We start from the raw sequence: 228,713 nt of genomic DNA on the forward strand, positions 1-228,713 counted from the left end.
GCGACTTCAATACGGCGAGGCAATCCCCGTTCAGAAGGAGCGGGCGTGTAGAAGTTGACTGGCCGTACTTCAGAAGCGCAGAAGAAAAATCATTTTGGAAGATGGTCGAAGGTTCAAACGCGTCTTTCTCCTGCGCAGAAAATAGTGCGGGGTCGTTAAGTTCTGTGTAGGTCATGAGGTGTCCAAACGGGAACGGCGGTAGTGGCTACAGGATGGCCTTCGAACGCTGTCCTGATCAGACCCGGATGGTACAGAGCCAGAGGAAAGCCGGGCAAGCCAAACCGTACTGAAGGGACAGACGCTGAGCCACGGGGTGTCGACTCCCAGGGCTCGGTCAATTCGGTCGCCTTGCGATGGCGCAGAGCGACCTCATCGGATCACAAAAGCCGCACCACTCACTTTCAGCCCCACCCCAGCGTCGCCTTTAGCCCCCAACCTCTCCAGGCAGCGATGAGCCGTGATCAGTGCTGGCATACACTTATTGTTTTTATATACTATAATTTAACCAACTGAACAATTAGTGATCAAAGGTATGCTCGAATCAGATCTCCAGCGGCTTCACGCCAACGCCGATGCTGCCAGCCAATTCCTCAAGGCTCTGGCCAATCCGGATCGCTTGATCCTGCTCTGCCAGCTATCCCAAGGCGAGCGTAATGTCGGCGATCTGGAGTCGCTGCTCGGGATACAACAACCGACGCTTTCTCAGCAACTGGCGGTGCTGCGCCGCGAAGGCCTGGTGGATACGCGCCGGGAAGGAAAGCAGGTGTTCTATCGCATCTGCAGCCCGGCGGCATTGGCAGTCATTCAAACCTTGTATCAACAATTTTGCGCTGGAGAAGCCTCATGAATATCGACTGGCTCAACTTCACTCCCTGGTCATCCCTTGCAGGCGGCGCATTGATTGGCCTGGCGGCCAGCCTTTTCGTCGTCGCCAACGGACGTATCGCCGGCATCAGCGGTTTGATCGGCAGTCTTTTACAACGGGGCAGCGAAGGTGCGGGTGAGAAAGCGCTGTTTCTCCTCGGCCTGCTCGTCGCGCCGCTTCTATGGGGCTTGTTCGCCGCACTGCCGCCGATTGAATTCCAGAGCGGCGGGGTCGGGCTGATCGTCGCCGGTGTATTGGTGGGTATCGGTACACGCTACGGTTCAGGTTGCACCAGCGGCCACGGCGTGTGCGGCATATCGCGCCTTTCGCCGCGATCGATGATCGCCACTGCCTGCTTTATGTTCAGCGGTTTCCTTAGCGTATTTGTCCTGCGTCATCTGCTGGGAGCCTGGATATGAACAAACTGACCGCATTCATTGCTGGCCTGCTGTTCGGCCTGGGACTGCTGCTGGCAGGCATGGCCAACCCGAGCAAAGTATTGGCTTTCCTGGATCTGGCCGGTGCCTGGGACCCTTCCCTCGCGCTGGTCATGATCGGGGCGATTGGCGTCGCCATTGGCCCGCTGACCTGGGCGCGCCACCAATCCCGCTCGCTGCTGGGAAAGCCAATGCAACTGCCGACCAAGCGTGAGTTGGACCCGCGCCTGATCGGCGGCAGCCTGCTGTTCGGCATCGGCTGGGGAATAGCAGGCATCTGTCCAGGCCCTGCGGTGGCAATTCTGCTGACAGGACGCTGGCAAGCAATCGTGTTCATGTTGGCCATGCTGGCCGGCATGTTGTTGTTTACTGCGCTGGAGACCCGGCGCAACCACTGATCGGGAGATCGTCATGAAAGCGAACCTTGGAACCATTGACCGTAGCCTGCGCATTGTCGTCGGCCTGGTTCTCATTGGCCTCAGTCTGTCGGGCGTGATCGGCTGGTGGGGCTGGATCGGCTTAGTGCCACTGGCTACCGGTATTTTCCGTTTCTGCCCTTTGTACAGGTTGCTGGGCATCCAAACCTGTAACCGTTGCTGAGCAAAAACCCCATAGCGTTCACGTGCACGAGGGCATTGGCGCAGCCGATTTTGTGGCTATGCGCCAAGCACGGGACGCTACGCTGGGCATATGTGCGTTGATCCCAACAGCTGGATCTATCAACGGACACCTCGAGTGGTTTTGTTTAAAGCTATTCTGCGTGGCGTCGTTTCAAAAGCTGTGTGAACAAGGAAATCTTAATGTCCGACCTGAACGATCCGCGCGTGTTCTTTGCCGCCGAGCGCACGTTGCTGGCATGGAACCGAACCAGCCTTTCGCTGATGGCATTTGGCTTTGTGATTGAACGATCCGGGCTACTGCTCCAGATGCTGAAACCGGACGCTCCGGGCTCTCCCGGAAAACATTTTTCGTTCTGGATCGGGCTGGCCTTCCTGATGCTGGGCTCCTGGGTTGCCTGCTGGTCATCCTGGCAATACAAAAAGGTGGTCAAGACCCTCAAACCCGTTGAGATCCCCCTTGGCTACAGCGTCAATACCGGCCCTGGCATTAATGTCATTACTGCAATTCTTGGCGTTTTGCTCATGGCCTATTTGTTCATGATGTGAGCAAGACTGGCCTGCATGACTTCACTCGACCTCCCCGATGGGCGGTAGACGGGTGCAGTCGAGCATCTCTCGACGAGCAAACGAACGAGTGTGACCCTGGCTCACCTTTGGACCCTGATTAAGTGAGTCGCCCATTCAAAAACAAAAAAGCCCCGCCGGAGCAATACCCGGCGGGGCTTTTTGTTGGCCTTGTTGCTGTCATCCTGCTGTCACGGGGAAAAATGAGCTGGCAGTGGATCGGCGCGAGAGGCTTTATTTGTATGGTGTCCCAGGGCCGGTTCGAACGGCCAACCTTCCCCTTAGGAGGGGGATGCTCTATCCAATTGAGCTACTGGGACAAATGACAACCATCGGGCCAACAGCGCTGCGACGGACGGCGTGCATGTTAACGGCCGAGGTGGGTTTTGTCATGTCGTCCGTGGGCTTTTTGAGTGTAAGCCAATGCTTGCGCCACGGATCAGGGTTTCGCCCAGCAAACCCGGGCATCCGAAGCCATCGTGCAAAATGCACTACACCAAAATGCCAGCATTGCAAATTGCAACCCGAGCGCTGTTTAGATTAAACTCAAACCATTGATTTTATTGAAATAAAACATTGGCACGGCATCTGCAATACTTCTCCTACAAAACCATTCGGCTGGACCCGTTGCGGAGAAGATGACGATGAACAGCACCCTTCTGTTGGCTCTCAATACCGTCGCCCTCGCCGCACTGGTGATGTTTCATTTTCAGTCGAACGGTAGCGATGACACCGCGCAGATCCGCCAGCCCGTACCGCATCATCTGCAACAACGTCCGCAATTGGCGGTGATGACGGCCAACCCGCAATCGCCCGTGCGCCTGGCCCAAAGCACTCAGGCCGCGCCCGCAACTGAACACTGGGTTTTCTGAGGAAGCCTTCCATGTCCAAAGCCGCCTGGCTGTTTTTGTGCCTGACCGTCGTGACTGCCGTGCTGGGCATGTCCACCTCGTCCCAGGACGCTCGCACCACCGCCCTCATCACCAGCGTCGTGTTCGGCAGCTTCCTGCTGTTGACGCTGATCGTCGGCCGCCGAATCAGATTCGACCCCGTGCTGCGCTGATTTTCGCTCGCTGGCACACCTACCTTATGTCGCCTCGCACTAGCAAATCGGCAAATTGCCACTAGTCTTAAAAACAAGGGCAAAAGGCCATATCACGATACGATATGCGCCCCAAACCCCTTGGCAGCAACGGCTTGCGGGACGATGAATTGTGACGATCGCTCGCAAAAAAGTTTTCCAACCAGTCCGCAAAAAAGCAAATCAGTACTGGCATAAAGCCTTTAGGCAGTTCAATATTTGTCACAGAATTGACGCCAAGGAACCGGCAAAACTGAGGCATGATGCGGCCTCTTTGCAATTCAGGTTGAACTTTGGTCGTGAGCCTTGTCTTAACACTCATCTTGCGGCCAATTCCAATAACCGCTCCCCTGAACTAACCGGTTAAATATATGCGCCCATTGAAACAGGCAATTTATTCCAGCCGTACGGCTGACAAGTTCGTCGTACGTCTGCCAGACGGAATGCGGGAACGCATTGCCGAGGTGGCTCGCAATCATCACCGCAGCATGAACTCCGAAATCATCGCGCGCCTGGAGCAGAGCCTCATTCAGGAAGGTGCGTTGGGCGAAGAGCTAAGCATGCGCCTGGACAGCCCTGAGCTGTCACTGCACGAACGCGAACTGCTGCAGCGTTTTCGTCAGCTCTCCCACCGCCAGCAAAATGCCCTTGTCTCGCTTATTGCGCACGACGTTGAGGCGGCCGCAGAAGCCGAATGATCTGTTCCTGAAAGCCGAAGCCAGCCATGTGCTGGCTTTTTTTTGCGCGCAATTCGGGAAGGCAGTACTGGGCGGGGGCTGGGTTGCCCCCGCCGCGAGGAGTCAGAGCAGGAAGATCGTCGCCAGGCCAAGGAAGATGAAGAAGCCGCCGCTGTCGGTCATGGCGGTAATCATCACACTGGCGCCCATGGCTGGGTCGCGCCCAAGGCGTGCCAGGGTCATAGGGATCAGCACCCCCATCAAGGCCGCCAACAGCAGGTTAAGGGTCATGGCGGCGGTCATGACCACCCCCAGCGACCAACTGCCGTACAGCAAGTAGGCCACGATCCCGATCACCCCGCCCCACACCACGCCATTGATCAGCGCCACCGCCAACTCCTTGCGCATCAGGCGCGAGGTGTTGCCGGTATTGACCTGGTCGAGCGCCATGGCGCGCACGATCATGGTAATGGTCTGGTTGCCGGAGTTACCGCCGATCCCGGCAACGATTGGCATCAACGCCGCCAGTGCCACCAGCTTTTCGATCGAACCTTCGAACAGCCCAATCACCCGCGAAGCAATGAACGCAGTGATCAGGTTTACGGCCAGCCACGCCCAGCGGTTACGCAGGGAGCGCCAGACCGAGGCAAAAATATCTTCCTCTTCACGCAGACCCGCCATGTTGAGGACTTCGGTTTCACTTTCTTCACGGATCAGGTCGACCATTTCATCGATGGTCAGACGGCCGATCAGCTTGCCGTTCTTGTCGACCACCGGGGCCGAGATCAAGTCGTAACGTTCGAAGGCCTGGGCGGCGTCGTAGGCGTCTTCATCCGGATGGAAACCCACCGGATCGCTGGCCATCACGTCCGCAACCTTCTTCTCCGGGTCGTTGACCAGCAGGCGCTTGATCGGCAGCACGCCCTTGAGAATGCCTTCGTAGTCGACCACGAACAGCTTGTCGGTGTGCCCTGGCAGCTCTTTCAGGCGGCGCAGGTAACGCAGTACCACTTCCAGGCTGACGTCTTCGCGGATGGTGACCATCTCGAAGTCCATCAGGGCACCGACCTGATCCTCGTCATAGGACAGCGCGGAGCGCACGCGCTCACGCTGCTGGCTGTCGAGGGCTTCCATCAGCTCATGGACAACATCACGGGGCAGCTCGGGGGCCAGGTCGGCCAGTTCGTCGGCGTCCATCTCCCGGGCCGCGGCCAGAAGCTCGTGATCATCCATGTCGGCGATCAGGGTTTCACGGACGGAGTCGGATACTTCGAGCAGGATGTCGCCGTCGCGGTCGGCCTTGACCAACTGCCAAAGGGTCAGTCGATCATCCAGCGGCAAGGCTTCAAGGATATAAGCGACGTCGGCGGAGTGCAGATCATCGAGCTTGCGTTGCAACTCGACGAGGTTTTGCCGATGAACCAGGTTTTCGACGCGGTCGTGGTGCGGACCTTCCTGGCGGTGCGTGAGCTCTTCGACCACGCGCTGGCGCTGCAGCAGCTCAATGACTTGAGCCAGGCGATCCTGCAGGCTTTCTTGTGTTTTCTTTACTTCTACTTCGGTCATAGGCGAACTCCACTCCCAGCAGCGGGGCACGCCGGAAGGATCAATCAGTCAATTCATGATTGGTAAAACGGGGTACTGAGTAACTACTGGGTAAGTCCATGGAGGTGTTCCACAAGCCCCGGCGGGGCTGACGGGCGCAATGATACACCGCCCGCCGCTTTTAACGTCAAAAAACTGGTAAGAACAAGCGCTTGCGAGCCAAAGCTGAGAATTGGCCGCATCTATGAATTGCGACGCTGCCACGCGAATGGAAAACACATGGCGCGGGAAGAAAAGGTTTAATCCTACAAACCCCAGACGGCAAAAAGCCCGCACTAGGCGGGCTTTTTGTTTGTATGGTGCACTCGACAGGATTCGAACCTGTGACCGCTCGGTTCGTAGCCGAGTACTCTATCCAGCTGAGCTACGAGTGCAGATTGTGTTTTTAGACCAGATCACAACTGGTTGTAACCGAATCACCTGCATTACTGCAACTGACTCTTAAATGGTGCACTCGACAGGATTCGAACCTGTGACCGCTCGGTTCGTAGCCGAGTACTCTATCCAGCTGAGCTACGAGTGCATTTGTTGCCGCGCATTATAGGCCGTTCAATCTCTATGTAAAGCGATTTTTTCGATTAATTTCAACAACTTATCGATAAATCCAGATTGCAACGTACTAAGCAAATAATGGCGGAGAACGGGGGATTCGAACCCCCGACACCCTTTTGAGGTGTACTCCCTTAGCAGGGGAGCGCCTTCGGCCACTCGGCCAGCTCTCCGCAACACGGGGCGTATATTAACCACGTTCATCCCCGTTTGCAAACATAAAAAACGATAAAAATTAAAGGCTTGGTTCTTCGTCCTTCTCTTTCTTGATCCGCAGATAGATTTCCTCGCGGTGGACCGCTACCTCTTTCGGAGCATTTACCCCAATACGCACTTGATTGCCTTTGACGCCGAGCACGGTCACGGTGATTTCTCCATCACCAATAATCAGGCTTTCTGCGCAACGACGAGTCAGAATCAACATACCTTTCACCTCACGCACTTCAGTTCAGGAACAACAGTCTGCAAAAAAAGGCCTTCGACCTACGGCTCAGCGGCCATAGCCCTACCAGCTAAGTATTGTCGAGCCCACGCAAAACAACATGCGCCCTACAAAAAAATGAAAGGCGCGGTAAACCGCGCCTTCCTGGCCTTGCATCACTCGCCCTGTCGGGCCGGAGCGTCCAGCTCAAAAGCGGTATGCAGTGCGCGTACAGCCAGTTCCAGGTACTTCTCTTCGATCACCACCGAGACTTTGATTTCCGAGGTGGAGATCATCTGGATGTTGATGCTTTCCTTGGCCAGGGCCTCGAACATGCGGCTGGCAACGCCGGCATGGGAACGCATGCCCACACCTACGATCGATACCTTGGCGATCTTGGTATCGCCGACCACTTCACGCGCGCCAATCCCGCTCGCAGTGTTCTGCAGGATACGCTCGGCCGCTTCGTACTCGTTGCGGTGAACGGTGAAGGTGAAATCGGTGGTGTTATCGTGCGAAACGTTCTGCACGATCATGTCGACTTCAATGTTCGCGCCACTGATCGGGCCGAGGATCTTGAATGCCACGCCCGGGGTGTCTGGCACGCCACGGATCGTCAGCTTGGCTTCATCGCGGTTGAAAGCGATGCCGGAAATGATCGGCTGTTCCATGGATTCCTCTTCATCAATAGTAATGAGGGTACCCGGACCCTCTTTGAAGCTGTGCAATACGCGCAGCGGAACGTTGTACTTACCGGCGAATTCCACCGCGCGGATCTGCAACACCTTGGAACCGAGGCTGGCCATTTCCAGCATCTCTTCGAAGGTGATCTTGTCCAGGCGCTGAGCCACGGACACCACGCGCGGATCGGTGGTGTAGACGCCATCCACATCGGTGTAGATCTGGCATTCGTCAGCCTTGAGCGCGGCCGCCAGGGCCACACCGGTGGTGTCCGAACCGCCACGCCCGAGGGTGGTGATATTGCCGTGCTCGTCGACGCCCTGGAAACCGGCGACAACTACCACACGACCGGCCTTCAGATCAGCGCGAATCTTCTGATCATCGATCTGCAGGATGCGCGCCTTGGTGTGCGCGCTGTCGGTGAGGATACGCACCTGACTGCCAGTGTAGGACACGGCCGGCACACCGCGCTTGTTCAGCGCCATGGCCAGCAGGCCAATGGTCACCTGCTCGCCGGTGGACACGATCACATCCAGCTCACGCGGCAGCGGTTGTTGATCGCCGCTGATAGCCTTGGCCAGTTCGATCAGGCGATTGGTTTCGCCGCTCATGGCCGACAGCACCACGACGAGGTCGTCGCCGGCATCGCGGAATTTCTTAACCTTGTCGGCGACCTGCTCGATTCTTTCGACAGAGCCGACCGAGGTGCCTCCAAATTTCTGTACGATCAAAGCCATTTCTAAGCCGCCTCAGCCCGTAAAGGGGCGCCCAATAAACCAATCTTCCAGCAACCGAGCGAGCCCGCGACTAGACCACGGGCTCATTCACAGCGCCTTAAATGCCAGCCTCGACAAACGGCACGGTCAGGGCCAGGGCCGCGTCCAGGGCACCGGCGTCTACACCACCGCCTTGTGCCATGTCCGGACGACCACCGCCCTTCCCGCCCACTGCCGCAGCGGCTTGTTTCATCAAATCACCGGCTTTGAGTTGGCCAGTCAGGTCTTTGGTTACACCGGCAACCAGAACGACCTTATCCTCATGGACACTGCCGAGCAGGATCACTGCGCGGCCGAGCTTGTTCTTCAACTGATCGACCAAGGCCAACAACGCCTTGCCGTCCTGGCCGTCCAGGCGCGCCGCCAGGACGTTCACGCCCTTGACGTCCTGGGCGGAAGCCGACAGATCGTCGCCTGCCGCGCTGGCCGCCTTGGCCTGCAACTGTTCCAGCTGTTTCTCCAGGGCGCGGTTGCGCTCCAGCACGGCGGACAGTTTGTCGATCAGGTTGTCACGGCTGCCCTTGACCAGGCTGGCCGCTTCCTTGAGTTGTTCTTCACCCGCATTGAGGTAGGCCAGGGCCGCAGCGCCGGTCACCGCTTCAATACGACGCACACCGGACGCCACACCGCCTTCGCTGATGATTTTCAGCAGGCCGATGTCGCCGGTACGGTTGGCGTGGATCCCACCGCACAGTTCCACCGAGAAGTTGCCGCCCATGCTCAGGACGCGCACGTTGTCGCCGTATTTCTCGCCGAACAGCGCCATGGCGCCTTTGGCCTTGGCGGTCTCGATGTCGGTTTCCTCGGTTTCCACCGCGGTGTTCTTGCGCACCTGGGCGTTGACGATGTCTTCCAGGGCCTTGATCTGCGCAGGCTTGATCGCTTCGAAGTGGCTGAAGTCGAAACGCAGGCGCTGGCTGTCGACCAACGAACCCTTCTGCTGGACGTGCTCGCCCAACACCTGGCGCAGTGCCGCGTGCAGCAAGTGGGTGGCCGAGTGGTTCAGCGCAGTGGCGTGGCGCACGTCGGCGTCCACCTGGGCGTCCACCGGCGAACCGACGATCAGGCTGCCCGACGCCAATACGCCGTGGTGCAGGAATGCGCCGCCGGTCTTGGTGGTATCACGCACATCGAAACGACCGGAAGACGCCTTGAGGAAACCGCAGTCGCCGATCTGGCCACCGGATTCGGCATAGAACGGCGTCCGGTCCAGGACCACCACGCCGTCATCGCCTTCATTCAGGACGTCGACCGACTGGCCGTCTTTATACAGCGCGATCACTTTGGCCGAACCGTGGGTGGCCGTATAGCCGGTGAACTCGGTGGCCACGTCAACCTTGACCAGGCTGTTGTAGTCCATGCCGAAGGAACTGGCGGAACGGGCGCGCACGCGCTGGGCTTCCATCTCGCGTTCGAAACCTTCCTCGTCGAGGGTCAGGTTGCGCTCACGGGCGATGTCACCGGTCAGGTCCATCGGGAAACCGTAGGTGTCGTAGAGTTTGAACACCACATCGCCCGGCACCACGCTGCCCTGCAGGCCGGCGAGGTCTTGCTCGAGGATTTTCAGGCCCTGTTCCAGGGTCTTGGCGAACTGCTCTTCTTCGGCCTTGAGCACGCGCTCGATGTGCGCCTGGTTCTGGGTGAGTTCCGGGAAGGCTGCGCCCATCTCGGCGACCAGCGCCGCGACGATCTGGTAGAAGAAGCTGCCGTTGGCGCCCAGCTTGTTACCGTGGCGGCAGGCGCGACGGATGATACGGCGCAGCACGTAGCCACGGCCTTCATTGGACGGCAGCACGCCGTCGGCAATCAGGAAACCGCAGGAACGGATGTGGTCAGCCACCACTTTGAGCGATGCCTGGTCTTCATTGGCACAACCGATGGCCTTGGCCGCAGCGGCCAGCAGGCTCTGGAACAGGTCGATCTCGTAGTTGGAGTGAACGTGCTGCATCACCGCACTGATCCGCTCCAGGCCCATGCCGGTATCCACCGACGGTGCCGGCAGCGGGTGCAACACGCCATCGGCGGTGCGGTTGAACTGCATGAACACGTTGTTCCAGATCTCGATGTAACGGTCGCCATCTTCTTCCGGCGAACCCGGTGGGCCGCCCCAGATATCGGCGCCGTGATCGTAGAAAATCTCGGTGCATGGGCCGCACGGGCCGGTGTCGCCCATGGTCCAGAAGTTGTCGGAGGCGTAAGGCGCGCCCTTGTTGTCGCCGATACGCACCATGCGCTCAGGCGGCACGCCGACTTGCTGGGTCCAGATGTCGTAGGCTTCGTCATCGCTGGCGTAGACGGTGACCCAGAGCTTTTCCTTCGGCAGTTTCAGCACGCCGGTGAGGAAGGTCCAGGCGAAGTTGATCGCGTCCTTCTTGAAATAGTCGCCAAAGCTGAAGTTGCCGAGCATTTCGAAAAACGTGTGGTGACGGGCGGTGTAGCCGACGTTTTCCAGGTCGTTGTGCTTGCCACCGGCGCGCACGCATTTCTGGCTGCTGACCGCGCGGGTATAGGCGCGCTTTTCCTGGCCCAGGAAGCAGTCCTTGAACTGGTTCATCCCCGCGTTGGTGAACAGCAGGGTGGGGTCATTGCCTGGGATCAAGGAGCTGGAGGCGACACGGGTGTGGCCTTGCTCTTCGAAGAAGCGAAGGAAGGCTTCACGGATTTCTGCGCTTTTCATTAGGTTCTTCCACGGAGTCTGAGGCCAAAGGCCAGTGCGCAACATCATCAGACGGAGCGACGGCAAAGGGCCGCATTATATCGGCCCTTTGCCGGTGGTACAGCGTGTTTATGTGATAGAAACAGTCAATTAGACAGTCTGCACGGTCATTTCCGAGAAAACTCGACGAATGCCTGCACCACTTGCTCGATCTGCGCACGGCTCACGTCCAGGTGCGTGACCATGCGCAGGCGCGGTGCGGCGCTCAACTTGATGCCGCGCTCGGCGGCAAACGTCTTCAGGGCCTGCGCCCGGTCGCCGAGCTGCACGTAGACCATGTTGGTCTGCACCGGCTCCACCGCATACCCGGCCTTGCGCAGTTCATCCCCCAGCCACTGGGCGTTGGCGTGGTCGTCGGCCAGGCGCTGCACCTGATGGTCAAGGGCATACAGCCCCGCCGCCGCCAGGGAACCGGCCTGGCGCATGCCGCCGCCGACCATCTTGCGCAAACGCCGCGCCTTGGCGATCAGCGCCGTGGAGCCGCACAACACCGAGCCAATCGGCGCGCCCAGGCCCTTGGACAGGCACACCGACACCGAATCGAAATGCTGGGTGATCTCCCGCGCGTCCACCTCGAGCCTGACCGCCGCGTTGTAGAGCCGCGCGCCGTCCAGGTGCAGGGCCAGGCCATGTTCACGGGTAAACGCACGTGCCCTGGCCAGGTACTCCAGCGGGAGCACCTTGCCCTGCATGGTGTTCTCCAGCGCCAACAGGCGGGTACGGGCGAAGTGGAAATCATCGGGCTTGATCGCTTCCAGCACCTGATCCAGGTGCAGGGAACCGTCCGCCTGCACTTCCAGTGGTTGCGGCTGGATCGAACCCAGCACCGCCGCGCCGCCGCCTTCGTACTTATAGGTGTGGGCCTGCTGACCGACGATGTATTCCTCGCCGCGCTCACAGTGGGCCATCAACGCCAGCAGGTTGCTCATAGTGCCGGTGGGCACGAACAACGCCGCGGCGAACCCCAGGCGCTTGGCCAGTTCGGCCTCCAGGCGGTTGACGCTGGGGTCTTCGCCATACACGTCATCGCCGCTGACGGCGCTGGCCATCGCATCGAGCATGCCGGGGGTGGGTTGGGTCACGGTGTCGCTGCGCAGGTCTATCACGGTCATCAAACTGGCCTCTGATGGGTTGGGCGTTCTTTCGTACTGACGATTACTGCGGGTAAAGCCACGGAATATCAAGCCCTATGCTGCGTCAATCGAATATCAATCAAACAAACCGATATAGGCTATCGATACGGCAATCGTGCAGTTTCTGAAAAACCATGTTAAAAACTCTCCGCCGCCAGGGTTCTGGCGGCAACGTTCTCAGGGCGGGGTGCAATTCCCCACCGGCGGTAATTGCGCGCAATGTGCATAGCCCGCGAGCGCTTGGCGCCTCGAACTGCTCCGGCAGGACGGCGACAAGGTCAGCAGACCCGGTGTGATCCCGGGGCCGACGGTCATAGTCCGGATGAAGAGAGAACGGGATTGGCGCAAAAGGGCCGCGCGCTGAGTTCATGCCTGCATGACCCAGCTGTTCGTACCCTTAAATCCCATTCGATTCATAACGCCCTGTTTTTTTCTTAAACAGGAGTCAGAACATGCAACCCACCGCAATCGACAGCAAAAGCAAAAACCATCACGGCGAGCGCGTCGCGTTTATCCAGGCCTGCTGGCACAAGGATATTGTCGACCAATCGCGCAAAGGCTTCCTCAGCGAAATGATCGCCCTGGGTTACCAGGAATCGGACATCGATTTCTTCGAAGTCGGCGGCGCCTTTGAAATGCCCCTGCACGCCAAGCTGCTGGCCAAGACCGGCCGTTACGCCGGCATCGTCGCCGCGGCCCTGGTGGTGGACGGCGGCATCTACCGCCACGAATTCGTCGCCCAATCGGTGGTCAGCGGCCTGATGCAGGTTCAGCTGGAAACCGAAGTGCCGGTGTTCTCGGTGTCTCTGACCCCGCACCACTTCCACGCTGGCAGCGAGCACCACGCCTTCTTCCATGATCACTTCGTACACAAAGGCCAGGAAGCGGCGCGTACCTGTGCCGACACCTTGCACAAGGTGCGTGCGATCCGCCGCAGCGAGCCGCGTGCCGTAGCAGTTTAAGCAACACCGCAAAACAAAATGTGGGAGGGGGCTTGCCCCCGATAGCGGTCTGTCAGTTAAAAATTTTCTGACAGTTACACCGCAATCGGGGGCAAGCCCCCTCCCACATTTGGATCCGGTTAAGGCTGAGATCTACGCCAACCCGGCGTCCGTGGTCGGCACGATCAATATCCCTGCGCGCAAGCCATTCTTCACCTTCGGGTTCGGGAAGATGATGCGTGCGCCCTCCTCCTCGATCACCCAGCGGGTCTTGGCGACGTCTTCGGCGAGCAGATAGCCCTGGGCCAACGGCGAAAAGTTTTCCACGTCCGCCGGCAGGTGCAACAGGAATGCATCGCTGTGCTTGATGACTTCGCGGGACACGGCAAACAGCTGCAGGCCATCCAGGCTGCCGGTGTCCGGCTCGGTGCCTTCGATGATCTGCGTCAGCCGGGTTTCCAGGCGCGACACGTCCACATCCTGGTTCTGCCCGAATGGCCGCGCCTTGCCTAATTCCAGGGTAAAGGCCTCGGCGCCCAGTTGTTCATAGGTAAAGGCGGAGAAGGTGATCGAAGCTTTGTTCTGCAGCAGCACCGCCTGCATACCGGCGGCGCGCAAGCGGGCCAGTTCGTGGCGCGAATGCTGGCGCCCGTCCTTCCACGGGTAGAGGGCGAACTGCTCGACCTTCGAACCACGAATGGCGGTGTGCAGGTCGTAATGCAAGCGCGAGCGGCCAGGCAGGCTGAAGAAGCTGCGAGCCAATTGTTCCAGCTCGGCGGCGCGCATGGCTTCAGGGCCGATATTTTTTTCGTGACGGCCGTTGAACAGCCGGTTGACGTCCAGTTCGAGGTAACGCTCGCCGCGGCGCATGGCCTCGGGGTTGCCGAACAGGAACAGAATACGGGTGCGGGGTTTGATCTGCCCACGGGCGATGCCATGCAACAGGCGGTCGAGCAATTCGATCGGCGCGGTCTCGTTGCCGTGGATGCCGGACGACAGCAGCACGTCGCTGCCGTTGTCCCGCGCTTGCGGCGGGCGCACTTCGAGCGCGCCTTCGCTGAGCCAGCGCATCTGCACGCCGTCGACAGTCAGTTGAATTTTTTGCGCCGGTTCACGACCGGCGAGAGTCAGTTCAAGGAGTTTGCCGAGGGCGAGCATAAGCAGCTTCCTTAGTGGTTGCAGCCTGGGCCGTGGACGTGATCGTCGTCATCACCCTCAACGTCGGCCGGTTCCATTTCCAGTTGCAGGCTCATCAGGTTGGTGGCCAGTGGGCGCATCAGCAGGTTGGCGTACTCGGCGTCGCCTTCTTCCACGTCCACACCGATCAGCAGTTGGCCACGGCCGTCGTGCTGAATCCAGACTTCCTTGCCCTGCCAGATCACGGCAACGCGGGTGCAGGAGGTTTGCAGCTGGGTGCCGTCGGTGTCTTCAAGGATCAGTTGCAGGGTATCGGTGCTCATAAATAGCTCTCGGCCGTGTGGCGTTAATTGATCTGGAAAGGATATACCGCGCCCAGTTTAAGGATTTGCGTCAGTTCATCCAATGCCGTCCGGCATTCAAGCAGCAATTGCGGGTCAGCCAGGTCGCTTTCGCGCAGGCTGTCGCGGTAGTGCTTGTCGACCCACTGGGTCAGCGTTTCATACAGCGGCGCGGTCATGATAACCCCTGGGTTCACCGCCGCCAGCTCGGTTTCGTTCAACGCCACGCGCAAACGCAGGCACGCCGGGCCGCCGCCGTTCTGCATGCTTTGCTTGAGGTCGAAGACCTTGACCTCGCGGATCAAACCACCGGCAGCGGTCAGACCTTGCAGATACTGCCAGACACGTGCGTTGGCGCGGCACTCTTCCGGCACGATCAATAGCATCGAGCCGTCGGCGCGGGTCAGCAATTGGCTGTTGAACAGGTAGGAACGCACCGCGTCTTCGACGCTGACCTGGGCACGCGGCACGCACACCGACTGGAAGTTGCCGCCCAGCTTGCCCAACTTGGCCTGCAACTCGGCAAGCATCGTCTCGGTGTTGAGGAACGCGTCCTCGTGATAGAACAGCATTTCGCCATTGCCCACCGCGATCACGTCGTTATGGAACACGCCGGCATCGATCACCGCCGGGTTCTGCTGGGCGAAGACCACGCCAGCGTCTTTCAGGCCGTGCAGGCGGGCGACGGCCTGGGAGGCTTCGAGGGTCTGGCGCGCCGGGTACTTCTGCGGCGCCGGGTAACGGGTGTCGAACGCGCTGCGGCCGAACACGAAAAACTCCACGCCGGCCTCGCCATAGTCACGGCAGAAACGTGTGTGGTTGGCCGCGCCTTCGTCGCCGAACTGCGCCACCGCCGGCAACGCGGCGTGGTGGGCGAAGTGTTTCGCATCGGCAAACATCGCCCCCAATACGCGGCTGGTGGTCGGGTGTTCGATGCTGCGGTGGTATTTGCAGTTGAGGTTGGCGGCGGTGAAATGCACGCGGCCATCCGCCGTGTCGGCGCTCGGGCTGACGGTGGCGGCGTTGGCCACCCACATGCTCGACGCCGAGCAACTGGCGACCAGCAATGGCATGGCGTGCTTGGCCGCGTGCTGGATGACCTGGGCATCGCTGCCGCTGAAGCCGAGGTTGCGCAAGGCAGCCACGTCCGGGCGTTCCTGCGGCGCCAGCACGCCTTGCACAAAACCCATGTCCATCAGCGCTTTCATTTTCTGCAGGCCCTGCAACGCCGCTTCCTTGGGGTTGGAAGCTTGCTGGCTGTTGCTCTGGGACGCGACGTTGCCGTAGGACAAACCGCCGTAGTTATGGGTCGGCCCCACTAGACCGTCAAAATTGACTTCATAGGATTTCATCGGCGAGGCTCCACGAACATCTGTTTTTATAGGCAATCTTCAACACACCCCGGGTCAAGTGTGGGAGGGGGCTTGCCCCCGATAGCAGTCTGCCAGTTGATGAATCAGGTGACTGATCCACCGCTATCGGGGGCAAGCCCCCTCCCACCTTTAGATCAGTGTAATGCCGGGGGTGAGTGTGGCTGGCAGCACCAGGCTTGGGGTTTCCAGGGACGCCACCGGGTACGCGCAATAATCCGCTGCGTAATAGGCGCTGGCGCGATGGTTGCCCGAAGCCCCGACACCACCGAACGGCGCGGTACTGGCGGCGCCGGTCAGTTGTTTGTTCCAGTTGACGATCCCGGCGCGGCTTTCCAGCCAGAATTGCTGGTAGCGCGCTTCGGAGTCCGACAACAAACCGGCGGCCAGGCCGTATTGGGTGTTGTTGGCCTCGGCAATCGCCGCGGCGAAATCAGCGTAGCGGATCACCTGCAACAGCGGGCCGAACAACTCTTCATCGGCGCGCTCGCTCACTTCGGTCACGTCAATGATGCCCGGGGTCAGCAACGCGGCCTGAGCCTGCGGCTGGGTCATTTCCAGCAGCGCCACGGCGCCGTTGGCCAACAGCAGTTCCTGGGCGTCCATCAAGGCTTTCGCCGCCGCCAGGGAAATCACCGAGCCCATGAACGGCGCCGGTTGCTGGTCGAATGCACCGACCGTAATCGTCGCGCTGACCGCCACCAGCCGCGCCAGCAGCGCATCGCCCCAGGCGCCTTCGGGCACCAGCAAGCGACGGGCACAGGTGCAACGCTGGCCGGCCGAGATAAACGCCGATTGGATGATGGTGTAGACCGCCGCATCCACGTCGGCCACTTGATCCACCACCAGCGGGTTGTTACCGCCCATTTCCAGGGCCAGGATCTTGTCCGGGCGCCCGGAGAACTGCTGGTGCAGGTGGTTGCCGGTGCGGCTGGAGCCGGTGAAGAACAACCCGTCGATACCCGGGTTGGCCGCCAGGGCGATCCCGGTTTCCCGCGCACCTTGCAGCAGGTTCAACACGCCCGCCGGCAGGCCGGCTTCGATCCAGCATTGCACGGTCAACTCGGCGACTTTCGGGGTCAACTCGCTGGGTTTGAACAACACGGTATTGCCCGCCAGCAACGCCGGGACGATATGCCCATTGGGCAGGTGGCCGGGGAAGTTGTAAGGACCAAACACCGCCACCACGCCGTGAGGCTTGTGGCGCAGCACGGCGGTGGCGTCGCCCAGCGGGCCGCTCTTCTCGCCGGTACGCTCGCGGTAGCTTTGCACCGAGATTGCGATCTTGTTGGCCATGCTGGTGACTTCGGTGGCCGATTCCCACAGGGGCTTGCCGGTTTCTTCACCGATGCAGCGGGCGATTTCATCTGCGCGGCTTTTCAAGGCATTGGCGAAGGCTTCGAGCACGCCGATGCGCTCTTCCAACGAGCGCCGGGCCCATGCCGGAAACGCCTGGCGCGCCGCCTGCACGGCGGATTCGACCTGTTCGGCGCTGGCGCCATTGCCGGCCCACAGCACGTGCTGGGTCACCGGGTTGCGCGATTCGAACAGCTCACCCTGGCCAGCCAGCCAGCTACCTGCGATATACAGCGAATTCATTATTTCGACTCCCGAGCAGCAGACAACGGTACGGCACGCACTTGATCGCCCACCACCAGTTGCAGGCGCTTGGCGGTCAACGGATCAACCACCAGCGTGCCTGCCGCCAGGCGGGCCGGTGCGGCGGTGATGCGGCACTCTTCGCGCTTGCGGTTATGGATCAGGAACGGCGTGGCGTCGTCGCCTGGCGTGCCGATGGCCAACACCAGCGACTGGCTGTCGCGCACCGCACGGATCTTGCTGGTCTCACATTCCACCGCTGGGCCGGCGTCGAAAATGTCGACATAGCCCTGGTAGCTGAACCCTTCGCTCTTGAGCATGCTCAGCGCCGGCTCGGTATCCGGGTGGACCTTGCCGATCACGTTGCGCGCATCCTCGGACAGGAAGCAGCTGTACAGCGGAAATTTCGGCATCAACTCGGCGATAAAGGCTTTGTTGCCCACGCCGGTGAGGTAATCGGCCTGGCTGAATTCCATCTTGAAGAAGTGTCGGCCCAGGCTTTCCCAGAACGGCGAACGCCCGGCTTCATTGGACACGCCGCGCATCTCGGCGATGATCTTGTTGCCGAACAACTGCGGGAACTCCGCGATAAACAGCAGGCGCGCCTTGGCCAGCATGCGGCCGTTGAGGCCGTTGCGGTAATCGGCGTGCAGGAACAACGAACACAGTTCGGAGTTGCCGGTGAGGTCGTTGGCCAGGAACAGCGTCGGGATCTCACGGTAGATATTCAGCTCCTGGGAGGCGCTGACGGTCAGGCCGACCCGGAAGTTGTACCAGGGCTCGCGCAGGCCGACGGCGCCGGCGATGGCGGAAATCCCCACCACGCGGCCTTCGTCGTTTTCCAGCACGAACAGGTAGTCGGCATCCCCGCGCCCGGCTTCGCCGCGGAAGGTTTTTTCGGCCCAGCCGACCCGGTGGGTCAGGCGCTCTTCGTTGGCCGGCAAGGTGGTCAGGCCGGTGCCGGTGCTGCGCGCCAGATCAATCAGGGCCGGTAAATCGCTGCTGCGTACGGGACGAACGATCATGCTATCTCCTCAGGCGGGCCGCCCGTTCAGGCCACCCGCAAAACTCTGCGTTAAACCGCAACCAAACGCACGCTGGCGCCTTCGCCGACGCCCAGGGCTTCGGCTGCTTCCAGGTCCAGGGTCACCGGTTTGCCGGGCGCGTAGTCCAGCTCCAGCAGCACCGCGCGGTAATCCTGCAACTGCGCGTTGCTCACCAGGTACTGGCGGCCGACACCCTTGACCCTCTCGCCGATCTTCACCGGCACCACGCGGCTCTGGGCGATCGAGCGAATGCCCGAGACCCGTGCGTGCAGCGTCGGGCCGCCGTCGAAGATGTCGATGTAGTGATCGGTCTCGAAGCCTTCGCGCATGAGGATGTCGAAGGTGATCTGCGCACGCGGATGCACCTGGCCCATGGCTTCCTGAGCTTCGTCCGGCAGCAGCGGCACGTAGATCGGGTAGTGCGGCATCAGCTCGGCGAGGAACGTGCGGCTTTTCAGCCCGCACAGGCGCTCGGCGGCGGCGTAGTTGAGGTCGAAGAAGTTGCGCCCGATGGCGTCCCAGAACGGCGAATCACCGTTCTCGTCGCTGTAGCCGACAATCTCGGTCACCACCGAGTCGGCGAAGCGCTCGGGATGGCTGGCGACGAACAACAGGCGGCCGCGGGAATTGAGTTCCGACCACGGCGAACCGACCAGCTCCGGCACCACGTAGAAGCTGGTGAGCAGGCTGTTGCCGGTGAGGTCGTGGCACTGGGAAAGCACGTGGATCTTGTTGTGGATCTTCAGCTCGCGGGAGGCGTGGACGAAGGTCTCGTTACGGAAGCTGTAGAACGGTTCCGAGTAGCCGGCCGAGGCGACGATGGCCGAGCAGCCGACGAGCTTGCCGGTCTCGGTGTCTTCGAGCACGAAGAAATAGCTTTCTTCACCGTTGAAACTGACCTCGGCAGCGAAGGACGCTTCGCTGGCGGCGATCTTGTCGCTCAGGCGCTCCACATCGTCCGGCAAGGAGGTGACACCAATCGGGCTGTCCGCAGCCAGACGCTGCACCTCGCCCAGATCAGCCATTTGCGCGGGGCGCATCACCAGCATGGTGTCACTCCTTAACTCGAAAAACTCATAGGAAAAAGTACCGGACAGGTCAGGAACAACACATATCCAATGTGGGAGGGGCGGTGCGACGATTCGACTTGCCCCCGATAGCGGTGTATCAGTCACCAGATGTATCAACTGACAGACTGCTATCGGGGGCAAGCCCCCTCCCACATTCGACCCAGTCCGACAGATAAATGTGTATCAGGCTTGGGTCAGTGTTTTAACGGCACGTTCGAAGCGATCCAGACCTTCATTGATGTCCGCATCCTCCACCACCAGGCTCGGCGCGAAACGCACCACGTCGGGGCCGGCTTGCAGGATCATCAGGTTTTCTTTCTCGGCCGCGTTGAACACGTCCTTGGCCTTGCCTTTCCAGGCGTCGCTCAACACGCAACCGAGCAGCAGGCCGAGGCCGCGCACTTCGCTGAAGATCCCGTATTGTTTGCCGATCTGTTCCAGGCGGGCCTTGAACAGGTCGTGCTTGGCGTTGACGCCGGCCAGCACTTCAGGCGTGTTGATCACATCGATCACCGCCCCCGCCACCGCACACGCCAGCGGGTTGCCGCCGTAGGTGGTGCCGTGGGTGCCGACCACCAAGTGCTTGGCCAAGGCTTCCGTGGTGAGCATCGCGGCAATCGGGAAACCGCCGCCCAGGCTCTTGGCGCTGGTGAGAATGTCCGGCACCACACCGTAGTGCTGGTAGGCGAACAGATGGCCGCTGCGGCCCATGCCGGTCTGCACTTCGTCGAACACCAGCAGCGCGTCGTGGGCGTCGCACAGTTCGCGGGCGCCTTGCAGGTAGGCCAGCTCGGCCGGCAGTACGCCGCCCTCGCCTTGCACCGGTTCCAGCACCACGGCGCAGGTCTTGTCCGACACGGCAGCTTTCAGCGCGGCCAGGTCATTGAACGGCACATGGGTGATGCCAGTGATCTTCGGCCCGAAGCCGTCGGAGTACTTCGACTGGCCACCGACGTTGACGGTGAACAGGGTGCGGCCGTGGAAGCTGTTGAGGGCGGCGATGATCTCGTATTTCTCGCTGCCGAAGCGGTCGAACGCCACGCGACGGGCCAGCTTGAACGCAGCCTCGTTGGCTTCGGCGCCGGAGTTGCAGAAGAACACACGCTCGGCAAAAGTGGCGTCGATCAACTTGTGGGCCAGGCGCAGGGCCGGCTCATTGGTGAAGACGTTGGAGACGTGCCACAGCTTGTGGGCCTGTTCGGTCAACGCACCGACCAGCGCCGGGTGGGCATGGCCCAAAACATTGACCGCGATGCCGCCGGCAAAGTCGATCAGCTCGCGACCCGCCTGGTCCCACACGCGCGAACCTGCGCCGCGCACGGGGATGAATGCGGCAGGTGCGTAATTGGGCACCATGACCTGGTCGAAATCGGCACGTTGCACCGGGGCTTGCTCAACGGACATCGGAGTCTCCTGAAGAGGAACGCCTGCCTGGAACTGGCGGGCGATGCAGGGATTGTAAGGACAGTTTTCAGCGCGGCCTTGCCGCCAAGCGACAACTTCTTATAGCGCCAACCCGCGATTTTGGCGGGTTTACGCCAATGCGACAAATAGCATCGCAATGGCGCAGTTTAAACGCTACCGGGGCACAGCGGCAGGTGGTCGAGCAGGATAGGCGTAACTTGGCCGGCGGCCGGCTATCTATCTACCGCAGGGATCGCGCGGGTGAGATCAACCGCGTTCGGACGGCACCGACGACAACTCGAACGGGCTGCTGCTGCGTCGCTGGTTGCGGTCTTCGCGGGGGGTGGCGCCGAAGAAATTGCGGTAGGCGCTGGAGAAGTGCGGCCCCGAGGAGAAGCCGCAGGACAGGCCGATCTGGATGATCGACTTGCTGGTTTGCATCAGCATCTGGCGGGCCTTGTTCAGGCGCAGTTCCAGGTAATACTGGCTGGGGACGCGATTGAGGTATTGCTTGAAGATGCGTTCCAGTTGTCGTCGCGACACGCAGACATGCTGGGCGATTTCGTCGGTGGTCAGCGGTTCTTCGATGTTGGCCTCCATCAACAGCACCGCCTGGGTCAGCTTCGGATGGCTCGAGCCCAGGCGGTTTTGCAGAGGGATGCGCTGGCGCTCGCCGCCTTCGCGGATGCGCTCCACCACCAGTTCCTCGGACACCGCACCGGCCAGCTCGGCGCCGTGATCACGGGCCAGCACCGCCAGCAACAGGTCGAGTACCGACATGCCGCCACAGGCGGTCAGGCGATCGCGGTCCCAGTCGAACAGATGGCTGGTGGCGATGACCTTGGGGAAGCGCTCGGCGAAATCGTCCTGCCAGCGCCAATGCACGGCGGCGCGGTAGCCGTCGAGCAGACCGAGATGAGCCAGCGGGTAGACACCGGCCGACAAGCCGCCGATCACACACCCGGCGCGCACCAGTTGCTTGAGCGCGGTGCTGAGCTGCGAAGCGATCGCGGTGGGCGGTTCGTCGGCCAGCAGAAACAGTTTCTGGAAGCCTTCGAGCTTGCCGGCCCACGGCCCGCCGGGCAGTTGCCAGGCGCCATCGGTCTGCGGTTCGGCCTGCAGAAACGACAGTTCATAGACCACCTCCGGATGCACCCGCTGAGCAACGCGCAAGGCCTCCTCAGCCAGCGCAAGCGTCAGTGCTTTTGTGCTGGGCCAAATCAGGAAACCAATTCGATGGGCAGTCATGGAGGGCTATCCGAAGCAAAAACAGTGAAAGAAGCCGTGGGCCAATGCTAGCCCGTAAACGAACACAAATCTCAAAAACGATGAACATCCAATGTGGGAGGGGCGGTGCGACGATTCGACTTGCCCCCGATAGCGGTGTATCAGTCACCAGATGTATCAACTGACAGACTGCTATCGGGGGCAAGCCCCCTCCCACATAAAAGGAGTGGCTACTTCAAGCTGCCGGAGAGGAACTGCTGAAGCCGCTCAGACTGGGGATTGACCAGCACTTCGCGCGGGTTGCCGCGTTCTTCGACGATGCCTTTGTGCAGGAATACCAGCTGGTTGGACACTTCACGGGCAAAGCCCATTTCGTGGGTCACCACCACCATGGTGCGGCCCTCCTGGGCCAGGTCCTGCATGACTTTCAACACTTCGCCGACCAACTCCGGGTCCAGCGCCGAGGTGGGTTCGTCGAACAGCATCACCTCCGGCTCCATCGCCAGCGCACGGGCAATCGCCACGCGCTGTTGCTCGCCACCGGACATATGGCCGGGGAACGCATCCTTACGATGGCCCACGCCGACTTTGGCCAGGTAGTGCTCGGCCTTTTCCCGCGCGTCCTTTTTCGACATGCCCAGCACATGCACCGGGGCTTCCATCACGTTTTCCAGCGCGGTCATGTGCGACCACAGGTTGAAATGCTGGAACACCATGGACAGGCGCGAACGCATGCGTTGCAGCTGTTTCGGGTCGGCGGCCCGCAGGGCGCCGTCTTTGCCGGCCACCAGTTTCAGCTCTTCGTTATTGAGCAGGATCTTGCCGGCGTGGGGCTGCTCCAGCAGGTTGACGCAGCGCAAAAAGGTACTTTTGCCCGAACCGCTGGAACCGATGATGCTGATCACATCACCGGCCGCGGCGGCCAGGGACACGCCTTTGAGCACTTCATGACTGCCATAGCGTTTATGCAGGTCTTGGACTTCAAGCTTGTACATGCGGTCGGTTCTCACAAAAACAGGTGGTCAGTCGTTGAGCAAGCGCCCGTGACGCAGCGCTTCGCGCCCCGCCACCTTGGCCAGCCAGAAACCCGCTTGGGCATAACGTAGCCGTTCAACGGCAAACAGCACCCCCGAAGTGCCGGCGCAGATGATGCTCACGCGGTCTTCCAGAGGGTCGATCACTTCAAAAACCGGCTCGCCGGCGTCCACCCAGTCACCGGCTTTACGCAGGTAACTGATCACGCCAGCGTGGGGTGCAAACAGCAATTCGGTGCCTTCGAAGGGCACGCCTTCGCAGGGTTCGTGACGTGGCGCCGGCCACTCACCTTTAATCAGGCCCTGCTCGGCGAGGAACGCGAGGATGCCTTCGGCGTGGAAGATCGCTTCGTCGCGGCCGGTATCGGCCTGGCCGCCCAGTTCCAGGGTGGTCGCCAGGCACGCCAGCGGAATCTGCGCCTCGGGGAACGCCCGCGACACACGCAGCCAGGGCAGCGAGCAGGCTTCATCGAACGAACTGCCGCCGGAGTCTTCCGCCAGCAGCCCGACTTTCACATTCAAATGCGCCGACAGCGACCGCCACTGCGGCCAATGCTGGGGCAGCGCGTACATGTGCAGCGCGGCTTCGGCGTCGCAATGCAGGTCGAGGACGATGTCCGCGGTGCAGGCGTGGCTCAGCAGCACCCGCTGCATGCCTTGCAACTGGCTGGCCGGCGCGGGCAGCGCGTCGAGCGTATCGCGCATCGCCTGGCGGATCACGCGCACGTTGGCATGGGGATCATCGCCGAGCTTGCCGTGCAGTTGTGCGATCAGCGGTTCGCTCAACTCGACGAAATCGCGGTTGAAATTCTTGCCGCTGCCAATCTCGAAACGCCCTTGATGGCTGCCTTGCAACAGCTGGCCCAGGCCCATCGGGTTGGCCACCGGCACCAACTCGATCACGCCGTTGAGCGCGCCTTGCTGTTCCAGTTCGGTCAGGCGCTTTTTCAGCTCCCACGCGGCACGCATCCCCGGCAGTTCATCGGCGTGCAGGCTGGCCTGGATGTAGGCCTTGCGCTCGCCGCTGCCGAAACGGAACACGCTCAGTTGGCGCTCGCAACCCAGGTGGCCCCAGGGCAACAGGTGATCGATACGTTCCATATCAGTGCTTCCGTGGAGCCAGGTAGCTCAGCCAGCGGCGCTCGGCCAACTTGAACAGGCGCACCAGGATGAAGGTCAGGCACAGGTAGAACGCGCCGGCGGTGATATAGGCTTCGAACGGCAGGTAGAACTGTGCGTTCACCGTGCGCGCGGCACCGGTGATGTCGATCAGGGTGACGATGGATGCCAGGCTGGTGGTCTGCAGCATCATGATCACTTCGTTGCTGTACTGCGGCAGCGCCCGGCGCAGGGCCGATGGCAGCAGGATGCGGCGGTACAGTTTGTAGCGCGACATGCCCATGGCCTTGGCCGCTTCGATCTCGCCGTTGGGGGTGGCCTTGAGGCTCCCGGCGATGATTTCGGCGGTGTAGGCGCTGGTGTTGATCGCAAAGGCCAGGCACGCGCAGAACGTGGCGCTGGACAACAGCGGCCACAGGAAGCTCTCGCGCACCGCCTGGAACTGGGCCAGGCCGTAGTAGATCAAGAACAGCTGCACCAGCATCGGTGTGCCGCGGATCACATAGGTGTAGAGCCAGGCCGCGCCGTTGACGATCGGCTGCTTGGACACCCGCATCAAGCCCAGGGGCAAGGCGGCGAGCAGGCCGAAGAACAGCGAGATGGCGAGCAGTTTCAGGGTGGTCAGCAAGCCGCCGAGGTACAGCGGCATGGCGTCCCAGATGACGTTGTAGTCGAAGATCATAGATCAGCCGCCCTTACGCCTACCGAGTAGCGCTTCTCAAGATGACGCAAGGCCAGCAACGATACGCTGGTGATAACCAGGTACATCGCCGCCACTGCGAGGAAGAAGGTAAAAGGCTCGCGGGTGGCATCCGCCGCCTGCTTGGCCTTGAACATCATGTCTTGCAGGCCCACCACCGAAATCAGTGCGGTGGCCTTGGTCAGGACCAGCCAGTTGTTGGTAAACCCGGGGATCGCCAGCCGGATCATCTGCGGCACCATCACCCGGAAAAACACCTGGAAAGGGCTCATGCCATACGCCAGGCCGGCTTCGGCCTGGCCCTTGGGGATGGCCATGAAGGCGCCGCGGAAGGTTTCCGACAGGTAGGCGCCAAAGATGAAACCCAGGGTGCCGATACCGGCGGCCAAGGGGTTCAAGTCGATATAGTCGTCATAGCCGAGCATCGGCGCGACGCGGTTGAGCAGGTCCTGACCGCCGTAGAAAATCAGCAGGATCAGCACCAGGTCGGGAATCCCACGGATCACCGTGGAGTACAAGTCACCCAGCCAGGCCAACCAGCGCACCGGCGACAGGCGTAACGCGACCCCGATCAGACCCAGAACGATGGCCAAGGCCATGGACGACAAGGCGAGCTGAAGCGTCAACCATGCGCCATCGAGGATGACAGCCCCGTAGCCTTTCAACATGATTCAGGTCCTCGAAAAGGGGGATGAAAAAATGGCGCAAACCTCAGGAATTCTGTTGCTTGCGCCATTCTGGACAGACCGCTGCGACGATTTACTTGGCGTCTGGGCCGTAAATATCGAAGTTGAAGTACTTGTCCTGGATAGCCTTGTACTTGCCGTTGGCACGAATCGCAGTGATCGCAGCGTTGATGCGGTCCAGGTTTTCCTTGTCGCCTTTACGTACCGCGATACCGATGCCATCGCCGAAGTATTTGCTATCGGTAAAGGCTGGGCCGGTGAACGCGTAGCCTTTACCCGCAGCCGTATCGAGGAAACCTTCCTGCAACAGGGTGGCGTCAGCCACGGTGCCGTCGAGGCGACCGGCTTCCACGTCCAGGTAGATTTCGTTCTGCGAGCTGTAAGGAACAACCGTGGCACCTTTAGGTGCCAGTACTTCCTTGGCGAAACGGTCGTGGATCGAACCGCGCTGCACGCCGATCTTCTTGCCTTTCAACTCATCCAGGCTGTCGCTGACGGTCGTGCCTTCCTTCAACACCAGGCGCGCCGGGGTCAGGTAGTAGCGGTTGGTGAAGTCCACGGACTTCTTGCGGTCGTCGGTGATGGACATGGACGACAGGATCGCGTCGATCTTGCGCACTTTCAGCGCGGGGATCAGGCCGTCGAACTCTTGCTCGACCCAAGTACACTTGACCTTCATCTCTTCGCACAGAGCGTTGCCGATGTCGTAGTCAAAACCGACGATGTTGCCATCCGGCGCCTTCGAGGCAAACGGAGGGTACGCCGCTTCGATACCAATTTTCAGAGGCTTGCCTTCAGCGAAAGCCTGCATGGACAGCACGGACAGCGCCAGGGCGCCCAACAGCACGAGTTTCTTCATCTTGGGACTCCATCGGTATAGGGCAAAACAGCAGTATGAGCCATGGCCCACGATGCGACTGAGTGAAACCGAATAGCGGTGCTGCGTCCTACGCCGATTCAACAGCGGCGACGACGAGCGAGTGATCGGCATTCTAACGACAGGCCGGAAGCCGATATTTCCTCAATGCGACAACAATTTACAGAAGCACCGAGAAAGCGGTTCCAGCACATTGACAGTCCCTGTTTTTTATGCAGAGACAAAAGATATTAAACCTGTTGATACTGCAAATAGCGGGCCTATTATTCGCAAACCCTTCTAGCACGGCAAGTCTGGCGTTTAATCTAATACTGGGAGCTGTCTAAAACGCGGCTTTTCGGTGCAAACCCGTAGCACTTTGCCTCATGTTCGGGCGAAGGGTTACACATTTGCGCCGCTCGGTAACATTCAGAAACGTCCTGACGAAGAAGTCGATATTTATTGGCCTGGGGTTATGCAGGTCCATGTGGGAGGGGCGGTGCGACGATTCGACTTGCCCCCGATAGCGGTCTTCAGCCAACTGATCAGTGACTGATCCACCGCCATCGGGGGCAAGCCCCCTCCCACATGGGATCTTCAGTGGCTTCGAGAGACCACAAACATGGGATCTTCAGTGGTTTTGAGAGACCACAAAAAAGCCCCACCCGGCTCACGCCGAATGGGGCTCTGTCCCACCTACCCGTCTTACGCGACGTTCATGGTCTTGTGGGTCTCAATCAAATGCGCCACCACACTTGGGTCGGCCAGGGTGGAGATATCGCCCAAGCCATCGTACTCAGCCGTGGCAATCTTGCGCAGAATACGTCGCATGATTTTGCCCGACCGCGTCTTCGGCAAGCCCGGTGCCCACTGGATCACGTCCGGCGAAGCGATCGGCCCGATTTCCTTGCGCACCCAGTTCTTCAGTTCCAGGCGCAGCGCTTCGGTCGGCTCTTCACCATTTTTCAGGGTGACATACACATAGATGCCTTGGCCCTTGATGTCGTGCGGCACACCCACCACCGCCGCTTCGGCGACTTTCGGGTGGGCGACCATGGCGCTTTCGATCTCGGCGGTCCCCATACGGTGGCCGGACACGTTCAACACGTCATCCACACGGCCGGTGATCCACCAGTAGCCATCTTCATCGCGACGGGCGCCGTCACCGGTGAAGTACATGCCCCGGAAGGTCTTGAAGTAGGTATCGACGAAACGGTCATGGTCGCCGTACAGGGTACGGGCCTGGCCTGGCCACGAATCGAGGATCACCAGGTTGCCTTCGGCAGGGCCTTCGATGATGTTGCCCAGGTTATCCACCAAGGCCGGCACCACGCCGAAGAACGGCCGTGCCGCCGAACCTGGCTTGAGCGCATGGGCACCCGGCAGCGGGCTCATCAGGGTGGCGCCGGTCTCGGTCTGCCACCAGGTATCGACGATCGGGCAACGGGATTGGCCGACGTTCTTGTAGTACCAGTCCCACGCTTCAGGGTTGATCGGCTCACCCACCGAACCCAGTAGGCGCAAGCTGCTGCCATCAACGCCTTCGCAGGCGGCGGTGCCGGAAGCCATCATCGCGCGGATCGCCGTCGGCGCGGTGTAGAGAACATTGACCTTGTGCTTGTCGACGATCTTGCCCACCCGAGTGATGTCCGGGTAGTTAGGCACGCCTTCGAACATCAGCGTGGTCGCGCCATTGGCCAGTGGCCCGTAGACGATATAGGTGTGGCCGGTGATCCAGCCGACGTCGGCGGTGCACCAGAAGATTTCGCCCGGGCGGTAGTCGAATACGCGCTCATGGGTCAGGGCCGCATACAACAAGTAGCCGCCAGTGGTGTGCTGCACGCCTTTAGGCTTGCCGGTGGAGCCGGAGGTATAAAGGATGAACAGCGCTTCTTCGGCGCCCATCTCTTTCGGCGCGCACACGGTGCCCGCCACTTTCATCAGGTCTTCGTACCAGATGTCGCGATGCTGGTTCCACTTGATGCTGCCACTGGTGCGCTTGCACACGATGACTTTCTGGACGCTGTTGGTTTCCGGGTTGGTCAGAGCGTCGTCGACGTTGGCCTTCAACGGAATCTTCTTACCGGCGCGCACACCTTCGTCGGCGGTGATCACCACTTTCGACTTACAGTCGATGATGCGACCGGCCAAGGCCTCCGGCGAGAAACCGCCAAACACCACCGAGTGGATCGCACCGATGCGGGCACAGGCCAGCATGGCGACCGCAGCTTCGGGGATCATCGGCATATAAATAGTCACCACGTCGCCGCGGTGTATGTCCTGGCCACGCAGGGCGTTGGCAAACTTGCAGACTTGTTCGTGCAACTCGCGGTAGGTGATGGTGCGGCTGTCGGCAGGGTCATCGCCCTCCCAGATGATCGCCGCCTGGTCGCCGCGCTCGGCGAGGTGACGGTCCAGGCAGTTGTAGGAAACGTTCAAGGTGCCATCGGCAAACCACTTGATGTCGACATGGTGATCGTCGAATGAGGTCTGCTTCACCGTGGTGAAAGGCTTGATCCAGTCAAGACGCTTGGCTTGCTCACGCCAGAAACCATCGGGGTTGACCACCGACTGCTGGTACATGGCCTTGTAGGTCGCCTCGTCAGTCAGCGTGTTGGCTACTGTTTCGGGGCGAACGGGGTACAGGGAAGCCGCACTCATCTTTCTTACCTCGGTGAAATAGTTGTTTTTGTATGACCCCAGTTGTAGCCGGGGTCAGCCTATAGAACCATTCGACGATGGTAGTAACAAGACCCTACAAATTGCCCTGCTATCTCCTTCCCCCCTCTGGCCCGTAGCCTGCGGCGCTTGGCGGACACGTAAAAAAACCTGCGACGGGGGATTGTTACAAAAACCACCAATAGTGTTTATCAAAAGCACGGGTATATGAATATAACCCGCAGGCCTAAAATCGACTTCGCCAACAAGGCAACCAGATTAACAACGTAACAGCCCCCACGAAGGCACGTTAATCGGAAGTAAACACCCCTAAGTTACACACGAGGCCTCCAAAGGGCCCCGTGCCCCCTTTCGCACTGAAGAAGGTAAAAAGAGAAATGAAAGCTTTATTAGTTATGGCCCTCAGCAGCTTGTGCGCCACCGCCGCCCTGGCCGAGGAAGCCCCGACTGACGTAGCCGGCCAGAACGCCCCGATTGTTGAAGACTACACCTACAGCACTCACCTGGACGTCGCCAAAGTAGTCTCCATGAGCACCATTCCAGATGTATGCGAAGTCGTACCGGTAAAAATGGAATATGAAGACTCCAAAGGTCAGCGCCACATTCTTAACTACCATGTGATGGGTAACGGTTGCTCTAACGGATAACAACTTCGTTAGTTCACATTGACCGTGATCTTATTCGCCGCAAGAAATTGTTCTTGCGGCCAAAAACCCGCCTCCCGCTCCCCCGCTCAAAAAACCTCGCCAGCCCCCGCAATAAATAGCCCACCGTCCGTCAAAAAAATCCTCCGGCACCAACCCCCTGTAAACCCTCGCTCTGGCTCGAATACCAGGCGTTTTGTCAGCAATCCGAGCGCATCTGCCGCAACACAAAGCCGTTTTTTTCCCTATAATGCGCGGGTAAATCGGGCCTGCAATATCCCTTTACACTGGGATGAAGAGCCGACCTGAGGCCTCCGCAGGAGCATGCATCTATCGCTCCGCCCCTCAAGCCTCACGCAGAGCACCCGTTCACCCCATTGCGTTTAATGCCTGCGCTAGCTGTTGCAACAAACGATTCCTTAAGATCCACCGCGGCCCGAGGGCCGTGTGAACCCCCAACCATTCGGTTTCACACGGGCACCTTCGAGCCCTCACGCAGGAGACGACACGTCATGCTGAGCTGGGACGAATTCGACAAAGAAGAAGACGGCGAAGTCGCTGTCAAAGGCGCCAACGCCGGCCACGCCACCGAAGCCAACATGGACCGCCTCGACGGTGCCGGCGCCGCTGCCGCCATCGAAGCCCGCGCCGTCACCGCCAACGACTCCGCCGCGATCATCCGCGCCAAGGCTGCCCTCGACAAACTCGACATCGCCGAAGGCCTCGCCGAGCTCGAAGGCGCCTCCGCCCGCGTCGCTGTCGACGAAAAGCGCATGATCAACTGCCGCGCCGACCTCAACCAGCTCGTGCCCTTCAAGTACGACTGGGCCTGGCAGAAATACCTCGACGGCTGCGCCAACCACTGGATGCCGCAAGAGGTCAACATGACCGCCGACATCGCGCTGTGGAAAAACCCCGAAGGCCTGACCGACGACGAGCGCCGCATCGTCATGCGCAACCTCGGCTTCTTCTCCACCGCCGACTCGCTGGTCGCCAACAACCTGGTCCTGGCCGTGTACCGCCTGATCACCAACCCGGAGTGCCGCCAGTACATCCTGCGCCAGGCCTTCGAAGAGGCGATCCACACCCACGCCTACCAGTACTGCATCGAATCGCTGGCCATGGATGAAGGCGAGATCTTCAACATGTACCACGAGATCCCATCGGTCGCGAAAAAAGCCGCCTGGGGCCTGAAATACACGCGCTCCATCTCCGACCCGAAATTCGAAACCGGCACCGTCGACACCGACAAAGAACTGCTGCGCAACCTGGTGGCCTACTACTGCGTACTGGAAGGCATCTTCTTCTATTGCGGCTTCACCCAGATCCTCTCCATGGGCCGCCGCAACAAAATGACCGGCGTGGCCGAGCAGTTCCAGTACATCCTGCGCGACGAGTCGATGCACCTGAACTTCGGCATCGACGTGATCAACCAGATCAAAATCGAAAACCCACACCTGTGGGACGCCGAGATGAAGGAAGAAGCGACCCAGATGATCCTGCAAGGGACCCAACTGGAGATCGAATACGCGCGCGACACCATGCCACGCGGTGTACTCGGCATGAACGCGGCGATGATGGAGGACTACCTCAAGTTCATCGCTAACCGTCGTCTGTCGCAGATCGGTTTGAAGGAAGAGTATCCAGGGACGACTAACCCGTTCCCATGGATGAGCGAGATCATGGACTTGAAGAAAGAGAAGAATTTCTTTGAGACCCGTGTGATCGAGTACCAGACTGGCGGTGCGTTGAGCTGGGATTGATTTTAACGGACGGTACAAAGGAGCTGCCCATTGGCAGCTCTTTTTTTGTAAAAAACTCAGTGATTTGGAACAGCAGATGGATTACCTGTAATCCGGCCAAATCCCCATCAGAACGCCAGCATCAAGGGTGACGGTGCCCGCGTATTTGTGCCAACGAAGCCTCTATGCCACCCCCTTTGGCCCTCGCACTTAAACCAAGTCCGCAGGCTGCATCGTCAGGATGATTTTTCCAACGTTTTCAGACGACTCCATTCGGCGATGGGCATCGGCCGCGTGTGACAGCGGGAAAGTACTGTCGACGACCGGCTCCAAACTTCCAGCGCCATCGAAGCCCTCGGGAATAGCCGCGGCATGCATGATCAGTTTTTCTCCGGTTCGGTAAACGTGGCATTAGCGATAGCAGAGGCGGTAATGGCGCCTGGAAAGCCTACGTAGAACGCCAGGTGAGTGATCGCGGCGGCGATTTCGTCATGGGTCACCCCGTTGCTCAGCGCCCGTCGCAGATGCGCGGGCAACTCTTCAGAGTGACCACCGGCAATCAATGCGGCCACTGTGATCAGGCTGCGGTCGCGTGGGGACAATGCCGGATCGCTCCAGATCTGCGGATACAGCGTCGAATCAACGAATTGCGACAGCTTTGGGGTAAACGCCCGGGCCGCTTCACGAGGACTGCTGAAATTGAGATTGGACATGATGCTGTCTCCTTAAACCTGGCTGATGAATTTGTGGGTGAGGTAGTGCTCGATGCCTTCAATGCCACCTTCCGAACCGTGGCCGCTTTCTTTCATGCCGCCGAAGGGAAGTTCTGTGGCGACGATGCGGTATTGGTTGATCCCGATCATCCCGGCCTCTAACCCGTCAGCGACGTCAATGGCCGTTCGAGCACTCGACGTGAACGCGTAGGCTGAAAGCCCGTAAGGCAGACGATTGGCCTCTTTCAAACCATCAGCCAAGTGATCGAATGGCATCAGCACGGCGATAGGCCCGAAGGGTTCTTCATGCATGACTCGGGCATGCATAGGCACGTCCGCCAACACGGTGGGCTCAAAAAAGTAGCCGCTGCATTCCAGACGTTTACCACCGGCCAACACGCGTGCGCCTTTGGCAACCGCATCTGCCACCAGCTCTTCCATCTTGGCCAACTGCCGTGGATTGGCGAGCGGCCCAACCTGGGTGCCGGGCGTCAGGCCATCGCCAATGTTCAACGCGAGGGTGGCCGTCACAAAGTGCTCAACAAACGTTTCATAGACGCCACGCTGAATCAGAAAGCGCGTTGACGAGATGCAGACTTGGCCAGTCCCGCGGAACCGATTGGCAACGCCTTCGACGGCTGCTTTTTCGATTTCTGCGTCATCGAATACCAGCACCGGCCCGTGTCCTCCCAGTTCAAGGGTGATGGGCTTGACGCCCTCGGCAGCACGAGCGGATAGCAGCCGACCGATGGGGACCGAACCGGTAAAGGTCACCTTGCGAATGATGGGAGAAGCGATCAGGTGGCTGGAAACTTGGTCCGGCACACCAAAGACCACTTGCAACACGCCTTTAGGCAATCCTGCATCGTCGAGAGCACGCGCCAGGGCCAGCGCGGTGGAGGGGCTTTCTTCCCCTGGCTTGAGGATGACACTGCAACCTGCGGCCAAGGCTGCCGAGAGCTTACGGGCGGGTGTAATGGCCGGAAAATTCCAGGGCGTGAACGCAGCGACAGGGCCGATGGCTTGGCGTTTTACCATTTGCAGCACACCGGGACGATTGGCCGGAACTACACGCCCATCGATACGGCGCGCGCTTTCGGCAAACCACTCGAAGTACTCAGCCGCACGCGTGACCTCATCCAGGCTTTCCGCAAGCGGTTTGCCTTCTTCCAGCGTCATTTGCTCGGCGATGTGTGGGGCCCGTTCCAGGATGAGATCGGCAGCGCGTTTGAGAATTTTTGCGCGTTTGTCGGGTACGGTCTGGCGCCATTGTTCAAAGCTCTGTTGAGTCACTTCGAGCGCGTGATCGAGGTCGCCTGCGGTGGCGAGTGGAACACGCCCGATCTCACGTGCGGTTGCGGGGTTGACGACAGCGGCGGTCGCGCGGCCTTCGGCACTGATCCATTCACCACCGATAAAGAGATAAAGCGGGTCGTAAGACGTGTTCATGAGGTTGCCCTTCGGTTGGTTTATCAACAAGTTCGTACAAGACTCAGCGCCTGGGTTGCCGTGTTCAGGCGCCCTGTGCAACCAAGTCTATGGAGTACGAACCGTTTGATTTAGCCGACCAGAAGGGAATCATTGTTGTGCCTGGAGGTAATATCGAGCACCGCCAGGAGTGTGTAGCATCTGCAAATACCGCCCACGTCATGCGGCAATGACAACCTGGCTCGTCGCTCCAGGCTTGATTGTTTTTTGGGGTGGGGACTTCTGCAGTGAAGAACGTTTGCAATCAGATCGACAGGTAGAGTTGGATGGATAAGCTTACGAACATGTCCGTGTACGTCAAAGTTGTTGAGATGGGCAGTTTTACTGCGGTGGCTAACCATCTGGACTCTACGGTCGGCAATGTCTCGCGTGCGGTTTCCGCGCTTGAAAACGTGCTCGACGCCCGCCTGTTACAGCGCTCGACCCGCCGCCTTTCGGTGACAGACGCTGGCCGGCGCTTTTATGAGCGCTGTACCAAAATTCTGGCAGACCTTGAAAATGCAGAAGCCGAAGCAAGCAACGCCGCGCTGAAACCCAGGGGGACGTTGCGTGTGCATTGTGTGCCGGGGCTAGCACGGCAGTTGGTTACTTCAGCCGTGCTGGATTACCGCCGGGAATTCCCCGATGTCACCGTGGACTTAATGCTTTCTCAGCGAATGCCTAACCTCCTGGAAGACCAGCTGGACGTCTCGATTCTGATTGCCCGAACGCTGCCAGATTCAGCGTATGTCAGCCAAAAGATCGGCATCAGCCATTGTGTGCTGGTGGCGTCTCCAGCATATCTGGAGCAACACGCTGCCCCTGTAACGCCAGAAGATCTCAGCGATCATCAGTGTTTGCTGTTGGGCACCGTCGATTATGTGCGTGATGAATGGCAATTAAAGAGCAAGACCGGGGATGCGCTATTTACCCCCAAGGGCCCGAGTTTCAGCGTCAATGATATGGACGCAATGGCAGTCGCCATTCGAGAAGGAGCAGGCATAGGTTTGCTGGCCGGTTTTTCAGCCATTGAGGACTTGCGTTCAGGCAGGCTCGTGCGTGTTTTGCCCGAGTACCATACCTACGAGCGTAATGTTTACGCCGTCTACACATCACGTCAGTTCATCGATGCAAAAGTTACTCGATTCATCGACACGTTAAAAAATCGGGTCGGTACTGAGCTGATGATGACCGCTCAGGAGCTCATCGCTTGAAGGACGCCAACCAAGGCCCGACGGGGAGGCTGTATCAGGATGGGTGTCTTCCTCATTTCGAGGCATTTCGAAACAGAAGACGCTAAAGACCATCAGGCGGGCTAAGGTTCGGTCATACCACTTGAAGTGTTTGTTTTGCCATTTTTTGCAGTCCATCACGAAGGGTTCGGATCGCATCACCAATGCTGTAGCCTTGTCCGCCAATTGCTATCAGCGCTGTCACCGCTCGAACGACCGGGATGAATTCACCGCCGGGCTCTACTCGACAATCGGCCGATTGATACAGGAGTAAACTCTTGCGGTCACAGCTGATGCATTCTCAATCAATACTAGCCAGGACCGAGGCCACCCCGTGAACCCAGATATGCTCGAAGCCGGCCCCGTGGATGCCAAAGTACTTTCCGTCTTTGACTTCGACGGCACCCTGACCCATCACGACAGTTTCGTGCCCTTCCTCAAGTTTGCCTTTGGCGCCGGCGAGTTCTATGGCCGGATGGTCAAGCTGGCGGTGCCTGGGCTGCGGTTTCTGGTGCGGCAGATCAGCCGGGACGAGTTGAAGGCGCAGTTGATCCGCACCTTTATGACCGGGGTGGAGAAGGCGTGGGTGCAGCAGAAGGCCGAGGAGTACTGCCAGCGCAGTTGGGCGCGGTTGATGCGGCCGGCGGGGGTGTTGTCGGTGGAGCAGGAGCTGGGCTCGGGGGCGGTGGTGACGTTGTGTTCGGCGTCGCCGGCGTTGGTGTTGCAGCCGTTTGCCGATCGGCTTGGGATCAAGTTGATCGGGACCGAACTTGAGGTCGTCGACGGCGTGTTGACCGGCAAGCTCACCGGGAACAACTGCCGGTGCGAGAACAAGGTGCTGCGGCTTGAAGCGGTGTATGGCGACCTGGGGGAGTATCGGCTCAGGGCCTGGGGCGATACGCGTGGGGACCGGGAGTTGTTGGCGGCGGCGCAGGACGCGCATTTTCGGCATTTTCATGGGAAGAAGCAGCAGGCCAGGTTGCAGCGCTGATAGGGGCGGTGGGGGATGCCATCGCAGCCTCGCTGGGATACGCGAGGTTGCGGTTTCCTAGCGACATCTGCGTAATATCCGGCTATCAATAGCCAAACCTCTCACGGACCCGAGCCCATGAAATTCGACACGGCCTACAGCCTGAGTCTCGACGACAAGCTGTCGATCTACGACGTGCGAGAGTTGAATTTCGACGAAACCGACGCCTACGACTCCGACACGGACCGTTTCCTCTGCCCCAACGACACATGCCGCGCGGCCTTTGACGCAGGCAATGTGTTGAGCACGTTCAACGCAAAAAACGTCAACTACCGACGCACCCCGCATTTCAAGAACACCCCAGGCACCCGGCACATCGAGGGTTGCCGTTACGCCAGCAGCCACAAGCCTGCCACGGGCGAAAGTGAGGACGAGCGCGAGGAACACTTCCCATCGGAATTCGTCCTGACCCGGCGCACCTACCCGCGTAAAACCCCGCAGGCCGGCACTGACGGGCAAGTCCCACAAGCCCCGGCGAAGCCCCCTTCAACCCGCACCAGCGCGTCTGTCGGCGCCAACGACACCACCCCGGATAAAACCAGCGTGTTCGCACACCCGGTGGAATGTTATGTGTCGAACCTCGACGACAAGGACAAGCTCAAGGCGATGCCCTTGAAGATCGGCGACCATACCGCGACGTACTGGACGTTTTTCAAGAAGATCGAGTACCTGCAGGACAATCAGGGCCTGATCTACTGGGGCCGGATCAAAGCGATCAAGGACTACACCAGCAGCTTTCGCATCGACTTCGAAAAGAAGGTATGGCTCGACAAGAAGCCCTATTCGGTCAACGTCTACCTGAGCAAGAAACTCATCGAGAATTACCGCAAGCGCACAGCGTTCCTCGAGCAGATCAAGGCCGCGGCCAGCAGCGCACGGCCGTTATATTGCTTCTTTTACGGGGTGACGCCGGCACTTAGACAGGTGCCCAGCAAGAAAAACCCCGAGCAGACGTTTGGGGTGTTCAGCGCCGACATCGAGAATCTGGATCATTTGATTATTCGCGAAGTGCCGGCGGCTGAGGCGGGTTAGCCGAGACCGTGCCCGACCTCGCACACGAATACCCTCGTGCAAGCCTCAAAATAGAACGGTGTCGGCGCCGGAGAACATTCCAGTTGATGAGCGGTCAAAACAACTGTACAAAAACACAGTATAGTTTGTCCTCCCCGTCGAACCCTGGAGACACCCCATGTCCTCTCTGGCAATGAGCTCTTTCGTAGAACAGCAGATCGTCCTGCATCAATTCACCGCCAAGCACAGCGTGCAGGCCCGCGTCATGCTCGGCTGGAGCCGCGAAGAGCTGTCGCGCCAGGCCGGTGTGACGGTGGATGCGATTCAACGGTTTGAAACCCAGGGCACCGTGGAGGACGACGTGCGCCTGACCCTGGCGTTTCGCCTGGAAGCCGAGGGGTTGGCGTTTTTCCCGGGGTTTGCGCCTGGCTGGGGGATGCGTGCGCGCAAGTTGGGAGCCGCCGCAACGGAACCCGCTGCACAAAACATCCTGTCTCGATTGATGGGTTCAACAGCGACGTCAATTGATTCACCAACCCCGCAGGCGCAGTAAGGCGCTGAGTGCGAACCCCAACGTTGGCCACGCCAGGGTGTGAACATTGCCTGACGGCTTAGAGGCTGGGCTTGGCGACCTTCTGTGCCGCCTGCTCATAGCCATGGCCCACAGCAAGCAGTGTGGGTTCAGACCCACGGGCACCAAAGAAGTACGCACTGGTCGGCACGCCGTCCTCATTCTTCCCGGATGGCACGCTGATCCCTGGGTAGCCGGCCACCGCAACCGCGAAGTAGCTGTTCGTATCAAAGTCCGACACCATGACGTCGAGGTTTTCCTGCGTGATCAGTTCATCCACCGTGCCACGAAAATCCTCGATCATTGCGTCCCATAACGGCTGGCGCTCATCGGCTGTGAGGGTGGACGCGTTGATCTCCTTGAGTGTCGGTTGGTGATCGGTGTCGGTGCCATCGCGCTTTTCATTGAATGCGATCAACTCGGACACCGACTTGACCGGCAACCCCTCGCGCTTGGCCAGGTAGTCGTTCAATTCATCCTTCACATCGGCGTACAAGAGTTCGCCATAGCGTGATGCGTCGGCCAAGCGCATATCGACCGGCACCAGAACCGCGCCTTGCGCGCGAAGCACTTCAAGCGTCTTGCGAAATTGCGGACTGTTGTCCACCGGTAAGCTTTCGCCATTCGCGGAAAAGGTCACGGGATAGCCGATACGTTTGTCCTGCAACGCACCGGGCTTGAGCAACGCGGTGTAATCAATCCCTTGGGGCGCATCCACACTGGCGGCATCATGAGGGTCCCTGCCCGACATCGCGTTAAGCATCAACGCAGCATCAAACACCGAACGCGTCATCGGGCCCGGCGTGTCCTGCCGATGGCTGGCTGGAATGATGCCGCTACGGCTCAACAAACCCACGCCGGGCTTGAAACCGACCACCCCGTTGAACGCCGCCGGCACGATGATCGAACCATTGGTCTCGGTGCCCACCGCCAAGGGGGCGAAGCCTGCGGCGACCGCGGCGGCCGACCCCGAACTCGAACCACCCACCTCTGCGCCCGCTTGATGCGGGTTACGCGTCTGCCCGCCCCGCCCACTCGAACCATCGGGGCCACCGCGAAAGCCCGCCAGTTCAGTCAAGTTGGTTTTACCCAGGATCACGGCCCCCTGCTCGCGCAAGCGCTCGACGATGAAGGCATCCTTGGGCGCCGCACTGCCCACCAAGCCAAAGGCGCCAGCGCTGGTTTGCTGGGTATCTCCCGTCTCGATAGTGTCCTTGAGCAACACGGGAATGCCATGCAGCGGGCCACGCACCTTGCCATTGGCGCGCTCCAGATCGAGCTCGCGGGCGATCTGCAAGGCCTCGGGGTTCAGTTCAATGATCGAACTCAATTTGGGGTCCAGCTTATGAATGCGCTCCTGCAGGTAACTGACCAGATTCGCCGAAGTGAGCCCACCCGGTCGGGCCATTTGCTCGCCGAGCTCACGCACACTGGCGTATTCCGTTCCCGGGGGAACCGGCGCTGAAGCCCCCGATGAAGACTGCGCAGGCAGCACTCGCTGCACCTGGTGAACAAACACACCCATGCCATAACCAATACCCAACATGAAGCACCTCCCGGAAGGCGTAAGAAGTGATGAAGGACCCACATTGATCCGTACACCAGTCTAAAAACCCCCCTCCTTCCAGGCTGCGCGACGCAGGTTGTTCAAACCGTGGGATTGTTCAGCGCAGTTGGTAGCTTTGCCTACCCATTAGTCAGGCCACGGGCGTTGCGATAGCCCTGCACCAGCACCTTCAGCGAGTCTTTCGACCACTGTGCGCCATAGAACCACAGCGTCACCCCGTCCCCCAGCGGCTCACCAAGGCTCGGGTAGCCACTCCAGCACGCGGCATGGAATGCAGCGCTATGGCTCTCGGACACCAGCGCATCCAGCCGATACTCACTCACACGCTCATCGATTTCATTGCGCGAATGCAGGGTGAAGCGCAGGCCGTCATCAGCCCGCTCTGCCGGCACCGCCACCAGTTGGGCACCGGCCTGACGCAGGAAGCCCAACGCTTCCAGGAAGGATGCGCTGTGTTCAATCGGCTCCTGATCATTGCCACGCACAAGGCGGTCGGCGAACCCCACGCGAGTGCCCGCCAACGTGTAGGGGACGGCGCAATTGCTGGAGTGTTGCACCAAGGCAGCTTCCACCTTGCCCGATTCAGTGGGCTCGACACCACTCAAGGCGATCAATGACAGCGCGGGGTCGCGCACAGGTTTCAGAGGCAGGGCCGGCACGTTATAGCCAGGGATTACAACGCCGGCACCAAGATGTGCATCGGGGACGTAGCCGATACCCAGTGCCGTCGTGGTCCCCGTTTCGATGTGAGCGTTGGAGGGCGCCTGCGCCAAACAAACCGGTTCCGCAGAGGGGGGTAAAAACGCTTCCCGCCGACAAGACATAGGCGATAGCAAAGACTTCCCACATTTATTGTCCATCAGAGCCGACTCCCGGAAATTGACCTTCCCGAGATCATCGCACTCTCATCTGGCGTTTGTCGTAGGCCTGCAACACCTTGAAAATTCCTTTTTTTCCGTTTTTCCCAACCGTCAGTTCACAAGCGCTTCCTTACCGCTCTGAACCTCCACCTCCAACCACCACGCGACACCTCGCGCGGGCTGGCTCAAACTGAACGCCTGCCCCATGGCCGGTGTGGTAATCGACACGTTACGCTCCCACGCCAACGCCATGATACGGTCGAAAGGCTCGTGCCAGGCATGGAAGGCCAGATCGAAGGTGCCATTGTGAATCGGCAGCAGCCAGCGGCCTTTGAGGTCGATGTGCGCCTGCAGGGTTTGCTCCGGTTGCATGTGTACATGGGGCCAGTCGACGTTGTAAGCACCGGTTTCCATCAGCGTCAGATCAAACGGCCCGTACTGTTCGCCGATGCGTTTGAAGCCGTCGAAATAACCGGTGTCGCCGCTGAAAAACACGCGACGCGCGCCATCGATCATCACCCAGGAACACCACAGCGTCTGGTTGCTATCAAACAAACCACGCCCGGAAAAATGCTGCGCGGGAGTGGCGACAAAATGAATGCCATCGACTTCGCTGCCCTGCCACCAATCCAACTGCCGCACTTGGCCGGCGTCCACACCCCACTTCACCAGGATGTCGCCGACGCCCAGCGGCGCAAGGAAGTAGCGGGTCTTGTCGGCCAGTTGGATGACGGCCTTGCGGTCGAGATGGTCGTAATGGTTGTGGGAAAGAATCACCGCTTCCAACGGCGGCAGGTCTTCGAGACTGATCGGCGGGGCATGGAATCGCTTGGGGCCGGCCCAACTGAACGGCGAAGCGCGCTCGGCGAATACCGGGTCGGTCAGCCAGAATTTGCCGCGCATTTTCAGCAGCACGGTGGAATGCCCCAGGCGGAACACACTGTGGTCGGGGGCGGCCGACAGCTGTTCGCGGGTCAGCGAATGTACCGGAATCTCCCCCACCGGCCGCGTACTGCGCGGCTTGTGAAACAGCATCTTCCAGAAAATGCGCAAGGTTCTGCCGAAGCCGGCGCGCTGTACGGGAGCATGGTTACTGAAGGTGCCTTGCTCCTGTTCGGCAGCTTTGCGTACCACAGGCGAGGGATCGAGACGGGTTGAAATCGTGGCCATTACAAGGTGACTCCTACGGACCGCTCATGGAATTACACTGCACAGTGTAGTTTCAAGATTGCAACAAAACCCGGAGCAAGTAAACTACCGAGTGTAATTTTCCTTTTAGAGTCGATCACTGTTCATGACTGCGCCTCAACGCCTCACCCAACGCAAACGCGAAGCCATCCTGGCCGCCGCCATCGCAGAGTTTCGGGTCAATGGGTTCGAGGTCACCAGCATGGACAGGATCGCCGCCACCGCCGGCGTTTCCAAGCGCACGGTGTACAACCACTTCCCCAGCAAAGAAGAGTTGTTCGCCGAAATTCTCAACCAACTCTGGGCCAGCAGCGTCGCGCAACTCGACGTGAGCTACGCCGGCGACCGCCCGTTGCGTGAACAACTGCGCGGGTTGCTGGAAGCGAAGATGAAGATGATGTCGGACGTTAACTTCCTCGACCTGGCCCGGGTCGCCATCGCCGCCACCATTCACTCGCCGGAACGCGCCCAGGACATGGTCAACCGCTTGAGCATGCGCGAAGAAGGTTTCACTCAATGGGTGCGCGCCGCCCAGGAAGACGGCCGGCTCACGTGTGCCGACCCGGCCTTCGCCGCGCACCAGATTCAAAGCCTGCTCAAGGCATTCGCCTTCTGGCCGCAGATCACCCTCGGCCAACCCACCCTCGACGCCGCCGACCAAGCCCGCGTGATCGAGTCGGCAATCGATATGTTTCTGTCCTGCTACGACGCCGATACTCGCCGCCCGCAGTAAACGACCGTTGCAGACGCGACATACCTGGTCGTTTTTGGCCTATTTGCCCTCTGTTTTGCGCGAATGGCCTGGAAGGACACTGATTATTCCTACATGAATAATCGACAATATTCACACACATTATCCGATCAACGGTTATCCCTGCACACGCGCGCGGCTGAATCTGTGAAAAAGAGCTGACCTGGGAATCTATGGAAAACAGACGAGGCAAAGGGCTTTCATTTGCCAGGCGTATTTACAAGCCAAGGATCATCGGCCTGGGTATCGGCTGCATCAGTGTCATCGGCGGCTTGTACCCGCTCGCGATGCCGGGCTGGGTGTGGGCGTTCCTGCTGTTCAATGGGTTGGCGTGGGCACATGTGGCGTACCAACTGTCAATCCGCTCACCCTTCCCCTACCACGCCGAACAGCGCAACATTTTGTATGACTCGTTGTGCGGTGGTTTCTGGGCCGCCGCTGCCCAGTTCACGCCGCTGACGGCCGTGACCATCCTCTCGATGATGACCATGAACAACTTCGCCGCCGGCGGCAAGCGCCTGTTCCTGCGCGGTTTGCTCGCGCAAGGGGTGGGGATCGGGGTGGCATGGGCGCTGTTCGGCGTGCGGTTCAACCCCGACGTCAGCCTGCTGCAGGTCTACACCTGCCTGCCGATGTTGACGTTGTACCCCATGGCCATCGGCATGGTCTGCTACGAGTTGGCGATCAAACTGTCGGAACACAAACGCGCCCTCAGCGCCCTGAGCCGCACCGACAGCCTCACCGGCCTGCTCAACCACGGTTCCTGGAAAGATCTGCTGCACCTCAAGTTCCACAAGTGCCGGCAACAGCAAAGCCACGCCACCATCGCGCTGATCGATATCGATCACTTCAAACAAATCAATGACACTCACGGCCATATCGTCGGCGATGCCGTACTGCGCCAACTGAGCCTGGAGATACGGCGCAACCTGCGCGAAAACGATCTGGCTGGACGCTACGGGGGCGATGAGTTCTGTGTGATTCTTCCGCAAATGCCCTTGGAAGAAGCCGCACGGGTGATGGAGCGTATCCGCGAAAACTTCAGTAATTATCGCAACCCGCAGATCCCCGAGTTGCGCGTGAGCCTGAGCATCGGCCTCGCCGATTTCCAACGGATCTTCACCGATGCCGCCACCTGGCTGAACGCGGCGGATCGCGCGCTGTACGCCGCCAAGGACACCGGGCGCAACCGGGTCAATGCGAGTAACTACGCGGTCGCCCATTCCGCCTGAGGCGGTCATACGGCATCTCGTAGGCACCCCAGGTCGTCCTCGGGTTATTCATGCGTAAGACAGGTCGCCAAGGCTATAGTGGCCGCCTGTCTTAAACATTGATGACCCGAGTTTGCCATGAGCCCAACCCCCGACAACCCCAAAGCCGTCCCCGTCGATCATCTGCGTTTCCATCGACGCCACGCGCACCTGGCGCCGACCTTTGGCAACGACACCTTCGCCCTCAAGGCCGAGGCTTTCGCACGCTTCTTCGGCACGCCGATGTTCCTCGGTGCGCAAACCTTGATCGTGGCCGTGTGGATTGCGCTCAACGTCAGCGGCATCACGCACTTCGACGTCTACCCGTTCATCCTGCTCAACCTGGCCTTCAGCCTGCAAGCGGCCTACGCGGCGCCGCTGATTCTGCTGGCCCAGACACGCCAGGCCGCGCGCGACAAAGCCCAGTCCGACGCCGACGCGCAGCACCGTGAAGCGCTGGCCGTCGCCAATGCCGAGCGCCAGGCCGAGGCGCAGAACACCAGCAAACAGCTGCTGGAACTGCTGGAGCAGAACACTCGGCTGACGGAAATGACCAAGCAACTGACCGAGCGCATCGAGACCCTGACGTGTGAAATGCACGCGCAGTTTGTGCGAAAACCTTAAGCACCCCATGCCCGCCGGTCTCAGGGGCTCAGTCGGACATGCCGCCCCAGTTGATCAAACAGCGTCACCACCGAGCGCAATGCCCGGCAATCGGGGCGCGTCAGCAGCCATAGCGCCGTGTCATGCCCCGCCAACGCGGGGCCCAGCGGTTGCAGGTGTTCATCCAACAGGAAATCCGGCAGCGCCGCCACGCCCAGCCCTGCCCGCACCAGTTCGGTGACCGACAACATGCTGTTGCAGCGATAGCCGGGACGCACACCCGGCAGCTGCGCGCGGCGCCAGACGACGGTGGGATGATCGGGCAGGAAATCATCCGGTGCGATCCAGGCCAGCTCCGCCAGCTCGCGTCCTGCGTGCTGCCGCGCAAAATCTGTGCTCGCGCACACCTGATACCTCACGGTGCCGAGGCAACGTCCGACCAGATGCTGCGGCGGTGTCCGGGTCAGGCGCAAGGCGATGTCGGCATCGCGGCGGCTGAGGTTGGCGAAGTCATTGGAGGTGCTCAGCTCCAGGGTCAGCGCCGGGTAATCCGGCATGAACTGCGCCAGCGCCGGCAACAATAAGCCTTGCAGTACCGAGTCGGTGCAGGTCAGGCGCACGGTGCCGCTGATCACTTCACCGCCTTGCTCGACGCCGACCCGCGCCGCTTCCAGGGCTTGTTCGGCGCGTTCGGCCTGTTGCGCCAGATGACTGGCCAGGCCGGTGGGCAGGTAACCGGAGCGGCTTTTTTCAAACAACGTCTGGCCCAGCGCGGCCTCCAGGCGCCGCACGGCGCGGAACACCGTCGACACATCCACCCGCAACAACGCGGCGGCCCGCGCCAGGGTGCCACCGCGCACCAGGGCGAGGATCAGCGACAGGTCGGGGTAATCGATTCGATAGTGCGTGAGTGCATTGAACATGTGGGAAAACGCCAATATTGATTGCGTGAACGCCAATCTATAGTGCGCGCCAGGACACAACAAGCCAGGGGATGCCTAAGATGAACGCCAGCACGCTGCACCTCGCCCTGATCGGCGATTACAACCCCGATGTCATTGCACACCAGGCCATTCCCGTGGCGCTGCAACAGGCCGCCGACGCCTTGGGCCTGACGGTTCGCACGCAATGGCTGGAGACCGACACCCTCAACACCACCTCCGCGCTGCAGGGTTTCGATGGCTTTTGGTGCGTGCCCGCCAGCCCGTACCGCGACATCGACGGCGCACTGCGTGCGATCCGTTTTGCCCGCGAGCAGCGGCGCCCTTTCCTCGGCACCTGCGGCGGTTTTCAACACGCGGTGTTGGAATATGCCCGCAATGTGTTGGGCTGGGCCGATGCCGAACATGGCGAACTGGCCCCCAACGCCCCACGTGCGGTGATCGCGCCACTGAGCTGTTCTCTGGTGGAAGCCACCGACACCGTGCGCCTGGCCGCCTACACGCGCATCGCCGACGCCTACGGCACACGCGATATCCACGAAGGTTATCGCTGCCGCTACGGCATCAACCCCGACTTCGCCAGCGCGCTGCTGGACGGTGCTCTGATCCCCTGCGGCCACGACTCGGCCGGCGACCTGCGCGCGGTGGAGTTGCTGGACCATCCGTTCTTTGTCGCCACGCTGTTCCAACCCGAACGCGCCGCCCTCAGGGGCGTCACGCCGCCGCTGGTGATCGCTCTGCTCAAAGCCTGCCAGGAGACCTCGGTATGATTGCCCACACCCCCGCTCCGCCTTACTACGCAGTGATCTTCAGCTCACTGCGCACCGCCGGTGACCACGGTTACGCTGAGGCTGCCACGCGCATGCTGGAACTGGCGCGCGAGCAGCCGGGCTTTCTCGGGGTTGAGTCGGCGCGGGAGGATGGCCTGGGGATCACCGTATCGTACTGGCGCAGCGAAGCCGACATCCTCGCCTGGAAACAACAGGCCGAGCATCGGGCGGTGCGCGAGCAGGGGCGTTCCACTTGGTACTCGGCGTTTCACACCCGCGTATGCAAGGTGGAGCGGGCCTACACATTCCAGAACTGAACGGCAGCCAGAAGCCCTCCCGCCGTTGATCTTCATCGATGCCAAAACGCCGCTCAGGCTAGCTGACGAGACTGCGCAACGCACTGATCTGCGGGATCTCCACACGCCGCATGTACACGCGCAGCGGCTCGGTGATGTTGATGCGGTCGTCGATGTTCTGATCGAGCAGCAGCTGCAGACGCTCACGGGACAACGTCATGACGTGCTCGGGGGCCGGCAGCCAGACAAATTCGGCAGTGGGGATGATGCCGTCATCGGCGACATCCATACCGAAGGAGTCCTCGCTGAAACGCACGATGTACTGGCCGGTCTTGCGGTTGAGGCCGACAAAACCGTGAAGCTGGTCGGCGGCCTGGCAGATAAGCTCGGAGGTGATTCGCATGGTAAACCTCACTGAAAAGTCCCACAGGGACTGGAAAGATGGTTTACACGCGTGGCGGAAAGTACTGCCCTCTTACGGGGCGGTTCGCGGCAAGAGTACTGCAAAGCCACGCAAAAAAAACCCAGAAAATTGGCGCGCACACACGTTAATGTCGGTTTGGTGATAGCGCCTTTCGTTATCAATTGTTAAAAAGGAAGCCTTCTCAAAGCTCCCTCCACGAAAGGACTCCACATATGCCTGTCACGTTCACCAAGAGTGCCTTGCTGCTCGCCCTGATGCTTGGCCTTGGCCAGGCGCAGGCTGCCGACCCGATCAGCCCGGCTGAATTGGCAACTAACGAAGGCATTCCCTACCCTGCGGTGATCGCCCACCGCGGTGCGTCCTACGACGCCCCCGAGTCCACTGCCGCAGCCTACAAGGTCGCGCGCGACCTGGGCGCCGACTACCTGGAGTTGGACCTGCAGCGCAGCAAGGACGGCGTGCTGTTCGCCCTGCACGACAACAACCTGCAACGCACCACCGACGTGGCCACCAAGTTCCCCGAGCGCAAAGACGCCCCGGCCAACGAGTTCACCTGGAAAGAACTGCAAACCCTCGACGCCGGCAGTTGGTTCAACGCCGCCTACCCGGACCGCGCCCGCCCGGGCTTCGTCGGCCTGAAAATCCTCAGCCTGGACGACATCATCAAGATCGCCGAAGGCAACCCGCAGCACAAACCGGGCCTGTACATCGAAACCAAAGAACCCAAGCAATTCCCGGGCATCGAAGCCGACCTGAAAAACAAGCTGCTGGACAAAGGCTGGTTGAGCTCCGCCGGCTCCAAGCTGGGCAAGAGCAACACCGGGGTCGGCCAGGGCAAAGGGCGCGTGGTGCTGCAGACCTTCGAGACGGCCAGCCTGAAAGAGCTGCAGAAAGAAATGCCCAACACCCCGAAAATCCTGCTGCTGTGGGTGGGTGAAGGCAGCATCGAGCCGAAATCCAAGCAAACCTTCGCCGAATCCGGCGAAGCGACCAAGGCCGCTTACTACGCCAAGCAAGAGCCCAAGGACGCCGCCGAGTTCGAAAAGTGGGTCGACGAAGCCAAGAGCCTCGGCGCCATCGGCACGGGCCCGTCGGCGGAGCTGACCGCCCTTGGCGACCAGAGCTACACCGACCTGGTGAAGCCTGGAATGAACAAGCTGACCCACGACAAGGGCCTGCTGGTACACGTCTACACCGTGGATGAACCTGTGGACTTCGAGAAAGTGATGAACGCCGGCGTCGACGGTATCTTCACCAACCGCGCCGCCGAACTGCTGAAGTTCTACAAGCGCTGGCCGTCGTCCAGCGTGCAGGACCTGCTGAACGACCACAAATACTGAGCGAGTCAGTGTGCCATTAAGGATGAATTAAGTTGCGCCGGTTAATCTGGCGCCACTTAAACAGCTCACCGAAAAAGGATACACACCATGAAAACCTTGACTGCTCTGTTTGCCGCGACCGCCCTGACCCTGGCCGCCGGCCTGGCCCAGGCCGATGTCCGCCCGGATCATATCGAAGGTCTGCTCAAATCCGGTGCCGTGATGCCTTTCGACAAGCTCAACGCCGCCGCCGTGGCCAAACACGCCGGCGCCCAGATTACCGACACCGAGCTGGACCACAACAACAGCGGCGTCCTGGTCTACGAAGTTGAACTGACCGACACCGCCGGCAAGCGCTTTGAAGTGAAACTCGACGCCAAGACCGGCACCGTGCTCGAAGACAAGCAAGACACCTGAGTCAAACCCTGAAAAAACCGCGCCACCTTCGGGTGGCGCGGTTTTTTATGGGCGCTTGATCAAGCGCTCAGTCGCGCCGTCACCTCGTTCAATTCGCCGGACAAACCACGCAGATTCTGGCTCGCCGCTTCGGTGCGCTTCACGTTGTCGAGGTTGGCGGTGGCCACGGTGGTGATCTGGGTGATATTGCGCGAAATATCCTCGGCCACCGACGTCTGCTCCTCGGCCGCCGTGGCGATCTGGCGGTTCATGTCGCGAATCGCTTCGACGGCCTGGGTGATGTGAGCCAGCATCGCGCCGGCCTGAGTGACTTTTTCCACGCTGTCATCGCTGCACGACTGGCCAGTGACAATCGCCTCGGCCGCGTCGACCGCGCCGGTTTGCACCGCCTGGATAATCTGATTGATCTCGATGATCGACGCCGCCGTGCGTTGCGCCAGGCTGCGCACTTCATCGGCCACCACCGCAAACCCGCGCCCCGCCTCGCCCGCCCGTGCCGCCTCGATCGCGGCGTTGAGCGCCAGCAGGTTGGTCTGCTCGGCGATCCCGCGAATCACTTCGAGCACCTTGCCGATCCGCACGCTGTCGGTTTCCAGGCGGCGGATGATGGTGCCGGTGTTGAGGATTTCAGTACGCATCTGGCCGATGGTGGCAATGGTGACTTTCATCACTTCGCCGCCCTCGCGGGCCGATTGGTCTGCGTCATCGGCCGCGCGGGACGCACTGGCGGCGTGGTGCGCCACTTCCTGGGCGGTGGCCGACATTTCGGTCATGGCCGTGGCCACCTGGTCGGTACGGTTGAATTGTTCGTGGGTACCAGTCGCCATTTGCCCGGCGATCGAATTCAACTCACCGCTGGCGTGGACCAGATCGGTGGCACTGCGCTGCAGGCGGCTGAAGGTTTCGGCCAAGAAGTCGCGCAAGGTGTTCGCGGCCTCCGCCAGATGCCCCAGTTCGTCCTGGCGACGACTGGCGACACGCTCGGCAAAACGGCCGTGACTCAGCTGGCTCACATAGTCGATCAAGCCACGGATCGGCAGGATCAGGTTGCGGTTGATCAACCACAGGCTGAACAGGCCGATCAATACGCCGGACAGCAACATGATCGCCAGCCCCACCATCACCGTGCGCTCGGCATGGGCGCTGATGACCTGGGATTGCTGGGTGCTTTGGGCACGCAGGTCGCTGACCAGCGCGCTCATCTGTTCACTGGCGGCGCGGTCCACGCCCTTGACCGCGGTGTCTCCGGCGCTCGGGTCGGCGCCGGCGGCCAAGTAGGCATCGCGGCCCTTCTGGTAGGCAACGCCGAGCTGCTGGTGTTCCTGACGCAGGTTCTGGATACGCTGGCTCAGCGCCGGGTCACTGGCGGTCTGGGTGACCAGCCGCGAGAGAATGCCTTGTACATCGCGCTGCCGATCCTGGAACTGGCCCCAATATTTCTCCAGGTCCTGCGGCTGCTTGCCGCGCAACAACACGTTTTTCCATTCTTGCACCTGCACCTTGAATTGCAGGTTGGCCTCATCGATCAACTGTGAAGTGAGCAACGGCCCGTCGAGCAAACTGCGGTAACTCTGCACCCCGTTGGAAAGGAAGTTGAAACAGGCCAGGGCTATCAACAGCATCGCCAGCAGGCTGCCGCCGAGCAGCGACAAAATCTGTGCCCGCAGGGATGTTCGCAAAAAAGTCATCGGGAAAAGCCTCGAAACAAGGAAAAGGTGCAAATACGTCATGACATCCCTGTCGTCGAAGGCGCCGTCATCCGCAGCGGTTCTTGCGCCCTGAATCGGCCGATCTAGACACTTCTTGAGCTCATTTCGATAGCCGGTCAATAAAATGTCATCAAGGCGAAATAAGTCGAAAACTGTCACAAAACTGTCAAGCATCCTTGCAATGATTCGCTCACGCGAACCTGTGAAACGTCCTACAGGTCCTTTCTCTGCGAGACTCCATGAACCACAGCATCGACCACAGCCACCAGGACTCCGATCTGTTTGGCTTGCTTTACGGTTTCCGTTTCCGCCCAGGCGAAAAGGGTGAGCAGATTGATTCAGCCACCGCTCTCCAGGCCTTGCAGCAACCGCAAGACCCGCAGGAGTTTCTATGGCTGCACCTGAACCTGGCGCATGCCGGATGCGAGCGCTGGATGCTGGCGCATCTGCAATTGCCGGAAGAATTCTTCGAAGCCTTGCACGAAGGCTCGCGCTCCACCCGTATCGAACACGTCGACTCTGCCTTGCTCGCGGTGGTCAACGACGTGGTGTTCAACTTCAGCAGCATGGTCTCGTCGGATATTTCCACATTGTGGGTCTGCGCCCGCAGTCACTTGCTGATCAGCGCGCGCCTGCAACCGCTGCACTCGGTGGACAAGTTGCGTTCGTCGGTCAAGGCCGGTGAGCACTTCCGCTCGCCGCTGGAGCTACTGGTCCACTTGCTGCGCGACCAGGGCGAGGTGCTGACGCAGATCGTGCGCAAGACCAGCATCAGCGTCGACCACATCGAAGACCAATTGCTCTCCTCGCACCTGTCCACCAACCGCGCCGAGCTGGGCGCCATGCGCCGGGTGCTGGTGCGCCTGCAACGCCTGCTGGCGCTGGAGCCCGGCTCGTTGCTGCGGCTGCTCAACCGCCCGCCGCAGTGGCTGCAAAAGGAAGACGTCAAGGAGCTGCGCAAATCCACCGAGGAGTTTGCGCTGATCATCAACGACCTGACGGCCCTGGGCGAACGCATCAAATTGTTGCAGGAAGAAATCGCCGCCAACCTCAACGAACAAAGCAACCGCACGCTGTTTACGCTGACGGTGGTCACGGTGCTGGCGTTGCCGATCAATATCATTGCCGGCTTTTTCGGCATGAACGTAGGCGGCGTGCCGCTTTCCCAAGACCCGGAAGGCTTCTGGATTCTGGTGGCGTTGGTCGCGACCTTTACCTTGATTGCCGGGCGCTGGGCCTTCAGGAAACGCAACGACTACTGACCCTCACATGCGCTCAAAAAATCTGTGCGTTTGTAGACCAACGGCCGATCCAATCCGCTAAACACTGATCTATCGCAGCATCTCTGTAATATTCTGCAATGATCATGGGCGACATCCTTTCCGACACTGGATGTTACTGCATGGCCACCCCTTCCCTGACAGCTTCAACGCATACGTCATCCGTTGATACCCGACCCAGGCTGGACAAAAAACCCGGCCTGCTGACGGTGATCATGTTCTTTGCCGTGCTCGCGATGGGCCTGTTGTTCACTGCCTACAGCCTGATGCGCGACATGCACGAACTGGGCACGCTGGTCACCACCTGGACGCCGTTCCTGCTGCTGGGCGTGGCACTGCTGATCGCCCTGGGTTTCGAATTCGTCAACGGTTTCCACGACACCGCCAACGCCGTGGCGACGGTGATCTACACCAACTCGCTGCCGCCGCAGTTCGCGGTGGTGTGGTCGGGCTTTTTCAACTTCCTCGGGGTGCTGCTCTCCAGCGGCGCAGTGGCGTTCGGCATCATTGCCCTGCTGCCGGTCGAGCTGATTTTGCAGGTGGGTTCCTCGGCCGGTTTCGCGATGATCTTCGCCCTGCTGATCGCGGCGATCCTATGGAACCTCGGCACCTGGTGGTTGGGCCTGCCGGCCTCGTCCTCCCATACTCTGATCGGTTCGATCATCGGCGTCGGCGTGGCCAATGCCTTGATGCACGGGCGTGATGGCACCAGCGGCGTGGACTGGAGCCAGGCGATCAAGATCGGTTACGCCCTGCTGCTCTCGCCGCTGATCGGTTTCGCTTTCGCCGCCCTGCTGTTGCTGGCCCTGCGCGCCTTCGTGAAAAACCGCGCGCTGTACAAGGCGCCCAAAGGCGACACCCCACCGCCATGGTGGATTCGCGGCATGCTGATCCTCACCTGCACCGGTGTATCGTTCGCCCACGGCTCCAACGACGGGCAAAAAGGCATGGGCCTGATCATGCTGATCCTGGTCGGCACCCTGCCGATGGCGTATGCGCTGAACCGCGCCATGCCCGCCGAACAATCGTTGCAGTTTGCCGCGGTGGCCGAAGTGACCCAGGTCGCGCTGATGAAAAGCGCGCCGCAAGCGCTGCCGGGCGACCCGCGCCCCATCCTCTCGACCTACGTGCGGACCAAGGACGCCACACCCGAACTGATCCCGGCCCTCGCCGCCCTCGCCGGCCAGATCGGCGATGAAGTCAAAGGCTACGGCTCTTTGGCTAAAGTCCCCGCCGAAGCCGTAGGCAACGTGCGTAACGACATGTACCTGACCAGCGAAACCATTCGGTTGATGGACAAGGCCAAGATCGGCAACTTCGACGCCGACACCCAAGGCAAGCTGCAACTGTTCAAGCAACAGATCGACAACTCCACGCGCTTCATTCCGCTGTGGGTGAAGATCGCCGTGGCCATCGCCCTGGGGCTCGGGACCATGGTCGGCTGGAAGCGCATCGTGGTGACCGTGGGCGAGAAAATCGGCAAGACGCACATGACTTACGCCCAAGGCGCCTCGGCCGAGACCGTGGCGATGCTGACCATCGGCGCTGCGGATATGTTCGGCTTGCCGGTGTCGACCACCCATGTGTTGTCGTCCGGCGTGGCGGGGACCATGGTGGCGAACGGCGGCGGCTTGCAGATGAAGACCATCCGCAATTTGCTGATGGCCTGGGTGCTGACCTTGCCGGCAGCGATTCTACTGTCGGGTAGCCTGTACTGGTTATTCACCAAACTCTTCTGACCCAGCGCCGGTCAACAATGTGGGAGGGGGCTTGCTCGCTCCCACATTGTTGGTCGGTGTGGCAGTGACCAGGGTGGCGATGCTGCTCTACTGGCTGTTCACCAAACTCTGCTGGCCCACTACATTTTGCTGGGTGGTGTTTCAGGTATTGAAGAGCCCGGTCATTGCCTTCAGGCGCTTCTTGTACACCCGCCGCGCCTCCAACGCCTGCTCCAGGCTGACCGCCACAAACCCCGCCCGCTGGTTCGGCTGCATCTGCCCGATCAAGTCCAGGTCGGCACTGATCACCGTGCCGATCATCGCGTAGCCGCCGCCCGACACCGCGTCCCGATGCAGCACGATCGGCTCCAGCCCGGCCGGCACCTGGATCGAGCCGATCGGGTAGCAACTGTCGACGATGTTCGACGGATCGGACCCCGCGCCAAACGGCTGCTCCCGTGGCTGAAAGCTCAACGCACTGCCGCCCTTGAAGCGATAGCCGATACGATCCGCCTCGGACCCCACCGTCCACGGCTCGGCAAAAAAGCTGCTTTTCGCCGCCGCCGTCAGGCGTTCGTAATACAGGCCGGGCACCACGCGCAAGGTCACATCGCCACCGACTGCCCGGCGCAAGGCCATCGGCAAGCTGTTGCCCGCCCGCCCCTGCCCACTGGGCTCGCCGATGGGCAACTCATCCCCCGCCTGCAATCGCCGCCCGTGAAAGCCACCGAGTGCGCCGAGGGTGTAGGTCGAGCGACTGCCGAGCACCAACGGCACGTCGATGCCGCCGGCGACCGCCAGATAGGTACGCGCACCGGCCAGGGGAAATTCGAAGCGCAACACCTGCCCGGCGCGGACCTGGAACGCGGTGTCCTGGTGGACCACTTCACCGTCCAGGCGCGGCGCCATCAAGGCGCCGCTGAGGGCGACCAAGGCGTCCCGGCGAAACTCCAGCTCGGGACCGATCAGCGTGCATTCCAGGCCGGCCGCGCCCGGCGGGTTGCCCACCAAATGGTTGGCCGCGCTCAGCGCGTACTGGTCCAGCGCGCCCGACGGCGGAATACCCAGGTGGTAATAACCTTCGCGGCCCAGGTCCTGTACCGAGGTCGCCAGGCCGGGTTTGAGCACCTTGATCATGCCAGCGCCTCCTGCAGGGTTTTCGGATAACCGATGGGGTCGGCGAGAAACGCATCCAAGGAAAATTCCAGGGGGCGGATGCGCAGGTCGAAACGTCCTGCGTCCACCTCGGCGACGGCCAGGTCGTAGGCCTCGCGGTCGATCGGTTTGAACTGCACGATGTCGCCCGGCCGGAAGAACACCATGTGGTCCTTGAGGTAGGCCAACTGCTGCGCCGGGTCGTAGATCGGTGCCGGAGTGACGCCGAACATCTGGTAGCCGCCGGCTCCGCGCACCGAGTAGATGCAGCCAAAGCAGCCGCCATGGCCGAGGGTCAGTTTCGGCGTGTCGGTGCGCGGGCGCAGGTACTTGGGCACCTGCAACTGCCGCTCGCGCTCGACCATCTGGAACATGAACGGCAAGCCCGCGACAAAGCCGACCATCGACACAAACCACGGCGCGCCACTGTGGGCCGCGATGAAAGCGTCGACATCGGCCAGGCCGTTGATCCGCGCCGCATATTCCAGGTCGGTGCCGCTGGGGTCTTGATGGCGATCGCGAAAGCGCATCAGGGTTTCGTGGGTCCAGGGGTCGTTGTAGAGCACCGGGATTTCGATGATGCGCGTGTGCAAGGTGCGTTCGGCCACGGCCTGGGCTTCGGCGCTTTGCACCGCGTCGAGCAGCACATGGGGCGCAATGCGGTCCGGGTCGAAGCGGATCTGGAAGGAGGCGTTGGCCAGGCACACATCCAGCACACCGTCCAACGCCAGGCGTTCCACGGCGCGGGTCACGGCCATGCCTTTGAAGAAAGCCTCCAGGGACATGCTGTCGCTGACCTCGGCGAACAGGTGTTCGTCGGCGCCGAAGCTGTAGCGGATGGGGGACGTTTCAGCCATGTCTGTTCCTCTTGGAATCGTTATAGAAAGGCAGGCAAAAAAGTATGGGGTCGATCTTATTCGGGTGTTCTGACCGCAATGCCTGCTTGGTCCAGGGCTTCACGGGTGGCTTCGACCAATTCCAGGGCGCCGGGGGTGTCGCTGTGCAGGCAGATGGAATCGAATTCGATAAACAGGTCTTCGCCTTCTACGGTGCGTACAAGACCCGTCTGACAAGCCCGTAGGACCCGCGCCGCGACGGTGGCAGGGTCGAGGGCGCGCACCGTGCGGGTGAACACGATGGAGCCGCTCAGGTCGTACTCGCGGTCGGCGTAGAACTCACGCACCACCGGCTGCCCCAGTTCCTTGGCAATGCGCCAGATCACCGAATTCGGCATGCAGTACAGCAACAGTGTCGGCTCAATCAGTTGCAGGTTTTGCACCAACAACCGCGCGGCGTCTTCATCGCGGGCCAGGTGCATGTAGAGCGCGCCGTGGGGCTTGATGTGTTGCAGGGGCACACCCTGGGCGCGGGCGATTTCACGCAGGGCGCCGAGCTGGTAGAGCATGTCGTCCACCAACTCCTGGGCCGGCGCGTTGATATGGCGGCGACCGAAGCCCACCAGGTCGCGAAAGCCCGGATGGGCACCGATGGCGACCCCCAGTTGCTTGGCGCGTGCGACGGTGCGGCGCATGGTGCCGGGGTCGCCGGCGTGGAAGCCGGTGGCGATATTGGCCGAGCTGATGTAGGCCATCAGTTCGGCATCGACGCCATCGCCGATCGTCCAGGGGCCGAAGCCTTCGCCCATGTCTGAATTGAAATCCACTGCCTGCATGAAAAGTCGCTCCGCCAAAGGTGATGCTGAAAAGTAGGCTGCGGCTTGACCCCTTGGGAAGATCTATTATCAGATGGCCTATCTTCTGAAAAACAGATATCGCCATGTCGCTGACCTTGCGCCAAATCCGCTACTTCGTCGCCACCGCCGAGATCGGCCAGATTTCCCAGGCGGCGATTCACCTGAACATCTCCCAATCGGCCGTGACCACGGCGATCAAGGAACTGGAGACGATGCTCGGCGTGCAATTGTTCGTGCGTTCGGCCCAGGGCATGAACCTGACCGACGCCGGGCGGCACTTTCTCAACCGCGCCTATGTGATCGTGCGCAGTGTCGACGACGCGCTGAACAGCCCATTGCCCGACTACCGCGCCAGCGGCGTGCTAAGGGTCGCCGCCAGTTACACGGTGCTCGGTTACTTCCTGCCGCACCATCTGCAGCGCATGGAACACTGGCACCCGGACGTGACCATCGAGGTGTTCGAGCAGGAGCGCCAGGCCATCGAACACGGCCTGCTCGACGGCCAGTTCGACATGGCCGTGGTGCTCACCGCCAACCTCACCCACGCGGATATCGTGTCGGAAATCCTCTTCAACTCCGAACGCCGCCTGTGGCTGCCCAGCCATCACCCGTTGTGCGAACGCGGCGCCGTCAGCTTGGCGGACGTGGCCCGCGAGCCCTACATCCTGCTGACCGTCGACGAAGCCGAACACAGCGCCATGCGCTACTGGGAACAGGCCGGGCAAACGCCCAAGGTGCGGCTGCGCACCAGTTCGGTGGAAGCAGTGCGCAGCATGGTCGCCAATGGCAGCGGCGTGGCGATCCTGTCGGACCTGGTGCATCGGCCCTGGTCCCTGGAAGGCAAGCGCATCGAAACCCTGACCGTGACCGACCCGGTGACGCCCATGAGCGTCGGCCTGGCCTGGCACCGCGAGCGCGCATTTACCCCGGCGATGCAGGCGTTCCGGGACTACTTCCACGACGCCTTCCTGGCCCCGCAGCAGTTGTCGGCGCGGCGTTAGAGTTGGGCTTGCAGCGTCGCCGCCAACCAGTCCATGAACACCCGCACCCGCAGCGGTAAATGCCGCTGCCCGGCATAGAGCAGGGACACGTCCAACGGCGGCGCCGGGTATTCCGGCAAAACCGCCACCAGTTCGCCACTGGCCAACTGATCGCCAATGCCCAGGGCCGGCACTTGGATAATCCCGAAACCGCCCAGGCAGGCGGATTTGTAGGCATCGGTGCTGTTGACCGTGACCCGCCCGGCCATGGGCAAGCGCTGTACCTTGTTGCCCTGCAGGTATTCGAACCCCGCCGAGCGCGAACCCAGCGGGCGCACGTAATGCACCAAGTGGTGGTCGGCCAGGTCGGCCAGCGTCCGCGGCACGCCATAGCGTTGCAGGTAGCCTGCGCTCACGCAGTTGATCATCGGCATGCTGCACAACAACCGGGCGACCACCGACTGGTCCGGCTGCACACCGACGCGCAGCACGCAATCGAACCCCTCGGCCAGCAGGTCGACCTGACGGTCGGTGGCGCTGATTTCCAGCTCGATCAACGGGTGCGCGTCCATGAAATGCGGCAGGCGCGGCAGGATCAAATCCCGCGCCATCATGGTCGGCAGGTCCACCCGAATGCGTCCGGTCAGTTGTGTTTCGTCCTGGCGAAACAAGCCCTCCAGTTCCTCCATGTGCGCAAGCAAGTCCTTGCTGCGTTCATACAGCACGCGGCCGTCCTGGGTCGCCTGCACCTTGCGCGTGGTGCGCTGCAGCAGGCGCGCGCCGAGCAGTTCTTCCAGTGCCTGCACATGCTCGGACACCGTGGAGCGCGGCAGGCCCAGGCTCTCGCCGGCGCCGGTGAAACTCGACAGTTCGGTGACGCGCACGAAGGTGCGCAGCAACTCCAGTTTGTTCATGGGATTGTTCGCCTTTTCCGGCCAGTGATTTCGCTTTACCGCTGTTTATCACGTTACAGGCGGACAAATACACTCATTCCCACGATCACCTCAGAGGACTGCACCATGACCCGCAAAATCGCACTGATCACCGGCGCCAGCCGCGGCTTGGGTAGAAGCGCCGCGTTGCGCCTGGCCGCACAAGGCGTGGATATCATCGGCACTTACCACAGCCAGGCGGATGAAGCCCAGGCAGTGGTCGAGCAGATCGAACAATGGGGTGGCCGCGCCGCCATGCTGAAACTGGATGTGAGCCAGAGCGCCACCTTCGACGCGTTCGTCGAAGCCGTCGGCGGCGTGCTCAAGCGTGTTTTCGCACGGGATGATTTCGACTTTCTGATCAACAACGCCGGTATCGGCATCCACGCCAGCTTTGCCGAGACCAGCGAAGCGCAGTTCGACCAACTGGTCGCGATTCAATTCAAAGGCCCGTTTTTTCTGACCCAGAAACTGCTGCCGCTGATCCGTGACGGTGGCCGCATCCTCAATATCTCCAGCGGCCTCGCCCGTTTCAGCCTGCCCGGCTATGCCGCGTATGCGGCGATGAAAGGCGCCATGGAAGTGCTGACCCGCTACCAGGCCAAAGAACTCGGCGCGCGCGGTATCAGCGTCAACATCCTCGCGCCTGGCGCCATCGAAACCGACTTCGGCGGCGGTGCCGTGCGCGACAACGCCAACCTCAACGCGATGGTCGCCAATAACACCGCCCTGGGCCGCGCCGGGTTACCGGATGATATCGGCGGGGCCATTGCCAGCCTGCTGGCGGACGGTAGCCACTGGATCACCGGCCAGCGGATCGAGGCTTCGGGCGGCATGTTTCTGTAAGAGCTTTTCGCGCATCACGTCGTAGCCCCAGTGGTACACGTAGGTGTACGGCAGGAAAAACAGCAACACGCCGATATCGAGAATAAACGCCTGCAGCAGGCTGATGTTCAGCCACGCGGCAATCAACGGCACGCACATCAGGACCAGCCCGCCTTCAAACAGCAAGGCGTGCAGCACCCGGGTCCAGCCGTTGTTGGCCAGTTGCAGGCGTGCCTTGAGGCGGTCGAACAGGCCGTTGAAAATCACGTTCCAGGTCAGCGCCATCAGGCTGATTGCCAGGGTGACCATGCCCATTTCCACCGCGGGCTTGTCCATGATCCACGCCAGCAACGGCGTGCAGATCAACAACGCCAGGGCCTCGAAACCGATGGCCTGGCACACACGTTCAGTAATCGACTTGGTAGGGTTCATGCCCCGGCTCCGTGAGTGACTGTGTTGCCATCATTGCGTTTTGTATCGATACTTCATAACCAATAACCATCGATAAAGGCGATAGTCATGGCCTCCCATGAAGTGCTCCAGGCCTTTGTTCAGGCCGCGACCCAAGGCTCGTTTTCTGCGGCGGCACGCAAGCTGGGCAAGAGCCAGTCCACCGTCAGCGCGGCGGTGGCGAGCCTGGAGATTGACCTCGATGTGCTGCTGTTCGACCGCAGCAGCCGCAAGCCGACGCTGACCGCCGCTGGCCACGTGCTGCTGCAACGCGCCGAGCAGGTGCTGGAGGCGAGCAGTCGGCTGGCGTTGGCGGCAAGTCAGCTATCCCAAGGGTTGGAGGCGAAAGTGACGATTGCGATGTCCGACACCTACCAGTCGGAGCGCTTCGAACTTGCGCTCAAGGCCTTTGAGCAACGCTACCCCGACCTGGAACTGGAATGGCTGATCGCCGAGTGCGAAGACCTGATAGCCCTGGTGCAAAGTGGCCGGGCCCAGATTGCCCTGGTGGAGGCCCAGGAGGTTTACCCACCCGACCTGAGCCGTTCGCCGGTGGAGGAGCGCACGGAAATTGCCCTGTTCGTCGCGCCCACGCACCCCTTGGCCAGCCTGGAAAGCGTCAACCAACAGGTGTTGCAGCAACACCGTGAGCTGCGCCTGGCGAGCATCATCAACCCGAATGAAACCCGCCCCATGGGCCGCGTCTGGTCGGCGCCGAGTTTTCTGATGCTGATGGAAATGGCCCAGCTCGGTTTTGGCTGGGCCGCACTGCCGCGCTGGTTGGTGGAACGCTTTGGCAATGCCGGGCTGATTGAACTGAGCGTGCGCAGTTGGCCGCGCTCGGTGGCGGTGGATGCGCTGTGGTCGCGGCAATATCCGCCGGGGCCTGCGGGGAGTTGGTTGTTGGGGCAGATGCTCGATTGAGTTCGTCCAGAGCAGGCAGCGCTTGGTGGTCCCACAGTGGAAATGCGTTGGACGCTAGATCGGGGTCAGGCTGGCCAGGCGGCGTGCGAGGAAGTGCTTTTCCGGGGTTTGCCGGGTCAGAGACAGGGCTTTTTCATACGCCAGCCGCGCCTCGTCCAGCCGCCCCAATTGTCGGCAGAATTCGCCACGCGCCGAATGCGCCAGGTGATAGTCCAGCAATTCGCCCCGCGCCAGAATCGCCTCCACCTGTTGCAACCCGGCCAACGGCCCATCGCGCATGGCCAGCGCCACTGCGCGGTTCAGTTCGATCACGGGCGACGGCACGGTGCGGAGCAACACATCGTATAGCCCGACAATCTGCGGCCAGTCGGTGTGCTCGGCACTCGGCGCTTCGGCATGTACCGCCGCAATCGCCGCCTGTAAGCCATAGGGCCCAAAGCGCCGGGTCGTCAGCGCTTGCTCCACCAGCGCACAGCCTTCGGCAATCAGGGACGCATCCCACAATGCTCGGTCCTGTTCGTCCAAGAGCACCAATTCGCCGCCGGCCGAGGTCCGCGCCGGGCGGCGCGACTCGTGCAGCAGCATCAATGCCAGCAAGCCCATGACTTCCGGCTCCGGCAGCAACTCCAGCAACAAACGGCCGAGGCGGATGGCTTCACGGGTCAGGTCGTCGCGCGTGAGATCCGCGCCCATCGACGCCGAGTAGCCTTCGTTGAACACCAGGTAAATCACACGCAGCACGCTGTCGAGGCGCTCGGGCAATTCGGCCAGCGACGGCACCTGATAGGGAATCTTCGCCTCGCGGATCTTGCCCTTGGCCCGCACGATCCGCTGGGCGATGGTGGCCGGCGGAACCAAAAAGGCGCGGGCGATTTCTTCGGTGGTCAGGTCGCAGATTTCACGCAAGGTCAACGGCACTTGGGCGTCAGCCGCCAGCGCCGGGTGGCAGCAGGTGAAGATCAGGCGCAGGCGGTCGTCTTCCACGTCTTCGTCGTCCCAATCGGCCGCTGCCAGCGCATCGGCCTGCGCCTGCAATAACGGGGTGAAACGGGCCTGGCGGCGCAGGCGATCGATGGCCTTGAAGCGCCCGGTCGAGACCAGCCATGCCCGCGGATTGCTCGGCACGCCGTCGTGCTCCCAGCGCTGCATGGCGACCAGGAACGCCTCGTGCAGCGCTTCCTCGGCCAGGTCGAAATCGCCGAGCAAGCGAATCAGCGTCGCCAGCACGCGCCGTGATTCGCGGCGGTAAATCGTCTCGATCGGAGGGGTCAATCGGGCAGATCCTGGGTCACCGGGCGATTGGGCGCGTCGCCCCCAGGTTTGATGGACCTTTCACATTCGGCAGGTTGAGTGTTCATGGGTAAACCTCCTGTTTATGGGTGTTTTGTGTTCAGAGATTCAATTGGCGCACGGGGCGTACTTCCACACTACCGACCCGGGCCGCCGGAATGCCGCTGGCGACCTGGAGCGCTTCGTTCAAGTCCCGGGCTTCGATCAGGTAAAACCCGGCCAGCTGCTCCTTGGTTTCGGCAAACGGCCCGTCGGTGATCGACAGCTTGCCATTGCGCATACGCACAGTGGTGGCGGTGCTCACCGACTCCAGCGGCTCGGCGGCGAGCATGCGCCCGCTCTTTTGGACGGACTGCGCGTAGGCGAAACACTCCGGGTCGGCCGGACTGTCCGGCGCGGTGTGCAGCACCTGTTCGTTGCTGTAGATCAGGCACAGGTATTTCATGGCGTTCTCCGTTTTCGGACTACTGACTATAGTTCGCGGGGCTCAAGGTTTCAGGTCGAACAGCGCGACGCCGGTGGCCATGTCGAAGGGGGCCGACCAATGCTCATGCACCACCTTCCATTGGCCGTCGACACGCTGGTAACCGACGGTGACGCGCATCCAGCAGGTCTTGAGCACGCCGTCCGGGCCGGTGCCACCGCAGTGAGCCAGCCAATGGGCAAAGGCGCTGTTGTCGGCGGCGACGATATGCAACTCATGGAAGTCGAACACACCGGGGCCGGGGCAGACTTCCATGCACGCCTGCCAGTGCGCGCGGTAGGCCGCCTTGCCCTTGAACTGCAGGGCGCTAACCGCGTCGAACGCGATGATATCGTCGGCGTAAAAGCTGACAATCTTATCGATGTCCTTGGCGACGACGGCTTGTTTCCATTGTTTGATCAGGGTGTGGATTGCAGTGTTCATGGCGATACTCCTGGGGGGTGAAAATCTTCAGAGACACCCTTAGTCGAATGGCCCGCCGCCCGATCGACAGCGCGCTGAAAAAAATCTCGCAGCGTGCAAACCCGATAGACTGCGCCCTTCTTTGCAGCCGTTCGGACGCCCCGATGCAAACCCGCCTTGTCGCCTACGAGGCGCTGAACGCTGTGCAAACACAGCAAGTCGGCGCGATCGAAGTTCACCCTGAGCAGTTGCCGTTTTGCGGCGACATGTATTGCGCACTCAACACCCTGCTGGTCAACCCCAGCCCCGGCATCAAAGGCTTTGCGCTGCTGGCCGACGATGTGCCCGTGGCCTTCCTCCTGCTCAAATGCCCGCCATGCCTGCCCCATTGGGCCGATGCCCACAGCGCCACGCTGCACGCGTTACAGGTGGATCGCAGCCAACAGGGCCGGGGATTTGGCAAAGCCTGCCTGCAGGCGCTACCCGCGGCGGCGCTTCAGGCCTGGCCGCAGATCAAGGCGCTGGAGTTGTCGGTGGACACGCACAATGTCGCGGCGATGGGCTTGTACCTGGGGCTGGGCTGGGTGGATCGCGGGGAGGCGTACAAAGGGCGGGTCGGGTATGAGCGCCGTTTGAGTCGGGGCTTGGAGCCGCAGTAGATGTCACGTAGAGATGACAGCGACCAACGCTTGGGGGCACGCTGGATCATGAGCATACCCGCGCAGGAAAAACGGCCGAAGAGTCGCCATCATCTTCGGCCGGCGTTTCAGGCCTTTGCTTCCACAGGCAGCCAGACCTCCACGGTGCCGAGGCCCTTTCTCACATCAAAATCCGCGCTGTACCGCTCGAAATCCACGCCGGCAACCTTGTACCCGGAATGCGGCAACCATTCGAACATGATCCGCTCGTAGGTCTGCGGCAACGCGTGTACCTCGCCGTAGTGCGCGAACACGGCATAGTGATGCGGCGGGATTTCGATGAACTCGAAATTGCTCGGCACATCGCCCTTGGCGGGGACTTCAACCCCTGCGATGTAGTCGAACTCATCGTGTCTGGGGTTATGACAAACCCCGTAGGTAAAGCCGCCCAAACGCTTTTTGATGTACTTGACGCTCTCGTCAAACACGCCCCACAACTTGGGAATATCCCCGGTGGTGGCCTTCGAATAATGCCCTTGCACCCCGGCGATCACCAGGGCCTTGCCCTCTTCCATGCGCGGCTCTAACGGTTGTTGCGTCTGCTGATCCATCTGAACAGTCTCCTTCTTATGAGAGAACAAACCCGTATTGAGTATAGGGGTATATCCGGATTGCACTGCATGTAGAAATTTTTCCTACGCATCTGGACAACTGGCCATCATCAACCGTATTGTCTGCCCCGCAGGCCACCGCAGTGGCCGACGTCGCTCGGACGGTTCCGGGCGCTTACGTACTTTCGAGGCAACAATGGCCGACCAAGGTTTGCCGCGCCGCTTTGCGCGCATAGATCGACTCCCCCCCTACGTTTTCAATATCACTGCCGAGCTGAAGATGGCTGCGCGTCGGCGCGGCGAAGACATCATCGACTTGAGCATGGGCAACCCTGACGGCCCGACCCCACCACATATCGTGGAAAAAATGGTCACCGTCGCCCAGCGTGAAGACACCCACGGCTACTCCACCTCCAAAGGCATTCCGCGCCTGCGCCGGGCGATTTCGCGCTGGTACAAGGACCGTTATGAAGTGGATATCGACCCCGAGTCGGAAGCCATCGTCACCATCGGTTCCAAGGAAGGCCTGGCGCACTTGATGCTGGCCACCCTGGACCAGGGCGACACCGTACTGGTGCCCAACCCGAGCTACCCGATTCATATCTACGGTGCCGTGATTGCCGGCGCCCAGGTGCGTTCGGTGCCGTTGATTCCGGGCGTGGACTTTTTCGCCGAGCTGGAACGGGCGATTCGCGGTTCGATTCCCAAGCCGAAGATGATGATCCTGGGGTTCCCGTCCAACCCGACCGCGCAGTGCGTGGAGCTGGATTTCTTCGAGCGGGTGATCGCCCTGGCCAAGCAGTACGACGTGCTGGTGGTGCATGACCTGGCCTACGCCGACATCGTCTACGACGGCTGGAAAGCCCCGTCGATCATGCAGGTGCCGGGCGCCAAGGACATTGCGGTGGAGTTTTTCACCCTGTCCAAGAGCTACAACATGGCCGGCTGGCGCATTGGTTTCATGGTGGGCAACGCAGAACTGGTCAACGCCCTGGCGCGGATCAAGAGCTACCACGACTACGGCACCTTCACCCCGCTGCAAGTGGCGGCGATTGCCGCGCTGGAAGGCGACCAACAGTGCGTGAAAGACATCGCCGAGCAGTACCGCCAGCGCCGCAATGTACTGGTCAAAGGCCTGCATGAGTTGGGCTGGATGGTGGAGAATCCCAAGGCGTCGATGTACGTCTGGGCCAAGATCCCCGAAGCGTATGCCGCCATGGGCTCGCTGGAATTTGCCAAGAAGCTGCTGCTGGAAGCCAAGGTGTGCGTGTCGCCGGGGATTGGCTTTGGTGAATATGGCGACGACCATGTGCGCTTTGCGCTGATCGAGAACCAGGACCGGATTCGCCAGGCGGTACGCGGGATTCGCGGGATGTTCAGGGCGGATGGCTTGGTGCCCAGGACTGGAGTCTGACTGCGAACTGTAATGGGGCATTCATGCCCCATTATCTTGAAAGACTACTTCACGACAAATTTTCGCTCGGTACTACCTGAAACCACCGGAAAAGAAACATAAGCCGAGATGTGGTGGGCGCCCGGAGTCATAACGACGGTGAGCGACCAATTATGTCCGATAGCAACGGCAACTCCCAACTTACCAGTCGAGTCCTCCACTGTTACCGTGGCACCTTCCAGGGGTACTAACCCGGAGATGGTGACAGGGCTAGGGACAGTCGTATTGGCTGCCGGCGCCTGGATTTGAGGCGGCAGTGCCTGCGTGGGTTCATTTTCCTTGGTCATGGCCATTTCCTTTTCTGAATTACATTTGGGGTTTCATTCCCTCATATTCAGAAAAAACCCGGACCTGTGAAAAGTACCAGTTACGACAAGCGGTATTCGCGGTCGCTGTCACACCACCAACGACAGCAACATGATGAAAATCAGTGCCACCACCGACAAGATGGTCTCCATCGCCGTCCAGGTCTTGAACGTCTCGGCCACGGTCATGTTGAAGTACTGCTTCACCAGCCAGAACCCCGCATCGTTGACGTGAGACAGGATCAACGAACCCGCCCCCGTCGCCAACACCAGTAGCTCGCGGTTAACCCCCGGAATCATGCCGACCACCGGCACCACGATGCCTGCGCCAGTGATGGTCGCGACTGTCGCCGAACCGGTCGCCACCCGAATCACCGCCGCCACCAGCCACGCCAGCAGGATCGGGTTGATCTGCGCGTTCACCGCCATATGGCCGATCACGTCGCCCACGCCGCTGGTCACCAGCATCTGTTTGAAACCACCACCGGCACCGATGATCAGGATGATCGCGGCGGTCGGCGCCAGGCTGGCGTCGAGCAACTTGAGGATCTGCTTGGAGTGGATGCCCTGGCGATGACCGAAGGTGTACAGCGACAGCAGCAACGCCAGCAGCAAGGCACTGATCGGGTGACCGATCATGTCCATCCAGTTGCGCACCACATGACCGTCGGCCAAGGCGATGTCGGCGAAGGTTTTCAGCAGCATCAGGAACACCGGCAGCAACACGGTGATCAGGGTGATGCTGAAGCTCGGCAGCGTCTTGTGCTCCGACTCGCGGGCCAGTTGGTCGATCAGTTCCTGGGACGGGTTGCCCGGGATGTACTTGGCGATAAACGTACCGAAGATCGGGCCGGCGATGATGGCAGTCGGCAGTGCGACGATCAGGCCGTACAGAATGGTCTTGCCGATGTCCGCGCCAAACACGCCGATGGCCAGCAGCGGGCCCGGGTGCGGTGGCACCAGGCCATGGACCGCCGACAGGCCGGCGAGCAGTGGGATGCCGATCTTGATCAGCGACACGCCAGTACGGCGCGCGACGATAAACACCAGCGGGATCAGCAACACAAAACCGATCTCGAAGAACAGCGGGATACCCACCAGGAACGCGGCGAACATCATCGCCCACTGGACCTTTTCCTTGCCGAAGGCGCGGATCAGGGTCTGGGCGATCTGATCGGCACCGCCGGATTCGGCCATCATCTTGCCGAGCATCGTACCCAGCGCGAGGATAATGCCGACAAAGCCGAGCACCCCGCCGAAGCCGTCCTGGAAGGCCTTGATGATCTTGTCCACGGGCATGCCCGAGGTCAGGCCAAGGAAGCCGGCGGCGATGATCAACGCGATAAACGGGTGAACCTTGAACTTGGTGATCAAGAAGATCAGACCAATGATAGTGACCACTGCATCAAGCAGCAGGTAGGACTCGTGGGACATGCCAAACATGGGGGTCTCTCCTGTTTGTTGTTGTTATTAAAGCGGGTGTTGAATTTGTTGTCGGAGATAGCGCTATCTTTTCCGACACAAAAATTAATGAGCGGGTTCAAAACCGTGTTTGCACCACCACGCATGGGTTTGCTCGGCCAACGCCTCGACGCTGTCTTCGCTGGCGTTGAGGGCCAGGGTCAGCGGCTCGCCGATGGGCGACTCAAGGGTGGCGAACTGGCTGTCGATCAGGCTTGCCGGCATGAAATGCCCGGGCCGATGGGACACGCGGTCGGCGGCGACTTCGCGGTTCAGTTCCAGAAACACAAAGCCCAGGCCCGGCGCGGCTTCGCGCAGGTGGTCGCGGTATTTCTTTTTCAGTGCGGAACAGGTGAGGACCGGGTGTTCGCCGGCCTTGAGCGAACGGCGTAACTCATCGCACAGGATGTCGAGCCAGCCGGCGCGGTCGTTGTCGTCGAGGGGGTGGCCGGCGCTCATTTTTTCGATGTTCGCGGCGGGGTGAAAGCTGTCGCCTTCAATGGCGGTGGCACCGTTCAGGCGGCACACGGCCTCGCTGACGCTGGTCTTGCCGCAGCCGGCGACACCCATGATGACCAGGGCGGTAACAGGTTGACTCATGAAACACCTCAGGACGCAGATAGCGCTACCTTTGCACGCTGTAAGGCTAGTGCAAAAACAGGCTTTTCCCGCGCCGTCTTGTCTTTTTTTATGGAGTGACGCGTGCATCCGCTCCAAGCATTTGAACTGGATCAGGCAACCCAGCATTCAAGCATTTGCAGCCGTTTGGAGACAGCGCTACCTTAGTGCCTCGATTTTTGTTTGGCAAGCCGCCTGATGACCTCCAAGAACGATAAAAATACGCGCACCACGGGTCGCCCGACCCTCAATGAAGTCGCCCGCCTGGCCGGCGTCAGCCCGATTACCGCTTCCCGCGCCTTGCGTGGCATCAGCACCGTGGCCACCGAACTGGTGGAAAAAGTGCAACGGGCCGCCGCCGAGTTGAACTACGTGGTCAACCCCGCCGCCCGCGCCCTGGCCTCGGCCCAGAGCCATTCGGTGGTGGTGCTGGTGCCCTCGCTGTCCAACCTGCTGTTTATCGAAACCCTCGAAGCGATCCACCAGGTGCTGCGGCCCAAGGGCTTTGAAGTGCTGATCGGCAACTCCCACTATTCCCGCGACGAAGAAGAGACTTTGCTGCGCAACTACATGGCCTACCAGCCGCGGGGTTTGCTGCTGACCGGGTTCGATCGGACCGAAAGCGCGCGACGGATGGTCGAGGCCAGCAATGTGCCGTGCGTGTACATGATGGATCTGGACCCCAACGCTGGCGTGAACTGCGTGGGCTTTTCGCAGTTGGCGGCGGGTGAGACGGCGGCGGCGCATTTGCTGTCCCGTGGGCGCAAGCGCCTGGCGTATATCGGCGCGCAACTGGACCAACGCACCTTGCTGCGCGGCGAAGGCTTCCGCCGTGCGTTGCAACAGGCCGGGCTGTACGACCCGGCGCTGGAACTGTTGACGCCACGCCCCTCCTCCGTGGGCCTGGGCGGCGAGTTGTTCTTGCAGTTGCTGGCGGCCCATCCGGATGTGGATGCGATCTTCTTCGGCAACGACGACCTGGCCCAGGGCGCGCTGCTCGAAGCCCTGCGTCACGGCATCAACGTCCCGGGGCGCGTGGCCGTGCTGGGTTTCAACGACCTGCCCGCCTCCTCCTTCATGGTGCCGCGCCTGAGCAGCATCAGCACGCCGCGCGAGGCCATCGGTCGGCGCGCGGCGGAGCATCTGCTGACGGTCATGGCGGGGAACAAGATCGCCAAGCCGGTGGTGGACATGGGGTTTGAGTTGCAGGTGCGGGAGAGCACGTAGGACGCGGCTGACATTGCGATGTGGCCTTGGCAATTCGTCAGTTGAGGGAGCTGAGCGTATTGCCAGTGGGCAAAGCCATGGCCCCACACACATTTTTAACCGTGCCCGCTTGAAGGCATCGCCGTAATGTCCGCCCCCTGCTAGATTGAGCGTTCTCCACTGTCAGGGAAGCACCATGGGACACTCACTGAAAATCTTGGGTCGCGCTTCATCCATCAACGTGCGCAAAGTGCTCTGGACCTGCCAGGAACTGGGCATCGACTATGTGCGCGAAGACTGGGGCATCGGCTTCAAGCCGACCCAATCCGCCGAATTCCTTGCCCTGAACCCCAACGCCCAAGTGCCGGTGCTGATCGACGACCACGGTGTGCTGTGGGAGTCCAACACCATCTGTCGCTACCTGGTGAACCTCTACCAACGCCACGACCTGCTGCCTCTCGAGCCCGCCCCCCGCGCCCGGGTCGAGCAGTGGATGGACTGGCAAGCCACCGAACTCAACCCGTCCTGGGGTTATGCCTTCCAGGCCCTGGTGCGCAACAGCCCCGACCATCAGGACCCGCAGCGCATCAAGGCGGGCGTGCAAGCCTGGCACGACAAGATGGGCCTGCTGGAACAACAATTGGCAAAGACCGGTGCCTACGTGGCTGGCGACGAATTCACCCTGGCTGACATCCTCATCGGCCTCTCGGTTCACCGCTGGCAGATGACGCCGATGGAGCGCCCGTCCTACCCGGCAGTTGCCGCGTATTACCAGCGCCTTGGCCAGCATGCCGGCTTTAAGACCTTCGCCCTCGACGGCCATGACTAAGCCCAAGGACAACAACGTAAAAGAACTCAACGTACTGCGCCGCACCGGGGCCTGCGACAGCAAAACGCTCGCTTCGTACCACCCATCGGATACTGCGGCCTACCTGTCAACATTGACAGTAGACGCTACCCGTTACCGACGTTTGACTGACAGCGAAGTGATTGGGCGCTCCCAATTCCTATAACCTCTCGGAGGCATCCGCTCATGGATAACGATCGGTCACGGGCCCTGAAATCGCAGCCTGCAGATGGCTTGGTAACAGCGAACATCAACGATCCCATTGGAAACTTCACATCCGAAGACATCCAATTTCACGAGTTTCCTGAAGCTAATTTTATAGACGCCAAGAGCAATCAAGGCCAGCGGCTGATGAGCTTTCAATTAGCTAAAGATATCCAGCCTGGCTCATATGATGTTGCCCAAGAAAAAGGCAAGGTTCAGGTCTATTACTACCATGCGCTTGGACCGAACCCATGGACTTACCAGCCCAGCAGCGGGAAATTCCACCTCACGAAGATCGATCTGGAACTTCGGCACCTCGCTGCGACATTCTCTTTCACCTCTCATAAGGTGCCCAAGGGCGAAGAACCACTGAAGGTCACCCAGGGTGAGTTGAATCTTACGGGCGCTTAACCCCATCATCGACTGAGCCCTTGTGCGATTAATCAGCGAATGTCCAGGGGTGCCATATGCCACCAGGCGTTGGAAAACATCGCCCATTGACGGCAACGCTTGGCCGTCGACGGGACAATGTTTGCCGCGATGGCCGCGCCAGCGCCCATAAAACCTTGGGATTAGCACCCGGCACGCTATTTGCTCCAGCTGACGCATCGAACATTTGCATAGGTGACCGATCATGCTGATTAACAACAACACTCAAGCCTTGTCGACCGTCGAAAAGCTCAAGCGCCCCGACATGGACCCCGCCAACGCGGCCGCCAGCACGCTGTACAGCGGTGCCCTGCAAACGGCGCAGCAAAGTGTGAGCGTACCCGCCGCGCAGACCCAACTGGACAAGGCCGCCGACCGCATCGACGAAGCCTTCGCCAAGACCCGCGTGCAGTTGCAGGCCTCAACGGCCGCCACCCCGGCGACCACGGATGTGCCCGCAGCCGGTTCTACCACGAGTGCGGCGCGCGCAGACTTCACCGATTACATGAGCAAAACCCCGGCCGAACGCATTCGCGAACAGTTGCTCAAGGAGCAGGGGTTGACCGAGGCGGAGGTGCAGACAATGCCGCAGGAAAAACAGGATGCAATCGCCAAGCAAGTGGCTGATCGTCTGAAGCAACAGCAAGAGCAGCAGGTAGCCGTGAAAACGGCAGAGCCACAAGCGCAATCGGTGAAAGAGACCTTGGCCGCGATCTAAGCGACCCGGCCAATGGGGCCATTCGGTCGCGCAGTAACGCCGTGTGCCAGGACGTTGATTTCCCGGCACTGGGTGCCATCACGCTAGTTGGGCATCGACAGCTCAGAGCAGGTGTGTCCTGCTCTGTGCGGTAAGGCGGGAACATCTTGCAGATCGTAGGCTTCTACACGTTCAACTCAGTGACCGAACAGCCCTGTCTCGGATTTCTTGGCTTTCTTGTCAGCGCGTTTTTCATCGGCGGTCTTTGCCGGTTTCTTCTTCGCGGCTTTCTTTGAATCCATACCTTTGGCCATGATGCATGCTCCACTTACAGGGGATGTAACAATGGGTATACCACCTATTGCCGCACATTAGGCGCTTATAATCCCCGGCCCTGGATAACGCCTGCCTGAACACCATGCCCGAATTGCACATCGAACCGCTGGCAGAGCCCCTGTGGCCGCTGCTGAACAAGTTTTATCGTCACCACGATTCGCCGATGAAGGCACTCAAGGGCGGACGTCTATGGGTGGCGCGGGACCGCGAGATCGTCGCCGGCTTATGCCTGACGCCAGTGGTGGGCGGGCAATGGCTGACCGGGGTGTTTGTCGACCCGGCCTATCGCGGTCAGGGGCTGGCGGCGCGCTTGATTCGTCAAGCGGTGGCCGATGGGGAGGGTACGGTCTGGCTGATGTGTCATCCGGACCTGGAAGGCTGGTATCAACGCATGGGTTTCACCCAGGATACCGTGCTGCCGCAGTCCCTCAGCGAACGGTTGGTGCGCTACAAGCGCAACAAGCCGATGATCGCGATGGGCTTGGAACGCGCCTTGTAACCTCCCGCGGGAGCTGAGGTTGGCGTTGCGTTGTGTCAGGAGGCTACTCGTCGGCCGTCGGGTCCATGTCGGGGAACATCACCTCGATGAACCCGAACTTGCTGAAATCGGTAATCCGCGACGGGTACAAGCGGCCGATCAGGTGATCGCACTCGTGCTGCACCACCCGCGCATGGAAGCCATCGGCAATGCGGATGATCGGTTCGCCCTTGGGGTCGAAACCTTCGTAGCGGATCTGCTGGTAACGGTCCACCGCGCCGCGCAGGCCGGGCACGGACAGGCAGCCTTCGAAGCCCTCTTCCATGATCGGACTGAGCGGCGTGATCAGTGGATTGATCAAAATCGTCTGCGGTACGGCCGGCGCCTCCGGGTAGCGTTCGCTGCTCTCGAAACCAAAGATCACCAATTGCAGGTCAACACCGATCTGCGGCGCGGCCAGGCCGACACCGCCGACGTGCTCCATGGTCTGGAACATGTCATCGATCAGTTGCCACAGTTCGGGGCTGTCGAACATTTCCGGCGGAACCGGCGGGGCGATACGCAGCAGGCGCTCATCGCCCATTTTCAGGATTTCACGGATCATCAATCAGACTTCATCGGGAGTGGGCTTGGAATGGTCTCGGCCAAGACCGGAGACGTGCTTTTTTTTCACCGGCATGGGTGTTTTCATCGAATGTCTTTTCTCCCGGGTCTTTGCCTTCGGCCGACATGTGCTCGATCACGGCATTCATCTCCGCCCCCAGCAACAACACGGCGGCGGAAATATAGAAGTACAGGAGCAGAACAATGATCGCGCCGATGCTGCCATACATGGCGTTGTAGTCGGCGAAGGTTTTGACGTAGTAGCCAAAGCCCAGGGACGCGACGATCCACACCACCACCGCCAGCACCGAGCCAGGGGTGATGAAGCGGAATTTCTGCTGCACGTCAGGCATCACGTAATACATGAGGGCCACGGCGAACATCAGCAGGATCACAATCAGCGGCCAGCGCAAGATGGTCCACAGCGTGACCACGAATTCCTGCATGCCGATCTGCCCTGCCAGCCATTCCATGACCTGCGGGCCGAGCACCATCAGCGCGGCGGCGGCGAGCAACATGCCAGCGATGCCGACGGTGTAGAAAACCGACAGCGGGAAACGCTTCCAGATCGGCCGGCCTTCGATCACGTCGTAGGCGGCGTTCATCGCGCTCATCATCAGGCGCACGCCGGCCGACGCGGTCCACAGGGCAATCACGATACCCACCGAAAGCAGGCCGCCCTTGGACTGCTGCAACTGGTCGATCACCGGGTTGACCTGCTCGAGGGCCTGGGGCGGCAACACCAGTTCCGACTGCAGGCGCAGCCAGGTGAAGAAGTCCGGCAAATGCAGGAAACCGATCAATGCAATGAGAAACAGCAGGAACGGAAACAACGAGAACAGCATCTGGTAGGCCAGTGCCGAGGCGTAGGTGGACATCTCGTCGTTGACGAATTCCTTGACCGTGCGTACCAGCACTTGGTGCAGCTTGAGACCATCGAGTACCGGGAAAATCATAGCGTCTCCTTTCGCCGCAAAAAGTCAGGTTCGTGGGCGACTCAGGGGCCGTTTTCTACATCAAGGTAGCCTATTTGGCGACCTTGAAACAATTTCGAAAGATTAACCACTTCAGGTGACACAAAAACGGCCATCCGTGGATGGCCGTCGGGCTGGGTAATACAAGCGGCGAATCAGGGTCACTTGATCGCTTTCTTCACCGCATCCTTGATATCACCCACGGCTTTCTGCACTTCGCCTTTCTTTTCCTGGACCACCCCTTCAGCGCGCAGCTTGTCGTTGCCGGTCACTTTGCCGACACCTTGCTTGATGTTGCCGACTGCTTCGTTGGCGACGCCTTTTACCTTATCCGATGTGCTGCTCATGGTATTTCTCCTGGAACAATCGAGGGGTTTTGGTCATTACCTAGAGATTGACCCAGGGCCGTTCGGCAGAGTTTCAATTATTTTTACGCGGGCATTTCATCGCCGGCAGCAGGTTTGGCTTTATGTTTTGCGGCCAACCCACGAGAATGCCCGGCACATTCAGGCTACAACGCTGAATAACAGATCCCGTAGGAAGGTTATGAAACTCAATAAAGCACAGGCCATCGCCCGCAGAAACCAGGAACTGGGCGGTGCCGTACTCGGCGTCAACAACTGCCACTTCACCGACCTGGACCGCAAACGCAACATCTGGTGGTTCGACCTGCCGGTGGCGCGGATCGCGGTGGGCCAGTACGAGTGGATTCACTTGTTGCTGCACAACGCCGAGACTGACCAGTTGCTGCACCTGAAGGTGCCGACGGTGTTCCTGCGTGAAAAGCTCGAAGGCTTGGTGGTGCGCAATGCGGGCAAGCGCAAGCCAGAGATTACCCTGGAGCTGAGCGCGGACAAGGACTCGTTCCTCAAGGATGTACGCCCAGCCGGTGCTGGCGTCAGCTTCGCGCCATTCACCCTGTAGGAATGCGGTCAGAATGTGAGAGGGGGCTTGCTCCCGATAGCAGAGTGTCAGCCACCGCATTAGGTGACTGAACCACCGCTATCGGGAGCAAGCCCCCTCCCACATTTAGGCCTGGTTTACTTTTTCAGGCCCAGTTTCTTCAGTTCTTCATCACGCAATTCGCGACGCAGGATCTTGCCCACGTTGGTGGTCGGCAAGGCATCGCGGAATTCCACGGCCTTGGGCACCTTGTAGCCGGTGACGTTGGCACGCATATGCTCCATCACCTGGTCCTTGGTCAGGGTGGCGCCCGGCTTGACCACGATGAAGATCTTGATGTGCTCCCCGGACTTCTCGTCCGGCACACCAATGGCCGCGCACTGCAGCACGCCCGGCAGGGTCGCCAGCACGTCTTCGAGTTCATTGGGGTAGACGTTGAAACCGGAGACCAGAATCATGTCTTTTTTACGGTCGACAATCCGCATGTAGCCGTCCGGCTGGATGATCGCGATGTCACCGGTCTTCAACCAACCTTCGCTGTCGAGGATCTCGGCGGTGGCGTCTTCGCGCTGCCAGTAGCCCTTCATGACTTGCGGGCCTTTGACGCACAACTCGCCGACCTCGCCCAGGCCCAGCTCGACGCCGTCATCGGTGATGACTTTGCACAAGGTCGACGGCACCGGAATGCCGATGGTGCCGATCTGGATCTTCTGGATCGGGTTGACCGTCGCCACCGGGCTCGTCTCGGTCATGCCGTAGCCTTCGCAGATGTCGCAGCCGGTCACGGCCTTCCAGCGCTCAGCTGCGGCCAGTTGCAGGGCCATGCCGCCAGACAGGGTGACTTTCAGCGCAGAGAAGTCCAGCTTGCGGAAACCTTCGTTGTTGCACAGCGCCACGAACAGCGTGTTCAGGCCGACAAAGCCGCTGAACTTCCACTTCGACAGCTCCTTGACCATCGCCGGCAGATCGCGCGGGTTGCTGATCAGGATGTTGTGGTTGCCGATCAACATCATCGCCATGCAATGAAAGGTGAACGCATAAATGTGGTACAGCGGCAGCGGAGTGATCAGGATCTCGCAGCCTTCATTGAGGTTGGAGCCCATCAGCGCCTTGCACTGCAGCATGTTCGCCACCAGGTTGCGGTGGGTCAGCATCGCGCCCTTGGCCACGCCGGTGGTGCCGCCGGTGTATTGCAGCACCGCCACGTCGCTGCTGGCCGGGCTGACATCGTTGACCGGTTGGCCGTGCCCCTTGGCCAGCACGTCGTTGAACTTGATCGCCTTGGGCAAGTGATAGGCCGGGACCATTTTCTTCACGTACTTGATGACGCTGTTGATCAGCAGGCGCTTGAGCGGCGGCAGCAGGTCGGCGACTTCGGTGACGATCACGTGTTTGACGGCAGTCTTGGGCACGACTTTTTCAGCCAGGTGCGCCATGTTGGCCAGACAGACCAGGGCCTTGGCCCCGGAGTCGTTGAATTGGTGTTCCATTTCCCGCGCGGTGTACAGCGGGTTGGTGTTGACCACGATCAGGCCGGCACGGATGGCACCGAACACGGCGACCGGGTATTGCAGGACGTTGGGCAGTTGCACGGCGATTCGATCGCCAGGCTTCAAATCGGTATGCTGTTGCAGGTACGCGGCGAAAGCGCCGGACAATTCGTACAACTCACCATAGGTGATTGTCTTGCCCAGGTTGCTGAAAGCCGGTTTGTTGGCGAAGCGCTGGCAGGACTGTTTCAGTACCGCCTGAATATTTGGATACTCGTCTGGATTGATGTCTGCAGCAATCCCGGCGGGGTACTTATCCTTCCAAAAGTCTACGTTCATGGAAGCCCACTCCTCAGCGACGCGAATTCATCATCGCATTTGATGCGATTATTATTGGTGTATGTTTTTTAGGTGAGTCTGGCGCGTTTAAGCAGGCCGAGAGGTCACAAAGCGCGCCGAGAGTAGCAGCTTTGCCAAGGGCCGACTAGAGCCAAAAGAGGGCCCTACAGTCATAAACATGACTCATGAATAACTAATAGTCATTTTTAGAGCAAAAATTCTATACGCTTGAAAATGGCTCTAGAACAGGGCTTAACGGGATAAACACAGACAAATGTGGGAGGGGGCTTGCCCCGATAGCAGTGGATCAGCCAACACATCTGGTGACTGATTCACTGCCATCGGGGCAAGCCCCCTCCCCCATTGTCGACTGCATTTCACATCAGGCGATGTCGCGCAACTCACGCCGCAGGATCTTGCCCACCGGCGTCATCGGCAACGACTCACGCAACACGATGTGCTTGGGCACCTTGTACCCCGTGAAGTTGGTCTTGCAGTAGTTCTTCAACTCCTCAAGGCTCACGCCTTCGGCACGCGCCACCACAAACAGCTTCACCGCCTCCCCCGTGCGCTCGTCCGGTACGCCGATCACCGCGCAGTTGGCCACCGCCGGGTGAGCCATCACTACGTCTTCGATCTCGTTGGGGTAAACGTTGAAACCCGAGACGATGATCAAATCCTTCTTGCGATCCACGATGCGTACAAATCCATCTTCGTCGATCACGGCAATATCGCCGGTCTTGAGCCACCCCTCGGCGTCCAGCGCCTCGGCGGTGGCGGCCGGCTGCTGCCAGTAGCCCTTCATCACCTGCGGGCCCTTGATGCACAGCTCGCCGCGTTCGCCCAGGGGCTGCTCGGCGCCTTCATCATCGATCACCTTCATCGCCGTCCCCGGCACCGGGATGCCTACGGTACCCAGCCGTGACTGATTGCCATACGGGTTGGTGCTGGCCACCGGCGACGTTTCCGTCAGGCCATACCCTTCGCCGATCGCACAACCGGTGAGTTGCTCCCAACGTTCGGCGGTGGCCTTGATCAGCGCCGTGCCACCGGAGTTGGTGAGTTTAAGGCTGGAGAAGTCCAGGCTCTTGAAGCCGGGATGGTCCATCAACGCCACAAACAACGTGTTGAGCCCGAGCAAGCCGGTGAAGCGCCAGTTTTTCAGCTCCTTGATAAAGCCCGCGATGTCACGCGGGTTGGTGATCAACACGTTGTGGTTGCCGGAAACCATCATGCACATGCAGTTCGCGGTGAACGCATAGATGTGGTACAGCGGCAGCGGCGCGATCATCACCTCCTGGCCTTCCTTGATCAGCGGGTGGCCATCCTCGCCGGTCTGCGACATGCAGGCGCGTACCTGCTGCATGTTCGCCACCAGGTTGCCATGGGTGAGCATTGCGCCCTTGGCCAGGCCGGTGGTGCCGCCGGTGTATTGCAGCACCGCGACGTCATCGAGGCTCACCGGGTGGCGCGTCACGCCCTGCCCTGCGCCCATGCGCAAGGCGCGCTTGAACGACACCGCGCGCGGCAAGTGATAGGCCGGGACCATTTTCTTCACTTTGTCGACGAGGGTGTTGACCAGCCAGCCCTTGGCCGCTGGCATGAAGTCACCCATCCTGGCTTCGATCAGGTAGTCGATCTCGGTGTCGGTGCAGACGTCCTGCACCCGCGAACCAAACAGGTTGAGGTAGATCAGGCCGCGCACGCCGGCGTCCTTGAACTGATGACGCATCTCGCGCGGGGTGTACAGCGGGTTGGTGTTGACCACGATCAGCCCGGCGCGCAGCGCACCGAACACCGCCACCGGGTAATGCAGCACGTTGGGCATCTGCACCGCGATGCGATCGCCCGGCTTGAGGTCGGTGTGCTGCTGCAGGTAGCCGGCGAACGCCGCACTCTGGCGCTCAAGCTCGGCGTAGGTCAGGGTGACGCCCATGTTGCTGAACGCCGGGCGGTCGGCAAAGGCCTTGCAGGAACGCTCGAAGACTTCAATCACCGACTTGTAGGCGGTCAGATCGATCTCGTTGGGAACGCCCGCCGCGCGTTTGTCATTCCAGAAATCAGGTTGCATTATTCTTGTCCTCTTACCTGAATGTGCCTGGCCGCTTTTCTGCTGCTATAAAAAGCGGAGCTTCGGGGACGTTAGCAGCTATGGCCAAACAGGCAAATACGGGCAATAGCGTCATTGATAGCGTGAATCTTCCTACAAGGGTCTGTACTGATCAGCCGCTTGGCCGAGGATGGGCTATACACTGCAATGACCCCGAGCAAAGGAAGCGCCATGAACCACACCACCTTCTGGCTGACCGCGAATGACCACAGCCGCCTGTACGTCAATCAATGGCTGCCGGACACGCCGCCGAAGGCGTTGATCATGGTGTCCCACGGCATGGCCGAGCATGGCGGTCGCTATGCGCGCCTGGCCCAAGCGTTATGTGGGGCGGGCTACGGGGTGGTTGCCCTGGACCAGCGCGGCCATGGTCGCACCGCCGACGAGGGCACGCTGGGCCTGTTCGCCGAGCGGGACGGCTGGAACAAGGTGGTGGGCGACCTGGCCAGCCTCAACCAGCACATCGGCCAGCAGTTGCCGGGAGTGCCGATCATTTTGCTGGGCCACAGCATGGGCAGCTATATCGCCCAGGCTTACCTGCTGCACCACAGCGCCAGCCTGCATGGGGCGATTCTCAGCGGTTCGAATTTCCAGCCGGTGGCGCTGTACCGCGCCGCGCGGCTGATCGCCCGTGCCGAACGCCTGCGCCAGGGCTTGCGCGGCCGCAGTGCGCTGATCGAGTTCCTGTCGTTCGGCTCGTTCAACAAAGCGTTCAAGCCCAACCGCACGGCTTTCGACTGGCTCAGCCGTGACCCGGACGAAGTCGACCGCTACCGCCACGACCCGCTTTGCGGGTTCCGCTGCACCAACCAACTGTGGATCGACCTGCTGGGCGGCTTGCAGCAAATCAGCAAAGCGTCCAATCTCGCGCAGATCGATCCGGGCTTGCCGATCCTGGTGATCGGCGGCGAATGTGATCCGGTGAGTGAAGGCAAGCGTCTGAAAAGACTGGCCCATGCCCTGCGTGAGGCCGGCTGCCAGAACCTGCAACTGAATATCTACCCGCAGGCGCGTCACGAACTGTTCAACGAAACCAACCGCGACGAAGTCACCGCGGATGTGCTGACGTGGCTCGACCAGGCCCTGACCTCGCGCAGGCCGACTCGCTGCGAATAATTTTTCGTTTAAAATCAGCCAATTAAATTATCGATTAGCCACAGGATGCACCTTTAGATGACCCAGGTAACCAACACCCCATACGAAGCCCTCGAAGTCGGCCAGACCGCCAGCTACAGCAAGACCGTCGAAGAGCGTGACATCCAACTGTTCGCCGCGATGTCCGGCGACCACAACCCGGTACACCTGGATGCGGAATTTGCCAAGGCGACCATGTTCAAGGAGCGAATCGCCCACGGCATGTTCAGCGGCGCCCTGATCAGCGCGGCGGTTGCCTGTCAGCTGCCTGGGCCGGGCACGATCTATATCGGCCAACAGATGAGCTTCCAGAAACCGGTGAAAATCGGCGATACCCTGACCGTGCGTCTGGAAATCCTCGAAAAGCTGCCAAAGTTCCGCGTGCGTATTGCCACCCGCGTGTTCAATCAGCGCGATGAGCTGGTGGTGGATGGCGAAGCGGAAATCCTCGCGCCACGCAAGCAACAGGTCGTGACATTGACCGAACTGCCAGCCATCACCATCGGCTGATCAATTCCCATAAAAAATCCCCGCATCGGCGGGGATTTTTTATTCAGCGGCGACTCACGACTGAGCGCGAGCCTGGTTACGCAAGGCTTTCACCTGATCGTGGTTGCGTTGTACGCCGTGGTACTGGCGCTCAACCAAGTCACGAATGCCCACCAGGTTGTGCTGGGTGATCTTCTCGATCGCTGCTTTGTAAGCCTTGAGGGCGTGGTCTTCACCGCGCTCGGCTTCGTTCAACACAGCCTCTTCGTCTTTGCCGGTGACCATCGACTTCACATCGACCCAGCCACGGTGCAGGGCGCCGGCCACGCTGCCGGATTGTTCCGGGTCGCCACCCAGGGCACGCACGGCGGTTTTCAGCTCGGCGGCGGCAGTGGCGCAGTCTGCGGAGCGCTTGGCAAACAGCGCTTTGAGTTCGGGATGCTTGATGTCGTCAGCGCACTCTTTAAAACCTTTTTGACCGTCGATACTGGTTTCGATCAGGTCGTTCAATACGGAGATGGACTCTTTATTGATATCAGTCATTTTTCAATTCCTTATGTGGGTTGAGAAAGGTTGCATTAATGATTGCAGCGCCCGTGCCAGGTTTTAAAAAACAACTTTTTCTTTATATTTCAATAAGTTAAAAATAATTGAACGATCTGTACATGCGTTATTTGCATGATCTGTCATTTGGCCTTCATGCAGAATGCCTGTATTTTCCAAGACCTCGATGCAAACGCCTGAGCCGTCATGAACCCCGAAAAACTCGAACTGCTGATCACCCGCGAAATGCCCTTCGGCAAGTACAAGGGACGGATCATCGCCGACCTGCCCGGCCCCTACCTGAACTGGTTCGCCCGCGAAGGTTTCCCCCACGGCGAGCTGGGCGGGTTGCTGGCCTTGATGCAGGAAATCGACCACAACGGCCTGTCCGAACTGCTGGAGCCACTGCGCGCCAAACACGGCAAACCCGCGCCTCGTCACTAGGAACCCGCACCATGCCATGCAATGCAGCCAACGAAGCGCACTGGCAGGCCATCGCCGACCGCTATGCACTGGAGCCAGGCCCGATCAACCTGGAAAACGGCTACTTCGGGCGCATGAGCCGCGCGGTGCAAGCGCAGTACCTCGAGCACGTCGCGTTTATCAACCGCAGTAACGCGGTGCATGTGCGCCAGCGTTTCGAGCAGGGCGAAAACGTCGAGATCCGCCGCCAACTGGCCGAACTGATCGACGCCGACCCCGAATCGGTCGCCTTCACCCGCAACGCCACCGAAGCCTTGCAGTCGCTGATCCGCAACTACAACCTGTTTACCACTACCCGCAGTGGAGCGGCGTTCGGCACCTGTATCCGGGTGACACCGGGGTTGGCGACATCAACCGCAGACATCCATGCACTGATCAACGCCATCACCGCACTCAGCGCGGACTGAAAAATGTGGGAGGGGGCTTGCTCCCTTCCACATTTGAAGATGTGTGGGTCTCAAGGTTTTGCGCAGGCAAAAAAAAGCGGTCCGCCGACCAAGCGCACCGCAAAAATGCCGTTAAGCACAGCAACAACGATTCGATGAATCAGCTCAGTCCAGCAGCGCCAGTGCCTCGGCGGTGACTTCCTGGATACGCGCCCAGTCGCCGTTCTTGACCCATTCCGGGTCGAGCATCCAGCTACCGCCCACGCACATCACGTTTTTCAACGCCATGTAGCTCTTGATATTGGCCGGGCCGACGCCGCCGGTCGGGCAGAATTTCACTTCGCCAAACGGGCCGCCCAGGGCTTTGATGGCTGCGACGCCGCCGCTGACTTCGGCCGGGAACAGTTTGAAGCGGCGATAACCCAGGCTATAGCCTTCCATGATTCCGGAGGCATTGCTGATGCCCGGCAGCAATGGGATCGGGCTGTGGACCGAAGCTTCAAGCAGGTCGCGGGTAATGCCGGGGGTGACGATAAATTGCGAGCCGGCAACCTCCGCGGCTTCGAGCATATGCCGATCGAGCACGGTACCGGCGCCGGTACACAACTCCGGGCGTTGCTCGCGCAGGACCTGAATGGCCTTGAGGCCGAACTCGGAACGCAGGGTCACTTCCAATGCGGTCAAACCACCGGCTGCCAGGGCGTCGGCCAGTGGCAGGATGTCTTGTTCACGGGCGATGGTGATCACCGGCAGGATCCGCGCCTTGGCGCAGAGGCTGTCGATCAGGGCAACTTTATCCGCCATGGACACGGTCGATTGAGGGCTTTTCATAGCGGCTGATCCTTGGCTCATGGGCACCAGTAAATCTCTAATGTAGGTTGCAAAAATGCGCGAATCGGCATGGCAGCAACGTCGTTGCTGGCCAGCGCGGCGCTCAACGTGGTCAATTTCGAACTGCCGGAAATCGACAGTACGGTGTAGTTCGCCGTAGCCAGAAGCGCGCGACTCATGGTCAGGCGCTGGCGTGGTACGGTCGGCGCGAGCATCGGCCAGCAACGGCGGGTACCGTCGGCCTGCAGGGCTTCGCTCAGGTTCGGACTGTTGGGGAACAACGACGCGGTGTGGCCGTCGTCGCCCATGCCCAGTACCAGCACATCAATGGCTGGCAGTTCGGCCAGCAGGCGATCGGCCTGCTCGGCGGCGTCTTCAAGATTGGCGGCGGCGCTGTACAGGCTGAGGAACTTGGCCTTGGCTGCCGGGCCTTGCAACAGGTACTTCTTCAACAGGCCGGCATTGCTGTCGACGTGCTCCACCGGCACCCAGCGCTCATCGGCCAGGCTGACGGTGACCTTGGACCAGTCCAGACCCTGCTTGGCCAGGTTCTGGAAAAACGCCACGGGGCTGCGGCCGCCGGACACCACCAGGGTCGCTTCGCCACGGGCACTGATGGCGGCGCGCAGTTGTTCGGCCACGTCGTTGGCCAGGCCATCGGCCAGCAACGCCGGCGAACGGTACTCATGGGCAGTGACGCCCTGAGGCAGTTTCAATTCAGATATCGCCATACCACGACCTCCCATCCCGCGTGATCAGTGCAATCGAGCTCATCGGCCCCCAGGAACCCGCCGCATACGGCTTGGGCGCATCACCGGATTTTTTCCACCCGGCGATCAACTGGTCACACCACTTCCACGCGGCTTCGATTTCATCTTTGCGAACAAACAGATTCTGATTGCCGCGCATTACTTCCAGCAACAACCGCTCGTAGGCATCGGGAATCCGCGCGCTGCGATAGGTGTCGGAAAAATTCAGTTGCAGCGGACCGCTGCGCAGTTGCATGCCCTTGTCCAGGCCCTGCTCCTTGGTCATCACGCGCAAGGAAATACCTTCGTCCGGTTGCAGGCGGATGATCAGTTTGTTGCTGATCTGCAAGCGCTGCTCGGGGGCGAAGATGTAGTGGGACGGTTCCTTGAAGTGGATGACGATCTGCGACAGCTTTTGTGGCATGCGCTTGCCGGTGCGCAGGTAGAACGGCACCCCGGCCCAGCGCCAGTTGCGGATATCGGCGCGCAGGGCGACGAAGGTTTCGGTATCGCTCTGGGTGTTGGAATTCTCTTCTTCCAGGTAACCCGGCACCGGCTTGCCGGCGCTGTAGCCGGCGATGTACTGGCCGCGTACCACCTGGGTGGTCAGGCCGTCCGGGCTGATCGGCGCCAGAGCCTTGAGCACCTTGACCTTCTCGTCACGGATGCTGTCGGCGGACAGGTCGGCCGGCGGGTCCATGGCGATCAGGCACAGCAGCTGCAGCAGGTGATTCTGGATCATGTCCCGCAGCTGCCCGGCCTTGTCGAAGTAACCCCAGCGGCCTTCGATGCCAACCTGCTCGGCCACGGTGATTTCCACGTGGGAAATGTAGTTCTGGTTCCACTGGGTCTCGAACAGGCTGTTGGCGAAACGCAGGGCGATCAGGTTCTGAACGGTTTCTTTGCCCAGGTAATGGTCGATGCGGTACGTGCGGTTTTCCGGGAAAAACTGTGCGACAGCGTCGTTGACCTTGCGCGAAGATTCCAGGTCCGAGCCGATGGGTTTTTCCAGCACCACGCGGGTATTGTCCGCCAGGCCGACCTTGGACAGGTTTTCGCAGATCGCCCCGTACACCGCCGCAGGCGTGGCGAAGTAGGCGATCAGGCGCTGCCCGGTGCCGGCTTTTTCAGCCAGGACCACGTAGTCGTCGGCGTTCATGAAATCGACGTGAACATACGTCAGGCGCGCCAGGAAACGCTGGGCGATGGCTTCGTCCAGTTCCTTGCCGACGTATTTGCGCAGTTCTGTTTCAATATGCGCCAGGTGCTGTTGCTCGGAACCGGCTTCGCGGGCCAGGGCCAGGATGCGCGTGTCGTCGTGCAAGAGCCCGGCACCATCGAGTTGATAGAGGGCAGGAAATAACTTGCGCAGCGCCAGATCACCCAACGCGCCAAACAGGGCAAAGGTGCAGGGTTCTACCGTTATCGAAGGCATGATGTTTGTTCTTTTATCAAGTTAAGCTACAAATACCTTTTTTCAAGGCATCACTCAAGGAAAAATGTAGTAATAACCACAACATTTTCCCGAAATACGCATTCCGAGTGGTGGTGTTCAGCTACCCTAAGTAGGATAGGCCACCGCAAAGGGCCACTCGTCGATTGGTGACCACCCTTTATTTGCATCGTCGCCCCAAGGAAACACTGTATGGACCGCGTGCGAAATCTTCTGGAACAGATCCGGAACCGCCTCGAAGAATTGAACAAGGCCGAGAAAAAAGTCGCCGAGGTCATCCTGCTCAACCCACAGCAGGCGACCCGCTTCTCGATCGCAGCCCTCGCCCAAGCCGCCTCGGTCAGTGAACCGACGGTCAACCGTTTCTGCCGTTCGTTCGGCGTCAGCGGTTACCCTGAACTCAAATTGCAACTGGCGCAAAGCCTGGCCAGCGGCGCGGCGTATGTCAGCCGTGCGGTGGAGGCCGATGATGACCCCGAGGCCTACACCCAAAAGATCTTCGGCAGCGCCATTGCCTCTCTGGACAGCGCCTGCCAGGCCCTCGACCCGAACCTGATCAGCAAGGCCGTGGACCTGTTGATCCAGGCGCGCCAGATCCACTTCTTCGGCCTCGGCGCGTCGGCCCCAGTGGCCATGGATGCGTTGCACAAGTTTTTCCGCTTCAACCTGTCGGTGACCGCCCATGCCGACGTGCTGATGCAACGCATGATTGCTTCGGTGGCGCACACCGGCGAGCTGTTCGTGATCATCTCCTACACCGGGCGTACCCGCGAGCTGGTGGAAGTGGCGCGTATTGCCCGGGAAAACGGCGCATCGGTGCTGGGTGTGACCGCCGAGAACTCGCCGCTGGCCAAGGTCAGCACCGTGAGCCTGAACATTCCGCTGCCGGAAGACACCGACATCTATATGCCGATGACCTCGCGGATCATCCAACTGACGGTGCTGGATGTACTGGCAACCGGCATGACCTTGCGCCGTGGCGTGGACTTCCAGCCGCACCTGCGCAAGATCAAAGAGAGCTTGAATGACAGCCGGTATCCGGTTGGCGATGAGTTCAACTGAAGCAGACAATGCCTCCAGCAGTCCCGACCTCTTCGCGAGCCAGCCCGCTCCCACATTTTGACGAGTCCTACTTTGGAATACGCTTCAAATGTGGGAACGGGCTTGCTCGCGAAGACGGTATCAGCAACAGCGCTAAACCCCAGCCCTGGCCTGCAAACTCAGATGCGCCCGCTCCCCCGGCGCCAGGCTGGCCCCGGCCATCGCCGACTCGACGCATACAAACCCCGACGCCTCGTTGAAGCTCACCCCCAGCAACGGCCGGCTGCCTGGGTGCCACACCACGGTGTCGGCGCTGTCGCCGGTGTCGATGCACAATTCGCGCTGCCAGGCGTGGTCCTTGAGGTGTAGCTCGCCCTCATGCTGGAACACGCGCTGACACCCGCCTTCCACGCGCAACTCGCCTTCCTGCTGGCAAGCCTGGCGATTGAGCTGGTCATAACCTAGCGCCCCGTCGAGCCCAGACAGCGCTATCTCACCGACATTGCCAATCCGCCAGTAAGCGTGCAACGCATGGCTCAGTTGGCACGGCAGCTCATCCTGATGCTCGGTACACAAGCGCAACTCCAGGGTTTCGCCCAGGTGCGCGTGCAAGTCCACCTGCCAGTCGCACAACTGCAACTGCCAGTGCAGGCGCACGCCGTCGTCGTCGGTGTTGCTGTCGAGCAGTTTCCAATCGATCAGCCGCGCCCAGCCATGGGACGGCCACGCATTTTCGCTAGGATGCCGGCCATACCACGGCCAGCACACCGGTACGCCGCCGCGAATGGCACCGACTTGTGGCCACTTGGCTGCACACCACAACCAGGGTTTCTGCCCACGGGGCTGAAAATGCAGCAATTGCGCGCCCTGGCGGCTGAATACCGCCTGGCACAACGGATGGTCGATCACCAACACATCGCGCGTCTGGAAGCGCTCCCAGGCGAACACCGGACGCTCGCGCAGGGATTTGAAAAAGCGTTGCAGCGGATGCTCATGCATGTGCCACGGTCCTGAATATCTTCACAGTGCAATCCAAAAAAAAGCGGATAGCCATGGCTACCCGCAAATGCGCACAGAGAGAAGGAGCTTATCGCAACAGCGTTAGAACACCGACTGAATTTTCAGACCGGCCACCAGCGCGTTGTCGACTTTATCCACGCCGCCCGGGTGGACGACGTATTGCAGGTTGGGACGCACGGTCAGCCAGTTGGTGACGTGGAAACCGTAGTTGATTTCGTAGTTGTACTCGGTGCTGCGCAGCGGCGCGTACAGTGGGTTGTCGTAGTCGCTCACGCCATTGGCGACGTTGAGCAGTTCGGCGTTTTTCTTCACGTCGTCGTTAACGTGCAGACGAGCAGCGCCAATCCCCACGTCGTCTTTTGGACGCGCGTCGAAAGGCCCTTTGTACACCAACATGATCGACTGGTAGTTATCGACGGTGTTGGTGTCCTTGTCGTGGAACGTGGCGTTGGCCGCGATGTTCAGACCACGGGACGCGTCGCCGTTATGGGTAGTGAGTTGCTGTTGCGCAACGAACCAATAGCCTTTTTTGCTGCTGTGGGTACGGTAGGCCGCGCCGGTGGTGGCAGCATCGTTGCCGTTGACGTCTTCACGGACGTCGCTGGCATCGGCGGCGCTCTTGTAGTAACCCACACGGTATTCGCCCGGCAGGTTATTGACCTTCGGCGACCAGACCAATTCCACCGGGATCACGGTGCCCTTGGTGCCACTGCCGCTGAGTTTGAAGCCGTTGCCGTGCTCCAACTGCGACGGGTTCTGGTTGTACGCACCGATCTGCGCATACAGCTCAGGCGTGATGTGGTACTTCACGCGGATCGCGGCCTGGGCGACCGGCCAGTTGTACCAGGTGCTGACGTAGTTACCGACCTGAGAGCCGCAGAACGACAGGTTCTGGAAGTCGCACGGGAAGGTGTTGAAGTCTTCGCCTTCACCGAAGTAACCGAGCTTCACGTCCAGCTTGTTGTCGAACATCTGGTGCTGAATCCAGAACTGGGTCAGACGCACCATGTGGCCACGGCCGTACACTTCTTGAGACGAGCTCAAGGTGCCGGCACGCGGATCACCGATACGGTCGTTGGAGATGTTCTGGCCGTTACGGTTGGTCAGCTGGATCTTGGCCTGGGTGTTATCCCAGCCCCACAACTTTTGCAGATCCAGTGCCACGCCCAGACCGAACTGGTCAGCGTAACGCGCCGTTTTGTCGTTGTTGTAGCCACCGCTCAGGTTGCCACCGACTTCGCCGACGTAGTCAGCCTTGATATCGATACCTTGCTCGATCAGCTTGGTCCGCTCGCCGCCCCAATCGCCGGTCATCCATTTGGAATCGGCGCTGAACGCGTCGTCCGCCATCGCATTGGCGGACAGGACCAGGGCTGCCACTGCTGACAATTGGCAGATCAGCCGGGTGTTGTTGTGTTGCTTTTTCATCCCTACATCCTCGTCTTTATTGTTATTAAACTGTTTTTATCTAACGCGGGTTACATTTTTTTAATAAAAACAACAACTTACCTAATTCAGCGACCCTTGAACTGGGCCACGTTGTCGGCACGATCCTGTGCCGGCAGCGACGCAGCGGTGCCCAGGCGCTCGCCGGTCTTGGCGTCGAACAGCAACACTTTGGCCGGATCGAATTGCAGGGTCAGGGTCTCGCCCACCTGCGGCGCCACATCGGGTGCCAGGCGGCAGCAGACCTTGGTGTCATTGAGCTGCACGAACACCAGGGTGTCCGGGCCGGTCGGCTCGGTGACCTGGACTTCGGCACGAATACTCGACGCACCGTTGCCCTCCCCCGTCGCCAGCACGATTTGCTCCGGGCGCAGGCCGAGGATCACGTCACGGTCTTCCAGGCCGGCGTTGCTCATGCTCAGCGGCAGCTCGCAACGCGCCTGGCCGCTGTCGAGCAGCGCTACCAGGCCGCCGTCCTTGCGCTGCAGGCGCAGGGGAATGAAGTTCATCGGTGGCGAACCGATAAAGCTCGCCACGAACAGGTTGGCCGGATCGTTGTAGATCTCTTTCGGCGTGCCGAACTGCTGGATGATGCCGTCCTTCATCACCGCCACTTTGTCGCCCAGGGTCATCGCTTCGATCTGGTCGTGGGTGACGTAGACGGTGGTGGTTTTCAGACGCTGGTGCATCAGCTTCATTTCGGTACGCATCTCGACGCGCAGCTTGGCGTCGAGGTTGGACAGCGGTTCGTCGAACAGGTAGATCTTCGGCCGACGCGCCAGGGCCCGGCCCATGGCCACGCGCTGTTGCTGGCCGCCGGAGAGTTGGCCCGGCTTGCGGTTGAGCAGGTGTTCGATCTGCAGCAGCTTAGCCACCCGCGCCACTTCGGCGTCGATATCGGCCTGGGGCATCTTGCGAATCTTCAGGCCGAACTCGATGTTTTCACGCACGCTCATGGTCGGGTACAGCGCGTAGGACTGGAACACCATGGCGATGTCGCGATCCTTGGGGCTCATGCCGCTGACGTCCTGGTCGCCGATCATGATCGCGCCGCCGGTGATGGTCTCAAGGCCCGCGATGCAGTTCATCAGCGTGGACTTGCCGCACCCCGACGGGCCGACCAGGATCAGGAACTCGCCTTCCTTGATCGACAGTTCGATGTTCTTCAAGGTGTCGGGCAGGCCGGCGCCATAGGTCTTGTTTACATTGCGAAGTTCAAGCGTAGCCATGATTACCCCTTGACCGCGCCGGCCGTGAGGCCGCGCACGAAATACTTGCCTGCGATCACATAGACCAGCAGGGTCGGCAGCCCGGCGATCATCGCCGCCGCCATATCCACGTTATATTCCTTGGCCCCGGTGCTGGTGTTGACCAGGTTGTTCAGCGCCACCGTGATGGGCTGCGAGTCGCCGCTGGAGAACACCACGCCGAACAGGAAGTCGTTCCAGATCTGAGTGAACTGCCAGATCAGGCAGACCATGATGATCGGGGTCGACATCGGCAGGATGATCAGACGGAAGATGGTGAAGAAACCTGCACCGTCCAGGCGCGCCGCCTTGATCAACGCATCCGGAATGCTTACGTAGTAGTTACGGAAAAACAGCGTAGTGAACGCCAGGCCGTAGACCACATGGATAAACACCAGGCCGGTGGTGGTGCTGGCCAGGCCCATCTTGCCGAGAGTGAACGACGCGGGCAGCAGCACGGTCTGGAACGGCAGGAAGCAGCCGAACAGCAACAGGCCGAAGAACAACTGCGAACCACGGAAGCGCCAGAACGACAGCACATAGCCGTTCAACGCACCGATGGCGGTGGAAATCAGCACGGCCGGCACAGTGATCTTGATCGAGTTCCAGAAGTAGCCATCCACCGTGGCCCAGGCCTTGACCCAGCCGATGCCGGTGACCACGGTCGGCCAGCTCAACAGGTTGCCGGTGCTGATGTCTTCCGGGGTCTTGAAGCTGGTGAGCAACATCACCACCAGCGGCACCAGGTACAGCAGCACCGCTAAGATCAGCACCGCATAGATCGCGATGCGGCTCAGGCTGATGGCAGGTTTTGCGGCAAGACTAGTCATTACGCTTGGTCCTCAGCTCGGAGTACAGGTACGGCACGATGATCGCGAGGATCGCACCGAGCATCAGGATTGCACTGGCCGAACCCATGCCCATCTGGCCGCGACTGAAGGTGAACGAGTACATGAACATCGCCGGCAGGTCGGACGAGTAGCCCGGTCCGCCTGCGGTCATCGCCGCCACCAGGTCGAAACTCTTGATCGCGATGTGCGCCAGGATCATCACCGCACTGAAGAACACCGGACGCAGGCTCGGCAGCACCACGCTCCAGTAGATGCGCGGCAGGCTTGCACCGTCGATCTGCGCGGCACGGATGATCGATTGATCGACGCCACGCAGGCCGGCCAGGAACATCGCCATGATGAAACCGGAGGCTTGCCACACGGCAGCGATCACCAGGCAGTAGACCACGCGGTCCGGGTCGATCAGCCAGTCGAGACGGAAGCCTTCCCAGCCCCAGTCCCGCAGAAGTTTGTCCAGGCCCATGCCCGGGTTGAGCAGCCATTTCCAGGCCGTACCGGTGACGATCATCGAGAGCGCCATCGGGTACAGGTAAATGGTGCGGATAAAGCCTTCACGACGGATTTTCTGGTCGAGGAAAATCGCCAGCGTCACACCGATCACCAAGGTGATGCCGATGAACATCCCGCCGAACAGCGCCAGGTTCTTGCTCGCGACCCACCAGCGATCGTTGTCGAACAACCGCTCGTACTGCGCAAGGCCCGCCCATTTGTAGCTCGGCAGGAACGTCGACGTGGTGAACGACAGCACAAACGTCCACAGGATGTAACCGTAGAAGCCCACCAACACGATGAACATGCTTGGCGCCAGCACCAGTTTGGGTAGCCAGCGCTGCAGGGCATCGAACGGCGAGGCTTTGCTGAACACAGCAACAGAACTCATGGGAAAATCCAATACAGAGGAAAAGGACTACAGGAACGTACCGGATGGGGGCCAGGGCTCCCCCATCCGGTCAACCGTTACTTGGCCGACTTGATCGCAGCGCCGAGTTTCTTGGCGGTGTCGGCCGGATCGGCTTTCGGGTCGTTGATGTAGTTGGTCACGACGTCAAAGAACGCACCTTGCACGGCCAGCGTGGTGGCCATGTTGTGCGCCATGCTTGGCTGCAGGCCGCCGCTCTTGGCGTCAGCCAGGAAGTCTTTGGCTGCGGTCTGGGCGCAGGAGTCGAAACCGTAGGATTCCATTTTGTTCAGCATGTCGTTGCGCACAGGGATCGAACCCTTGTTGATGCTGAACACTTTCTGGAAGTTTTCACCCAGCACGACTCTGGCGATGTCCTGCTGACCGGCTGCAGTGCCTTTGTCTTTCTGCTTGAACACCGCCAGGGAGTCGATGTTGTAGGTAAAGGCTTTGTCGGTGCCCGGGAAGGCTACGCACTCGTAGTCTTTGCCGGCGACTTTCTTCGCGGCAGTCCACTCGGACTTGGCCCAGTCACCCATGATCTGCATGCCGGCCTTGCCGTTGATGACTTTGCCGGCTTCGAGGTTCCAGTCCTGGCCTTTGCCGTCGACGTCCATGTAGGTCGCGACTTTCTTCAGCTCGGTCAGCGCCTTGACCATTTGCGGGCCAGTCAGCGCGCCGTTGTCCAGGTCAACCAGGGCTTTCTTGTAGCCATCGGCGCCCATCACCGACAGAACGACCGCTTCGAACACGGTGCTGTCCTGCCAAGGCTGGCCACCATGGGCGAGCGCGATGAAGCCAGCGGCCTTGAGCTTGTCGCCGGCGGCGTAGAATTCTTCGAGGGTGGTCGGGTTCTTGGTGATACCGGCTTTCTTGAAGACTTCCGGGTTGATCCACAGCCAGTTCACGCGGTGGATATTCACCGGAACGGCAACGTAGTCACCGTCGTACTTCACGGTATCGGAGACTTTCTTGTCGAGCAGGGAGTCCCATTTTTCTTCTTTGGCCACGTCTTTGAGGACGTCGGTGTCGAGCAGACCGGTAGATGCCCATTCCTGGATGTCCGGGCCTTTGATCTGGGCTACGCCGGGTGGGTTGCCGGCGACCGCGCGGCTTTTCAGCACGGTCATGGCCGTGGCGCCACCGCCACCTGCGACAGCACCGTCTTTCCAGGTGAAGCCGTCTTTTTCAACTTGGGCCTTCAGGACATCTACTGCCGCTTTTTCACCGCCCGAGGTCCACCAATGCACAACTTCAACCGTCCCTTTCGAGTCGGCGGCAAATGCACTGAGGGGAAACAACGAGGCAATGGAAATAGCGACGGCGAGGCGATTAATCGCGTTCATCTGAGTACCTTTTCTTGTTGTTATGCATGCAAGTCTGGAGCTTGCGCTGCACGGAGTTTAAACAGGGAATTTTTAAGCGCAGGTAACAAAGGGATGCACAAATGTCACCACTTGGTGACATAGCACCCAGAACCCAACGCACTGGCCATGCTCGGCGCCAACGGCAGCGCCGGCAGCAGGACCGCTTGCCAGGCATGGTACAGGTCCGGTTTGCCGCCCCAGATCTTGCTGCTGGGCTGGTTGTGCGGGCTGAGTTCGTGGTGCCAGCTGCCGTGGGTACGGTCGATGAAATGGCTGTCGCAAAACTCCCAGAAGCGCCGGTACCAGGTTTCGTAATGCGGCTCGAAGGTGCGTTTGAGCAAGGCCTGCGCGGCGGCGCTGGCTTCGGCGTGGGTCCAGTGCAGGCGTTCGCGCACTACCGGGCGCTGGTTCCAGTCCAGGGTGTAGACGATGCCGGGGGCGCCATCCACGGCCCAGGCGCAGTCGCAGGCGCTGGCGAACAGGCCTTTGGCGTCGGTCACCAGCCAGTCCGGCGTGGCCAGCCCGGCCCGCAGGCGCGCAGCCTCCAGGTGCAATAGCAACCGCGCCCACTCGAAGCCGTGGCCGGGGGTCACGCCATAGGGGCGGAAGCCGTCGGCGGGGTTGTCTTCGTTGTAACCGCGCAAGGGTGTCCACTGGGCGTCGAAGTGCTCGATCACCATGAACTGGTTGCCGGCGGCGTGGGTGTGGATCACGCGCTCGACGATGCGCAGCGCGCGGTCCAGCCAGCGTGTGTCGGCGGTGACGTCGGCCAGGGCGAGGAACGCTTCCGTCGCGTGCATGTTGCTGTTGGCGCCGCGATAGGCCTCGACGCCGCTCCAGTCCTGGGCAAAGGATTCGAGCATGACGCCCTCCTCCTCGCTCCAGAAAAACTGCTCGATGATCTGGATCGCGTCGTTCAACAGGGCTTGTGCGCCGGGTGCGCCCGCGACCAGCGCAGAACTGGCGGCCAGGGCGACAAAAGCGTGCAGGTAGGCAGCCTTGCCGGTATTGCCATCCACAGCGTGGGGCGCGGCGAACCAGCCACCGTGCGCGTTATCGCGCAGCGCGCCGCTGAGGGCGGCTACCCCATGCTCGACCAGCCCGGCATAACCGGGCAACCCCATCGCGTGAGCCATGGCGAAGCTATGGGTCATGCGCGCGGTGTTCATGGTCTCGGCAACGGCATCGGCCGGCAACTGGCCTTTATCGTCCAGGTTGCCGAACCCGTCGGGCAGGCGCGAAGCCTTGGCGAATGACAGCAGGCGCTGGCCTTCGCTGGCGAGCCAGGCGTGGTGGGCAGGTGCGTTCAGCCAACTGCTGGCAGGCAGTGGTTGGGTGGTCATGGGGAGCCCTTATTATTGTTTGTGGGATGACCGGAGTCTAAACAAGGGCGAGGTGAGCACATGTAACGAAGGACCAGGGAAATGTCACCAGATGGTGACATTTCCCCCAAGCCCTTTACTGACCGATCGGCGTGACCGCGGCCGGCGCATTGATGCGCTGATTCAGGTTCTGCACCTGGCTCTGCAAGGTGGTGATATTGCGGGTGGTCTGGATGCGGAACACATCGAACTCTTTATTGGTCGGCGCGTCGCTATTGCCCGGCTGGTTGTCCTGCGCGCTCTTTAGCACCACCAGGTCTTGTTCAAGACGGGCGATGGCTGCACTGGGGTTGCCCTGTTTCTTCAGGGCCGCCACGTCGGCGACCAGTTCCCTGATCTCGGCATCGCGCTTGGCGGCCTCACCTTGTGCCGCCTTGAGGCTGGCCACGGCGTCGGTCAACGCCTGCACCTGGCCTTGCAGCTTGGCGTTGGCGTTCGACAGGTCGGTGGTGCTGGCGGTCATCTGGGCCAGGCGCTTATCCAGTTCGGTGGCCTGGCCGGCCACGCCGACTTGCTGCTTGCCCTGCTCCAGCAACTGGGTTTCCAGCTGCTTGATCTGCAGTTTCAGCGCTTCGCTGCCGTTGTTCACGCTGGCCTCATTGGCCACGAACTTGCCGGAAATATCCTGCAGGCGCCCCGCCGCTTCTTCGCTGATGCGTGCAAAACTTTCCTGGGTGGCAACCAGTTGCTGGCCCATCAGGGAGATCTGCTGGAAGCTCCACCAGGCCAGGCCGGCAAAGGCGATCAGCAGCGCGCCGACCAAGGCCCACAGCGGCCCGGTACTGACACTCTTGACCTTGACCACAGGGGTATTGCGCGAACGCACGGAGGTGGCGGCGGTCGGCACGAAATCATCATCGTCCAAGGAGTCGGCCCGCAGGCTGGGAACATTGTCGAAATCGTCGTTGGCATCGTTACGCATGAATCAACCCTGAATCGGTGAGATAGCTATCTGAAAAGCCGAGCGGCGGCAGTATAAACCGCTGTCCTACCGCACTGATCGACCTGGAACCCTGAATTCGGTTCCCGATGTGTTGCTGCTTGTGAGCTTACTTCAGCCCCGGTTCCTGGGCCTTCCACCAGCTGCAGAACTCGTCGAGCGCGGTCCACAGGCTGACCTTGGGGTCATAGTCGAGATAATGCCTTGCGCGGCTGATGTCGAGGGTGAAATCTTTGTTCATCACCTGCATGCCCAGGCGCGACAACGCTGGCTCCGGGCGCCCGGGCCACAGCGCGCAGAATGCCTCGTTCAACGCGGCGATACTGTAGGACAAACCGTAGGACCGATACCGCGTCACCTGGGGCAAGTCCATCTGGCGCATCACGTAGTTCACCACATCCCACACCGGCACCGGGGTGCCGTTGCTGATGTTGTAGGCTTTGCCCAGCGCCGAGCCGGTGGCGAGCAGACTGCTGAGCAGCGCTTCGTTGAGGTTGTGGACGCTGGTGAAGTCGACCTTGTTCAGGCCGTCGCCGACGATGGCCAGGCGGTTCTTGCGCTGCATTTTCAACAGACGCGGGAAGATGCTCATGTCGCCGGCGCCGGTGACAAAACGCGGGCGCAGGGCCAGGACTTCGAGGCCGAATTCCTGGGCACCGAACACCTTTTGCTCGGCCAGGTACTTGGTGGCGGCATAGGGATGCTTGAAGCGCTTGGGCACTTGGTCTTCGGTCAGCCCCAGGTGGTCGCGGCCGTCGAAATAGATCGATGGCGACGACAAGTGAACCAGGCGCCCGACCCGTTGCTTGAGGCAGGCTTCGACAACGTTCTCGGTCACCAGCACATTGCCCTGATGGAAATCCTGATAGCGCCCCCACAGCCCGACAGCGCCGGCGCAATGCACCACGGCTTCGACATCGCGGCACAGTTCGCGCACCAGGTCGGCATCATTCAAATCACCCTGGATAAACTCGGCACCGCGCCGTACCAGGTGTTCCACACCTTCGGCGCGCCGCCCGTTGACCCGCACGTCCAGGCCCTGCTCCAGGGCGAAACGCGCAAAGCGCCCGCCGATGAAGCCGCTTGCGCCGGTGACCAGAATCTTCATGTATTACTCCGTGTTCTTTCGTTTTTCATCGCTGTTGCCTTGACGCCCGCCATCAGTCCAACGGCACCAACCATTGACCACAGGCCTGGGCCAGATGGTCGGTCAACAAACCCAGCAGTTGCCCGCCACTGCGCCAATGATGCCAGTACAGCGGCACATCGATGGGCTTATCTGGCAATAACTCGACCAATACGCCCCTTTGCAGCTGGTCGCCGACCTGCAGTTCAGGCACCAGGCCCCAACCGAGCCCGGCTTCCGCCAAGCGGATAAACCCTTCGGACGACGGGCACAAATGGTGCTCGAAACCGCCGTCCACCCCGAGCGCGGCCAGGTAGCGGTGTTGCAGGAAATCGTCCGGGCCGAATACCAAGGCCGGCGTGCGCGCCAGTTGATCGGCGCGCACACCGTTGGGGAAGTGCCGTGCGATAAACGCCGGACTCGCCAGCGCCCGATAGCGCATGGCGCCCAGCAACAGGCTGCGCGCCCCGGCCACCGGGCGTTCACTGGCGCAGATACAGGCCGCCACTTCACCGGCGCGCATGCGCTTGAGGCCGACGGTCTGGTCTTCCACCACCAGGTCCAGCAGCAAATGCTGCTCGGCGCAAAAGTCGCTGACGGCCTCGGCCCACCAGGTGGCGAGGCTGTCGGCATTCAACGCGATGCGCAGGCGTTCGGGCATGCCTTCTTCATCCAGCGCCGGCACCTGGCTTTGCAAGTCGCGCTCCAGCAGCCGTACCTGTTGCACATGGTTGAGCAGGCGCCGGCCGATATCGGTCGGCGTCGGCGGCGTGGCCCGCACCAGCACCGGCTGGCCGATCCGTGCCTCCAGCAGCTTGATACGCTGGGAGATCGCCGATTGCGACAACCCCAGCACCTGGGCACCGCGCTCGAAGCCGGCTTGTTCCACCACCGCCGCCAGGGCGGAGAGCAATTTATAGTCGAACATCAGTTTCTCTAATGAGCGATCAGCAATATTGGTTTTTCTTATACAGCTATGCCAGGGAAGATAGCCAGCATCGTTTCGGCTTGAGCAAGGATCTTCAACTATGTGGCAAAGCTATATGAACGGCCTGCTGGTCGCGTTGGGGCTGATCATGGCCATCGGCAGCCAGAACGCCTTTGTGCTCGCGCAAAGCCTGCGTCGTGAACACCACCTGCCGGTGGCGGCCCTGTGCGTGGTCTGCGATGCGCTGCTGGTGGCCGCCGGGGTATTCGGCCTGGCAACGATACTGGCGCAAAGCCCGATCCTGCTGGGGATTGCCCGCTGGGGCGGTGCCGCGTTCCTGCTGTGGTACGGCGCCTGCGCGCTGCGGCGGGCCTGTTCGAAACAGAGCCTCGACCAAGGCGACGCCCTCAAGGTGCGCTCATTGCGCGCCGTGTTGCTCAGCGCGTTGGCGGTGACGTTGCTCAACCCCCACGTTTACTTGGACACCGTGCTGCTGATTGGCTCGCTGGGCGCCCAACAGACCGAACCCGGCGCCTACGTGGCCGGCGCGGCCAGCGCTTCGTTCCTGTGGTTCGCCACGCTGGCGCTCGGCGCCGCCTGGTTGGCGCCGTGGCTGGCACGTCCGACGACGTGGCGCCTGCTCGACCTTCTGGTGGCGGGGATGATGTTCAGCGTGGCCTATCAATTGATCAGCGCATGATGAATATTCCAAAACGCTCTGGAACCTCTATCCCACACAGTTGTTGCGTGGTTTTGCCACACCCCGGGTGCTATGATCCGGACCCTGCGCCGCAAAGAGTACAAACTCCCCGGCGCTTGTTTGGCCGCCCGTGATCGGCCTTGCGCTCACCGCAACTGACCTGATTAGGAGAATCATCATGGCTTTCGAATTGCCGCCGCTGCCCTACGCACACGATGCCCTGCAGCCGCACATTTCCAAGGAAACCTTGGAATACCACCACGACAAGCACCACAACACCTATGTCGTGAACCTGAACAACCTGGTGCCTGGCACCGAGTTCGAAGGCAAGACCCTGGAAGAAATCGTCAAGTCTTCTTCGGGCGGCATCTTCAACAACGCCGCTCAGGTCTGGAACCACACCTTCTACTGGAACTGCCTGGCGCCAAACGCCGGCGGTCAACCGACCGGCGCACTGGCTGAGGCCATCAACGCTGCGTTCGGTTCGTTCGACAAGTTCAAAGAAGAATTCACCAAGACGTCCGTCGGCACCTTCGGTTCCGGTTGGGGCTGGCTGGTGAAAAAGGCTGACGGTTCCCTGGCCCTGGCCAGCACCATCGGCGCCGGCAACCCGCTGACCAGCGGCGACACCCCGCTGCTGACCTGCGACGTCTGGGAACACGCTTACTACATCGACTACCGCAACGCCCGTCCAAAGTATGTGGAAGCGTTCTGGAACCTGGTCAACTGGAAGTTCGTGGCTGAGCAGTTCGAAGGCAAGGCCTTCACTGCCTAAGCACCCCTTGCAGTAAAAAGAGCCCGGCGATTGCCGGGCTTTTTTTTGTGCGTTCGACGGCGGCGCCAGCCGGGCATGACGGAACCAACTGCGCGGAAATTGCCACCCAGGCAGTGAGAGGAATGTCCCTTTCATTCAACGTCGGAGAATTAACTTATGATCGCAGGCGCAGCAGGATTAGGAGCAGCAGCCTCCGCAGCCGCAGCACTCGCCCCCGTGCTAATGCCGTTGGCTGAACAAGCCGCCGGTATGGCCATGAATGTCGCAAAAGACCTTCTGAAAAACGCAACGAGTGCTGCCGGCAGCGCAACGAATCAACAGCAGCAAATCAAATTCTGATTGGGAAAGCGTGAACGGTGGCGGAGCAAAATCAGTCCGCCATCACTTGAATTCCCCCCTCGCCTGACGACCCCGCCTGCAACAGACCGGCCCACCATGGCGTCATGGAGCATCGCGCCGCAATGTTCCTTTGACTGCCATCACCAGATTGCCAATACTCATGGCATATTGAAGGCCACCCGCATGAGACAAGGAATGCCCCTTTGAAGCTGGAACTCAAAAACAGCTTGTCGGTGAAGTTGCTACGGGTTGTGCTGCTGTCGGCATTGATCGTGGGCGTGGCGCTGAGCGTGGCGCAGATCGTTTTCGATGCCTACAAGACGCGCCAGGCCGTGGCCGATGATGCCCAGCGCATCCTCGACATGTTTCGCGACCCCTCGACCCAGGCCGTCTACAGCCTGGACCGCGAGATGGGCATGCAGGTGATCGAAGGTCTGTTTCAGGACGACGCGGTCCGCATGGCCTCCATCGGCCATCCCAACGAAACCATGCTCGCGGAAAAAAACCGCGCCTTGCAGCAATCCTCCAGCCGCTGGTTGACCGACCTGATTCTCGGCCAGGAGCGCACGTTCACCACCGCCCTGGTCGGCAAAGGCCCCTATAGCGAGTATTACGGCGACCTGAGCATCACACTCGACACGGCCACCTACGGCAAGGGTTTCATTGTCAGCTCGGTGATCATTTTTATTTCCGGGGTGCTGCGCGCACTGGCCATGGGCCTGGTGCTGTACCTGGTGTATCACTGGCTGCTGACCAAGCCGCTGTCGCGGATTATCGAGCACCTGACCTCGATCAACCCCGACCGCCCCAGCGAACACAAGATCCCCCAGCTCAAGGGCCACGAACGCAATGAACTGGGGCTGTGGATCAATACGGCCAACCAGTTGCTCGAATCCATCGAACGCAACACCCACCTGCGCCATGAAGCGGAATCCAGCCTGCTGCGCATGGCCCAGTACGACTTTCTCACCGGCCTGCCGAACCGCCAGAAACTGCAGGAGCAACTGGACAAGATCCTGATTGACGCCGGCCGTCGGCAGCGCCGCGTCGCCGTGTTGTGCGTGGGCCTGGATGACTTCAAAAGCGTCAACGAGCAGTTCACCTACCAGGCCGGCGACAAACTGCTGCTGGCCCTGGCCGATCGCCTGCGCGCCCACAGCGGCCGCCTCGGCGCCCTCGCCCGCCTCGGCGGCGACCAGTTCGCCCTGGTGCAGGCCGATATCGATCAGCCCTACGAAGCCGCCGAACTGGCGCAAAGCATCCTCGATGACCTGGAAGCGGAGTTTGCCCTCGACAGCGAGCAGATTCGTCTGCGCGCCACCATCGGCATCACCTTGTTCCCGGAAGACGGCGACAGCACCGAGAAACTGCTGCAAAAAGCCGAACAGACCATGACCCTGGCCAAGAGCCGCTCGCGCAACCGCTATCAGTTCTATATCGCCAGTGTCGACAGTGAAATGCGCCGACGCCGCGAACTGGAGAAAGACCTGCGCGACGCCTTGAGCCGCAATCAGTTTTACCTGGTGTACCAACCGCAGATCAGCTACCGCGACCACCGCGTGGTCGGCGTCGAAGCGTTGATCCGTTGGCAGCACCCGGAACACGGCCTGGTGCCGCCAGACTTGTTCATCCCCCTGGCGGAACAGAACGGCACGATTATCGCGATCGGTGAATGGGTGCTCGACCAGGCCTGTCGACAATTGCGCGAATGGCACGACCAGGGCTTCACCGAGCTGCGCATGGCGGTCAACCTGTCCACCGTGCAACTGCACCACACCGAATTGCCACGGGTGGTGAATAACCTGATGCAGATCTATCGCTTGCCACCGCGCAGCCTGGAACTGGAAGTGACCGAGACCGGCCTGATGGAAGACATCAGCACCGCCGCCCAGCACCTGCTGAGCCTGCGCCGCTCCGGCGCGCTGATCGCCATCGATGACTTCGGCACCGGCTATTCATCCTTGAGCTATCTGAAAAGCCTGCCGCTGGACAAGATCAAGATCGACAAGAGCTTCGTGCAGGACCTGCTCGACGATGACGACGACGCCACCATCGTGCGCGCGATTATCCAATTGGGTAAAAGCCTGGGCATGCAGGTGATCGCCGAAGGCGTGGAAACCGCGGAACAGGAGGCTTACATCATCTCCGAGGGCTGCCATGAAGGTCAGGGCTACCACTACAGCAAACCGTTGCCGGCACGGGAGTTGGCGGCGTATTTGAAGCAGGCCGAGCGCAATAACGCAGCCATTCTCTGACACGACCAAACGATAGTTGAGATTTCCCTCGTATAACCCTTTACAGAAAATGCAAATCTTTCGCATTATGTTGCAGTTTTGCGCGGCCCCCGCGCGCCCTATCAACGACCGATGCAGGATGTTCGCCATGATTCGTATGCCCCTGGCCACCGCCAGTCTGTTGGCCATTGCCATTTCGCTCGCCGGTTGCGGCGAAGGTAAAGACAAGGCCGCCGCGCCCCAGGCGCCGACCCCGGCCGCCAGCACTGCCGCTCCGGCGGCTGCCACCTCTGCCGGCCAGGTCGACGAAACCGCCGCCAAGGCCGTGGTCGCGCATTACGCTGACATGGTGTTCGCGGTGTACAGCGATGCCGAATCCACCGCGAAAACCCTGCAAACCGCGATCGACACCTTCCTCGCCAACCCGAACGACGAGACCCTCAAAGCCGCCCGTACCGCCTGGGTCGCCGCGCGCGTGCCGTACCTGCAGAGCGAAGTGTTCCGCTTCGGCAACACCATCATCGACGACTGGGAAGGCCAAGTGAACGCCTGGCCCCTGGACGAAGGCCTGATCGACTACACCGACAAATCCTACGAGCACGCGCTGGGCAACCCTGGCGCCACGGCCAACATCATCGCCAACACCGAGATCCAGGTCGGCGAAGACAAGGTCGACGTCAAGGACATCACCCCGGAAAAACTCGCCAGCCTCAATGAGCTGGGCGGTTCCGAAGCCAACGTCGCCACCGGCTACCACGCCATCGAATTCCTGCTGTGGGGCCAGGACCTGAACGGCACCGGCCCGGGCGCCGGCAACCGGCCTGCGTCGGACTATATGACCGGCGACGGTGCAACCGGTGGCCACAACGAGCGCCGCCGCACGTACCTGCGCGCCGTGACGCAGTTGCTGGTCAGCGACCTGGAAGAAATGGTCGGCAACTGGAAACCCAACGTCGAAGACAACTACCGCGCCACGCTGGAGGCCGAACCGGCCACCGACGGCCTGCGCAAAATGCTGTTCGGCATGGGCAGCCTGTCGCTCGGCGAACTGGCCGGTGAGCGCATGAAGGTGTCCCTGGAAGCCAACTCGCCGGAAGACGAGCAGGACTGTTTCAGCGACAACACCCACAACTCGCACTTCTACGACGCCAAGGGCATCCGCAACGTCTACCTGGGCGAGTACACCCGCACTGACGGCAGCAAAATGACCGGCGCCAGCCTGTCATCCCTGGTGGCCAAGGCCGACCCGGCCGCCGACGCCGCGTTGAAAGCGGACATGGCGGCGACCGAAGCGAAGATCCAGGTCATGGTTGACCACGCCAACAAGGGTGAGCACTACGACCAGTTGATCGCTGCGGGTAACGACGCGGGCAACCAGATCGTGCGGGACGCCATCGCCGCACTGGTCAAGCAGACCGGCTCGATCGAAGCGGCTGCCGGCAAGCTGGGGATCAGCGACCTGAACCCGGATAGCGCTGATCACGAGTTCTGATCACTGCCGACGCCTAAGTGCCATAAAGAATGCCCCGACTCGCTCGGGGCATTTTTTTTACGCCCGCAGTCGAAGGCATTACACCCGAATGATAAAAATCTGCGGCGACGCGATGGGCGTCGTCAGTTGGATGCCGCCGATCAGCGGTACCAGGTTATGACTGGCCTCAGCCTGGGCGACCAGGGTTCGCGTCGGCTCATCCATCAAGCTGCGGTAGGGCGCAACCTGCGCGTCGGCGGCAATCCGCTCACCGACCACACGCCGCGTTCTCAACCAATACAGCCTGACATCCCCCGCACGCCGGAACAGCAGCTCGCCGGCAACGTCATAGCCGCCAAGCACGCCGTAGCGACAGCCGCTCACCACCTCGCTCATCAAGCTCCGCAACCAGCCGGCCGAGCCGGGCGGGAGCGCGTTGAACAGCGGCACCGCGACGGGCTCCGGACGAAAGTCCAGGCGGCGGTAATGCCCGGGCGCGGTCGGTAACAGCCAACTGCCGTCGCTGAGCGTGTGGGTAGGCGGCAGCAACGAAAACGGATCGGCCAACCGCCCCTGCGCCGTGGGCAGCCAGAACTGCCAGTCCCGCAGGGTGCGTATCAGCGAGCGCAGGCCCAGTTGGGTCAAGCCCCCCGGGTTGGCCCGATTGAACAGGATCTGGGCGAGTTCGACTTGGCTGCGGGTGGTCAACAGCGCAAACGCCTCGCGCACATAGGCGGTGACCAGTTTTTTCAAGGCCACGCCACTGGCGACGACCCACAGCCCGTCACCGGTGGCAAACTTCACCTGTCGGGGCTGATTGTAAATGCCGGAGAGCAGCAGGTTTTCCAGATCCAGGAAATGCATGGCCGGCCGCCTCGGGTCACGAATCAATACGTCGTTGGGCGCGCTGGGGTCGCGGGGCAAAATCGCGAAATAGCGCTGGTCCATCTTGATGTATTCCTGCCCCAGCCACTGCGGATCACCGGCAACCCGCCGATAGATGCCCCGCGTCGCATCCACCACCTCGAGTTCGGCCACATCGAGGGTTCTGCCCCACTCGATGAATTGTTCGTTTGCAGGACGCACCACCGTGGCCTCGGGCGCCGCGACACGGGTACTGGCGCGTGGTGGCGTCGGTAGGCTCGGTGGCAGCTCGGCGGGCGGCGGATGGCGGGTCGCCACCACCGGCAGGTCTGGCAGATCAATCCCGTCCAGACGCCACTGAAACCGCAGAAGCGGTACGTTCAGATAGGTCTCGAAGGCCGCCGTGGAGAGCCTCAGCCGCAGGTTTTCGACCAGGGCCAGCCGATATTCGATTTCGCGCCCCGCCGGGAAGTTGAACGACTCAAACACGCGTCTGGCCTGCACCTCATCCAGCCGAGGGTAAAGGTCCCTGAGGGCACGCTCCGGCGCGTTGCCGCCCTTGAGTCCGGCTAGCGGATGGGAACCTATTTCCCACTGCCCCGACGCATTCCGCCGAATCGGCGCGTAGTGATATTGCGTCAGCTTGCGTGCGTCCCTGAGCCGCCAGGCGGCTTTGTCGCCGTCATCGAGGATCGAGTACCAACGCCCACCGTCATTGAGGAAGTAGTGCTGGGCACCCGCGGCGTTCGAGGGCGCGTGATACACGCCCTGGCCTTCCCATCCGGCCAACGGCGCCACGCCGTCGGGCTTTTTCCCCAGCGCCATCTCCGCCGGCAACGCCCTTGGCCGGGAGCCCGCCACCGGTGCGCGGGCGCCGACCGCGCCGTCCACCAGCGCACCGACCAGCTCGCCCAGCGAGCGCACGAAAGACTGTGCGGCACCGGCGCGGTCGCCCAGGTCCAGCGCCTCGACGGCGTTGAACACCGAGAACAGGCTGCGTGCCAAACCGATCGGCAACATGATCCTGACCGGCAGCACCACGGACAGCACGTCGAAGGCCACGGTTGCGACGTTCAGGCCGGTTTCAATGTCGACTTGCCGGGTGCTCTTCGCTTGCGCGGCGGCGTCGTTGATCACGCAGTTCGCTTCAGCCTCATAAGCCTCCTCGAAGAAGTCGTCGGCAATCCGGCTCAGGCTCACCATCGACACGTCGCCGCGGCCCCTGAGCACGGCGCGGACGTGAGGCTCGAAGGCCCGCTCCACGCGCCCCAGCAGGTAGGCGCGCCAACTGCTGTTGATGATGAAGTCGCTCATCAGGCGGTCTTTGGCGTACTCGTGGAACACGCGACCGTCGGGCGCCTGCGGGGTGTACACAACGATCGAGCCGACCCCGGCGGCGGCCGTGCCGAACAGCAGTACCCCGCGCACGCGCTGACCGCGCAGTTTCAAGTGCTGCACGAGAATCCGATGCCCGTCGATGCGCTCGCGCCGATCACTGTCGACGGGGGCATCGAGCACCGCCCGCACCCAATTGAAGCCACGGGCCAGGCGGTCCGGGAGGAAGTCGCCGTGGATCTTGGCCTCGATGGCGTCGAGACGCAGTTGCCGCCGCATGACTTGGCCATAGGTGTGTTTTTGCGCGAGCGCAGCCGGTGAGGTGATAAGGCGGTCCTTCAGAAAGGTGTCGTAGCCTTGTCCGACATTGACCGCGCGCACCAGATCCTTGACCTGTTGCAGGGTCAGCCCGTCATAGGCCGGGGCCGCCTCCAGATCTTCGGGGAGCAGTGCTTCATCAGGCTTTTTGCGCGTGTTTTCACTGAGCCTGGAAAAGTGCGTGAAGTTGAAATCCAGCCCGCCGAGATTCTCCAGGGCCAGTTCGGTCAGCGTGCGGCTTCGCTGCCGGAACAACGCTGTACCGGGCTCGCGCGGCGCCGGAGCAGGCGCGCCCGGAACCACGACAGTCGCCGGCACGAACGGTTCTTTGGTGTGCACGCGGACAGTGTCGGGGTCGATGTCCAGTGCATAGTCAGCCTTGAGGCGAATGCGCAGCTGTTGGTTGGCGTATGCCAGCAGCGTCGGTTTATCACTGAATTGCGCCAGCGACGGCAAGCCCTCGGCGTCCGGCAGGCGCGACAGCAGCTCGTAATAATCGGCCATCGCGGCGCGCCACGCCTGTTTATCGGCGGGGGATGCGTCGTGCAGAAAGGTTCGGAGCTGCGCCTGCCCGCGCTTGATTTCGCGGCCCCACAACACCCCGCCAGCACTGAAAAGGCGAGCGGGGTCCGTGACCCGGTCCAGCACCTGCGGCAGCTCGGCCACTTCGATGGGGTCGACCGGTGACGGGTAGCGCGACAGGGTTGAGGTGAAGTTGTCGAGCATCAACCGGCATTGCGCCTCGACACTCTCAACGAACGGCGACTCGAGCTGTTCATGGTAGACCACCTGCCCCGTGGCCTTGAGCTGACGATGCAGGGCCAAGCCTTGCGCCTGATCCGCCACCGCCAGGCCAGCGAGCACAGCGGCGAATTCGACGGGGTGGTTCAAACGCCGATGCAACTCCCGATCCAGGCTGGCCAGGGAGTCAAACGCTTCAAGCCCGGAGTCCGGCAGAAACAGCAGCAGCGTGCCGACGTTCATGCTTGGGTCCACGGGGCGCACCCGGGCCGGCTCGACCGCCTCCTGCGCCCTCACCACGGCTTGTTCCGGGTCTCTGGAGGTCAGCACAAAGGCGCCGCGCAAGGTCAGGTCCGCAGCGCCGGGAGCTCCCTTGAGGGCAACCGCGTAGACACACGGCCGGTCAGCGCGCAGCGCCTGTCGTGCCTGGGCGTGCGGGTGACGCAGTACCAGGGCGAACAGGTCCTGGTCGGCGGGGCTGAGCAGGCGGTCGGCAGCCAGTAGCGCCACTTCGGTTTTCAGCAGTTCGATACGGGTTTGCACCAACCATTGTTTCTGCGTGCGCGCATCGGTCAGGCTGCGCGCGCGCGTCCAGAAGGCTTGCACGAAAGCGCTGTAAGAAGCGGTCAGCTCGGCGACCAGGCGGTCGAGGAATTTATCCAGCCCGGCCGGGGTGATACCGCTCAAGGGCAGCAGCGCTTCGCCCGTCGCCGGCAGTCGATGCAGGGTCGCCATGCGCCCCGCATAACTCGCTGGCTGGTCAGCGGTGATACGTTGCACCACCGCATCGAACAGCGTGGGCAGCAACTCGGCCTCGGTGGGCGGTTGCGCCTCTGACGTCGCTGGCGGGATGGACGTCTCCGGCAGTCGGATGAAGGCGTGGCGCACATCGAGGCTGGGCGTCAAGGTCGGGAATGCTTGCTCGAACGCATGCTGCACAAATGAATGGAACGTCGGTGGCGACTGAAACTGCTCGGCAATCTGGCGGTCGAGCGCCATTAACTGTTCGCGCAACGCAACCTGTTGCGGTGCGTCCTTGACAGTTGGCGGTGCAGATAACAATAAATCAGACGGCATGGTGGCCTCTCGAATAGGAAACATACCGGCCCATCGTGCCTAAGCGCCCCCTGAACCATGCGCTACATAGCTACGCGCCGCCGATCGGCGGCCAAGGTTTACATGCCCTGCACCCCAGGTAGAATGGCGCCCTTCCCCTGTCACCCGAGCAGACTTCATGGCGTTGCCGACCCTTCGCATCATTGGCTTCATCATCGGCATCTTCCTGATCACCCTCGCGATCGCCATGGTCGTTCCGATGGCCATCCTGGTGATCTTCGAACGCACCAGCGACCTGCCGTCGTTCCTGTGGGCCAGCCTGATTACCTTTATCGCCGGCCTGGCCCTGGTGATTCCCGGTCGCCCGGAACATATCCACCTGCGTCCCCGGGACATGTACCTGCTGACGGTGAGCAGTTGGGTGGTGGTGTGCATCTTCGCCGCGCTGCCGTTTTTCCTGACGCAGAACATCAGCTACACCGACTCGTTTTTTGAAAGCATGTCCGGCATCACCGCCACCGGTTCCACGGTGTTGAGCGGGCTGGACACCATGTCGCCCGGCATTTTGATGTGGCGTTCGCTGCTGCACTGGCTCGGCGGGATCGGCTTTATCGGCATGGCGGTGGCGATCCTGCCGCTGCTGCGCATTGGTGGCATGCGCCTGTTCCAGACCGAGTCCTCGGACCGCTCGGAAAAGGTCATGCCGCGTTCGCACATGGTGGCGCGGCTGATCGTGGCGGCGTATGTGGGCATCACCATCCTCGGCAGCCTGGCGTTCTGGTGGGCCGGGATGGGCTTGTTCGATGCGATCAACCATGCGATGTCGGCGATTTCCACCGGCGGGTTTTCCACCTCCGATGAGTCCCTGGCGCACTGGAAACAACCGGCGGTGCATTGGGTGGCGGTGGTGGTGATGATCCTCGGCAGCCTGCCGTTCACCCTGTACGTCGCCACGTTGCGCGGCAACCGTCGGGCGTTGATCAAGGATCAGCAGGTGCAGGGTTTGCTCGCCTTGCTGTTGGTGACCTGGCTGGTGCTCGGCACCTGGTACTGGTGGACCACCAACCTGCACTGGCTGGATGCGCTGCGCCATGTGGCCCTGAACGTGACGTCGGTGGTGACGACGACCGGTTTTGCACTGGGGGACTACAGCCTGTGGGGCAATTTCTCACTGATGCTGTTTTTCTACCTGGGTTTTATCGGCGGTTGCTCGGGGTCAACGGCGGGCGGGATCAAGATCTTCCGCTTCCAGGTCGCCTATATCCTGCTCAAGGCCAACTTGAACCAGTTGATTCACCCGCGCGCGGTGATCAAGCAGAAGTACAACGGCCACCGCCTCGACGAAGAGATCGTGCGTTCGATCCTGACCTTCTCGTTTTTCTTCGCCATCACCATTTGCATGATCGCCCTGGCCTTGTCGCTGCTCGGCCTGGACTGGATGACCGCGCTGACCGGCGCCGCCAGCACGGTATCCGGGGTCGGCCCGGGCCTGGGCGAAACCATCGGCCCGGCCGGCAACTTCGCCAGCCTGCCGGACGCGGCCAAGTGGATCCTGGCGCTGGGCATGCTGCTCGGCCGGCTGGAAATCATTACAGTCTTTGTTCTGTGCATCCCGGCGTTCTGGCGTCACTGACCGTCGACGCATCCAGCAAGCGCGCGCGGTACTCGCCGGGCGTGGCGTCGAACCAGCGGCGGAAGGCGCGGAAGAAGTTGCTCGGGTCGGCAAAGCCCAGCAGATAGGCGATCTCCAGCAGGGTCATGCTCGGCTGCGCCAGGTATTGCTCGGCGAGTTCGCGGCGGGTGTCGTCCAGCAGGGTCTGGAAACTGGTGCCCTCTTCCTGCAGACGTCGCTGCAACGTGCGTTGGGACAGGTGCAGGGTCTGGGCCACCACTTCGCGCTTGGGTTCGCCCTGGGGCAACAGGCGGCACAGCACCTGCCGCGCCTTGTGGGTCACACGGCTTTCGGAGAAGCGCGCCAGGTATTCACCGGCAAACCGGTCGTGCAGCAGCGCCATTGCCTCATTGGCGGTGGGCAGCGGCGCTTCCATGTCGGCGCGCTCGAAAATCAGCGCGTCATAGGCTGCGTTGAATTCCAGGGGCGCATGGAACGCCTGTTTGTAGGGCGCGAGGTCGGCGGGTTGTTCACCTTGCAGCAGCACCTTGCGCGGTTGCAGGGTACGCCCGGTCAACCAACCGCACAGCGCCAGCGCACAGGCCAGCGAGGCTTCGGCGCTTTGCCGGGTGGGCGGCAGGTGATCGCCATGTACTGTCAGAATCAGCGCATAGCCTTCGGGTAATAATCGGAAACTCAGGTCAGCGCTTTCGGCGATGATCCGCTGGTAGCGCACCAGGCGCATAAAGCCTTCCGCCAATGTGTTGCTGGACATCAGCGCGTAACCGGTCACGTGAAACGACGCCGGGCGCACCACTTTGCCCATGTTCAGGCCAATCGCGGGGTTGCCCGACAATTCCACGGCACGCTGCCACAGCCGCGTCATGGAGTCTTGCGGAAAGCGCGCATCGGGGTCGTTGAGGGCGGCATAGTCCAGGCCCAATTGTTTGAACAACACCTGGCAATCCAGGCCGTCCATTTCCAGTGCCTTGACTATCCCCATCGCCCAGCTTGCAGAAGTTGTTCGTTCGCTCATGGCGTCTTCTTAATAAAGCAGGCTGAAACCGCAGCCAGGAAGGCAAGGATACTAAAGTGGCATCTAATGTCACTGGCTGTTACCACTGATCACTCTAGACTCAAATAAGCTCCCCGCCGAACAACTGTTCGACGGCATAACAATCAGAGGGCCGACCACCGTGGGAAATACCAAGCAATTCAATAGCTTCGCCGAGTTTTACCCGTATTACCTGAAAGAACACGGCAACAGCACCTGCCGGCGCCTGCACTTTATCGGCACCACGCTGGTGATTGGGCTTCTGGCGTATGTGCTGGGCAAAGGCGCCCTCGGCCTGCTGATTGCGGTGCCCATCGCCGGCTACGGCTTCGCCTGGGTGGGCCACTTCTTCTTCGAAAAGAACCGCCCGGCGACCTTCCAGCATCCGTTCTACAGCCTGCTCGGGGATTTCGTGATGTACCGCGACATGATCCTGGGCAAAGTGCCGTTCTAGTGGTGCGACGTCTGGTCACTTGTGCTTTAACGATGACGCTTTGTCCATCCGTCGATATAAAAGTCTTTTTGTCATTTACAGTGCTGTATCCTGCCAAGGCTTTTTGAGAGCGCGGAATCACCTGCGATTGAAAAAACAGACTTTGCGAGGAGCGACGACGATGCACGAGATACCTAATCTCCCCTTCCCAAGCCTGCACCCAACAGAGCAGCCAACACCGCAGCAGGCCGGCGACAAGCAGCCTGAGGCCAAAGAAGCAAAACCAGTCGACCGCGAAAGCCAGGACTGACGCCGTACCAGACCGTGTGGAAAGCGCACCTTTGAGCGCTTTCCACACTGCCTGAAATTCCCGAGATACCCGCCATGACCGACAACCACTCCGATAGCCCCAACGCCGCCATACTCGACACTGCCCTGCAGATGGTCGACGTATGGAACCGCCTCAACGCGGACAAACAGGCCCTGCTGCTCAAGCGCTTCGGCACCCAGGAAAACGCCTTGGCCGCCCTGGTCACCACGCAATTGCTCGCTCCTGCCCGGTCCTGACACGGTTTAGACCGACGTATTGGCTTTTTACTGCCCTGCGCGGGCCAAAGCATCGGTATCATTAGCAGCCTATCTTTACCTGCTGCGACAGTGGACCCTTCCCATGCCAGATACCCAGCGCCCCATGGCGGTCACGCTGCAAGTTGTTTCCATCGTGTTGTTCACCTTTATCGGCTACCTGAATATCGGCATTCCCCTGGCCGTGTTGCCGGGCTATGTCCACAGTGAGCTGGGCTTTGGCGCGGTGATCGCCGGGCTGGTGATCAGTGTGCAATACCTCGCCACCCTGCTGAGCCGGCCGTATGCCGGGCGCATCATCGATAACCTGGGCAGCAAGCGCGCCGTGCTGATCGGCCTGGCGGGCTGCGGCCTGAGCGGCGTGTTCATGTTGCTCGCGGCGTGGTTTTCCAGCCTGCCGGCGCTGAGCCTGGGCAGCCTGCTCATCGGCCGCCTGGTGCTGGGCAGTGCCGAAAGCCTGGTAGGTTCGGGCGCCATCGGCTGGGGCATTGGCCGGGTGGGGGCGGCGAACACGGCGAAGGTCATCTCGTGGAACGGCATCGCCAGCTATGGCGCCCTGGCGGTCGGCGCGCCGTTGGGGGTGCTGCTGGTGCGTCACCTCGGCTTGTGGAGCATGGGCGTGAGTATCCTGCTGCTGGCGGCGCTGGGTCTGCTGCTGGCGTGGCGCAAAGAGCCGGCACCGATTGTCGCCGGGGTGCGCCTGCCTTTCATGAATGTGCTGGGCCGGGTATTGCCTCACGGTTGCGCACTGGCGCTGGGCTCCATCGGCTTTGGCACCATCGCCACCTTCATCACCTTGTATTACACCACCCAGCATTGGGATAACGCGGTGTGGGCACTGAGCCTGTTCGGCGCCAGTTTTATCGGCGCGCGCCTGTTGTTCGGCAATTTGATCAACCGCATCGGCGGCTTTCGCGTGGCGATCGCCTGCCTGTCGGTGGAGGTGCTGGGCTTGCTGCTGCTGTGGCTGGCGCCGGATGCGCCGTGGGCACTGGCGGGCGCGGCGTTGAGCGGCTTCGGTTTTTCTTTGGTGTTTCCGGCGCTGGGAGTGGAGGCGGTCAATCTGGTGCCTGCGTCCAGCCGGGGTTCGGCGGTGGGCGCGTACTCGCTGTTCATCGACCTGTCGCTGGGGATCACCGGCCCGCTGGCCGGGGCCGTGGCGGCCGGCTTTGGCTTTGCGTCGATCTTCCTGTTCGCCGCCCTCGCCGCCCTGGTCGGGTTGCTGCTGAGTGTCTACCTGTACCGGCAAGCACCCAAGGCCCGCGAGGCGCGCGACGCCTAGAAGTCGACCTTGCCGCGCCCGGCCTTGATGCTGCCGCGCTTGGTCTTGGATTCGAGGCGGCGTTTCTTCGAGCCCAGGGTCGGTTTGGTCGGGCGGCGTTTCTTCTCCACCTTGGTGGCGCTGAGGATCAACTCCACCAGGCGCTCCAGCGCATCGGCGCGGTTCTGTTCCTGGGTGCGGTATTGCTGGGCCTTGAGCACCAGCACGCCGTCGCTGGTAATCCGACTGTCGCGCAGTGCCAGCAAGCGCTCCTTATAGAATTCCGGCAACGACGAGGCCGGAATATCAAAGCGCAGATGCACCGCGCTCGACACCTTGTTGACGTTCTGCCCGCCGGCGCCCTGGGCGCGAATGGCGGTCAGCTCGATCTCGGCGTCGGGCAAGTGGACGTTGTTGGAAATCACCAGCATGAGCAACGGGTTCCTCTAAGGGGAGCCCAAGGATACGCGAATGCGCCCCGCCCATCCCTTCAAACGACAAACCCGGCACGCGGCCGGGTTTGCTCAACAGCATCGAAGGGTTACTCCAGCGCGGCCGTCGCCAGACGCTGATCCGCGCGGCGCTTGTTCTTGATCCAGTAACACAGCCCCATGAACGCCACCCACACCGGGATCGCATACACCGAGACCTGAATCCCCGGACTCATCAACATGATCACCAGGATAAACACCACGAACGCCAGGCACAGGTAATTGCCATACGGATACCACAGCGCCTTGAACAACGGCACCTGGCCGGTGCGGTTCATGTACTGGCGGAACTTGAAGTGGGAGAAGCTGATCATCGCCCAGTTGATCACCAGCGTGGCCACCACCAGCGACATCAGCAGTTCCAGCGCGTGTTGCGGGACCAGGTAATTCATCAGCACCGCCACCAGGGTGATCGCCGCCGAGGCGAGGATCGAGCGCACCGGCACGCCGCGCTTGTCGATCTTCGCCAACACCCGCGGCGCGTCGCCCTGCTCGGCCATGCCCAGCAGCATGCGGCTGTTGCAGTAGGTGCCGCTGTTGTACACCGACAGCGCGGCGGTCAGCACCACAAAGTTGAGGATATGCGCGGCAGTGTTGCTGCCGAGCATCGAGAACACCTGCACGAACGGGCTGCCGCTATAAGCATCGCCGGACGCATTGAGGGTCGCCAGCAGGCTGTCCCACGGCGTCAGCGACAACAGCACCACCAGGGCGCCGATGTAGAAGATCAGGATGCGGTAGATCACCTGATTGATCGCCTTGGGAATCACAGTGCGTGGCTGGTCGGCTTCGGCCGCGGTAAAGCCGAGCATTTCCAGGCCACCGAAGGAGAACATGATGAGCGCCATGGCCATCACCAACCCACCGACACCGTGGGGGAAGAAGCCGCCGTGTTCCCACAGGTTACTCACCGAGGCTTGCGGGCCGCCGCTGCCGCTGACCAGCAGGTAGCTGCCCAGGGCGATCATGCCGACGATGGCCACCACCTTGATGATGGCGAACCAGAACTCGGCCTCGCCGAAGACTTTGACGTTGGCCAGGTTGATCAGGTTGATCAACACGAAAAACGCCGCCGCCGACACCCAGGTCGGAATCTCCGGCCACCAGTAATGCACGTATTTGCCGACAGCCGTCAGCTCCGACATGCCCACCAAGATGTACAGAATCCAGCAGTTCCAGCCCGACAGGAAGCCGGCGAAACCGCCCCAGTATTTGTGGGCAAAGTGGCTGAAAGAACCGGCTACCGGCTCTTCGACGATCATTTCGCCGAGTTGGCGCATGATCATGAAGGCAATGAAGCCGCAGATGGCATAGCCCAGGATCATCGACGGGCCGGCGGATTTGAGCACCCCGGCCGAGCCCAGGAACAGGCCGGTGCCGATGGCGCCACCGAGGGCGATCAACTGGATATGACGGTTTTTCAGGCCACGTTTCAGTTCGCCTGAAGAGGAATCGGGTCCACTCATGAAAAGGCTCTCACGCAAGGTTTGATGATGTTGAATGCAGGTTGCTGCCTTGATGTGCGACTCAAGCAGCGCCGCTCAAACCCCAGCGCAGGCACCAGGAATACAGCGTCGTTCTATCGGTCATGCGTCACCTGTTTGTTTTTATCTGTGACGAAATCGAACCCGTCTGGCTCGTGGCCAGGCGGAGTGATCAGGGTGGATTAACCCTGAGGTCTTGGCCTTTTGCGCGGTTACGCAAGGGGGTCACAGTAAAACGCGGCGCATTGTACACCGCTCGACCGCTTGCGGACGGCCCTGGCGAGCATCCGCGACAATCTGTCAGGTATTCCTTACAGCGCGGTGCCGGCCCGGTACCGCAGGCCTTTTGCGTAAATCAATCGTTACAACGCGGAAAATCGGCGTTACACCCAGCCAGTATCTGTCAGTTCACAAAAAATTGGCGGTAGGACATATCCGAACACTCGCCTGCCCCAGTGCGCTGTTTTGCATGGGGAAAAAATGGCGCGCCAAAAACAGAACAAAAAATCCAAATGAGACCGTGTCAATAAAATTTTTGCATTCCGAAACACTCTCACCTAGGTTCTTTCACTTGCCCTGCGAAGCCCGCGGGTAAGCCGTTCTCAAACAACGTCCTCTAGGAGATACACCATGCAAGCACTGGAAAACGACCTGGAAACCGAACTGCAACTCGACGATTGGTTTGAAGCGCCGACCCATGAGGCCGCCGTTGAAATGATGCAAGCCGATGCCGTGGTGCCTTTTGGCACCGCGATGTGGCCGTTCTAACCCCCGGCAGGCATCCGGCAGGCGCAGTGCGCTGCGCCTGCCCCCTTACCCAAGGCACACAAGGACACCCGTCATGGACAAGGCCCGCGCCGTCGAACACTTTCTCTACTACCTGGCCCACCATCCGGCCCTCAGCGGCTTGAGCCGGCCGACTGTGCTGCTGGGCCATACCGAACGCTACGAGGCGATTGCCCAGGCGATCAGCCTCGGCAGCGCCGCCCGCTTCAACTTCCAGGTGCAGCGCCTGGACCTGGCCGCCAGCGACACCCTGGCCGAAGCCATCGAAACCTGCGACCTGTACCTGTTTTTCTACGACGCCTCGACCCTGCCCAACCCCCGCGCCGAAGGCCCGGACTTTATCCGCGCGTTGCATGGCGTAATGGCCGAGCACTGGAAAAAATCCCTGCTGTTCAAGGACTACGGCGACTACTTCTACGACACCTTCAGCGTCGAGCCGCAACGCATCGCCGACCTCAACGCCACGCTGATCCGGCGCATGTCCCAGGCCTCGGTGCTGAGCTTCAGCGATCGACACGGCTCACGCCTGCGAGCACCGCTGAGCAGCATCAAAAAGTGGACCAATATCAACGGCATCGGCAACCACGACCTGGCCCCCGGCGAGATCGCCACCCACAGCGAAGCCATCAACGGCCAGGTGCGGTTTGTCGGCACCTTCCTCAGCACCATCCCCTTCGCACGCAAATATGGCGTGCTGCAATCACCGCTGGAGCTGTGGATCGAAAACTCGACCATCTGCAGTGTGGCCAGCGACGTCCCGGGGCTGGCGGACGATTTCAACAAGTACCTGAACGCCAACCCATCGAACCGCCGCGTGGAGGAACTGGGGATCGGTACCAATGAAGGGGTCAAGGATCTGTATGCGCGCAACGCCGGGTTCGAAGAGCGTCACTGCGGCCTGCACCTTGGGTTGGGTGGCGGGCAGAAAGGCAGTCATCACCTGGATTTGATCTTCGCCAGCGGGGTGTTGGCGCTGGATGACAAGCCGGTGTTCGATGGCACCTTTGCGTTCTGATCAGATCCAACTGTGGGAGGGGCTTGCTCCCTCCCACAGTTGATGGCATTGCAAATGCAGATCCAAAAAAAACGCCAACCCGAGGGTTGGCGTTTTTATGCAGCGCTTACATCACTGCGGTTTCTTGCGACCAAAACCCGGGCGCTGACCGGAACCGGCCGGCGCGCCACGGCGCTTGCCCGACGGCTCGTCCGCCACCAGTTTCAGGCTTGGGCGCTTGTTCGGCGCGGGCTTGGCTGGGCGCTTGGTGCTGGCGTTGTCGGCCGGGCGACCTGCGGGCGCACCGCGACCGGCTTCACCGCGATTACCGCGACCACCGCTTGGCGCTTCGCCACGGCCGGCAGGACGCGGCGTGCGTGGCGCACGTTCGCCTTCCTGACGCGATGGCGCGGTTGGACGACGCTCGCCTTCAATGTGCGGCTCACGGGAAATCCGCCCGCCGGTAGCCGGTGCATCCAGCGCCGGGCGCAGGGTGCGGGCAACGCGTTCGGTGCGAGCCACCGGGCGCGACGATTTACGCTGCATGCGTTCGAGCTTGTCTTTGCTCTTGGCGTTCATCTGCGGCATCGCGACCGGCGTCAGGCCGACTTCGGCGCTGAGGATGTCGACTTCGTACTGGCTCATTTCGCGCCAGCGGCCCATCGGCAGGTCGGAGTTGAGAAACACCGGACCGAAGCGCACGCGCTTCAGGCGGCTGACCACCAGGCCCTGGGATTCCCACAGGCGACGCACTTCACGGTTGCGACCTTCCATCACCACGCAGTGGTACCAGTGGTTGAAACCTTCGCCGCCGGGTGCTTGCTTGATGTCGGTGAACTTGGCCGGGCCGTCTTCGAGGACGACGCCCGCTTTCAAGCGTTCGATCATCTCGTCATCGACTTCACCACGCACACGCACGGCGTATTCGCGGTCCATCTCGTAGGACGGGTGCATCAAGCGGTTGGCCAGCTCACCGTCGGTGGTGAACATCAGCAAGCCGGTGGTGTTGATGTCGAGACGGCCGATGTTGATCCAACGGCCTTCTTTGGGCTTTGGCATCTTGTCGAACACGGTCGGACGGCCTTCCGGGTCGTCACGGGTGCAGATCTCGCCATCGGGCTTGTTGTACATGATCACGCGGCGCACCGATTCGGCGGCCTCTTCACGCTTGATGACCTTGCCATCAATGGTGATTGCATCGTGCAGGTCGACGCGCTGGCCAAGGGTGGCCTCGACGCCGTTGACCTTGATGCGCTTCTGGGTGATCCAGGCTTCGACGTCGCGGCGCGAGCCCACGCCGATACGCGCCAGCACCTTTTGCAGTTTTTCGCCTGCTGGGCCGATTTCCTGGCTGTCGTTCTGGTCTTTATCGTTCATCTTAAGCACCTCCCGGTGGGTCGATTCAGGCGTGGCCTGAAGAGTGTTGAAAGCGGGGCTTTGGCCGAATACATCGGCAAAGGGTCGCGAATCATACGCGCATGGCGCGCGTTGCGCATCAGAGGCTAGTCGATAAGTGCCGAGTCGGTGGTTTTTCCGCCGACCGGTGGTGCCCACCGGCTGTAGGAGCGAGCTTGCTCGCGAAAATCGTCAACGATAACGCGGGGAATCTGGTTGTCTGCGGTGTTCTTGGGTTTTTCGCGAGCAAGCTCGCTCCTACAAGGTGGGCGTCAGTCGTCGAGCTGGCGGCGCTCGGCCTCGATCGCTTCGGCCAGGGCACGGGCTTCGTCCTCTTCGTCGCTCAGCGGCGGCTGTTCGAGGGCGGCGACGGCGGCCAGAAGTTTTTCGCGGGCTTGGGCGACGCCGAGAATGTCTTCCTCAGGTTCCGCTTCGGGCTCTGGCTCGACTTCAACATTCACCTGGCTTTCGGGCTCGGCCGCGCCATCACGCAGCAAGTCATCGAAGTCGGTCTTGATCCCCTGCTCCATGTCGTCCAGTTCCAGCAACAAGGTATGGAAACTGGTTTCGTCCTTCGGTTCTTCCGGCTCGGCCGTGGCATCGGCCAGTTCCTGCAGGCTCGCCGGGACCGGGGCGTCGTCGAAGTCGAGTTCCGGCTCGGTTTCCATCTCGCGCAATTCGGCCAAGGGCGGCAGGTCGTCGAGGTTTTTCAGGTTGAAGTGGTCGAGGAACACCTTGGTGGTGGCGAACATCGCCGGTTTGCCGGGCACGTCGCGGTAACCGACGATGCGAATCCACTCGCGCTCCAGCAACGTCTTGACGATATGGCTGTTGACCGCCACGCCGCGCACGTCCTCGATTTCACCGCGAGTGATCGGCTGGCGATAGGCGATCAGCGCCATGGTTTCCAGCATCGCCCGGGAATAACGTTGCGGGCGTTCTTCCCACAAGCGGCCGACCCATGGGGAAAACTTCTCACGTATCTGCAGGCGATAACCCGACGCCACTTCGCGCAGTTCAAAGGCGCGGCCGTCGCAGGACTTGCGCAGGATCTCCAGGGCTTTCTTGAAGACCGGCGGTTCAGGACGTTCGGCCTCTTCAAAGAGTTCGAACAGGCGCTCCAGGGATTGCGGCTTACCCGAGGCCAGAAGAAAGGCCTCCAGCAGCGGGGCCAGTTCGCGGGGTTCAGTCAGATTCATCGATTCAGCTCGTTATTCGGCTCGCGCCCGCACGTGGATAGCCGCAAAAGGCTCATTCTGGACCAGCTCGACCAAGGATTCCTTGACCAGCTCAAGGATCGCCATAAAGGTCACCACCACCCCCAGGCGCCCCTCTTCGGCGGTGAACAGCTCGACAAACGGCACAAAACCGCCGCCCTTGAGGCGTTCGAGCACATCGCTCATGCGCTCGCGGGTCGACAATGCCTCGCGGCTGACCTGGTGGTGTTCAAACATGTCGCCACGGCGCAGTACCTCGGCCATCGACATCAGCAACTCTTCCAGGCTCACGTCCGGCAACAGCTTGCGCGCCCGGGCTTCCGGCGCATCGAGCTTGGGCACCACCACATCGCGGCCCACGCGGCTGAGGCCGTCGATGCCTTCGGCGGCGGCCTTGAAGCGTTCGTACTCCTGCAGGCGTCGGATCAGTTCGGCGCGCGGGTCGTCCTCTTCGGCCTCGATCGTCTCCGAGCGCGGCAACAGCATGCGCGACTTGATCTCGGCGAGCATCGCGGCCATCACCAGGTACTCGGCGGCCAGTTCCAGGCGCACCGACTGCATCAGCTCGACATAGCCCATGTACTGGCGGGTGATTTCCGCCACCGGGATGTCGAGGATGTTGATGTTCTGCTTGCGAATCAGGTACAGCAGCAAGTCCAGCGGGCCTTCGAAGGCCTCGAGGAACACTTCCAGGGCATCCGGCGGGATGTACAGGTCCAGCGGCATTTCCATGACCGCCTGGCCATACACCATGGCAAACGGCAGTTCCTGCTGGGCGCCGGCCTGGCTGTCGACGGTTTCCACGGCCGACATTCAGGCCTCGGCCATAAACGGCGCGGGGTCGCCGCAGCCGACGCGGATCACTTCGGGGTCGCCGTCGGCCAGGTTGATCACGGTGGATGCCTTGCCACCGCCGAAACCACCGTCGATGATCAGGTCGACGTGTTTTTCCAGCAGTTGGCGCATTTCGTAGGGGTCTTCCAGCGGTTCGGTGGCGCCGGGCATGATCAGCGACACGCTCATCAGCGGCTCGCCCAACTCGGCCAGCAGCGCCAGGGCGATCGGGTGTTCCGGCACGCGCAGGCCGATGGTGCGCTTCTTCGGATGCAGCAGCAGGCGCGGCACTTCGCGGGTGGCGTTGAGAATAAAGGTGTACGGCCCCGGCGTGTGGGCCTTGAGCAGGCGGAAGGTGCCGGTGTCGACCTTGGCGAACAGGCCCAGTTGGGACAGGTCGCTGCAGATCAGCGCGAAGTTGTGCTTGTCGTCCAACTGACGCAGGCGTCTGACACGCTCGACCGCGTTTTTGTCGCCGATCTGACAACCGATGGCGTAGGACGAATCCGTTGGATAGATCACCACGCCACCGGCGCGAATGATCTCCACAGCCTGCTTGATCAGGCGTGGCTGAGGGTTTTCCGGATGAATCTGGAAGAATTGACTCACGTGCTCTACCTGTTCAGACGGTGGCAATAATGGGGTCATGCTTGAATCGCCCCCACAAGAGCGGCAAGTCTTCCGGGACCGGGCGATATTCGCCGATCTCGGACCAGCCGCCTGGGCCATGAAAGTCACTGCCGGCGCTGACCAGCAGACCAAATTCGCGGGCAAGAATCGCCAGGCTGCCAACCTGTTCGGCGGGTTGATGCCCGTTGACCACTTCAATTGCGTGGCCGCCCGCACCAATATAGTCGCCAATCAGCTTGCGACGCTTGCTGCGGGTGAAATCGTAATGCCAGGGATGTGCCAGGCTGACCCAGGCCCCGGAGGCCCGCAGGGTCTCGACGGTGTCGTCCAAGGTCGGCCAGTGCTGCTTGACGTCGCCCAGCTTGCCGGCGCCCAGCCATTTGCGAAAGGCTTCGGCGCGGTCCCTGACAAACCCTTCGCGCACCATCCAATCGGCGAAATGCGGCCGGGCCGGTGCGTTGCCGCTGTCACCCAGTTCCTGCTGGATGGCCCGGGCGCCGTCGAGGGCGTTGGACATGCCTTTGAGGCCGAGCTTGCGGCTTATTTCTTCGGAGCGCAGCCAGCGGCCATCGCGCAATTGGGCGATGGCCTCCACCAGCGGCGGGGCTTTCTGGTCGAAACCGTAGCCAAGCACATGAATGGTGGCGCCACCCCAGGTGCAGGACAATTCCACGCCGTTGACCAGTTGCATACCCAGGGCCTGGGCGGCTTCGCGGGCTTCGTCGAGGCCTTCGAGGGTATCGTGGTCGGTCAACGACAGGACTCGCACGCCTTTTTCAAACGCACGCGCAACCAGCACCGCGGGCGCCAGGGCGCCATCGGAGGCCGTGCTGTGGCAGTGCAAATCAACATTCACGGAAGTGTGTAACCTCAAGTCAGGTGGCGCTTTCGCTACCAAGGATGTTTGTTATTATGCCGCCACATCCAGCTTCTGGCTCTTACTGTGAAACAATTCATCGACTTCATCCCGCTGTTGCTGTTTTTCATCGTTTACAAACTCGACCCCAAGGTCATCGATCTCGCCGGCCATGAACTGACCTTCGGAGGCATCTACAGCGCCACCGCCGTGCTGATCATCAGCTCCATCGTGGTCTACGGCGCCATCTTCATCTCCCAGCGCAAACTCGAAAAAAGCCAATGGCTGACCCTCGTCGCCTGCCTGGTCTTCGGCAGCCTGACCCTGGCCTTCCATAGCGAAACCTTCCTTAAATGGAAAGCCCCGGTGGTGAACTGGCTGTTCGCCCTGGCGTTTATCGGCAGCCACTTCGTTGGCGACCGCCTGTTGATCAAGCGGATCATGGGCCACGCCCTGACCCTGCCGGAGCCGGTATGGACGCGCCTGAACATGGCCTGGATCGTATTTTTCCTGTTCTGCGGCGCCGCCAACCTGTTCGTGGCCTTCACCTTCCAGGACTACTGGGTCGACTTCAAGGTGTTCGGAAGCCTGGGCATGACCGTATTGTTCCTGGTCGGCCAAGGCATCTACCTGTCGCGCCACCTGCATGACACCGACCCCACTTCGCCGAAAACCGAGGACTGACATGCTCTACGCCATCATTGCCACCGACGTTGCCAACTCGCTGGAAAAACGCCTCTCCGCGCGCCCGGCCCACGTCGAGCGCCTGAAAGTACTGCAGGCCGAAGGCCGCATCGTGTTGGCCGGCCCGCTCCCGGCGATCGACAGCAACGACCCGGGCGACGCCGGTTTCACCGGTAGCCTGATCGTTGCCGAGTTCGCGTCCCTGGCCGATGCCCAGGCCTGGGCCAAGGCCGATCCGTATGTAGCGGCCGGCGTCTACGCGGACGTGGTGATCAAACCGTTCAAGCAAGTCCTGCCTTGACCTCGGTCGCGCCGAACCAATTCGGTTCGGCGCACTCCTAATTGCTCATTATTCTGGGTAACCTGCCGACAACGTTCTGAATATTCGTGTGGAATCAGGAGTTCCGATGCGCTTACGTCAGTTGTGTCTGTTGGCAGTGTTAATGATCGGGGCTACGGCCCACGCTGAAGAAACCTCAAGCACCGGCAGTTCTACGCCCCTGTCCTTGAGCGCCGGCAGCCAGATCACCGAATTGCAGCAACGCTTGAAAGAAAGCGAACGGCTGCGTGAAGAACTGAGCAAGCAACTGCAAACCACGGATGCTGCGCGTGAAAGTGCCCAATTGAGTCGCTTGCGCCAAGAGAACCAACGCCTGGCCCAGCAACTCAAAGAGGCACAGGGCGGCGGCTTGACCCGATGGCTGACCGAACAGCAGCAGTGGTTTGTCACCGGCGCGGCCGTCGCGCTGATCGCCTTGCTGTGCGGGATCTTCGCCAGCGGTGGGCACCGTCGCCGTCGACAATGGCTAAATTGAGTGAGTCATGAGCGAGCTGTTACTGATAGATGATGACCAGGAGCTCTGTGAGCTGCTGACCAGTTGGTTGGGCCAGGAAGGCTTCCAGGTGCGCGCCTGCCACGACGGCTTGAGCGCCCGCAAAGCCTTGGCCGACAGCGCCCCGGCGGCCGTGGTGCTCGACGTGATGTTGCCCGACGGCAGCGGCCTGGAGTTGCTCAAGCAATTGCGCAACGACCATCCGGAGTTGCCGGTGCTGATGCTGTCGGCCCGGGGCGAGCCGCTGGACCGCATCCTCGGCCTGGAACTGGGCGCCGACGATTACCTGGCCAAGCCCTGCGACCCGCGGGAACTGACTGCCCGCCTGCGCGCGGTGCTGCGCCGCAGCCACCCGGCTGCCGTGTCGACCCAGCTGGAACTGGGCGACCTGTGCTTCAGCCCGGTGCGCGGCGTGGTCAGCATCGACAATCAGGAATTCACCCTCACCGTCTCCGAAAGCCGCCTGCTCGAAGCCTTGCTGCGCCAGCCCGGCGAACCGCTGGATAAACAGGAACTGGCGCAGATCGCCCTCGGCCGCAAGCTGACCCTCTACGATCGCAGCCTCGACATGCACGTCAGCAATCTGCGCAAGAAGATCGGCCCGCACCCGGATGGCCGGCCACGGATCGTGGCGCTGCGCAGCCGCGGCTACTACTACAGCCTCTGAACCCCGCGCCACACTGATCCCACCGTTGATCTGCTCGTTCCCAAGGGTTTTGTCAGGCGCCGCCAAAACCCTCTTTACCCAAGCTTTACCCACACCTGACCGCCGCTGACCTTGATCTCCGTAATCTACTCACATCCGGACTCACCGGAATAGAGACAGGAGAATCACCATGCGCAAGACCCTAATCGCTCTGATGTTCGCCGCTGCCCTGCCCACCGTTGCCATGGCGGCAATGCCCGAAGGCCCAGGCCCGATGGGCGGCCCAGAAGGCCACATGATGATGGGTGGCCCAGGCCACGGCGGTGAACACGGTCCGCGTGGCAAAGGTGGCCCGCTCAGCCAGCTGGACTTGAGCAAGGAACAGCGCGAGCAAATTGGCAAGCTGATGGGTGACCAATGGCAGGCTCGCAAAGACCTGGTCAAAAAGTACCTGGACAAACTCCCGGCTGCTGAGCAGAAAGCCATGCAAGATGAAATCGCCGCCGGCAAGCAGAAAACCCAGGCCGATATCCGTGCCGTACTCAAGCCTGACCAGCAGAAGAAATTCGACGAGATCGTCAAGAAACAGGAACAACGCCGCGCCGAATGGAAGGAATTCCAGGCCTGGAAAGCGCAGCAGCCGCAAAAAGCGCAATAATGCGTTAGCTTCACTGCCCCAGCCCAGCGGTTCGCGCCGCTGGGCTTTTCCTGTTTGAGGGTTTCCTGTGCGTTCATTGTTCTGGCGCATCCTGGCCAGTTTCTGGCTGGCTATCGCCTTGGTTGCCGGGCTGTCGATCCTGCTTGGGCATATGCTCAACCAGGACGCCTGGATTCTCAGCCGCCACCCCGGCCTCAATAACCTGGCCGAAGAGTGGACCCAACTCTACGAAGCCCAGGGCGAGGACGCCGCCCAAGACTTGCTGCAACAGCGCAAGCGTCAGTATCACATTGACGTGCAAGTACTCAACGAAAGCGGCGAGCCCGTGGTCCGCGGCACCTTTCCGCGCCGCGCCGCCGCCTTCGAAGCCCGGCAGAACGACAGCAAGGACGGCCACCTGCCCTGGCGGCGCCTGACCGCCGAGTACACCAGCGAAAAGACCGGCGACACCTACCTGCTGATCTATCGCATCCCCCACCCGGAGCTGGACGCCTGGCACCGCAGCAGCCTGATGTGGCCGTTGAGCGCATTGGCGATTGCCCTGGTGGTGCTGACCCTGTTCAGCCTGCTGGTGACGCTGTCCATCACCCGCCCCTTAAGCCGCCTGCGTGGCGCGGTACACGACCTCGGCCAGGCCACCTACCAGCAGAACAGCCTGGCGCAACTGGCCAACCGCCGCGATGAGTTCGGCGTACTCGCCACCGACTTCAACCGCATGGGCGCACGCTTGCAGAGCCTGATCGGCAGCCAGCGCCAGCTGCTGCGAGACGTGTCCCACGAACTGCGCTCGCCCCTGGCCCGCCTGCGTATCGCCCTGGCCCTGGCCGAGCGGGCCGGCCCCGAGGAACGGGAAAGACTCTGGCCGCGCCTGACCCGCGAGTGCGACCGCCTGGAAGCGCTGATCAGCGAAATCCTGGTGCTGGCCCGGGTCGATGCCGACAACGCCAGTGCCGAAGACGTCGACCTCATCCCGCTGCTCAAGACCCTGCAAAAGGACGCCCAACTCAGCGCGCCGGACCAAGTGGTGCAACTGAGCGCCGATCCCGACCTGCGCCTCAAAGGCTGGCCGACCATGATCGAACGCGCCGTGGATAACCTGTTGCGCAATGCCCAGCGCTTCAACCCGCCCGGCCAACCGATCGAGTTGCAGGCGCGCCGCCTGGGCGAACGCATTCTGATCAGCGTGCGCGACCACGGCCCCGGCGTCGAAGCCGAGCACCTGAGCCAACTGGGCGAGCCGTTCTACCGCGCCCCCGGCCAAACGGCGCAGGGCCACGGCCTGGGCCTGGCGATTGCACGGCGCGCAGCGGAACGGCATGGCGGCAACCTGATCCTGGTCAATCATCCCGACGGCGGTTTCAGCGCCAGCATCGACCTGCCATTGACGCCGGGGGTTGTCACACCGGTGTGATGATCTTCTATAGTGGCCCTTCTCTTATGGAGGGCCTTCGATGACTGACCTGCTGACTCCCATCCAAGCCGCACTCGATCTACCGCGCACCCCGCTGACCTCGACCGGGGCCGGCGCCCTGCCGTCGATCTTCGCCGTCAGCGACCTGGCCTGCGCCAGCATCGGCGCCGCCGGCCAGGCGGTTGCCCAACTCATCCTGCAACAGACCGGGCGCTTGCCCAGCGTGAGCGTGGACCGACGCCTCGCGTCTTTCTGGTTCTCTTCTTCGATCCGCCCCACAGGCTGGCAAGTACCGCCACTGTGGGACCCGGTGGCCGGTGACTATGCCAGCGCCGACGGCTGGATTCGCTTGCACACCAACGCGCCGCATCACCGTGCGGCTGCCGAGCGGGTGCTGGGCCACGTCGCTGACCGTGCCGAGATGGCGAGCAAGGTCGCCGCGTGGAACGCTGCCGAGCTGGAGCAGGCGATTGTCGATGCCGGCGGTTGTGCCGCGCAGATGCGGTCGTGGCAGGCCTGGCAGCAACATCCCCAAGGCTTGGCGGTGAATGCCGAGCACCTGGTTCAGCGCCAAACTTTTGAACCCGCCGCCAACAGGCCCTGGCGCGGCTTGGCGGCCCGCCCGCTGGCCGGCCTCAAAGTGCTGGACCTGACCCGCGTGCTGGCCGGCCCCGTGGCCAGTCGTTTTCTCGCCGGGCTGGGCGCGGACGTGCTGCGCATCGACTCGCCGACCTGGAACGAGCCGGGCGTAGTGCCGGAAATGACCCTGGGCAAACGCTGTGCGCGCCTGGACCTGAAAACCGCCGCAGACCGCCAGGTTTTCGAAGGGTTGCTCAAAGACACCGACATCCTGTTCCACGGTTACCGCGCCGATGCCCTCGAGCAATTGGGCTACACCGCCCACGCATTGCAACAGCTCGCCCCCGGCCTGATCGACGTGAGCCTCAACGCCTATGGCTGGAGCGGCCCGTGGCGCAATCGCCGGGGCTTCGACAGCCTGGTGCAGATGAGCTGCGGCATCGCCGACGCGGGCATGGTCTGGAAACACACGGATGAACCTGTGCCGCTGCCGTTGCAGGCGCTGGATCACGCCACCGGCTACTTGATGGCGGCCAGCGCGATCCAGGCCCTGCGCGAGCGCTTGGCGTCCGGCCGTGGCGGCTCGGCGCAATTATCGTTGGCGCGCACGGCAAAATGCTTGATGGAAGCCGGGCCGGTTCTGGAGCAACCGCCATTGCGGGCCGAAGCCCTCGAAGACCAGGGGCTGGTGGTGGAGCAAACCGCCTGGGGACCGGCGCACCGATTGCTCGCGCCGCTGACCATCAGCGGCACACCGTTGCAGTGGGATTTGCCGGCAGGGGAATTGGGGTCGCACCGGCCTCGCTGGTGACCTGAGACCGCCATCGCGGGCGTGCCCGCGATGAGGCCCACACGATCAAGCCACCCAGCTCATAACGACAACACCCCGCTATACAGCCCATACGCCGCCAACCCCGCGCCCGCAATCACACAGGCGAAAATGCCTTTTTCCACATGGGTAAACAACGGCAGGCCCTGCTCGCGCTTGGCCAGGGCAAACAGCACCACGCCCGGCGCATACAGCAACGCCGACAGCAGCAAGTACTTCAGGCCCCCGGCGTACAGCAGCCACACCGCGTAGCCCAATGCAATCAGGCCCACCAGCAGATCTTTCAGACGCTGGCGCTGGGCGCCTTCGTAGGTTTCCCCGCGCCCGCTCAACAACACCGCGTAGGCCGCCGACCACAGGTAAGGCACCAGGATCATGGATGAAGCCAGGTAAATCAGGGTGGTGTAGGTGCTTTCGGAAAACAGCGTGATCACCAGGAATATCTGGATCATCACATTGGTCAGCCACAGCGCATTGACCGGCACCTGATTGGCGTTTTCCTTTTTCAGGAAGGCCGGCATGGTCTTGTCATGGGCCGTGGCGTAGAGGATTTCCGCGCAGAGCAGCGCCCATGACAACAACGCGCCCAGCAGCGATACCGCCAAACCGATGCTGATCAGCAGCGCGCCCCAGGGACCGACGATGTGCTCCAGCACGCCGGCCAGGGACGGGTTCTGCAATTGCGCCAGTTCCGCCTGGCTCATGATCCCCAGGGACAGCAGATTCACCAGCACCAGCAACGCCAGCACACCGAGAAACCCGATCACCGTGGCCCGGCCCACGTCCGAGCGTTTCTGCGCCCGCGCCGAGTACACGCTGGCGCCCTCAATGCCGATGAACACGAACACCGTGACCAGCATCATGTTGCGCACCTGATTCATCACACTGCCGAAATGCGGCTTGCCCAGGCCCCAGATGTCGGCGGTGAAGACATCGGCCTTGAACGCCACGCCGGCGATGACCACGAACATCAGCAGCGGCACGAGCTTGGCCACGGTGGTGATCTGGTTGATGAACGCCGCCTCCTTGATCCCGCGCATCACCAGAAAATGCACGGCCCACAGCAACACCGAGGCGCAGCCGATGGCCACTGGCGTATTGCCCTCACCGAATACCGGAAAAAAATAGCCAAGGGTGCTGAACAGCAACACGAAGTAGCCGACGTTGCCCATCCACGCACTGATCCAGTAACCCCAGGCGGACGAGAAGCCCATGTAGTCGCCAAAGCCGGCCTTGGCGTAGGCATACACCCCGGAATCCAGCTCGGGTTTGCGGTTAGCCAGGGTCTGGAACACAAATGCCAGGGTCAGCATGCCCACGGCGGTGATCGCCCAGCCGATCAATACCGCGCCGACTTCCGCGCGCGCGGCCATGTTTTGTGGCAGGGAAAAAATCCCGCCGCCGATCATGGAGCCCACCACCAGGGCGATCAAGGCGCTGAGTCGAAGCTTTTCAGACGATTGCGACATGAATTCTCCAGAATTAAAAGAACCACCGTGTACTCAACTAATTTACGCAGGCGCGTTAGCGTTTATCAGATATCGCGAATAAAACGCAGGCTCTAATAACCCAAAGGCATGTCAAAAAATAGAGTTTAGTCAAATTTATAAATTAAATAAGTATTGAACTTTAAGGTTTTGAGCGTCTTGCCAAGCCGGCCCGGAAAAAGTTTGCACATTCACCAAAAGGGACTAGCTTGAAACGTCCCGGCAATCAGGAAACCTTAACAATAAAAAAGCGCATAGAGGCTCTATGACGAGCGTCTTGGCGGCACTATCGCGCGCACGGCATTTTCACTCTAAGTCATTAATTCACAATGGAATGTGCCAATGATGTGATCTAAGTCAGCTGTTTGATTAGCGCACGGAATTATTCTGTGGTCTCTCTTCTCCTGCATTGGAGTCATACAATGTCTGAATCTGCCGGAAAACTTCGACTTGGCGCACTGGTTGCACTTGTCGTGGGTTCAATGATTGGCGGCGGGATCTTCTCTCTGCCGCAAAACATGGCGGCCAGCGCCGATGTCGGCGCCGTCCTGATTGGCTGGGTGATTACGGCTGTAGGCATGTTGACCCTGGCGTTTGTGTTCCAGACCCTGGCTAACCGCAAACCCGATCTCGACGGCGGCGTATATGCCTACGCCAAGGCCGGCTTCGGCGACTACATGGGCTTCTCGTCCGCCTGGGGTTACTGGATCAGCGCCTGGCTGGGCAACGTCGGCTACTTCGTGCTCTTGTTCAGCACCCTCGGCTACTTCTTCCCGATCTTTGGCGAGGGCAACACCCCGGCCGCGGTGATTGGCGCTTCGGTGCTGCTATGGGCCGTGCATTTCCTGGTATTGCGCGGGATCAAGGAAGCGGCGTTCATCAACCTGGTGACCACCGTCGCCAAGGTCGTGCCGCTGGTGCTGTTCGTGCTGATCGCCGTATTCGCGTTCAAGCTGGACATCTTCACCGCTGACATCTGGGGCCTGAAAAACCCGGACCTGGGCAGCGTGATGAACCAAGTGCGCAACATGATGCTGGTCACCGTGTGGGTGTTCATCGGCATCGAAGGCGCAAGCATCTTCTCGGCGCGGGCCGAAAAACGCAGCGACGTGGGCAAGGCCACCGTGATCGGCTTTATCACCGTGCTGCTGTTCCTGATGCTGGTCAACGTGCTGTCCCTGGGCATCATGACCCAACCGGAACTGGCCAAGCTGCAGAACCCGTCGATGGCGGCCGTGCTGGAGCACGTCGTGGGCCACTGGGGCGCCGTGTTGATCAGCGTCGGCCTGGTCATCTCGCTGCTCGGCGCGCTGCTGTCGTGGGTGCTGCTGTGTGCGGAGATCATGTTCGCCGCCGCCAAGGACCACACCATGCCGGAGTTCCTGCGCCGCGAGAACGCCAACCACGTGCCGGCCAATGCCCTGTGGCTGACCAACGCACTGGTCCAGGTGTTCCTGGTGATTACCCTGTTTTCCGCCAGCACGTACCTGTCGCTGATCTACCTCGCCACCTCGATGATCCTGGTGCCTTACCTGTGGTCGGCAGCTTATGCGCTGCTGCTGGCGGTACGTGGCGAGACCTACGAAAACGCCCCGGCCGAGCGCAGAAAGGACCTGATCATCGGCGCGATCGCGCTGATCTATGCGGTCTGGCTGCTCTATGCCGGCGGTACCAAATACCTGCTGCTCTCCGCCCTGCTCTATGCCCCTGGCGCGATCCTGTTCGCCAAGGCCAAGCATGAACTGGGCAAACCGATTTTCACCAACGTCGAGAAGCTGATTTTCGCTGCGGTGGTCGTTGGCGCCCTGGTGGCTGCCTATGGCCTCTACGCCGGCTTCCTGACTATGTAATTGTTGCTCACTGGAGGATCTGTAATGACCACGGAAAAAGTGAAGTACGGCGTACATTCCGAAGCCGGCAAACTGCGTAAAGTCATGGTGTGCTCCCCAGGTTTGGCCCACCAGCGGCTGACCCCCAACAACTGCGATGAACTGCTGTTCGATGATGTGCTGTGGGTGGCCCAGGCCAAGCGCGACCATTTCGACTTTGTCACCAAGATGCGCGAACGGGACATCGATGTGCTGGAAATGCACAACCTGTTGACCGATATCGTCGCCATCCCCGAAGCCCTGGACTGGATTCTGGAACGCAAGATCACCGCCAACCAGGTCGGCCTCGGCCTGATCAACGAAGTCGGCTCGTGGCTGCGCAGCCTGGAGCCGCGCAAAATCGCCGAGTTCCTGATCGGTGGCGTGTCGGCCGATGACCTGCCGGACAGCTTCGGTGGCAAGACCATCGAGATGTTCCGCGATTTCCTCGGCCACTCCAGCTTCATCCTGCCGCCGCTGCCGAACACCCAGTTCACCCGCGACACCACCTGCTGGATCTTTGGCGGCGTGACGCTGAACCCGATGTACTGGCCGGCGCGACGCCAGGAAACCCTGCTGGCCAGCGCCATCTACAAATTCCACCCCGAGTTCACCAACGCCGACTTCCAGATCTGGTACGGCGACCCGGACCAGGACCATGGCAACGCCACCCTCGAAGGCGGTGACGTCATGCCGCTCGGCAACGGCGTGGTGTTGATCGGCATGGGCGAGCGTTCGTCGCGCCAGGCCATCGGCCAACTGGCGCTGAACCTGTTCAAGCACAAAGCCGTCGAGCGCGTCATCGTCGCCGGCCTGCCGAAATCCCGCGCCGCGATGCACTTGGATACCGTGTTCAGCTTCTGCGACCGCGACCTGGTCACCATCTTCCCCGAAGTGGTCAGCCAGATCGTCGCCTTCAGCCTGCGCCCGGACGACAGCAAGCCCGGTGGCATCGATGTGCGCCGTGAAGACGCAAGCTTCCTCGACGTGGTCGCCACCGCCCTCAAGCTCAAAACCCTGCGCGTGGTCGAAACCGGCGGCAACAGCTTCGCCGCCGAGCGCGAGCAGTGGGACGACGGCAACAACGTCGTGGCCCTGGAGCCTGGCGTGGTGATCGGCTACGACCGCAACACCTACACCAACACCCTGCTGCGCAAGTCCGGCGTGGAAGTCATCACCATCAGTGCCGGTGAACTCGGTCGTGGCCGTGGCGGCGGCCACTGCATGACCTGTCCGATCATCCGCGACCCTATCGACTATTAATTTCCAGGCCTTGGCCGCCGCCCACAAGGCGTCGGCCAAGGGGATAACCTGAACACAAGGAGATCCACCATGGCTTTCAACATGCGCAACCGCAGCCTGCTGTCGCTGATGCACCACACCAACCGCGAGCTGCACTACCTGCTGGACCTGTCCCGCGACCTCAAACGCGCCAAATACACCGGCACCGAGCGCGCGCACCTCAAGGGCAAGAACATCGCGCTGATCTTCGAAAAAACCTCGACCCGCACCCGCTGCGCCTTCGAAGTCGCGGCCCACGACCAGGGTGCCCACGTCACCTACATCGACCCGGTGTCGTCGCAGATCGGCCATAAAGAAAGCATGAAAGACACCGCCCGCGTCCTCGGTCGGATGTTCGATGCCATTGAATACCGTGGCTTCGAGCAGGAAATCGTCGAAGAACTGGCCAAGTTCGCCGGTGTGCCGGTGTTCAACGGCCTGACCGCCGAATTCCACCCGACCCAAATGATCGCCGACACCCTGACCATGCGCGAACACAGCGACAAGCCGCTGCATGACATCAGCTACGCCTACCTGGGCGACGCACGCTACAACATGGGCAACTCGCTGCTGATGATCGGCGCCAAGCTGGGCATGGACGTGCGTATCGGCGCGCCGAAAGCCCTGTGGCCCCACGAAGACTTCATCAAACAGTGCCAGGCCTTTGCCGAAGAAAGCGGCGCGCGCATCACCATCACCGAAGACCCTCTTGAAGCGGTGAAGGGCGTGGACTTCATCCACACCGATATCTGGGTGTCCATGGGTGAGCCAGTGGAAGCGTGGGACGAGCGTATCGAGCAACTGCTGCCGTACCAGGTCAACGCCAAGATGATGAAAGCCTCGGGCAACCCCCGGGTGAAGTTCATGCACTGTCTGCCGGCGTTCCATAACAGCGAAACCAAGGTCGGCAAGGACATCGCCACGCGTTATCCGAACCTGGCCAATGGCGTGGAAGTGACCGAAGAGGTGTTTGAATCCCCGGCCAACATTGCCTTTGAACAGGCGGAAAACCGCATGCATACCATAAAGGCGATCCTGGTGTCGGCGTTGGCGGATATCTGATTTCGACACAACGTCTACTGTAGGAACACGGTCAAAATGTGGGAGGGGCGGTGCGACGATTCGACTTGCCCCCGATAGCGGTGTATCAGTCGACACAAGTATTGAATGTTAGCCCGCCATCGGGAGCAAGCTCCCTCCCACACTTAGTCCTGTGTTCACACGCTGAACTCTAGAAGGATTGCATTATGCGTATCGTCGTTGCACTGGGCGGTAACGCCCTGCTCCGCCGTGGTGAACCCATGACAGCGGACAACCAACGCGCCAATATCCGAATCGCCACCGAACAGATTGCCAAGATCCATTCCGGCAACGAGCTGGTGATCGCCCATGGTAACGGCCCGCAAGTCGGCCTGCTGTCGTTGCAGGCAGCGGCCTACACCAGCGTCTCGCCGTACCCGCTGGACGTGCTCGGTGCCGAAACCGAAGGCATGATCGGTTACATCATCGAACAGGAACTGGGCAACCTGCTGGACTTCGAAGTCCCGTTTGCCACCCTGCTCACCCAGGTTGAAGTGGACGCCAACGACCCGGCCTTCAAAAAACCCAGCAAACCGATCGGCCCGGTGTACTCCCAGGCCGAAGCCGAGAAACTCGCCGCTGAGAAAGGCTGGACCATTGCCCCGGATGGCGATAAATACCGTCGCGTGGTGGCCAGCCCGCGGCCGAAACGCATCTTTGAAATTCGCCCGATCCAATGGCTGCTGGAGAAAGGCAGCATCGTGATCTGCGCCGGCGGTGGCGGTATCCCGACGATGTATGGCGAAGACGGCAAACTGCGCGGCATTGAAGCGGTCATCGACAAAGACCTGTGCTCATCGCTGCTGGCTTCGCAACTGGAAGCCGATTTGCTGGTGATCGCCACCGACGTCAACGCGGCGTTTATCGACTACGGCAAACCCACCCAGAAGGCTATCAGCCAGGCCCACCCGGACGACATGGAAAAACTCGGTTTCGCCGCCGGTTCCATGGGGCCCAAGGTCCAAGCGGCCTGCGAGTTCGCCCGCCAGACTGGCAAAACCGCGGTGATCGGTTCACTCTCGGACATCGAAGCCATCGTCCAGGGCACCGCCGGCACCCGTGTCAGCACAGCGACCCCTGGCATCCGTTATCTGTGAAGTTGAGGAGAAATGCCTATGGCTACCTTTGCACCCGGGCACTTGCATATCGAACGTCACGCGCTGAACAAAGACGACTACAGCTACAACCTGTGCATCGACTATGAAATCAGCCAGCATCCCAAGGAAGGCCAGGGGATGCTGTTCACGCTGCATGGGTCGGTGCAGGGCAAGGACCTCAAGGAAGAATTCTTCCTGCCCAAGGACCAGGCCTTCGACTTTGCCCGGCACGCGATGAATATCGCGCAGAAGTACGGGATGCCGAAGATCGCGACACTCAATGGCGAGATGCACAAGCAGTACGACTCGATGTTCGAAGATGTGCGGCATCAGTTGAATGTGAAGCCCGGCGACCCCGTCAAACCCGAACACCTCGCATAACTCGGTCCAAATGTGGGAGGGGCAAGTCGAATCGTCGCACCGCCCCTCCCCCATTTTTGATCTCCCCCCCTGTCTGGCATACTTGCCGCCTCTCGTTCCCCAGAATTGTCAGCCGCCCCATGCGTATCCACGTCAGCTTCATCGACCGCGTCGGCATTACCCAGGAAGTCCTGGCCTTGCTCGGTGGGCGCAATCTCAACCTGGACGCGGTCGAGATGGTGCCGCCCAACGTCTACATCGACGCGCCGACCCTGAGCGCCGAAGTCCTCGAAGAGCTGCGGGACGCGCTGTTCAGCGTCAACGGCGTGCAGGCAGTGACCGTGGTGGACATCCTCCCCGGCCAACGCCGCCACCTGCAACTCGACGCCCTGCTGGCGGCCATGACCGACCCGGTGCTGGCCCTGGACAGCGCGGGCAAGATCCTGCTGGCCAACCCGGCGTTGATCGCCTTGTACGGTCGCGAACCGGCCGGCGAAAGCATCAGCGAACTGTTCAACGATCCGGCCTTGCTCGACACCTTGCTGGAGCAAGGCTTTCGCTTGCCTCTGCGCGAGATCAGCGTCAACGGCCAGACCCTGCTGCTGGAGGCGACGCCGATCACCGATGCCGGTGCCCTGCTCAGCCTCTACCAGCCCAACCGCATCGGCGAACAATTGTCGGCGCTGCACCACGACCATGCCGAAGGTTTCGATGCGCTGCTCGGCGAGTCGCCGGCGATCCGCACCCTCAAGGCGCGCGCGCAGCGTGTCGCGGTACTCGATGCGCCGCTGTTGATCCAGGGCGAGACAGGCACCGGCAAAGAGCTGGTGGCGCGGGCTTGCCACGCCATCAGCGCACGCTGCAGTGCGCCGTTCCTGGCGCTGAACTGCGCGGCGCTGCCGGAAAACCTCGCCGAAAGCGAACTGTTCGGCTACGCCCCCGGCGCCTTTACCGGGGCCCAGCGCGGCGGTAAGCCGGGGCTGATGGAACTGGCCAACCAGGGCACGGTGTTCCTCGATGAGATCGGCGAAATGTCGCCGTACCTGCAGGCCAAGCTGCTGCGCTTTCTCAACGACGGCAGCTTTCGCCGGGTAGGCGGCGACCGCGAAGTGAAGGTGAACGTGCGTATCCTCAGCGCCACCCACCGCGACCTGGAGAAGATGGTCGCCGAGGGCACCTTTCGCGAAGACCTGTTCTACCGCCTCAACGTCCTCAATGTCGAAGTGCCGCCCCTGCGCGAGCGCGGCCAGGACATCCTGCTGCTGGCGCGCTACTTCATGCAGCAGGCCTGCGCGCAGATCCAGCGCCCGGTCTGCCGCCTGGCCCCAGGCACTTACCCGGCCTTGCTCGGCAACCGCTGGCCGGGCAACGTGCGGCAGTTGCAGAACGTGATCTTCCGCGCCGCCGCCATCTGTGAAAGCAGCCTGGTGGACATCGGCGACCTGGACATCGCCGGCACCTCGGTCGCACGTCAGAGCGACAGCGAAATCACCAGCCTGGAACAGGCCGTGGAAGACTTCGAACGCAGCCTGCTGGAGAAGCTCTACGCCAGCTACCCCTCGACCCGCCAGTTGGCGAGCCGCCTGCAAACCTCCCACACCGCTATCGCCCATCGCCTGCGCAAATACGGCATCCCCAACAAACCCTGATCTGGGCGCTGTCCACTGTAGGAGCGAGCTTGCTCGCGAAAAACCCAAGGGCGCCGCGTTCATCCAGGCTTCCCACATCATCGTTGACGATCTTCGCGAGCAAGCTCGCGCCTACAGGGCTCGCATTCCCAATTGGGTCTAAGAACGACATCAACTGTACTGAAAGCGCTACAGCGTAACGATATCGCTACAACCCTGCTTTTTGCGCGCCATGCAAGGCTTTGATCCACATAGGCTTTTTTTCCAGCGCCGAACTGTAGCGAAATCGCTACAACCTCAGCCGGCAACGCATTCGTCATTTTTATCAAGTCATTGATTTATAAACACTTAATGACATTGGCCGCGATATTGCTAAGCAACTCCCCATTATTCCAATCCCGTCCACCAGACGAATCTGGCCCCGAGGAGTTTCCATGAGCGAGTTGCGTTTCACTGAAGATCACGAATGGCTGCGCGCCGAAGCTGACGGCAGCGTCACCGTGGGTATCACCGCATTCGCGCAAAATGCGCTGGGTGATGTGGTTTTCGTGCAACTGCCAGAGTTGCAGGCTTACGAAAAAGGCGCCGAGGCGTCCACCGTCGAGTCAGTCAAAGCCGCCAGCGGCGTGTACATGCCCCTGGACGGTGAAGTGCTCGAAGTGAACGCCGAGCTGGAGGGCCGCCCGGAACTGGTCAACGAAGACCCGATGGGCGAAGGCTGGTTCTTCCGCTTTAAACCCGCCGATGCCGACGCAGTGACTACGCTGTTGGATCAGGATGCGTATGACCGCCTGATCAAAGCCACCGCCGAAGCCTGAGGAGCGCGCCATGACGATCAACTTGAGCACCGCCAACGAATTCATCGCCCGCCACATCGGCCCGCGCCAGGAAGATGAGCAGCAGATGCTCGCCAGCCTGGGCTTCGACTCCCTGGAAGCCCTGAGCGCCAGTGTGATCCCGGAAAGCATCAAGGGCACCAGCGTGCTCGGCCTGGAAGATGGCTTGAGCGAAGCCGAGGCCCTGGCCAGGATCAAAGCCATCGCCAGCCAGAACCAACTGTTCAAGACCTACATCGGCCAGGGCTACTACAACTGCCACACGCCGTCGCCGATCCTGCGCAACCTCCTCGAAAACCCGGCCTGGTACACCGCCTACACCCCGTACCAACCGGAAATTTCCCAGGGCCGCCTGGAAGCGCTGCTGAATTTCCAGACCCTGATCAGCGACCTCACCGGCCTGCCGATCGCCAACGCCTCGCTGCTCGACGAAGCCACCGCTGCCGCCGAAGCCATGACCTTCTGCAAGCGCCTGAGCAAGAACAAGGCCAGTAATGCCTTCTTCGCCTCGATCCACAGCCACCCGCAGACCCTCGACGTGCTGCGCACCCGTGCCGAGCCGCTGGGCATCGACGTGGTGGTGGGCGATGAACGCGAACTGAGCGATGTCAGCCCGTTCTTCGGCGCCCTGCTGCAATACCCGGCCAGCAACGGCGACGTGTTCGACTATCGCGAGCTGACCGAACGCTTCCACGCCGCCAACGCCCTGGTGGCCGTGGCCGCCGACCTGCTGGCCCTGACCGTGCTGACCCCGCCGGGTGAGTTCGGCGCCGACGTGGCCATCGGCAGCGCGCAACGCTTCGGCGTCCCGCTGGGCTTCGGCGGCCCGCACGCGGCGTACTTCTCCACCAGGGATGCGTTCAAGCGCGACATGCCGGGCCGCCTGGTCGGTGTTTCGGTCGACCGCTTCGGCAAGCCGGCCTTGCGCCTGGCCATGCAGACCCGCGAGCAACATATCCGCCGCGAGAAAGCCACCAGCAACATCTGCACCGCCCAGGTCCTGCTCGCCAACATCGCCAGCATGTACGCCGTGTACCACGGCCCCAAAGGCCTGACCCAGATCGCCCAGCGCATTCACCAGTTGACCGCGATCCTGGCCAACGGCCTGCGCGCCCTGGGCCTGAAAGTCGAGCAAGAACACTTCTTCGACACGCTGACCCTCAACACCGGCACCCGCACCGCCGCCCTGCACGACCAGGCCCGCGCCCAGCGCATCAACCTGCGTGTGGTCGACGCCGAACGTCTGGGCCTGTCGGTCGACGAAACCACCACCCAGGCCGATATCGAAACCTTGTGGGCACTGTTTGCCGACGGTAAAGCTCTGCCGGACTTCGCCGCCAAGGTCGAAGGCAGCCTGCCGGCCGCGCTGCTGCGTCAGTCGCCGATCCTGACCCACCCGGTGTTCAACCGTTATCACTCGGAAACCGAGCTGATGCGCTACCTGCGCAAGCTGGCCGACAAGGACCTGGCGCTGGACCGCACCATGATCCCGCTGGGCTCCTGCACCATGAAGCTCAACGCCGCCAGCGAAATGATCCCGGTGACCTGGGCCGAATTCGGTGCCCTGCACCCGTTCGCCCCGGCCGAACAAAGCGCCGGCTACCTGCAATTGACCTCCGACCTGGAAGCCATGCTCTGCGCGGCCACCGGCTACGACGCCATCTCGCTGCAACCGAACGCCGGTTCCCAGGGCGAATACGCGGGCTTGTTGGCGATTCGCGCCTATCACCAGAGCCGTGGCGATCAGCACCGCGATATCTGCCTGATCCCGTCGTCGGCCCACGGCACCAACCCCGCCACCGCCCACATGGCCGGCATGCGCGTGGTGGTGACCGCTTGCGACGCGCGCGGCAACGTCGACATCGAAGACCTGCGCGCCAAAGCCATCGAGCACCGCGACCACCTCGCCGCGCTGATGATCACCTACCCGTCGACCCACGGCGTGTTCGAAGAAGGTATCCGCGAAATCTGCGGGATCATTCACGACAACGGCGGCCAGGTGTACATCGACGGCGCCAACATGAACGCCATGGTCGGCCTGTGCGCGCCGGGCAAGTTCGGCGGCGACGTCTCGCACCTGAACCTGCACAAGACCTTCTGCATCCCCCACGGCGGCGGCGGCCCGGGCGTTGGCCCGATCGGCGTCAAATCCCACCTGGCCCCATTCCTGCCCGGCCACGCGGCCATGGCACGCAAGGAAGGCGCGGTGTGCGCGGCGCCGTTCGGCAGCGCGAGCATCCTGCCGATCACCTGGATGTACATCAGCATGATGGGCGGCGCGGGCCTCAAGCGCGCTTCGCAGCTGGCGATCCTGAATGCCAACTACATTTCCCGCCGCCTGGAAGAGCACTACCCAGTGCTCTACACCGGCAGCAACGGCCTGGTGGCGCATGAATGCATCCTGGACTTGCGCCCGTTGAAAGACAGCAGCGGCATCAGCGTGGATGACGTGGCCAAGCGCCTGATCGACTTCGGCTTCCACGCACCGACCATGTCGTTCCCGGTGGCCGGCACCTTGATGATCGAGCCGACCGAAAGCGAATCCAGGGAAGAACTGGACCGCTTCTGCGACGCGATGATCGCCATCCGCGAAGAAATCCGCGCGGTGGAAAACGGCACCTTGGACAAGGACGACAACCCGCTGAAAAACGCCCCGCACACCGCGGCGGAACTGGTGGGCGAATGGAGCCACCCTTACAGCCGTGAACAAGCGGTGTACCCGCTGGCGTCGTTGATCGACGGCAAGTACTGGCCGCCGGTCGGCCGGGTCGACAACGTGTTCGGCGATCGCAACCTCGTGTGCGCCTGCCCTTCGATCGAGAGCTACGCATAACCTGGTCAAGAATGTGGGAGGGGGCTTGCTCCCGATGGCAGAGTGTCAGTTGATAGATCTGGTGACTGACACCCCCTCATCGGGGGCAAGTCGAATCGTCGCACCGCCCCTCCCACACTTGACCGCGTATGACCTCAAGAATAATAAGAACCTGGAGAACAACTCATGTCGTTAAGCGTGTTCGACCTGTTCAAGATTGGCATCGGCCCCTCCAGCTCCCACACCGTCGGCCCGATGCGCGCCGCCGCGCGCTTTGTCGAGGGCTTGCGCCGTGACGACCTGCTGAGCGCCACCACCTGCGTCAAGGTGGAACTCTACGGCTCACTCGGCGCCACCGGCAAAGGCCACGGCAGCGACAAGGCCGTGTTGCTCGGCCTGGAAGGCGAACACCCGGACACCGTGAACACAGAAACCGTCGCCACGCGCCTGGCACAGATGCGCAGCGCCGGCCGTTTGAACCTGCTCGGCGAACACAGCATTGTGTTCAACGAGAAAGAACACCTGGCGATGATTCGCAAACCCCTCGCCTATCACCCCAACGGCATGATCTTCCGTGCCTTCGACGCCGCCGGCATCCAGATCCGCAGCCGCGAGTACTACTCGGTGGGCGGTGGCTTTGTGGTAGATGAAGACGCTGCCGGCGCCGACCGGATCGTCGAAGACGCCACGCCGCTGACCTTCCCGTTCAAGAGCGCCAAGGACTTGCTCGGTCATTGCGCCACCTACGGGCTGTCCATCAGCCAGGTGATGCTGACCAATGAAAGTGCCTGGCGCCCCGAAGCCGAAACCCGCAACGGCCTGCTGAAGATCTGGCAGGTGATGCAGGACTGTGTGGACGCTGGCTGTCGCAATGAAGGGATCTTGCCGGGAGGCTTGAAGGTCAAGCGTCGTGCCGCCGCCCTGCATCGCCAGCTGTGCAAGAACCCGGAGTCGGCCCTGCGCGACCCGTTGTCGGTACTCGATTGGGTCAACCTGTACGCGTTGGCGGTCAACGAAGAAAACGCCAACGGTGGGCGCGTGGTCACCGCGCCCACCAACGGTGCGGCCGGGATTGTGCCGGCGGTGCTGCATTACTACATGCGCTTTATCCCCGGCGCGAGTGAAGACGGCGTAGTGCGCTTTCTGCTCACCGCCGCCGCGATCGGGATTCTGTACAAGGAAAACGCGTCGATCTCCGGTGCCGAGGTTGGCTGCCAGGGTGAAGTCGGCGTGGCCTGCTCGATGGCCGCCGGAGCGCTGTGCGAAGTGTTGGGCGGCAGCGTGTCCCAGGTCGAAAACGCCGCCGAGATCGGCATGGAACACAACCTCGGGCTGACGTGCGACCCGATCGGCGGCCTGGTGCAAGTGCCCTGCATCGAGCGCAATGCCATGGGCTCGGTCAAAGCCATCAACGCAGTGCGTATGGCCTTGCGCGGCGATGGGCAGCATTTTGTGTCCCTCGACAAGGTCATCCGCACCATGCGCCAGACCGGCGCCGACATGAAAAGCAAATACAAGGAAACCGCCCGTGGCGGTTTGGCGGTCAACATTATCGAGTGCTGACGCTTAGAAGCGCGTCCGCACGTTTTTCAGGAGCTGAATATGTCCACCGAAACCCTGTTGAAAACCCCGTTGCACGCGCTGCACATCGAACTCGGCGCGCGCATGGTGCCCTTCGCCGGCTACGACATGCCGGTGCAATACCCATTGGGCGTGATGAAAGAACACCTGCACACCCGTGATCAGGCCGGGCTGTTCGACGTGTCTCACATGGGCCAGATCCGCCTGACCGGCGCCAATGCCGCCAAGGCCCTGGAAACCCTGGTGCCGGTGGATATCATCGACCTGCCCGTAGGCATGCAGCGCTATGCCATGTTCACCAACGAGCAGGGCGGTATTCTCGACGACCTGATGGTGGCCAACCTGGGGAACGACGAGCTGTTCCTGGTGGTCAACGCGGCCTGCAAGGACCAGGACCTGGCGCACCTGCGTGCCAGGATTGGCGACCAGTGCAGCATCGAGCCGCTGTTCGAAGAACGCGCCCTGCTCGCCCTGCAAGGCCCGGCAGCGGTAAAAGTGCTGGCACGCCTGGCCCCTGAAGTGACCAAGATGACCTTCATGCAATTCACATCCCTGCGCCTGCTGGGCGTGGACTGCTACGTCAGCCGCTCCGGCTACACCGGTGAAGACGGCTTCGAGATCTCGGTGCCCGCCGCCCACGCCGAAAGCCTGGCCCGCAGCCTGCTGGCCGAGACCGAAGTCCAGGCCATCGGCCTGGGCGCCCGCGACTCGCTGCGCCTGGAAGCCGGCCTGTGCCTGTATGGCCACGACATGAACACCGACACCACCCCGATCGAAGCCAGCCTGCTCTGGGCGATCTCCAAGGCCCGTCGCGCCGACGGCGCTCGTGCCGGTGGCTTTCCCGGCGCCGACCGGATCTTTACCCAGCAGCAAGCCGGTGTGAGCCGCAAACGTGTCGGCCTGCTGACTCAGGAGCGTACACCCGTGCGTGAAGGTGCGGAAATCGTCGACGAACACGGCACCGTGGTCGGCAGCGTCTGCAGCGGCGGCTTTGGCCCGAGCCTCGGCGGCCCGTTGGCGATGGCCTACCTGGACAGCGCGTTCACTGCGTTGGATACCGAAGTTTCTGCACTGGTGCGTGGGAAAAAGGTGCCACTTCGTGTAAGTAAAATGCCATTTGTGCCGCAACGGTACTACCGTGGCTGATTGATTGTTTCTATAAGTAACGCGGTTGCGTTAACGCGCACTAATCTGTAACGCAACCGCCATAAAACAGTGCATTGACGATAGTCATTGTTATAGGGGTCAACCTATAACAAGTGACCATTTCTATCGAATAAGTCGTCCGCCCATTGTTCCCCCAAGTGCCACAAAGCCGAGCAAAACCTGGGCTTTGCGCAGGGCTTGTTTTTTCTCCATTAGTTGACGTAGAGTTTGCTCACTGTGTTTGCATGGGTCGCTTGGAACCTGGACCTGGGCAGTAGCCAAAGTTTGCTACAACCCGTTCGACGTCTCTTACTTTCCTGCAACCCAGCCCAGTACTCTTTCATGCGAAAGGGGCTGTCATTCATTTTTAGCGTCAAGGAAATAAGAAAATGTCGGATAAACGTCAGAGCGGTACCGTCAAGTGGTTTAACGACGAGAAAGGGTTTGGTTTTATCACTCCAGAAAGCGGTCCGGATCTGTTCGTGCATTTCCGCGCTATTCAGGGCAACGGCTTCAAGAGCCTGAAAGAAGGCCAGAAAGTGTCTTTCGTCGCCGTGCAAGGCCAGAAAGGCATGCAGGCTGACGAAGTGATCGCCGAAGGCTGATCCCTCCTGCGACAAAAAGCCCCTGATGGTGACATCAGGGGCTTTTTTATGGGCGCGGTAAGGGCATTGCGCCGTAAAATGCTTTTTTTCTTCAGAGAGCCGGCCATGTCCAAACCCCTGCTGAGCCCCCAAGGCGAATTCCCCGCCGTTGGCCTGGGCCGTCGTCTGGCAGCGATGTTCTATGACTTCCTCCTCTGCACGGCGCTACTGATTGTCACGGCCTTTCTCTACAAGCTGGTGTGGATCGCGTTCGTGGGCGAAGCCAAAATGCGTACCCTCACCGAATCCGGCGCGCTGGACGGCGACCCGCTGCTGTCGACGATTCTGTTCTTCGTGCTGTTTGGCTTCTTCGCCAAGTTCTGGACCCATTCCGGGCAGACCCTGGGCATGCAGGTGTGGGGCGTGCGCGTACAGAACGCCGACGGCTCGCGGATCAGCCTGTGGCAGGCGCTGTTGCGCTTTGTGGTGTCGATTGCATCGTGGTTGTGCGTGGGGCTGGGGTTTATCTGGTCACTGTTCGACAAGCAGAAACGCAGTTGGCACGACATCTACTCCGACACGCAGTTGGTGCAGGTTCCGAAGCGGAAAAAATAACGCCCTGCTGGTGCGGATCAAAATGTGGGAGGGGGCTTGCTCCCGATAGCGTAGTGTCAGTCTCCAGATACATCGACTGATTTACCGCTATCGGGGGCAAGCCCCCTCCCACATGTTCGACCGGGTCAGGCGTTGCCGGCCAGCTTCAGGCGCGCAGCCTGGGTGAAGTCCAACATGCGCTTGAGCGGGCGCACCGCCTGCGGGATCACCGAAGGCTCGACGAAGATCTCGTTGCTGCCCTCACGCAGGCACTGCAGCGTGCGCTCCAGCGTATTCATCGCCATCCACGGGCAGTGCGCGCAACTGCGGCACGCCGCGCCGTTGCCGGCGGTAGGCGCTTCGACGAAGACCTTGTCCGGGCACAGCTGCTGCATCTTGTAGAAAATGCCGCGGTCGGTGGCGACAATGAACGTTTTGTTCGGTAAACGCTGAGCGGCGGCAATCAGTTGGCTGGTGGAACCCACTGCATCCGCCAGTTCGATCACCGAGGTCGGGGATTCCGGGTGGACCAGGATCGCCGCGTCCGGGTACAGCGCCTTCATGTCTTCCAGCTGCTTGGACTTGAACTCTTCGTGGACGATGCACGCACCGTCCCACAGCAGCATGTCGGCACCGGTCTGGCGCTGAATGTAAGTACCCAGGTGCTTGTCCGGCCCCCAGATAATGGTCTCGCCGTTGTCCATCAGGCTTTCGACGATTTCCAGCGCGCAACTGGAAGTCACCACCCAGTCCGCCCGCGCCTTGACCGCCGCCGAGGTGTTGGCATACACCACCACCGTGCGTTCGGGGTGTTGATCGCAGAACGCGGAAAACTCCTCCACCGGACAGCCCAGGTCGAGGGAGCACGTGGCTTCCAGGGTCGGCATCAGGATGCGTTTTTCGGGGGTAAGGATTTTGGCCGTCTCGCCCATGAAACGCACACCGGCGACCAGTACGGTCTTGGCCGGGTGAGCAGCGCCGAAGCGTGCCATTTCAAGGGAGTCGGAGACACAGCCGCCGGTTTCTTCGGCCAGGGCCTGAATCACCGGGTCGCAATAGAAGTGGGCGACCAGCACCGCGTCCTGAGCTTTGAGCTCGGCGGCGATGGCGGTACGCAGGCTAGCCTCTTCCTCGGCACTGAGGGCCTTGGGCTGCTTGGCGTCGAGGTGGGCTTGAACCAGAAGGCGTTCGGAAATTTGCGTCATGTTCGCAAGACCTGCAGGCGCCGTTGCGCGAAAGTCGAGTGTACCACCGGCTCTGGAGCCCTTCAGGCGCCGCCGGACGAAGTGATGATGTCATCAAGCACGGGTTAAGGTGAAGCTGCGCAAGGCTACAGAATATCGAATGGATTCAAAAGCCTAATCTGGCACGGCGCGACGCATCTGTCGGGCAAAAAAAAACGCGAAGGCGCATCACTGGGGCTTCGCGCGTTGACCACGATGAACCTCAGCGCATCAGCACATCCGGATCATCCTGCAACAGGACTGAGTCATGCATCTTCGCCAATGCATCCTTCAACGTCGACTGCTCCAGCGCATCCTTGGATTTTTTGCTTTCCCTGCCCGCGTGTTCGAGCAGCGCCAAGTAGTCACGCTTGGATGAGCCTTCCTTCGGCACCACGGTGTCTTCTACCAGGTTGGCCATCACATACTTCTGCGTGTGGGTATTCTGGGAAGCCGACTGTGTGACGGAAGCACGGGTCAATTGGCTGTCTGTATAGGCAAAGCTCGCGGTGCTGCTGACCCTGTCCTGTACGTGCACATACAGGTAATTCTGCGATTCGCGACTGCCATCAAACACCGGCGGTTTCCCACCATCAAGGCCTTTGTGGAAGCTCGCCGAAAGCACCGATTGCTGGTTCTGGGTGACACTGCGATCCGCGCTGCTGCGGCCATTAACCTGGTTTTTTTGCGACACATTGTAAGAAAAGCTGTCGACCTCTGAAGGGCGCATCGGGTTGGAGCTGTCTACGGCCTGCTTGAGGGAAGCCTTGAAGTCCGCCAGACCGGTCAGCAAGCCTTTATCGCTCCCGGCCCGGTCGGCCGTGGTGTTGAGCACCGACTGTGAAATGTCCGCGCCGCCGCCTTTGGCGAACTGCGCCACCAATGCTGCCCCCAAGCCGCTGTAGCGACTGGCCGTGGAGGTCGAGTTAAAGCGGGTGTTGATGATCTTGCTGACTGCGTCCTGGCTGCTATTTTCCCAGGCCCGCACACTTTCCCGACCCGGCATCTGCCCGTCTCGGGAGTAGATATCAACGACATCGGCAGCCGGATTACCGAGGCTGACCACCGACGCAGGTCGCACCGGCAAGACATCGACAGTGTTCGCCGAAATGGCGAGCGGTGTGGCTACAGCGCGAACAATGAGGGGATTGCTAGCGATGATCGGAGTTAGCGTAGTCATGACAGTCCATGTCTTGAAAGCTTAGCCTCCAATCTAGCCAAGATACGCCGCGTATTGACAGCATTAAAGCCGAAATAAGTGGCAAAGAGCCACATCAAAAAAACCGCCTCTTTGCCGCATCGCGCAGACTCAGGAGCTGTAAGTCAACGCCACACATACCGCGCGATCGCTCGTAGGAATATGTACAAAACGTGCCGGCATTATCCAATGCCTTCCCACAGCAAAAGCAGTGCAGTGCGCAAGGAAGTCGCTGGTGGGGGGAGGTATCTTAATGACATGATGAAGGCCATTTAACCCGCTCGGCCAAACTCAAATGAATAGCACCGTCGGGATGGGCTCTGAGGTCAGCGAACTGGCCACCTCCGGCCTGAGCCAAAACGAAGCGTTCACCGAGCGCGTACTGGCCAGCATCAACGATTGCATCCAAGTACTCGATCTCGATGCCCGCCTCACGTTCATGAGCGAAGGCGGCCAAAACATCATGGAGGTCAGTGACTTCAACACCATCCGTGGCTGCTCCTGGCCCGATTTCTGGCAGGATCAAGGCAACCTAGACGCCAAGGCCGCCGTACAGGCCGCCAGAAACGGCGAAAGCGCCAGCTTTATCGGCCCGGCCCAGACCCTGGCCGGTAACCTGAAGTGGTGGCATGTACAGGTGAGCCCGATCCTGGGCAGTAACGGCCGGCCGGAACAGATCCTCTGCGTATCCCGCGACATCACGGCCCTGCGTGAAGCCGAAGAAGCACTGCGCAAGCTCAACGAGTCCCTGGAACAACGGGTGGTGGAACGCACCCGCGACCGCGACCGCATCTGGCGCCTGTCCCCGGACCTGATGCTGGTGGCCCAACTCGACGGCGTGATCTCCGCCGTCAACCCAGCCTGGACTCGCATGCTCGGCCACGCCGAACACGACTTGGTGGGCAGCCAGTTGCTGGCCCTGGTTCACCCGGACGACTTGGCCGACTCCGCATCGGCAGTCAGCCGCCTGGGAGACGGCAAGAACTTCCCCAACTTCAAGAACCGTTACCGCCACCAGGATGGCAGCTATCGCATGATCGCCTGGACCGCCGTACCCGACAGCGATTACATCCATGCGGTGGGCCGGGATATCCAGGCCGAAGAAGAAGCCAAGGACGCCCTGCGCCTGTCGGAAGATGCCTTGCGCCAATCCCAGAAACTGGAAACCATTGGCCAACTCACCGGCGGCGTCGCACACGACTTCAATAACCTGCTGACGGTAATCAAATCCTGCGCCGACCTGCTCAAGACCCCATCCCTGAGTGAAGTGCGGCGCATCAAATACATCGATGCCATCGCCAGCACCGTCGACCGCGCCGCCCGCCTGACCGCGCAACTGCTGACCTTCGCCCGCCGCCAGGCCCTGCGCCCGGAAGTATTCAATGTCGGCGACAGCGTGTTGCGGGTGGGCGAGATGATGGACAGCCTGACTGGCTCGCGGATCAAGGTCACCATCGAAGTGCCGGATGAGCCCTGCTTTATAAACGCCGATGAAAGCCAGTTCGATACCGCGCTGGTGAACATGGTGGTCAATGCGCGGGATGCCATGGCCGGCAATGGCCACTTGACCATCCAGGTCGCGACAGCCGCCTGGCTGCCGTCGGTGCGCGCCCACCCGGGGCGGGTCGCCGACTACGTGACCATCGCATTGAGCGACACCGGATCAGGCATTGCGCCAGAAAAACTCGACGCCATCTTCGAACCCTTCTACACCACCAAAGGCATCGGCCAAGGCACCGGGCTGGGCTTGTCGCAAGTGTTCGGCTTTGCCAAACAGTCGGGCGGGGAGATTCTGGTGCAGAGCGAACGCGGCAAAGGCAGCCAGTTTACGTTGTACCTGCCCAAGGTCGAGGCCAGCACGATCCCGACCGCCCAGGACAACCATCGCGTACCGATCATCTCGAACTTGTGCGTGCTGATGGTCGAGGACAATGCTGACGTTGGCCTCTACACCTCGCAGACCCTGGAACAGATGGGCTTTCACGTGTTGTGGGTGCCGGACGCCAAGAGCGCACTGGAAGCCCTGGCCCCCAACCCGGAAAGTTTCCAGGTGGTGTTCTCCGACATCTCCATGCCCGGCATGAGCGGCCTGGAACTGCTCGACGCGATCGAAACGCTCTATCCATGGCTGCCGGTGGTGCTCACCACCGGCTACAACGACGAATACGCGCGCATTGCCCAAGAAGAAGCCAAGCGTTTTGTACTGCTGCAGAAACCCTATGCCACCGAGACGCTGGCCTTGCTCCTGCAAAAGGTCGTCAAGGGCCGTCTGGGCGGCTTGATGGGGGTGGAGTAGGTCGACGCGACTTTAGGATCAGCACGCTGTCGCCTTTCAGCATCGGAAGGCGGGTTGCATGTGGTGGGACTTGGCAGCTTGCACGGGCTTTTCACAAGGCAAAAAAAAACCCGGAAATCCTCACTTGCGTGGGCCTTCCGGATTTTCTAAACCGCCAAAAATGGTGGGTCGTGTGGGATTCGAACCTACGACCAATTGGTTAAAAGCCAACTGCTCTACCAACTGAGCTAACGACCCGCTGTGTTGTGGCGCGTATAATACTGATTTCTAAGGATTATTCAACACCTTATTTTAAATAAATCAAAAATAACGCGTTGGGTCCGTAATTCCGGCCATTTTGAAGCCTTCTGCACGCAGTCGGCAGCTGTCGCATTTCCCACAAGCACGGCCGTCATCGTCTGCCTGATAGCAGGAAACAGTCAGCGAATAATCGACGCCAAGCCCTACGCCAGCCTTCACGATATCGGCCTTGCTGAGGTTTTGCAGCGGCGCCAGGATACGGAAGCCCTGCCCCTCTACCCCAGCCTTGGTCGCCAGGTTGGCCATGCGTTCGAACGACTCGATGAACTCTGGGCGGCAGTCCGGGTAGCCGGAATAATCCACTGCGTTGACGCCGATGAAGATATCGCGCGCATTCAGCACTTCCGCCCAGCCAAGGGCCAGGGACAGGAACACGGTGTTGCGCGCCGGGACGTAGGTGATCGGGATGCCTTCGCTGGGGGCTTCCGGCACGTCGATGCTGCTGTCGGTGAGCGCCGAGCCGCCGATGCCGTTGAGATTCAGGCCAATGACCTTGTGCTCGGCCACACCCATGTCGCGAGCGACGCGGGCAGCGGCGTTCAGCTCGGCGCGATGGCGCTGGCCGTAGTCGAAGCTCATGGTGTAGCAGGTGTAGCCTTCAGCCTGCGCCATGGCCACCACCGTGGCGGAGTCGAGGCCGCCGGACAGCAGGATTACCGCACGTTTTTGATCAATCGGTTGTTCAGTCATTTCAGCGTCCTGGCTCGTCGTTCCAAAGGTATTTATGCAGTTGCAGTTGCAGACGGACCGGTAGGTTATCAGCCACCACCCAGTCGGCCAGGTCGCGTGCGTTCAGGTCGTGATGGCTTGGAGAGAACAGCACCTCGCCCGCGCGGCGATCCAGGCCGTACTGGATCAGCTTGGAGCTCGCCCAGTCGTAATCGTCGCGGGAACAGATCACGAACTTGACCTGGTCGTTGGCCGTCAGCAGGTCCAGGTTCTCGTAGAGGTTGCGATGTGCCTCTTTGGAGCCAGGGGTCTTGAGATCGACCACTCGGCTTACACGCGGGTCCACCGCGGAAATATCCAGGGCGCCGCTGGTTTCCAGGGACACCTCGTAACCGGCGTCACACAGCTGCTTGAGCAAAGGGATGGCGTTGGGTTGCGCCAACGGCTCACCGCCGGTCACGCAGACGTAGCGCGGCCGGTAACCGGCAACCTGTTCAAGGATGTCTTCAAGGGTTCGCACGGTGCCGCCACTGAAGGCGTAGGCGCTGTCACAGTACTGGCAACGCAGGGGGCAACCGGTCAGGCGCACAAATACTGTGGGCAGGCCGGCCGTTCGCGTTTCACCCTGTAACGAGTAAAAAACTTCGGTGATGCGTAATGTGTCTTGCATAGTCGCCACGGGCGTAACAGCTAAACAGGCTGTCCGCCTCCGTCAGGCACTTCAAGGAATTCCGCCAACGCGTAAACCCCAGGAAGCGTGTTTCATAAAAGGGCGTGGATTCTAACGAAAAAACCCGCGCCAGGCGCGGGTTTCTTCTAAACGGACAGCATCGCTTACAAGCGCTGCAGGTCGCGTTGAGCCAACTGGGCAGCGGAAGTCCCCGGATACTGGGCAACGACCTGCTGCAGAATGCCTTTGACCTTGTCGGTGTGACCCAGGCGGCGTTCTACGTCAGCGAGTTTGTACAGCGAATCCGGCACCTTGGCGTGCTTGGGGTACAGCTGGCTGACCTTGGCAAATGCCTGGCCCGCCCCCTGCAGATCACCCTTTGCCAGGTTTACCTCACCCAGCCAGTACTGGGCGTTGCCCGCGTACTGACTGTTTGGGTAACGACCGAGGAATGCGGTGAAGGCCTTGCTGGCCTTGTCGAAATCCTTGGCCTTGATCAGGTCGAAGGCTGCATCGTAATACAGTTTTTCCTTCGCCGGATCACCCGGTTCGCTGCTGGCGGCAGGGGCTGCGGCGGCGGCCCCTGCTGCAGCACCACCGGCGGCGGCACTTGGCGCGCCACCGGCAGAAGAATTATCAGGAGTAGCGGCAGGTGTAACGCCGGCTCCTATGCGTCGATCAAGATCCTGGTATCGCTCCAGGCCTTCTTGCTTCAGCTGGTTCACTTGATTCTGCAGAACTTCAATGGCGCCTTGTTGCTGCGACAATTGATCCTGCATGCGTTGCAACTGGTTGAACAGTTCGCCCTGTGCCGAGGGAGCGGACGTAGCCGCCCCCCCAGCATAGGCGCCGTTCGTGCCATAACCTGCTGGCGGATAACTGCTCCCGCTATTGTTATAGCCTGAGTTGCTATCTTCCACAGGAACCGCAGCCCACACCGCAAGCGGCGCGAGGCTGAGAGCCAATACAGTTAGAGCACGACGGCACGTTCGCATGACGAATTACTTACGCAGTTCGACGCGACGGTTTTGAGCCCAGGACTGCTCGTCGTGGCCAGTAGCAACTGGACGCTCTTTACCGTAGGAAACCAGTTCCAGTTGGCCTGGAGCAACACCTTGCAGTACCAGATAGCGCTGAACGGCTTTCGCACGACGCTCGCCCAGTGCCATGTTGTACTCGCGAGTACCACGTTCGTCGGTGTTACCTTCCAGAACAACGCGAGCGCCGTTAGCTTTCAGGTCCTTCGCGTGAACGTCCAGAGCGCGCATGGCTTCTGGTTTCAGGTCCGAACTGTCGTATTCGAAGTAGAAAGTGGTGATTGCGCGCAGAGCAGCTTCTTCGCTCAGGGAGCCGTCAACTGCACCAGTGTTGGCGCCATAACCAGCGTTTGGATCAACAGCTGCGCCTTCACCGGCATTGTCGCCGCCTTTAGACGAGCAACCAACGGCTACGGACAGAGCCAGAGCCAGAGCAGCAAACTTACCAAACTTCAGCATTTCCATCGTGAAACTCCTAATGAACCCCAGTGTGTTAAGCAAATCATGTAGCGCCGCGTCAGTTCAGGTAAGGGGACCAGGATGGTTCTCTGACTTCGCCTTGTGCGGTAGGAAGCGGGAGCCTTACGCGTCCATTAATGGACACGAGCATCAAGACTCCCCGGCCCTGCTGGCGGGTGGCGTAGATTACCATGGTGCCGTTGGGCGCAACAGTGGCTGACTCATCTAGGTTGGTATCTGTAAGGATTTTTACGGTTCCGCGCTGCAAATCCTGGGCCGCAACCCGGAAATTAGTGAAACCATCCTGACGGTGAATCATCACCAACGTCTTTTCATCAGCCGAAAGCTTAGGGTTGGCGTTGTAGTTACCAATAAAGGTCACGCGTTCCGCGCCACCGCCACCCACGCTCGTTTTATAAATTTGAGGCTTGCCGCCACGGTCGGAGGTGAAATAGATGGTCGAACCATCTTTACCCCAGAACGGTTCGGTGTTGATACCAGGACCGCTGGTCACGCGGCTGATCTGGCGCGAAGCCATGTTCATCACGTAGATATCCGGGTTGCCGTCCTTGGACAGCACGAAAGCCAGGCGCGAACCATCCGGCGACCAGGCTGGCGCACCGTTGAGGCCTTCGAAGTTGGTGATCTGCTCACGACGGCCAGTATCGATGTGCTGGACGAAGATGCGCGGACGCTTCTGCTCGAAGGACACGTAGGCAATGCGCTTGCCGTCCGGCGCGAAGCGCGGCGACAGGATTGGTTCACGCGATTGCAGCAAGGTCACAGCGCGCGCGCCGTCATAGTCGGAACGCTGCAGCGTGTAGCGCGTGTTGTCTACGGAGAAACGCTCGGCCGTTACATACAGCAGACGTGTCGAGAAAGCCCCTTTGATACCGGTGAGCTTTTCAAACGACTGGTCCGAGATGTAGTGGGCCATGTCGCGCAGTTGTTCGGCGGTGCCCGATACGCTGCCGGTCAAGACCTGCTGCTCGGTCGCCACGTTGAACAAGGCGTACTGGATCTGCAGGCGACCGCCGGCCGGCACGATGCTGCCGACCATCAGGTACTGGGCGCCCACGGCTTTCCAGTCGCGGAAGATGACTTCGCTGGCCTGGGTCGGCTGGCTGATCATGTTGCCTTTGGGAATCGGCGCGTAGTAACCGGAGTTGCGCAGGTCGTCGCTGACGATCTGGGCCATGTCGTCCGGCAACACGCTGCCGCCCTGCCAGCCGAACGGTACAACGGCGATCGGGGTGGCCCGATCGCTACCGCTGGTGACCAGGATGTTCTTTTCATCCGCCGCCGCTATCCCTGCCATACAGCAAATAACGACAAGCATTCCTCGAAGAAGGTTTCTCACAAGGCTAAATCCTCAGGTGTGAATGTCATCTTGAATGAACGATAGGGAGCGAAGTCGCTTGGTTTCATTCCCTGCATCTCGGTCAACCGGCCAATATTCTTGACCGCCGCGACCGCCGAACTGTCGAACGAACCGTCACCACTGGACTTGGCCACGCTGACCGAAGTCACCGTACCGTCCGGCAACATGCCGATCTGCAGCACTACTGTCATGCCTTTGCGTGCCGAAGGCGGACGTGTCCAGCCTTCTGCTGCCCGCGCCCGAATCAGGTCGTCGAAACTGCCCGCGACTTCATCGCCACGTTCATCGGCCAAGGCTTGCTGACGCTGCGGCGTGTCGGAGAGCAAATCTGCCAAGGCCTGGGCCTTTTTCTCTTCGGCGGATTTACGCGCTGCTTCCTGGGCCTTTTTCTTGGTGGCATCGGCGGCAGCTTTCTTCTTCGCGTCGTCGGCGATTTTCTTCTTCGCCTCGTCTGCTTCAGCTTTTTTCTTGGCGTCTTCGGCGGCTTTCTTCTTCGCGTCTTCGACTATCTTTTTCTTGGCGTCTTCAGCGGCCTTTTTCTTGGCCTCTTCTTCGGCAGCTTTTTTGGCTTCTTCTTCAGATTTCTTCTTGGCTATATCAGCCAATTGTTTCTCTTCGGCTTTTTTAGCTTCGGCAGCTTTCTCGGCTTTCTTGGCTTCATCAGCCTTTTTCGCCTCGTCAGCCTTCTTCGCTTCGTCAGCCTTTTTCGATTCCTCGGCCTTTTGAGCCGCCTCTTCTTTCTTTTGTTCCGCAGCAGCCTTCACTGCTTCCTGCTCGACCTTCTTCTGTTCCATCTGCTCGACTTCAGTCTGGCGCGCAGCCGACTTCTGGGCCTCACCCGCAATCTTCTGATTGGTCTGGGTAGTGGCCTGACTTTTCGATTTCAGCTGATACAGGGTCGCCTGCACGATCGGCTTGGCTGGCGGCAGGTCCGGGGTCATGGCAAAGCTGACGAACAGCATGCCAAACACCAGGACGTGCAGGGCAATTGCCCAGACGCTAGGCCAGAAGTAGCTTTCCGAGGCGGACGGCTCTCGCTGTTGGTGCATCAGGGCGCCTCGGTAATCAAGCCAACGTTACCGACGCCGGCCTTCTGCAGCCCGCCCATGGCGCCCATGACGGAACCGTAGTCGACCGACTTGTCGCCGCGGATGAACACCTGGGTGTGCTTGCCGCCTTCGTTGCCGGAGCGAATGATCTTGGTCACCGCATCGGTCATCGCCGGCAAGGTCAGGGCCTTGTCCTGTTGTTTCTGCGTATCGACTTCACTGCCAAGGTTCCAGTAGTAGGTCTTGTCAGCCTTGATCGAAATCGTCAGCACCTGGGTGTTGTTGTCCTGGGGCAAGGCTTCGCTGGAAACCTTGGGCAGATCAACCTTCACACCCTGGTTGAGCATCGGCGCGGTCACCATGAAGATCACCAGCAGCACCAGCATCACGTCGATGTAAGGCACTACGTTCATCTCGGCGACCGGCTTGCGCTTGGTTCGTGCTCGAGTGATTAAAGCCATCGGGGAGTACCTGCTTATTCTTCGCTGGTGTGCACTTTACGGTGCAGGATCGCCTGGAATTCGTCGGCGAAGGTGTAGTAACGGCTGATCAGGGTCTCACCGCGCGCGGCAAAGCGGTTGTAGGCGATAACCGCCGGGATCGCAGCGAACAGGCCGATCGCGGTGGCAACCAGGGCTTCGGCGATACCCGGGGCCACGGTGGCCAGGGTCGCTTGCTGGGCCTGGGCCAGGCCGCGGAAGGAGTTCATGATCCCCCACACGGTACCGAACAGGCCGATGTACGGGCTGACGGAACCCACGGTGGCGAGGAACGGCAGGCTCTGCTCCAGCTTCTCTTCTTCGCGGGAGATGGCCACGCGCATGGCACGGGCCACGCCTTCCATGACCGCTTCCGGATCGACGCCCGGCTGCTGGCGCAGGCGCGAGAACTCCTTGAAGCCGGCACGGAAGATCTGCTCGACGCCCGAATCCGGGTCAGGGTTGCTACCGGCCTGGCGATACAGTTTGGACAGGTCGATACCCGACCAGAAGCGCTCTTCGAAGCTCTCCAGGGCACGTCGACCGGCACGCAGCAGGTTGCTGCGCTGAAAAATCATGACCCAGGATGTAACCGATGCGGCTAACAGGATCAGCATCACCAGTTGAACCACAACACTGGCATTACTGACCAGGCTCCACATGGAGGAATGGTCGACGACGGTAGGTTCCACGCTAAATCTCCTGCTTTGATTGTTTACCCGCGCCGCTCACGGCGGCAAAGGCCGCACGTAGAGTTTCGGGAATGGCCCGAGGTTTCAAACTATTGGGGCGCACACACGCCACCAGGAACTGCCCCTCACAGAGCAGCGTTGCATCCGCAGCCCGCCTGACCTGCTGTTTAAAGCGCAGGCTGACACGGTTCAATTCGATTACTTCAGCGCTGACCAGCAGCTCATCGTCCAATCGCGCCGGCGCGTAATAACGCGCCTCGCTGGAATGCACGACAAACAACAGGTCCTCCCCTGCCAGCTGGGATTGGGCAAAGCCCAGCTCCCGTAGCCGCTCGGTTCGAGCCCGCTCCATGAACTTGAGGTAATTGACGTAATACACGATGCCGCCAGCATCGGTGTCCTCGTAATAAACGCGACAGCGATGTGCGAACGACTGATCCCCGTTTTGCGCGCGCATACTCTAGTGCTTACTCCTCAGGTTGCCAATCCGGCTGGGCAACTGTTTTTTCATTCTATGAAACATTTCTAACGACTGAATGACGACGCCAGCCACTAGGACAGCACAAACCTTGAATAAATCGACCCGAGTGACCTTTTTAATCGTCCACTGCATCGAGGAATTCGTCTAGCACGGGCATCTCGCCCAATCGTGACGGAATGTTTAGCCCAAAGTGCAAATAGGCATGGCGGGTAACCACCCGGCCCCTTGGTGTACGCATGATGTAGCCCTGCTGGATCAGGTACGGCTCCAGCACGTCCTCAATGGTATGGCGCTCTTCACTGATGGCCGCTGCCAGGCTGTCCACGCCCACCGGGCCACCGTCGAATTTCTCGATCATGGTCAACAGTAGCCGCCGGTCCTGGTGATCGAAGCCGTGTTCATCCACGTCCAGCAGGTTCAACGCCAGGTCGGCCACGGCCTTGGTGATATGGCCCTTGGCTCGCACTTCGGCAAAATCGCGCACGCGTCGCAGCAAGCGGTTGGCGATCCGTGGCGTACCCCGCGCCCGCCGGGCGATTTCAAACGCGCCTTCGGGGTCCAGGGGCAAGCCGAGAATGCCGGCCGAACGGCTGACGATGGTCGCCAGGTCTGCGGTGCTATAGAACTCTAGACGTTGGACGATGCCGAAACGGTCTCGCAACGGGTTGGTCAGCATGCCCGCGCGCGTGGTCGCGCCCACCAGGGTGAACGGCGGCAGGTCGAGCTTGATCGAGCGGGCCGCGGGGCCTTCACCGATCATGATGTCGAGCTGGAAGTCTTCCATCGCCGGGTACAGCACTTCCTCGACGATGGGCGACAGGCGGTGGATTTCGTCGATGAACAGCACGTCGTGCGGTTCGAGGTTGGTCAGCAGCGCCGCGAGGTCGCCCGGACGCTCCAGCACCGGGCCGGAGGTGGACTTGATCGACACCCCCATTTCCTGGGCGATGATGTTGGCCAGGGTGGTTTTACCCAACCCCGGCGGGCCGAAGATCAAGGTGTGGTCCAGGGATTCACTGCGCCCACGCGCAGCCTGGATGAACAACTCCATCTGCTCGCGCACGGTGGGCTGGCCGATGTAGTCGGCCAGGCTCAGGGGGCGGATGGCGCGGTCCTGGACTTCTTCACGGTCACGGGGGCCGGTGGCCGCGATCAGACGATCAGCTTCAATCACTTAAATCATTCCCTTCAGGGCTCGGCGGATCATGTCTTCGCTGCTCAGGTTCTTGTCCTTGATGGCCGACACCGCTTTGCTGGCTTCCTGCGGCTTGTAGCCCAGGGAAATCAGCGCGCTGACCGCATCGCTTTCGGCACTGGCCACCTGGGCCGCCGGCTGGTTCGGCTGGTTCGGCACCAGGGCGAACATGCTCGGCACGACTTCCCAGGCTTTGAAACGGTCCTTGAGCTCCACCAGCAGGCGTTCGGCGGTTTTCTTGCCGACCCCCGGCACCTTGGTCAGCGCCGAGGTGTCCTGGGCCGACACCGCGCGTACCAGTTCATCCACTTCCAGGCTCGACATCAGCGCCAGGGCCAGTTTCGGCCCTACGCCATTGAGGCGAATCAATTCGCGGAAGAAGTCGCGGTCACGCTTGCCAATGAAGCCATAGAGCAGTTGCGCATCTTCGCGCACCACAAGGTGAGTATGCAGGGTCAATGGCTCGCCAACCGACGGAAGGCGATACAGGGTGGTCATGGGCACTTCCAGCTCATACCCCAGCCCGTTGACATCCAGAATCAGGTGCGGCGGCTGTTTCTCAGCCAGGGTGCCGCGCAAGCGTCCAATCACGGTTCAGATCCTTAAAGCTTGGGGGTCAGATCGAGGCCTGACCGCAAATAACGATTGCGCCGATGCTATCAGAGACGCAGCCGCCCGCCACGACTACGTGCCGCCCCCAGGCCGTGAGGCAGCAGGCTGGAACGGGTATGCGCGTGGCAAATGGCGATGGCCAGGGCGTCGGAGGCGTCGATCTGCGGCTTGGAGGTGAGTTTGAGCATGTGCATGACCATCATCTGCACCTGCTCTTTATTGGCCGCGCCGGTGCCGACCACGGCCTGCTTGACCTGGGTGGCGGTGTACTCGGCGATTTCCATGGCCTCCTCGGCACCGGCGACGATGGCGGCGCCACGGGCCTGGCCGAGCTTGAGAGCCGAGTCGGCGTTTTTGGCCATGAACACCTTTTCGATCCCCATGGTCACCGGCTTGTAGGTCTGGATCACTTCACGCACGCCGCGATAGACGATCTGCAGGCGCTCGGCCAACTCGCCCGCACCGGTGCGGATGCAGCCCGAGGCGACATACACGCAGCCGCGCGGGGTGTGTTGCACCACACCAAAACCGGTGATGCGCGAACCGGGGTCGATACCTAGAATTAAAGTCATAACGCCTGCAGGTCGGGTAAACACAATTTTTGATACAGGTAAAATCCAATGTGGGAGGGGGCTTGCTCCCGATTACGGTGGTTCAGTCGATTCATAAATGACTGACACACCGTAATCGGGAGCAAGCCCCCTCTCACATTTAGATCCACATCGTCCGTCAGCCTAGCTGCTCGGCGACCGACTCTGGAATGTCAGCATTCGAGTAGACGTTCTGCACGTCATCCAGGTCCTCGAGCATATCCAGCATCTTCAGCACTTTCTGCGCGCCGTCCAGGTCCAGTTCGGCGCTGGTGGTCGGCAGCATCACGATTTCTGCGTCGGTGCCTTTGAAACCAGCGGTTTCCAGCGCGTTACGCACCGCATAGAACCCGGCGAACGAGGTGAACACATCGATCGAGCCGTCTTCATTGGTCACCACGTCATCGGCATCCGCTTCCATCGCGGCTTCCATCAACGCGTCTTCATCCACGCCCGGCGCGAAGGAAATCTGGCCCTTGCGCTCGAACAGGTAGGCCACCGAGCCGTCCGTGCCGAGGTTGCCACCGCACTTGCTGAACGCATGACGCACCGCCGCGGCAGTACGGTTGCGGTTATCGGTCATGCACTCGACCATCACCGCCACGCCGCCCGGGCCGTAGCCTTCGTAGGTCAGCTCGACCATGTCGTCGGTATCGGCCGCACCGGCGCCACGGGCCACGGCGCGGTCGATGATGTCGCGACTCATGTTGGCGCCGAGGGCCTTGTCCAGCGCCAGGCGCAGACGCGGGTTGGAGCCTGGGTCACCGCCGCCTTGGCGGGCGGCGACGGTCAGTTCGCGAATCCACTTGGTGAAGATCTTGCCTTTCTTGGCATCCTGACGCTCTTTGCGGTGCTTGATGTTCGCCCACTTGGAATGGCCAGCCATAACACAACTCCGAAATTCTCTAGAAACCTTATCAACCCCGCCCCAGGCGGGATACAACCCTTGTAACGCAAAGGCGCATCCGAAGATGCGCCTTTTTGACTGCGTAAAACCTTATCGCGCTTTCACGCAGCGGCCTTACTCAGCCTTTGGCGCCTCGCGCAGGCGGATATGCAGCTCGCGCAGTGCCTTGGCATCCACGACACCTGGCGCCTGGGTCATGACGTCCGCAGCGCTCTGGGTTTTCGGGAAGGCGATCACTTCACGGATCGACTGGGCGCCGGTCATCAGCATCACCAGACGGTCCAGGCCAAAGGCCAGGCCGCCGTGGGGCGGTGCGCCGTACTTCAGGGCGTCGAGCAGGAAGCCGAATTTCTCTTCCTGTTCGGCTTCGTTGATGCCCAGCAGACGGAATACCGCTTGCTGCATTTCCTTGCGGTGGATACGGATCGAACCGCCACCCAGCTCAGTGCCGTTCAAGACCATGTCGTAGGCCCGGGACAGAGCGCCCGCCGGGTTGGCTTCGAGCTCTTCCGGCGAGCACTTCGGCGCGGTGAACGGGTGGTGCAAGGCGCTGAAGCTGCCGTCGTCGTTCTCTTCGAACATCGGGAAGTCGACGACCCACATCGGTGCCCACTTGCAGGTCAGCAGGTTCAGGTCGTGGCCCAGCTTGATCCGCAGCGCGCCCAGGGCTTCGCTGACGATCTTGGCCTTGTCGGCGCCGAAGAACACGATGTCACCGTCGACTGCGCCCACGCGATCGAGGATCACATTGAGGTTGGCTTCCGGGATGTTTTTCACGATCGGCGACTGCAGGCCATCAACGCCCTTGGCACGCTCGTTGACTTTGATGTACGCCAGGCCCTTGGCACCGTAGATGCCGACGAACTTGGTGTAGTCGTCGATCTGCTTGCGCGGCATGCTCGCACCGCCAGGCACGCGCAGGGCGGCGATGCGGCATTTCGGGTCGTTGGCAGGGCCGCTGAACACCTTGAAGTCGACGTCCTTGAGTTGGTCGGCCACGTCCACCAGTTCCAGCGGGATACGCAGGTCAGGCTTGTCGGAACCGTAGCGGCGCATGGCTTCTTCGAAGGTCATGTGCGGGAATTCGCCGAATTCCAGGTCCAGCACTTCCTTGAACAGGTTGCGGATCATTTGTTCGGTGATGCCCATGATCTCTTTTTCATCGAGGAAGCTGGTCTCGATGTCGATCTGGGTGAATTCAGGCTGGCGATCGGCGCGCAGGTCTTCGTCACGGAAGCACTTGGCGATCTGGTAGTAACGGTCGAAGCCGGCCACCATCAGCAGTTGCTTGAACAGCTGCGGCGATTGCGGCAGGGCGAAGAAACTGCCGGCGTGGGTACGGCTCGGCACCAGATAGTCACGCGCGCCTTCCGGGGTGGCACGGGTGAGGATCGGCGTTTCAACGTCGAGGAAGCCGTTTTCATCGAGGAAGCGACGGATGCTGGTGGTCATGCGCGAGCGCAGACGCAGCTTCTCGGCCATTTCCGGGCGACGCAGGTCCAGGAAGCGATAACGCAGGCGGGTTTCTTCGCCAACATCGGAATATTCGTTCAGTGGGAACGGCGGGGTTTCCGACTCGTTCAGCACTTCCAGCTCGTAGCCCAGCACTTCGATCGCGCCGGACGCCATGTTCGGGTTCACCGCACCGGCCGGACGCAGGCGCACCTTGCCGGTGATCTTCACTACGTATTCGCTGCGCACGCGGTCGGCGGCGGCGAAGCTCTCGGCGCGGTCCGGGTCGAACACCACCTGGGCCAGACCATCACGATCACGGATATCGAGGAAGATCACCCCGCCGTGGTCGCGGCGACGGTGAACCCATCCGCAAAGGGTGATTTCCTGACCTTCCAGGGTCTCGTTCAGTTGGCCGCAATAATGGCTGCGCATCATGGTAGTGGTTTCACTTCTCGTAATTCGAAATTCGGTGGCAGGCTTGGCCTCAGTCACCGTACATAAGTCAGGGGACGGATAATGCAGGAGCCTGCGCGTAGAGTTCAACTCAGTCTGCTTTGTCGCCGCCCGCCAGATTCTTCTTCGAGCCGGTCTTGAAGTCGGTCTCGTACCAGCCGCTGCCGCTCAGGCGGAAGCCCGGCATGGACAACATCTTTTTAAGCTCAGGCGCCTTGCAAGCTGGGCAATCGACCAGCGGCGCGTCGCTGATCTTCTGGATGGCTTCCAACTGATGACCACAGGAAGCGCATTGATAGTCGTACATGGGCATGGAGATGTCTCGGCGATCAGATCGTTACTGTGCCGCGCCGGCCTCCGGATAGAGGCCACTGCGCAGAAAGCGCCTGCAGCGGCAAAGCGCGGGATTATATCTGGTAAATCGAGGCAGCGCAGCCGGCTTTCTGCCCGAGGCCCGGCCCGCCTGAACGCCGGGCCAGCCCCGGAACCCCCGGATTACTCGGGATTGGACAGGCAAGCGCGGCCTTTCAATACGTGAACCACGCAGACCACCCTGACCAGCCCGCTGAAGTTCTTCACGCCGCCATAGCGCAAATGCACTTCCCGATCGACATAAGACAACAGCGCACTGACTGAACAGGCATTGAGCCTGGCTATTTCCGTGAGGATATTCCAGTAGATCTGTTCCAGCCGCAGGCAAGTGGAAAACCCATTGAGCCTTACCGATCGGGACAACGGTCGCGCCAGCCCCATATCGAACCCTTTGACAAAGGGGTCGACGTTTATCTTATGAAAACCACAGGTCTCCATCACTCTACTACCCACTCCACGCGACATACACCTGACACTCCATTGCCAAACAGCAGTCCATGGGCTTCTCCCATTGGACGGTGGGCCTATCAAACAGCAGGACGACGGGGGGCAGCCAGAAGACGGGGAGTTGATAGTCGTAGGACAACGCCAGGAAGCACGGAGAAACAAGCGAGCGGCGCCAGGGCGGCGCCGCCCGAGGTCGGTGTTTACTTGTTTTCGAGTAGGGAACGCAGCATCCACGCAGTTTTTTCGTGAACTTGCATACGCTGGGTCAACAGGTCGGCCGTCGGTTCGTCGCTGACTTTATCGAGCAGCGGAAAAATACCGCGCGCGGTACGCGTAACCGCCTCCTGGCCCGCCACCAGTTGCTTGATCATCTCTTCAGCGCTGGGCACGCCCTCTTCTTCCTTGATCGAAGAAAGACGCGCATAGATCGAATAGGCACCCGGCGCCGGGAAGCCCAGGGCACGAATGCGCTCGGCAATCAGGTCCACCGCCAGCGCCAGCTCGTTGTACTGCTCTTCGAACATCAAGTGCAGCGTGCGGAACATGGGGCCCGTGACGTTCCAGTGGAAATTGTGGGTCTTCAGGTACAGTACATAGGTATCGGAAAGCAGGCGCGAAAGCCCGTCGACGATGGATTTGCGATCTTCTTCACTGATACCGATATCGATTGCCATGTTTATCCCCTTCAATTGAACAGCATTCATTGATCAGGTGCCGGATCACTCTAGCAAGAGTACCCACTGTGTGCAGCCCGACGCACCGAGGCGACGTGCGGCAAATCGCCCTGCGCGGCCTCGCTGGCCCGCGACGGTGAAGGCTTTAGGCGCGACAGAAAATTTCCCCGACAGCAGGCAAAACGCCTGCAACTGTCTAGGACAAGCGTTTGACGCAGAAATGCCCCGCCCCTTGCAACGCCCGGAAATGCTTGATTTGAGTAGGCACAGCCTTTGCTGTTAAATAGGCAGCGTGTCGCTGCCGTTATTTTCTTCGGCCAGCGCATAGGCTGATACCCGCGCACGTGCCCAACGCCTCCCATTGTTCAGAAGCGAACCGTGCCAGTCAGCTCTTCCTTGTGATCCGTCTTAACGTGAGTTAATCAAAATGTTGAAAATCGTCCACCTGCTAACGGGCGTTGCAGCTTTGCTGCTGTCCTTTATCCCGAGCCTGCAGCCTGAAAGCCTGCCCTACCTGCAACAACATGACGCTCTGTACCTGGCCTTGTTCGGCCTTCTTAACCTGACGCTGGCGCCAGTGATCCCTTACTGGAACAAAGGCACGCGTCATCAACTGCAAAACCTGGTCAGCGCGCTGCTGGTGCTGACTGTTGTCGTACAAACCCTCACCCTCCTGGCACCCATGCCTGAAGTCGGCGGCCACCCGGCCATCCTGCTCAGCCTGGTGATTGCGCTGGTCGCCATCGTTCTTCACCTGGCCATCAGCTTCTACCGTTCGTCCCCTGCGGCCGCGTCGCAAAACTACGACATGACCAATCGGGATACCGGGACCGTCAAGTGGTTCAACACGTCCAAGGGCTTCGGCTTTATTTCCCGCGATTCGGGCGACGATATCTTCGTCCACTTCCGGGCCATCCGTGGCGAAGGCCATCGCGTCCTGGTCGAAGGCCAGCGTGTGGAATTCTCCGTCATGAACCGCGACAAAGGCCTGCAAGCAGAAGATGTGATCGCCGCGTTGCCGCGTCGCTGATTCCAAGCCAGGCAAAAAAAACCGCGATCCGGCACAAGCTGGATCGCGGTTTTTTATTGCGCGGCTATTAATAGTGAGGCGGCGGAGCTTCTTCTTCGGACGACTCGAACTGGCCGCCCATTTCTTCCTGGCGCTTGAGCAGCGCGGTCATCTGCAGTTGCAGGCGTTCGACCGCCCGCTGCTGGGTGACCAGGATGTCGTTGAGGGTTTCGATGGTGTCGTCCTGAAAGGCCAGGCGGCTTTCCAGGTCGGTCACGCGGTCTTGCAGATCCATGGTTCAGTCCTGGCTAAAGATGAAGTCGGCAGGTGACAGCTCGCGCAACCGCGCACGGATCGCTGCCACCTGTTCTTCAGTATACGGCCGGGCCGGATGCTTGCCCCAGACCGGCGCAGGCCAGGCCATGTCATCGCGCTTGCGCACGATCACATGCACATGCAACTGGCTGACAACGTTCCCCAGCGCGCCGATATTCATCTTGTCGGCGCCGAAACCTTCACTCAGCAATTGCGCAAGGGTTGTCGTTTCATTCCACAGTTTTTGTTGATCTATGACAGACAATTGAAAAACTTCGCTGATACCGTTTATGCGCGGTACCAGAATAAACCAAGGGTAATTCGAGTCATTGGACAGCAGCAGGCGGCACAACGGGAAGTCCCCGATGGTCAGTGTGTCTTGTTGCAGGCGTTGATCTAAGGCGAACACCGCGGGCACTCCGTTCGGCAGGTCAGATTCTGGCGCCCAGCATACCTTCGAACGCCGACGGCTTCACTTCGAATACAGACGCCAACGCGCATCCCGATAAAAAACCTGCCCCTTTTCGAGGCAGGCGAATAATTGAGCTACGCTGAATCGGGACTCATCGGAGTGCACCAAAATGACCCACTTGTGCTTCAAAGAGATCCGCCAAGTACCCACCCATGAGGGTGAACCGGTAACGTTTCGCGCAGGTACAGGATTCATGCACCACCGAATCAATGGAATGCATGGCCGTCAAGGACAAACTGAACGGCTTGAGAGGCCCGTGTTTATGCGGTTTTTACAGTGCAGTGAGGCTTTTCACGAAAAAATGACATTCAGTTACCGGTTTGGGCGCGCTTGTTGCATTCACACCCACATCGTCGGCAACGGCACCCTTCGGGAAGCGGGTGTTTCGCGATAAGAACACTAGCGAGTCAATGCGTATCAAGGATGCATTCAAACTTAGAAAAGGGTTTGAAAACAGCATTGAAGTTGTCAGTTCGGTAACATTCGGACTGTGAATTTGCGACATGGACCTAGCAATTCACGACAGCCTCGTAAAGAAGCTGAAAGGAAAGATGGGTAAGTATCGTCATTAGAGTCAGCGTGATATAACTTTACGCGGACACAAAAAAAGAAAGAGCCGCCCAGATAAAAATACAGGTGGGACGGCAGTACTCTTCCTAAAACCAAAGGAGCAAATCACGATGCGCGTGATGAAGTGGAGCATGATCGCCCTGGCTGTTTCAGCAGGCACCTCGCAGTTCGCAATGGCGTCTGCCCAAGACGATGCCAAGGGCTTCGTTGAAGACAGCACTTTCAGTATCAATACCCGTGCGCTGTATTTCAGCCGCGACAAACGCAACAATGACTCCGGCCAAAGCCGCAGCGAAGAAACCGGTCTTGGTTTCAACGGTCTGTACCAATCGGGCTTCACCCAAGGCACCATCGGTGTCGGCGTCGACGCCATCGGCCTGCTGGGCCTCAAGCTCGATAGCGGCAAGGGCCGTGCTGGCACTGGTCTGTTCCCAACAGGTTCGGATGGTCGTTCGCAAGACGACTACTCCAAAGGCGGCGCCGCAGTTAAATTCCGCGTCTCCAATACCGTGCTGAAAGCCGGCGATCAATACACCACAGCGCCTGTATTCGCCTCTGATGACAGCCGCTTGCTGCCTGAGTTGCCGCAAGGTATCTCGATCACCAGCAACGAGATCAAAGACCTGAAGCTTGAAGCCGGTCACTTCACCTCGATCGTCGCCCAAGACCATACCTACAAGGACAGTATCTCCAGCTCCGAGCCGATTACCGGCCGTGGCCTGCGTGATGCCAACTTCCTGGGCGGTGTTTACGCCTGGACCCCAGAGTTCACTACCAGCCTCTACTACTCGAAAGTAGAAGACTACTGGAAGAAACTTTACGCCAACGTGAACTGGACCCACGCGCTGAGCGCCGATCAGTCCCTGGCCGTAGACTTCAACATCTACAGCACCAAAAGCGACGGCGCCGGTCTGCAACGCGCAGAAAAAGACAACACCACCAAGCTGGATAACCGTGCCTACAGCCTGCAAGGCGCTTACACCTACCAGGCTCACACCTTTACCCTCGCTTACCAGAAAGTTAGCGGTGACGGTGACTACGGTTACGGCGTAGACGGCGGCGGCACGGTTTTCCTGGCCAACTCCATCGCCCGTTCCGACTTCAACGCTGAAGACGAGAAATCCTGGCAAGCTCGCTACGACCTGAACATGGCCACCTTCGGCGTGCCAGGCCTGAGCTTCATGACTCGTTACGTCAACGGTAGCGGCGCCAACACTGGCACCACGTCGAACGGCAAAGAGTGGGAACGCGACATCGAAGCCAAATACGTGATCCAGAGCGGCCCAGCGAAAGACCTGAGCCTGCGTATACGCCAAGCGACTTATCGCTCGTCTGACGGCGTGTACTACGGTTCGGCGTCGCTCGACGAACTGCGTCTGATCGCGCAATACCCGCTGAACATCTTGTAATTGCCCGTTCGATTACAACGATGACTTAAGGCTTCGGCCTTAAATTAAAAGCCGCTCCCCTGCATGCAAGGGAGCGGCTTTTTTATTGCAATATTATTTCAGCAGTAAAATAACTAGCAAGCTAACTAACGACAGTATCGTTCCCGCACTTAACGTGACCTATCAGCCAAGTTAAGTGCAAATGCCTTTCATTACTTCGCCGCTGTTTCCTGCATCACCCGAATAACCCGCTGCGGAAATGGAATATCGATCCCCGCCGCTTTCAAGCGATCACGTGCCAGTTCATTGAACATGAACATCACGTCCCAATAATCCGCCGTCTTGGTCCAGCACCGCAAAGACACCGTGATCGAACTGTCGCCCAAGGTCGAAACCACAGCCACTGCCGCCGGATCAGCCAATACACGCGGGTCTTTTGCCAGCTCCAGCAACACTTCGCGGGCTTTCTGCAGGTCGGCCTCGTAGTCCACCCCCACATCAAACACCACCTTGCGGGTAGGCTGACGGTTGGTGTTGGTGATGATGCCGTTGGAGAGGATGCCGTTCGGCACGATCACGGTCTTGTTGTCGCCGGTGCGCAGCACGGTGTGGAAGATCTGGATGCTGTCGACGGTACCGGACGTACCTTGGGCTTCGATCCAGTCACCGATACGGAACGGGCGGAACAACAGAATCAGCACGCCACCAGCAAAGTTAGCCAGGCTGCCCTGCAAGGCCAGGCCGATGGCCAGGGTCGCGGCACCGATGGCGGCGACGAACGAGGTGGTTTCCACGCCGATCATCGAGGCCACGCTGACGATCAGCATGACCTTCAGCACGATGTTCGCCAGGCTGGTGATGAAGTGCTGCAGCGCCAGGTCCGCGTTACGGATGGCCAGCAAACGCCCCACTCTGTGGGTCAGGCGGTTGATCAGCCACCAGCCGATGGCCAGGGTAATCACGGCCAGCAATACCCGGCTGCCGTATTCCATGATCATCGGGATCCACGACTGGGAGGTCTTGATCAGGTGATCCACTTCAGCGTTCAAATCCATCTACATTCTCCTGTTTGCCGGATGTACGGCGTTTTTTTGTGCCCACTAACGCAATTGAGCCCCGAAGGGCTCAATGGCAGGCGCAGGTTCTGGGGCGTGGGACGTCAAAAACGGCCGCAGGTTCCCCAAAGTGCCATCAGTCGCGGAAGTTATTGAACTGCAGCGGCATCTCGAAGGTCTTGGCGCGCAGGGCAGCGATGGCCTCTTGCAGGTCGTCACGTTTCTTGCCGGTGACGCGCACCTGCTCACCCTGGATGGCGGCCTGGACTTTCAGCTTGGCGTCCTTGATATGCGCCACGATCTTCTTCGCCAGTTCCTTGTCGATGCCTTCCTTGAGGACGGCTTCCTGCTTCATCAGCTTGCCGGACGCGTAGGCGTCCTTGACTTCAAGGCACTGCACGTCGATCTTGCGCTTGACCAGGGCGAGCTTGAGGATCTCGATCATCGCTTCCAGCTGGAAATCGGCTTCAGCGGTCAGGTTGACGGTCAGTTCCTTTTCCTTGAATTCGAAACTGCCCTTGCCTTTCAAGTCATAGCGACGGTCCAGTTCCTTGACGGCGTTCTCGACGGCGTTGGTGACTTCGTGTTTGTCCAGTTCGGATACCACGTCGAACGAAGGCATGTCATTTCTCCAATATAAGGGGCGGGCTCAGTAGAGATGGAGCGCGCCCAAGCTAAAATGCCGGGGCATTATAGCGGTTCTTTCGCCCCATTCGCTGTGAGCGACCCTACGGAGCACAAACTGATGTCGACCACCTGGCATATTCTCGGCGCCGGCAGCCTCGGCACGCTGTGGGCCACCCGCCTGGCCCGCGCCGGCCTGCCGGTGAAGCTGATCCTGCGCGATGCGGCACGCCTGGCCAGCTATCAGGCGGCCGACGGGCTGACCCTGGTGGAGCACGGCGTAGCGCACACTTACCCGGTACTCGGCGAAACGCCTGACAGCCCCGAGCCGATCCATCGCCTGCTGGTGGCGTGCAAAGCCTACGATGCCCAAAGCGCCGTCGCACACCTGCAATCGCGCCTCGCGCCCGGCGTCGAATTGATCCTGCTGCAAAACGGCCTGGGCAGCCAGGACGCCGTCGCCGCGCAGTATCCCCAGGCCCGCTGCATTTTTGCCTCCAGCACCGAAGGCGCGTTTCGCGACGGCGATTGGCGCGTGGTGTTTGCCGGCCACGGCTACACCTGGCTGGGGGACGCCAGTCACCCCACGGCCCCGGTGTGGCTGGACGACTTGCGCGCCGCCGGCATCCCTCACGAATGGAGCAGCGACATTCTTACGCGCCTGTGGCGCAAGCTCGCACTCAATTGCGCCATCAACCCGCTGACCGTGCTGTACCAATGCCGCAATGGCGGCCTGCAAGCCCATCAGTGCGAAGTCGCAACCTTGTGCGCCGAACTCACCGAGCTGCTGCAATGCTGCGGCCAACCGGCAGCGGCGCAGGACCTGCAGACGGAAGTGGAACGGGTGATCCAGGCCACGGCGGCCAATTACTCTTCGATGTACCAGGACGTGGCCAGCGCGCGGCGCACCGAAATCAGCTACCTGCTGGGCTACGCCTGCCAGGCCGCCGCTCGGCATCGGCTGACGCTGCCGCATCTGCAACAGGTGTACACGCGCCTCGTCGACCAGCTGGTTGCACGCGGATTGCCCCGCGACTGAGGCACGCGCTACCCTGCCCACTCGTCTATTACCTGTGAAACCCCTGATGCCACTGCGCCAGCGTCTTGAAAACCTACCGGTAGGGCAGAAACTGCTGGCCGCCCTGCTGGTGTTGCTGACCACTGTGTTACTGGTGGCCAACCTGACTTTTATCAGCGCCGCTTACTGGATCTCCCAGGAGAGCATGGCGCCCCAGGCGCTGCAGGCGATTGGCCGGCTGGTGTCCAACCCGGCGCTTGCCGCCGAAGCCCTTGAGTCTCCGGCCAAGGCCGACGCCCTGCTCAATGAGCTGACCAGCTATTCGCCGCTGCGCGCAGCCGCGTTGTACGACGCCGAGGGCAACCGCCTGGCACAGATGCAACACGGCGACCGCCTGCACCTGCCGGGCAACTACCGGGATATCGAAGCCTGGCGCCTCACCGAGTTTCGCAGTAACCAAGTCATCACCCTGCCCCGCCCCGGCCAGCCTTCCGGGCATTTGTTGCTGGTGGCCAGCAGTGAGCTACCGGTGGCGTTCTATACCGGCACGCTGACGGCGAGCCTGGGCATCCTGATTTTCAGCGTGCTGCTGTGGCTGGTCATCGCCCGGCAGATCAAACGCCTGATCACCCGGCCGATCCATGAGCTGGAAGAGCTGTCGCGCCAGGTCACCCGCGAAGAGAACTACGCCCTGCGCGCCGGCCGTGGCAACCATGACGAAATCGGCAGCCTGGCCGAAGCCTTCAACACCATGCTGTCGCGCATCGAGGCCCGCGAGCAGCAGCTCAAGCGCGCGCGCGATGAGTCCCAGGCGGCCTACGACCAGGCACAGGGCCTGGCCGAAGAAACCCGCCACACCAACCGCAAACTGGAGCTGGAAGTCCAGGTGCGCAGCAAGATCGAGAAAAAACTCACCGGTTTCCAGAACTATCTCAACAGCATCATCGACTCGATGCCCTCGGCGCTGATCGCCCTGGATGAACAGCTCTATGTCACCCAGTGGAACCAGGAAGCCACCGCACTTTCCGGCACACGCCTGGATGAAGCGCTGAACCAGCCGATCTACCTCGCTTTCCAGCCGCTCAAACCCTACCTGCCGCAGATCAAGGCCACGGTCGAGCAACACACGGTGGAGCGCATCGAGCGTGTCACCTGGGTCAAGGACGATGAATCCAAGCATTACGCCCTGACGTTCTATCCGCTGATGGGCGGCGCCGGGCGCGGTGTGGTGATCCGGATCGATGACATCACCCAGCGCCTGTCCCTGGAAGAAATGATGGTGCAGTCGGAAAAGATGCTCTCCGTCGGCGGCCTTGCTGCGGGTATGGCGCATGAAATCAACAACCCGCTGGGGGCGATCCTGCATAACGTGCAGAACATCCGCCGCCGGCTGTCCCCCGACCTGCCCAAGAACCTGGAACACGCCGAACAAGTGGGCATCGAACTGCAGACGGTCAACCGTTACCTGCAAAGCCGCGAAGTCCCACAATTGCTCGACGGTATCCAGCAGGCCGGCGCGCGGGCGGCGAAAATCGTCACCCACATGCTCAGTTTCAGCCGGCGCAGCAATCGGCAGATGGCGCCGTGTGATTTGCCGGCGCTAATCGACCAGGCGGTGGAAATCGCCGGCAACGACTTTGACCTGGCGATCGGCTTCGACTTCAAGGGCCAGGCGATCATCCGCCAGTTCGACCCGCAGCTCGGCCCGGTGCCCGGCACCGCCAACGAGTTGGAACAGGTGCTGCTCAACCTGCTGAAAAACGCGGCGCAGGCCATTCACCAACGCGAAGACGACCGCGAGCCGGGGCGCATCATCCTGCGCACCCGCCTCAACCCGCCCTGGGCGGAGATCCAGGTCGAAGACAACGGCATCGGCATGAGCGAAAACGTGCGCAAACGCACCTTCGAGCCATTCTTCACCACCAAGGAAATCGGCCAGGGCACCGGGCTGGGGTTGTCGGTGTCGTACTTCATCATCACCAATAACCACAAAGGGCAGATGGAAGTGCATTCCACCCTGGGCCAAGGCACCTGTTTCACGTTGCGCCTGCCCCTGGCCGGCAGCCAATTGTCCCCCGCTGAACTTACCCAACTGGAGCACTGATCATGGGCTTTCGCCTGTCGAAGATTTACACCCGTACCGGCGACCAGGGTGAAACCGGGCTCGGCGACGGTCGCCGCGTGCCCAAGGACCACCCGCGGGTGGAAGCCATCGGCGAAGTCGACACGTTGAACAGTCAGCTGGGCTTGCTGCTGGCCGGCCTTGAAGAGCAAAGCGGCAAGCATCCGCACCTGAAGGACGTGATCGAAGTGCTGACGCCTTGCCAGCATCGTCTGTTCGACCTCGGCGGCGAGCTGGCGATGCCGGTGTACAAAGCGCTGAACGCGGCAGAGGTGAATCGGCTGGAGGCAGCGATTGATCGCTGGAACGAAGAGGTTGGGGCGCTGGAGAACTTCATCTTGCCCGGTGGCTCAGCGCTGATCGCCCAGGCCCACGTGTGCCGCAGCGCAGCACGCAGTGCCGAGCGCCGCTGTCAGCACCTGAATGCGGTTGAACCGTTGGAGGGGGTGGCTTTGGCGTATATCAACCGGCTGTCGGATTTGCTGTTTGTGGCGGCGCGGGTAATTGCCAAGCGCCAGGGTGTGGCGGAGATTTTGTGGCAGGCGGCGGCCAAACCCCACTGATTATCAGGTGTCTGGTCTGGCGCCATCGCGGGCAAGCCCACTCCCACATTTGGATTTGTGAACACCTTCCAATGTGGGAGTGGGCTTGCCCGCGATGAGGCCAGCAAACGCTAGATCAATCTTGCGGCCAGAACGCCCGAATCCCTGCCACACCTTGAGCGCCGGCATCCCATGCCTGCTCGCGCTCAGCAGGCCCAACGCCACCCAACAGATACACCGGCTTGCTGAACCCGCGGATCAGCTCTGCCGCCTGTTCCCAACCCAACGGTCGGGCATCGGGATGGGTCTGGGTCGGCTGCACCGGCGACAGCGTGACAAAATCCACGTCCATCAATTCCGCCAGCGCCAGTTCCTCGGCGTTATGGCAAGACGCCGCCAACCAGCGATCCTTCGGCAGCGGGCGGCCCTTGCTTGCGTATTTGCGCAGTTGCGCCGAGGTCATGTGCCAACCGGCCGCGGGAAAATCCCCCAGCCATTCGAACGGGCCCTTGAGCATCAGTTGCGCCTTGCCGGCACACAGGCCCACGGCGTCTACCGCCAGGTCACGGTACTTGGGGTCGTAACCGTTAGGGGCGCGCAGTTGCACCAGCTTGATGCCGCCCGCGATGGCTTTCTGGATACCGCGCAACAGCGGCGCGGTTTCCAGCTCGCCCGGTGTGATCAGGTAGTCGCCGGGCAACCGTGCGGCGGCAACGATCGGCGCATTGGCCGCTGGGAACTCATAGTTGAGCAGGTCACGCGCCGCGACCCATTCCAGGGGTTGACCTTCGGCGCCGTGTGGCTCGCCGGTAAAGGCCGAGACTTCCCAGACATCCAGCAACACCTGCTTATCCGGGTAATCATGCTGCACCTTGATCAACGGTCGCGCCGTGGTGACCTGGATGCCCAGCTCTTCCTGCAACTCGCGGGACAGCGCCGTGGCGACCGACTCGTCGGCCTCCACCTTGCCGCCGGGAAACTCCCAGAGGCCGCCCTGATGCTGGGTATCGGCACGGCGCGCCAGCAGGATTCTGCCGTCGACGCCGCGGATCACCGCTGCTGCTACATGCACTCGTTTCACCGCGTTTATCCTCCGGGCTTCAGGTACGGTATTCCGCGTTGATCTTCACGTACTCGTGGGACAGGTCCGTGGTCCAGATGGTTTCGCTGCACTCGCCGCGACCCAGCTCGATGCGGATGGTGATTTCTTCCTGCTGCATCACCGCCGAACCCTGGGCTTCGGTGTAGCTCTCGGCGCGGGCGCCACGGCTGGCGATGCACACGTCACCGAGGAACACGTCGATCTTGCTCACGTCCAGGTCCGGCACGCCGGCACGGCCGACGGCGGCGAGGATACGGCCCCAGTTCGGGTCGGAGGCGAACAACGCGGTCTTGATCAGCGGCGAGTGCGCCACGGTGTAACCGACATCCAGGCATTCCTGGTGGTTGCCGCCGCCGTTGACTTCAACCGTGACGAACTTGGTGGCGCCCTCGCCGTCACGCACGATGGCCTGGGCCACATCCATGCACACTTCGAACACCGCTTGCTTCAACGCGGCGAACAGCGGGCCGCTGGTGGAGGTGATTTCGGGCAGGTTGGCCTGGCCGGTAGCGATCAGCATGCAGCAATCGTTGGTGGAGGTGTCGCCGTCGATGGTGATGCGGTTGAACGACTTGTTGGCGCCGTCCAGCATCAAGCGCTGCAGCACGTCGCGGGAGACTTTGGCGTCGGTGGCGATGTAGCCAAGCATGGTGGCCATGTTCGGGCGGATCATGCCCGCGCCCTTGCTGATGCCAGTGACGGTGATGGTCACGCCGTCATGCACAAACTGACGGCTCGCGCCCTTGGGCAAGGTGTCGGTGGTCATGATGCCAGTGGCGGCGGCCGCCCAGTTATCCACAGACAGGTCATCCAGCGCGGCTTGCAGGGCGCCTTCGATTTTTTCCACCGGCAGCGGCTCACCGATCACTCCAGTGGAGTACGGCAGCACCTGGCTGGCGTCGACGCCGGCCAGTTGTGCCAGTTTGGCGCAGGTCCGCGCGGCGGCGACCAGGCCAGGCTCGCCGGTGCCGGCGTTGGCATTGCCGGTGTTGGTCAGCAGGTAACGAATCGGACCGGCCACGCGCTGCTTGGCCAGGATAACCGGCGCGGCGCAGAAGGCGTTGAGGGTGAACACACCGGCGACGGTCGAGCCTTCAGCACAGCGCATCACCACGACATCCTTGCGCCCCGGGCGTTTGATGCCGGCCGAAGCGATACCGAGTTCAAAACCGGCAACCGGGTGCAATGTGGGCAAAGGACCAAGACCAACAGCCATGAATGCGCTCCTTAAAAATAGATGATGTCTGTGCCGTCGCGTTCGACGGTGGGAATTAATGGCAAAACGCCGCGACGGCTGATGCCGGTCGCGGCGCGGGGTGTTGCAGCGTCAGGCGAAAATCTTAGTTGATTTCGCCGTGGCAGTGTTTGAACTTCTTGCCCGAACCGCACCAGCACAACTCGTTACGGCCCAGCTTCTGCTCGTTGCGCACCGGCGTCTGAGCCAGGGCCACATCGACCTCTTCGCCCAAGACCTCAGGCGCTTCAAGACCTGGCGCTTCCTCATGCTGGAACTGCATGCGCGCCGCCAGTGCCTCGGCTTCCTCACGCAGGCGCGCTTCTTCCTCGACCGGGTCTTCGCGACGCACCTGAACGTGGGACAGCACGCGAATCGAATCGCGCTTGATCGAATCCAGCAGTTCGGAGAACAGCGTGAACGACTCGCGCTTGTACTCCTGCTTCGGGTTCTTCTGGGCGTAGCCACGCAAGTGGATACCGTGACGCAGGTGATCCATGGTCGACAGGTGGTCTTTCCACAGGTCGTCCAGCACGCGCAGTACGATTTGTTTCTCGAAAGTGCGCAGCGCTTCGGCACTCGCCTGCTCTTCTTTCTCGTTGTACGCGGCCAGCAGCTCGGTCATCAGCTTCTCGCGCAGGGTTTCTTCGTACAGGTGATCGTCTTCGTCCAGCCACTGCTGAACCGGCAAGTCGACACCGAAGTCGCTCTTCAACGCGGCTTCCAGGCCGGCAACATCCCATTGTTCTGGCAGGGACTGTGGCGGAATGTGTGCGCTGACGGTGGCGTTGAGCACGTCCTGACGGAAATCGGCGATGGTCTCGCCAATGTTGTCGGCGGCCAGCAACGTGTTACGCATGTGATAGATCACTTTACGCTGTTCGTTGTTGACGTCATCGAACTCGAGCAGTTGCTTACGAATGTCGAAGTTGCGGCCTTCGACCTTGCGCTGGGCCTTCTCGATGGCGTTGGTCACCATGCGGTGCTCGATCGCTTCACCGGACTGCATGCCCAGGGCTTTCATGAAGTTCTTCACCCGATCCGAGGCGAAGATACGCATCAGGCTGTCTTCCAGGGACAGGTAGAAACGGCTGGAACCGGCGTCACCCTGACGACCGGCACGACCACGCAGCTGGTTGTCGATACGGCGCGATTCGTGACGCTCGGACGCGATCACCTGCAGGCCGCCGGACTCCAGCACCGCCTGGTGGCGTTTCTGCCAGTCGGCTTTGATCTGGGCGATCTGCTCGGGAGTCGGGTTGTCCAGGGAAGCCACTTCCACTTCCCAGTTGCCGCCCAACAGGATGTCGGTACCACGACCGGCCATGTTGGTGGCGATGGTCAGTGCGCCGGGGCGACCGGCCTGGGCGATGATCTCGGCTTCTTTTTCGTGGAACTTGGCGTTGAGGACCTTGTGCTCGATGCCTTCCTTGTTGAGCAGGTTGGACACGTGCTCAGACGTTTCGATCGTCGCGGTACCCACCAGGATCGGACGCCCCTGGGCCATGCCGTCCTTGATGTCGTTGATGATCGCCGCGTATTTCTCTTCGGCGGTCAGGAACACCAGGTCGTTGAAGTCTTTACGCGCCAGCGGTTTGTTCGGCGGGATGACCACAACCGACAGACCGTAGATCTGGTGGAATTCGAACGCTTCGGTGTCGGCCGTACCGGTCATGCCGGACAGTTTGTTGTACAGACGGAAGTAGTTCTGGAAGGTGGTGGAAGCCAACGTCTGGCTTTCGGCCTGGATGTTGAGCACTTCCTTGGCCTCGATGGCCTGGTGCAGGCCCTCGGACAGACGACGACCCGGCATGGTACGCCCGGTGTGTTCGTCAACCAGGACGACCTGGCCGTCCTGGACGATGTATTCGACGTTGCGATGGAACAGCTTGTGCGCGCGCAGGCCGGCATACACGTGGGTCAGCAGGCCCAGGTTATGGGCCGAGTACAGGCTTTCGCCCTCGGCCAGCAGGCCGATCTGGGTCAGCATGTCTTCGACGAACTGGTGACCGGCTTCGTTGAGTTCGACCTGACGGGTCTTCTCGTCGATGGTGAAGTGACCTTCTTTGGTCACCACGCCTTCCACTTCCTCGATGTGCTGCTCCAGGCGCGGGATCAACTTGTTGATCTCGGTGTACAGGCGCGAGCTGTCTTCGGCCTGGCCGGAGATGATCAGCGGGGTACGGGCTTCGTCGATGAGGATGGAGTCGACTTCGTCGATCACGGCAAAGTTGAGTTCGCGCTGGAATTTTTCTTCCATGCTGAACGCCATGTTGTCGCGCAGGTAGTCGAAACCGAATTCGTTGTTGGTGCCGTAGGTGATGTCGGCAGCATAGGCCGCACGCTTCTCTTCCGGCGGCTGGAACGGCGTCACGACGCCGACGGTCAGGCCGAGGAATTCATACAGCGGGCGCATCCAGTTGGCGTCACGGCGGGCCAGGTAGTCGTTCACCGTCACAACGTGCACGCCCTTGCCGGACAGCGCGTTGAGGTAAACCCCCAGGGTCGCCACCAGGGTCTTGCCTTCACCGGTACGCATTTCGGCAATCATGCCTTCATGCAAGGTCATGCCGCCGATCAGCTGGACGTCGAAGTGGCGCATGCCCATGACACGCTTACCGGCTTCACGGGCGACCGCGAAGGCTTCGGGAAGCAACTTGTCGAGGGTTTCACCTTTGGCTATGCGGGCCTTGAACTCTTCGGTCTTGGCGCGCAATTGCTCGTCCGAAAGGGCAACCATCTGCTCTTCGAAGGCATTGACCAGCTGCACCGTCTTGAGCATGCGTTTGACTTCGCGCTCATTCTTGCTTCCAAAAAGTTTCTTTAACAAAGGCGCAAACATATCGGCAGGTTCTTCCACACATAGGGATGGAGGGCGCACCGTGAGTGGCCCGAGCGGCCCTCACGGGCGCATGCGAACGCGCATTCTACCCGGAATCGTGGGTGAGGAAAGTGGCGTTGTTCCCCAATGCAGGCATGAGCCCGTGAGAGGGCTCATTTAAAATAAGGGCTTTTACCGGAACTTCAACCCATGGAGTGCATTGATTTCGCAGATAAAGCCCCGCCAATGCATTGCCTGGGGGTCCACAGGCGCTTTCTGCTAAGATGGCGGCTCTGTTACTTAAGGTGTCTGATCATGGCGTTTCGCCCTCTTACAGCCCGCGCGCCCAGCGTGTTGCTTCGCGAAGCCAAGCCGTTGAAAGCCATCTTCAGCCATGCGCAACGCCTGGGCCACCTGCAACGCCTGGTTGAAAGCCAATTGCAACCGGCAGCGCGGGAACATTGCCATGTCGCCTCGTGGCGCGAGGGCAACCTGCTGCTTATTGTCACAGACGGCCATTGGGCGACACGCTTGCGCTATCAGCAAAAACGCTTGCAGCGACAATTGATGGCGTTTGATGAGTTTGCCAGCCTGACGCGTATCCAATTCAAGGTGCAACCGCCGACCGTTCCGCAAGGCGCGGCGGGGCACACCATGGATTTATCGGCGAATGCGGCCGAAACCATTCAGGCAACGGCCGACGGCATCAGCGATCCGGGTTTACGCGCGGCGCTGGAACGCCTCGCCGCGCACGCCAAGCCCAAAGCCTGATCGGCTATCTACGCTTGCTGCCGCCCAGCAACGACCCCAGCAAGCCCCGCACCAATTGGCGCCCCACCTGATTGGCGGCCTGTTGCATGGCTGACTTGAGCGCCTTGCCGGCCGCAGTCCCGAGGAATGCGCCGGCTCTGTCGGTAAAGCTCGGCTCTTCGCTCACCGGCTTGGCTTCTTCGGCTTCGGCCGGGCCCAACGCCTTGCGCGCCATCAGCACTTCATAGGCCGATTCGCGGTCAATCGGCTTGTCATAGCGGCCCTGCAACGGCGAACTGGCAATCAGGGCGGCGCGTTCGGCGTCGCTGAGCGGGCCGATCCGCGATTGCGGTGGCGCGACCAACACGCGCTGGACGACTTCCGGCGTACCCTTTTCCTGCAAAGTGCCCACCAGTGCTTCACCGGTGCCCAGCTCTGTCAGGACCGACAACGCATCAAATGTCGGATTGGGCCGAAAACCGTCCGCCACCGCGCGCAGTGATTTCTGCTCTTTGGTGGTGAATGCGCGCAGGCCATGCTGGATACGCAAGCCAAGTTGCGCCAACACGCTGTCAGGCAAGTCCCCGGGCGATTGCGTGACGAAATACACACCCACGCCTTTCGAGCGAATCAACCGCACCACCTGTTCGAGGCGGTCCTGCAAGGCCTTGGGCGTATCGGCAAACAATAAGTGCGCTTCGTCGAAAAACAGCGCCAGCAGCGGCTTATCGGCATCGCCGCGTTCAGGCAACTGCTCGAACAGTTCAGCCAGCAGCCATAAAAGGAAGGTTGCGTACACCTTGGGGGCTTCGTGGACCAGGCGGCTGGCGTCGAGCAGGTGGATACGCCCGCGACCATCGCTGGCGGGTTGCAAAATATCCTCGAGCTGCAGCGCCGGCTCGCCGAACAACGCTTCCGCGCCCTGCTGCTCCAGCACCGCCAGGCGCCGCAACAGCGCCTGGCTGGAGCCGGTGGTCATCAGCGCCGCATCTTCACCCAGCAGTTCCGGGTGGTAGCGCAAGTGATTGAGCAGCGCCTTGAGGTCCTTCAAATCCAGCAGTAACAGGCCTTCGCGGTCCGCCACCTTGAAGGCGGCATATAACGCTGACTGCTGGCTGTCGGTGAGCTCCAGCAGGCTGCCGAGCAGCAACGGCCCCATTTCACTGATGGTGGTACGCAATGGATGACCGGACTCACCGTGAATATCCCACAGCGTGACCGGATACGCCTTGGCCGTGTAATTCAGGAAAGGCATGCCGGCGATGCGCTCGGCCACCTTGCCCTGGGGGTTGGCCGCAGCGCCGAGACCACAAAGGTCGCCCTTGATATCCGCGGCGAATACCGCCACGCCCGCATCGCTGAACGCTTCTGTCAGGCGTTGCAGGGTGACGGTCTTGCCAGTGCCCGTGGCACCGGCAACCAACCCGTGACGATTGGCCAGGCGCATGGCCTGGGCGATGGGCTGGCCATCAAGGCCGGCGCCGATAAGGAGTTGCGTGGAGTCAGGCATTTCGTCACCTATGGTTAATCTTTCGTGCCGCAAGGTCGATACACATCAATGTAAGACCCACAAAGTCTAAAAACAGGTCAGACAGCTCCTACAGGGACCTCACAGGGCTATCGCCAGAAATATCACACCTTTTTTGACGCTACCATTCTGCGCATCCCATAAGGACGCGTTTTGGATATTAAGACCTTAGCGGACCCTTCAGGCCATGAATAAAAACCTGCGCTTCAGCCACAAAATCCTGCTTGCTGCCTCCCTTATCGTCATCGCCGCCTTCGCGCTGTTTACGCTTTATAACGACTACCTGCAACGCAACGCAATTCGCGAAGATCTCAACAATTACCTGCATGAAATGGGTGATGTCACTGCCAGCAACATTCAAACCTGGCTCACCGGGCGCATTGTCCTAGTGGAAAACGCGGCACAAAATATTGCGATCAATCCCGACCCCAAGGTGGTCGCCAGCCTGCTGGAACAGAAAGCCCTGACCTCCTCGTTCATGGCAACCTACGTGGGCGACAGCCAGGGCGCGTTCACTATCCGCCCCGACACCAAGATGCCGGACGGTTTCGACCCACGCGTTCGTCCTTGGTACAAAGGCGCCCAGAGCAGCAATGGTTCGACCCTGACCGAACCCTATATCGATGCCGCGACGGGGCAATTGATCATTTCCATCGCGACCCCCAGCGCCCAGGGCAGCCAGAGCATCGGCGTGGTCGGCGGCGACCTGAGCCTGCAAACCCTGGTGGACAACATCGGCGCGCTGAACTTCGGCGGCATGGGCTACGCGTTCCTGGTCAGCGCCGACGGCAAGGTGCTGGTCCACCCGGACAAAAACCTGGTGATGAAAACCCTGGCCGACGTCTACCCGAAACACACGCCGAAGATCAGCAGCGACTTCAGTGAAGTCGAGGCCAACGGCAAGGACAACATCGTGACCTTTACGCCGATCAAGGGCCTGCCGTCGGTGAACTGGTACCTTGGTATTTCCGTGGATAAAGCCACCTCCTTCGCCATGCTCAGCGAATTCCGCACCTCGGCGATCATCGCCACGATCATTGCCGTGGTAATCATCATCGCCTTGCTCGGCATGCTGATCCGAGTGCTGATGCAACCGCTGCACGTGATGACTCGCGCCATGCAGGACATCGCCGATGGCGAGGGCGACCTGACCCGTCGCCTGAGCATCCAGAATCACGACGAATTCGGCATCCTGGGTAATGCGTTCAACCGCTTCGTGGAGCGGATTCATACGTCGATCCGCGAAGTGTCCTCGGCCACCGGGCAGGTCAATGAAGTCGCCCTGCGGGTGGTCAGCGCGTCCAACTCGTCGATGATCAACTCCGACGAGCAGGCCAACCGCACCAACAGCGTCGCCGCGGCCATCAACCAATTGGGGGCCGCCGCCCAGGAAATCGCGCGTAACGCCGCACAAGCCTCGAACCAGGCCAGCGATGCGCGGCACTTGGCCGAAGACGGTCAGCAGGTGGTTGAACGCAATATCAAGGCAATGACTCAGTTGTCCGCGATGATCAGCGCTTCCAGCAGCAACATCGAAGCACTTAACAGCAAAACGGTGAATATCGGGCAAATCCTCGAAGTGATCACCAGCATCTCTCAGCAAACCAACCTGCTGGCGCTCAACGCCGCCATCGAGGCGGCGCGCGCCGGGGAAGCCGGACGTGGGTTTGCGGTGGTGGCCGACGAAGTGCGTAACCTGGCGCACCGCACCCAGGAATCGGCACAACAGGTGCAAACGATGATCGAGGAGCTGCAAGTCGGCGCCCGGGATTCGGTCAGTACCATGAGCGAAAGCCAGCGCCACAGCCTCGACAGCGTGGAAATCGCCAACCTGGCCGGCGAACGCTTGAACAGCGTGACCCAGCGCATCGGCGAGATCGATGGGATGAACCAGTCGGTCGCCACCGCCACCGAGGAGCAGACCTCGGTGGTCGAGTCGATCAACATGGACATCACCGAGATCAACACACTCAATCAAGAAGGCGTGGAAAACCTGCAATCGACCCTGCGCGCCTGCGCCGACCTGGAACAGCAGGCGGCACGGCTGAAGCATCTGGTGGGCAGTTTCCGTATCTGACCGACACCACAGAACCTTGTGGGAGCACAGGTCCGCCTTGCGCCCACATTGACCTTTATCAACTTGAGCGCGCGCGCCCCCAATTCCGATCGAACATCTATCATTACCTCAGGTCCACGTAAGGAGAGCTACGGATCGGAGGAATGTTCATCGTGCATATCGCGGACATCACCATGTTCTACGCCCCCGCCAGCGGTGGCGTACGCACTTATCTCGACGCCAAGCACCGGCGTCTGACGCTCAAGCCCGGCATTCGCCACAGCCTGTTGGTCCCCGGCGCGCACTTGAGCGAACGGGATGGGATATTCAAGGTGCCGGCCCCCGCCCTCCCCTTCGGCAAAGGCTACCGCTTCCCCCTTCGGCTCGCGCCTTGGCGAAATGTCCTGCACGATTTACAGCCCGATCTGATCGAAGTCGGCGACCCGTACCTGACCGCCTGGGCGGCGCTGGATGCACGACGCCAACTGGATGTGCCCGTCATTGGTTTTTATCACTCGGATCTGCCGCTGCTGGTGAGTAACCGCATGGGGTCGTGGTTTACCCCGAACGCTGAAGCCTACGTCAGCAAACTCTATGGGAATTTCGACCGGGTACTGGCGCCCAGCCAAGTGATGGCTGACAAGCTCATCGGGCTTGGGGTGAATAATGTCTTCGTGCAGCCGCTGGGGGTCGACCTGCAGACGTTCTGTCCGGACGTCCGCGACCCGGGCTTGCGCGCCGAACTGGGGATCGCCGCGGATACCCGGCTGCTGATCTTCGCCGGGCGCGGTTCCAAGGAAAAAAACCTGCCGCTGCTGCTCAACTGCATGAAACGCCTGGGGGACAACTACCACTTGCTGTTGGTGGGCTCCGGCATGCCGGCCAGTGTGCCGGACAACGTCACCGTGATCGATGGGTTCCGCCCCGCCCAGCATGTCGCCCGGCTGATGGCCAGCGCCGACGCGCTGCTGCATGGCGGCGATCAGGAAACCTTCGGCCTGGTAATACTGGAGGCCATGGCCTGCGGCATACCGGTGGTCGCCGTGGCGGCCGGCGCATTTACCGAGATCATTGACGAGCGCTGCGGCCTACTGTGTACGCCCAATAATCCACGGGCCATGGCCGATGCGGTGCGCGAGCTGTTCGGTGCCGACAGCCGTCGCCTGGGCGCGCAGGCTCGGCGTCATGTCGAACAGCATTACGCCTGGGAGACGGTCGTCGACAGCCTGTTGACGCACTATTATGCGGTGCTGGGCAGCCACAAGCCGATGCTTGCCCATGGATGAGCGTTCGGTGCTGCTGGTGCTGCACGATGTAGCGCCGCAGACCTGGGCCGACTACCGCCCATTCGTCGCAGCCGTCGACGCGTTGGGCGGCGTGCCCATCACCTGGCTGGTGGTGCCGGAGTTTCATCATCATGACGCCCTGACCGCCCATGACGACTTTCGCCGCCTGCTGGACAGCCGCGTGGCCAAGGGCGATGAGCTGACCTTGCACGGCTACTACCATTGCGACGATCAACCGGCTCCGCGCACCCCCAAAGCCTGGTTCATGCGGCGCCTGTATACCCATGAGGGTGAGTTCTACCAACTGCGCCAGGATCAGGCGCTGCAGCGTATCAGCGATGGCATCGCGGTATTCCGTCGCTACGACTGGCCGCTGCAAGGCTTTGTCGCTCCCGCCTGGCTGATGAGCCGCGGCACCCGCGAGGCACTGCGCCAATTGCCGCTGACCTACACCAGCGACCCGCAGCATCTGTACCGGCTACCCGACTTCACGCCGGTCAACGCCCCGGGGCTGGTGTGGAGTGCGCGCAGTGCCTGGCGCCGAGGTCTGTCCAAGTGTCTCAGCGACCGACGGGAACAGCGCTGGCAGGCGGCCCCGGTGATTCGCCTGGGACTGCACCCGGTGGACATGCGCCACGAATTTTCCCGCCGCTACTGGCTTGAAACCCTACAACGCCTGCTCAACGCCGGACGCACACCACTGACCAAGGCCGCTTGGCTGGCCACCCAGCCATGAGCCGGGTGATCTGGCTGCTGCTGGGCCTGCTGCTGGCGCTGGCGATTCCCGTGTGGCTGGGAGGTGGCGAAACCGTTACGCGCCTGAAGCAATTCCCGCTGCCCCAACTGTCGCTGATGTTCGGCATGATTATCCTGTGCTGGCTGATCAACAGCGTGCGTATCCGCTTATTACTGGGCGAGCAACGCGGCCAACTGGGGCGACTCAACAGCCTGGGCGTGGTGATATCGACCGAATTCGCCATGTGCGCCACGCCCGGAGGTAGCGGCGGGCCACTGACACTGATGGTCCTGCTGGCGCGCAACGGCATACGTCCGGCCCATGGCAGCGCGGTGTTCGCCATGGATCAGTTGAGCGACTTGCTGTTTTTTTTCTGCGCACTGGTGGGGATCGCGTTGTACGCAGTGTTCCACAGCCTCAGCCCACGCCTGGAGTGGCTGTTGGGGCTCAGTGCGGCATCGATGGTGGGCGCAGTGTTCAGCGCTGTGCTGCTGGTGCGCTTTCATCGCCGCCTGATACGCCTGAGCGGCACCTTGCTCCAGCGATGCAAGGTAAGCACCGCGACTCGCCGGCGCTGGGCGCGCAAAGTATTGCGCTTCCTGGCGGCATTTACCCAAACGCTGAAATTGCCGTGGCGCACCCTGTCCGCCGTGTTTGCCTTGACCAGCCTGCATTGGATACTGCGCTACAGCGTGCTTTACCTTGCGGTGCAAGGGTTGGGAGGCGATGTGCAGTGGGCCTGGAGTTTCCTGATCCAGATGCTGTCGCTGACGGCGGGCCAGTTCAGCCTTATGCCCGGCGGGGCCGGTGCGGCGGAGTTGACGTCAGCGGCCTTGCTGGCGCCCTGGCTGGGCAAATCCAGCGCAGCGGCGGCGATTCTGATCTGGCGGGCGGTGACCTACTATTTCTATCTGCTGGCCGGTGGGCCGGTGTTTCTGCTGATGCTCGGCAGGCCGCTGCTCAAGCGTCTGTTTCAGGGGACGCCGGCCGTTTCTGCAACTCGTCCCACAATTGGGCTGCCCCAGGAAAGTCAGTACCATCCTCGGCCTCCAGCTCATCCGGGTCATAGCGACTCAGACACCCCTCGCCCAACGTAGCGGGCGCCCTGGACGTAGCTTTATCGAGTGGATCGGTCATGGGCTTGTCCTGCTGGGCAGATCAATGAAAAAAGGCCTGGGACGATTTAACGCCCAGGCCCTTCATTCTTCAATCAAAACGCGTTGATCAGAACACGACTGTTTTGTTGCCGTGTACCAGCACGCGGTCTTCCAAGTGATAGCGCAGACCACGGGCCAGGACCATTTTCTCGACGTCACGGCCGAAGCGCACCATGTCGTCAATGCTGTCGCTGTGGCTGACACGCACCACGTCCTGCTCGATGATCGGGCCGGCGTCCAGTTCTTCGGTGACGTAATGGCACGTTGCGCCAATCAACTTCACGCCACGCAGGGAAGCCTGGTGGTACGGTTTGGCACCGACAAACGACGGCAGGAAGCTGTGGTGAATGTTGATCACCTTGCCGGCGTATTCGCGGCACAGTTCCGGCGGCAGGATCTGCATGTAGCGCGCCAGCACCACGACGTCGGTTTCATGCTGCTTGACCAGACGGGACACCTCGGCGAACGCCGGTTCCTTGTCCTGCGGGTTGACCGGCACATGGTAGTACGGGATGCCATGCCACTCGACCATGCTACGCAGGTCGTCGTGGTTGGAGATCACGCAGGCGATCTCACAGTCCAGCTCGTCGCTGTGCCAGCGGTGCAGCAAGTCCGCCAGGCAGTGCGATTCACGGCTGGCCATCAACACCACACGTTTTTTCTGCTCGGTATCGCTGATGTGCCAGATCATCGAAAACTCTTCGGCGATCGGCGCAAACGCCTCGCGAAACGCCTCAAGGCCAAAGGGCAGCGTATCGGCACGGATTTCGTGGCGCATGAAGAACCAACCGCTGAGATTGTCCGAGTGATGGCTCGCCTCGGTGATCCAGCCGTTGTGGGAGGCCAGAAAGTTACTGACTTTGGCAACGATGCCAACCCGGTCCGGGCAAGCGATCACCAGCCGAAAAGTGTGCATTAGGGGGGAACTCCAGAACTTCGCAAAGGCGGTCATTCTAGCGATTACGCAGAAAAACTGCAGTATCCGTTGACGCTTATTCTGCCCTCACCTTGACCACACCCCTTAATAACGTAGGGTTTTACCACCGCTATATGCATGTGCATCGGCACGCTCAGGCAGTTAGCGGAAATTAAGCAGGTAGTCTTTGCCCATACCCGCTACTAATTAACTCGTTTGCATAGATTTGCCACAAACATTCAAAGTAATTCACATAAATGTTCCCTTAAATGTTTACTTGGGGAAATAGCCTGACTATTATTGGGCCACTATCCCTGTCAATCAGCGCTCTACATAAGGTAGTCCACATGTCCCTGATCAACGAATACCGTGCCACCGAAGAAGCTATCAAAGAGCTGCAAGCCCGTTTGAAGAATCTGTCCCAAGACGACAAACTGCAAACCGAGCTGGAATTCGAAGGCAAACTGCGTACCCTGATGGGTGAATACTCCAAATCCCTGCGTGACATCATCGCGCTGCTGGACCCAGAGTCTAAAGTTAAAGCACCGCGCGGCGCAGTGAAAACTACCGGCACCAAGCGTGCCCGCAAGGTCAAGCAATACAAAAACCCGCACAACGGCGAAGTGATTGAAACCAAAGGTGGCAACCACAAGACGCTGAAAGAGTGGAAAGCCAAGTGGGGCGGTGATGTGGTTGAAGGCTGGGCTACCCTGCTGGGCTAAGCCTCGCCAGGCTCTTGCCTGATACGCGACAGACGAAAAACGCCAGCTTGCTGGCGTTTTTTTATTGTCTGAATAATCTGCAATTGCCTGATTACAGATTGAACCGAACGGCTAAAGAGTCAGCATACTCCTGCCATTGATCCAGCACCTGACGCTGAAACGGCGTGGCACTAACAGCCAATTCAATACGAGCACGTTTAAATGCCTCCAAGGTATTGGGTGCACCCCATTCGCCATCTGACAAGCGTTGCTGACAGAAAAGTTTCCAGCGTTGTTGCTCCTCGCTGTTCAAGGTTGCAGGAAAGTTGCGCGCACGGTAGCGAAATAATAATTCCGGCAAACGCTGATCATCAAAGGGCCACTGCTGCCGCGCCAATTGCGCCGGCTCTGCCGCGCGGACTTGTTCGCACAAACGACGATCGCGGTCGCCGATAAAACCATCATAGAGCTGCTGCTCCGGGTCCGAACTCGGTGCAAAATCTTCCTCGGCATAAATCTCCGCCAACTTGTCGCGCCAAACTTCCTGTGCGTCAGTTAGCCGCAGCGCCCGCGCCTGATAAGCGTCCATATCCAATTGCAGTCGTTCACGGTCTTGCGCCCGCAGCACATTCAATGGCGCCACCACCGGGCAGCGGTTGATATGCAACAACTTGAGCGGTACCGGTAACTCGCCTGCGGCCAGATCATCACGACGGGTGTAGAGGCGCTGACGCAAGGTATTGGCGTCGAGGTCCAGCAGCCCTTGCGGATCAAGGCCCAGGTCACAGACGATCAACGCGTTGCGATTGCGCGGGTGCCAGGCCAGGGGCAGTACAACGCCGAGGAAATGGCGCTCGGCCGAAAAACGCCCGGAGATATGCACCATCGGTTGCAGCAGCCGCACCTGGTCCATCACTCGTTGCTTGCTGCGCAATTGGAATAGCCAGTCGTACAACCTGGGCTGTTTTTCACGGACCAATCGGGCCAGGGCAATGGTCGCGCGCACGTCGGACAACGCATCGTGAGCCTGGCCATGGGCGATCCCGTTGGCCTCGGTCAAACGCTCCAGCTTGAGGGTGACACGCCCATCCTGCTCGGGCCAGACGATTCCCTCCGGGCGCAGCGCGTAGGCGGTACGCATCACATCGATCAAGTCCCAGCGGCTGTTACCGCCCTGCCATTCACGCGCGTAAGGGTCGAAGAAATTGCGATAGAGGCTGTAACGGGTCATTTCATCGTCAAACCGCAGGGTGTTGTAACCCACCCCACAGGTACCGGGGACCGCCAGTTCGGCATGCACCCGCGTCATGAAATCGGCTTCGGCCAAGCCCTTTTCCGCCAGCATGCGCGGGGTGATGCCGGTGATCGCACAGGCCGCCGGATGGGGCAGGATATCGTCGCTGGGTTGGCAATACAGGTTGACCGGCGGGCCAACCTCGTTGAGGTCGACATCGGTGCGAATACCGGCGACCTGGAGGGGGCGATCGCTGCGCGGGTTGATGCCGGTGGTTTCATAGTCGTACCAGAAAAGAGTGGTCACGGGCTATTCCTGTGCTGAAGATCGACGAAGTCTAGGCGCTGGAAGGTGCCTGAGGCCAGCGCCAGATCAACTGTATAAACATCCAGCAAAACCTTGAATGGTTGCTTCCATCGCCGACACTGCTAGCATCCGTGTCTTCCAACCGCTCTGCGCTGCCAAGGATCGCGATGCCATCAGCTCCATTGGATACCCGTTACCAGATCGAGACCCCGGAGGGCATCGACCTGCCCTTGCGCCCGGCTGGCCTGCTGCCACGTGCACTGGCCTTCGCCTTCGACCTGGGCGTGCGCGGGTTGCTCATGGGCATCCTGCTGGTTCCGTTGGCCCTGCTCGGCAACATCGGCATAGGGCTGGGCTCATTGCTGCTGTTCCTGGTCAGTTGGTGGTACATGGTGCTGTTTGAAGTACTCAACCAGGGCTGCTCGCCGGGCAAGCAGGTCATGGGGATGCGCGTGGTACAGGATGACGGCACGCCCATCGGCTGGTCGGCCTCACTCATCCGCAACCTGCTGCGCTTTGTCGATATGCTGCCGTTCGGCTACTTTCTCGGCGCCATCAGTTGCCTGCAGCACCCTAACTTCAAACGGCTCGGTGATCTGGCGGCCGGCACGCTGGTGGTCTACCGCGAACTGCCATTGGCACGCCCCAAGGTGCCGCAGGCCCCTGCCCTGCGCCTGCCATTTGCCCTGGACCTGAGCGAACAGCGCGCCATCCTCAATTTCGCCGAGCGCCAGGGCGAACTGTCCGCCGAGCGAGTACAGGAACTGGCCTCGATCCTCGCCACGCCCCTGCAGGTGTCCCCGGCTCGCGCTGTCGAGCAGCTCAACGGCGTGGCCCGTGGCTTGCTGGGGCCGACATGAAACAGAGCCTGTTCGAAAGCCGTCATCAGCCCCAATGGCAAGCGTTCGCCGAACAACTGACGCAGATGGAACAAGGCAAGGCCAAGGCCGCTGAGCTGGCTGATTTCCCTCATCAGTATCGACGCCTGTGCCAGCACCTGGCCATGGCCCAGGAGCGCGGCTACAGCAGTTACCTGGTGGACCCGCTGCAACAACTGGCCCTGCGCGGCCACCAACAGCTGTATCGCCACCGCAGCCAATTGGGTGCGAACGTATTGGCTTTCCTGCTGGCCGGTTTCCCCCGGCTGGTGCGTGAACAGTGGCGCTTCGTGTTGATCGCCAGCCTGCTGTTCTTCGGCAGCCTGGTGGGTATTGCGCTGCTGGTGTATCTGTTTCCCGAACTGATCTACAGCGTCGTCAGCCCCCAGCAGGTGGCCGAGATGCATAGCATGTACGACCCGGACGCCAGTCGCCTGGGCCGCGTCGCCGAACGTGCATCCAGTGAAGACTGGATGATGTTCGGCTACTACGTGATGCACAACATCGGCATCGCCTTCCAGACCTTTGCCGCGGGCTTGCTGTTCGGCCTGGGCAGCGTGTTCTTTCTGATATTCAACGGCCTGATCATCGGTGCGATCTCCGGGCACCTCACTGAAATCGGCTACGGCCAGACCTTCTGGTCGTTTGTCATCGGCCACGGTGCCTTCGAACTCAGCGCAATTGCCCTGGCTGGCGCGGCAGGCTTGCAGTTGGGCTGGGCGTTGATCGCTCCGGGGCACCTGACACGCGGTGAATCCCTGCGGCTGGCGGCACGTAAAAGCGTGCAGATGCTCTGCGGCGTCATGCTGTTCCTGCTGATCGCAGCATTTATCGAAGCCTACTGGTCTTCCACCACCGCGATCGCGCCTTGGGTCAAATACCTGGTGGGCGCGGGGCTCTGGCTACTGGTGGCCGCCTACCTGACCCTTGCCGGACGGACTCGCCATGCGCCTGAGTGATGCCAGCGTAGTGATTCGCCCGCGAACATCATGGGAAGCCATAGACCTGGGCGTGTTAATGGCCCAGGAACACCGACTGCTGCTGATGGCCAGTTGGGCGCTGGTGAGCCTGCCGATATTCATCGCGCTTAGCGTTCTGTTGTGGCAATACCCGTCCACGGCCTTGTTTGTGTTCTGGTGGTTGAAGCCGGCCTTCGACCGGCTGCCCCTGTATATCCTGTCCAAGGCCCTGTTTGGCGAGACGCCCAGCCTGAAACAGGCCGTGCGTCACTGGCCGCGCCTGCTCAAGGGCCAACTCCTGGCCAGCCTGACCTGGCGGCGACTGAGCCTGAGCCGCAGCTTTTTGATGCCGGTCAGCCAACTCGAAGGCCTGGATGGCCAGGCACGCCAAAAACGCCTGGGCGTGCTGCAACAACACAACGCCGGCGCGGCCCGCTGGTTGACCACGCTCGGTGTACACTTGGAAATAGGCCTGTGGTTCGGCTGCATGGCGCTGTTCTATCTGTTCATCCCCCAGCAGGTTGAGCTGGATTGGGACTGGCAACGGCTGGCCCTGGCAACCGGCCCGGAGGGGTTGTGGCTGGAACACCTGAGCAACGCCTTCTACGCGCTGGTCCTGGTGTTCTGGGAACCGATCTACGTCGCCTGTGGCTTCAGCCTCTACCTCAACCGTCGCACCGTGCTGGAAGCGTGGGACCTTGAGCTGGTTTTTCGCCGCCTGCGCCAGCGCCTGAGCAGCGCGGCCCCGTTGCTACTGCTGGTGATCGGGCTGATGCTGCTGCCGCTGGGCCGACCCGCGATGGCCGATGACTCGCCCCCCACCCGGCAAGTCACCCCCCAATCCGCCAGCCAATCGATCAAGGCGCTGCTGGACAAGCCTCCGTTCAAAAATCCGGAAACCGTCACGCGCTATCGCTTTGCTGACGAAAAACCCAACACCAAGCCCCAGGCACGCGGTGAGGGCAAACTACCGGCCTGGCTGCAAGCACTGCTGGACAACTTCAACAGCGACGCCTTCAAGCACCTCGCCCAAGGCCTGGAGGTGCTGCTGTGGAGTCTGTTGGCGGGCGGCGTGGCGTTGCTCGCCTGGCGTTATCGCGAGTGGCTGCGCACCTTTGTCAGCCGGCGCGGGCCACGCCAACCCAAGCTCGCCAAACCGACACCCACCCAACTGTTCGGCCTGGAGCTGGGCGCCGAAACCCTGCCCGATGACATTGCCAGCGCCGCCGAGCGACTATGGTCCAACCACCCCAGGGAAGCCCTGGGCCTGTTGTATCGCGGGCTGCTCAGCCGGTTGCTGCACGACTTCAACCTGCCACTGAAAACCGCCGACACCGAAGGCCAGGTCCTGGAACGCGTTCAACGCTTGCAACAACCACAATTGCTGGCATTCAGCGACGAATTGACCCGGCACTGGCAAAACCTCGCCTACGGGCACCGCCTTCCGCCCACGGTGGTACAGCAGCAGTTGTGCAACGATTGGCGCGCCCTGTTCAGCTCGGGAGTCGCCCGATGAAGCGGCCATTGCTGTGGGTGGGGTTGCTGCTTGCTTGCCTGCTGGGGGCGGGCGGTCTGTATGTGTGGCACAAGGCAATGCCTTATGACGAAGTGGTGGATCGCGGCCCTTCACCCGAAGCATTGGGCAATCCCTACCTGGCGGCCGAACACTTTCTGCGCCAGCAAGGCCTGGCGGTGGAACATGCCAGCGGCCTTGAACGGCTCTCCGATCTGCCCCCCAGAGGCCGCAGCCTGTTGCTGCTGGGCGAACGCGACAACATGACCCCGCGCCAGGTGGATCAACTGCTGGACTGGGCAAAGTCCGGTGGCCACCTGCTGGTGGTGGCCGAAGCGCTGTGGGATGAAGAAACCGCTAAAAGCGGCGACCTGCTGCTCGACCGCCTGCATATCCAGCAGACCTTGAGCGACGAATCCGAGCAACCCGCTCCGGCACGCAAACAGAAAAAACCGGACCTGACCAAGCTCTATGTCGACAATGAAACCGCCCCGGCGTATTTCAGCTTCGATACCGACTTCAATCTCACCGACCCCAAGCACCTGGCCCAGTTTTCCGCCAACAGCGCCAGGTCCAGCCACCTGATGCAACTCAATCTCGGGCAAGGCCGTGTGACAGTCGTCACCGACAGCGACTTATGGAAAACCCCGGGAATCGGCCAACACGATAACGCCTGGCTGCTGTGGTACCTCAACCAGGGCACCGACGTGACCCTGCTGTTCAACAGCGACGTGGACGACCTGTTCACCTTGTTGATGCGCTATTTCCCCCAGGCGCTGGTGGCGCTCGCCGCGCTGATCGCTCTGGCGCTCTGGCAGGCCGGCATGCGCCAAGGCCCGATCCACGCGCCAGCGCCCAGAGCTCGCCGACAACTGCAGGAACACTTGCAGGCCAGCGCCGACTTCCTGCTGCGCCGCAGCGGCCAGGGCGCCCTGTTGCACGCCTTGCAGCGCGATATCCTGCGCGCCGCAAGGCGGCGCCACCCTGGCTTTGAACACCTAAACACCGCAGACCAGTGGCAGGTGCTTGAACACCTGACGCGCCAACCCTCTCACGTGATCAGCCAGGCCCTTGGCCCACTTGCGGCAAAACGGCTTTCCAGCGCCGATTTCAGCCGCCAGGTGGCGTGCCTGCAAACTCTCAGGAATGCACTATGAGCGAATTTCCAACGGCCACTGCCCTGACCACCGAAACCCTGCAACACGCCAGCCGCCAAGCCCAGGCGTTGCGCGTTGAGCTGCGCAAGGCGGTGATTGGCCAGGACCAGGTGATCGACGACGTCCTCACCGCCTTGATCGCCGGCGGCCACGTGCTGCTTGAAGGCGTACCCGGCCTGGGCAAGACCTTGTTGGTTCGGGCCCTGGCCCGTTGCTTCGGCGGCGACTTCGCGCGCATCCAGTTCACGCCGGACCTGATGCCCAGCGATGTCACCGGGCACGCCGTGTACGACCTGCACACCGAGCAGTTCAAGCTGCGCAAGGGGCCGTTGTTTACCCACCTGTTGCTGGCCGACGAGATCAACCGCGCGCCAGCCAAGACCCAGGCCGCCTTGCTCGAGGCCATGCAGGAGCGCCAAGTGACCCTTGAGGGCGAAGCGCTGCCCATCGGCCAACCGTTCATGGTGCTGGCCACCCAGAACCCCATCGAGCAGGAAGGCACCTACCCGCTGCCCGAGGCCGAACTGGACCGTTTCATGCTCAAGGTGCGGATGGACTACCCCGACTCCCAACAAGAGCTGGAGATGGTTCGCGAAGTCACGCGCTCATCCCGGGCCGACATGCTCGACGTACAACCCCTGCGCACCGTGCTGCAAGCCGAGGACGTGTTGCAACTGCAACAGATCGCCAGCGAACTGGCGCTGGATGAGCAAGTGCTCGACTACGCCGTGCGCCTGGCACGGGCCACCCGCAGTTGGCCGGGGCTGACCATCGGTGCCGGCCCACGCGCATCCATTGCCCTGGTGCGCGGCGCCCGTGCCCGCGCCTTGCTGCGCGGGGGCGAGTTCGTCACCCCGGACGACATCAAGGGCTGCGCCCTGGCGGTGCTGCGTCATCGCGTTCGCATCGCCCCCGAGCTGGATATCGACGGACTGGAAGTGGACCAGGTCCTCCAGCAACTGCTGGACCAGATTTCGGCACCTCGGCAATGACCCATCCATGAAGCCGACCCGTCTGCTGTTGATCTGGCTCGGCGTGCTGCTGGGCCTGAATATATTGCTGGGCGCCGCACAGGCGTTGCAGCTCCCGGTGCCCGACAGCCTGCATTCGGTGGCCTGGGGTCTGCTGCTGGCGCTGTTGTTGCTGGCGCTATTGGACGCGATGCGCCTGCGCCGTCGTCCGTCCGCGCGAGTACAACGGCAGATGCCCGGCAGCCTGGCATTGGGGCGCTGGGGCGAAGTTCGCCTGACGCTTGAACACGATTACCCACAACCGCTGACGGTGCAGGTGTTCGATCACGTCCCCGACGGCCTGAGCCTGGAACACATGCCGCAGTCGATCGAACTGCGCCCCGGCGAACGCAGCGAACTGGGCTATCGGCTGCGCCCCCTGCGGCGTGGGCACTTCAGTTTCAGTCGCTGCGAGCTGCACCTGCCCAGCCCCTTGGGGTTGTGGTCCGCGCGGCGCTTTATTGAGGTCAGCGATGCCACCCGGGTCTATCCGGATTTCGCCCGTCTGTATGGCGCGCAGCTCTTGGGTGTGGATAACTGGCTGAGCCAGTTGGGCGTGCGTCAACGCCAGCGCCGGGGGTTGGGGCTGGAGTTTCATCAACTGCGCGAGTTTCGCGAGGGCGACAGCCTGCGGCAGATCGACTGGAAAGCCACCGCACGCCAACGCACGCCGATCGCCCGGGAATACCAGGACGAACGCGACCAGCAGATCGTGTTCATGCTCGATTGTGGTCGACGCATGCGCAGCCAGGACGCAGAGCTGTCCCACTTCGATCACGCGCTCAATGCCTGCCTGCTGCTCAGTTATGTCGCCTTGCGCCAGGGCGATGCAGTCGGCCTATGCACCTTTGCCTGCGACCAGCCGCGCTACCTGGCGCCCGTCAAGGGCACCGGGCAGTTGAATCTGTTGCTCAACACCGTCTACGACCTCGACACCACGCGACGCGCGGCCGACTACGAAGCCGCGGCCAACCAGTTGCTGGCTCGGCAGAAACGCCGGGCGCTGGTGATCGTGGTGAGTAACCTGCGAGATGAGGACGATGAGGCACTGCTGACCGCGGTCAAACGCATCAGCCGGCAACACCGGGTACTGGTCGCCAGCCTGCGCGAAGAAGTACTCGACCAACTGCGCCTTTCGCCGGTGCAAACCCTGCCCGAAGCGCTGGCCTACAGCGGCACCGTCGACTACCTCAATCAACGCGACGAACTGCATGACCGCCTGAACGCCCATGGGTTGTCGGTACTGGATACGCGCCCCTCGGAGTTGGGCGCCGCCCTGGTGACACGTTACCTGGGCTGGAAAAAAGCCGGCGTTCTGTGAAAACAGCGCACCCCCCGGCTTGGGTCGCCACACCCAAGCCGGGGCGACTGCGCGCTATGTCTAAGCGGACGCCTGTAAGGGGTCAAAGCTGAAATACTGCAGCAAGGCATTGATCAGTTGGCCGTATTCGGCAGGCGCCTCAGCCACGCTGAAACCCGAGTCGTAATGCTGGGGATTGATGTCCTCGTGACTCCATAAACAGGTCGCCGTGAAATCAACTGCCTGGAAATCACCGTCGACCGTGGGAATCTTCAAGCGCAGCTCGAACGCCACGTCGACCATCATCGGCAATTGACTGATCAACATCAGTCCTTCTGCGGATACGTTACCCAAGTAACCAATGGGCTTATCCGTAAGCCGGTTGAACACTTGCAGGAAACAAGACAATTGATGCCGCTCAATTCGTCGGTCGGTAAACATGATGATATCGCCATCCATTGGCCATAACTCTGGCCACGCCAGTGATTCGGAACGGGCTAAACACCCCGCTCTCCCTGGAGATCGGTGCGACAACAGCTAGCGCTTTGCCACTCTACAGCCTGCCAATCCCAAGTGTTCCATCCGTTTGGACACAAACTTGTACAAACGGACATTCAAAGAATAGCCTAAGACTGGCAACGGGCCAGCGACGCAACGACAAATACCATCACAACGACGCCGGACGTGGCTGCGCAACGCTCGCGCCGGAGTAGTGCCCCAGTTGTTGCAGGGTGTCGAGACGCGCACGGGCCCGGTAGGCGTACTCGCTGGACGGGTACTGGTTGATGATGAACTGATAGGTTTGCACCGCGTCGACGAACAACTTCTGTCGCTCCAGGCACTGCCCGCGCAACATCGAGACCTCCGGCTGCACATAGCGCCGGGTGCGACTTTCCCGGTCGACCTGGGACAATTCCAGGGTCACGCGCTCGCAGTCACCAACCCCATACGCACGGTAGGCGTTGTTCAAATGGTGGTCCATCGACCAGCGGGTACAGCCGACAACACTGACGGCCAGGGCAGCAATGAGCAAAATTCGCATGAGGGTTCTCCTGTCTTGTGCAGTGTATCGACCCCTCGTCAAAAATCTTCAAGGTTGTTCAGCTATTCAACCGGAGCGAAAAGCGAATCGCCGATAAGTAGTGCAAACGAACAATGACTACAACCAAAGAGCATAGTAGCCTTCCTCAGCGCTTGAACTCAGGAGTCTGTGCATGTCCGTCCGTCGTACCAAAATCGTCGCCACCCTTGGCCCGGCCAGTAACTCGCCGGAAGTCCTCGAACAGCTGATTCTGGCTGGTTTGGACGTTGCCCGTCTGAACTTCTCCCACGGCACCCCGGACGAGCACAAGGCTCGCGCCAAGCTGGTGCGTGACCTGGCCGCCAAACACGGTCGCTTCGTCGCATTGCTGGGTGACCTGCAAGGCCCGAAAATCCGCATCGCCAGATTCACCGACAAACGGATCGAGCTGAAGATCGGTGACACGTTCACCTTCTCCACCAGCCACCCGCTGACCGACGGCAACCAGCACGTCGTGGGTATCGACTACCCGGACCTGGTCAAGGATTGCGGCGTCGGCGACGAACTGCTGCTGGACGACGGTCGCGTGGTCATGCGAGTCGACACCGCCAGCGTCACTGAGCTGAACTGCACCGTGATCATCGGCGGCCCGCTGTCGGATCACAAAGGTATCAACCGTCGCGGTGGTGGCCTGACGGCGCCGGCCCTGACTGAAAAAGACAAGGCCGACATCAAGCTCGCCGCCGAAATGGAAGTGGACTACCTCGCGGTGTCCTTCCCACGCGACGCTGCCGACATGGAATACGCGCGCAAACTGCGCGACGAAGCCGGTGGTACTGCCTGGCTGGTGGCGAAGATCGAACGCGCCGAAGCCGTGGCCGATGACGAAACCCTCGACGGCCTGATCAAGGCGTCCGACGCGGTGATGGTTGCCCGTGGCGACCTGGGCGTGGAAATCGGTGATGCCGAGCTGATCGGTATCCAGAAAAAAATCATCCTGCACGCACGCCGCCACAATAAAGCGGTGATCGTGGCGACCCAGATGATGGAGTCGATGATCCAGAACCCGATGCCGACCCGCGCCGAAGTGTCCGACGTGGCCAACGCCGTGCTCGACTACACCGACGCCGTGATGCTCTCGGCTGAAAGTGCCGCTGGCCCGTACCCGCTGGAAGCCGTCCAGGCCATGGCGCGTATCTGCATCGGTGCCGAAAAGCACCCGACCAGCAAGACCTCCAGCCACCGCATCGGCAAAGTGTTCGAAAGCTGCGACCAGAGCATCGCCCTGGCCGCCATGTACACCGCCAACCACTTCCCTGGCGTCAAAGCGATCATCGCCCTGACCGAAAGTGGCTACACGCCGTTGATCATGTCGCGTATCCGTTCCTCGGTACCGATCTACGCGTTCTCCCCGCACCGCGAAACCCAGGCCCGCGCGGCGTTGTTCCGTGGTGTCTACACCGTACCGTTCGACCCGGCATCGTTGCCGCCTGAGCAAGTCAGCCAGGCGGCCATCGACGAACTGCTCAAGCGTGGCGTGGTGGAGAAAGGCGACTGGGTCATCCTGACCAAGGGCGACAGCTACCACACCATCGGCGGCACCAACGGCATGAAGATCCTGCACGTTGGCGACCCAATGGTCTGAGTGATCTGCTGAAAAAACAAAGCCCCGCCCTGTGAATGGCGGGGCTTTTTGCTTTGCGGCTCACAGTGATGGGCTTGCCTGTGGAAACGTCATCAGCACCCGCTGATCGACCTGGACAGGAACACATCAGCCAACAGTTGATTGCGCGGCAGCCCTGCCAGGAACAGGCGCTTGGAGAACGCCTCGACGCTGGCCGGATGCCCGCAGAGCAAGGCCAGTGTTTGCCGGGAAACCAGCCGCAGTTGCGCCAAGGCCGGGGTCAACTGCGCCGCCGTCCACAGCTCCACCGTCAGGTTCGGATGGCGCTCGGCCAGCGCTGCCAGGGGCTCGGCCAAGTAGTGACCGCTGGCATCGTGGGCCAGGTGAATCACGCGGATCGCGCCTTGGTGGTCCTGGCGCAACGCCTCACGCAACACGCCCCACAACGGGCCCAGGCCGGTGCCGGACGCCAACAGCCACAGTGGCCGGGTTTGCCAGTCGGGGTCGTACTGCAAAGCGCCGCCGCGCAGTTCGCCCAGGCGCAGACGGTCACCGACGCGCAACTGTCGAGCGGCATCGCTGAACGCGCCGGGCTGACGGCAGTCGAGATGAAACTCCAGGAACGGATCTTCCTCGGGCAGGCTGGCCAGGGAATACGGGCGCGCCACCGGCCCCGCCCACAACACCAGATGCTGCCCGGCCCGGTAACGCAGGCCGCGCTCCGGTTGCAGGCGCAGGCGCAGCACATGCGTGCTCAACCACTCCACGCCGACCACCGCGGCCGGCACGCCGTCACGGCTCGGGTCAAACGCTTCGACGTGCAGGTCCGCCGTCACCCGGCACTGGCAGGCCAGGCGCCAGCCGTTCTCGCGTTGCGCCGGGCTGAGGGCGTCGGGCTGCTGATCCTCGACCTCGCCCCGGCAACGCACCAGGCACGCATGGCAACTGCCGGCGCGGCAACTGTAGGGCACGGCAACGCCGGCCTGGTTCAGGGCATCCAACAGGTTGCTGCCGGTGGAGACCGACCAGTGGCGTTCGCCGACGTACAGTTCAGGCATACAAGGTCTCGGATCAAAAAAGCCTACACAGGGAATCACGCCCGGCAGAGTTTGACCATAGTCGGGTGTATCGGCCACCGTGCCGGGTTATACTGCCGCGCCTTTTTAGCGTCGCGCCAGCATCACTCGGCGTGCCTTGGAAAGGTGGTTTCAGCCGACCGATACACCCCACTGAAGCCACCTTTATTGAATGTTCCCTTATAGAGGAGCGCGACTCATGACCGTGATCAAGCAAGACGACCTGATTCAGAGCGTTGCCGACGCCCTGCAATTCATTTCCTACTACCACCCCGTTGACTTCATCCAGGCAATGCACGAAGCCTACCTGCGCGAAGAATCGCCGGCAGCCCGTGACTCCATCGCCCAGATCCTGATCAACTCGCGCATGTGTGCCACCGGCCACCGCCCGATCTGCCAGGACACCGGTATCGTCACCGTGTTCGTGCGCGTAGGCATGGACGTGCGCTGGGACGGCGCCACCATGGGCCTGGACGACATGATCAACGAAGGCGTGCGTCGCGCCTACAACCTGCCGGAAAACGTCCTGCGTGCTTCGATCCTCGCCGACCCGGCGGGCGCGCGTAAAAACACCAAGGACAACACCCCGGCGGTGATCCACTACTCCATCGTCCCGGGTAACACCGTGGAAGTGGACGTGGCCGCCAAGGGCGGTGGTTCCGAGAACAAGTCGAAAATGGCCATGCTCAACCCGTCCGACTCGATCGTCGACTGGGTGCTCAAGACCGTTCCGACCATGGGCGCCGGCTGGTGCCCACCGGGCATGCTCGGCATCGGCATCGGCGGCACCGCCGAGAAAGCCGCCGTGATGGCCAAGGAAGTGTTGATGGAATCCATCGACATCCACGAGCTGAAAAAGCGTGGCCCTTCCAACCGTATCGAAGAGATGCGCCTGGAGCTGTTCGAGAAGGTCAACCAACTGGGCATCGGCGCCCAGGGCCTGGGTGGCCTGACCACCGTGCTCGACGTGAAGATCATGGATTACCCGACCCACGCCGCCTCCCTGCCGGTGTGCATGATCCCCAACTGCGCCGCCACCCGTCACGCGCACTTCGTGCTCGACGGTTCGGGCCCGGCATCGCTGGAAGCGCCACCGCTGGACGCCTACCCGGAAATCGTCTGGGAAGCCGGCCCGTCGGCCCGTCGCGTCAACCTCGACACCCTGACCCCGGAAGACGTGCAGAGCTGGAAGCCGGGCGAAACCGTGTTGCTCAACGGCAAGATGCTGACTGGTCGCGACGCGGCGCACAAGCGCATGGTCGAGATGCTGAACAGGGGCGAAACCCTGCCAGTGGACCTCAAGGGTCGCTTCATCTACTACGTCGGCCCGGTTGATCCGGTGCGCGACGAAGTGGTTGGCCCTGCCGGCCCGACCACCGCGACGCGGATGGACAAGTTCACCCGTCAGATCCTCGAACAAACCGGCCTGCTGGGCATGATCGGCAAATCCGAGCGCGGCCCGACCGCCATCGAAGCGATCAAGGACTACAAGGCCGTGTACCTGATGGCCGTAGGCGGTGCTGCTTACCTGGTGGCGCAAGCCATCAAGAAGTCGCGCGTGGTGGCTTTCGCCGAACTGGGCATGGAAGCGATCTACGAGTTCGAAGTGAAAGACATGCCGGTCACCGTTGCGGTGGACAGCAAAGGCGAATCCGTCCACATCACCGGTCCTGCCATCTGGCAGAAAAAGATCAGTGAAAGCCTGGCGGTAGAAGTGCAGTAAGCGCTTCTTCGCACCGATAAAGGCGACTGCGGCTACACAGCCCAGTCGCCTTTTTTATCGCGCATGCTATGGTGCTCCCCCCTAATTGCAGCTGTTCATCTCCGTATGATCGCGATCCCTCGCCCCCTGCGCCTGACCTTCTACTCCCTGTTGATCATCGCCGGTGCGGTGCTGGCCGCTGCCTTGGCCACCCGCCACGCTGAACGCCAGGCCCTGGTGGACGATGCCGCCCGTGCCAATCAGCAATTAGCGCTGTACGCCAACTCGCTGCACACCCTGATCGAACGCTACCGCGCCCTGCCCGCCGTGCTGGCACTGGATTCGGAAATGATCAGCGCGTTGAAAAGCCCGCTGGATGCCGCGACCCAGGACCTGCTCAACCGTAAACTGGAACGTATCAACAACGCCGCGCAGTCCTCCACATTGGAACTGATGGACCGCACCGGCCTGGCCGTGGCCGCGAGCAACTGGAAGCTGCCGAGCAGTTACGTCGGGCACAATTATGCGTTCCGGCCATATTTCAGGCAGACCCTGAGCCAGGGCACCGGGCGCTTTTATGCGGTTGGGGTGACCACCGGCGTGCCGGGGTATTTCCTATCCAGCGCGGTGCTCGATGAACACGAGCAGTTCCTCGGCGCGATGGTGGTCAAACTGGAGTTCCCCGAACTCGAGCGCGAATGGGCACAGGGCAACGACCTGCTGCTGGTCAGCGATGCGCGCGGCATTGTGTTTATTGCCAACCAGCCGGGCTGGCGTTATCGCAACCTGCGCCCGCTGTCGGCCAGCGACCTCGCCGAACTCACGGCCACCCGCCAGTACGACAAGAAACAGCTGCAATCGCTGGAGACCCAGACCCTGCAGCGTTTCGACGAAAACAGCCACCTGATGCGCGTCAACGGCCCCGACGGCAACGCCCGGTACATCTGGGAATCCCTGCCGCTGAAGGGCGAAGGCTGGACCTTGCACCTGCTGCGCAAACCCCAGTTCGCCTTCGAAGACCAACGCAACGCCGGCCTCGCCGCCGCCGGTTCATGGCTGGCGCTGGTGTTCCTGGTGCTGTTCCTGACCCAGCGCTGGCGCCTGGCCCGCATGCGCCAGCGCAGCCGCGAAGAGCTCGAACAGCTTGTCGAGGAGCGCACCCAGGCCCTGCGCACGGCCCAGGATGGTTTGGTGCAATCGGCCAAGCTGGCGGCGCTGGGGCAGATGTCTGCCGCACTCGCCCATGAAATCAACCAGCCGCTGACCGCACAGCGCATGCAATTGGCGACCCTGCGCCTGCTGCTCGACCATGGCCGCGTGGAAGATGCCTACAAGGCGCTCACACCACTGGACGACATGCTCACCCGCATGGCCGCGCTGACCGGCCACCTCAAGACCTTCGCCCGCAAAAGCCCCAGCGGCCTGCGCGAGCGCCTGGACCTTGCCAGTGTGGTCGACCAGGCCCTGCAACTGCTCGACGCGCGCCTGCGCGATGAAGGCATCGGCACCGTGCTGGACCTGACCCGCCCCGCCTGGGTCCGTGGCGACGCGATCCGCCTGGAACAGGTACTGATCAACCTGTTGCGCAATGCCCTCGACGCCATGGCCAACAAGCCGCGCAAACGCCTGGAAATCCGCCTGCACGCCGATGAGCAACTGTGGCAACTGACCGTCAGCGACAGCGGCGGCGGCATCGCCGAAGAACACCTGAACAGCGTGTTCGACCCGTTCTTCACCACCAAGCCCGTGGGTGATGGACTCGGCTTGGGGCTGGCGGTGTCCTACGCTATCGTGCATGAACTGGGTGGACGCCTGTGCGTCGCTAACCGTGGCGACGGCGCGGTGTTTACCCTGACCCTGCCTATCGCGCTGGAGACGCCGGAGCTATGTTGAATGCGGTGATTGTGGTCGATGACGAAGCCAGCATTCGCACAGCCGTTGAGCAATGGTTGAGCCTGTCGGGATTTGACGTGCAATTGTTCAGTCGCGCCGAGGCCTGCCTGGCGCAACTGCCCAAGGACTTTCCCGGGGTGGTGTTGAGCGACGTGCGTATGCCCGGCCTCAGCGGCCTGGAACTGCTGGCCGAAGTGCGGCGGCGCGACGCCGACTTACCGGTGATCCTGCTGACCGGCCATGGCGATGTGCCGATGGCCGTCGAGGCCATGCGCGACGGGGCCTACGACTTCCTGGAAAAACCCTTCAGCCCCGAAGCCCTGCTCAACAGCCTGCGTCGCGCCCTCGATAAACGTAGGCTGATCCTGGAAAACCGCCGCCTGCATCAACAGGCCGATTATCGGACACAACTGGAAAACAGCCTGCTGGGCGTGTCCCGCAGCATGCAGAACCTGCGCCGCCAGGTGCTCGACCTGGCGACGTTGCCGGTCAATGTGCTGATCCGCGGCGAGACCGGCAGCGGCAAGGAACTGGTCGCCCGCTGCCTGCACGACTTCGGCCCGCGGGCGAAGAAAGCCTTTGTCGCGCTCAATTGCGCGGCAATCCCCGAGCAGCTGTTTGAAGCCGAGCTGTTCGGCCACGAGAGCGGCGCGTTTACCGGCGCTCAGGGCAAGCGTATCGGCAAGCTGGAATACGCCCACGGCGGCACGCTGTTTCTGGATGAAATCGAAAGCATGCCCCTGGCCCAGCAAGTCAAATTGCTGCGGGTGTTGCAGGAGCAGAAGTTAGAGCGCCTGGGCTCCAATCAGAGCATCCACGTCGATCTGCGCATCATCGCTGCGACCAAACCGGACCTGTTGGAAGAAGCCCGCGCCGGACGTTTTCGCGAAGACCTGGCCTATCGGCTGAACGTCGCACAACTGCGCCTGCCGCCCCTGCGCGAGCGCCGTGAAGATATACCGCTGCTGTTCGATCACTTTGCGCAAAGCGCCGCCGAACGCCTGGGCCGCAGCGTTGAACCGCTGAGTGGCGCGCAACTGGGGCGCCTGCTCAGCCATGACTGGCCGGGCAACGTGCGCGAACTGGCCAACGTCGCCGAACGCCAGGTGCTGGGGCTGGGCGAACCGGAGCCCGAAGGCATCGAGGCCGGGCAATCATTGGCGGCGCAACAGGAAGCCTTCGAGGCCCACTGCCTGAAAGCCGCACTGACCCGACACAAAGGCGATATCAAGGCGGTACTGGCCGAGCTGCAACTGCCCCGGCGCACCTTCAACGAGAAAATGCAGCGGCATGGGTTGGTGCGCGAGATGTTTCTCTAGGGCGTTCTTTGTGGTGTTTTCAAAGACGCCATCGCAGGCACGTCATAAGCGGATTTCCGCTCATCCACCCCAGAACCATCGGCGGCTTTCCGCTCAAAAAAAGCTGCAAACCCTTCTAGATCGGGCCTTCCCCCACCTGGCACAGTTCCTGCTATAGCCCCAGTCAGGCTGTGCTCAGGCACGCTCCATAAAAACAACTATCTGAAGGTTCCTTCAATGGATAACTCCAATACTTTGCCTCTGGGGTCGGCGGCTGCGCCGGCGAAAGAACGCACCACCACCAGCCGCATCAAATCGATCTTCAGCGGATCGGTCGGCAACATGGTCGAGTGGTACGACTGGTACGTCTACGCGGCGTTCTCGCTGTACTTCGCCAAAGCCTTCTTCCCGAAAGGCGACACCACCGCCCAACTGCTCAACACCGCTGCGATCTTCGCCGTGGGCTTCCTGATGCGCCCGATCGGCGGCTGGCTGATGGGCCTGTATGCCGACCGCGCCGGTCGCAAGGCCGCGTTGATGGCCTCGGTGCTGCTGATGTGCTTCGGCTCGCTGATCATCGCCCTGAGCCCGGGTTATGAAACCATCGGCGTCGGCGCACCGATCCTGCTGGTGTTCGCCCGTCTGCTGCAAGGCTTGTCGGTGGGTGGCGAATATGGCACCTCGGCCACTTACCTGAGTGAAATGGCGACCAAGGAGCGTCGCGGTTTCTTCTCCAGCTTCCAGTACGTGACCCTGATCTCCGGCCAGCTCATAGCCCTGGCGGTGCTGATCGTGCTGCAACAAGTGCTCACCACCGAGCAACTGTACGATTGGGGCTGGCGTATCCCGTTCGCCATCGGCGCCCTGTGTGCAGTGGTCGCGCTGTACCTGCGTCGCGGCATGGAAGAAACCGAGTCGTTCACCAAGAAGGAAAAAGCCAAGGAAAGCGCAATGCGTACCTTGATGCGCCACCCCAAGGAACTGATGACCGTGGTCGGCCTGACCATGGGCGGCACCTTGGCCTTCTACACCTACACCACCTACATGCAGAAGTACCTGGTGAACACCGTCGGCATGAGCATTTCCGACTCCACCACCATCTCGGCGGCGACGCTGTTTCTGTTCATGTGCCTGCAACCCCTGGTCGGCGCGCTGTCGGACAAAGTCGGCCGCCGTCCGATCCTGATCGCCTTCGGCATCCTCGGCACGCTGTTCACCGTGCCGATCCTGACCACCTTGCACACCATCCAGACCTGGTGGGGCGCGTTCTTCCTGATCATGGCGGCGCTGATCATCGTCAGCGGCTACACCTCGATCAACGCGGTGGTGAAGGCTGAGCTGTTCCCCACCGAAATCCGCGCGCTGGGCGTGGGCCTGCCGTATGCGCTGACCGTATCGATCTTCGGCGGCACCGCTGAATACATCGCGCTGTGGTTCAAGAGCATCGGCATGGAAACCGGCTACTACTGGTACGTGACCGCATGTATCGCGGTGTCGTTGGTGGTCTACGTGACCATGAAAGACACCCGCAAGCACTCGCGGATCACCACGAACTAACCGCCGAACGCAGTCACGAATGTGGGAGGGGGCTTGCTCCCGATCGCGGTGTATCAGTCAACTTGTCTCAAGCTGACCCACCGCCATCGGGAGCAAGCCCCCTCTCACATGTGGAATCAGGACAACTCTGCCACTTCGCGCCGCACATAGCGCCGCTGCGCATACGACGCCCCGATAATCATCACCACCAGCACCGCCGCCAACACCGCCGACGAACCGATGGTGCCGAAGTCCAGCCCGCCCTTGGCATGGGGCTTGGTCAGGAAGTCGCCCAGGGTCGCACCAAACGGCCGGGTCAACACGAACGCCACCCAGAACAGCAACACCGACGAGATCCGTGTGAAGTACTTGAGCGCCACCACCACTGCGATGGTCGAGCCGATCAACAACGCGCCACCAGCGAAGCCGAGCCCGGAATCGTCGGCAAGGAAGTCGCCGAGGGCGGTGCCCAAGGTGTTGGAGAACAGGATCGCCATCCAGTAGAACAACTCGCCGCGAAAGGTCTGCACCTTGTTCACGTTCAGCGAATCACCGCTGAGGTGCCACAACGCGAAGATGATCATCAGGATCACGATCAGGATCATCGACCCCGTGGCGTAGCCCAGGCCGAGGCTGCGGTCCATGAAGTCGGACATGGTGGTGCCGGCGGTGCTGGTGGACAGGATCACGATCCAGTACAGCACCGGGTTGTAGGCTTTCGACCAGAGTTGCGTCACCAGGGTGACCAGGAACACGCTGATCAGGATCATCGAGCTGATGGCGTAACCGACGTTAAGGGTCATCGACAGCAAATCCCCGGCGGTTTCGCCCAGGGTGGTTGCGCAGATTTTCATGACCCAGAACGCCAGGGTGATCTGAGGAAGTTTGTTCATGCAGTGGAAGGCTCCGAAGCTCAATCTATCAATGGGCCGACTTATAGGGGGTGTCGACCGCGCGCGCAGACTGAACGGGACGCTGTGAAAAATAGGTGGGCGCTGAATGAAAATTCCATAGGGTCGATGGAAATTCGCCGCCATGGCTTGCACTATGACGGCCTCCCAGAGAAGCGCAGCAGGAACCCCAGCCATGTCTGACGACAGCTACTACTACGAACCCGCCAAGGGCCACGGCCTGCCCCATGACCCGTTCAACGCCATCGTCGGCCCGCGACCGATCGGTTGGATTTCGTCCCACGACAGTGAGGGCCACCTGAACCTGGCGCCCTACAGTTTCTTCAATGCGTTCAACTACATTCCGCCGATCATCGGGTTTTCCAGTGTCGGGCGCAAAGACAGCCTGAACAACATCGAACAGACCGGCGAGTTTGTGTGGAACCTGGCCACCCGTCCGTTGGCCGAGCAGATGAACCAGAGCTGTGCCGCCGTGCCGCCGCAGGTGAATGAGTTCGAGTTGTCCGGCCTGACGCCGGTGGCCTCGAAGATCGTCGGCGTGCCACGGGTGGGCGAGAGCCCGGTGGCGTTCGAGTGCAAGGTCACGCAGATCATTCAGTTGCAGCGTGCCGACCATGTGCTGGTACCCAGCTGGCTGGTGCTGGGCGAGGTGGTCGCGGTGCATATTGCCAAGTGGCTGCTCAAGGATGGGATCTACGACACCGCCGCCGCCGAGCCGATCCTGCGTGGCGGCGGCCCGGCGGATTACTTCCAACTGGGCCCCGAGGCGCTGTTCAAAATGTATCGCCCAGGCGTCACCCAAGCCTGACTGCAATGCAATAAAAAATGTGGGAGGGGGGCTTGCCCCCGATAGCAGTGTTTCAGCTACAGATAGGCTGACTGACACACCTCCATCGGGGGCAAGCCCCCTCCCACATTAGATCAGCGGCGTGCGTTAGTTTGTGGCAGTCGCCCAGGTCAACTGACCTTCTGCGTCGACGTCGGTCAACAACTCAAGGTGCAGCGTCGCCGCATCATCGGCATCGGATGCCGTCTTGAACTTCTGTCCATCCAGGATCTTGTGAAACTGCGGTGCGCCCATGCCATCGAGTGCCTTGACGGCGACGGCGGCGCTGTAGCCCCCTTCGCCCGGTACTACGGCGGAAACGGCTTCGTGGTGGGCAAATTGTTTACGTGCCATGTTGCAGGTCCTGGCCAATGGAAAGTCGGCCATTCTAAACCCTAACCGGCGAGTTGCAGGTACTCGCCGTAAGCACTGGCGGCGGATGCATCGGTGAAGGTCTGGAAATCCATGCTGCGAACGACTGCGTCGTTCAACAGCTCGGTGAAGATCATCAGGGCTGGCGAGTTGAAGTAGGCACTCATCGCCTGCTCGCTGCTCCAGAGGCCCGAGACCAGCCAGACATCGGGGTCGACCTGGGAATGCTGCAACGAAAATTGCAGGCAACCCTGAGCCTGACGGCCCGGTTCGATCAAACTGCTCAAACGAGCACCGAGTTCGGTGCTGCAGCCGCTACGGGCGCGGATAAAGGCCATATGGCTCGCGGGAATGGGGGTGGACATGTTCGACTCTCCCGTTGAGAAGTGATGCTCGGCAAACACTGTGAGGGTGTGTTGCCACAGGATCAAAGATAACGGCGCGGGTCGAGGCGCGGTTAGTCGATTCCTGCCGGCTTATTGCACAATCCTGCGAAAAGCGTAGACAGGACGATTGCCCGCCGGTTTTATTCCACCGGCAAACGCCTTGTTTCAGGGACGTGACAACCGCCGCGCTTGCCTGATTCACGCAGCTTCGCAGGATCAGGCAAGGATCGAGCAGAATCGACATAACACGGTTTGCACCGCCACCGCTAAGCTGAGCCCATCAAAGAAGCCTGCAGAGGACGCCCTATGTCGTCGCCCGAACCTAAGCCCGTGCCCCTCGATGCCGAGATGGAAAAACAGCGCGCCGAACTGGCCAGCATCGTGCGTCGGCATACCTGGGAAGACGGCTCCTACGGTACGGCGATCACGTCACTGTTCCTGAACCGCCACAACACCCCGCGCGACTTCAGCCCGGTGCTGGTGGAGCCCGCCTTGTGCATCCTGGCCAATGGCCGCAAGGAAGTGCGCCTGGCCGATGAAATCTTCGCCTATGACCCGCTCAATTACCTGGTGTTTTCGGTGTCGATGCCCGTGGCCGGGCGGATCATCGATGCCACCGCGCAAGACCCGAACCTGTCGATCCGCATCAACATCGACCCGGCGCAGCTCACCGCCCTGATCGCAGAAGCCGGACCGATGGGCGTGCCATCGCGCCCGACTGCGCGTGGGATGTACGTCGACCGCCTCGACAACCAACTGCTCGACGCCGTACTGCGCTTGACGCGCTTGCTCGATTCGCCCAAAGACATCGCCATGCTGGCGCCGTTGATCAACCGTGAAATTCTCTACCGCTTGTTACGTGGGCCGCAGGGCTATCGGCTGTATGAAATTGCCGTAGCCAACAGTCAGAGTCATCGGGTCAGCCAGGCGATCAAATGGCTCAATGGCAACTACGAACAACCGCTGCGCATCGATGACCTGGCCAGGGAAGTGAACCTGAGCGTCTCGACCTTGCACCACCGCTTCAAGGCCATCACCGCGATGAGCCCGCTGCAATACCAGAAGCAGTTGCGCTTGCAGGAGGCGCGGCGGCTGATGCTTGCCGAAGGGCTGGAAGCCTCCGCGGCGGGGTATCGGGTGGGGTATGAAAGCCCGTCGCAGTTCAGCCGCGAATACAGCCGGCTGTTTGGTGCGCCGCCGCTGCGGGATTTGGCCAGGTTGCGTCAGAGCGTGTGATTCACTGCCGATCAGATGTGGGAGGGGTGGTTCGACTTGCTCCCGATGGCAGTGAGTCAGCTAAAGATAAGCTGACTGTTGCACCGCTATCGGGAGCAAGCTCCCTCCCACATTTGATCGGCGGCGCTGCTTAGTCGAGGGTGCGGGGCAGTTGCAAGGTGACCCGCAAGCCACCCTCGCGCAAATTCTGCAAACTCACTTCGCCGCCATGGCTGTGCGCTATGTTGCGCGCGATGCCCAGGCCCAGGCCGTAGCCCTGCTGCTGGCCGGCGAGGCGGAAGTGCGGTTCGAAGACTTGCTCCAGGCGCTGTTCCGGCACGCCGGGGCCTTCGTCGTCGACGTGCAGGATGAACTCCGCGCCATCGTCCTCGATATGCAAATGGGCGTTCTGCCCGTATTTCAATGCGTTGTCGATCAGGTTGCCGATGCAGCGCTTGAGCGCCAGCGGCTTGCCCGGGTACGGCGCCAACGCGCGCCCATGCTGGGTCACGCGGCCGTTGCCGTTGGGCGCCAGGTACGGTTCCACCAGACAGTCGAGCACATGGTTGAGGTCCACCGGCTCGATGTTTTCGTGGATGTCGGTGTCTTTCACGCATTGCAGCGCACCTTTGACCAGCAACTCCAACTCGTCCAGGTCGCGGCCGAATTTGGTTTGCAGGTTTTCATCTTCAAGCAATTCAACCCGCAGGCGCAGGCGTGTGATCGGTGTGCGCAAGTCGTGGGAAATTGCACTGAACAACTGGCTGCGCTCGGTGAGGTAACGGCTGATGCGCTCGCGCATGGCATTGAAGGCGCGCCCCACTTCGACCACTTCACTGCCGCCGCCTTCGGCCACCGGCTCCACGTCGGCGCCCAGCGACATGTCCCGCGCCGCCCGCGCCAGGCGCTTGAGCGGCCGGCTCTGCCAGTGGACCAACAGGCCGATGAACAGCAGCAAAAAGCCGCTGGTCAGCACGATAAACCACACTTGCTGCGACGGCAGACCTTGTTCTTCGAGGCTGGTGTACGGCTCGGGCAACAGCGAGGCGATGTACAGCCATTCGCCGGGGGCGAGTTGGATCTGGGTGACCAGCACGGGCGGGTTCACCGGTTCCAGGGTCAGCGCGTAATGCGCCCAGGAGCGTGGCAGCTCATCGAGTTTCAACCCGGCATTGAAGATGCGCAGGTCTTCGGCGCTGACGAATTCCACCGAGATATGCACATCGGCGCCCAAGGTCTGGCGCAACACTTCATCGACCGCCTTGAGCACCGCTTGCTTGCGCGGGGTCTGCGGCAAGATCGCCATGTCCAGCGGGCGGTCGTTGAGCGTCACCACAAACCGAGTGCCGCCCATGCTGCGCAATTGGTCGAGGACCAACGGGCGATAAGCCACCGGCAACGAACGGAAATAGCTCACGCTGGCCGTCATCGAATGCGCCAGGCTGCGGGCGCTGGTGACCAGGCCTTCGAGCTGGGTGGCGCGCAATTGCGAGACCCAGATCACGCTGGACAGCGCCTGGGCGAACAGCACCGCGAGCAGCGTCAGCAGGAGCATGCGCCCGAGCAGCGAGCGCGGCACCGGGAAGCGGCGGCGACGTTCGCTCAGGTGTTCAGTGGACACTGCCGGCAACCACGCTGGCTGCCAGTTGATAACCGCTGCCGCGCACGGTGCGGATCAGCCTCGGCGGTTTTTCCGTATCGCGCAGACGTTGGCGCAGGCGGCTGACGGCCATGTCGACGATCCGGTCGAGCGGCATCAGGTCGCGGCCACGGGTGGCGTTGCCGATGGTGTCGCGGTCGAGGATCTGTTGCGGGTGGTCGAGAAACAGCTTGAGCAGGGCAAAGTCGGCCCCGGAGAGGATCACCTCTTCACCGTCGACGTGAAACAGTCGGTGGCTGATCGTGTCCAGGCGCCATTCATCGAACGCCAACACGTCGCCATTGCCGCCGCGCTCCTGGCCGAACTGGCAGCGGCGCAACAGTGCCTTGATCCGCGCCTGCAACTCGCGGGGGCTGAAAGGCTTGCCGATGTAGTCGTCGGCGCCCAGCTCCAGGCCGATCACACGGTCGGCTTCGTCGGAACTGGCGGTGAGCATGATGATCGGCACCTGCGCCTGGCGCGGGTGCTGGCGAATCCAGCGACACAGGCTGAAGCCGTCTTCGTCCGGCAACATCACATCGAGGATGACCAGGTCGCACGGCGCCTCGTCCATCGCCTGACGGAACCCCGCACCGTCCGGCACGCCACGCACCTGGAAACCGGCGCGACTGAGGTAGGTTTGCAGCAATTCGCGGATTTCCTGGTCGTCGTCGACGAGGAGAATCGATTTACTGATTACGCTCACGGGGTCCTCCTTGTTGTTATGGCCATGCTGTAGGAGCGAGCTTGCTCGCGAAAATCCTGAGGCTGCCGCGTATCACCTGATGCGCTTCGTTATCGTCAACGTTCTTCGCGAGCAAGCTCGCTCCTACATGGCGAATGCCTGTTCAAGCGCCACACCCGCCCCGGTCAACCCGGAATACGGCGCCGTCACCAGCCATACCGGAATGCCCTTGAAATAGTCGCTCATGCAGCCTTTGTCACTGAAGCTCTTGGCAAAATCGCTGTGGATAAAGAAGTCGGCAAACCGCGGGATCACCCCGCCGACGATATACACACCGCCCCGTGCGCCGGTGGTCAGGACGTTGTTACCGGCTACGCGGCCCAGCCAGATACTGAACTGGTTCAACACTTCCATCGCCACCGGGTCGCCGGCCAGGCCTGCCGCCGTGATCGCTTCCGGCGTATCCAGCACCGGCGAGTGACCATCCACCGCACAGATCGCCCGATACACCCGTGGCAAACCTGCACCACTCAAGGCGCTTTCGGCGCTGACATGGCCGATCTCATTGTAAATGTGCTGCCACAGCTGGGCTTCCCGCGGGCTGCTCAGGGGCAGGTCGACATGGCCGCCCTCCCCCGGCAACGCGGCCCAACGGCCGCCGCCCAGGTCGAGCAAGGTGCCGACGCCCAGGCCGGTGCCCGGACCGATCACCACCGCCGGGCGCAACGGTTCCGGCGTGCCAGGGCAGACCACGCAGAATTCGTCGGGCTTCAAGCGGGTCATGCCCAGGGCCATGGCCGAGAAGTCATTGACCAGCAGCAGTTCATCCACCTGCAAGGTGTTGCAAAACGCAGTCTTACTCAGGCGCCAGTGGTTGTTGGTGAATTTAAATTCATCACCGCTCACCGGCCCGGCCACCGACAGGCACACCGCGCCGACGTCGCCGATCGCCAGGCCTTCTTCCTTGAGGTAGACCTTGATCGCGTCCTCAGGGCTTTTATGATCCGCGGTGGCCTGCACCCGGATCGAATGCAGTGCCTGATCCCGCCACAACGCAAACCGGGCGTTGGTACCGCCAATATCACCGACCAGCGCAAGCTTCACTTAAGCGTCTCCAAGGCACAGGTAAAGGCGCTGGCGCCTTGCTCTGCGGAGCTTGCGGCCAAGCGCATAAATGCAAACAGCTCGCGACCGGCCCCCACGTTATTGCCCAACAGGCCCGTGGCAGGTGTGCGCGCTGCAAATTCTTCGGCGTCCACCTTAAGCTCCAAGGTGCCTTTGACGCCATCCACACGAATGATATCGCCATCGCGCACCCGTGCCAGCGGCCCGCCGCTCTGGGCTTCGGGGTTGACATGGATCGCGGCGGGGATCTTACCCGACGCGCCGGACATGCGCCCGTCCGTTACCAGCGCCACTTTGAAGCCACGGTCCTGCAACACGCCGAGGAACGGCGTCATCTTGTGCAATTCGGGCATGCCGTTGGAGCGCGGCCCCTGGAAGCGCATCACCGCGACAAAGTCTTTTTCCAACTGACCGGCCTTGAACGCATCGGCCAGATCTTGCTGGTCCTGGAACACCACCGCTGGGGCTTCGACAACCTGGTGCTCGGGGGCCACGGCGGAGACTTTCATCACGCCACGGCCGAGGTTGCCTTGCATCACGCGCAAGCCACCTTCGGGCGAGAACGCGCGGGCCACCGGGCGCAGGATGGCTTCGTCGAGGCTTTCGATCGGGCCGTCGCGCCAGATCAGTTCGCCGTCGACCAGGAACGGTTCCTGGATGTAGCGGCTCAGGCCTTTGCCGGCCACGGTGTTGACGTCTTCGTGAAGCAGGCCGGCTTCGAGCAGTTCGCGGATCAGGAACGACATGCCGCCCGCCGCCTGGAAGTGGTTGATGTCGGCTTTGCCGTTTGGATAGACGTGGGACAGGGTCGGCACCACCTCGGAGAGGTCGGCCATGTCCTGCCAGGTCAGGATGATCCCCGCCGACATGGCGATGGCCGGCATGTGCAGGGTGTGGTTGGTGGAACCACCGGTAGCGTTGAGCGCAACGATGGCATTGACGATGGATTTTTCGTCGACGATCTCGCCGATCGGCGTGAAGTTGCCGTTGGCCTTGGTCAGGCGCGTGACCTGATGCGCGGCTTCGCGGGTCAGCGCGTCACGCAGCGGCGTGTACGGGTTGACGAACGAGGCGCCGGGCAAATGCAGGCCCATCACTTCCATCAGCAACTGGTTGGTATTGGCGGTGCCATAGAAGGTGCAGGTGCCGGGGCTGTGGTAGGACTTCATCTCCGACTCCAGCAGCTCTTCGCGGCTGGCCTTGCCTTCGGCGTAGCGCTGGCGCACGTCGGCCTTCTGCTTGTTGGAGATGCCCGACGGCATTGGCCCGCCAGGAACGAAGATCATCGGCAGATGGCCGTAGCGCAGGGCGCCCATCATCAGGCCGGGGACGATCTTGTCGCAGATGCCCAACATCAGCGCAGCGTCGAACATGTTGTGGGACAGCGCTACCGCCGTGGACATGGCGATGACTTCACGGCTGAGCAGGCTCAGCTCCATGCCCGGCTCGCCTTGGGTCACGCCGTCGCACATGGCGGGCGTGCCGCCGGCGAACTGGCCGACCGAGCCGACTTCGCGCAGGGCTTTTTTGATCTGGTCCGGGAAATGTTCATACGGCTGGTGCGCCGAGAGCATGTCGTTATATGACGAAACAATTGCCACGTTGGCGGCATTCATCATACGCAGACTATTTTTATCTTCGGTGCCGCAACCGGCCACGCCGTGGGCAAAGTTGGCGCATTGCAGCTTGCCGCGCATCGGGCCGTCGCTGGCGGCGCCGCGAATGAGCGCAAGGTAAGCCTCACGGGTTGCACGACTGCGGGCGATAAGCCGATCGGTGACCTCAAGAACGCGGGGATGCATGTGTAGAACTCCAGGCTAACGGATGTGGCGACCTGAGTGTCTATGCTGATCAAACGCCCGCGGCACATGGGATGGCAGAGAGTCGTTTGGATCATCGGACCAGTTGATTCAGGTCACTCGTTGTAGATTGAACAAAATATTGCCACTAAAAAGGCTTGTTTTCTATTTTTATGCGAATAATCTTGTAATTCTTACAACAAATCGACGACAGGCACTCTTCAATGACTCTTCGAATCGCAATCAATGGTTTTGGCCGTATCGGCCGCAATGTCCTGCGCGCACTGTATACCCAAGGCTATCGCCAGGATTTGCAGATCGTCGCGATCAATGACTTGGGCGACAGCTCGATCAATGCCCACCTGCTCAAGTACGACACCGTCCACGGTACTTTCGATGCAGAGGTCGCGCACGATCAGGAAAGCCTGACCGTCAATGGTGACCGGATCGCCGTCAGTGCCATTCGCAACCCGGCCGAGCTGCCCTGGGCTGCGCACAATATCGACGTGGTGTTCGAATGCACCGGCCTGTTCACCGACCGGGCCAAGGCTGCTGCCCATATTAGCGCCGGCGCGCGCAAGGTGATCATCTCTGCCCCGGCCAAAGGCGCGGATGCCACCGTGGTCTACGGGGTAAATCATGACATTTTGCGTCAATCCCACCAGATCATCTCCAACGCTTCCTGCACCACCAACTGCCTGGCACCCGTGGCCCAGGTGCTGCACCGCGAGCTGGGCATCGAAAGCGGCCTGATGACCACCATCCATGCCTACACCAACGACCAGAACCTGACCGACGTCTACCACACCGACCCCTACCGCGCGCGCTCGGCCACCCAGAACATGATCCCGAGCAAGACCGGCGCCGCCGAAGCGGTCGGCCTGGTGCTGCCGGAACTGGCGGGCAAGCTGACCGGCATGGCCGTGCGGGTGCCGGTGATCAACGTATCGCTGGTGGACCTGACCGTGCAGTTGAAGAAAGACGCTACCGCCGAGGAAGTCAACGCGCTGCTCAAGGAAGCCAGCCAGCACTCGAAGATCCTCGGCTACAACACCCTGCCGCTGGTTTCCAGTGACTTCAACCACAACCCGCTGTCGTCGATCTTCGACGCCAACCACACCAAGTCCAGCGGCAAACTGCTGAAAGTGCTGGCCTGGTACGACAACGAGTGGGGCTTCTCCAACCGCATGCTGGACAACTGCCTGGCGCTCTGCAACGCCGAATAATCTTTTGTGGGAGGGGCGGCTCGACGGTTCGACTTGCTCCCGATGGCGGTGTATCAGTCATGCATGTGTTGACTGACATTCCGTAATCGGGAGCAAGCCGCTCCCACATTTGATCGGTAGAGGCCCAGAGAAACAGCCACTTGCCATTTGTGCTGATGATACGCATTATCATTAACTACAAATCGGTCCGGTATCGCTGTGAGCCAATCTCGCTTCAACCAAGTCTTTCTCACCCAACGGGTGATTCTGCTACGCACCTTGCAGCGGATGGTGAACAACCACAGCACCGCCGAGGACCTGTTGCAGGAAACCTACCTGCGCGTGACCCGGGCCCTGGGCGAGCGGCCGATCGATCACCTCGAACCCTTCGTCTACCAGACCGCGCGCAACCTCGCGCTGGATCACTTGCGTTCCCGCAGGATACAGGCGCGCACACTGCAGGAAGATGTCCCGCTGGACGTCCTGCAAAGCGTCGCCGCCCCCATCAGCACGCCCGAAGACGCGACCCAGGCCGAGCAACTGCTTGAGCACCTGAGCATCAGCCTCGGCCAATTGAGTGCCCGCCAGCAACGGATTTTCATCCTCAGCCGCCTGCACGGTTGCAGTTACCAGGAGATTGCCGATCAATTGGAAGTGTCCTTGAGCACGGTGCAAAAGGAACTGAAATTGATCATGGCCATCTGTGTAGGTGTGGCCGAACGGCTGGATCAGCCTTAAGCTTCACCCGACAGAAATGTCGACCCAGGCTGTAGGAAAGATAAATAGAACGTGGCGAAGACCCGAGGCACACCGTGACCGACCCGAATAAACTGCGCCCCCACGCGCTGGCTCATGAGGTGTTGCAAGACCCGGCGATGGACCAGGCCCTCGACTGGCTGATCGCCTTGCAGTGCCCGCAACCCGGGCAGCAGGCCGCGTTCGAAGCCTGGCTGGCCGGCGATCCGGCACGCGTCCGTGCCTTCGGCAAAGCCCAGGCCGCCTGGGGCGGGGCGCCCGTCCACAGCGCCGCCGTCGCGCTGGCCGCACCGCGCAAACCCGGGGCCTGGCGCCGTATCAAACCGCATTGGAAACCACTGGCCACCGCCGCCGTGTTGATGCTCGGGCTGTTCAGCTTCAGCAACCTGCCGGTACGTCTGCAAGCCGACCACCTCACCGTGGTGGGTGAGCGCCAGCGCCTGCAATTGGATGAGGGCTCGAACGTCCTGTTGAACACCGATTCGGCATTCTCCAGCACCACCCGGGATCACCAGCGCATCGCCCGCCTCTACCAAGGCGAAGCGTTTTTCGAGGTAACGCCCAACCGCGGCCTGCCCCTGGAAGTCGACGCCGGCCCGGTGCGCGCCAGCGTGCGCGACACCGCATTCGCCGTGCGCTACCTCAACGGCGAAGCGCAGGTGCAGGTGCAGCGCGGCGACGTCGACCTGAGCAACACCTTCGACGATGCCCGCGTGCGCCTGAGCGCTGGGCAAAGCATCCGCATCGGTCCCAAGGGCTTCGGTCAACCCGCCAGGCTCGACGCCAACAAGGACCTGGCCTGGGTCCAGGGCCGGCTGATCTTCGAAAACCGCCCGATGAGCGAAGTGCTCGCCGAATTGCGCCGCTACTACCCCGGCTGGATCGTCAACACCAACGACCAACTCGCCAGCGTCGCCGTCACCGGCAACTACCGTCTCGACCAACCGTTGGACGTAGTGCGTTCCCTGGCCCACATCACCTCGGCCAAGCTCTCTGAATACCCGGCCTTGGTGATCCTGAACTAAATGAGAATTATTTTTACTCGATAGACCTCGGCTGTACGTCTCGTCTTAGCCAATGCAACTGATTCCTATTTGAACCAGTGCGCAACTATAAGACTCGTACTTCCGGAGCGCTCTCGATGTCCTCTCGTTTCAATCGCCGGTCTTCTTCACCCGTGCTGTCCTTGCTGACCGCCGCCCTCCTGCTGGCCGGTACCCCGCTGACGGTCGCCGCCGCCGAACCGACCGCCCGCAGCCACGGCAACTACAGCTTCAGCATCGAACAGCAGCCACTGGTTTCGGCACTCAATGCCTTCACCGCCGTGACCGGCTGGCAAGTCGGCCTGCCGGCGGAGCTGGGCCAGGGCGTGTCGTCCCCTGGCGTGCGCGGTGCGCTGTCGCCGGAAAAAGCCCTGGAGCGCTTGTTGGTGGGGACCAACCTGGGCTACCGCAAACTCGGCAACAGCAACATCGTCCTGGAAAAGCGCGCTGCCGGCGGTGTCCTCAACCTGCAACAGGTGACCATCAGCGCCACCCGTAACGAGCAGGACGTCAACAGCGTACCGAACACCGTCAGCGTGCATGATCGCCAAACGCTGGACCGCCAGAACGTCAACACGATCCGCGAGCTGGTGCGTTACGAGCCCGGCGTCTCGGTCGGTGGCGCCGGCACCCGTGCCGGCAATGCGGGCTACAACATTCGCGGTATCGACGGCGACCGCATCCTCACCCAGGTCGATGGCGTGGAAGTGCCGGACAACTTCTTCAACGGCCCCTACGCCAAGACCCGTCGCAACTACGTCGACCCGGAAATCGTCAAGCGCGTGGAAATCCTGCGCGGCCCGGCGTCGGCCCTGTACGGCAGCAGCGCCATCGGCGGCGCGGTGAGCTATTTCACCCTCGACCCGGACGACATCATCAAGCCCGGCCAGGACGTCGGCGCCCGCCTCAAGACCGGCTACAGCTCCGCCGACGAGAGCTGGCTGACCTCCGCCACCGTCGCCGGTCGCGTACAGGACGTCGACGGTTTGCTGCACCTGAGCCAGCGCAACGGCCATGAAACCGAAGCCTACGACGGCAACAACGCCACCGGCCTGGCCCGCACCGGCGCCAACCCCGAGGAGGCGCGCACCACCAACGTGTTGGCCAAACTGGGCTGGAACTATGGCGATGACAACCGTCTGGGCCTGACTTACGAGAAGTACAAGGACGATCGCGACGTCAACCTGAAGAATGCCGTGGGTGGCCCGTTCGTCGGTGGTCAAGGTTTCAATCTCTACCGTGATCGCCGAGGCAACGACACCATCACCCGCGAACGTTTCGGCCTGGAAAACACCTTCGCCCTCGACTCGCCCGTGACCGATCGCATCAAGACCAGCCTCAATTACCAGATCGCCAAGACCGACCAGAGCACCGCAGAAATCTACCAGGCCGGCCGTCGGGTATTGCGCACCCGCGACACGCTTTATGAAGAAAAACAGTGGGTATTCGATGCCCAGCTGGACAAGGCATTCAGCGTCGGCGAAACCGATCACCAAGTGACCTACGGCACCACGCTCAAGCAGCAGAAAGTCACCGGCTCCCGCGAGGGCGCGGCCACTTGCCTTGCCGTCGGCGCCGGTTGCACAGCCATTGGCGCGCCCAGCCCAACGGCCAGCGACAGCGTGAAGAAGGCCAGCGACTTCCCCGACCCGACCATCAACACCTATTCGTTGTTTGCCCAGGACCAGATTGCCTGGGACAAATGGACCTTCCTGCCCAGCCTGCGTTATGACTACACCCAGCTCAAACCCAAGCTGACTCAAGCGTTCCTCAGTACCGTCAACCCGACCGGCCAATACCCGGTGAGCGACAAGGAAAAAACCTGGCACCGTGTCACCCCCAAGTTTGGCCTGACGTATGCCCTGACCGATCACTACACCCTGTTTGGCCAATACGCCGAAGGCTTCCGCACCCCCTCGGCCAAGGCGCTGTACGGACGCTTTGAAAACCTGAACCTGGGCTACACCGTCGAGCCCAACCCCGACCTCAAGCCGGAAACCAGCAAAGGCATCGAAACCGGGATTCGCGGCAAGTTCGCCGCAGGCTCCTTCGACATCGCGGTGTTTTACAACAAGTACCGCGACTTTATCGACGAAGACAACGCGGTCGTCGGCGGCACCGTCGAACAGTTCCAGGCCGTCAATATCAAGCGCGCAACCATCAAGGGCGCGGAAGCCAAGGGCCGCTTGAACCTCGACGCCTTCGGGGCGCCTCAGGGCCTGTATACCCAGGGGTCGATTGCCTACGCCTACGGGCGCAACGACGACAGCGGCGAGCCACTGAACAGCGTCAACCCACTCAAAGGCGTATTCGGCCTGGGTTACGAACAGGACAACTACGGTGGCCTGCTGAGCTGGACCCTGGTGAAGAAACAAGACCGTGTCGACAGCAAGACCTTCTTCGCGCCCGACGGCGACAGCGCCAACGGCCCGTTCAAGACCCCAGGCTTCGGCATCCTCGACCTGACCGGCTTCTATAAAGTCACCCACGACGTGACCCTCAACGCCGGCCTCTACAACCTGACCGACAAGAAGTACTGGAACTGGGATGACGTGCGCAGCTACGACAGCGTCGGCGAAGCCGGTGTCACCGGCCCGGCCAACCTCGACCGCCTGACCCAGCCCGGTCGCAACTTTGCGATCAATGTGATCTGGGACATCTGATCAATCCGCCTCGCCTCGCCGGAATCAATCACCGGCGAGGTGAGGATTTTTTACTGTGCCGCGTCTTCTTGTTCGTCTAGTTACTAACCGCCCAGCCATGCCTCAGGGCAACACGGCGCTCCCTTCACAAGGACTTTGTCATGACCGCTTCGCCTTCCGCAGAACGCCCAAGCCTGCGCTCCCAGCGCCTGAACCAGATCACCAGCGAGCCGCACACCCGGCTCGATGCGCTGGTCAAGGCGCACGCGCCGTTTGAAACCCAGCCCAACTTCGCGCGCTTCGTGGTGGCGCAGTACCTGTTCCAATCGGAACTGGTGGCGCTGTACAACGATGCCGCGCTGATCAAGATCGTCCCCGACCTGGCCGAGCGCTGCCGCGCCGACGCCGCCAGACTGGACCTGGCCGACCTGGACACTGACGTGCCGGCCGCCGTCCCCGGCGCCGTGCAGAACCCGAGCCAAGCCGAAGCCCTGGGGTGGTTGTTCGTCTCCGAAGGCTCCAAGCTGGGCGCGGCGTTCCTGATCAAGCGCGCCGTGGCCCTGGGCCTGAGCGAAACCTTCGGCGCCCGCCACCTCGGCGAGCCGGCCGGCGGCCGCGCCGACGGCTGGAAGCGCTTCACCCGCACCCTCGACGGCCTGGAATTCAGCGCCGAAGAAGAAGCCGATGTGGAAAAAGGTGCGCTCAATGCGTTTATGCGCTTCACGGTGTTGCTCGAACAGGCATACGCTTCCGCCCCTGAGCTGGCCTGATATTCGATTGAAATGCGTATTCGGTGGGAGGGGCGGTGCGACGTTTCGACTTGCTCCCGATAGGGATGGGTCAGCCATGAAAGTGGTGGCTGACACGCCCCCCCCACACTTGGATCTCACGCCAAGCTGAATAATTGTTTTCCCCGACTTGCACACACCCATGACCGGCAAATCCCCATCCACCTCGAGAATCGCCCGGCTCCTCTTCGGCCTGCTGGCCTACGTCAGCCTGGGTATCGGGTTGGTGGCGATTGTCGTGCCGGGTTTGCCCACCACCGAATTCATCCTGCTGGCTGCCTGGGCCGCCACCAAAAGCTCGCCGCGCCTCAGCGCCTGGCTGGAAAACCACCGCCTGTTCGGGCCGATCCTGTTCAACTGGCGCAACGGCAAGATCATTGCGCGCCGCGCCAAAATCAGCGCCACCGTCAGCATGCTGCTCTGTGCCCTACTGATGCTGCTGACGCTCGATCACGGCTGGCCGATCTACCTGACCATCGCCGGAATGAGCCTGGGCAACCTGTGGATATGGTCCCGCCCGGAACGGCTTGCACGCCCCGTATAACGCGGGATGTAGGCGTTTTCCTACCGTTCATCGCCTCCCTCTCATGAAACCCCTGGCTACGCCGATGCTCCGGATAAGGCGCCGAATGGACTTGGCCCGGCTCGCATACCAACAAGCCCATCCGTGAGTGAACCTATGTTCGATACCCTCTCCATCCGCTTGAAAATCGTGCTGCTGTCCGGCCTCTGCCTGCTGGGAGTGATTGCGCTGGTGGTCGGCATGAATATTTACAATACCGCGCAGAACAATGCGCTGGTCAGCGACTCAAGCTCACGGATGCTCACCGCCAGTGTGCAACAACTGCTGCAAGCCAAGGCTGCCGAACAGGCGGTACAACTGCAGCGAACCTTCGGCGACAGCCTGGTGGCGCTGACCGCCCTCGCCGACCAGGTCAAAGACCTGCGCACCCTGGCCGCCAAGCGCTCCCTCGAACCCGGCGCGCTGCGTGAAGAACTCAACCAGAGCCTGAAAACCGCGTTTGAACGCAACAGCAAGGTGCTGGGGATATGGATGTCGTTCGAGCCCAATGCGCTGGATGGCAAGGACAGTGAGTTTGTCGACGACAAGGCGCGTGTCTCCAACGATAAAGGCCGTTTCTCCAGCTACTGGAGCCGCGCCGGCGGCGAAGGCTTGAACACCATCATGGTCGAAGAGGACCTGAACAAAACCACCCTCAACCTCAACGGCACCCCCTACAACATCTGGTACACCTGCCCACGGGACACCCGTCGCGCTTGCCTGCTGGACCCGTATGAAGACACGGTGGGCGGCAAGCTTGTACTGATGACCACCATCGCCCTGCCGTTGCTGGTGGACGGCAAACTCATCGGCGTCCTGGGCGTCGACATTGCCCTCAATGCCTTGCAAGCCAGCACCGATGCCGCGCAGAAAGACCTGTTCAACGGTATGGCGCAGTTGGAGATTCTCTCCAGCACCGGTTTGATCGCCGCCTACAGTGGCGAACCGGCCAAGGTCGGCAAGAACCTGATCGACACCCTGGGCGCCGAAGGCAAAGAGATCGTGCAACTGCTGGGCAGCGACAACCGCACGATTCTCGAACAGGACAACACCATCCGCGCGGTGTACCCGGTCAAACCGCTTGCCGACGCCAAGTCCTGGGGCATAGTGATCAAGCTGCCCAAGGCGGTACTGCTGGCCGACAACGTCAAGCTGCAAGCCGTACTCGACAAGGCCCAGGCCAGCGGCACGCTCAAGGCCTTGCTGGTCGCGGCCGTCGCCGCATTGCTCGGCCTGCTGCTGGTCTGGCTGACCGCCACCGGCGTGACCCGGCCGATCAACAGCGTGGCCGCCATGCTCAAGGACATCGCCAGCGGCGACGGCGACCTCACCCAGCGCCTGGCCTACTCCAAGAAAGACGAGCTGGGCGAACTGGTGACCTGGTTCAACCGTTTCCTCGACAAGCTGCAACCGACCATCGCGCAGATCAAGCAAAGCATCAGCGAAGCCCGTGGCACGGCGGACCAGTCTTCGGCCATTGCACGCCAGACCAGCGAAGGCATGCAGGTGCAGTTCCGCGAGATCGACCAGGTGGCCACGGCGTCCAATGAAATGAGCGCCACCGCCCATGACGTCGCCAACAGCGCCTCCAACGCCGCCAGCGCGGCGCGCGGGGCCGATCAGTCGGCACGCGAAGGCATGTCGATCATCGAGCAGAGCACCCGCGATATCACCACCCTCGCCGACGAAGTCAGCAAGGCCGTAAGCGAAGTCGAAGCACTGGCCGTCAACAGCGAGCAGATCGGTTCAGTGCTGGAAGTGATTCGCAGCATTGCCGAGCAGACCAACCTGCTGGCGCTCAACGCTGCCATCGAAGCGGCACGCGCCGGGGAAAGCGGGCGCGGGTTTGCGGTAGTGGCCGACGAAGTACGCAACCTGGCCAAGCGCACCCAGGATTCGGTGGAGGAAATCCGCCAGGTGATCGAACGCATCCAGAGCGGCACCCGTGGAGTGGTGGCGACCATGCATTCGAGCCAACAGCAGGCCCAGAGCAATGCCGGACAGATCCATCAGGCCGTGCAGGCGTTGGGCAAGATCAGCGACGCGGTGACGGTGATCAGCGACATGAACCTGCAGATCGCCAGCGCCGCCGAACAACAGAGCGCAGTGGCCGAAGAGGTCAACCGCAATGTGTCGGCGATCCGCACCGTGACCGAAACCCTCACCGGCCAGGCCACCGAGTCGGCGGCAATCAGCAGCCAACTCAATGCACTGGCGACTCAACAGATGAAGTTGATGGACCAGTTCAGGGTGTAAACAACACTGTAGGAGCGAGCTTGCTCGCGAAGAACATCAACGATCACGCGTGCATCCTGGATGAACGCGGTGTCCTTGAGTTTTTCGCGAGCAAGCTCGCTCCTACAGGCCGGTCCAGGCCGTGACAAACGCCGCTACATCCTCGATCACGCGTGCATCCCGAATGAACGCGGTGTCCTTGAGTTTTTCGCTGTAGGAGCGAGCTTGCTCGCGAAGAACGTCAACGATCATGCGTGAATCCTGGATGAACGCGGTGTCCTTGAGTTTTTCGCGAGCAAGCTCGCTCCTACAGGCCGGTCCAGGCCGTGACAAACGCCGCTACATCCTCGATCATGCGTGCATCCTGGATGAACGCGGTGTCCTTGAGTTTTTCGCGAGCAAGCTCGCTCCTACAGGCCGGTCCAGGCCGTGACAAACGCCGCTACATCCTCTTTCGGCGCGGTACGCGGCGGGTTCTGCGGGGTGCCCAGGTAGAGGAAGCCAATGACTTCCTCGCCCTCTTTCAGTCCCAGCCCCTTGGCCACATGGGCCGAGTAGGACAAGTCCCCGGTGCGCCACACCGCGCCAATCCCCTGGGCGTAGGCCGCCAGCAGGATGCCATGGGCGGCACAAGCCGCCGCCAGCAATTGCTCGGATTTCGGCACCTTGAAGTGTTCCTGCAGGCGGGCAATCACCACTACGACCAGCGGCGCGCGCAACGGGCCGTTCTGGGCCTTGTCGAGGACGGCCTGCGGCGCGTCGGGGTCTTGCAGGCGGGCGGCTTCGACCAGCAACGTGCCCATCTGCTCACGGGCCGCGCCTTCCACGGTGAGGAACCGCCAAGGACGCAACTGGCCGTGGTCGGGCGCACGCATGGCCGCGGCGAACAGCACATCACGCTGCTCCTGGGTCGGTGCCGGTTCCAGCAGGCGCGGCACGGAAACACGGTTGAGCAAAGCGTCGAGAGCCTGCATTGGCCACCTCCAGAAAAAAATGTGCGGTCATTCTAGCGGGAATGGACCGGGATGCCATCAAACGATAATTGCTCTTATTCAAACCGCCCCGCCCTGTTAGACTTTGCGACCTTATTTTCCGCCTTTGCTCAGGAAACTCGATGCTCCGTTCGCTTCTTCGCCTGTCTGCAGGACTGATGGCCATGAGCCTGGTTGCCTGCGACGACGCCCCCCGGTTTACCCAGGCTGAGCCGGGGGAAGCGCGGGCCGGCGGGGCAACGACGGTGAACAAACACGGCCAGAACGCCTTTTCCCTGCCCTCGGCCAACCTGTCGCCAACCCGTCGCCTGGATTTCAGCGTCGGCAACAGTTTCTTTCGCAGCCCCTGGGTGATCGCGCCTTCCACCACCACCGCGCGCGACGGCCTGGGGCCGCTGTTCAACACCAATGCCTGCCAGAACTGCCATATCAAGGACGGCCGTGGCCACCCGCCGCTGGCCGACGCGCAGAACGCCGTGTCGATGCTGGTGCGCCTGTCGATCCCGGATGCGCCGCCGTATGCCAAGCTCATCGAGCAACTCGGCGTGGTGCCCGAGCCGGTCTACGGTGGGCAGTTGCAGGACATGGCCGTACCCGGCGTGACGCCGGAGGGCAAGGTGCGGGTCGACTACACACCGGTCAACGTCACGTTCACGGACGGCAGCGTCGTCGAACTGCGCAAGCCCAACCTGCAGATCACCCAACTCGGTTACGGCCCGATGCACCCGGACACACGCTTCTCCGCACGCATCGCCCCGCCGATGATCGGCCTGGGCCTGCTCGAAGCGATTGCCGACGCGGATATCTTGCGCAACACCGACCCGAAGACCGCCGACAAAGACGCCATCGTCGGCCGCGCGAACTGGGTCTGGGATGACGCCCGGCAAAAAACCGTGCTCGGACGTTTCGGCTGGAAAGCCGGGCAACCCAACCTCAATCAACAGAACGTTCACGCGTTTTCGGGGGATATGGGCCTCACCACGTCGCTGAGACCCGTCGATGACTGCACCGACGCCCAGGTCGCCTGCAAACAGGCGCCCAACGGCAATGGCCCCGATGGCGAGCCGGAAGTCAGCGATAACATCCTGCGCCTGGTGCTGTTCTATACCCGCAACCTGGCGGTGCCCGTGCGCCGCAACGTCGACGCACCACAGGTGCTGGCCGGGAAGAACCTGTTCTACCAGGCCGGTTGCCAGGGGTGTCACACGCCGTCGTTCACCACGGCGACCAATGCTGCCGAACCTGAACTGGCCAACCAGGTGATTCGCCCCTTCAGCGACCTGCTGTTGCATGACATGGGCGACGGCCTGGCCGACCACCGCACCGAATTCAAGGCCAGTGGCCGCGACTGGCGCACGCCGCCGTTGTGGGGCATCGGCCTGACGCAAACCGTCAGTGGCCACACCCAGTTCTTGCATGACGGCCGCGCCCGCAACCTGCTGGAAGCCGTGCTCTGGCACGGCGGTGAAGCACAAGCGGCGCAGCAGCATGTGTTGTCCTTCAATGCCGAGCAGCGCGCTGCACTGCTGGCGTTCCTGAACTCTTTATAAGCTTCGCCCCACTTACAGAAGGGAGCTCGACATGTTCCGTCCCAAGTTGTTGTTCACCAGCCTGGCCGCCCTCGCGCTCGGTGCCTGCTCGCCGCAAGACCCGCAAGCGGTGACCTCGGCCGCCATCGCCAAGCAAGTGATCTTGCCGACCTACAGCCGCTGGGTGGAAGCCGACCGTCAACTGGCCGTCAGCGCCCTGGCGTACTGCCAGGGCAAGGAAAGCCTGGACACCGCTCGCGCCGACTTCCTTCACGCCCAAAAAGCCTGGGCCGAACTGCAACCGCTGCTGATCGGCCCGCTGGCCGAGGGTAACCGTTCGTGGCAGGTGCAGTTCTGGCCGGACAAGAAAAACCTGGTGGGTCGTCAGGTCGAGCAACTGGTCGCCGCCCAGCCGCAGATCGATGCGGCCGCCCTGGCCAAATCCAGCGTGGTGGTGCAGGGCCTGTCGGCCTATGAATACATCCTCTACGACGCCAAGACCGATATCGCCGACGCCGCGCAGAAAGCCCGCTACTGCCCGCTGCTGACGGCCATCGGCGAGCGCCAGAAAGCCCTGGCCGAAGAGATCCTGGCCAGTTGGAACAGCACCGACGGCATGCTCGCGCAGATGAGCAAGTTTCCCAACCAGCGCTACGCTGATTCCCACGAGGCCATTGCCGACCTGCTGCGCGTACAAGTGACCGCACTGGACACCCTGAAGAAAAAACTCGGCACGCCGATGGGCCGCCAGACCAAGGGCATCCCGCAGCCGTTCCAGGCCGACGCGTGGCGCAGCCAGTCGTCCCTGCGAAGCCTGGAAGCCAGCCTTGCCGCGGCCCAGACCGTGTGGGTCGGCGTCGACAACAAAGGCCTGCGTGGCTTGTTGCCGGCCGATCAAAAGGCCCTGGCCGAGAAGATCGATGCCGCCTATGCCGCATCCCTGAAACTGTTCGCCAGCAACCAGCGCACCCTCAACGAATTGCTCGCCGATGACGCCGGACGCCAGCAGCTCAACGATCTCTACGACAGCCTCAACGTCGTCCACCGCCTGCACGAAGGCGAGCTGGCCAAGGCGCTGGGCATCCAACTGGGCTTCAACGCCAACGACGGTGACTGATGATGCTCAGGCGACAGGCTTTGGCCATTGGCAGCGCGTTGCTCGGCGCACTCACGCTGGGCGGCTGGACGTTGTTCAAGCAGAAAGACAAGGGCCCGCTGCTGCTCTCGGCGCGGGATGATGCAGACGGCAAACACTATGCTGTCGGTTATCGCCTGGACGGCCAGCGGGTGTTCGCCACCCAGGTCGGCCAACGCTGCCACGACATCATCAACCACCCGACGCTGCCGATCGCGCTGTTTGTCGCCCGTCGCCCGGGCACCGAGAGTTACCTGATCGACCTGCGTGATGGCGCGCTGCTGCAAACCATCACCGCGAATGCAAACCGCCACTTCTATGGCCACGCGGTAATCCATAAAAGTGGCGACTGGCTGTACGCCACCGAAAACGACACCTCCGATCCGGGCCGTGGCCTGCTCGGGGTGTACCGGTTCGAAGGCGAACGGCTGGTGCACAGCGGCGAGATTTCCACCCATGGCATCGGCCCGCACCAGGTGGCGTGGATGCCCGACGGCGAAACCCTGGTGGTGGCCAACGGCGGCATCCGCACCGAAGCCGAAAGCCGCGTGGAAATGAACCTCAACGCCATGGAACCGAGCCTGGTGCTGATGCAACGCGACGGCAGCCTGATCAGCAAGGAAACCCTCGGCCAGCAGATGAACAGCGTGCGCCATATGGGCATCGCCAGCGATGGCACCATCCTTACCGGGCAGCAGTTCATGGGGCCGTCCCAGGAGCGCTCCGAGTTGCTCGCGATCAAGCGGCCGGGGCAGCCATTCATGGCGTTTGCGGTGGCCGACGAGCAGTTACAGGCGATGGCGCACTACACCGCCAGCGTCGCGGTACACAGCGAATTGCGCCTGGTCGCGTTGACCGCACCGCGCGGCAACCGCTTGTTTATCTGGCACATGGACAGTGGCGAGCTGCGCCTGGATGGGCCGTTGCCGGACTGTGCGGGCGTGGGTGCGGTGGCGGATGGGTTTGTCGTGACCTCCGGCCAGGGGCGCTGCCGGTTCTATGACTGCCGCCAGGCACAGCTGAGCGCAACACCGTTGGAATTGCCGGCCGGGCTTTGGGATAACCATCTGCATCTGGTCTGACGGTCAGGCTCGGCCAACGCTGCGCCCGACGGCCAAATCGCCGACGAAAAAAAAGGGCCTCGTTTCACAAGGCCCTTTTTGGGTGGTTTCGATCGTTTCAACTTTGTGGCCCCATCCCTCGAGACATCCCGAACATGAACAGCAGCAGGTCATGATCGGGCTTGACCGTCGCACTCGCCTTGGCGATGCGCGGCAGCAGGCATTGCCCGCTGCCTTGCACCGCACTGAGGACCTGTGTCCGAGGCTGTTCCCATGCAGCCAGGGCCAGGGCAGCAATGCCCAACGCCCCGACCAGAAACAGACCTCGAGCTATTTCTAGCTTCATTTGGTTAAACCCTTGATAGCGCTGCCAAACGCCGTCTCGTAAAAGTAGCTGAGTTTTGCCCAGTCGCCATCGCTCCACGACGAATGGCGGCGCAGTTGCAGCATGTCATGGGAGGCGGCTCGATAAGCGGTCAGGCGCTGGCGGCATTTCTCGAAGTCCAGCAGCGCGACTTCCACGTTGGCCGAGTCGGGCTCACCCGTGACGCGCACAAAGATATGCTTGATGTACAAGCAACCGTGTTGCCAGCGACCTTTGTGCATGCGCGCCAATGTCGCCGCCACCTCTTTGAGTACACGCTCGTGTACCGCTTCGCCGTACTGTTCACGGCCACCGGCGGCGTACCATTTTTCGATTTCGTCGAAACCGTCCAGCGAAGCCGTCACCAACAATGCTTTCCATTGGTGTTGCGGATCACGACGCGCCTCGCAGAACACCATCTCCGGTACCCGTACATTCAGCGCGCGCAGGCCTTTGAGAGCATCCCGTTCGCGCAACACCGTCGGGCGCCCAAACGGATGCAGCAAACTGCGGTAGATATGCCCGGTCTGACGTTTGCTGTAGAGCAAACGCCCGGTGGGGCCCATCACACGCTGCACGCCACTTTCACCGCCACGCCGACGATTAGGCTCTTCGACCCACTCGCCCTGCTGGCGCCAGAAATACTCAAATCGCTCTTCGGGAGCTACATGACTGCCTGCTACGCACTCAACTGCCATCCTGTTACCTCTTGCGCAATACGTATACCCGCCACATGGCGTAGAACGGAATAAAGTCCAGGGACTCCTGAACTCGGAAACCGGCCTGCTCAAACTCTGCCTCGACAGTAGCAGCCGGTAACACGAACCGGTTTTGGTAACCTTCCTGCTCACCTTTCCTACGACGTTTTACTTCAGCACGCTTGCGTTTCCAGGCCTTGAAGTTGCCATCCACCCACAGCGAGATGATCACGCTGTCGCGGGTAACACGATGAAACTCCTGCAATATCGCCAAGCGGTGCTCAGGCTCACCAATGTGGTGCATCAGGCGCATGCAGAAGATGCTGTCGACCGCGTTATCAGGCAAATCGATATCAAAGGCGGATGTCTGCAAAGGGCGTACCCGTTTGACCACATCCGCTGGCTGGGCGACCATCGCGACCTTCAACATCGACTCCGAATTATCGGCGCCGATGATCACCCGGTTGGGTTTTTCCGCCAGCAACGGCCAGAAACGCCCCGCCCCGCAAGGCAAGTCCAAGACCAGGCCAGGTTCACCGGCCATGGCCAGCGCACCGCGCGCCAACTGCTCGTCACGTTTGTGGGACAGCCGGCGAGCTAAATTATCCTGATGTTTGAGCAAATAATTCTGTGCATGCTCTTCGTCGTACTTATCGGAAAATTCGAGCTTGATCGGGGTAGGCATCTTACGTCTCCGTTTACTGATGCCTACGACCTTAGGTTGCAAACTGTGATCAATAGGTCAACTCGTTGTGAAAAACTTGTCCTGTCCAGACTCATACATTTCAAGACTTTACCGACACGATTGATGGCACAGGGCCATCTTCGACGAATTACACTGATCGTTGCCAGCATAGCGGTAGCACGGCAAGTCAGGGTTTGACTTGGCTCAACTGGACATGAAAGCGGCAACCATTGGGCTCCATGGTGCTCAGGCTGACGCTCCAGCCTTGGTTTTCGCAGATCCGCTGCACCAGCGACAGCCCCAGGCCAAGGCCCTCACCGCGTTTTTCGCTGCCGCGCACGAAGGGCTCGAACATGGCTTCGCGCTTGTCTTCAGGAATGCCGACGCCGGAGTCTTCCACCACAAAACCACTCGGTTCCAGGGTGAGCCGGATAAAGCCCTGCTCGGTGTAATGCAGTGCATTACGCAGCAGATTGCCCATCACCGCATGCAGGAAGGTGGTGTTATAGCGCGTATCCAGGGGGTTGCCCGGCTGGTAGATCAGTTGCAGGCCTTTTTGCTCGATCGGCTCACGCCAGAGGCCGAGCAAATCATCCGCCACCTGGGTGAGGGTTACCCGGGGGGACATGGTGGCGTCGTTGTGTTGGGCGCGTGCCAGCATCAGGAAGGTCTGCACCAGTTCACGCATTTCTTCGCAGGCCCTGGCGATGCGCAGCACCTGGTTGCGCCCACGCTCGTCGATGGCCGGGTTTTCCAGCAGCAGCTCGCAGGAACTGGCCAATACCATCAACGGCGTGCGCAATTCGTGGCTCACATCACTGGTAAACAACTGCTCGCGGGACAGCGCCTGGCGCAGACGGCCCAATGTGGCGTCGAAGGCCACAGCCAGCTCGCCCACTTCATCGGCGGCGTAATCCGGTGCCAGGGGCGGCGCCAGGCCGAGCAACTGGTCACGATGACGCACCTGGCGCGCCAGGCGCACCACCGGTGCCATCACCTTGCGGGCCAGCACCCAGCCGAGGAAGACCGCCAGCGCCAGGCTGAGCACGAAGCCCACCAGCACCACCGCGAACAGCACGCGCTCACGCTCTTCGAAATCGCTCTGATCTTGCAGCAGCACGTAACGCCGACCATCGACCACTTCGACCATGGCGTGGTACGACAACGCCTCGCGGAACACTTCATGAAAACCCGGTTCCAGGTGCCGCAGGTCCTTGGGCAGCTCGAAATCCCCGCGCCCGCCGCTGAAATAGAACAGCTGGTCCGGCTCGGGTCGGTGGCTCCAGTCCTCGACGCTGTCCATCAGCAGCAGGCGCTGCAAGTCGCCGCCCAACCCTGCCGAAATCAGCTTCTCTTCCACCAGATGCACCGTCGCGATGATCCCCATCGCGAAGGCGCCCGCCACCAATGCGCTCATCAAGGCAAAGGCGATGATGATCCGCTGGGCAAGGCTTTGCTTAAACTCCATCACGACCCTCGGCCAGGCGGTAACCCACACCGTGTACCGTTTGCAGCAATGGCTTGGCGAAAGGTTTATCGATCACTTGGCGCAACTGGTGGACGTGACTGCGCAGGCTGTCACTGTCGGGGCAATCATCCCCCCATAGGGCTTCTTCGAGAATTTCCCGACGCAGGACATGGGGACTTTTCTGCATCAACACCGCCAGCAGCTTCAGGCCCACCGGGTTGAGCTTGAGCAGGCGCCCTTCGCGGGTGACTTCCAGGGTATCGAGGTCGTAATGCAGGTCGGCCACCTGCAGGGCACGGCGCCCGCCGCCGTGGGCGCGGCGCAGCACGGCTTCGATGCGCGCGGCCAGTTCCGACAGGGCGAACGGTTTGAGCAAGTAGTCATCCGCTCCGGACTTGAAGCCCTGCAGGCGGTCATCCAACTGATCGCGGGCGGTGAGCATGATCACCGGCGTATCGCGGCGCGCATCTTCGCGCAGGCGCTTGCACAAGGTGTAGCCATCGATGCCAGGCAGCATGATGTCGAGCACGATCAGGTCGTAGTGCTCGGTGGCAGCCAGGTGCAGGCCCGACAAGCCGTCCTGCGCGCAGTCCACGG

The 228,713-nt window shown here is 61.1% G+C and carries 220 protein-coding genes, 5 tRNA genes, 5 pseudogenes and 1 riboswitch (2 of these 231 only partly in view); of the genes and pseudogenes, 107 read left to right on the forward strand and 123 right to left on the reverse strand.

Translation table 11 applies throughout. The features are described from left to right. A protein-coding gene (locus JN756_RS24900) for a DNA-methyltransferase (protein ID WP_128192565.1) crosses the window boundary here: on the reverse strand, positions 1–175 show its beginning. Its footprint begins 956 nt before the window's first position; 175 of the gene's 1,131 nt are visible here — the first part of the coding sequence; its start codon is at positions 173–175; the stop codon falls past the left edge of the window. 357 nt (positions 176–532) lie between these two features. Here JN756_RS24900 and JN756_RS24905 point away from each other — a divergent pair, with 357 nt between their 5' ends. From JN756_RS24905 to JN756_RS24930, 5 genes are all read left to right on the forward strand, one after another. Beyond that, complete coding sequence (locus JN756_RS24905; protein WP_046385196.1) at positions 533–847, forward strand: ArsR/SmtB family transcription factor; 315 nt, start codon at positions 533–535, stop codon at positions 845–847. Beyond that, positions 844–1,284, forward strand: coding sequence for a YeeE/YedE family protein (locus JN756_RS24910; RefSeq protein ID WP_201021460.1), 441 nt, complete (start codon positions 844–846; stop codon positions 1,282–1,284). Before JN756_RS24905 ends, JN756_RS24910 begins: the two co-directional genes overlap by 4 nt. Next, the gene (locus JN756_RS24915) at positions 1,281–1,700 is read left to right on the forward strand and encodes a DUF6691 family protein (protein WP_017849186.1); all 420 of its coding nucleotides are present in this window, start codon (positions 1,281–1,283) and stop codon (positions 1,698–1,700) included. The genes JN756_RS24910 and JN756_RS24915 overlap by 4 nt, the downstream gene beginning before the upstream one ends. Positions 1,701–1,713: 13 nt before the next feature. Then, complete coding sequence (locus tag JN756_RS24920; protein WP_017849187.1) at positions 1,714–1,902, forward strand: YgaP family membrane protein; 189 nt, start codon at positions 1,714–1,716, stop codon at positions 1,900–1,902. 200 nt (positions 1,903–2,102) lie between these two features. Next, complete coding sequence (locus tag JN756_RS24930) at positions 2,103–2,468, forward strand: YidH family protein (RefSeq protein WP_046382334.1); 366 nt, start codon at positions 2,103–2,105, stop codon at positions 2,466–2,468. A 261-nt stretch (positions 2,469–2,729) separates the two neighbouring features. Here the strand turns inward: JN756_RS24930 and JN756_RS24935 are convergent. Next, positions 2,730–2,806, reverse strand: a tRNA-Arg gene (locus JN756_RS24935). 324 nt (positions 2,807–3,130) lie between these two features. Between JN756_RS24935 and JN756_RS24940 the strand changes: the two genes are divergently transcribed. The 3 genes from JN756_RS24940 to JN756_RS24950 all read left to right on the forward strand — a co-directional run bounded on the left by JN756_RS24940 (position 3,131) and on the right by JN756_RS24950 (position 4,265). Then, positions 3,131–3,358: a hypothetical protein gene (locus tag JN756_RS24940; protein ID WP_017849198.1), complete on the forward strand. Its 228-nt coding sequence runs from the start codon at positions 3,131–3,133 to the stop codon at positions 3,356–3,358. Between the two features lie 11 nt (positions 3,359–3,369). After that, entirely contained in the window at positions 3,370–3,549 is a 180-nt protein-coding gene (locus JN756_RS24945; protein ID WP_017849199.1) for a PA3371 family protein, read from the forward strand. A 389-nt stretch (positions 3,550–3,938) separates the two neighbouring features. Next, positions 3,939–4,265 carry an Arc family DNA-binding protein gene (locus JN756_RS24950; protein ID WP_017849200.1) on the forward strand — a complete coding sequence of 109 codons (327 nt, stop codon included), beginning with the start codon at positions 3,939–3,941 and terminating at the stop codon, positions 4,263–4,265. Positions 4,266–4,367: 102 nt separating this feature from the next. On the opposite strand, the gene mgtE is transcribed toward JN756_RS24950, so the two are convergent. The 8 genes from mgtE to ltaE all read right to left on the reverse strand — a co-directional run bounded on the left by mgtE (position 4,368) and on the right by ltaE (position 12,104). Continuing rightward, positions 4,368–5,810 (reverse strand): magnesium transporter, encoded by a 1,443-nt coding sequence (gene mgtE, locus JN756_RS24955; protein WP_046382330.1) that lies wholly within the window; start codon positions 5,808–5,810, stop codon positions 4,368–4,370. A 336-nt stretch (positions 5,811–6,146) separates the two neighbouring features. After that, a tRNA-Arg gene (locus JN756_RS24960) sits at positions 6,147–6,223 on the reverse strand. A 72-nt stretch (positions 6,224–6,295) separates the two neighbouring features. Beyond that, positions 6,296–6,372, reverse strand: a tRNA-Arg gene (locus tag JN756_RS24965). A gap of 108 nt (positions 6,373–6,480) precedes the next feature. Beyond that, positions 6,481–6,571 (reverse strand) — tRNA-Ser (locus tag JN756_RS24970). Positions 6,572–6,633: 62 nt separating this feature from the next. Continuing rightward, positions 6,634–6,822 carry a carbon storage regulator CsrA gene (csrA, locus tag JN756_RS24975; RefSeq protein ID WP_003175645.1) on the reverse strand — a complete coding sequence of 63 codons (189 nt, stop codon included), beginning with the start codon at positions 6,820–6,822 and terminating at the stop codon, positions 6,634–6,636. Between the two features lie 173 nt (positions 6,823–6,995). Beyond that, the gene (locus JN756_RS24980; protein WP_017849202.1) at positions 6,996–8,237 is read right to left on the reverse strand and encodes an aspartate kinase; all 1,242 of its coding nucleotides are present in this window, start codon (positions 8,235–8,237) and stop codon (positions 6,996–6,998) included. A 97-nt stretch (positions 8,238–8,334) separates the two neighbouring features. Further along, the gene (gene alaS, locus JN756_RS24985; protein ID WP_046382329.1) at positions 8,335–10,953 is read right to left on the reverse strand and encodes an alanine--tRNA ligase; all 2,619 of its coding nucleotides are present in this window, start codon (positions 10,951–10,953) and stop codon (positions 8,335–8,337) included. A 146-nt stretch (positions 10,954–11,099) separates the two neighbouring features. Continuing rightward, positions 11,100–12,104, reverse strand: coding sequence for a low-specificity L-threonine aldolase (gene ltaE / locus JN756_RS24990; protein WP_108526647.1), 1,005 nt, complete (start codon positions 12,102–12,104; stop codon positions 11,100–11,102). 190 nt (positions 12,105–12,294) lie between these two features. After that, positions 12,295–12,464, forward strand: a riboswitch (FMN riboswitch). A 113-nt stretch (positions 12,465–12,577) separates the two neighbouring features. On the opposite strand from ltaE, the gene JN756_RS24995 reads away from it, so the two are divergent. After that, complete coding sequence (locus JN756_RS24995) at positions 12,578–13,087, forward strand: 6,7-dimethyl-8-ribityllumazine synthase (RefSeq protein ID WP_017849205.1); 510 nt, start codon at positions 12,578–12,580, stop codon at positions 13,085–13,087. A gap of 132 nt (positions 13,088–13,219) precedes the next feature. Here JN756_RS24995 and astE read toward each other — a convergent pair whose 3' ends face one another. The 14 genes from astE to acs all read right to left on the reverse strand — a co-directional run bounded on the left by astE (position 13,220) and on the right by acs (position 29,316). After that, complete coding sequence (astE, locus tag JN756_RS25000) at positions 13,220–14,224, reverse strand: succinylglutamate desuccinylase (RefSeq protein WP_017849206.1); 1,005 nt, start codon at positions 14,222–14,224, stop codon at positions 13,220–13,222. A gap of 11 nt (positions 14,225–14,235) precedes the next feature. Further along, positions 14,236–14,526 carry a hypothetical protein gene (locus JN756_RS25005; RefSeq protein WP_017849207.1) on the reverse strand — a complete coding sequence of 97 codons (291 nt, stop codon included), beginning with the start codon at positions 14,524–14,526 and terminating at the stop codon, positions 14,236–14,238. Between the two features lie 23 nt (positions 14,527–14,549). After that, positions 14,550–15,896, reverse strand: coding sequence for an N-succinylarginine dihydrolase (gene astB, locus JN756_RS25010; RefSeq protein WP_046382327.1), 1,347 nt, complete (start codon positions 15,894–15,896; stop codon positions 14,550–14,552). Between the two features lie 150 nt (positions 15,897–16,046). After that, positions 16,047–17,516 carry a succinylglutamate-semialdehyde dehydrogenase gene (gene astD / locus JN756_RS25015; protein WP_165933344.1) on the reverse strand — a complete coding sequence of 490 codons (1,470 nt, stop codon included), beginning with the start codon at positions 17,514–17,516 and terminating at the stop codon, positions 16,047–16,049. Further along, on the reverse strand, positions 17,513–18,538 hold the full coding sequence (gene astA / locus JN756_RS25020; protein WP_017849210.1) for an arginine N-succinyltransferase: 1,026 nt from the start codon (positions 18,536–18,538) through the stop codon (positions 17,513–17,515). Before astA ends, astD begins: the two co-directional genes overlap by 4 nt. A 50-nt stretch (positions 18,539–18,588) precedes the next feature. Next, positions 18,589–19,608, reverse strand: coding sequence for an arginine/ornithine succinyltransferase subunit alpha (gene aruF, locus JN756_RS25025; protein ID WP_017849211.1), 1,020 nt, complete (start codon positions 19,606–19,608; stop codon positions 18,589–18,591). 204 nt (positions 19,609–19,812) lie between these two features. Then, positions 19,813–21,033, reverse strand: coding sequence for an aspartate aminotransferase family protein (locus tag JN756_RS25030; RefSeq protein ID WP_046382325.1), 1,221 nt, complete (start codon positions 21,031–21,033; stop codon positions 19,813–19,815). A gap of 267 nt (positions 21,034–21,300) precedes the next feature. Then, entirely contained in the window at positions 21,301–22,281 is a 981-nt protein-coding gene (locus JN756_RS25035; RefSeq protein ID WP_017849213.1) for a GlxA family transcriptional regulator, read from the reverse strand. A 209-nt stretch (positions 22,282–22,490) separates the two neighbouring features. Next, positions 22,491–23,255 carry an ABC transporter ATP-binding protein gene (locus tag JN756_RS25040; RefSeq protein WP_046382323.1) on the reverse strand — a complete coding sequence of 255 codons (765 nt, stop codon included), beginning with the start codon at positions 23,253–23,255 and terminating at the stop codon, positions 22,491–22,493. A 27-nt stretch (positions 23,256–23,282) separates the two neighbouring features. Continuing rightward, positions 23,283–24,395 carry a succinylglutamate desuccinylase/aspartoacylase family protein gene (locus JN756_RS25045; RefSeq protein ID WP_046382322.1) on the reverse strand — a complete coding sequence of 371 codons (1,113 nt, stop codon included), beginning with the start codon at positions 24,393–24,395 and terminating at the stop codon, positions 23,283–23,285. A gap of 1 nt (position 24,396) precedes the next feature. Next, complete coding sequence (locus JN756_RS25050) at positions 24,397–25,095, reverse strand: ABC transporter permease (protein WP_017849216.1); 699 nt, start codon at positions 25,093–25,095, stop codon at positions 24,397–24,399. After that, positions 25,092–25,781, reverse strand: coding sequence for an ABC transporter permease (locus tag JN756_RS25055; protein WP_010566615.1), 690 nt, complete (start codon positions 25,779–25,781; stop codon positions 25,092–25,094). Before JN756_RS25055 ends, JN756_RS25050 begins: the two co-directional genes overlap by 4 nt. 91 nt (positions 25,782–25,872) lie before the next feature. Continuing rightward, complete coding sequence (gene aotJ, locus JN756_RS25060) at positions 25,873–26,658, reverse strand: L-arginine-binding protein AotJ (protein WP_017849217.1); 786 nt, start codon at positions 26,656–26,658, stop codon at positions 25,873–25,875. 702 nt (positions 26,659–27,360) lie between these two features. After that, the gene (acs, locus tag JN756_RS25065; protein WP_017849218.1) at positions 27,361–29,316 is read right to left on the reverse strand and encodes an acetate--CoA ligase; all 1,956 of its coding nucleotides are present in this window, start codon (positions 29,314–29,316) and stop codon (positions 27,361–27,363) included. Between the two features lie 395 nt (positions 29,317–29,711). Between acs and JN756_RS25070 the strand changes: the two genes are divergently transcribed. Together JN756_RS25070 and JN756_RS25075 are read left to right on the forward strand one after the other, a co-directional pair. Continuing rightward, positions 29,712–29,981 carry a DUF2790 domain-containing protein gene (locus JN756_RS25070; protein ID WP_017849219.1) on the forward strand — a complete coding sequence of 90 codons (270 nt, stop codon included), beginning with the start codon at positions 29,712–29,714 and terminating at the stop codon, positions 29,979–29,981. A gap of 509 nt (positions 29,982–30,490) precedes the next feature. Then, positions 30,491–31,741: a ribonucleotide-diphosphate reductase subunit beta gene (locus tag JN756_RS25075; protein ID WP_079444551.1), complete on the forward strand. Its 1,251-nt coding sequence runs from the start codon at positions 30,491–30,493 to the stop codon at positions 31,739–31,741. Between the two features lie 189 nt (positions 31,742–31,930). Here JN756_RS25075 and JN756_RS25080 read toward each other — a convergent pair. From JN756_RS25080 to JN756_RS25090, 3 genes and pseudogenes are all read right to left on the reverse strand, one after another. Beyond that, positions 31,931–32,071: pseudogene (locus tag JN756_RS25080) on the reverse strand (zinc-binding dehydrogenase); the annotation flags it as partial. Positions 32,072–32,100: 29 nt separating this feature from the next. Beyond that, complete coding sequence (locus JN756_RS25085) at positions 32,101–32,433, reverse strand: carboxymuconolactone decarboxylase family protein (RefSeq protein WP_017847243.1); 333 nt, start codon at positions 32,431–32,433, stop codon at positions 32,101–32,103. Positions 32,434–32,445: 12 nt separating this feature from the next. Further along, the gene (locus JN756_RS25090; RefSeq protein WP_104902598.1) at positions 32,446–33,882 is read right to left on the reverse strand and encodes an NAD-dependent succinate-semialdehyde dehydrogenase; all 1,437 of its coding nucleotides are present in this window, start codon (positions 33,880–33,882) and stop codon (positions 32,446–32,448) included. 305 nt (positions 33,883–34,187) lie between these two features. Between JN756_RS25090 and JN756_RS25095 the strand changes: the two genes are divergently transcribed. From JN756_RS25095 to JN756_RS25115, 4 genes are all read left to right on the forward strand, one after another. Further along, a complete protein-coding gene (locus JN756_RS25095; RefSeq protein WP_046382319.1) occupies positions 34,188–35,114 on the forward strand; it encodes a LysR family transcriptional regulator in 927 nt (308 codons plus the stop codon). A 364-nt stretch (positions 35,115–35,478) separates the two neighbouring features. Next, on the forward strand, positions 35,479–36,123 hold the full coding sequence (locus JN756_RS25105) for an HAD-IB family hydrolase (protein WP_017847240.1): 645 nt from the start codon (positions 35,479–35,481) through the stop codon (positions 36,121–36,123). Positions 36,124–36,240: 117 nt separating this feature from the next. Beyond that, a complete protein-coding gene (locus JN756_RS25110; RefSeq protein ID WP_046382318.1) occupies positions 36,241–37,194 on the forward strand; it encodes a hypothetical protein in 954 nt (317 codons plus the stop codon). A gap of 157 nt (positions 37,195–37,351) precedes the next feature. Continuing rightward, complete coding sequence (locus tag JN756_RS25115) at positions 37,352–37,726, forward strand: helix-turn-helix domain-containing protein (protein ID WP_057004494.1); 375 nt, start codon at positions 37,352–37,354, stop codon at positions 37,724–37,726. 58 nt (positions 37,727–37,784) lie between these two features. Here the strand turns inward: JN756_RS25115 and JN756_RS25120 are convergent, their stop codons facing one another. From JN756_RS25120 to JN756_RS25130, 3 genes are all read right to left on the reverse strand, one after another. After that, positions 37,785–39,290: an amidase family protein gene (locus tag JN756_RS25120; RefSeq protein ID WP_108524460.1), complete on the reverse strand. Its 1,506-nt coding sequence runs from the start codon at positions 39,288–39,290 to the stop codon at positions 37,785–37,787. A gap of 140 nt (positions 39,291–39,430) precedes the next feature. Next, entirely contained in the window at positions 39,431–40,084 is a 654-nt protein-coding gene (locus JN756_RS25125) for a hypothetical protein (RefSeq protein ID WP_201021462.1), read from the reverse strand. Positions 40,085–40,282: 198 nt separating this feature from the next. Then, positions 40,283–41,341 (reverse strand): MBL fold metallo-hydrolase, encoded by a 1,059-nt coding sequence (locus JN756_RS25130; protein WP_079444556.1) that lies wholly within the window; start codon positions 41,339–41,341, stop codon positions 40,283–40,285. A gap of 124 nt (positions 41,342–41,465) precedes the next feature. On the opposite strand from JN756_RS25130, the gene JN756_RS25135 reads away from it, so the two are divergent. From JN756_RS25135 to JN756_RS25145, 3 genes are all read left to right on the forward strand, one after another. Further along, positions 41,466–42,092, forward strand: coding sequence for a TetR/AcrR family transcriptional regulator (locus JN756_RS25135; protein WP_046382315.1), 627 nt, complete (start codon positions 41,466–41,468; stop codon positions 42,090–42,092). Between the two features lie 191 nt (positions 42,093–42,283). After that, the gene (locus JN756_RS25140; RefSeq protein WP_046382314.1) at positions 42,284–43,342 is read left to right on the forward strand and encodes a diguanylate cyclase; all 1,059 of its coding nucleotides are present in this window, start codon (positions 42,284–42,286) and stop codon (positions 43,340–43,342) included. Positions 43,343–43,459: 117 nt separating this feature from the next. Next, positions 43,460–43,984 carry a DUF1003 domain-containing protein gene (locus JN756_RS25145; RefSeq protein WP_046382313.1) on the forward strand — a complete coding sequence of 175 codons (525 nt, stop codon included), beginning with the start codon at positions 43,460–43,462 and terminating at the stop codon, positions 43,982–43,984. Positions 43,985–44,004: 20 nt separating this feature from the next. Here JN756_RS25145 and JN756_RS25150 read toward each other — a convergent pair whose 3' ends face one another. Continuing rightward, positions 44,005–44,886: a LysR family transcriptional regulator gene (locus JN756_RS25150; RefSeq protein ID WP_108524463.1), complete on the reverse strand. Its 882-nt coding sequence runs from the start codon at positions 44,884–44,886 to the stop codon at positions 44,005–44,007. An 80-nt stretch (positions 44,887–44,966) separates the two neighbouring features. Here JN756_RS25150 and JN756_RS25155 point away from each other — a divergent pair, with 80 nt between their 5' ends. Beyond that, on the forward strand, positions 44,967–45,674 hold the full coding sequence (locus JN756_RS25155) for a CTP synthase C-terminal region-related (seleno)protein (protein WP_126589222.1): 708 nt from the start codon (positions 44,967–44,969) through the stop codon (positions 45,672–45,674). After that, positions 45,671–45,991, forward strand: coding sequence for an antibiotic biosynthesis monooxygenase family protein (locus JN756_RS25160; RefSeq protein WP_017847229.1), 321 nt, complete (start codon positions 45,671–45,673; stop codon positions 45,989–45,991). Before JN756_RS25155 ends, JN756_RS25160 begins: the two co-directional genes overlap by 4 nt. A gap of 58 nt (positions 45,992–46,049) precedes the next feature. Here JN756_RS25160 and JN756_RS25165 read toward each other — a convergent pair whose 3' ends face one another. After that, positions 46,050–46,373 (reverse strand): DUF2025 family protein, encoded by a 324-nt coding sequence (locus JN756_RS25165; RefSeq protein WP_017847228.1) that lies wholly within the window; start codon positions 46,371–46,373, stop codon positions 46,050–46,052. 233 nt (positions 46,374–46,606) lie between these two features. Here JN756_RS25165 and JN756_RS25170 point away from each other — a divergent pair, with 233 nt between their 5' ends. Further along, positions 46,607–47,734 carry a glycerophosphodiester phosphodiesterase family protein gene (locus JN756_RS25170; protein WP_017847227.1) on the forward strand — a complete coding sequence of 376 codons (1,128 nt, stop codon included), beginning with the start codon at positions 46,607–46,609 and terminating at the stop codon, positions 47,732–47,734. Between the two features lie 87 nt (positions 47,735–47,821). Then, a complete protein-coding gene (locus tag JN756_RS25175; protein ID WP_017847226.1) occupies positions 47,822–48,130 on the forward strand; it encodes a PepSY domain-containing protein in 309 nt (102 codons plus the stop codon). 59 nt (positions 48,131–48,189) lie between these two features. On the opposite strand, the gene JN756_RS32490 is transcribed toward JN756_RS25175, so the two are convergent. Further along, on the reverse strand, positions 48,190–48,957 hold the full coding sequence (locus tag JN756_RS32490; RefSeq protein ID WP_370737557.1) for a methyl-accepting chemotaxis protein: 768 nt from the start codon (positions 48,955–48,957) through the stop codon (positions 48,190–48,192). Positions 48,958–49,122: 165 nt separating this feature from the next. After that, a pseudogene (locus JN756_RS32495) lies at positions 49,123–50,013 on the reverse strand (hypothetical protein); the annotation flags it as partial. 65 nt (positions 50,014–50,078) lie between these two features. On the opposite strand from JN756_RS32495, the gene JN756_RS25185 reads away from it, so the two are divergent. Together JN756_RS25185 and JN756_RS25190 are read left to right on the forward strand one after the other, a co-directional pair. Continuing rightward, on the forward strand, positions 50,079–51,101 hold the full coding sequence (locus tag JN756_RS25185) for a transporter (RefSeq protein WP_017847224.1): 1,023 nt from the start codon (positions 50,079–50,081) through the stop codon (positions 51,099–51,101). 140 nt (positions 51,102–51,241) lie between these two features. Next, on the forward strand, positions 51,242–52,858 hold the full coding sequence (locus JN756_RS25190) for an inorganic phosphate transporter (RefSeq protein WP_046382307.1): 1,617 nt from the start codon (positions 51,242–51,244) through the stop codon (positions 52,856–52,858). Between the two features lie 141 nt (positions 52,859–52,999). On the opposite strand, the gene JN756_RS25195 is transcribed toward JN756_RS25190, so the two are convergent. From JN756_RS25195 to JN756_RS25205, 3 genes are read right to left on the reverse strand one after another with little or no spacing between them, the layout of a single operon-like run. Next, entirely contained in the window at positions 53,000–53,974 is a 975-nt protein-coding gene (locus tag JN756_RS25195) for a 5-oxoprolinase subunit C family protein (protein ID WP_057004499.1), read from the reverse strand. Next, entirely contained in the window at positions 53,971–54,849 is an 879-nt protein-coding gene (locus JN756_RS25200; protein WP_017847221.1) for a 5-oxoprolinase subunit B family protein, read from the reverse strand. Before JN756_RS25200 ends, JN756_RS25195 begins: the two co-directional genes overlap by 4 nt. A gap of 56 nt (positions 54,850–54,905) precedes the next feature. Next, positions 54,906–55,664, reverse strand: a complete 759-nt coding sequence (locus tag JN756_RS25205; RefSeq protein WP_057004500.1) for a 5-oxoprolinase subunit PxpA — start codon at positions 55,662–55,664, stop codon at positions 54,906–54,908. Between the two features lie 104 nt (positions 55,665–55,768). On the opposite strand from JN756_RS25205, the gene JN756_RS25210 reads away from it, so the two are divergent. After that, positions 55,769–56,686, forward strand: coding sequence for a LysR family transcriptional regulator (locus JN756_RS25210; RefSeq protein WP_201021463.1), 918 nt, complete (start codon positions 55,769–55,771; stop codon positions 56,684–56,686). Here the strand turns inward: JN756_RS25210 and JN756_RS25215 are convergent. Continuing rightward, on the reverse strand, positions 56,683–57,579 hold the full coding sequence (locus JN756_RS25215; RefSeq protein WP_201021464.1) for a LysR family transcriptional regulator: 897 nt from the start codon (positions 57,577–57,579) through the stop codon (positions 56,683–56,685). The genes JN756_RS25210 and JN756_RS25215 overlap by 4 nt on opposite strands. A 105-nt stretch (positions 57,580–57,684) precedes the next feature. Here JN756_RS25215 and JN756_RS25220 point away from each other — a divergent pair, with 105 nt between their 5' ends. Then, a complete protein-coding gene (locus tag JN756_RS25220; protein ID WP_046382305.1) occupies positions 57,685–58,443 on the forward strand; it encodes an SDR family NAD(P)-dependent oxidoreductase in 759 nt (252 codons plus the stop codon). Here JN756_RS25220 and JN756_RS25225 read toward each other — a convergent pair. Next, the gene (locus tag JN756_RS25225; RefSeq protein WP_046382304.1) at positions 58,342–58,854 is read right to left on the reverse strand and encodes a multidrug/biocide efflux PACE transporter; all 513 of its coding nucleotides are present in this window, start codon (positions 58,852–58,854) and stop codon (positions 58,342–58,344) included. The two genes, JN756_RS25220 and JN756_RS25225, sit on opposite strands and share 102 nt — an antisense overlap. Positions 58,855–58,941: 87 nt before the next feature. Here JN756_RS25225 and JN756_RS25230 point away from each other — a divergent pair, with 87 nt between their 5' ends. Beyond that, positions 58,942–59,796, forward strand: coding sequence for a LysR family transcriptional regulator (locus tag JN756_RS25230; RefSeq protein WP_017847215.1), 855 nt, complete (start codon positions 58,942–58,944; stop codon positions 59,794–59,796). A 54-nt stretch (positions 59,797–59,850) separates the two neighbouring features. On the opposite strand, the gene JN756_RS25235 is transcribed toward JN756_RS25230, so the two are convergent. From JN756_RS25235 to JN756_RS25245, 3 genes are all read right to left on the reverse strand, one after another. Then, a complete protein-coding gene (locus JN756_RS25235) occupies positions 59,851–61,068 on the reverse strand; it encodes an RNA polymerase sigma factor (RefSeq protein WP_057004501.1) in 1,218 nt (405 codons plus the stop codon). A 118-nt stretch (positions 61,069–61,186) separates the two neighbouring features. Continuing rightward, complete coding sequence (locus tag JN756_RS25240) at positions 61,187–61,531, reverse strand: YciI family protein (protein ID WP_201021465.1); 345 nt, start codon at positions 61,529–61,531, stop codon at positions 61,187–61,189. Between the two features lie 42 nt (positions 61,532–61,573). Further along, positions 61,574–61,993: a YybH family protein gene (locus JN756_RS25245; protein ID WP_046382301.1), complete on the reverse strand. Its 420-nt coding sequence runs from the start codon at positions 61,991–61,993 to the stop codon at positions 61,574–61,576. Positions 61,994–62,136: 143 nt separating this feature from the next. Here JN756_RS25245 and JN756_RS25250 point away from each other — a divergent pair, with 143 nt between their 5' ends. Then, on the forward strand, positions 62,137–62,631 hold the full coding sequence (locus JN756_RS25250; protein WP_017847211.1) for a GNAT family N-acetyltransferase: 495 nt from the start codon (positions 62,137–62,139) through the stop codon (positions 62,629–62,631). Positions 62,632–62,738: 107 nt separating this feature from the next. On the opposite strand, the gene JN756_RS25255 is transcribed toward JN756_RS25250, so the two are convergent. Continuing rightward, the gene (locus JN756_RS25255) at positions 62,739–63,221 is read right to left on the reverse strand and encodes a GyrI-like domain-containing protein (RefSeq protein ID WP_017847210.1); all 483 of its coding nucleotides are present in this window, start codon (positions 63,219–63,221) and stop codon (positions 62,739–62,741) included. Between the two features lie 196 nt (positions 63,222–63,417). Between JN756_RS25255 and alaC the strand changes: the two genes are divergently transcribed. Continuing rightward, entirely contained in the window at positions 63,418–64,635 is a 1,218-nt protein-coding gene (gene alaC / locus JN756_RS25260; protein WP_057004502.1) for an alanine transaminase, read from the forward strand. A gap of 44 nt (positions 64,636–64,679) precedes the next feature. Here the strand turns inward: alaC and JN756_RS25265 are convergent, their stop codons facing one another. The 3 genes from JN756_RS25265 to JN756_RS25275 form a co-directional block, all read right to left on the reverse strand. Then, complete coding sequence (locus JN756_RS25265; RefSeq protein ID WP_046382298.1) at positions 64,680–64,961, reverse strand: hypothetical protein; 282 nt, start codon at positions 64,959–64,961, stop codon at positions 64,680–64,682. A gap of 108 nt (positions 64,962–65,069) precedes the next feature. Further along, positions 65,070–66,422, reverse strand: coding sequence for a GntP family permease (locus JN756_RS25270; protein WP_057004503.1), 1,353 nt, complete (start codon positions 66,420–66,422; stop codon positions 65,070–65,072). A gap of 84 nt (positions 66,423–66,506) precedes the next feature. Beyond that, positions 66,507–67,040, reverse strand: coding sequence for a gluconokinase (locus JN756_RS25275; RefSeq protein ID WP_046382296.1), 534 nt, complete (start codon positions 67,038–67,040; stop codon positions 66,507–66,509). Between the two features lie 213 nt (positions 67,041–67,253). Between JN756_RS25275 and gntR the strand changes: the two genes are divergently transcribed. The 5 genes from gntR to JN756_RS25300 all read left to right on the forward strand — a co-directional run bounded on the left by gntR (position 67,254) and on the right by JN756_RS25300 (position 71,276). Then, complete coding sequence (gene gntR, locus JN756_RS25280) at positions 67,254–68,285, forward strand: HTH-type transcriptional regulator GntR (RefSeq protein WP_162231529.1); 1,032 nt, start codon at positions 67,254–67,256, stop codon at positions 68,283–68,285. Positions 68,286–68,460: 175 nt separating this feature from the next. Beyond that, a complete protein-coding gene (locus JN756_RS25285; protein ID WP_017847205.1) occupies positions 68,461–69,093 on the forward strand; it encodes a glutathione S-transferase family protein in 633 nt (210 codons plus the stop codon). 204 nt (positions 69,094–69,297) lie between these two features. Continuing rightward, positions 69,298–69,726: a hypothetical protein gene (locus JN756_RS25290; RefSeq protein ID WP_057004504.1), complete on the forward strand. Its 429-nt coding sequence runs from the start codon at positions 69,298–69,300 to the stop codon at positions 69,724–69,726. Positions 69,727–69,949: 223 nt separating this feature from the next. After that, a complete protein-coding gene (locus tag JN756_RS25295) occupies positions 69,950–70,462 on the forward strand; it encodes a hypothetical protein (RefSeq protein WP_057004505.1) in 513 nt (170 codons plus the stop codon). 397 nt (positions 70,463–70,859) lie between these two features. Next, positions 70,860–71,276 (forward strand): GNAT family N-acetyltransferase, encoded by a 417-nt coding sequence (locus JN756_RS25300; RefSeq protein ID WP_017847202.1) that lies wholly within the window; start codon positions 70,860–70,862, stop codon positions 71,274–71,276. Between the two features lie 43 nt (positions 71,277–71,319). On the opposite strand, the gene def is transcribed toward JN756_RS25300, so the two are convergent. The 3 genes and pseudogenes from def to JN756_RS25315 form a co-directional block, all read right to left on the reverse strand. Next, on the reverse strand, positions 71,320–71,859 hold the full coding sequence (gene def, locus JN756_RS25305; RefSeq protein ID WP_026140057.1) for a peptide deformylase: 540 nt from the start codon (positions 71,857–71,859) through the stop codon (positions 71,320–71,322). Between the two features lie 3 nt (positions 71,860–71,862). After that, positions 71,863–72,814, reverse strand: a pseudogene (locus JN756_RS25310) (YihY/virulence factor BrkB family protein). Positions 72,815–72,993: 179 nt separating this feature from the next. Further along, on the reverse strand, positions 72,994–73,179 hold the full coding sequence (locus tag JN756_RS25315; RefSeq protein WP_046382290.1) for a CsbD family protein: 186 nt from the start codon (positions 73,177–73,179) through the stop codon (positions 72,994–72,996). Between the two features lie 199 nt (positions 73,180–73,378). On the opposite strand from JN756_RS25315, the gene JN756_RS25320 reads away from it, so the two are divergent. Further along, complete coding sequence (locus JN756_RS25320; RefSeq protein WP_017847198.1) at positions 73,379–73,756, forward strand: hypothetical protein; 378 nt, start codon at positions 73,379–73,381, stop codon at positions 73,754–73,756. 116 nt (positions 73,757–73,872) lie between these two features. Here the strand turns inward: JN756_RS25320 and fadD1 are convergent, their stop codons facing one another. Both fadD1 and fadD2 read right to left on the reverse strand, forming a co-directional pair. Continuing rightward, positions 73,873–75,564, reverse strand: coding sequence for a long-chain-fatty-acid--CoA ligase FadD1 (gene fadD1, locus JN756_RS25325; protein ID WP_017847197.1), 1,692 nt, complete (start codon positions 75,562–75,564; stop codon positions 73,873–73,875). A gap of 382 nt (positions 75,565–75,946) precedes the next feature. Then, a complete protein-coding gene (gene fadD2, locus JN756_RS25330) occupies positions 75,947–77,635 on the reverse strand; it encodes a long-chain-fatty-acid--CoA ligase FadD2 (protein ID WP_108524470.1) in 1,689 nt (562 codons plus the stop codon). Between the two features lie 210 nt (positions 77,636–77,845). On the opposite strand from fadD2, the gene JN756_RS25335 reads away from it, so the two are divergent. Together JN756_RS25335 and JN756_RS25340 are read left to right on the forward strand one after the other, a co-directional pair. Then, a complete protein-coding gene (locus tag JN756_RS25335) occupies positions 77,846–78,790 on the forward strand; it encodes an alpha/beta hydrolase (RefSeq protein ID WP_046382289.1) in 945 nt (314 codons plus the stop codon). A gap of 57 nt (positions 78,791–78,847) precedes the next feature. Then, positions 78,848–79,318 carry a MaoC family dehydratase gene (locus JN756_RS25340; protein WP_201021466.1) on the forward strand — a complete coding sequence of 157 codons (471 nt, stop codon included), beginning with the start codon at positions 78,848–78,850 and terminating at the stop codon, positions 79,316–79,318. Between the two features lie 54 nt (positions 79,319–79,372). On the opposite strand, the gene JN756_RS25345 is transcribed toward JN756_RS25340, so the two are convergent. Further along, positions 79,373–79,840: a ferritin-like domain-containing protein gene (locus JN756_RS25345; RefSeq protein ID WP_017847193.1), complete on the reverse strand. Its 468-nt coding sequence runs from the start codon at positions 79,838–79,840 to the stop codon at positions 79,373–79,375. A 207-nt stretch (positions 79,841–80,047) separates the two neighbouring features. Between JN756_RS25345 and JN756_RS25350 the strand changes: the two genes are divergently transcribed. Beyond that, the gene (locus JN756_RS25350) at positions 80,048–80,284 is read left to right on the forward strand and encodes a DUF3820 family protein (protein ID WP_003213031.1); all 237 of its coding nucleotides are present in this window, start codon (positions 80,048–80,050) and stop codon (positions 80,282–80,284) included. Positions 80,285–80,295: 11 nt separating this feature from the next. Continuing rightward, positions 80,296–80,604: pseudogene (locus JN756_RS25355) on the forward strand (aminotransferase class V-fold PLP-dependent enzyme); the annotation flags it as partial. A gap of 270 nt (positions 80,605–80,874) precedes the next feature. Here the strand turns inward: JN756_RS25355 and JN756_RS25360 are convergent. From JN756_RS25360 to zwf, 3 genes are read right to left on the reverse strand one after another with little or no spacing between them, the layout of a single operon-like run. Continuing rightward, complete coding sequence (locus JN756_RS25360) at positions 80,875–81,540, reverse strand: bifunctional 4-hydroxy-2-oxoglutarate aldolase/2-dehydro-3-deoxy-phosphogluconate aldolase (RefSeq protein WP_017847191.1); 666 nt, start codon at positions 81,538–81,540, stop codon at positions 80,875–80,877. Between the two features lie 17 nt (positions 81,541–81,557). Continuing rightward, on the reverse strand, positions 81,558–82,271 hold the full coding sequence (gene pgl / locus JN756_RS25365; protein ID WP_046382287.1) for a 6-phosphogluconolactonase: 714 nt from the start codon (positions 82,269–82,271) through the stop codon (positions 81,558–81,560). Further along, positions 82,258–83,724, reverse strand: coding sequence for a glucose-6-phosphate dehydrogenase (gene zwf / locus JN756_RS25370; RefSeq protein WP_017847189.1), 1,467 nt, complete (start codon positions 83,722–83,724; stop codon positions 82,258–82,260). The genes pgl and zwf overlap by 14 nt, the downstream gene beginning before the upstream one ends. Positions 83,725–83,943: 219 nt before the next feature. Between zwf and JN756_RS25375 the strand changes: the two genes are divergently transcribed. Next, positions 83,944–84,804 carry a MurR/RpiR family transcriptional regulator gene (locus JN756_RS25375; RefSeq protein WP_169850571.1) on the forward strand — a complete coding sequence of 287 codons (861 nt, stop codon included), beginning with the start codon at positions 83,944–83,946 and terminating at the stop codon, positions 84,802–84,804. 132 nt (positions 84,805–84,936) lie between these two features. Here JN756_RS25375 and JN756_RS25380 read toward each other — a convergent pair whose 3' ends face one another. The 10 genes from JN756_RS25380 to JN756_RS25425 all read right to left on the reverse strand — a co-directional run bounded on the left by JN756_RS25380 (position 84,937) and on the right by JN756_RS25425 (position 95,988). Then, positions 84,937–85,782, reverse strand: coding sequence for a D-hexose-6-phosphate mutarotase (locus JN756_RS25380; protein WP_057004511.1), 846 nt, complete (start codon positions 85,780–85,782; stop codon positions 84,937–84,939). 102 nt (positions 85,783–85,884) lie between these two features. Continuing rightward, positions 85,885–87,231, reverse strand: a complete 1,347-nt coding sequence (locus JN756_RS25385; RefSeq protein ID WP_017847186.1) for a carbohydrate porin — start codon at positions 87,229–87,231, stop codon at positions 85,885–85,887. Positions 87,232–87,317: 86 nt separating this feature from the next. Then, positions 87,318–88,478: an ABC transporter ATP-binding protein gene (locus JN756_RS25390; protein WP_046382286.1), complete on the reverse strand. Its 1,161-nt coding sequence runs from the start codon at positions 88,476–88,478 to the stop codon at positions 87,318–87,320. A gap of 2 nt (positions 88,479–88,480) precedes the next feature. Continuing rightward, entirely contained in the window at positions 88,481–89,326 is an 846-nt protein-coding gene (locus JN756_RS25395; protein ID WP_046382285.1) for a carbohydrate ABC transporter permease, read from the reverse strand. Further along, positions 89,319–90,227, reverse strand: a complete 909-nt coding sequence (locus tag JN756_RS25400) for a carbohydrate ABC transporter permease (protein WP_003175732.1) — start codon at positions 90,225–90,227, stop codon at positions 89,319–89,321. The genes JN756_RS25395 and JN756_RS25400 overlap by 8 nt, the downstream gene beginning before the upstream one ends. 77 nt (positions 90,228–90,304) lie before the next feature. Next, positions 90,305–91,591, reverse strand: coding sequence for an ABC transporter substrate-binding protein (locus tag JN756_RS25405; RefSeq protein ID WP_017847182.1), 1,287 nt, complete (start codon positions 91,589–91,591; stop codon positions 90,305–90,307). Between the two features lie 104 nt (positions 91,592–91,695). Then, positions 91,696–92,955 (reverse strand): D-mannose isomerase, encoded by a 1,260-nt coding sequence (locus JN756_RS25410; RefSeq protein ID WP_201021467.1) that lies wholly within the window; start codon positions 92,953–92,955, stop codon positions 91,696–91,698. Between the two features lie 115 nt (positions 92,956–93,070). Then, positions 93,071–93,916: an ATPase gene (locus JN756_RS25415; RefSeq protein ID WP_201021468.1), complete on the reverse strand. Its 846-nt coding sequence runs from the start codon at positions 93,914–93,916 to the stop codon at positions 93,071–93,073. Positions 93,917–94,043: 127 nt separating this feature from the next. After that, positions 94,044–95,042 (reverse strand): NAD-dependent epimerase/dehydratase family protein, encoded by a 999-nt coding sequence (locus JN756_RS25420; RefSeq protein ID WP_046382282.1) that lies wholly within the window; start codon positions 95,040–95,042, stop codon positions 94,044–94,046. 52 nt (positions 95,043–95,094) lie between these two features. Then, positions 95,095–95,988, reverse strand: coding sequence for a LysR family transcriptional regulator ArgP (locus JN756_RS25425; RefSeq protein WP_017847178.1), 894 nt, complete (start codon positions 95,986–95,988; stop codon positions 95,095–95,097). A 100-nt stretch (positions 95,989–96,088) separates the two neighbouring features. On the opposite strand from JN756_RS25425, the gene JN756_RS25430 reads away from it, so the two are divergent. The 5 genes from JN756_RS25430 to JN756_RS25450 all read left to right on the forward strand — a co-directional run bounded on the left by JN756_RS25430 (position 96,089) and on the right by JN756_RS25450 (position 101,528). After that, positions 96,089–96,688: a LysE/ArgO family amino acid transporter gene (locus JN756_RS25430; protein ID WP_057004515.1), complete on the forward strand. Its 600-nt coding sequence runs from the start codon at positions 96,089–96,091 to the stop codon at positions 96,686–96,688. A gap of 178 nt (positions 96,689–96,866) precedes the next feature. After that, positions 96,867–97,463, forward strand: coding sequence for a superoxide dismutase (locus tag JN756_RS25435; protein ID WP_017847176.1), 597 nt, complete (start codon positions 96,867–96,869; stop codon positions 97,461–97,463). A 156-nt stretch (positions 97,464–97,619) separates the two neighbouring features. Continuing rightward, positions 97,620–97,802 (forward strand): hypothetical protein, encoded by a 183-nt coding sequence (locus JN756_RS25440; RefSeq protein WP_017847175.1) that lies wholly within the window; start codon positions 97,620–97,622, stop codon positions 97,800–97,802. A 203-nt stretch (positions 97,803–98,005) separates the two neighbouring features. Next, positions 98,006–100,057, forward strand: coding sequence for a putative bifunctional diguanylate cyclase/phosphodiesterase (locus JN756_RS25445; RefSeq protein WP_017847174.1), 2,052 nt, complete (start codon positions 98,006–98,008; stop codon positions 100,055–100,057). Positions 100,058–100,184: 127 nt separating this feature from the next. Beyond that, complete coding sequence (locus tag JN756_RS25450; RefSeq protein WP_201021469.1) at positions 100,185–101,528, forward strand: imelysin family protein; 1,344 nt, start codon at positions 100,185–100,187, stop codon at positions 101,526–101,528. A 78-nt stretch (positions 101,529–101,606) separates the two neighbouring features. On the opposite strand, the gene JN756_RS25455 is transcribed toward JN756_RS25450, so the two are convergent. Further along, on the reverse strand, positions 101,607–105,842 hold the full coding sequence (locus tag JN756_RS25455) for a dermonecrotic toxin domain-containing protein (protein WP_201021470.1): 4,236 nt from the start codon (positions 105,840–105,842) through the stop codon (positions 101,607–101,609). Positions 105,843–105,999: 157 nt separating this feature from the next. On the opposite strand from JN756_RS25455, the gene JN756_RS25460 reads away from it, so the two are divergent. Further along, complete coding sequence (locus JN756_RS25460; protein ID WP_057004517.1) at positions 106,000–107,454, forward strand: TrkH family potassium uptake protein; 1,455 nt, start codon at positions 106,000–106,002, stop codon at positions 107,452–107,454. On the opposite strand, the gene JN756_RS25465 is transcribed toward JN756_RS25460, so the two are convergent. Beyond that, positions 107,411–108,469 carry an AraC family transcriptional regulator gene (locus JN756_RS25465; protein ID WP_046382278.1) on the reverse strand — a complete coding sequence of 353 codons (1,059 nt, stop codon included), beginning with the start codon at positions 108,467–108,469 and terminating at the stop codon, positions 107,411–107,413. The genes JN756_RS25460 and JN756_RS25465 overlap by 44 nt on opposite strands. 160 nt (positions 108,470–108,629) lie before the next feature. Between JN756_RS25465 and JN756_RS25470 the strand changes: the two genes are divergently transcribed. From JN756_RS25470 to JN756_RS25480, 4 genes are all read left to right on the forward strand, one after another. Further along, complete coding sequence (locus JN756_RS25470) at positions 108,630–108,941, forward strand: Mpo1-like protein (protein WP_017847169.1); 312 nt, start codon at positions 108,630–108,632, stop codon at positions 108,939–108,941. A gap of 160 nt (positions 108,942–109,101) precedes the next feature. Then, positions 109,102–109,230, forward strand: a complete 129-nt coding sequence (locus JN756_RS32145) for a hypothetical protein (RefSeq protein ID WP_017847168.1) — start codon at positions 109,102–109,104, stop codon at positions 109,228–109,230. A gap of 74 nt (positions 109,231–109,304) precedes the next feature. Beyond that, the gene (locus tag JN756_RS25475) at positions 109,305–109,487 is read left to right on the forward strand and encodes a hypothetical protein (protein ID WP_046382277.1); all 183 of its coding nucleotides are present in this window, start codon (positions 109,305–109,307) and stop codon (positions 109,485–109,487) included. Between the two features lie 103 nt (positions 109,488–109,590). Then, positions 109,591–110,787 carry an MFS transporter gene (locus JN756_RS25480; protein ID WP_108524474.1) on the forward strand — a complete coding sequence of 399 codons (1,197 nt, stop codon included), beginning with the start codon at positions 109,591–109,593 and terminating at the stop codon, positions 110,785–110,787. Here JN756_RS25480 and arfB read toward each other — a convergent pair. After that, complete coding sequence (gene arfB / locus JN756_RS25485) at positions 110,784–111,197, reverse strand: alternative ribosome rescue aminoacyl-tRNA hydrolase ArfB (RefSeq protein WP_017847165.1); 414 nt, start codon at positions 111,195–111,197, stop codon at positions 110,784–110,786. The two genes, JN756_RS25480 and arfB, sit on opposite strands and share 4 nt — an antisense overlap. A gap of 110 nt (positions 111,198–111,307) precedes the next feature. Continuing rightward, positions 111,308–112,723, reverse strand: a complete 1,416-nt coding sequence (locus tag JN756_RS25490; RefSeq protein ID WP_126588749.1) for an amino acid permease — start codon at positions 112,721–112,723, stop codon at positions 111,308–111,310. 648 nt (positions 112,724–113,371) lie between these two features. On the opposite strand from JN756_RS25490, the gene JN756_RS25495 reads away from it, so the two are divergent. Continuing rightward, on the forward strand, positions 113,372–113,509 hold the full coding sequence (locus JN756_RS25495; RefSeq protein WP_003175756.1) for a hypothetical protein: 138 nt from the start codon (positions 113,372–113,374) through the stop codon (positions 113,507–113,509). A gap of 73 nt (positions 113,510–113,582) precedes the next feature. Beyond that, positions 113,583–114,542, forward strand: coding sequence for a CgnE/CgnB domain-containing protein (locus JN756_RS25500; RefSeq protein WP_017847163.1), 960 nt, complete (start codon positions 113,583–113,585; stop codon positions 114,540–114,542). 111 nt (positions 114,543–114,653) lie between these two features. Here the strand turns inward: JN756_RS25500 and rluB are convergent, their stop codons facing one another. The 5 genes from rluB to JN756_RS25525 all read right to left on the reverse strand — a co-directional run bounded on the left by rluB (position 114,654) and on the right by JN756_RS25525 (position 119,453). Continuing rightward, positions 114,654–115,898, reverse strand: a complete 1,245-nt coding sequence (gene rluB, locus JN756_RS25505) for a 23S rRNA pseudouridine(2605) synthase RluB (protein ID WP_057004519.1) — start codon at positions 115,896–115,898, stop codon at positions 114,654–114,656. A gap of 290 nt (positions 115,899–116,188) precedes the next feature. Next, the gene (gene scpB, locus JN756_RS25510) at positions 116,189–117,115 is read right to left on the reverse strand and encodes an SMC-Scp complex subunit ScpB (protein ID WP_046382275.1); all 927 of its coding nucleotides are present in this window, start codon (positions 117,113–117,115) and stop codon (positions 116,189–116,191) included. Positions 117,116–117,127: 12 nt separating this feature from the next. Beyond that, positions 117,128–117,946, reverse strand: a complete 819-nt coding sequence (locus JN756_RS25515; protein WP_017847160.1) for a segregation and condensation protein A — start codon at positions 117,944–117,946, stop codon at positions 117,128–117,130. After that, a complete protein-coding gene (locus tag JN756_RS25520) occupies positions 117,947–118,576 on the reverse strand; it encodes an L-threonylcarbamoyladenylate synthase (protein ID WP_017847159.1) in 630 nt (209 codons plus the stop codon). Between the two features lie 13 nt (positions 118,577–118,589). Beyond that, on the reverse strand, positions 118,590–119,453 hold the full coding sequence (locus JN756_RS25525; protein ID WP_046382274.1) for a PHP domain-containing protein: 864 nt from the start codon (positions 119,451–119,453) through the stop codon (positions 118,590–118,592). An 87-nt stretch (positions 119,454–119,540) separates the two neighbouring features. On the opposite strand from JN756_RS25525, the gene JN756_RS25530 reads away from it, so the two are divergent. From JN756_RS25530 to JN756_RS25560, 7 genes are all read left to right on the forward strand, one after another. Next, positions 119,541–120,137: a septation protein A gene (locus tag JN756_RS25530; protein WP_108524477.1), complete on the forward strand. Its 597-nt coding sequence runs from the start codon at positions 119,541–119,543 to the stop codon at positions 120,135–120,137. 1 nt (position 120,138) lies between these two features. Then, complete coding sequence (locus JN756_RS25535; RefSeq protein ID WP_046382272.1) at positions 120,139–120,438, forward strand: YciI family protein; 300 nt, start codon at positions 120,139–120,141, stop codon at positions 120,436–120,438. Positions 120,439–120,544: 106 nt separating this feature from the next. Continuing rightward, positions 120,545–120,952: an SH3 domain-containing protein gene (locus JN756_RS25540; protein ID WP_046382271.1), complete on the forward strand. Its 408-nt coding sequence runs from the start codon at positions 120,545–120,547 to the stop codon at positions 120,950–120,952. 7 nt (positions 120,953–120,959) lie between these two features. Continuing rightward, positions 120,960–121,637 (forward strand): response regulator transcription factor, encoded by a 678-nt coding sequence (locus JN756_RS25545; RefSeq protein WP_046382270.1) that lies wholly within the window; start codon positions 120,960–120,962, stop codon positions 121,635–121,637. Between the two features lie 169 nt (positions 121,638–121,806). Then, positions 121,807–122,274, forward strand: coding sequence for an LTXXQ domain protein (locus JN756_RS25550; protein ID WP_046382269.1), 468 nt, complete (start codon positions 121,807–121,809; stop codon positions 122,272–122,274). A 67-nt stretch (positions 122,275–122,341) separates the two neighbouring features. Continuing rightward, positions 122,342–123,685, forward strand: a complete 1,344-nt coding sequence (locus JN756_RS25555; protein ID WP_201021471.1) for a sensor histidine kinase — start codon at positions 122,342–122,344, stop codon at positions 123,683–123,685. Positions 123,686–123,725: 40 nt separating this feature from the next. After that, on the forward strand, positions 123,726–125,075 hold the full coding sequence (locus JN756_RS25560) for a CoA transferase (protein WP_201021472.1): 1,350 nt from the start codon (positions 123,726–123,728) through the stop codon (positions 125,073–125,075). A 59-nt stretch (positions 125,076–125,134) separates the two neighbouring features. Here JN756_RS25560 and arcD (JN756_RS25565) read toward each other — a convergent pair whose 3' ends face one another. Next, positions 125,135–126,562, reverse strand: coding sequence for an arginine-ornithine antiporter (gene arcD, locus JN756_RS25565; protein WP_046382266.1), 1,428 nt, complete (start codon positions 126,560–126,562; stop codon positions 125,135–125,137). Between the two features lie 440 nt (positions 126,563–127,002). Between arcD (JN756_RS25565) and arcD (JN756_RS25570) the strand changes: the two genes are divergently transcribed. From arcD (JN756_RS25570) to JN756_RS25625, 12 genes are all read left to right on the forward strand, one after another. Further along, positions 127,003–128,430 carry an arginine-ornithine antiporter gene (gene arcD, locus JN756_RS25570; RefSeq protein ID WP_026140052.1) on the forward strand — a complete coding sequence of 476 codons (1,428 nt, stop codon included), beginning with the start codon at positions 127,003–127,005 and terminating at the stop codon, positions 128,428–128,430. A gap of 24 nt (positions 128,431–128,454) precedes the next feature. Beyond that, positions 128,455–129,711, forward strand: a complete 1,257-nt coding sequence (gene arcA, locus JN756_RS25575; RefSeq protein WP_017847148.1) for an arginine deiminase — start codon at positions 128,455–128,457, stop codon at positions 129,709–129,711. Between the two features lie 69 nt (positions 129,712–129,780). Next, positions 129,781–130,791, forward strand: a complete 1,011-nt coding sequence (locus JN756_RS25580) for an ornithine carbamoyltransferase (RefSeq protein WP_017847147.1) — start codon at positions 129,781–129,783, stop codon at positions 130,789–130,791. Between the two features lie 185 nt (positions 130,792–130,976). After that, complete coding sequence (arcC, locus tag JN756_RS25585; RefSeq protein ID WP_017847146.1) at positions 130,977–131,906, forward strand: carbamate kinase; 930 nt, start codon at positions 130,977–130,979, stop codon at positions 131,904–131,906. Positions 131,907–131,924: 18 nt separating this feature from the next. Further along, entirely contained in the window at positions 131,925–132,287 is a 363-nt protein-coding gene (locus JN756_RS25590) for a DUF5064 family protein (protein WP_201021473.1), read from the forward strand. Between the two features lie 119 nt (positions 132,288–132,406). After that, positions 132,407–133,915, forward strand: coding sequence for a transcriptional regulator GcsR (gene gcsR / locus JN756_RS25595; RefSeq protein WP_017847144.1), 1,509 nt, complete (start codon positions 132,407–132,409; stop codon positions 133,913–133,915). 413 nt (positions 133,916–134,328) lie between these two features. Beyond that, the gene (gcvH, locus tag JN756_RS25600) at positions 134,329–134,712 is read left to right on the forward strand and encodes a glycine cleavage system protein GcvH (RefSeq protein ID WP_046490087.1); all 384 of its coding nucleotides are present in this window, start codon (positions 134,329–134,331) and stop codon (positions 134,710–134,712) included. A gap of 10 nt (positions 134,713–134,722) precedes the next feature. Further along, positions 134,723–137,563 carry an aminomethyl-transferring glycine dehydrogenase gene (gcvP, locus tag JN756_RS25605; RefSeq protein WP_046382262.1) on the forward strand — a complete coding sequence of 947 codons (2,841 nt, stop codon included), beginning with the start codon at positions 134,723–134,725 and terminating at the stop codon, positions 137,561–137,563. Positions 137,564–137,728: 165 nt separating this feature from the next. Then, the gene (locus JN756_RS25610) at positions 137,729–139,105 is read left to right on the forward strand and encodes an L-serine ammonia-lyase (RefSeq protein WP_017847141.1); all 1,377 of its coding nucleotides are present in this window, start codon (positions 137,729–137,731) and stop codon (positions 139,103–139,105) included. A 39-nt stretch (positions 139,106–139,144) separates the two neighbouring features. Next, positions 139,145–140,269 (forward strand): glycine cleavage system aminomethyltransferase GcvT, encoded by a 1,125-nt coding sequence (gene gcvT, locus JN756_RS25615; protein WP_017847140.1) that lies wholly within the window; start codon positions 139,145–139,147, stop codon positions 140,267–140,269. A 389-nt stretch (positions 140,270–140,658) separates the two neighbouring features. Further along, positions 140,659–140,874: a cold-shock protein gene (locus JN756_RS25620; RefSeq protein ID WP_017847139.1), complete on the forward strand. Its 216-nt coding sequence runs from the start codon at positions 140,659–140,661 to the stop codon at positions 140,872–140,874. 105 nt (positions 140,875–140,979) lie between these two features. Next, positions 140,980–141,468, forward strand: coding sequence for an RDD family protein (locus JN756_RS25625; protein WP_046382260.1), 489 nt, complete (start codon positions 140,980–140,982; stop codon positions 141,466–141,468). A gap of 125 nt (positions 141,469–141,593) precedes the next feature. Here the strand turns inward: JN756_RS25625 and nadA are convergent, their stop codons facing one another. Together nadA and JN756_RS25635 are read right to left on the reverse strand one after the other, a co-directional pair. Next, a complete protein-coding gene (gene nadA / locus JN756_RS25630) occupies positions 141,594–142,652 on the reverse strand; it encodes a quinolinate synthase NadA (protein WP_017847137.1) in 1,059 nt (352 codons plus the stop codon). Between the two features lie 241 nt (positions 142,653–142,893). Next, positions 142,894–143,850 carry a hypothetical protein gene (locus tag JN756_RS25635; RefSeq protein WP_502941073.1) on the reverse strand — a complete coding sequence of 319 codons (957 nt, stop codon included), beginning with the start codon at positions 143,848–143,850 and terminating at the stop codon, positions 142,894–142,896. Positions 143,851–144,163: 313 nt separating this feature from the next. On the opposite strand from JN756_RS25635, the gene JN756_RS25640 reads away from it, so the two are divergent. Then, positions 144,164–146,164: a hybrid sensor histidine kinase/response regulator gene (locus tag JN756_RS25640; protein ID WP_231589869.1), complete on the forward strand. Its 2,001-nt coding sequence runs from the start codon at positions 144,164–144,166 to the stop codon at positions 146,162–146,164. A gap of 161 nt (positions 146,165–146,325) precedes the next feature. On the opposite strand, the gene JN756_RS25645 is transcribed toward JN756_RS25640, so the two are convergent. The 18 genes from JN756_RS25645 to JN756_RS25730 all read right to left on the reverse strand — a co-directional run bounded on the left by JN756_RS25645 (position 146,326) and on the right by JN756_RS25730 (position 160,086). Continuing rightward, positions 146,326–146,401 (reverse strand) — tRNA-Lys (locus JN756_RS25645). A 63-nt stretch (positions 146,402–146,464) separates the two neighbouring features. Continuing rightward, positions 146,465–147,139: a 7-cyano-7-deazaguanine synthase QueC gene (gene queC / locus JN756_RS25650; RefSeq protein WP_162231531.1), complete on the reverse strand. Its 675-nt coding sequence runs from the start codon at positions 147,137–147,139 to the stop codon at positions 146,465–146,467. Positions 147,140–147,155: 16 nt separating this feature from the next. Then, positions 147,156–147,803, reverse strand: coding sequence for a 7-carboxy-7-deazaguanine synthase QueE (gene queE / locus JN756_RS25655; protein WP_017847133.1), 648 nt, complete (start codon positions 147,801–147,803; stop codon positions 147,156–147,158). A gap of 164 nt (positions 147,804–147,967) precedes the next feature. After that, a complete protein-coding gene (ybgF, locus tag JN756_RS25660) occupies positions 147,968–148,798 on the reverse strand; it encodes a tol-pal system protein YbgF (RefSeq protein ID WP_046382258.1) in 831 nt (276 codons plus the stop codon). 6 nt (positions 148,799–148,804) lie between these two features. Then, on the reverse strand, positions 148,805–149,305 hold the full coding sequence (gene pal / locus JN756_RS25665) for a peptidoglycan-associated lipoprotein Pal (RefSeq protein ID WP_003209827.1): 501 nt from the start codon (positions 149,303–149,305) through the stop codon (positions 148,805–148,807). Between the two features lie 52 nt (positions 149,306–149,357). Further along, positions 149,358–150,638, reverse strand: coding sequence for a Tol-Pal system beta propeller repeat protein TolB (gene tolB, locus JN756_RS25670; RefSeq protein WP_046382256.1), 1,281 nt, complete (start codon positions 150,636–150,638; stop codon positions 149,358–149,360). Between the two features lie 17 nt (positions 150,639–150,655). Next, a complete protein-coding gene (tolA, locus tag JN756_RS25675) occupies positions 150,656–151,729 on the reverse strand; it encodes a cell envelope integrity protein TolA (RefSeq protein WP_017847130.1) in 1,074 nt (357 codons plus the stop codon). Continuing rightward, on the reverse strand, positions 151,729–152,181 hold the full coding sequence (gene tolR / locus JN756_RS25680) for a protein TolR (protein WP_160384999.1): 453 nt from the start codon (positions 152,179–152,181) through the stop codon (positions 151,729–151,731). The genes tolA and tolR overlap by 1 nt, the downstream gene beginning before the upstream one ends. A gap of 23 nt (positions 152,182–152,204) precedes the next feature. Continuing rightward, positions 152,205–152,900, reverse strand: coding sequence for a protein TolQ (gene tolQ / locus JN756_RS25685; protein WP_017847129.1), 696 nt, complete (start codon positions 152,898–152,900; stop codon positions 152,205–152,207). Between the two features lies 1 nt (position 152,901). Further along, positions 152,902–153,357, reverse strand: a complete 456-nt coding sequence (gene ybgC / locus JN756_RS25690) for a tol-pal system-associated acyl-CoA thioesterase (RefSeq protein ID WP_046382255.1) — start codon at positions 153,355–153,357, stop codon at positions 152,902–152,904. Between the two features lie 139 nt (positions 153,358–153,496). Next, positions 153,497–154,555: a Holliday junction branch migration DNA helicase RuvB gene (gene ruvB / locus JN756_RS25695; protein WP_017847127.1), complete on the reverse strand. Its 1,059-nt coding sequence runs from the start codon at positions 154,553–154,555 to the stop codon at positions 153,497–153,499. Beyond that, positions 154,556–155,167 (reverse strand): Holliday junction branch migration protein RuvA, encoded by a 612-nt coding sequence (gene ruvA / locus JN756_RS25700; protein WP_017847126.1) that lies wholly within the window; start codon positions 155,165–155,167, stop codon positions 154,556–154,558. A 68-nt stretch (positions 155,168–155,235) separates the two neighbouring features. Then, positions 155,236–155,760: a crossover junction endodeoxyribonuclease RuvC gene (gene ruvC / locus JN756_RS25705; RefSeq protein WP_017847125.1), complete on the reverse strand. Its 525-nt coding sequence runs from the start codon at positions 155,758–155,760 to the stop codon at positions 155,236–155,238. A gap of 157 nt (positions 155,761–155,917) precedes the next feature. Beyond that, positions 155,918–156,664: a YebC/PmpR family DNA-binding transcriptional regulator gene (locus JN756_RS25710; RefSeq protein ID WP_017847124.1), complete on the reverse strand. Its 747-nt coding sequence runs from the start codon at positions 156,662–156,664 to the stop codon at positions 155,918–155,920. A gap of 135 nt (positions 156,665–156,799) precedes the next feature. Beyond that, on the reverse strand, positions 156,800–158,575 hold the full coding sequence (aspS, locus tag JN756_RS25715) for an aspartate--tRNA ligase (protein WP_017847123.1): 1,776 nt from the start codon (positions 158,573–158,575) through the stop codon (positions 156,800–156,802). A gap of 109 nt (positions 158,576–158,684) precedes the next feature. After that, positions 158,685–158,906 carry an FmdB family zinc ribbon protein gene (locus tag JN756_RS25720; protein ID WP_026140049.1) on the reverse strand — a complete coding sequence of 74 codons (222 nt, stop codon included), beginning with the start codon at positions 158,904–158,906 and terminating at the stop codon, positions 158,685–158,687. Positions 158,907–159,088: 182 nt separating this feature from the next. Further along, entirely contained in the window at positions 159,089–159,430 is a 342-nt protein-coding gene (locus JN756_RS25725; RefSeq protein WP_017847121.1) for a ribbon-helix-helix domain-containing protein, read from the reverse strand. Positions 159,431–159,612: 182 nt separating this feature from the next. Then, entirely contained in the window at positions 159,613–160,086 is a 474-nt protein-coding gene (locus JN756_RS25730) for a Dps family protein (protein ID WP_057004530.1), read from the reverse strand. A gap of 427 nt (positions 160,087–160,513) precedes the next feature. Here JN756_RS25730 and JN756_RS32150 point away from each other — a divergent pair, with 427 nt between their 5' ends. Next, positions 160,514–161,116, forward strand: coding sequence for a cold-shock protein (locus tag JN756_RS32150; RefSeq protein ID WP_010566142.1), 603 nt, complete (start codon positions 160,514–160,516; stop codon positions 161,114–161,116). A gap of 67 nt (positions 161,117–161,183) precedes the next feature. Here the strand turns inward: JN756_RS32150 and JN756_RS25740 are convergent, their stop codons facing one another. Both JN756_RS25740 and JN756_RS25745 read right to left on the reverse strand, forming a co-directional pair. Then, positions 161,184–161,390 (reverse strand): SlyX family protein, encoded by a 207-nt coding sequence (locus JN756_RS25740; RefSeq protein ID WP_017847119.1) that lies wholly within the window; start codon positions 161,388–161,390, stop codon positions 161,184–161,186. A gap of 3 nt (positions 161,391–161,393) precedes the next feature. Then, positions 161,394–161,819, reverse strand: coding sequence for an HIT domain-containing protein (locus tag JN756_RS25745; RefSeq protein ID WP_046382253.1), 426 nt, complete (start codon positions 161,817–161,819; stop codon positions 161,394–161,396). A gap of 743 nt (positions 161,820–162,562) precedes the next feature. Here JN756_RS25745 and JN756_RS25750 point away from each other — a divergent pair. After that, entirely contained in the window at positions 162,563–163,861 is a 1,299-nt protein-coding gene (locus tag JN756_RS25750; RefSeq protein ID WP_079444592.1) for an OprD family porin, read from the forward strand. A 191-nt stretch (positions 163,862–164,052) separates the two neighbouring features. Here the strand turns inward: JN756_RS25750 and JN756_RS25755 are convergent, their stop codons facing one another. Both JN756_RS25755 and JN756_RS25760 read right to left on the reverse strand, forming a co-directional pair. Then, positions 164,053–164,895 carry a mechanosensitive ion channel family protein gene (locus JN756_RS25755; protein ID WP_017847116.1) on the reverse strand — a complete coding sequence of 281 codons (843 nt, stop codon included), beginning with the start codon at positions 164,893–164,895 and terminating at the stop codon, positions 164,053–164,055. A 136-nt stretch (positions 164,896–165,031) separates the two neighbouring features. Next, complete coding sequence (locus tag JN756_RS25760; RefSeq protein ID WP_017847115.1) at positions 165,032–165,517, reverse strand: YajQ family cyclic di-GMP-binding protein; 486 nt, start codon at positions 165,515–165,517, stop codon at positions 165,032–165,034. A gap of 123 nt (positions 165,518–165,640) precedes the next feature. Here JN756_RS25760 and JN756_RS25765 point away from each other — a divergent pair, with 123 nt between their 5' ends. From JN756_RS25765 to JN756_RS25775, 3 genes are read left to right on the forward strand one after another with little or no spacing between them, the layout of a single operon-like run. Further along, entirely contained in the window at positions 165,641–166,558 is a 918-nt protein-coding gene (locus tag JN756_RS25765; RefSeq protein ID WP_046490063.1) for a putative 2-dehydropantoate 2-reductase, read from the forward strand. Between the two features lie 46 nt (positions 166,559–166,604). Continuing rightward, on the forward strand, positions 166,605–168,641 hold the full coding sequence (locus JN756_RS25770; RefSeq protein WP_026140048.1) for a sensor histidine kinase: 2,037 nt from the start codon (positions 166,605–166,607) through the stop codon (positions 168,639–168,641). Between the two features lie 2 nt (positions 168,642–168,643). Further along, entirely contained in the window at positions 168,644–169,222 is a 579-nt protein-coding gene (locus JN756_RS25775) for a cob(I)yrinic acid a,c-diamide adenosyltransferase (protein WP_017847112.1), read from the forward strand. A gap of 115 nt (positions 169,223–169,337) precedes the next feature. On the opposite strand, the gene JN756_RS25780 is transcribed toward JN756_RS25775, so the two are convergent. From JN756_RS25780 to secA, 3 genes are all read right to left on the reverse strand, one after another. Beyond that, complete coding sequence (locus tag JN756_RS25780) at positions 169,338–170,282, reverse strand: Nudix family hydrolase (RefSeq protein ID WP_201021474.1); 945 nt, start codon at positions 170,280–170,282, stop codon at positions 169,338–169,340. Between the two features lie 19 nt (positions 170,283–170,301). Beyond that, positions 170,302–171,519, reverse strand: a complete 1,218-nt coding sequence (gene argJ, locus JN756_RS25785) for a bifunctional glutamate N-acetyltransferase/amino-acid acetyltransferase ArgJ (protein ID WP_026140046.1) — start codon at positions 171,517–171,519, stop codon at positions 170,302–170,304. Between the two features lie 124 nt (positions 171,520–171,643). Next, entirely contained in the window at positions 171,644–174,379 is a 2,736-nt protein-coding gene (gene secA, locus JN756_RS25790) for a preprotein translocase subunit SecA (RefSeq protein WP_017847109.1), read from the reverse strand. A gap of 294 nt (positions 174,380–174,673) precedes the next feature. On the opposite strand from secA, the gene JN756_RS25795 reads away from it, so the two are divergent. After that, complete coding sequence (locus JN756_RS25795) at positions 174,674–175,129, forward strand: DUF721 domain-containing protein (protein WP_017847108.1); 456 nt, start codon at positions 174,674–174,676, stop codon at positions 175,127–175,129. Positions 175,130–175,133: 4 nt separating this feature from the next. On the opposite strand, the gene JN756_RS25800 is transcribed toward JN756_RS25795, so the two are convergent. Further along, complete coding sequence (locus tag JN756_RS25800; protein WP_201021475.1) at positions 175,134–176,618, reverse strand: helicase HerA-like domain-containing protein; 1,485 nt, start codon at positions 176,616–176,618, stop codon at positions 175,134–175,136. 205 nt (positions 176,619–176,823) lie between these two features. Between JN756_RS25800 and JN756_RS32500 the strand changes: the two are divergent. The 5 genes and pseudogenes from JN756_RS32500 to gpgF form a co-directional block, all read left to right on the forward strand. Next, a pseudogene (locus JN756_RS32500) lies at positions 176,824–177,855 on the forward strand (HAMP domain-containing protein); the annotation flags it as partial. 93 nt (positions 177,856–177,948) lie between these two features. Then, a complete protein-coding gene (locus tag JN756_RS32505; RefSeq protein ID WP_370737559.1) occupies positions 177,949–178,713 on the forward strand; it encodes a methyl-accepting chemotaxis protein in 765 nt (254 codons plus the stop codon). Between the two features lie 143 nt (positions 178,714–178,856). Next, positions 178,857–179,978: an N-acetylglucosaminyl phosphatidylglycerol synthase gene (gene gpgS / locus JN756_RS25810; RefSeq protein WP_046382247.1), complete on the forward strand. Its 1,122-nt coding sequence runs from the start codon at positions 178,857–178,859 to the stop codon at positions 179,976–179,978. Further along, positions 179,971–180,714 carry an N-acetylglucosaminyl phosphatidylglycerol deacetylase gene (gene gpgD, locus JN756_RS25815; RefSeq protein ID WP_017847104.1) on the forward strand — a complete coding sequence of 248 codons (744 nt, stop codon included), beginning with the start codon at positions 179,971–179,973 and terminating at the stop codon, positions 180,712–180,714. Before gpgS ends, gpgD begins: the two co-directional genes overlap by 8 nt. Beyond that, positions 180,711–181,811: a glucosaminyl phosphatidylglycerol flippase gene (gene gpgF / locus JN756_RS25820; RefSeq protein ID WP_046382245.1), complete on the forward strand. Its 1,101-nt coding sequence runs from the start codon at positions 180,711–180,713 to the stop codon at positions 181,809–181,811. Before gpgD ends, gpgF begins: the two co-directional genes overlap by 4 nt. 127 nt (positions 181,812–181,938) lie before the next feature. Here gpgF and purU read toward each other — a convergent pair whose 3' ends face one another. Continuing rightward, the gene (gene purU, locus JN756_RS25825; protein ID WP_017847102.1) at positions 181,939–182,787 is read right to left on the reverse strand and encodes a formyltetrahydrofolate deformylase; all 849 of its coding nucleotides are present in this window, start codon (positions 182,785–182,787) and stop codon (positions 181,939–181,941) included. A 347-nt stretch (positions 182,788–183,134) separates the two neighbouring features. Here purU and mvaT point away from each other — a divergent pair, with 347 nt between their 5' ends. Further along, positions 183,135–183,509: a histone-like nucleoid-structuring protein MvaT gene (gene mvaT / locus JN756_RS25830; RefSeq protein WP_005790963.1), complete on the forward strand. Its 375-nt coding sequence runs from the start codon at positions 183,135–183,137 to the stop codon at positions 183,507–183,509. A gap of 91 nt (positions 183,510–183,600) precedes the next feature. Here mvaT and sbcB read toward each other — a convergent pair whose 3' ends face one another. Then, complete coding sequence (gene sbcB / locus JN756_RS25835) at positions 183,601–185,028, reverse strand: exodeoxyribonuclease I (RefSeq protein WP_108524485.1); 1,428 nt, start codon at positions 185,026–185,028, stop codon at positions 183,601–183,603. A gap of 167 nt (positions 185,029–185,195) precedes the next feature. On the opposite strand from sbcB, the gene JN756_RS25840 reads away from it, so the two are divergent. From JN756_RS25840 to JN756_RS25865, 6 genes are read left to right on the forward strand one after another with little or no spacing between them, the layout of a single operon-like run. Continuing rightward, positions 185,196–185,888, forward strand: coding sequence for an RDD family protein (locus JN756_RS25840; RefSeq protein ID WP_026139913.1), 693 nt, complete (start codon positions 185,196–185,198; stop codon positions 185,886–185,888). After that, positions 185,885–186,865, forward strand: coding sequence for a stage II sporulation protein M (locus JN756_RS25845; RefSeq protein WP_201021476.1), 981 nt, complete (start codon positions 185,885–185,887; stop codon positions 186,863–186,865). Before JN756_RS25840 ends, JN756_RS25845 begins: the two co-directional genes overlap by 4 nt. Continuing rightward, complete coding sequence (locus JN756_RS25850; protein WP_201021477.1) at positions 186,852–188,381, forward strand: DUF4129 domain-containing protein; 1,530 nt, start codon at positions 186,852–186,854, stop codon at positions 188,379–188,381. Before JN756_RS25845 ends, JN756_RS25850 begins: the two co-directional genes overlap by 14 nt. Continuing rightward, complete coding sequence (locus JN756_RS25855) at positions 188,378–189,535, forward strand: DUF4350 domain-containing protein (RefSeq protein ID WP_201021478.1); 1,158 nt, start codon at positions 188,378–188,380, stop codon at positions 189,533–189,535. The genes JN756_RS25850 and JN756_RS25855 overlap by 4 nt, the downstream gene beginning before the upstream one ends. Continuing rightward, positions 189,532–190,527, forward strand: coding sequence for an AAA family ATPase (locus tag JN756_RS25860; RefSeq protein WP_057004538.1), 996 nt, complete (start codon positions 189,532–189,534; stop codon positions 190,525–190,527). Before JN756_RS25855 ends, JN756_RS25860 begins: the two co-directional genes overlap by 4 nt. 7 nt (positions 190,528–190,534) lie before the next feature. Continuing rightward, the gene (locus JN756_RS25865; RefSeq protein WP_057004539.1) at positions 190,535–191,866 is read left to right on the forward strand and encodes a DUF58 domain-containing protein; all 1,332 of its coding nucleotides are present in this window, start codon (positions 190,535–190,537) and stop codon (positions 191,864–191,866) included. Positions 191,867–191,926: 60 nt separating this feature from the next. On the opposite strand, the gene JN756_RS25870 is transcribed toward JN756_RS25865, so the two are convergent. Then, on the reverse strand, positions 191,927–192,286 hold the full coding sequence (locus JN756_RS25870; protein ID WP_046385190.1) for a PilZ domain-containing protein: 360 nt from the start codon (positions 192,284–192,286) through the stop codon (positions 191,927–191,929). Between the two features lie 226 nt (positions 192,287–192,512). Continuing rightward, entirely contained in the window at positions 192,513–192,887 is a 375-nt protein-coding gene (locus JN756_RS25875) for a tetratricopeptide repeat protein (RefSeq protein WP_017139782.1), read from the reverse strand. Positions 192,888–193,059: 172 nt separating this feature from the next. Between JN756_RS25875 and pyk the strand changes: the two genes are divergently transcribed. Continuing rightward, on the forward strand, positions 193,060–194,511 hold the full coding sequence (pyk, locus tag JN756_RS25880) for a pyruvate kinase (protein ID WP_079444600.1): 1,452 nt from the start codon (positions 193,060–193,062) through the stop codon (positions 194,509–194,511). Between the two features lie 92 nt (positions 194,512–194,603). On the opposite strand, the gene JN756_RS25885 is transcribed toward pyk, so the two are convergent. Continuing rightward, positions 194,604–195,548, reverse strand: a complete 945-nt coding sequence (locus JN756_RS25885) for an iron-sulfur-binding ferredoxin reductase (protein WP_201021479.1) — start codon at positions 195,546–195,548, stop codon at positions 194,604–194,606. A 217-nt stretch (positions 195,549–195,765) separates the two neighbouring features. On the opposite strand from JN756_RS25885, the gene JN756_RS25890 reads away from it, so the two are divergent. The 4 genes from JN756_RS25890 to JN756_RS25905 all read left to right on the forward strand — a co-directional run bounded on the left by JN756_RS25890 (position 195,766) and on the right by JN756_RS25905 (position 202,016). Further along, positions 195,766–197,289 carry a fumarate hydratase gene (locus JN756_RS25890; protein ID WP_017846082.1) on the forward strand — a complete coding sequence of 508 codons (1,524 nt, stop codon included), beginning with the start codon at positions 195,766–195,768 and terminating at the stop codon, positions 197,287–197,289. A gap of 105 nt (positions 197,290–197,394) precedes the next feature. Beyond that, positions 197,395–199,161, forward strand: coding sequence for a sensor histidine kinase (locus JN756_RS25895; RefSeq protein ID WP_169881536.1), 1,767 nt, complete (start codon positions 197,395–197,397; stop codon positions 199,159–199,161). Then, positions 199,155–200,480 (forward strand): two-component system response regulator MifR, encoded by a 1,326-nt coding sequence (mifR, locus tag JN756_RS25900; RefSeq protein WP_046382235.1) that lies wholly within the window; start codon positions 199,155–199,157, stop codon positions 200,478–200,480. Before JN756_RS25895 ends, mifR begins: the two co-directional genes overlap by 7 nt. A 216-nt stretch (positions 200,481–200,696) precedes the next feature. After that, positions 200,697–202,016 (forward strand): MFS transporter, encoded by a 1,320-nt coding sequence (locus JN756_RS25905; protein WP_046382234.1) that lies wholly within the window; start codon positions 200,697–200,699, stop codon positions 202,014–202,016. Positions 202,017–202,132: 116 nt separating this feature from the next. On the opposite strand, the gene JN756_RS25910 is transcribed toward JN756_RS25905, so the two are convergent. Then, entirely contained in the window at positions 202,133–202,888 is a 756-nt protein-coding gene (locus JN756_RS25910) for a COG4705 family protein (protein WP_057004542.1), read from the reverse strand. A 193-nt stretch (positions 202,889–203,081) separates the two neighbouring features. Between JN756_RS25910 and JN756_RS25915 the strand changes: the two genes are divergently transcribed. Next, positions 203,082–203,714, forward strand: coding sequence for a flavin reductase family protein (locus tag JN756_RS25915; protein ID WP_046382233.1), 633 nt, complete (start codon positions 203,082–203,084; stop codon positions 203,712–203,714). 126 nt (positions 203,715–203,840) lie between these two features. Here the strand turns inward: JN756_RS25915 and JN756_RS25920 are convergent, their stop codons facing one another. Together JN756_RS25920 and JN756_RS25925 are read right to left on the reverse strand one after the other, a co-directional pair. After that, a complete protein-coding gene (locus JN756_RS25920) occupies positions 203,841–204,086 on the reverse strand; it encodes a hypothetical protein (RefSeq protein WP_017846087.1) in 246 nt (81 codons plus the stop codon). A gap of 41 nt (positions 204,087–204,127) precedes the next feature. Continuing rightward, positions 204,128–204,469 (reverse strand): antibiotic biosynthesis monooxygenase family protein, encoded by a 342-nt coding sequence (locus JN756_RS25925; protein WP_046382232.1) that lies wholly within the window; start codon positions 204,467–204,469, stop codon positions 204,128–204,130. A 327-nt stretch (positions 204,470–204,796) separates the two neighbouring features. Here JN756_RS25925 and JN756_RS25930 point away from each other — a divergent pair, with 327 nt between their 5' ends. Further along, positions 204,797–205,726, forward strand: coding sequence for an AraC family transcriptional regulator (locus tag JN756_RS25930; protein ID WP_057004543.1), 930 nt, complete (start codon positions 204,797–204,799; stop codon positions 205,724–205,726). Positions 205,727–205,856: 130 nt separating this feature from the next. On the opposite strand, the gene JN756_RS25935 is transcribed toward JN756_RS25930, so the two are convergent. From JN756_RS25935 to edd, 4 genes are all read right to left on the reverse strand, one after another. Further along, positions 205,857–207,284, reverse strand: coding sequence for an ATP-binding protein (locus JN756_RS25935; RefSeq protein ID WP_162231530.1), 1,428 nt, complete (start codon positions 207,282–207,284; stop codon positions 205,857–205,859). A gap of 31 nt (positions 207,285–207,315) precedes the next feature. After that, positions 207,316–208,050 carry a response regulator gene (locus tag JN756_RS25940; RefSeq protein WP_046382230.1) on the reverse strand — a complete coding sequence of 245 codons (735 nt, stop codon included), beginning with the start codon at positions 208,048–208,050 and terminating at the stop codon, positions 207,316–207,318. Between the two features lie 123 nt (positions 208,051–208,173). Beyond that, positions 208,174–209,133 (reverse strand): glucokinase, encoded by a 960-nt coding sequence (locus JN756_RS25945; protein ID WP_201021480.1) that lies wholly within the window; start codon positions 209,131–209,133, stop codon positions 208,174–208,176. Next, positions 209,130–210,956: a phosphogluconate dehydratase gene (gene edd, locus JN756_RS25950; protein WP_046382228.1), complete on the reverse strand. Its 1,827-nt coding sequence runs from the start codon at positions 210,954–210,956 to the stop codon at positions 209,130–209,132. The genes JN756_RS25945 and edd overlap by 4 nt, the downstream gene beginning before the upstream one ends. Before the next feature lie 221 nt (positions 210,957–211,177). On the opposite strand from edd, the gene gap reads away from it, so the two are divergent. The 7 genes from gap (at position 211,178) to JN756_RS25985 (ending at position 220,205) form a co-directional block, all read left to right on the forward strand. Continuing rightward, positions 211,178–212,179, forward strand: coding sequence for a type I glyceraldehyde-3-phosphate dehydrogenase (gene gap / locus JN756_RS25955; protein ID WP_057004545.1), 1,002 nt, complete (start codon positions 211,178–211,180; stop codon positions 212,177–212,179). A gap of 198 nt (positions 212,180–212,377) precedes the next feature. After that, a complete protein-coding gene (locus JN756_RS25960) occupies positions 212,378–212,896 on the forward strand; it encodes an RNA polymerase sigma factor (protein ID WP_017846095.1) in 519 nt (172 codons plus the stop codon). Positions 212,897–212,970: 74 nt separating this feature from the next. Beyond that, on the forward strand, positions 212,971–213,939 hold the full coding sequence (locus tag JN756_RS25965) for a FecR family protein (protein ID WP_046382226.1): 969 nt from the start codon (positions 212,971–212,973) through the stop codon (positions 213,937–213,939). Between the two features lie 116 nt (positions 213,940–214,055). Next, positions 214,056–216,620 carry a TonB-dependent receptor gene (locus JN756_RS25970; protein WP_201021481.1) on the forward strand — a complete coding sequence of 855 codons (2,565 nt, stop codon included), beginning with the start codon at positions 214,056–214,058 and terminating at the stop codon, positions 216,618–216,620. Positions 216,621–216,760: 140 nt separating this feature from the next. Further along, a complete protein-coding gene (locus JN756_RS25975) occupies positions 216,761–217,369 on the forward strand; it encodes a biliverdin-producing heme oxygenase (protein ID WP_201021482.1) in 609 nt (202 codons plus the stop codon). Positions 217,370–217,529: 160 nt separating this feature from the next. Continuing rightward, positions 217,530–217,931, forward strand: coding sequence for a YbaN family protein (locus JN756_RS25980; protein WP_057004547.1), 402 nt, complete (start codon positions 217,530–217,532; stop codon positions 217,929–217,931). 135 nt (positions 217,932–218,066) lie between these two features. After that, complete coding sequence (locus JN756_RS25985; RefSeq protein ID WP_057004548.1) at positions 218,067–220,205, forward strand: methyl-accepting chemotaxis protein; 2,139 nt, start codon at positions 218,067–218,069, stop codon at positions 220,203–220,205. Positions 220,206–220,307: 102 nt separating this feature from the next. Here the strand turns inward: JN756_RS25985 and JN756_RS32155 are convergent, their stop codons facing one another. From JN756_RS32155 to JN756_RS25990, 3 genes are read right to left on the reverse strand one after another with little or no spacing between them, the layout of a single operon-like run. After that, complete coding sequence (locus tag JN756_RS32155) at positions 220,308–220,436, reverse strand: hypothetical protein (protein WP_256583796.1); 129 nt, start codon at positions 220,434–220,436, stop codon at positions 220,308–220,310. A 55-nt stretch (positions 220,437–220,491) separates the two neighbouring features. Further along, positions 220,492–220,620 (reverse strand): hypothetical protein, encoded by a 129-nt coding sequence (locus tag JN756_RS32160; RefSeq protein WP_262377345.1) that lies wholly within the window; start codon positions 220,618–220,620, stop codon positions 220,492–220,494. Beyond that, positions 220,595–221,158: an NAD(P)H nitroreductase gene (locus JN756_RS25990; RefSeq protein WP_017846101.1), complete on the reverse strand. Its 564-nt coding sequence runs from the start codon at positions 221,156–221,158 to the stop codon at positions 220,595–220,597. The genes JN756_RS32160 and JN756_RS25990 overlap by 26 nt, the downstream gene beginning before the upstream one ends. 140 nt (positions 221,159–221,298) lie before the next feature. Here JN756_RS25990 and JN756_RS25995 point away from each other — a divergent pair, with 140 nt between their 5' ends. From JN756_RS25995 to JN756_RS26005, 3 genes are read left to right on the forward strand one after another with little or no spacing between them, the layout of a single operon-like run. Then, positions 221,299–222,726, forward strand: a complete 1,428-nt coding sequence (locus JN756_RS25995) for a di-heme oxidoreductase family protein (RefSeq protein ID WP_201021483.1) — start codon at positions 221,299–221,301, stop codon at positions 222,724–222,726. A gap of 31 nt (positions 222,727–222,757) precedes the next feature. Beyond that, positions 222,758–223,822, forward strand: a complete 1,065-nt coding sequence (locus tag JN756_RS26000) for an imelysin family protein (protein ID WP_057004550.1) — start codon at positions 222,758–222,760, stop codon at positions 223,820–223,822. A gap of 2 nt (positions 223,823–223,824) precedes the next feature. After that, positions 223,825–224,922: a DUF1513 domain-containing protein gene (locus tag JN756_RS26005; protein ID WP_057004551.1), complete on the forward strand. Its 1,098-nt coding sequence runs from the start codon at positions 223,825–223,827 to the stop codon at positions 224,920–224,922. A 97-nt stretch (positions 224,923–225,019) separates the two neighbouring features. On the opposite strand, the gene JN756_RS26010 is transcribed toward JN756_RS26005, so the two are convergent. From JN756_RS26010 to colR, 5 genes are all read right to left on the reverse strand, one after another. Continuing rightward, complete coding sequence (locus JN756_RS26010) at positions 225,020–225,247, reverse strand: hypothetical protein (RefSeq protein ID WP_057004552.1); 228 nt, start codon at positions 225,245–225,247, stop codon at positions 225,020–225,022. Continuing rightward, on the reverse strand, positions 225,244–225,963 hold the full coding sequence (locus tag JN756_RS26015; RefSeq protein ID WP_057004553.1) for a lipopolysaccharide kinase InaA family protein: 720 nt from the start codon (positions 225,961–225,963) through the stop codon (positions 225,244–225,246). The genes JN756_RS26010 and JN756_RS26015 overlap by 4 nt, the downstream gene beginning before the upstream one ends. Positions 225,964–225,967: 4 nt before the next feature. Further along, positions 225,968–226,648 carry a class I SAM-dependent methyltransferase gene (locus tag JN756_RS26020; protein ID WP_057004554.1) on the reverse strand — a complete coding sequence of 227 codons (681 nt, stop codon included), beginning with the start codon at positions 226,646–226,648 and terminating at the stop codon, positions 225,968–225,970. Between the two features lie 187 nt (positions 226,649–226,835). Continuing rightward, positions 226,836–228,116: a sensor histidine kinase gene (locus JN756_RS26025; protein ID WP_108524496.1), complete on the reverse strand. Its 1,281-nt coding sequence runs from the start codon at positions 228,114–228,116 to the stop codon at positions 226,836–226,838. After that, positions 228,106–228,713 carry the 3' portion of a two-component system response regulator ColR gene (gene colR, locus JN756_RS26030; RefSeq protein ID WP_046382217.1) on the reverse strand. The gene runs 76 nt beyond the window's last position, so only the last 608 of its 684 coding nucleotides appear in the window; the start codon falls outside the window, past its right edge; the stop codon is at positions 228,106–228,108. Before colR ends, JN756_RS26025 begins: the two co-directional genes overlap by 11 nt.

Origin of the sequence: Pseudomonas sp. Y39-6 (assembly GCF_023651955.1) — a bacterium.
Taxonomy (GTDB): Bacteria; Pseudomonadota; Gammaproteobacteria; order Pseudomonadales; family Pseudomonadaceae; genus Aquipseudomonas; species Aquipseudomonas veronii.

Coding starts and splice junctions, on each gene's coding strand:
- JN756_RS24905 (WP_046385196.1), top strand. CDS start 533: ATGCTCGAATCAGATCTCCAGCGGCTTCACGCCAACGCCGATGCTGCC.
- JN756_RS24910 (WP_201021460.1), top strand. CDS start 844: ATGAATATCGACTGGCTCAACTTCACTCCCTGGTCATCCCTTGCAGGC.
- JN756_RS24915 (WP_017849186.1), top strand. CDS start 1,281: ATGAACAAACTGACCGCATTCATTGCTGGCCTGCTGTTCGGCCTGGGA.
- JN756_RS24920 (WP_017849187.1), top strand. CDS start 1,714: ATGAAAGCGAACCTTGGAACCATTGACCGTAGCCTGCGCATTGTCGTC.
- JN756_RS24930 (WP_046382334.1), top strand. CDS start 2,103: ATGTCCGACCTGAACGATCCGCGCGTGTTCTTTGCCGCCGAGCGCACG.
- JN756_RS24940 (WP_017849198.1), top strand. CDS start 3,131: ATGAACAGCACCCTTCTGTTGGCTCTCAATACCGTCGCCCTCGCCGCA.
- JN756_RS24945 (WP_017849199.1), top strand. CDS start 3,370: ATGTCCAAAGCCGCCTGGCTGTTTTTGTGCCTGACCGTCGTGACTGCC.
- JN756_RS24950 (WP_017849200.1), top strand. CDS start 3,939: ATGCGCCCATTGAAACAGGCAATTTATTCCAGCCGTACGGCTGACAAG.
- mgtE (WP_046382330.1), bottom strand. CDS start 5,810: ATGACCGAAGTAGAAGTAAAGAAAACACAAGAAAGCCTGCAGGATCGC.
- csrA (WP_003175645.1), bottom strand. CDS start 6,822: ATGTTGATTCTGACTCGTCGTTGCGCAGAAAGCCTGATTATTGGTGAT.
- JN756_RS24980 (WP_017849202.1), bottom strand. CDS start 8,237: ATGGCTTTGATCGTACAGAAATTTGGAGGCACCTCGGTCGGCTCTGTC.
- alaS (WP_046382329.1), bottom strand. CDS start 10,953: ATGAAAAGCGCAGAAATCCGTGAAGCCTTCCTTCGCTTCTTCGAAGAG.
- ltaE (WP_108526647.1), bottom strand. CDS start 12,104: ATGACCGTGATAGACCTGCGCAGCGACACCGTGACCCAACCCACCCCC.
- JN756_RS24995 (WP_017849205.1), top strand. CDS start 12,578: ATGCAACCCACCGCAATCGACAGCAAAAGCAAAAACCATCACGGCGAG.
- astE (WP_017849206.1), bottom strand. CDS start 14,224: ATGCTCGCCCTCGGCAAACTCCTTGAACTGACTCTCGCCGGTCGTGAA.
- JN756_RS25005 (WP_017849207.1), bottom strand. CDS start 14,526: ATGAGCACCGATACCCTGCAACTGATCCTTGAAGACACCGACGGCACC.
- astB (WP_046382327.1), bottom strand. CDS start 15,896: ATGAAATCCTATGAAGTCAATTTTGACGGTCTAGTGGGGCCGACCCAT.
- astA (WP_017849210.1), bottom strand. CDS start 18,538: ATGATCGTTCGTCCCGTACGCAGCAGCGATTTACCGGCCCTGATTGAT.
- aruF (WP_017849211.1), bottom strand. CDS start 19,608: ATGCTGGTGATGCGCCCCGCGCAAATGGCTGATCTGGGCGAGGTGCAG.
- JN756_RS25030 (WP_046382325.1), bottom strand. CDS start 21,033: ATGTCCGTTGAGCAAGCCCCGGTGCAACGTGCCGATTTCGACCAGGTC.
- JN756_RS25035 (WP_017849213.1), bottom strand. CDS start 22,281: ATGACTGCCCATCGAATTGGTTTCCTGATTTGGCCCAGCACAAAAGCA.
- JN756_RS25040 (WP_046382323.1), bottom strand. CDS start 23,255: ATGTACAAGCTTGAAGTCCAAGACCTGCATAAACGCTATGGCAGTCAT.
- JN756_RS25045 (WP_046382322.1), bottom strand. CDS start 24,395: ATGGAACGTATCGATCACCTGTTGCCCTGGGGCCACCTGGGTTGCGAG.
- JN756_RS25050 (WP_017849216.1), bottom strand. CDS start 25,095: ATGATCTTCGACTACAACGTCATCTGGGACGCCATGCCGCTGTACCTC.
- JN756_RS25055 (WP_010566615.1), bottom strand. CDS start 25,781: ATGTTGAAAGGCTACGGGGCTGTCATCCTCGATGGCGCATGGTTGACG.
- aotJ (WP_017849217.1), bottom strand. CDS start 26,658: ATGAAGAAACTCGTGCTGTTGGGCGCCCTGGCGCTGTCCGTGCTGTCC.
- acs (WP_017849218.1), bottom strand. CDS start 29,316: ATGAGTGCGGCTTCCCTGTACCCCGTTCGCCCCGAAACAGTAGCCAAC.
- JN756_RS25070 (WP_017849219.1), top strand. CDS start 29,712: ATGAAAGCTTTATTAGTTATGGCCCTCAGCAGCTTGTGCGCCACCGCC.
- JN756_RS25075 (WP_079444551.1), top strand. CDS start 30,491: ATGCTGAGCTGGGACGAATTCGACAAAGAAGAAGACGGCGAAGTCGCT.
- JN756_RS25085 (WP_017847243.1), bottom strand. CDS start 32,433: ATGTCCAATCTCAATTTCAGCAGTCCTCGTGAAGCGGCCCGGGCGTTT.
- JN756_RS25090 (WP_104902598.1), bottom strand. CDS start 33,882: ATGAACACGTCTTACGACCCGCTTTATCTCTTTATCGGTGGTGAATGG.
- JN756_RS25095 (WP_046382319.1), top strand. CDS start 34,188: ATGGATAAGCTTACGAACATGTCCGTGTACGTCAAAGTTGTTGAGATG.
- JN756_RS25105 (WP_017847240.1), top strand. CDS start 35,479: ATGCTCGAAGCCGGCCCCGTGGATGCCAAAGTACTTTCCGTCTTTGAC.
- JN756_RS25110 (WP_046382318.1), top strand. CDS start 36,241: ATGAAATTCGACACGGCCTACAGCCTGAGTCTCGACGACAAGCTGTCG.
- JN756_RS25115 (WP_057004494.1), top strand. CDS start 37,352: ATGTCCTCTCTGGCAATGAGCTCTTTCGTAGAACAGCAGATCGTCCTG.
- JN756_RS25120 (WP_108524460.1), bottom strand. CDS start 39,290: ATGTTGGGTATTGGTTATGGCATGGGTGTGTTTGTTCACCAGGTGCAG.
- JN756_RS25130 (WP_079444556.1), bottom strand. CDS start 41,341: ATGGCCACGATTTCAACCCGTCTCGATCCCTCGCCTGTGGTACGCAAA.
- JN756_RS25135 (WP_046382315.1), top strand. CDS start 41,466: ATGACTGCGCCTCAACGCCTCACCCAACGCAAACGCGAAGCCATCCTG.
- JN756_RS25140 (WP_046382314.1), top strand. CDS start 42,284: ATGGAAAACAGACGAGGCAAAGGGCTTTCATTTGCCAGGCGTATTTAC.
- JN756_RS25145 (WP_046382313.1), top strand. CDS start 43,460: ATGAGCCCAACCCCCGACAACCCCAAAGCCGTCCCCGTCGATCATCTG.
- JN756_RS25150 (WP_108524463.1), bottom strand. CDS start 44,886: ATGTTCAATGCACTCACGCACTATCGAATCGATTACCCCGACCTGTCG.
- JN756_RS25155 (WP_126589222.1), top strand. CDS start 44,967: ATGAACGCCAGCACGCTGCACCTCGCCCTGATCGGCGATTACAACCCC.
- JN756_RS25160 (WP_017847229.1), top strand. CDS start 45,671: ATGATTGCCCACACCCCCGCTCCGCCTTACTACGCAGTGATCTTCAGC.
- JN756_RS25165 (WP_017847228.1), bottom strand. CDS start 46,373: ATGCGAATCACCTCCGAGCTTATCTGCCAGGCCGCCGACCAGCTTCAC.
- JN756_RS25170 (WP_017847227.1), top strand. CDS start 46,607: ATGCCTGTCACGTTCACCAAGAGTGCCTTGCTGCTCGCCCTGATGCTT.
- JN756_RS25175 (WP_017847226.1), top strand. CDS start 47,822: ATGAAAACCTTGACTGCTCTGTTTGCCGCGACCGCCCTGACCCTGGCC.
- JN756_RS32490 (WP_370737557.1), bottom strand. CDS start 48,957: ATGGCGACTGGTACCCACGAACAATTCAACCGTACCGACCAGGTGGCC.
- JN756_RS25185 (WP_017847224.1), top strand. CDS start 50,079: ATGAACCACAGCATCGACCACAGCCACCAGGACTCCGATCTGTTTGGC.
- JN756_RS25190 (WP_046382307.1), top strand. CDS start 51,242: ATGGCCACCCCTTCCCTGACAGCTTCAACGCATACGTCATCCGTTGAT.
- JN756_RS25195 (WP_057004499.1), bottom strand. CDS start 53,974: ATGATCAAGGTGCTCAAACCCGGCCTGGCGACCTCGGTACAGGACCTG.
- JN756_RS25200 (WP_017847221.1), bottom strand. CDS start 54,849: ATGGCTGAAACGTCCCCCATCCGCTACAGCTTCGGCGCCGACGAACAC.
- JN756_RS25205 (WP_057004500.1), bottom strand. CDS start 55,664: ATGCAGGCAGTGGATTTCAATTCAGACATGGGCGAAGGCTTCGGCCCC.
- JN756_RS25210 (WP_201021463.1), top strand. CDS start 55,769: ATGTCGCTGACCTTGCGCCAAATCCGCTACTTCGTCGCCACCGCCGAG.
- JN756_RS25215 (WP_201021464.1), bottom strand. CDS start 57,579: ATGAACAAACTGGAGTTGCTGCGCACCTTCGTGCGCGTCACCGAACTG.
- JN756_RS25220 (WP_046382305.1), top strand. CDS start 57,685: ATGACCCGCAAAATCGCACTGATCACCGGCGCCAGCCGCGGCTTGGGT.
- JN756_RS25225 (WP_046382304.1), bottom strand. CDS start 58,854: ATGAACCCTACCAAGTCGATTACTGAACGTGTGTGCCAGGCCATCGGT.
- JN756_RS25230 (WP_017847215.1), top strand. CDS start 58,942: ATGGCCTCCCATGAAGTGCTCCAGGCCTTTGTTCAGGCCGCGACCCAA.
- JN756_RS25240 (WP_201021465.1), bottom strand. CDS start 61,531: ATGAAATACCTGTGCCTGATCTACAGCAACGAACAGGTGCTGCACACC.
- JN756_RS25245 (WP_046382301.1), bottom strand. CDS start 61,993: ATGAACACTGCAATCCACACCCTGATCAAACAATGGAAACAAGCCGTC.
- JN756_RS25250 (WP_017847211.1), top strand. CDS start 62,137: ATGCAAACCCGCCTTGTCGCCTACGAGGCGCTGAACGCTGTGCAAACA.
- JN756_RS25255 (WP_017847210.1), bottom strand. CDS start 63,221: ATGGATCAGCAGACGCAACAACCGTTAGAGCCGCGCATGGAAGAGGGC.
- alaC (WP_057004502.1), top strand. CDS start 63,418: ATGGCCGACCAAGGTTTGCCGCGCCGCTTTGCGCGCATAGATCGACTC.
- JN756_RS25265 (WP_046382298.1), bottom strand. CDS start 64,961: ATGACCAAGGAAAATGAACCCACGCAGGCACTGCCGCCTCAAATCCAG.
- JN756_RS25270 (WP_057004503.1), bottom strand. CDS start 66,422: ATGTTTGGCATGTCCCACGAGTCCTACCTGCTGCTTGATGCAGTGGTC.
- JN756_RS25275 (WP_046382296.1), bottom strand. CDS start 67,040: ATGAGTCAACCTGTTACCGCCCTGGTCATCATGGGTGTCGCCGGCTGC.
- JN756_RS25285 (WP_017847205.1), top strand. CDS start 68,461: ATGGGACACTCACTGAAAATCTTGGGTCGCGCTTCATCCATCAACGTG.
- JN756_RS25290 (WP_057004504.1), top strand. CDS start 69,298: ATGGATAACGATCGGTCACGGGCCCTGAAATCGCAGCCTGCAGATGGC.
- JN756_RS25295 (WP_057004505.1), top strand. CDS start 69,950: ATGCTGATTAACAACAACACTCAAGCCTTGTCGACCGTCGAAAAGCTC.
- JN756_RS25300 (WP_017847202.1), top strand. CDS start 70,860: ATGCCCGAATTGCACATCGAACCGCTGGCAGAGCCCCTGTGGCCGCTG.
- def (WP_026140057.1), bottom strand. CDS start 71,859: ATGATCCGTGAAATCCTGAAAATGGGCGATGAGCGCCTGCTGCGTATC.
- JN756_RS25315 (WP_046382290.1), bottom strand. CDS start 73,179: ATGAGCAGCACATCGGATAAGGTAAAAGGCGTCGCCAACGAAGCAGTC.
- JN756_RS25320 (WP_017847198.1), top strand. CDS start 73,379: ATGAAACTCAATAAAGCACAGGCCATCGCCCGCAGAAACCAGGAACTG.
- fadD1 (WP_017847197.1), bottom strand. CDS start 75,564: ATGAACGTAGACTTTTGGAAGGATAAGTACCCCGCCGGGATTGCTGCA.
- fadD2 (WP_108524470.1), bottom strand. CDS start 77,635: ATGCAACCTGATTTCTGGAATGACAAACGCGCGGCGGGCGTTCCCAAC.
- JN756_RS25335 (WP_046382289.1), top strand. CDS start 77,846: ATGAACCACACCACCTTCTGGCTGACCGCGAATGACCACAGCCGCCTG.
- JN756_RS25340 (WP_201021466.1), top strand. CDS start 78,848: ATGACCCAGGTAACCAACACCCCATACGAAGCCCTCGAAGTCGGCCAG.
- JN756_RS25345 (WP_017847193.1), bottom strand. CDS start 79,840: ATGACTGATATCAATAAAGAGTCCATCTCCGTATTGAACGACCTGATC.
- JN756_RS25350 (WP_003213031.1), top strand. CDS start 80,048: ATGAACCCCGAAAAACTCGAACTGCTGATCACCCGCGAAATGCCCTTC.
- JN756_RS25360 (WP_017847191.1), bottom strand. CDS start 81,540: ATGAAAAGCCCTCAATCGACCGTGTCCATGGCGGATAAAGTTGCCCTG.
- pgl (WP_046382287.1), bottom strand. CDS start 82,271: ATGGCGATATCTGAATTGAAACTGCCTCAGGGCGTCACTGCCCATGAG.
- zwf (WP_017847189.1), bottom strand. CDS start 83,724: ATGCCTTCGATAACGGTAGAACCCTGCACCTTTGCCCTGTTTGGCGCG.
- JN756_RS25380 (WP_057004511.1), bottom strand. CDS start 85,782: ATGCATGAGCATCCGCTGCAACGCTTTTTCAAATCCCTGCGCGAGCGT.
- JN756_RS25385 (WP_017847186.1), bottom strand. CDS start 87,231: ATGAAAAAGCAACACAACAACACCCGGCTGATCTGCCAATTGTCAGCA.
- JN756_RS25390 (WP_046382286.1), bottom strand. CDS start 88,478: ATGGCTACGCTTGAACTTCGCAATGTAAACAAGACCTATGGCGCCGGC.
- JN756_RS25395 (WP_046382285.1), bottom strand. CDS start 89,326: ATGACTAGTCTTGCCGCAAAACCTGCCATCAGCCTGAGCCGCATCGCG.
- JN756_RS25400 (WP_003175732.1), bottom strand. CDS start 90,227: ATGAGTTCTGTTGCTGTGTTCAGCAAAGCCTCGCCGTTCGATGCCCTG.
- JN756_RS25405 (WP_017847182.1), bottom strand. CDS start 91,591: ATGAACGCGATTAATCGCCTCGCCGTCGCTATTTCCATTGCCTCGTTG.
- JN756_RS25410 (WP_201021467.1), bottom strand. CDS start 92,955: ATGACCACCCAACCACTGCCTGCCAGCAGTTGGCTGAACGCACCTGCC.
- JN756_RS25415 (WP_201021468.1), bottom strand. CDS start 93,916: ATGCGTAACGATGCCAACGACGATTTCGACAATGTTCCCAGCCTGCGG.
- JN756_RS25420 (WP_046382282.1), bottom strand. CDS start 95,042: ATGAAGATTCTGGTCACCGGCGCAAGCGGCTTCATCGGCGGGCGCTTT.
- JN756_RS25425 (WP_017847178.1), bottom strand. CDS start 95,988: ATGTTCGACTATAAATTGCTCTCCGCCCTGGCGGCGGTGGTGGAACAA.
- JN756_RS25430 (WP_057004515.1), top strand. CDS start 96,089: ATGTGGCAAAGCTATATGAACGGCCTGCTGGTCGCGTTGGGGCTGATC.
- JN756_RS25435 (WP_017847176.1), top strand. CDS start 96,867: ATGGCTTTCGAATTGCCGCCGCTGCCCTACGCACACGATGCCCTGCAG.
- JN756_RS25440 (WP_017847175.1), top strand. CDS start 97,620: ATGATCGCAGGCGCAGCAGGATTAGGAGCAGCAGCCTCCGCAGCCGCA.
- JN756_RS25450 (WP_201021469.1), top strand. CDS start 100,185: ATGATTCGTATGCCCCTGGCCACCGCCAGTCTGTTGGCCATTGCCATT.
- JN756_RS25455 (WP_201021470.1), bottom strand. CDS start 105,842: ATGCCGTCTGATTTATTGTTATCTGCACCGCCAACTGTCAAGGACGCA.
- JN756_RS25460 (WP_057004517.1), top strand. CDS start 106,000: ATGGCGTTGCCGACCCTTCGCATCATTGGCTTCATCATCGGCATCTTC.
- JN756_RS25465 (WP_046382278.1), bottom strand. CDS start 108,469: ATGAGCGAACGAACAACTTCTGCAAGCTGGGCGATGGGGATAGTCAAG.
- JN756_RS32145 (WP_017847168.1), top strand. CDS start 109,102: ATGCACGAGATACCTAATCTCCCCTTCCCAAGCCTGCACCCAACAGAG.
- JN756_RS25475 (WP_046382277.1), top strand. CDS start 109,305: ATGACCGACAACCACTCCGATAGCCCCAACGCCGCCATACTCGACACT.
- JN756_RS25480 (WP_108524474.1), top strand. CDS start 109,591: ATGCCAGATACCCAGCGCCCCATGGCGGTCACGCTGCAAGTTGTTTCC.
- arfB (WP_017847165.1), bottom strand. CDS start 111,197: ATGCTGGTGATTTCCAACAACGTCCACTTGCCCGACGCCGAGATCGAG.
- JN756_RS25490 (WP_126588749.1), bottom strand. CDS start 112,723: ATGAGTGGACCCGATTCCTCTTCAGGCGAACTGAAACGTGGCCTGAAA.
- JN756_RS25495 (WP_003175756.1), top strand. CDS start 113,372: ATGCAAGCACTGGAAAACGACCTGGAAACCGAACTGCAACTCGACGAT.
- JN756_RS25500 (WP_017847163.1), top strand. CDS start 113,583: ATGGACAAGGCCCGCGCCGTCGAACACTTTCTCTACTACCTGGCCCAC.
- rluB (WP_057004519.1), bottom strand. CDS start 115,898: ATGAACGATAAAGACCAGAACGACAGCCAGGAAATCGGCCCAGCAGGC.
- scpB (WP_046382275.1), bottom strand. CDS start 117,115: ATGAATCTGACTGAACCCCGCGAACTGGCCCCGCTGCTGGAGGCCTTT.
- JN756_RS25515 (WP_017847160.1), bottom strand. CDS start 117,946: ATGTCGGCCGTGGAAACCGTCGACAGCCAGGCCGGCGCCCAGCAGGAA.
- JN756_RS25535 (WP_046382272.1), top strand. CDS start 120,139: ATGCTCTACGCCATCATTGCCACCGACGTTGCCAACTCGCTGGAAAAA.
- JN756_RS25540 (WP_046382271.1), top strand. CDS start 120,545: ATGCGCTTACGTCAGTTGTGTCTGTTGGCAGTGTTAATGATCGGGGCT.
- JN756_RS25545 (WP_046382270.1), top strand. CDS start 120,960: ATGAGCGAGCTGTTACTGATAGATGATGACCAGGAGCTCTGTGAGCTG.
- JN756_RS25550 (WP_046382269.1), top strand. CDS start 121,807: ATGCGCAAGACCCTAATCGCTCTGATGTTCGCCGCTGCCCTGCCCACC.
- JN756_RS25560 (WP_201021472.1), top strand. CDS start 123,726: ATGACTGACCTGCTGACTCCCATCCAAGCCGCACTCGATCTACCGCGC.
- arcD (WP_046382266.1), bottom strand. CDS start 126,562: ATGTCGCAATCGTCTGAAAAGCTTCGACTCAGCGCCTTGATCGCCCTG.
- arcD (WP_026140052.1), top strand. CDS start 127,003: ATGTCTGAATCTGCCGGAAAACTTCGACTTGGCGCACTGGTTGCACTT.
- arcA (WP_017847148.1), top strand. CDS start 128,455: ATGACCACGGAAAAAGTGAAGTACGGCGTACATTCCGAAGCCGGCAAA.
- JN756_RS25580 (WP_017847147.1), top strand. CDS start 129,781: ATGGCTTTCAACATGCGCAACCGCAGCCTGCTGTCGCTGATGCACCAC.
- arcC (WP_017847146.1), top strand. CDS start 130,977: ATGCGTATCGTCGTTGCACTGGGCGGTAACGCCCTGCTCCGCCGTGGT.
- JN756_RS25590 (WP_201021473.1), top strand. CDS start 131,925: ATGGCTACCTTTGCACCCGGGCACTTGCATATCGAACGTCACGCGCTG.
- gcsR (WP_017847144.1), top strand. CDS start 132,407: ATGCGTATCCACGTCAGCTTCATCGACCGCGTCGGCATTACCCAGGAA.
- gcvH (WP_046490087.1), top strand. CDS start 134,329: ATGAGCGAGTTGCGTTTCACTGAAGATCACGAATGGCTGCGCGCCGAA.
- gcvP (WP_046382262.1), top strand. CDS start 134,723: ATGACGATCAACTTGAGCACCGCCAACGAATTCATCGCCCGCCACATC.
- JN756_RS25610 (WP_017847141.1), top strand. CDS start 137,729: ATGTCGTTAAGCGTGTTCGACCTGTTCAAGATTGGCATCGGCCCCTCC.
- gcvT (WP_017847140.1), top strand. CDS start 139,145: ATGTCCACCGAAACCCTGTTGAAAACCCCGTTGCACGCGCTGCACATC.
- JN756_RS25620 (WP_017847139.1), top strand. CDS start 140,659: ATGTCGGATAAACGTCAGAGCGGTACCGTCAAGTGGTTTAACGACGAG.
- JN756_RS25625 (WP_046382260.1), top strand. CDS start 140,980: ATGTCCAAACCCCTGCTGAGCCCCCAAGGCGAATTCCCCGCCGTTGGC.
- nadA (WP_017847137.1), bottom strand. CDS start 142,652: ATGACGCAAATTTCCGAACGCCTTCTGGTTCAAGCCCACCTCGACGCC.
- JN756_RS25635 (WP_502941073.1), bottom strand. CDS start 143,850: ATGACTACGCTAACTCCGATCATCGCTAGCAATCCCCTCATTGTTCGC.
- JN756_RS25640 (WP_231589869.1), top strand. CDS start 144,164: ATGAATAGCACCGTCGGGATGGGCTCTGAGGTCAGCGAACTGGCCACC.
- queE (WP_017847133.1), bottom strand. CDS start 147,803: ATGCAAGACACATTACGCATCACCGAAGTTTTTTACTCGTTACAGGGT.
- ybgF (WP_046382258.1), bottom strand. CDS start 148,798: ATGCGAACGTGCCGTCGTGCTCTAACTGTATTGGCTCTCAGCCTCGCG.
- pal (WP_003209827.1), bottom strand. CDS start 149,305: ATGGAAATGCTGAAGTTTGGTAAGTTTGCTGCTCTGGCTCTGGCTCTG.
- tolB (WP_046382256.1), bottom strand. CDS start 150,638: ATGCTTGTCGTTATTTGCTGTATGGCAGGGATAGCGGCGGCGGATGAA.
- tolA (WP_017847130.1), bottom strand. CDS start 151,729: ATGCACCAACAGCGAGAGCCGTCCGCCTCGGAAAGCTACTTCTGGCCT.
- ybgC (WP_046382255.1), bottom strand. CDS start 153,357: ATGCGCGCGCAAAACGGGGATCAGTCGTTCGCACATCGCTGTCGCGTT.
- ruvC (WP_017847125.1), bottom strand. CDS start 155,760: ATGACTTTAATTCTAGGTATCGACCCCGGTTCGCGCATCACCGGTTTT.
- JN756_RS25710 (WP_017847124.1), bottom strand. CDS start 156,664: ATGGCTGGCCATTCCAAGTGGGCGAACATCAAGCACCGCAAAGAGCGT.
- aspS (WP_017847123.1), bottom strand. CDS start 158,575: ATGATGCGCAGCCATTATTGCGGCCAACTGAACGAGACCCTGGAAGGT.
- JN756_RS25720 (WP_026140049.1), bottom strand. CDS start 158,906: ATGCCCATGTACGACTATCAATGCGCTTCCTGTGGTCATCAGTTGGAA.
- JN756_RS25725 (WP_017847121.1), bottom strand. CDS start 159,430: ATGTCGCGTGGAGTGGGTAGTAGAGTGATGGAGACCTGTGGTTTTCAT.
- JN756_RS25730 (WP_057004530.1), bottom strand. CDS start 160,086: ATGGCAATCGATATCGGTATCAGTGAAGAAGATCGCAAATCCATCGTC.
- JN756_RS32150 (WP_010566142.1), top strand. CDS start 160,514: ATGTTGAAAATCGTCCACCTGCTAACGGGCGTTGCAGCTTTGCTGCTG.
- JN756_RS25740 (WP_017847119.1), bottom strand. CDS start 161,390: ATGGATCTGCAAGACCGCGTGACCGACCTGGAAAGCCGCCTGGCCTTT.
- JN756_RS25750 (WP_079444592.1), top strand. CDS start 162,563: ATGCGCGTGATGAAGTGGAGCATGATCGCCCTGGCTGTTTCAGCAGGC.
- JN756_RS25755 (WP_017847116.1), bottom strand. CDS start 164,895: ATGGATTTGAACGCTGAAGTGGATCACCTGATCAAGACCTCCCAGTCG.
- JN756_RS25760 (WP_017847115.1), bottom strand. CDS start 165,517: ATGCCTTCGTTCGACGTGGTATCCGAACTGGACAAACACGAAGTCACC.
- JN756_RS25765 (WP_046490063.1), top strand. CDS start 165,641: ATGTCGACCACCTGGCATATTCTCGGCGCCGGCAGCCTCGGCACGCTG.
- JN756_RS25770 (WP_026140048.1), top strand. CDS start 166,605: ATGCCACTGCGCCAGCGTCTTGAAAACCTACCGGTAGGGCAGAAACTG.
- JN756_RS25775 (WP_017847112.1), top strand. CDS start 168,644: ATGGGCTTTCGCCTGTCGAAGATTTACACCCGTACCGGCGACCAGGGT.
- argJ (WP_026140046.1), bottom strand. CDS start 171,519: ATGGCTGTTGGTCTTGGTCCTTTGCCCACATTGCACCCGGTTGCCGGT.
- secA (WP_017847109.1), bottom strand. CDS start 174,379: ATGTTTGCGCCTTTGTTAAAGAAACTTTTTGGAAGCAAGAATGAGCGC.
- JN756_RS25795 (WP_017847108.1), top strand. CDS start 174,674: ATGGCGTTTCGCCCTCTTACAGCCCGCGCGCCCAGCGTGTTGCTTCGC.
- JN756_RS25800 (WP_201021475.1), bottom strand. CDS start 176,618: ATGCCTGACTCCACGCAACTCCTTATCGGCGCCGGCCTTGATGGCCAG.
- JN756_RS32505 (WP_370737559.1), top strand. CDS start 177,949: ATGATCAACTCCGACGAGCAGGCCAACCGCACCAACAGCGTCGCCGCG.
- gpgS (WP_046382247.1), top strand. CDS start 178,857: ATGTTCATCGTGCATATCGCGGACATCACCATGTTCTACGCCCCCGCC.
- gpgD (WP_017847104.1), top strand. CDS start 179,971: ATGGATGAGCGTTCGGTGCTGCTGGTGCTGCACGATGTAGCGCCGCAG.
- gpgF (WP_046382245.1), top strand. CDS start 180,711: ATGAGCCGGGTGATCTGGCTGCTGCTGGGCCTGCTGCTGGCGCTGGCG.
- purU (WP_017847102.1), bottom strand. CDS start 182,787: ATGCACACTTTTCGGCTGGTGATCGCTTGCCCGGACCGGGTTGGCATC.
- mvaT (WP_005790963.1), top strand. CDS start 183,135: ATGTCCCTGATCAACGAATACCGTGCCACCGAAGAAGCTATCAAAGAG.
- JN756_RS25840 (WP_026139913.1), top strand. CDS start 185,196: ATGCCATCAGCTCCATTGGATACCCGTTACCAGATCGAGACCCCGGAG.
- JN756_RS25845 (WP_201021476.1), top strand. CDS start 185,885: ATGAAACAGAGCCTGTTCGAAAGCCGTCATCAGCCCCAATGGCAAGCG.
- JN756_RS25850 (WP_201021477.1), top strand. CDS start 186,852: ATGCGCCTGAGTGATGCCAGCGTAGTGATTCGCCCGCGAACATCATGG.
- JN756_RS25855 (WP_201021478.1), top strand. CDS start 188,378: ATGAAGCGGCCATTGCTGTGGGTGGGGTTGCTGCTTGCTTGCCTGCTG.
- JN756_RS25860 (WP_057004538.1), top strand. CDS start 189,532: ATGAGCGAATTTCCAACGGCCACTGCCCTGACCACCGAAACCCTGCAA.
- JN756_RS25865 (WP_057004539.1), top strand. CDS start 190,535: ATGAAGCCGACCCGTCTGCTGTTGATCTGGCTCGGCGTGCTGCTGGGC.
- JN756_RS25870 (WP_046385190.1), bottom strand. CDS start 192,286: ATGTTTACCGACCGACGAATTGAGCGGCATCAATTGTCTTGTTTCCTG.
- JN756_RS25875 (WP_017139782.1), bottom strand. CDS start 192,887: ATGCGAATTTTGCTCATTGCTGCCCTGGCCGTCAGTGTTGTCGGCTGT.
- pyk (WP_079444600.1), top strand. CDS start 193,060: ATGTCCGTCCGTCGTACCAAAATCGTCGCCACCCTTGGCCCGGCCAGT.
- JN756_RS25885 (WP_201021479.1), bottom strand. CDS start 195,548: ATGCCTGAACTGTACGTCGGCGAACGCCACTGGTCGGTCTCCACCGGC.
- JN756_RS25890 (WP_017846082.1), top strand. CDS start 195,766: ATGACCGTGATCAAGCAAGACGACCTGATTCAGAGCGTTGCCGACGCC.
- JN756_RS25895 (WP_169881536.1), top strand. CDS start 197,395: ATGATCGCGATCCCTCGCCCCCTGCGCCTGACCTTCTACTCCCTGTTG.
- mifR (WP_046382235.1), top strand. CDS start 199,155: ATGTTGAATGCGGTGATTGTGGTCGATGACGAAGCCAGCATTCGCACA.
- JN756_RS25905 (WP_046382234.1), top strand. CDS start 200,697: ATGGATAACTCCAATACTTTGCCTCTGGGGTCGGCGGCTGCGCCGGCG.
- JN756_RS25910 (WP_057004542.1), bottom strand. CDS start 202,888: ATGAACAAACTTCCTCAGATCACCCTGGCGTTCTGGGTCATGAAAATC.
- JN756_RS25915 (WP_046382233.1), top strand. CDS start 203,082: ATGTCTGACGACAGCTACTACTACGAACCCGCCAAGGGCCACGGCCTG.
- JN756_RS25920 (WP_017846087.1), bottom strand. CDS start 204,086: ATGGCACGTAAACAATTTGCCCACCACGAAGCCGTTTCCGCCGTAGTA.
- JN756_RS25925 (WP_046382232.1), bottom strand. CDS start 204,469: ATGTCCACCCCCATTCCCGCGAGCCATATGGCCTTTATCCGCGCCCGT.
- JN756_RS25930 (WP_057004543.1), top strand. CDS start 204,797: ATGTCGTCGCCCGAACCTAAGCCCGTGCCCCTCGATGCCGAGATGGAA.
- edd (WP_046382228.1), bottom strand. CDS start 210,956: ATGCATCCCCGCGTTCTTGAGGTCACCGATCGGCTTATCGCCCGCAGT.
- gap (WP_057004545.1), top strand. CDS start 211,178: ATGACTCTTCGAATCGCAATCAATGGTTTTGGCCGTATCGGCCGCAAT.
- JN756_RS25970 (WP_201021481.1), top strand. CDS start 214,056: ATGTCCTCTCGTTTCAATCGCCGGTCTTCTTCACCCGTGCTGTCCTTG.
- JN756_RS25975 (WP_201021482.1), top strand. CDS start 216,761: ATGACCGCTTCGCCTTCCGCAGAACGCCCAAGCCTGCGCTCCCAGCGC.
- JN756_RS25980 (WP_057004547.1), top strand. CDS start 217,530: ATGACCGGCAAATCCCCATCCACCTCGAGAATCGCCCGGCTCCTCTTC.
- JN756_RS25985 (WP_057004548.1), top strand. CDS start 218,067: ATGTTCGATACCCTCTCCATCCGCTTGAAAATCGTGCTGCTGTCCGGC.
- JN756_RS32155 (WP_256583796.1), bottom strand. CDS start 220,436: ATGATCGTTGACGTTCTTCGCGAGCAAGCTCGCTCCTACAGCGAAAAA.
- JN756_RS25990 (WP_017846101.1), bottom strand. CDS start 221,158: ATGCAGGCTCTCGACGCTTTGCTCAACCGTGTTTCCGTGCCGCGCCTG.
- JN756_RS25995 (WP_201021483.1), top strand. CDS start 221,299: ATGCTCCGTTCGCTTCTTCGCCTGTCTGCAGGACTGATGGCCATGAGC.
- JN756_RS26000 (WP_057004550.1), top strand. CDS start 222,758: ATGTTCCGTCCCAAGTTGTTGTTCACCAGCCTGGCCGCCCTCGCGCTC.
- JN756_RS26005 (WP_057004551.1), top strand. CDS start 223,825: ATGCTCAGGCGACAGGCTTTGGCCATTGGCAGCGCGTTGCTCGGCGCA.
- JN756_RS26010 (WP_057004552.1), bottom strand. CDS start 225,247: ATGAAGCTAGAAATAGCTCGAGGTCTGTTTCTGGTCGGGGCGTTGGGC.
- JN756_RS26015 (WP_057004553.1), bottom strand. CDS start 225,963: ATGGCAGTTGAGTGCGTAGCAGGCAGTCATGTAGCTCCCGAAGAGCGA.
- JN756_RS26020 (WP_057004554.1), bottom strand. CDS start 226,648: ATGCCTACCCCGATCAAGCTCGAATTTTCCGATAAGTACGACGAAGAG.
- JN756_RS26025 (WP_108524496.1), bottom strand. CDS start 228,116: ATGGAGTTTAAGCAAAGCCTTGCCCAGCGGATCATCATCGCCTTTGCC.